This window comes from Thermococcus indicus (genome assembly GCF_006274605.1).
Taxonomy (GTDB): domain Archaea; phylum Methanobacteriota_B; class Thermococci; order Thermococcales; family Thermococcaceae; genus Thermococcus; species Thermococcus indicus.
Window position 1 is genome coordinate 556,930 of the sequence record NZ_CP040846.1, and the last position, 221,030, is coordinate 777,959.

General features: G+C 55.6%; 249 protein-coding genes, 18 tRNA genes, 1 rRNA gene and 1 pseudogene (1 of these 269 running past the window's edge). 152 read left to right on the forward strand and 117 right to left on the reverse strand.

The window, feature by feature from the left end:
- From FH039_RS02945 to FH039_RS03110, 35 genes are all read left to right on the forward strand, one after another.
- A protein-coding gene (locus FH039_RS02945; protein ID WP_139680152.1) for a 50S ribosomal protein L32e crosses the window boundary here: on the forward strand, positions 1-163 show its 3' portion. It extends 218 nt beyond the left edge of the window; 163 of the gene's 381 nt are visible here — the last part of the coding sequence; its start codon lies off the left edge, out of view; the stop codon is at positions 161-163.
- A gap of 10 nt (positions 164-173) precedes the next feature.
- Entirely contained in the window at positions 174-620 is a 447-nt protein-coding gene (locus tag FH039_RS02950; RefSeq protein ID WP_139680153.1) for a 50S ribosomal protein L19e, read from the forward strand.
- A 10-nt stretch (positions 621-630) separates the two neighbouring features.
- Complete coding sequence (locus FH039_RS02955) at positions 631-1,236, forward strand: 50S ribosomal protein L18 (protein WP_139680154.1); 606 nt, start codon at positions 631-633, stop codon at positions 1,234-1,236.
- The gene (gene rpsE / locus FH039_RS02960) at positions 1,233-1,940 is read left to right on the forward strand and encodes a 30S ribosomal protein S5 (protein WP_139680155.1); all 708 of its coding nucleotides are present in this window, start codon (positions 1,233-1,235) and stop codon (positions 1,938-1,940) included. Before FH039_RS02955 ends, rpsE begins: the two co-directional genes overlap by 4 nt.
- Positions 1,941-1,951: 11 nt before the next feature.
- Positions 1,952-2,419, forward strand: a complete 468-nt coding sequence (locus tag FH039_RS02965) for a 50S ribosomal protein L30 (RefSeq protein ID WP_139680156.1) — start codon at positions 1,952-1,954, stop codon at positions 2,417-2,419.
- A gap of 11 nt (positions 2,420-2,430) precedes the next feature.
- On the forward strand, positions 2,431-2,877 hold the full coding sequence (locus FH039_RS02970) for an uL15 family ribosomal protein (protein ID WP_139680157.1): 447 nt from the start codon (positions 2,431-2,433) through the stop codon (positions 2,875-2,877).
- Positions 2,878-2,912: 35 nt separating this feature from the next.
- On the forward strand, positions 2,913-4,358 hold the full coding sequence (gene secY, locus FH039_RS02975; protein WP_139680158.1) for a preprotein translocase subunit SecY: 1,446 nt from the start codon (positions 2,913-2,915) through the stop codon (positions 4,356-4,358).
- Positions 4,359-4,434: 76 nt separating this feature from the next.
- Positions 4,435-5,025, forward strand: coding sequence for an adenylate kinase (locus FH039_RS02980; protein WP_139680159.1), 591 nt, complete (start codon positions 4,435-4,437; stop codon positions 5,023-5,025).
- Complete coding sequence (locus FH039_RS02985; protein ID WP_139680160.1) at positions 5,018-5,545, forward strand: DUF106 domain-containing protein; 528 nt, start codon at positions 5,018-5,020, stop codon at positions 5,543-5,545. Before FH039_RS02980 ends, FH039_RS02985 begins: the two co-directional genes overlap by 8 nt.
- Before the next feature lie 42 nt (positions 5,546-5,587).
- Positions 5,588-5,860 (forward strand): 50S ribosomal protein L34e, encoded by a 273-nt coding sequence (locus FH039_RS02990; RefSeq protein ID WP_139681595.1) that lies wholly within the window; start codon positions 5,588-5,590, stop codon positions 5,858-5,860.
- A gap of 19 nt (positions 5,861-5,879) precedes the next feature.
- A complete protein-coding gene (cmk, locus tag FH039_RS02995; RefSeq protein WP_058938253.1) occupies positions 5,880-6,461 on the forward strand; it encodes a (d)CMP kinase in 582 nt (193 codons plus the stop codon).
- A 13-nt stretch (positions 6,462-6,474) separates the two neighbouring features.
- Positions 6,475-6,726, forward strand: a complete 252-nt coding sequence (locus FH039_RS03000) for a 50S ribosomal protein L14e (protein ID WP_139680161.1) — start codon at positions 6,475-6,477, stop codon at positions 6,724-6,726.
- Positions 6,727-6,802: 76 nt separating this feature from the next.
- Positions 6,803-7,513, forward strand: coding sequence for an SDR family NAD(P)-dependent oxidoreductase (locus FH039_RS03005; protein WP_139681596.1), 711 nt, complete (start codon positions 6,803-6,805; stop codon positions 7,511-7,513).
- Positions 7,514-7,560: 47 nt separating this feature from the next.
- Positions 7,561-7,782 (forward strand): type II toxin-antitoxin system HicB family antitoxin, encoded by a 222-nt coding sequence (locus tag FH039_RS03010; protein ID WP_139680162.1) that lies wholly within the window; start codon positions 7,561-7,563, stop codon positions 7,780-7,782.
- Complete coding sequence (locus FH039_RS03015) at positions 7,754-7,993, forward strand: type II toxin-antitoxin system HicA family toxin (RefSeq protein ID WP_139680163.1); 240 nt, start codon at positions 7,754-7,756, stop codon at positions 7,991-7,993. Before FH039_RS03010 ends, FH039_RS03015 begins: the two co-directional genes overlap by 29 nt.
- Before the next feature lie 9 nt (positions 7,994-8,002).
- Positions 8,003-9,007 (forward strand): RNA-guided pseudouridylation complex pseudouridine synthase subunit Cbf5, encoded by a 1,005-nt coding sequence (locus tag FH039_RS03020; protein ID WP_139681597.1) that lies wholly within the window; start codon positions 8,003-8,005, stop codon positions 9,005-9,007.
- A gap of 62 nt (positions 9,008-9,069) precedes the next feature.
- Positions 9,070-9,489: a hypothetical protein gene (locus FH039_RS12315; protein WP_240703260.1), complete on the forward strand. Its 420-nt coding sequence runs from the start codon at positions 9,070-9,072 to the stop codon at positions 9,487-9,489.
- Positions 9,490-9,536: 47 nt separating this feature from the next.
- Positions 9,537-9,695: a hypothetical protein gene (locus FH039_RS12320; protein ID WP_240703261.1), complete on the forward strand. Its 159-nt coding sequence runs from the start codon at positions 9,537-9,539 to the stop codon at positions 9,693-9,695.
- 279 nt (positions 9,696-9,974) lie between these two features.
- Positions 9,975-10,562, forward strand: a complete 588-nt coding sequence (locus FH039_RS03030) for a class I SAM-dependent methyltransferase (RefSeq protein ID WP_139680164.1) — start codon at positions 9,975-9,977, stop codon at positions 10,560-10,562.
- Positions 10,548-10,634: transfer RNA gene (locus tag FH039_RS03035), tRNA-Ser, on the forward strand. Before FH039_RS03030 ends, FH039_RS03035 begins: the two co-directional genes overlap by 15 nt.
- A gap of 39 nt (positions 10,635-10,673) precedes the next feature.
- The gene (locus FH039_RS03040) at positions 10,674-11,123 is read left to right on the forward strand and encodes a 30S ribosomal protein S13 (RefSeq protein WP_139680165.1); all 450 of its coding nucleotides are present in this window, start codon (positions 10,674-10,676) and stop codon (positions 11,121-11,123) included.
- 10 nt (positions 11,124-11,133) lie between these two features.
- Positions 11,134-11,676 (forward strand): 30S ribosomal protein S4, encoded by a 543-nt coding sequence (locus FH039_RS03045; RefSeq protein ID WP_139680166.1) that lies wholly within the window; start codon positions 11,134-11,136, stop codon positions 11,674-11,676.
- The gene (locus FH039_RS03050; RefSeq protein ID WP_139680167.1) at positions 11,673-12,092 is read left to right on the forward strand and encodes a 30S ribosomal protein S11; all 420 of its coding nucleotides are present in this window, start codon (positions 11,673-11,675) and stop codon (positions 12,090-12,092) included. The genes FH039_RS03045 and FH039_RS03050 overlap by 4 nt, the downstream gene beginning before the upstream one ends.
- Positions 12,093-12,121: 29 nt before the next feature.
- Entirely contained in the window at positions 12,122-12,904 is a 783-nt protein-coding gene (locus FH039_RS03055) for a DNA-directed RNA polymerase subunit D (RefSeq protein ID WP_139681598.1), read from the forward strand.
- Position 12,905: 1 nt separating this feature from the next.
- Positions 12,906-12,993: transfer RNA gene (locus FH039_RS03060), tRNA-Leu, on the forward strand.
- A gap of 68 nt (positions 12,994-13,061) precedes the next feature.
- On the forward strand, positions 13,062-13,427 hold the full coding sequence (locus tag FH039_RS03065) for a 50S ribosomal protein L18e (protein ID WP_139680168.1): 366 nt from the start codon (positions 13,062-13,064) through the stop codon (positions 13,425-13,427).
- Positions 13,428-13,433: 6 nt separating this feature from the next.
- Entirely contained in the window at positions 13,434-13,862 is a 429-nt protein-coding gene (rplM, locus tag FH039_RS03070; RefSeq protein WP_014012523.1) for a 50S ribosomal protein L13, read from the forward strand.
- A gap of 11 nt (positions 13,863-13,873) precedes the next feature.
- Positions 13,874-14,281 (forward strand): 30S ribosomal protein S9, encoded by a 408-nt coding sequence (locus FH039_RS03075; RefSeq protein WP_058938241.1) that lies wholly within the window; start codon positions 13,874-13,876, stop codon positions 14,279-14,281.
- 38 nt (positions 14,282-14,319) lie between these two features.
- Positions 14,320-14,517, forward strand: a complete 198-nt coding sequence (locus FH039_RS03080; protein WP_014012521.1) for a DNA-directed RNA polymerase subunit N — start codon at positions 14,320-14,322, stop codon at positions 14,515-14,517.
- A gap of 16 nt (positions 14,518-14,533) precedes the next feature.
- Positions 14,534-14,611 (forward strand) — tRNA-Pro (locus tag FH039_RS03085).
- Positions 14,612-14,663: 52 nt separating this feature from the next.
- On the forward strand, positions 14,664-14,837 hold the full coding sequence (locus FH039_RS03090; protein ID WP_014012520.1) for a DNA-directed RNA polymerase subunit K: 174 nt from the start codon (positions 14,664-14,666) through the stop codon (positions 14,835-14,837).
- A gap of 6 nt (positions 14,838-14,843) precedes the next feature.
- The gene (locus FH039_RS03095; protein ID WP_139680169.1) at positions 14,844-15,869 is read left to right on the forward strand and encodes a hypothetical protein; all 1,026 of its coding nucleotides are present in this window, start codon (positions 14,844-14,846) and stop codon (positions 15,867-15,869) included.
- Between the two features lie 13 nt (positions 15,870-15,882).
- Positions 15,883-16,488 carry a 30S ribosomal protein S2 gene (gene rpsB / locus FH039_RS03100; protein WP_058938239.1) on the forward strand — a complete coding sequence of 202 codons (606 nt, stop codon included), beginning with the start codon at positions 15,883-15,885 and terminating at the stop codon, positions 16,486-16,488.
- A 40-nt stretch (positions 16,489-16,528) separates the two neighbouring features.
- Positions 16,529-16,616, forward strand: a tRNA-Leu gene (locus FH039_RS03105).
- Positions 16,617-16,674: 58 nt separating this feature from the next.
- A complete protein-coding gene (locus FH039_RS03110; protein WP_014012517.1) occupies positions 16,675-16,833 on the forward strand; it encodes a 50S ribosomal protein L40e in 159 nt (52 codons plus the stop codon).
- A gap of 97 nt (positions 16,834-16,930) precedes the next feature.
- On the opposite strand, the gene FH039_RS03115 is transcribed toward FH039_RS03110, so the two are convergent.
- Positions 16,931-17,260, reverse strand: coding sequence for a PadR family transcriptional regulator (locus tag FH039_RS03115; RefSeq protein ID WP_139680170.1), 330 nt, complete (start codon positions 17,258-17,260; stop codon positions 16,931-16,933).
- A gap of 107 nt (positions 17,261-17,367) precedes the next feature.
- Here FH039_RS03115 and FH039_RS03120 point away from each other — a divergent pair, with 107 nt between their 5' ends.
- The 3 genes from FH039_RS03120 (at position 17,368) to FH039_RS03130 (ending at position 19,130) form a co-directional block, all read left to right on the forward strand.
- Positions 17,368-17,667, forward strand: coding sequence for an FUN14 domain-containing protein (locus FH039_RS03120; RefSeq protein WP_139680171.1), 300 nt, complete (start codon positions 17,368-17,370; stop codon positions 17,665-17,667).
- Positions 17,668-17,692: 25 nt separating this feature from the next.
- On the forward strand, positions 17,693-19,003 hold the full coding sequence (locus FH039_RS03125) for a lipopolysaccharide biosynthesis protein (RefSeq protein ID WP_139680172.1): 1,311 nt from the start codon (positions 17,693-17,695) through the stop codon (positions 19,001-19,003).
- A gap of 39 nt (positions 19,004-19,042) precedes the next feature.
- A tRNA-Leu gene (locus FH039_RS03130) sits at positions 19,043-19,130 on the forward strand.
- 158 nt (positions 19,131-19,288) lie between these two features.
- Here the strand turns inward: FH039_RS03130 and FH039_RS03135 are convergent.
- Positions 19,289-19,366: transfer RNA gene (locus FH039_RS03135), tRNA-Arg, on the reverse strand.
- Between the two features lie 69 nt (positions 19,367-19,435).
- Here FH039_RS03135 and FH039_RS03140 point away from each other — a divergent pair.
- Entirely contained in the window at positions 19,436-19,885 is a 450-nt protein-coding gene (locus tag FH039_RS03140) for an Lrp/AsnC family transcriptional regulator (protein ID WP_058938207.1), read from the forward strand.
- On the opposite strand, the gene FH039_RS03145 is transcribed toward FH039_RS03140, so the two are convergent.
- Genes FH039_RS03145 through FH039_RS03165 form a run of 5 tightly spaced genes read right to left on the reverse strand, consistent with a single transcriptional unit; the run spans position 19,871 to position 23,061 of the window.
- A complete protein-coding gene (locus FH039_RS03145; RefSeq protein WP_139680173.1) occupies positions 19,871-20,197 on the reverse strand; it encodes a hypothetical protein in 327 nt (108 codons plus the stop codon). The genes FH039_RS03140 and FH039_RS03145 overlap by 15 nt on opposite strands.
- Before the next feature lie 5 nt (positions 20,198-20,202).
- Complete coding sequence (locus tag FH039_RS03150; protein ID WP_139680174.1) at positions 20,203-20,919, reverse strand: phosphoribosyltransferase family protein; 717 nt, start codon at positions 20,917-20,919, stop codon at positions 20,203-20,205.
- Between the two features lie 54 nt (positions 20,920-20,973).
- Entirely contained in the window at positions 20,974-21,474 is a 501-nt protein-coding gene (locus tag FH039_RS03155; protein ID WP_139680175.1) for a YkgJ family cysteine cluster protein, read from the reverse strand.
- A gap of 4 nt (positions 21,475-21,478) precedes the next feature.
- On the reverse strand, positions 21,479-21,718 hold the full coding sequence (locus FH039_RS03160; protein WP_139680176.1) for an Lrp/AsnC family transcriptional regulator: 240 nt from the start codon (positions 21,716-21,718) through the stop codon (positions 21,479-21,481).
- On the reverse strand, positions 21,715-23,061 hold the full coding sequence (locus FH039_RS03165) for a signal recognition particle protein Srp54 (RefSeq protein ID WP_139680177.1): 1,347 nt from the start codon (positions 23,059-23,061) through the stop codon (positions 21,715-21,717). The genes FH039_RS03160 and FH039_RS03165 overlap by 4 nt, the downstream gene beginning before the upstream one ends.
- 449 nt (positions 23,062-23,510) lie before the next feature.
- Between FH039_RS03165 and FH039_RS03170 the strand changes: the two genes are divergently transcribed.
- The 7 genes and pseudogenes from FH039_RS03170 to FH039_RS03200 all read left to right on the forward strand — a co-directional run bounded on the left by FH039_RS03170 (position 23,511) and on the right by FH039_RS03200 (position 29,553).
- Complete coding sequence (locus FH039_RS03170) at positions 23,511-23,819, forward strand: ARMT1-like domain-containing protein (RefSeq protein ID WP_240703262.1); 309 nt, start codon at positions 23,511-23,513, stop codon at positions 23,817-23,819.
- 27 nt (positions 23,820-23,846) lie between these two features.
- Positions 23,847-25,156, forward strand: a pseudogene (locus FH039_RS03175) (RNA-guided endonuclease InsQ/TnpB family protein).
- Positions 25,157-25,200: 44 nt separating this feature from the next.
- Positions 25,201-25,572 carry an ARMT1-like domain-containing protein gene (locus tag FH039_RS03180; protein ID WP_338064612.1) on the forward strand — a complete coding sequence of 124 codons (372 nt, stop codon included), beginning with the start codon at positions 25,201-25,203 and terminating at the stop codon, positions 25,570-25,572.
- A gap of 74 nt (positions 25,573-25,646) precedes the next feature.
- Positions 25,647-25,856 carry a hypothetical protein gene (locus FH039_RS03185; protein ID WP_058938200.1) on the forward strand — a complete coding sequence of 70 codons (210 nt, stop codon included), beginning with the start codon at positions 25,647-25,649 and terminating at the stop codon, positions 25,854-25,856.
- Between the two features lie 90 nt (positions 25,857-25,946).
- On the forward strand, positions 25,947-27,248 hold the full coding sequence (locus tag FH039_RS03190) for a hypothetical protein (RefSeq protein WP_139681599.1): 1,302 nt from the start codon (positions 25,947-25,949) through the stop codon (positions 27,246-27,248).
- A 40-nt stretch (positions 27,249-27,288) separates the two neighbouring features.
- Positions 27,289-28,092: an S-methyl-5'-thioadenosine phosphorylase gene (gene mtnP / locus FH039_RS03195; RefSeq protein ID WP_139680178.1), complete on the forward strand. Its 804-nt coding sequence runs from the start codon at positions 27,289-27,291 to the stop codon at positions 28,090-28,092.
- 123 nt (positions 28,093-28,215) lie between these two features.
- A complete protein-coding gene (locus tag FH039_RS03200; protein ID WP_139680179.1) occupies positions 28,216-29,553 on the forward strand; it encodes an NAD(P)/FAD-dependent oxidoreductase in 1,338 nt (445 codons plus the stop codon).
- A 616-nt stretch (positions 29,554-30,169) separates the two neighbouring features.
- Here FH039_RS03200 and FH039_RS03205 read toward each other — a convergent pair.
- A tRNA-Gly gene (locus tag FH039_RS03205) sits at positions 30,170-30,247 on the reverse strand.
- A gap of 106 nt (positions 30,248-30,353) precedes the next feature.
- On the opposite strand from FH039_RS03205, the gene FH039_RS03210 reads away from it, so the two are divergent.
- Positions 30,354-30,431 (forward strand) — tRNA-Arg (locus FH039_RS03210).
- 51 nt (positions 30,432-30,482) lie between these two features.
- Here FH039_RS03210 and FH039_RS03215 read toward each other — a convergent pair.
- Positions 30,483-31,565, reverse strand: coding sequence for a hypothetical protein (locus FH039_RS03215; protein ID WP_139680180.1), 1,083 nt, complete (start codon positions 31,563-31,565; stop codon positions 30,483-30,485).
- 1 nt (position 31,566) lies between these two features.
- Positions 31,567-32,400 (reverse strand): uridine phosphorylase, encoded by an 834-nt coding sequence (udp, locus tag FH039_RS03220; protein WP_139680181.1) that lies wholly within the window; start codon positions 32,398-32,400, stop codon positions 31,567-31,569.
- Positions 32,401-32,464: 64 nt separating this feature from the next.
- Between udp and FH039_RS03225 the strand changes: the two genes are divergently transcribed.
- The 9 genes from FH039_RS03225 to FH039_RS03265 all read left to right on the forward strand — a co-directional run bounded on the left by FH039_RS03225 (position 32,465) and on the right by FH039_RS03265 (position 38,573).
- Positions 32,465-33,520, forward strand: a complete 1,056-nt coding sequence (locus tag FH039_RS03225; RefSeq protein WP_139680182.1) for a pyridoxal-phosphate dependent enzyme — start codon at positions 32,465-32,467, stop codon at positions 33,518-33,520.
- 34 nt (positions 33,521-33,554) lie between these two features.
- A complete protein-coding gene (locus FH039_RS03230) occupies positions 33,555-34,436 on the forward strand; it encodes an MEMO1 family protein (protein WP_139680183.1) in 882 nt (293 codons plus the stop codon).
- 37 nt (positions 34,437-34,473) lie between these two features.
- Positions 34,474-34,848, forward strand: coding sequence for a type VII toxin-antitoxin system MntA family adenylyltransferase antitoxin (gene mntA / locus FH039_RS03235; protein WP_139680184.1), 375 nt, complete (start codon positions 34,474-34,476; stop codon positions 34,846-34,848).
- The gene (gene hepT, locus FH039_RS03240) at positions 34,845-35,273 is read left to right on the forward strand and encodes a type VII toxin-antitoxin system HepT family RNase toxin (RefSeq protein WP_139680185.1); all 429 of its coding nucleotides are present in this window, start codon (positions 34,845-34,847) and stop codon (positions 35,271-35,273) included. Before mntA ends, hepT begins: the two co-directional genes overlap by 4 nt.
- Before the next feature lie 76 nt (positions 35,274-35,349).
- Positions 35,350-35,658: a nucleotidyltransferase family protein gene (locus tag FH039_RS03245; protein WP_139680186.1), complete on the forward strand. Its 309-nt coding sequence runs from the start codon at positions 35,350-35,352 to the stop codon at positions 35,656-35,658.
- Complete coding sequence (locus tag FH039_RS03250) at positions 35,655-35,993, forward strand: HepT-like ribonuclease domain-containing protein (protein ID WP_139680187.1); 339 nt, start codon at positions 35,655-35,657, stop codon at positions 35,991-35,993. Before FH039_RS03245 ends, FH039_RS03250 begins: the two co-directional genes overlap by 4 nt.
- Positions 35,990-36,994, forward strand: coding sequence for a mevalonate kinase (locus tag FH039_RS03255; protein ID WP_139680188.1), 1,005 nt, complete (start codon positions 35,990-35,992; stop codon positions 36,992-36,994). Before FH039_RS03250 ends, FH039_RS03255 begins: the two co-directional genes overlap by 4 nt.
- A complete protein-coding gene (locus FH039_RS03260) occupies positions 36,991-37,782 on the forward strand; it encodes an isopentenyl phosphate kinase (RefSeq protein ID WP_139680189.1) in 792 nt (263 codons plus the stop codon). The genes FH039_RS03255 and FH039_RS03260 overlap by 4 nt, the downstream gene beginning before the upstream one ends.
- Before the next feature lie 56 nt (positions 37,783-37,838).
- Positions 37,839-38,573: a hypothetical protein gene (locus tag FH039_RS03265; RefSeq protein WP_139680190.1), complete on the forward strand. Its 735-nt coding sequence runs from the start codon at positions 37,839-37,841 to the stop codon at positions 38,571-38,573.
- Here FH039_RS03265 and FH039_RS03270 read toward each other — a convergent pair whose 3' ends face one another.
- The 4 genes from FH039_RS03270 to FH039_RS03285 form a co-directional block, all read right to left on the reverse strand.
- Positions 38,574-39,758 (reverse strand): NAD(P)/FAD-dependent oxidoreductase, encoded by a 1,185-nt coding sequence (locus tag FH039_RS03270; protein WP_139680191.1) that lies wholly within the window; start codon positions 39,756-39,758, stop codon positions 38,574-38,576.
- Between the two features lie 4 nt (positions 39,759-39,762).
- Entirely contained in the window at positions 39,763-40,212 is a 450-nt protein-coding gene (locus FH039_RS03275; protein WP_139680192.1) for a 4Fe-4S dicluster domain-containing protein, read from the reverse strand.
- Positions 40,212-40,682, reverse strand: a complete 471-nt coding sequence (locus tag FH039_RS03280) for a 4Fe-4S dicluster domain-containing protein (protein WP_139680193.1) — start codon at positions 40,680-40,682, stop codon at positions 40,212-40,214. The genes FH039_RS03275 and FH039_RS03280 overlap by 1 nt, the downstream gene beginning before the upstream one ends.
- Positions 40,683-40,767: 85 nt before the next feature.
- A complete protein-coding gene (locus FH039_RS03285; RefSeq protein ID WP_139680194.1) occupies positions 40,768-42,702 on the reverse strand; it encodes an aldehyde ferredoxin oxidoreductase family protein in 1,935 nt (644 codons plus the stop codon).
- 137 nt (positions 42,703-42,839) lie between these two features.
- On the opposite strand from FH039_RS03285, the gene fni reads away from it, so the two are divergent.
- The 5 genes from fni to FH039_RS03310 all read left to right on the forward strand — a co-directional run bounded on the left by fni (position 42,840) and on the right by FH039_RS03310 (position 48,972).
- Positions 42,840-43,970, forward strand: coding sequence for a type 2 isopentenyl-diphosphate Delta-isomerase (fni, locus tag FH039_RS03290; protein WP_139681600.1), 1,131 nt, complete (start codon positions 42,840-42,842; stop codon positions 43,968-43,970).
- A gap of 397 nt (positions 43,971-44,367) precedes the next feature.
- Entirely contained in the window at positions 44,368-44,736 is a 369-nt protein-coding gene (locus tag FH039_RS03295) for a hypothetical protein (RefSeq protein WP_139680195.1), read from the forward strand.
- Positions 44,737-44,922: 186 nt separating this feature from the next.
- A complete protein-coding gene (locus FH039_RS03300; RefSeq protein WP_139680196.1) occupies positions 44,923-46,257 on the forward strand; it encodes an RNase J family beta-CASP ribonuclease in 1,335 nt (444 codons plus the stop codon).
- 67 nt (positions 46,258-46,324) lie between these two features.
- Positions 46,325-47,356 carry a polyprenyl synthetase family protein gene (locus FH039_RS03305; protein ID WP_139680197.1) on the forward strand — a complete coding sequence of 344 codons (1,032 nt, stop codon included), beginning with the start codon at positions 46,325-46,327 and terminating at the stop codon, positions 47,354-47,356.
- Positions 47,357-47,448: 92 nt separating this feature from the next.
- A complete protein-coding gene (locus FH039_RS03310; RefSeq protein WP_139681601.1) occupies positions 47,449-48,972 on the forward strand; it encodes an MFS transporter in 1,524 nt (507 codons plus the stop codon).
- Here the strand turns inward: FH039_RS03310 and FH039_RS03315 are convergent.
- The gene (locus tag FH039_RS03315; protein WP_240703263.1) at positions 48,969-49,334 is read right to left on the reverse strand and encodes a hypothetical protein; all 366 of its coding nucleotides are present in this window, start codon (positions 49,332-49,334) and stop codon (positions 48,969-48,971) included. The genes FH039_RS03310 and FH039_RS03315 overlap by 4 nt on opposite strands.
- A 44-nt stretch (positions 49,335-49,378) precedes the next feature.
- Here FH039_RS03315 and FH039_RS03320 point away from each other — a divergent pair, with 44 nt between their 5' ends.
- The gene (locus tag FH039_RS03320; RefSeq protein ID WP_240703300.1) at positions 49,379-50,410 is read left to right on the forward strand and encodes a phospholipase D-like domain-containing protein; all 1,032 of its coding nucleotides are present in this window, start codon (positions 49,379-49,381) and stop codon (positions 50,408-50,410) included.
- 22 nt (positions 50,411-50,432) lie between these two features.
- Here the strand turns inward: FH039_RS03320 and leuS are convergent, their stop codons facing one another.
- Positions 50,433-53,336, reverse strand: coding sequence for a leucine--tRNA ligase (gene leuS / locus FH039_RS03325; protein WP_139680199.1), 2,904 nt, complete (start codon positions 53,334-53,336; stop codon positions 50,433-50,435).
- 354 nt (positions 53,337-53,690) lie between these two features.
- Between leuS and FH039_RS03330 the strand changes: the two genes are divergently transcribed.
- Complete coding sequence (locus FH039_RS03330) at positions 53,691-55,724, forward strand: NYN domain-containing protein (protein WP_206206163.1); 2,034 nt, start codon at positions 53,691-53,693, stop codon at positions 55,722-55,724.
- Between the two features lie 6 nt (positions 55,725-55,730).
- Here FH039_RS03330 and FH039_RS03335 read toward each other — a convergent pair whose 3' ends face one another.
- Complete coding sequence (locus tag FH039_RS03335) at positions 55,731-56,801, reverse strand: M24 family metallopeptidase (RefSeq protein WP_139681602.1); 1,071 nt, start codon at positions 56,799-56,801, stop codon at positions 55,731-55,733.
- Positions 56,802-56,928: 127 nt separating this feature from the next.
- Between FH039_RS03335 and FH039_RS03340 the strand changes: the two genes are divergently transcribed.
- From FH039_RS03340 to FH039_RS03355, 4 genes are all read left to right on the forward strand, one after another.
- Positions 56,929-57,513, forward strand: a complete 585-nt coding sequence (locus FH039_RS03340) for a 50S ribosomal protein L15e (RefSeq protein WP_139680201.1) — start codon at positions 56,929-56,931, stop codon at positions 57,511-57,513.
- Positions 57,514-57,731: 218 nt separating this feature from the next.
- The gene (locus FH039_RS03345; RefSeq protein ID WP_139680202.1) at positions 57,732-58,787 is read left to right on the forward strand and encodes a hypothetical protein; all 1,056 of its coding nucleotides are present in this window, start codon (positions 57,732-57,734) and stop codon (positions 58,785-58,787) included.
- Between the two features lie 11 nt (positions 58,788-58,798).
- Positions 58,799-60,043 carry a hypothetical protein gene (locus FH039_RS03350; protein ID WP_139680203.1) on the forward strand — a complete coding sequence of 415 codons (1,245 nt, stop codon included), beginning with the start codon at positions 58,799-58,801 and terminating at the stop codon, positions 60,041-60,043.
- A 10-nt stretch (positions 60,044-60,053) separates the two neighbouring features.
- Positions 60,054-60,524 (forward strand): hypothetical protein, encoded by a 471-nt coding sequence (locus FH039_RS03355; protein WP_139680204.1) that lies wholly within the window; start codon positions 60,054-60,056, stop codon positions 60,522-60,524.
- A gap of 56 nt (positions 60,525-60,580) precedes the next feature.
- Here FH039_RS03355 and FH039_RS03360 read toward each other — a convergent pair whose 3' ends face one another.
- Entirely contained in the window at positions 60,581-60,961 is a 381-nt protein-coding gene (locus tag FH039_RS03360; protein WP_139680205.1) for a type II toxin-antitoxin system VapC family toxin, read from the reverse strand.
- A 1-nt stretch (position 60,962) separates the two neighbouring features.
- On the reverse strand, positions 60,963-61,193 hold the full coding sequence (locus tag FH039_RS03365) for an AbrB/MazE/SpoVT family DNA-binding domain-containing protein (RefSeq protein ID WP_139680206.1): 231 nt from the start codon (positions 61,191-61,193) through the stop codon (positions 60,963-60,965).
- Positions 61,194-61,297: 104 nt separating this feature from the next.
- Between FH039_RS03365 and FH039_RS03370 the strand changes: the two genes are divergently transcribed.
- The 9 genes from FH039_RS03370 to asd all read left to right on the forward strand — a co-directional run bounded on the left by FH039_RS03370 (position 61,298) and on the right by asd (position 69,616).
- Positions 61,298-61,753 carry an RNA-binding protein gene (locus tag FH039_RS03370; RefSeq protein ID WP_139681603.1) on the forward strand — a complete coding sequence of 152 codons (456 nt, stop codon included), beginning with the start codon at positions 61,298-61,300 and terminating at the stop codon, positions 61,751-61,753.
- Positions 61,750-62,436 carry a Ribonuclease P protein component 3 gene (locus tag FH039_RS03375; RefSeq protein WP_139680207.1) on the forward strand — a complete coding sequence of 229 codons (687 nt, stop codon included), beginning with the start codon at positions 61,750-61,752 and terminating at the stop codon, positions 62,434-62,436. Before FH039_RS03370 ends, FH039_RS03375 begins: the two co-directional genes overlap by 4 nt.
- 167 nt (positions 62,437-62,603) lie before the next feature.
- Positions 62,604-63,713 carry a cystathionine gamma-synthase family protein gene (locus FH039_RS03380; RefSeq protein WP_139680208.1) on the forward strand — a complete coding sequence of 370 codons (1,110 nt, stop codon included), beginning with the start codon at positions 62,604-62,606 and terminating at the stop codon, positions 63,711-63,713.
- Positions 63,697-64,725, forward strand: coding sequence for a methylenetetrahydrofolate reductase C-terminal domain-containing protein (locus tag FH039_RS03385; RefSeq protein WP_240703264.1), 1,029 nt, complete (start codon positions 63,697-63,699; stop codon positions 64,723-64,725). The genes FH039_RS03380 and FH039_RS03385 overlap by 17 nt, the downstream gene beginning before the upstream one ends.
- Entirely contained in the window at positions 64,722-65,651 is a 930-nt protein-coding gene (locus FH039_RS03390) for a uroporphyrinogen decarboxylase/cobalamine-independent methonine synthase family protein (RefSeq protein WP_139680210.1), read from the forward strand. The genes FH039_RS03385 and FH039_RS03390 overlap by 4 nt, the downstream gene beginning before the upstream one ends.
- A gap of 1 nt (position 65,652) precedes the next feature.
- Complete coding sequence (locus FH039_RS03395) at positions 65,653-66,657, forward strand: methionine synthase (RefSeq protein WP_139680211.1); 1,005 nt, start codon at positions 65,653-65,655, stop codon at positions 66,655-66,657.
- 4 nt (positions 66,658-66,661) lie between these two features.
- The gene (locus tag FH039_RS03400) at positions 66,662-67,738 is read left to right on the forward strand and encodes an aspartate kinase (RefSeq protein WP_139680212.1); all 1,077 of its coding nucleotides are present in this window, start codon (positions 66,662-66,664) and stop codon (positions 67,736-67,738) included.
- A gap of 10 nt (positions 67,739-67,748) precedes the next feature.
- Complete coding sequence (locus tag FH039_RS03405) at positions 67,749-68,618, forward strand: homoserine kinase (protein ID WP_139680213.1); 870 nt, start codon at positions 67,749-67,751, stop codon at positions 68,616-68,618.
- Positions 68,615-69,616 (forward strand): aspartate-semialdehyde dehydrogenase, encoded by a 1,002-nt coding sequence (asd, locus tag FH039_RS03410; RefSeq protein ID WP_139680214.1) that lies wholly within the window; start codon positions 68,615-68,617, stop codon positions 69,614-69,616. The genes FH039_RS03405 and asd overlap by 4 nt, the downstream gene beginning before the upstream one ends.
- 8 nt (positions 69,617-69,624) lie before the next feature.
- Here asd and FH039_RS03415 read toward each other — a convergent pair whose 3' ends face one another.
- Together FH039_RS03415 and FH039_RS03420 are read right to left on the reverse strand one after the other, a co-directional pair.
- Positions 69,625-70,947 carry a TrpB-like pyridoxal phosphate-dependent enzyme gene (locus FH039_RS03415; RefSeq protein ID WP_139680215.1) on the reverse strand — a complete coding sequence of 441 codons (1,323 nt, stop codon included), beginning with the start codon at positions 70,945-70,947 and terminating at the stop codon, positions 69,625-69,627.
- A gap of 260 nt (positions 70,948-71,207) precedes the next feature.
- Entirely contained in the window at positions 71,208-72,548 is a 1,341-nt protein-coding gene (locus FH039_RS03420; RefSeq protein WP_139680216.1) for a hypothetical protein, read from the reverse strand.
- A gap of 117 nt (positions 72,549-72,665) precedes the next feature.
- Here FH039_RS03420 and FH039_RS03425 point away from each other — a divergent pair, with 117 nt between their 5' ends.
- The gene (locus FH039_RS03425) at positions 72,666-73,667 is read left to right on the forward strand and encodes a TIGR00341 family protein (protein ID WP_139680217.1); all 1,002 of its coding nucleotides are present in this window, start codon (positions 72,666-72,668) and stop codon (positions 73,665-73,667) included.
- On the opposite strand, the gene FH039_RS03430 is transcribed toward FH039_RS03425, so the two are convergent.
- Positions 73,664-74,110 carry a hypothetical protein gene (locus tag FH039_RS03430; RefSeq protein ID WP_139680218.1) on the reverse strand — a complete coding sequence of 149 codons (447 nt, stop codon included), beginning with the start codon at positions 74,108-74,110 and terminating at the stop codon, positions 73,664-73,666. The two genes, FH039_RS03425 and FH039_RS03430, sit on opposite strands and share 4 nt — an antisense overlap.
- An 81-nt stretch (positions 74,111-74,191) precedes the next feature.
- Here FH039_RS03430 and nikR point away from each other — a divergent pair, with 81 nt between their 5' ends.
- Entirely contained in the window at positions 74,192-74,608 is a 417-nt protein-coding gene (nikR, locus tag FH039_RS03435; protein ID WP_139680219.1) for a nickel-responsive transcriptional regulator NikR, read from the forward strand.
- On the opposite strand, the gene rqcH is transcribed toward nikR, so the two are convergent.
- Entirely contained in the window at positions 74,605-76,557 is a 1,953-nt protein-coding gene (rqcH, locus tag FH039_RS03440) for a ribosome rescue protein RqcH (protein WP_139680220.1), read from the reverse strand. The two genes, nikR and rqcH, sit on opposite strands and share 4 nt — an antisense overlap.
- Before the next feature lie 39 nt (positions 76,558-76,596).
- Positions 76,597-76,857, reverse strand: a complete 261-nt coding sequence (locus tag FH039_RS03445; RefSeq protein ID WP_139680221.1) for a hypothetical protein — start codon at positions 76,855-76,857, stop codon at positions 76,597-76,599.
- A gap of 127 nt (positions 76,858-76,984) precedes the next feature.
- Between FH039_RS03445 and FH039_RS03450 the strand changes: the two genes are divergently transcribed.
- Both FH039_RS03450 and FH039_RS03455 read left to right on the forward strand, forming a co-directional pair.
- Positions 76,985-78,973 carry a 1,4-alpha-glucan branching protein gene (locus FH039_RS03450; RefSeq protein ID WP_139680222.1) on the forward strand — a complete coding sequence of 663 codons (1,989 nt, stop codon included), beginning with the start codon at positions 76,985-76,987 and terminating at the stop codon, positions 78,971-78,973.
- Between the two features lie 67 nt (positions 78,974-79,040).
- Positions 79,041-79,358 carry a P-II family nitrogen regulator gene (locus FH039_RS03455; protein ID WP_139681604.1) on the forward strand — a complete coding sequence of 106 codons (318 nt, stop codon included), beginning with the start codon at positions 79,041-79,043 and terminating at the stop codon, positions 79,356-79,358.
- An 11-nt stretch (positions 79,359-79,369) separates the two neighbouring features.
- On the opposite strand, the gene FH039_RS03460 is transcribed toward FH039_RS03455, so the two are convergent.
- Positions 79,370-80,104, reverse strand: coding sequence for an alpha-glucosidase (locus FH039_RS03460; protein WP_139680223.1), 735 nt, complete (start codon positions 80,102-80,104; stop codon positions 79,370-79,372).
- A 151-nt stretch (positions 80,105-80,255) separates the two neighbouring features.
- A complete protein-coding gene (locus FH039_RS03465; protein ID WP_394344273.1) occupies positions 80,256-81,815 on the reverse strand; it encodes a sodium-dependent transporter in 1,560 nt (519 codons plus the stop codon).
- A gap of 764 nt (positions 81,816-82,579) precedes the next feature.
- Here FH039_RS03465 and gdhA point away from each other — a divergent pair.
- Entirely contained in the window at positions 82,580-83,839 is a 1,260-nt protein-coding gene (gene gdhA, locus FH039_RS03470; RefSeq protein WP_139680225.1) for a glutamate dehydrogenase, read from the forward strand.
- 40 nt (positions 83,840-83,879) lie between these two features.
- Here the strand turns inward: gdhA and FH039_RS03475 are convergent, their stop codons facing one another.
- Both FH039_RS03475 and FH039_RS03480 read right to left on the reverse strand, forming a co-directional pair.
- Positions 83,880-84,239 (reverse strand): potassium channel family protein, encoded by a 360-nt coding sequence (locus FH039_RS03475; RefSeq protein WP_139680226.1) that lies wholly within the window; start codon positions 84,237-84,239, stop codon positions 83,880-83,882.
- Between the two features lie 3 nt (positions 84,240-84,242).
- Positions 84,243-85,406 carry a hypothetical protein gene (locus FH039_RS03480; protein ID WP_139680227.1) on the reverse strand — a complete coding sequence of 388 codons (1,164 nt, stop codon included), beginning with the start codon at positions 85,404-85,406 and terminating at the stop codon, positions 84,243-84,245.
- 118 nt (positions 85,407-85,524) lie between these two features.
- Between FH039_RS03480 and psmB the strand changes: the two genes are divergently transcribed.
- The 5 genes from psmB to rpiA are packed head-to-tail and all read left to right on the forward strand — an operon-like array spanning position 85,525 to position 90,552.
- Positions 85,525-86,136, forward strand: a complete 612-nt coding sequence (psmB, locus tag FH039_RS03485) for an archaeal proteasome endopeptidase complex subunit beta (protein ID WP_139680228.1) — start codon at positions 85,525-85,527, stop codon at positions 86,134-86,136.
- Between the two features lie 10 nt (positions 86,137-86,146).
- Positions 86,147-88,093, forward strand: a complete 1,947-nt coding sequence (locus tag FH039_RS03490) for a beta-CASP ribonuclease aCPSF1 (RefSeq protein WP_139680229.1) — start codon at positions 86,147-86,149, stop codon at positions 88,091-88,093.
- Positions 88,094-88,118: 25 nt separating this feature from the next.
- Positions 88,119-89,450, forward strand: a complete 1,332-nt coding sequence (locus FH039_RS03495; RefSeq protein WP_139681605.1) for a pyridoxal-phosphate dependent enzyme — start codon at positions 88,119-88,121, stop codon at positions 89,448-89,450.
- Between the two features lie 36 nt (positions 89,451-89,486).
- On the forward strand, positions 89,487-89,864 hold the full coding sequence (locus FH039_RS03500) for a hypothetical protein (protein ID WP_338064607.1): 378 nt from the start codon (positions 89,487-89,489) through the stop codon (positions 89,862-89,864).
- Positions 89,865-89,868: 4 nt separating this feature from the next.
- Positions 89,869-90,552, forward strand: a complete 684-nt coding sequence (gene rpiA, locus FH039_RS03505) for a ribose-5-phosphate isomerase RpiA (protein WP_139680230.1) — start codon at positions 89,869-89,871, stop codon at positions 90,550-90,552.
- Between the two features lie 200 nt (positions 90,553-90,752).
- Here rpiA and FH039_RS03510 read toward each other — a convergent pair.
- Together FH039_RS03510 and rrf are read right to left on the reverse strand one after the other, a co-directional pair.
- Positions 90,753-90,830 (reverse strand) — tRNA-Asp (locus FH039_RS03510).
- Between the two features lie 8 nt (positions 90,831-90,838).
- A 5S ribosomal RNA gene (gene rrf / locus FH039_RS03515) occupies positions 90,839-90,960 on the reverse strand.
- 235 nt (positions 90,961-91,195) lie between these two features.
- Between rrf and scpB the strand changes: the two genes are divergently transcribed.
- From scpB to FH039_RS03535, 4 genes are all read left to right on the forward strand, one after another.
- Positions 91,196-91,843, forward strand: coding sequence for an SMC-Scp complex subunit ScpB (gene scpB / locus FH039_RS03520; RefSeq protein WP_139681607.1), 648 nt, complete (start codon positions 91,196-91,198; stop codon positions 91,841-91,843).
- Between the two features lie 135 nt (positions 91,844-91,978).
- Positions 91,979-93,052 carry an OB-fold nucleic acid binding domain-containing protein gene (locus tag FH039_RS03525; RefSeq protein ID WP_139681608.1) on the forward strand — a complete coding sequence of 358 codons (1,074 nt, stop codon included), beginning with the start codon at positions 91,979-91,981 and terminating at the stop codon, positions 93,050-93,052.
- 1 nt (position 93,053) lies between these two features.
- On the forward strand, positions 93,054-93,431 hold the full coding sequence (locus tag FH039_RS03530) for a replication protein RepA (protein ID WP_139681609.1): 378 nt from the start codon (positions 93,054-93,056) through the stop codon (positions 93,429-93,431).
- Entirely contained in the window at positions 93,428-94,237 is an 810-nt protein-coding gene (locus FH039_RS03535; RefSeq protein WP_139680231.1) for an OB-fold nucleic acid binding domain-containing protein, read from the forward strand. The genes FH039_RS03530 and FH039_RS03535 overlap by 4 nt, the downstream gene beginning before the upstream one ends.
- A 45-nt stretch (positions 94,238-94,282) precedes the next feature.
- Here the strand turns inward: FH039_RS03535 and FH039_RS03540 are convergent, their stop codons facing one another.
- The 3 genes from FH039_RS03540 to FH039_RS03550 are packed head-to-tail and all read right to left on the reverse strand — an operon-like array spanning position 94,283 to position 96,637.
- Positions 94,283-94,663 (reverse strand): ribonucleoside-triphosphate reductase, encoded by a 381-nt coding sequence (locus FH039_RS03540; RefSeq protein ID WP_139680232.1) that lies wholly within the window; start codon positions 94,661-94,663, stop codon positions 94,283-94,285.
- 31 nt (positions 94,664-94,694) lie between these two features.
- On the reverse strand, positions 94,695-95,525 hold the full coding sequence (locus tag FH039_RS03545; protein ID WP_139681610.1) for a geranylgeranylglycerol-phosphate geranylgeranyltransferase: 831 nt from the start codon (positions 95,523-95,525) through the stop codon (positions 94,695-94,697).
- A gap of 44 nt (positions 95,526-95,569) precedes the next feature.
- A complete protein-coding gene (locus tag FH039_RS03550) occupies positions 95,570-96,637 on the reverse strand; it encodes a Clp1/GlmU family protein (RefSeq protein ID WP_168188366.1) in 1,068 nt (355 codons plus the stop codon).
- A gap of 255 nt (positions 96,638-96,892) precedes the next feature.
- On the opposite strand from FH039_RS03550, the gene FH039_RS03555 reads away from it, so the two are divergent.
- Positions 96,893-97,357: an Lrp/AsnC family transcriptional regulator gene (locus tag FH039_RS03555; protein WP_139680233.1), complete on the forward strand. Its 465-nt coding sequence runs from the start codon at positions 96,893-96,895 to the stop codon at positions 97,355-97,357.
- On the opposite strand, the gene engB is transcribed toward FH039_RS03555, so the two are convergent.
- Positions 97,304-97,933, reverse strand: coding sequence for a GTP-binding protein EngB (engB, locus tag FH039_RS03560; RefSeq protein WP_139681612.1), 630 nt, complete (start codon positions 97,931-97,933; stop codon positions 97,304-97,306). The genes FH039_RS03555 and engB overlap by 54 nt on opposite strands.
- 93 nt (positions 97,934-98,026) lie before the next feature.
- Between engB and FH039_RS03565 the strand changes: the two genes are divergently transcribed.
- A complete protein-coding gene (locus FH039_RS03565; protein ID WP_139680234.1) occupies positions 98,027-98,683 on the forward strand; it encodes a hypothetical protein in 657 nt (218 codons plus the stop codon).
- Here the strand turns inward: FH039_RS03565 and FH039_RS03570 are convergent.
- A complete protein-coding gene (locus FH039_RS03570; RefSeq protein ID WP_058939416.1) occupies positions 98,680-98,850 on the reverse strand; it encodes a preprotein translocase subunit Sec61beta in 171 nt (56 codons plus the stop codon). The two genes, FH039_RS03565 and FH039_RS03570, sit on opposite strands and share 4 nt — an antisense overlap.
- 274 nt (positions 98,851-99,124) lie before the next feature.
- On the opposite strand from FH039_RS03570, the gene FH039_RS03575 reads away from it, so the two are divergent.
- The 4 genes from FH039_RS03575 to FH039_RS03590 all read left to right on the forward strand — a co-directional run bounded on the left by FH039_RS03575 (position 99,125) and on the right by FH039_RS03590 (position 101,720).
- Positions 99,125-99,439: a DUF3303 family protein gene (locus tag FH039_RS03575; RefSeq protein ID WP_139680235.1), complete on the forward strand. Its 315-nt coding sequence runs from the start codon at positions 99,125-99,127 to the stop codon at positions 99,437-99,439.
- Between the two features lie 112 nt (positions 99,440-99,551).
- On the forward strand, positions 99,552-99,929 hold the full coding sequence (locus FH039_RS03580; protein ID WP_139680236.1) for a 30S ribosomal protein S6e: 378 nt from the start codon (positions 99,552-99,554) through the stop codon (positions 99,927-99,929).
- 106 nt (positions 99,930-100,035) lie between these two features.
- Positions 100,036-101,268, forward strand: a complete 1,233-nt coding sequence (gene eif2g / locus FH039_RS03585) for a translation initiation factor IF-2 subunit gamma (RefSeq protein WP_139680237.1) — start codon at positions 100,036-100,038, stop codon at positions 101,266-101,268.
- A 35-nt stretch (positions 101,269-101,303) separates the two neighbouring features.
- Complete coding sequence (locus FH039_RS03590) at positions 101,304-101,720, forward strand: PIN domain-containing protein (RefSeq protein WP_139680238.1); 417 nt, start codon at positions 101,304-101,306, stop codon at positions 101,718-101,720.
- Here the strand turns inward: FH039_RS03590 and FH039_RS03595 are convergent, their stop codons facing one another.
- Entirely contained in the window at positions 101,721-102,140 is a 420-nt protein-coding gene (locus FH039_RS03595) for a type II toxin-antitoxin system VapC family toxin (protein WP_139680239.1), read from the reverse strand.
- Positions 102,124-102,312, reverse strand: coding sequence for an antitoxin family protein (locus FH039_RS03600; RefSeq protein ID WP_139681613.1), 189 nt, complete (start codon positions 102,310-102,312; stop codon positions 102,124-102,126). Before FH039_RS03600 ends, FH039_RS03595 begins: the two co-directional genes overlap by 17 nt.
- 101 nt (positions 102,313-102,413) lie before the next feature.
- Here FH039_RS03600 and FH039_RS03605 point away from each other — a divergent pair, with 101 nt between their 5' ends.
- From FH039_RS03605 to FH039_RS03630, 6 genes are all read left to right on the forward strand, one after another.
- The gene (locus FH039_RS03605) at positions 102,414-103,184 is read left to right on the forward strand and encodes a metal-dependent phosphohydrolase (protein WP_139681614.1); all 771 of its coding nucleotides are present in this window, start codon (positions 102,414-102,416) and stop codon (positions 103,182-103,184) included.
- 21 nt (positions 103,185-103,205) lie between these two features.
- On the forward strand, positions 103,206-103,853 hold the full coding sequence (locus tag FH039_RS03610; RefSeq protein ID WP_139680240.1) for a DUF434 domain-containing protein: 648 nt from the start codon (positions 103,206-103,208) through the stop codon (positions 103,851-103,853).
- Positions 103,854-104,001: 148 nt separating this feature from the next.
- Positions 104,002-105,123: a hypothetical protein gene (locus tag FH039_RS03615; protein WP_139680241.1), complete on the forward strand. Its 1,122-nt coding sequence runs from the start codon at positions 104,002-104,004 to the stop codon at positions 105,121-105,123.
- Positions 105,124-105,185: 62 nt separating this feature from the next.
- On the forward strand, positions 105,186-106,289 hold the full coding sequence (locus tag FH039_RS03620) for a hypothetical protein (RefSeq protein WP_139680242.1): 1,104 nt from the start codon (positions 105,186-105,188) through the stop codon (positions 106,287-106,289).
- A gap of 61 nt (positions 106,290-106,350) precedes the next feature.
- Positions 106,351-106,992, forward strand: a complete 642-nt coding sequence (locus FH039_RS03625; RefSeq protein WP_139680243.1) for a DUF432 domain-containing protein — start codon at positions 106,351-106,353, stop codon at positions 106,990-106,992.
- The gene (locus FH039_RS03630) at positions 106,992-108,095 is read left to right on the forward strand and encodes a mechanosensitive ion channel family protein (RefSeq protein WP_139680244.1); all 1,104 of its coding nucleotides are present in this window, start codon (positions 106,992-106,994) and stop codon (positions 108,093-108,095) included. Before FH039_RS03625 ends, FH039_RS03630 begins: the two co-directional genes overlap by 1 nt.
- Here FH039_RS03630 and FH039_RS03635 read toward each other — a convergent pair.
- The 4 genes from FH039_RS03635 to dph2 all read right to left on the reverse strand — a co-directional run bounded on the left by FH039_RS03635 (position 108,092) and on the right by dph2 (position 112,140).
- Positions 108,092-109,420: an RsmB/NOP family class I SAM-dependent RNA methyltransferase gene (locus tag FH039_RS03635; RefSeq protein ID WP_139681615.1), complete on the reverse strand. Its 1,329-nt coding sequence runs from the start codon at positions 109,418-109,420 to the stop codon at positions 108,092-108,094. The genes FH039_RS03630 and FH039_RS03635 overlap by 4 nt on opposite strands.
- A 66-nt stretch (positions 109,421-109,486) precedes the next feature.
- Positions 109,487-110,437, reverse strand: coding sequence for a hypothetical protein (locus FH039_RS03640; protein ID WP_139680245.1), 951 nt, complete (start codon positions 110,435-110,437; stop codon positions 109,487-109,489).
- 60 nt (positions 110,438-110,497) lie between these two features.
- On the reverse strand, positions 110,498-111,109 hold the full coding sequence (locus FH039_RS03645) for an METTL5 family protein (RefSeq protein WP_139680246.1): 612 nt from the start codon (positions 111,107-111,109) through the stop codon (positions 110,498-110,500).
- Complete coding sequence (gene dph2, locus FH039_RS03650; protein ID WP_139680247.1) at positions 111,106-112,140, reverse strand: diphthamide biosynthesis enzyme Dph2; 1,035 nt, start codon at positions 112,138-112,140, stop codon at positions 111,106-111,108. Before dph2 ends, FH039_RS03645 begins: the two co-directional genes overlap by 4 nt.
- 170 nt (positions 112,141-112,310) lie before the next feature.
- Here dph2 and FH039_RS03655 point away from each other — a divergent pair, with 170 nt between their 5' ends.
- Together FH039_RS03655 and FH039_RS03660 are read left to right on the forward strand one after the other, a co-directional pair.
- Positions 112,311-112,892, forward strand: coding sequence for a YiiX/YebB-like N1pC/P60 family cysteine hydrolase (locus FH039_RS03655; protein ID WP_139680248.1), 582 nt, complete (start codon positions 112,311-112,313; stop codon positions 112,890-112,892).
- 88 nt (positions 112,893-112,980) lie between these two features.
- Positions 112,981-113,319, forward strand: a complete 339-nt coding sequence (locus FH039_RS03660; protein WP_139680249.1) for a heavy metal-binding domain-containing protein — start codon at positions 112,981-112,983, stop codon at positions 113,317-113,319.
- A gap of 55 nt (positions 113,320-113,374) precedes the next feature.
- Here the strand turns inward: FH039_RS03660 and FH039_RS12325 are convergent, their stop codons facing one another.
- Complete coding sequence (locus tag FH039_RS12325; protein WP_240703265.1) at positions 113,375-113,707, reverse strand: hypothetical protein; 333 nt, start codon at positions 113,705-113,707, stop codon at positions 113,375-113,377.
- A 44-nt stretch (positions 113,708-113,751) separates the two neighbouring features.
- On the opposite strand from FH039_RS12325, the gene FH039_RS12330 reads away from it, so the two are divergent.
- The 3 genes from FH039_RS12330 to FH039_RS03675 all read left to right on the forward strand — a co-directional run bounded on the left by FH039_RS12330 (position 113,752) and on the right by FH039_RS03675 (position 115,246).
- Positions 113,752-114,027, forward strand: a complete 276-nt coding sequence (locus tag FH039_RS12330) for a hypothetical protein (protein ID WP_240703266.1) — start codon at positions 113,752-113,754, stop codon at positions 114,025-114,027.
- Positions 114,028-114,032: 5 nt separating this feature from the next.
- A complete protein-coding gene (locus FH039_RS03670) occupies positions 114,033-114,392 on the forward strand; it encodes a PadR family transcriptional regulator (RefSeq protein ID WP_139681616.1) in 360 nt (119 codons plus the stop codon).
- Positions 114,393-114,505: 113 nt separating this feature from the next.
- The gene (locus FH039_RS03675) at positions 114,506-115,246 is read left to right on the forward strand and encodes a hypothetical protein (RefSeq protein ID WP_139680250.1); all 741 of its coding nucleotides are present in this window, start codon (positions 114,506-114,508) and stop codon (positions 115,244-115,246) included.
- Here FH039_RS03675 and FH039_RS03680 read toward each other — a convergent pair.
- On the reverse strand, positions 115,243-115,635 hold the full coding sequence (locus tag FH039_RS03680; protein WP_139680251.1) for an RNA polymerase sigma factor sigma-70 region 4 domain-containing protein: 393 nt from the start codon (positions 115,633-115,635) through the stop codon (positions 115,243-115,245). The genes FH039_RS03675 and FH039_RS03680 overlap by 4 nt on opposite strands.
- Positions 115,619-116,329 carry a hypothetical protein gene (locus tag FH039_RS03685; protein ID WP_139680252.1) on the reverse strand — a complete coding sequence of 237 codons (711 nt, stop codon included), beginning with the start codon at positions 116,327-116,329 and terminating at the stop codon, positions 115,619-115,621. Before FH039_RS03685 ends, FH039_RS03680 begins: the two co-directional genes overlap by 17 nt.
- An 85-nt stretch (positions 116,330-116,414) precedes the next feature.
- On the opposite strand from FH039_RS03685, the gene FH039_RS03690 reads away from it, so the two are divergent.
- On the forward strand, positions 116,415-117,209 hold the full coding sequence (locus FH039_RS03690; RefSeq protein ID WP_139680253.1) for a methyltransferase domain-containing protein: 795 nt from the start codon (positions 116,415-116,417) through the stop codon (positions 117,207-117,209).
- On the opposite strand, the gene FH039_RS03695 is transcribed toward FH039_RS03690, so the two are convergent.
- Both FH039_RS03695 and FH039_RS03700 read right to left on the reverse strand, forming a co-directional pair.
- A complete protein-coding gene (locus tag FH039_RS03695; protein ID WP_240703267.1) occupies positions 117,193-117,582 on the reverse strand; it encodes a multidrug transporter in 390 nt (129 codons plus the stop codon). The genes FH039_RS03690 and FH039_RS03695 overlap by 17 nt on opposite strands.
- A gap of 230 nt (positions 117,583-117,812) precedes the next feature.
- Positions 117,813-118,607, reverse strand: coding sequence for a nitrilase (locus tag FH039_RS03700; protein WP_139680254.1), 795 nt, complete (start codon positions 118,605-118,607; stop codon positions 117,813-117,815).
- 504 nt (positions 118,608-119,111) lie between these two features.
- On the opposite strand from FH039_RS03700, the gene FH039_RS03705 reads away from it, so the two are divergent.
- A complete protein-coding gene (locus tag FH039_RS03705; protein WP_139680255.1) occupies positions 119,112-119,762 on the forward strand; it encodes a metallophosphoesterase in 651 nt (216 codons plus the stop codon).
- A gap of 85 nt (positions 119,763-119,847) precedes the next feature.
- Positions 119,848-120,192, forward strand: coding sequence for a transcriptional regulator (locus FH039_RS03710; protein ID WP_139681618.1), 345 nt, complete (start codon positions 119,848-119,850; stop codon positions 120,190-120,192).
- Here the strand turns inward: FH039_RS03710 and FH039_RS03715 are convergent.
- The 4 genes from FH039_RS03715 to FH039_RS03730 form a co-directional block, all read right to left on the reverse strand.
- The gene (locus FH039_RS03715; protein WP_139680256.1) at positions 120,189-121,877 is read right to left on the reverse strand and encodes a DUF4910 domain-containing protein; all 1,689 of its coding nucleotides are present in this window, start codon (positions 121,875-121,877) and stop codon (positions 120,189-120,191) included. The genes FH039_RS03710 and FH039_RS03715 overlap by 4 nt on opposite strands.
- Positions 121,874-122,305, reverse strand: a complete 432-nt coding sequence (locus tag FH039_RS03720) for a hypothetical protein (protein ID WP_139680257.1) — start codon at positions 122,303-122,305, stop codon at positions 121,874-121,876. The genes FH039_RS03715 and FH039_RS03720 overlap by 4 nt, the downstream gene beginning before the upstream one ends.
- 9 nt (positions 122,306-122,314) lie before the next feature.
- Positions 122,315-123,028, reverse strand: a complete 714-nt coding sequence (locus FH039_RS03725; protein WP_139680258.1) for an RAD55 family ATPase — start codon at positions 123,026-123,028, stop codon at positions 122,315-122,317.
- A gap of 96 nt (positions 123,029-123,124) precedes the next feature.
- Positions 123,125-124,213 (reverse strand): glycosyltransferase, encoded by a 1,089-nt coding sequence (locus tag FH039_RS03730; protein WP_240703268.1) that lies wholly within the window; start codon positions 124,211-124,213, stop codon positions 123,125-123,127.
- 44 nt (positions 124,214-124,257) lie between these two features.
- Between FH039_RS03730 and FH039_RS03735 the strand changes: the two genes are divergently transcribed.
- Together FH039_RS03735 and FH039_RS03740 are read left to right on the forward strand one after the other, a co-directional pair.
- A tRNA-Pro gene (locus FH039_RS03735) sits at positions 124,258-124,335 on the forward strand.
- A gap of 121 nt (positions 124,336-124,456) precedes the next feature.
- A tRNA-Lys gene (locus FH039_RS03740) sits at positions 124,457-124,534 on the forward strand.
- Positions 124,535-124,653: 119 nt separating this feature from the next.
- Here FH039_RS03740 and upp read toward each other — a convergent pair.
- From upp to FH039_RS03785, 9 genes are all read right to left on the reverse strand, one after another.
- Positions 124,654-125,322 carry a uracil phosphoribosyltransferase gene (upp, locus tag FH039_RS03745; protein WP_139680259.1) on the reverse strand — a complete coding sequence of 223 codons (669 nt, stop codon included), beginning with the start codon at positions 125,320-125,322 and terminating at the stop codon, positions 124,654-124,656.
- A gap of 69 nt (positions 125,323-125,391) precedes the next feature.
- Positions 125,392-126,825 carry an MATE family efflux transporter gene (locus FH039_RS03750; RefSeq protein ID WP_139681620.1) on the reverse strand — a complete coding sequence of 478 codons (1,434 nt, stop codon included), beginning with the start codon at positions 126,823-126,825 and terminating at the stop codon, positions 125,392-125,394.
- Positions 126,826-126,864: 39 nt separating this feature from the next.
- Positions 126,865-127,713: a DUF2334 domain-containing protein gene (locus FH039_RS03755; RefSeq protein ID WP_240703269.1), complete on the reverse strand. Its 849-nt coding sequence runs from the start codon at positions 127,711-127,713 to the stop codon at positions 126,865-126,867.
- A 33-nt stretch (positions 127,714-127,746) separates the two neighbouring features.
- Complete coding sequence (locus FH039_RS03760) at positions 127,747-129,150, reverse strand: MATE family efflux transporter (protein ID WP_139680260.1); 1,404 nt, start codon at positions 129,148-129,150, stop codon at positions 127,747-127,749.
- A gap of 133 nt (positions 129,151-129,283) precedes the next feature.
- Positions 129,284-131,635 (reverse strand): phosphoenolpyruvate synthase, encoded by a 2,352-nt coding sequence (gene ppsA / locus FH039_RS03765; protein WP_139680261.1) that lies wholly within the window; start codon positions 131,633-131,635, stop codon positions 129,284-129,286.
- A 134-nt stretch (positions 131,636-131,769) separates the two neighbouring features.
- Entirely contained in the window at positions 131,770-133,179 is a 1,410-nt protein-coding gene (locus tag FH039_RS03770) for an ArnT family glycosyltransferase (RefSeq protein WP_139680262.1), read from the reverse strand.
- Positions 133,161-134,279, reverse strand: a complete 1,119-nt coding sequence (locus FH039_RS03775) for a hypothetical protein (protein ID WP_139680263.1) — start codon at positions 134,277-134,279, stop codon at positions 133,161-133,163. The genes FH039_RS03770 and FH039_RS03775 overlap by 19 nt, the downstream gene beginning before the upstream one ends.
- Positions 134,276-135,280 (reverse strand): hypothetical protein, encoded by a 1,005-nt coding sequence (locus tag FH039_RS03780; RefSeq protein ID WP_139680264.1) that lies wholly within the window; start codon positions 135,278-135,280, stop codon positions 134,276-134,278. The genes FH039_RS03775 and FH039_RS03780 overlap by 4 nt, the downstream gene beginning before the upstream one ends.
- Positions 135,277-135,942: a hypothetical protein gene (locus tag FH039_RS03785; RefSeq protein ID WP_139680265.1), complete on the reverse strand. Its 666-nt coding sequence runs from the start codon at positions 135,940-135,942 to the stop codon at positions 135,277-135,279. Before FH039_RS03785 ends, FH039_RS03780 begins: the two co-directional genes overlap by 4 nt.
- A gap of 286 nt (positions 135,943-136,228) precedes the next feature.
- Between FH039_RS03785 and FH039_RS03790 the strand changes: the two genes are divergently transcribed.
- The 4 genes from FH039_RS03790 to cdr all read left to right on the forward strand — a co-directional run bounded on the left by FH039_RS03790 (position 136,229) and on the right by cdr (position 143,580).
- Positions 136,229-140,596, forward strand: coding sequence for a S8 family serine peptidase (locus FH039_RS03790; protein WP_139680266.1), 4,368 nt, complete (start codon positions 136,229-136,231; stop codon positions 140,594-140,596).
- A gap of 86 nt (positions 140,597-140,682) precedes the next feature.
- Entirely contained in the window at positions 140,683-140,982 is a 300-nt protein-coding gene (locus FH039_RS03795; protein ID WP_139681622.1) for a DUF424 domain-containing protein, read from the forward strand.
- Positions 140,983-141,027: 45 nt separating this feature from the next.
- Positions 141,028-142,194: a 60S ribosomal export protein NMD3 gene (locus FH039_RS03800; RefSeq protein WP_139681623.1), complete on the forward strand. Its 1,167-nt coding sequence runs from the start codon at positions 141,028-141,030 to the stop codon at positions 142,192-142,194.
- Positions 142,195-142,254: 60 nt separating this feature from the next.
- Positions 142,255-143,580: a CoA-disulfide reductase gene (gene cdr / locus FH039_RS03805; protein WP_139681624.1), complete on the forward strand. Its 1,326-nt coding sequence runs from the start codon at positions 142,255-142,257 to the stop codon at positions 143,578-143,580.
- Positions 143,581-143,585: 5 nt separating this feature from the next.
- Here the strand turns inward: cdr and FH039_RS03810 are convergent, their stop codons facing one another.
- Both FH039_RS03810 and FH039_RS03815 read right to left on the reverse strand, forming a co-directional pair.
- The gene (locus FH039_RS03810) at positions 143,586-144,830 is read right to left on the reverse strand and encodes an MFS transporter (RefSeq protein WP_139680267.1); all 1,245 of its coding nucleotides are present in this window, start codon (positions 144,828-144,830) and stop codon (positions 143,586-143,588) included.
- Between the two features lie 120 nt (positions 144,831-144,950).
- A complete protein-coding gene (locus FH039_RS03815) occupies positions 144,951-145,691 on the reverse strand; it encodes a Rossmann-like domain-containing protein (RefSeq protein WP_139680268.1) in 741 nt (246 codons plus the stop codon).
- Positions 145,692-145,807: 116 nt separating this feature from the next.
- On the opposite strand from FH039_RS03815, the gene FH039_RS03820 reads away from it, so the two are divergent.
- The 3 genes from FH039_RS03820 to FH039_RS03830 are packed head-to-tail and all read left to right on the forward strand — an operon-like array spanning position 145,808 to position 149,374.
- On the forward strand, positions 145,808-146,758 hold the full coding sequence (locus tag FH039_RS03820) for a radical SAM protein (RefSeq protein ID WP_139680269.1): 951 nt from the start codon (positions 145,808-145,810) through the stop codon (positions 146,756-146,758).
- Between the two features lie 32 nt (positions 146,759-146,790).
- The gene (locus FH039_RS03825) at positions 146,791-148,236 is read left to right on the forward strand and encodes a potassium channel family protein (protein ID WP_139680270.1); all 1,446 of its coding nucleotides are present in this window, start codon (positions 146,791-146,793) and stop codon (positions 148,234-148,236) included.
- 4 nt (positions 148,237-148,240) lie between these two features.
- The gene (locus FH039_RS03830) at positions 148,241-149,374 is read left to right on the forward strand and encodes an ATP-NAD kinase family protein (protein WP_139680271.1); all 1,134 of its coding nucleotides are present in this window, start codon (positions 148,241-148,243) and stop codon (positions 149,372-149,374) included.
- Positions 149,375-149,415: 41 nt separating this feature from the next.
- Here the strand turns inward: FH039_RS03830 and FH039_RS03835 are convergent, their stop codons facing one another.
- Both FH039_RS03835 and tnpA read right to left on the reverse strand, forming a co-directional pair.
- Entirely contained in the window at positions 149,416-150,537 is a 1,122-nt protein-coding gene (locus FH039_RS03835) for an RNA-guided endonuclease InsQ/TnpB family protein (protein ID WP_394344280.1), read from the reverse strand.
- 50 nt (positions 150,538-150,587) lie between these two features.
- Positions 150,588-150,998 carry an IS200/IS605 family transposase gene (gene tnpA / locus FH039_RS03840; RefSeq protein ID WP_139680272.1) on the reverse strand — a complete coding sequence of 137 codons (411 nt, stop codon included), beginning with the start codon at positions 150,996-150,998 and terminating at the stop codon, positions 150,588-150,590.
- Positions 150,999-151,147: 149 nt separating this feature from the next.
- Here tnpA and FH039_RS03845 point away from each other — a divergent pair, with 149 nt between their 5' ends.
- Positions 151,148-152,047, forward strand: a complete 900-nt coding sequence (locus FH039_RS03845; RefSeq protein WP_139681626.1) for a hypothetical protein — start codon at positions 151,148-151,150, stop codon at positions 152,045-152,047.
- Here the strand turns inward: FH039_RS03845 and FH039_RS03850 are convergent.
- The 19 genes from FH039_RS03850 to FH039_RS03940 all read right to left on the reverse strand — a co-directional run bounded on the left by FH039_RS03850 (position 152,044) and on the right by FH039_RS03940 (position 169,532).
- Complete coding sequence (locus FH039_RS03850) at positions 152,044-153,243, reverse strand: cysteine desulfurase (protein WP_139680273.1); 1,200 nt, start codon at positions 153,241-153,243, stop codon at positions 152,044-152,046. The genes FH039_RS03845 and FH039_RS03850 overlap by 4 nt on opposite strands.
- Entirely contained in the window at positions 153,240-153,533 is a 294-nt protein-coding gene (locus FH039_RS03855) for a hypothetical protein (protein ID WP_139681627.1), read from the reverse strand. Before FH039_RS03855 ends, FH039_RS03850 begins: the two co-directional genes overlap by 4 nt.
- A 90-nt stretch (positions 153,534-153,623) precedes the next feature.
- Positions 153,624-154,640, reverse strand: coding sequence for a hydrogenase expression/formation protein HypE (gene hypE / locus FH039_RS03860; RefSeq protein WP_139680274.1), 1,017 nt, complete (start codon positions 154,638-154,640; stop codon positions 153,624-153,626).
- Positions 154,641-154,642: 2 nt separating this feature from the next.
- Positions 154,643-155,038, reverse strand: coding sequence for a HEPN domain-containing protein (locus FH039_RS03865; RefSeq protein WP_240703271.1), 396 nt, complete (start codon positions 155,036-155,038; stop codon positions 154,643-154,645).
- On the reverse strand, positions 155,035-155,361 hold the full coding sequence (locus FH039_RS03870) for a nucleotidyltransferase domain-containing protein (protein ID WP_139680275.1): 327 nt from the start codon (positions 155,359-155,361) through the stop codon (positions 155,035-155,037). Before FH039_RS03870 ends, FH039_RS03865 begins: the two co-directional genes overlap by 4 nt.
- A gap of 49 nt (positions 155,362-155,410) precedes the next feature.
- A complete protein-coding gene (hypF, locus tag FH039_RS03875) occupies positions 155,411-157,729 on the reverse strand; it encodes a carbamoyltransferase HypF (RefSeq protein WP_139681629.1) in 2,319 nt (772 codons plus the stop codon).
- Positions 157,730-157,821: 92 nt separating this feature from the next.
- Positions 157,822-158,940, reverse strand: a complete 1,119-nt coding sequence (gene hypD / locus FH039_RS03880; protein WP_139680276.1) for a hydrogenase formation protein HypD — start codon at positions 158,938-158,940, stop codon at positions 157,822-157,824.
- Positions 158,937-159,161 carry a HypC/HybG/HupF family hydrogenase formation chaperone gene (locus FH039_RS03885; RefSeq protein ID WP_139681630.1) on the reverse strand — a complete coding sequence of 75 codons (225 nt, stop codon included), beginning with the start codon at positions 159,159-159,161 and terminating at the stop codon, positions 158,937-158,939. The genes hypD and FH039_RS03885 overlap by 4 nt, the downstream gene beginning before the upstream one ends.
- A 60-nt stretch (positions 159,162-159,221) precedes the next feature.
- A complete protein-coding gene (locus FH039_RS03890; protein ID WP_206206164.1) occupies positions 159,222-159,695 on the reverse strand; it encodes a hydrogenase 3 maturation endopeptidase HyCI in 474 nt (157 codons plus the stop codon).
- Between the two features lie 3 nt (positions 159,696-159,698).
- Positions 159,699-160,070, reverse strand: a complete 372-nt coding sequence (locus tag FH039_RS03895) for a HEPN domain-containing protein (protein WP_139680278.1) — start codon at positions 160,068-160,070, stop codon at positions 159,699-159,701.
- Complete coding sequence (locus tag FH039_RS03900) at positions 160,067-160,387, reverse strand: nucleotidyltransferase domain-containing protein (RefSeq protein WP_240703272.1); 321 nt, start codon at positions 160,385-160,387, stop codon at positions 160,067-160,069. Before FH039_RS03900 ends, FH039_RS03895 begins: the two co-directional genes overlap by 4 nt.
- Positions 160,388-160,433: 46 nt before the next feature.
- Positions 160,434-161,165, reverse strand: a complete 732-nt coding sequence (locus FH039_RS03905) for an Mrp/NBP35 family ATP-binding protein (RefSeq protein ID WP_139680280.1) — start codon at positions 161,163-161,165, stop codon at positions 160,434-160,436.
- Positions 161,162-161,581 (reverse strand): hydrogenase nickel incorporation protein HypA, encoded by a 420-nt coding sequence (hypA, locus tag FH039_RS03910; protein ID WP_139680281.1) that lies wholly within the window; start codon positions 161,579-161,581, stop codon positions 161,162-161,164. Before hypA ends, FH039_RS03905 begins: the two co-directional genes overlap by 4 nt.
- Before the next feature lie 52 nt (positions 161,582-161,633).
- Positions 161,634-162,506, reverse strand: a complete 873-nt coding sequence (locus FH039_RS03915; RefSeq protein ID WP_240703273.1) for a hypothetical protein — start codon at positions 162,504-162,506, stop codon at positions 161,634-161,636.
- 74 nt (positions 162,507-162,580) lie between these two features.
- A complete protein-coding gene (tdt, locus tag FH039_RS03920; RefSeq protein WP_139680282.1) occupies positions 162,581-163,591 on the reverse strand; it encodes a TDT family transporter in 1,011 nt (336 codons plus the stop codon).
- Positions 163,592-163,635: 44 nt separating this feature from the next.
- Positions 163,636-164,007, reverse strand: a complete 372-nt coding sequence (locus FH039_RS03925; protein WP_139680283.1) for a NifB/NifX family molybdenum-iron cluster-binding protein — start codon at positions 164,005-164,007, stop codon at positions 163,636-163,638.
- 83 nt (positions 164,008-164,090) lie between these two features.
- Entirely contained in the window at positions 164,091-165,050 is a 960-nt protein-coding gene (locus FH039_RS03930) for a tetratricopeptide repeat protein (RefSeq protein WP_139680284.1), read from the reverse strand.
- A gap of 20 nt (positions 165,051-165,070) precedes the next feature.
- Positions 165,071-166,435 carry an RNA-guided endonuclease InsQ/TnpB family protein gene (locus tag FH039_RS03935; RefSeq protein ID WP_139680285.1) on the reverse strand — a complete coding sequence of 455 codons (1,365 nt, stop codon included), beginning with the start codon at positions 166,433-166,435 and terminating at the stop codon, positions 165,071-165,073.
- Positions 166,436-166,565: 130 nt separating this feature from the next.
- Complete coding sequence (locus FH039_RS03940) at positions 166,566-169,532, reverse strand: PKD domain-containing protein (protein WP_240703274.1); 2,967 nt, start codon at positions 169,530-169,532, stop codon at positions 166,566-166,568.
- 199 nt (positions 169,533-169,731) lie between these two features.
- Between FH039_RS03940 and FH039_RS03945 the strand changes: the two genes are divergently transcribed.
- From FH039_RS03945 to glmM, 10 genes are all read left to right on the forward strand, one after another.
- Entirely contained in the window at positions 169,732-170,676 is a 945-nt protein-coding gene (locus FH039_RS03945) for a ribonuclease Z (protein WP_139680286.1), read from the forward strand.
- Positions 170,673-171,374: a TraB domain-containing protein gene (locus FH039_RS03950; protein WP_139680287.1), complete on the forward strand. Its 702-nt coding sequence runs from the start codon at positions 170,673-170,675 to the stop codon at positions 171,372-171,374. The genes FH039_RS03945 and FH039_RS03950 overlap by 4 nt, the downstream gene beginning before the upstream one ends.
- Positions 171,374-171,550: a hypothetical protein gene (locus FH039_RS12130; RefSeq protein WP_168188367.1), complete on the forward strand. Its 177-nt coding sequence runs from the start codon at positions 171,374-171,376 to the stop codon at positions 171,548-171,550. Before FH039_RS03950 ends, FH039_RS12130 begins: the two co-directional genes overlap by 1 nt.
- Positions 171,551-171,599: 49 nt before the next feature.
- Positions 171,600-171,779 (forward strand): KH domain-containing protein, encoded by a 180-nt coding sequence (locus FH039_RS03955; protein WP_139680288.1) that lies wholly within the window; start codon positions 171,600-171,602, stop codon positions 171,777-171,779.
- 17 nt (positions 171,780-171,796) lie between these two features.
- On the forward strand, positions 171,797-172,402 hold the full coding sequence (locus FH039_RS03960) for a site-2 protease family protein (RefSeq protein WP_139680289.1): 606 nt from the start codon (positions 171,797-171,799) through the stop codon (positions 172,400-172,402).
- A gap of 66 nt (positions 172,403-172,468) precedes the next feature.
- Positions 172,469-173,038 carry a glucose-6-phosphate isomerase gene (locus FH039_RS03965; protein ID WP_139681632.1) on the forward strand — a complete coding sequence of 190 codons (570 nt, stop codon included), beginning with the start codon at positions 172,469-172,471 and terminating at the stop codon, positions 173,036-173,038.
- Positions 173,039-173,108: 70 nt separating this feature from the next.
- Positions 173,109-174,470 (forward strand): ADP-specific glucokinase, encoded by a 1,362-nt coding sequence (locus FH039_RS03970; protein ID WP_139680290.1) that lies wholly within the window; start codon positions 173,109-173,111, stop codon positions 174,468-174,470.
- Between the two features lie 69 nt (positions 174,471-174,539).
- Complete coding sequence (locus FH039_RS03975) at positions 174,540-175,943, forward strand: mannose-1-phosphate guanylyltransferase/mannose-6-phosphate isomerase (RefSeq protein ID WP_139680291.1); 1,404 nt, start codon at positions 174,540-174,542, stop codon at positions 175,941-175,943.
- The gene (locus FH039_RS03980) at positions 175,943-176,368 is read left to right on the forward strand and encodes a hypothetical protein (protein WP_139680292.1); all 426 of its coding nucleotides are present in this window, start codon (positions 175,943-175,945) and stop codon (positions 176,366-176,368) included. Before FH039_RS03975 ends, FH039_RS03980 begins: the two co-directional genes overlap by 1 nt.
- A gap of 10 nt (positions 176,369-176,378) precedes the next feature.
- Positions 176,379-177,749 (forward strand): phosphoglucosamine mutase, encoded by a 1,371-nt coding sequence (gene glmM / locus FH039_RS03985; RefSeq protein WP_139680293.1) that lies wholly within the window; start codon positions 176,379-176,381, stop codon positions 177,747-177,749.
- A gap of 64 nt (positions 177,750-177,813) precedes the next feature.
- Here the strand turns inward: glmM and FH039_RS03990 are convergent, their stop codons facing one another.
- From FH039_RS03990 to FH039_RS04050, 13 genes are all read right to left on the reverse strand, one after another.
- A complete protein-coding gene (locus tag FH039_RS03990; protein ID WP_139680294.1) occupies positions 177,814-179,139 on the reverse strand; it encodes a hypothetical protein in 1,326 nt (441 codons plus the stop codon).
- Between the two features lie 131 nt (positions 179,140-179,270).
- The gene (locus FH039_RS03995) at positions 179,271-180,065 is read right to left on the reverse strand and encodes an energy-coupling factor ABC transporter ATP-binding protein (RefSeq protein WP_139680295.1); all 795 of its coding nucleotides are present in this window, start codon (positions 180,063-180,065) and stop codon (positions 179,271-179,273) included.
- The gene (locus FH039_RS04000) at positions 180,062-180,721 is read right to left on the reverse strand and encodes an energy-coupling factor transporter transmembrane component T family protein (protein WP_139680296.1); all 660 of its coding nucleotides are present in this window, start codon (positions 180,719-180,721) and stop codon (positions 180,062-180,064) included. The genes FH039_RS03995 and FH039_RS04000 overlap by 4 nt, the downstream gene beginning before the upstream one ends.
- A gap of 1 nt (position 180,722) precedes the next feature.
- Positions 180,723-180,971 (reverse strand): PDGLE domain-containing protein, encoded by a 249-nt coding sequence (locus FH039_RS04005; protein WP_139680297.1) that lies wholly within the window; start codon positions 180,969-180,971, stop codon positions 180,723-180,725.
- Positions 180,968-181,582: an energy-coupling factor ABC transporter permease gene (locus tag FH039_RS04010; protein ID WP_139680298.1), complete on the reverse strand. Its 615-nt coding sequence runs from the start codon at positions 181,580-181,582 to the stop codon at positions 180,968-180,970. The genes FH039_RS04005 and FH039_RS04010 overlap by 4 nt, the downstream gene beginning before the upstream one ends.
- Positions 181,583-181,727: 145 nt before the next feature.
- Positions 181,728-182,528, reverse strand: a complete 801-nt coding sequence (locus FH039_RS04015) for a proteasome assembly chaperone family protein (RefSeq protein ID WP_139680299.1) — start codon at positions 182,526-182,528, stop codon at positions 181,728-181,730.
- A 1-nt stretch (position 182,529) separates the two neighbouring features.
- Positions 182,530-182,709 (reverse strand): RNA-protein complex protein Nop10, encoded by a 180-nt coding sequence (locus tag FH039_RS04020; protein ID WP_058938544.1) that lies wholly within the window; start codon positions 182,707-182,709, stop codon positions 182,530-182,532.
- Positions 182,709-183,536 carry a translation initiation factor IF-2 subunit alpha gene (locus FH039_RS04025; protein ID WP_139680300.1) on the reverse strand — a complete coding sequence of 276 codons (828 nt, stop codon included), beginning with the start codon at positions 183,534-183,536 and terminating at the stop codon, positions 182,709-182,711. Before FH039_RS04025 ends, FH039_RS04020 begins: the two co-directional genes overlap by 1 nt.
- Positions 183,537-183,637: 101 nt before the next feature.
- Positions 183,638-183,835 (reverse strand): 30S ribosomal protein S27e, encoded by a 198-nt coding sequence (locus FH039_RS04030; protein ID WP_012571194.1) that lies wholly within the window; start codon positions 183,833-183,835, stop codon positions 183,638-183,640.
- A 3-nt stretch (positions 183,836-183,838) separates the two neighbouring features.
- Positions 183,839-184,123 carry a 50S ribosomal protein L44e gene (locus FH039_RS04035; protein ID WP_014012391.1) on the reverse strand — a complete coding sequence of 95 codons (285 nt, stop codon included), beginning with the start codon at positions 184,121-184,123 and terminating at the stop codon, positions 183,839-183,841.
- Positions 184,124-184,309: 186 nt separating this feature from the next.
- Positions 184,310-184,489 carry an HTH domain-containing protein gene (locus tag FH039_RS04040; protein ID WP_014788305.1) on the reverse strand — a complete coding sequence of 60 codons (180 nt, stop codon included), beginning with the start codon at positions 184,487-184,489 and terminating at the stop codon, positions 184,310-184,312.
- Positions 184,490-184,550: 61 nt separating this feature from the next.
- Positions 184,551-185,132: a lysine exporter LysO family protein gene (locus FH039_RS04045; protein ID WP_139680301.1), complete on the reverse strand. Its 582-nt coding sequence runs from the start codon at positions 185,130-185,132 to the stop codon at positions 184,551-184,553.
- On the reverse strand, positions 185,129-185,374 hold the full coding sequence (locus FH039_RS04050) for a hypothetical protein (protein WP_139680302.1): 246 nt from the start codon (positions 185,372-185,374) through the stop codon (positions 185,129-185,131). The genes FH039_RS04045 and FH039_RS04050 overlap by 4 nt, the downstream gene beginning before the upstream one ends.
- Positions 185,375-185,562: 188 nt before the next feature.
- On the opposite strand from FH039_RS04050, the gene FH039_RS04055 reads away from it, so the two are divergent.
- On the forward strand, positions 185,563-186,762 hold the full coding sequence (locus FH039_RS04055; protein ID WP_139681633.1) for a pyridoxal phosphate-dependent aminotransferase: 1,200 nt from the start codon (positions 185,563-185,565) through the stop codon (positions 186,760-186,762).
- Positions 186,763-186,850: 88 nt separating this feature from the next.
- On the opposite strand, the gene FH039_RS04060 is transcribed toward FH039_RS04055, so the two are convergent.
- Positions 186,851-187,054: a MoaD/ThiS family protein gene (locus FH039_RS04060; protein ID WP_139680303.1), complete on the reverse strand. Its 204-nt coding sequence runs from the start codon at positions 187,052-187,054 to the stop codon at positions 186,851-186,853.
- A 102-nt stretch (positions 187,055-187,156) separates the two neighbouring features.
- On the opposite strand from FH039_RS04060, the gene FH039_RS04065 reads away from it, so the two are divergent.
- The 6 genes from FH039_RS04065 (at position 187,157) to FH039_RS04090 (ending at position 191,038) form a co-directional block, all read left to right on the forward strand.
- Positions 187,157-187,242, forward strand: a tRNA-Ser gene (locus tag FH039_RS04065).
- 21 nt (positions 187,243-187,263) lie between these two features.
- Positions 187,264-187,338 (forward strand) — tRNA-Cys (locus FH039_RS04070).
- 721 nt (positions 187,339-188,059) lie between these two features.
- Positions 188,060-189,328, forward strand: a complete 1,269-nt coding sequence (locus FH039_RS04075) for an Nre family DNA repair protein (protein ID WP_139680304.1) — start codon at positions 188,060-188,062, stop codon at positions 189,326-189,328.
- Positions 189,329-189,393: 65 nt separating this feature from the next.
- Entirely contained in the window at positions 189,394-189,591 is a 198-nt protein-coding gene (locus FH039_RS04080; protein WP_139680305.1) for a hypothetical protein, read from the forward strand.
- Entirely contained in the window at positions 189,588-189,923 is a 336-nt protein-coding gene (locus tag FH039_RS04085; RefSeq protein ID WP_168188368.1) for a type II toxin-antitoxin system PemK/MazF family toxin, read from the forward strand. Before FH039_RS04080 ends, FH039_RS04085 begins: the two co-directional genes overlap by 4 nt.
- On the forward strand, positions 189,920-191,038 hold the full coding sequence (locus FH039_RS04090) for an alkaline phosphatase family protein (protein WP_139680307.1): 1,119 nt from the start codon (positions 189,920-189,922) through the stop codon (positions 191,036-191,038). Before FH039_RS04085 ends, FH039_RS04090 begins: the two co-directional genes overlap by 4 nt.
- A 17-nt stretch (positions 191,039-191,055) precedes the next feature.
- On the opposite strand, the gene FH039_RS04095 is transcribed toward FH039_RS04090, so the two are convergent.
- Positions 191,056-191,556 (reverse strand): hypothetical protein, encoded by a 501-nt coding sequence (locus FH039_RS04095; protein ID WP_139680308.1) that lies wholly within the window; start codon positions 191,554-191,556, stop codon positions 191,056-191,058.
- Between the two features lie 104 nt (positions 191,557-191,660).
- Here FH039_RS04095 and FH039_RS04100 point away from each other — a divergent pair, with 104 nt between their 5' ends.
- Together FH039_RS04100 and FH039_RS04105 are read left to right on the forward strand one after the other, a co-directional pair.
- A complete protein-coding gene (locus FH039_RS04100; protein ID WP_139680309.1) occupies positions 191,661-191,849 on the forward strand; it encodes a hypothetical protein in 189 nt (62 codons plus the stop codon).
- Positions 191,831-192,232: a type II toxin-antitoxin system VapC family toxin gene (locus FH039_RS04105; protein ID WP_240703275.1), complete on the forward strand. Its 402-nt coding sequence runs from the start codon at positions 191,831-191,833 to the stop codon at positions 192,230-192,232. The genes FH039_RS04100 and FH039_RS04105 overlap by 19 nt, the downstream gene beginning before the upstream one ends.
- Positions 192,233-192,284: 52 nt before the next feature.
- On the opposite strand, the gene FH039_RS04110 is transcribed toward FH039_RS04105, so the two are convergent.
- The 11 genes from FH039_RS04110 to FH039_RS04160 form a co-directional block, all read right to left on the reverse strand.
- Complete coding sequence (locus tag FH039_RS04110) at positions 192,285-192,470, reverse strand: hypothetical protein (RefSeq protein WP_139680310.1); 186 nt, start codon at positions 192,468-192,470, stop codon at positions 192,285-192,287.
- A 93-nt stretch (positions 192,471-192,563) separates the two neighbouring features.
- The gene (locus FH039_RS04115; RefSeq protein ID WP_139680311.1) at positions 192,564-193,211 is read right to left on the reverse strand and encodes a 30S ribosomal protein S7; all 648 of its coding nucleotides are present in this window, start codon (positions 193,209-193,211) and stop codon (positions 192,564-192,566) included.
- Positions 193,212-193,216: 5 nt separating this feature from the next.
- A complete protein-coding gene (locus FH039_RS04120) occupies positions 193,217-193,660 on the reverse strand; it encodes a 30S ribosomal protein S12 (protein ID WP_014012380.1) in 444 nt (147 codons plus the stop codon).
- A gap of 10 nt (positions 193,661-193,670) precedes the next feature.
- The gene (locus tag FH039_RS04125) at positions 193,671-194,108 is read right to left on the reverse strand and encodes a NusA-like transcription termination signal-binding factor (protein ID WP_014012379.1); all 438 of its coding nucleotides are present in this window, start codon (positions 194,106-194,108) and stop codon (positions 193,671-193,673) included.
- A complete protein-coding gene (locus FH039_RS04130) occupies positions 194,108-194,416 on the reverse strand; it encodes a 50S ribosomal protein L30e (RefSeq protein WP_014012378.1) in 309 nt (102 codons plus the stop codon). The genes FH039_RS04125 and FH039_RS04130 overlap by 1 nt, the downstream gene beginning before the upstream one ends.
- Before the next feature lie 13 nt (positions 194,417-194,429).
- Complete coding sequence (gene rpoA2 / locus FH039_RS04135; RefSeq protein ID WP_139680312.1) at positions 194,430-195,605, reverse strand: DNA-directed RNA polymerase subunit A''; 1,176 nt, start codon at positions 195,603-195,605, stop codon at positions 194,430-194,432.
- Between the two features lies 1 nt (position 195,606).
- On the reverse strand, positions 195,607-198,324 hold the full coding sequence (locus tag FH039_RS04140; protein WP_139680313.1) for a DNA-directed RNA polymerase subunit A': 2,718 nt from the start codon (positions 198,322-198,324) through the stop codon (positions 195,607-195,609).
- A gap of 4 nt (positions 198,325-198,328) precedes the next feature.
- Positions 198,329-201,697 carry a DNA-directed RNA polymerase subunit B gene (locus FH039_RS04145; RefSeq protein WP_139680314.1) on the reverse strand — a complete coding sequence of 1,123 codons (3,369 nt, stop codon included), beginning with the start codon at positions 201,695-201,697 and terminating at the stop codon, positions 198,329-198,331.
- Between the two features lie 17 nt (positions 201,698-201,714).
- Complete coding sequence (locus FH039_RS04150; RefSeq protein ID WP_014012374.1) at positions 201,715-201,963, reverse strand: DNA-directed RNA polymerase subunit H; 249 nt, start codon at positions 201,961-201,963, stop codon at positions 201,715-201,717.
- Positions 201,964-202,789: 826 nt separating this feature from the next.
- Positions 202,790-202,867: transfer RNA gene (locus FH039_RS04155), tRNA-Ile, on the reverse strand.
- A gap of 6 nt (positions 202,868-202,873) precedes the next feature.
- Positions 202,874-202,949, reverse strand: a tRNA-Asn gene (locus tag FH039_RS04160).
- Positions 202,950-203,089: 140 nt separating this feature from the next.
- Between FH039_RS04160 and FH039_RS04165 the strand changes: the two genes are divergently transcribed.
- Positions 203,090-203,166, forward strand: a tRNA-Thr gene (locus FH039_RS04165).
- Positions 203,167-203,541: 375 nt separating this feature from the next.
- On the opposite strand, the gene FH039_RS04170 is transcribed toward FH039_RS04165, so the two are convergent.
- The 6 genes from FH039_RS04170 to FH039_RS04195 all read right to left on the reverse strand — a co-directional run bounded on the left by FH039_RS04170 (position 203,542) and on the right by FH039_RS04195 (position 208,274).
- Positions 203,542-203,835 carry a hypothetical protein gene (locus FH039_RS04170; protein WP_139680315.1) on the reverse strand — a complete coding sequence of 98 codons (294 nt, stop codon included), beginning with the start codon at positions 203,833-203,835 and terminating at the stop codon, positions 203,542-203,544.
- A gap of 98 nt (positions 203,836-203,933) precedes the next feature.
- Positions 203,934-205,442 carry an aminomethyl-transferring glycine dehydrogenase subunit GcvPB gene (gene gcvPB, locus FH039_RS04175; RefSeq protein WP_139680316.1) on the reverse strand — a complete coding sequence of 503 codons (1,509 nt, stop codon included), beginning with the start codon at positions 205,440-205,442 and terminating at the stop codon, positions 203,934-203,936.
- Positions 205,443-206,783, reverse strand: coding sequence for an aminomethyl-transferring glycine dehydrogenase subunit GcvPA (gene gcvPA, locus FH039_RS04180; RefSeq protein WP_139680317.1), 1,341 nt, complete (start codon positions 206,781-206,783; stop codon positions 205,443-205,445).
- Positions 206,784-206,902: 119 nt separating this feature from the next.
- Entirely contained in the window at positions 206,903-207,103 is a 201-nt protein-coding gene (locus FH039_RS04185; RefSeq protein WP_240703276.1) for a hypothetical protein, read from the reverse strand.
- A gap of 468 nt (positions 207,104-207,571) precedes the next feature.
- A tRNA-Thr gene (locus FH039_RS04190) sits at positions 207,572-207,648 on the reverse strand.
- A 26-nt stretch (positions 207,649-207,674) separates the two neighbouring features.
- Positions 207,675-208,274 (reverse strand): RNA ligase partner protein, encoded by a 600-nt coding sequence (locus FH039_RS04195; protein ID WP_139681635.1) that lies wholly within the window; start codon positions 208,272-208,274, stop codon positions 207,675-207,677.
- Between the two features lie 60 nt (positions 208,275-208,334).
- Here FH039_RS04195 and FH039_RS04200 point away from each other — a divergent pair, with 60 nt between their 5' ends.
- Positions 208,335-209,543, forward strand: coding sequence for a hypothetical protein (locus FH039_RS04200; protein WP_139680318.1), 1,209 nt, complete (start codon positions 208,335-208,337; stop codon positions 209,541-209,543).
- Between the two features lie 63 nt (positions 209,544-209,606).
- Here the strand turns inward: FH039_RS04200 and FH039_RS04205 are convergent, their stop codons facing one another.
- Genes FH039_RS04205 through FH039_RS04215 form a run of 3 tightly spaced genes read right to left on the reverse strand, consistent with a single transcriptional unit; the run spans position 209,607 to position 213,425 of the window.
- Positions 209,607-211,922: a TRAP transporter permease gene (locus FH039_RS04205; RefSeq protein ID WP_139680319.1), complete on the reverse strand. Its 2,316-nt coding sequence runs from the start codon at positions 211,920-211,922 to the stop codon at positions 209,607-209,609.
- A gap of 1 nt (position 211,923) precedes the next feature.
- A complete protein-coding gene (locus FH039_RS12470; RefSeq protein WP_276607309.1) occupies positions 211,924-212,397 on the reverse strand; it encodes a DUF1850 domain-containing protein in 474 nt (157 codons plus the stop codon).
- Entirely contained in the window at positions 212,394-213,425 is a 1,032-nt protein-coding gene (locus tag FH039_RS04215; RefSeq protein ID WP_139680321.1) for a TAXI family TRAP transporter solute-binding subunit, read from the reverse strand. Before FH039_RS04215 ends, FH039_RS12470 begins: the two co-directional genes overlap by 4 nt.
- 224 nt (positions 213,426-213,649) lie before the next feature.
- Between FH039_RS04215 and FH039_RS04220 the strand changes: the two genes are divergently transcribed.
- The 11 genes from FH039_RS04220 (at position 213,650) to hpkA (ending at position 220,964) form a co-directional block, all read left to right on the forward strand.
- A complete protein-coding gene (locus FH039_RS04220) occupies positions 213,650-214,468 on the forward strand; it encodes a D-aminoacyl-tRNA deacylase (RefSeq protein ID WP_139680322.1) in 819 nt (272 codons plus the stop codon).
- A gap of 121 nt (positions 214,469-214,589) precedes the next feature.
- A complete protein-coding gene (gene ftsZ, locus FH039_RS04225; RefSeq protein ID WP_139680323.1) occupies positions 214,590-215,711 on the forward strand; it encodes a cell division protein FtsZ in 1,122 nt (373 codons plus the stop codon).
- A 37-nt stretch (positions 215,712-215,748) separates the two neighbouring features.
- Entirely contained in the window at positions 215,749-215,934 is a 186-nt protein-coding gene (locus FH039_RS04230) for a protein translocase SEC61 complex subunit gamma (protein ID WP_014012332.1), read from the forward strand.
- Between the two features lie 23 nt (positions 215,935-215,957).
- Positions 215,958-216,416 carry a transcription elongation factor Spt5 gene (locus FH039_RS04235; RefSeq protein WP_139680324.1) on the forward strand — a complete coding sequence of 153 codons (459 nt, stop codon included), beginning with the start codon at positions 215,958-215,960 and terminating at the stop codon, positions 216,414-216,416.
- 26 nt (positions 216,417-216,442) lie between these two features.
- On the forward strand, positions 216,443-216,934 hold the full coding sequence (locus tag FH039_RS04240) for a 50S ribosomal protein L11 (protein WP_139680325.1): 492 nt from the start codon (positions 216,443-216,445) through the stop codon (positions 216,932-216,934).
- A gap of 79 nt (positions 216,935-217,013) precedes the next feature.
- Positions 217,014-217,664, forward strand: a complete 651-nt coding sequence (locus FH039_RS04245; RefSeq protein ID WP_139680326.1) for a 50S ribosomal protein L1 — start codon at positions 217,014-217,016, stop codon at positions 217,662-217,664.
- Between the two features lie 5 nt (positions 217,665-217,669).
- Positions 217,670-218,689 carry a 50S ribosomal protein L10 gene (locus tag FH039_RS04250; protein WP_139681636.1) on the forward strand — a complete coding sequence of 340 codons (1,020 nt, stop codon included), beginning with the start codon at positions 217,670-217,672 and terminating at the stop codon, positions 218,687-218,689.
- A 78-nt stretch (positions 218,690-218,767) separates the two neighbouring features.
- Positions 218,768-219,085, forward strand: a complete 318-nt coding sequence (gene rpl12p / locus FH039_RS04255; RefSeq protein ID WP_014012337.1) for a 50S ribosomal protein P1 — start codon at positions 218,768-218,770, stop codon at positions 219,083-219,085.
- 124 nt (positions 219,086-219,209) lie between these two features.
- A tRNA-Arg gene (locus tag FH039_RS04260) sits at positions 219,210-219,282 on the forward strand.
- A gap of 673 nt (positions 219,283-219,955) precedes the next feature.
- Positions 219,956-220,423 (forward strand): dCTP deaminase, encoded by a 468-nt coding sequence (dcd, locus tag FH039_RS04265; protein WP_139680327.1) that lies wholly within the window; start codon positions 219,956-219,958, stop codon positions 220,421-220,423.
- A 337-nt stretch (positions 220,424-220,760) separates the two neighbouring features.
- A complete protein-coding gene (gene hpkA, locus FH039_RS04270; protein WP_139680328.1) occupies positions 220,761-220,964 on the forward strand; it encodes an archaeal histone HpkA in 204 nt (67 codons plus the stop codon).
- Positions 220,965-221,030: the final 66 nt, after the last annotated feature.

Consider the following 221,030-nt stretch of genomic DNA (forward strand, 5'->3'; position numbering starts at 1 on the left):
CCCGAGCGGCTACGAGGAGGTCCTCGTCCACAACGTCAGGGAGCTTGAGGCCATCGACCCGACCAGGCAGGCTGCAAGGATAGCGAGAACCGTTGGTGCCAGGAAGAGAGAGGCCATAATCGCCAGGGCCAAGGAGCTCGGCGTGAAGGTACTCAACCCGTGAGGTGAGGCTCATGCTCAAGATGCAGAGAAGGATTGCCGCTGATTTGTTGAAGTGCGGTGAGAACAGGGTCTGGATCGACCCGGAGAGGATTGATGACGTCGCCGCCGCCATAACTAGGGAGGACGTGAGGAGGCTCATCAACGACGGCGTCATCAAGAAGAAGCCCGTTAAGGGCCAGAGCAGGGCCCGTGCCAGGGCTTTCCAGGAGGCCAGGAAGAAGGGCCGCCACAGGGGCCCGGGAAGCAAGAAGGGTAAGAAGACCGCCAGGATGGGCAAGAAGGAGCGCTGGATGATGACCATAAGGGCCCTCAGAAAGGAGCTCAGGAAGCTCAAGGCCGAGGGCAAGCTCGACGAGCACACCTACAGGAGGCTCTACATCCGCGCCAAGGGCGGCCAGTTCAAGAACAAGAGGCAGCTCTACCTGTTCATGCAGGAGCACGACATACTGAAGGAGTGAGGTGAGAGAGATGGCACACGGACCGAGGTATAGGGTTCCGTTCAGGAGAAGGAGAGAGGGTAAGACTAACTATCACAAGAGGCTCGCCCTCCTCAAGTCTGGAAAGCCCAGGCTTGTCGTGAGGAAGACCCTCAACCACCACGTCGCCCAGATAGTCCTCTACGACCCGAAGGGTGACAAGACTGTCGTTTCGGCTCACACCAGGGAGCTCATGAGGGACTTCGGCTGGAAGGGCCACGGCGGCAACACCCCGAGCGCCTACCTGCTCGGTCTCCTCATAGGCTACAAGGCCAAGAAGGCCGGCATCGAGGAGGCCATCCTTGACATAGGCCTCCACCCGCCGACCAGGGGTTCGAGCATATTCGCCGTCCTCAAGGGAGCCGTTGATGCGGGCCTGGACGTTCCGCACAGCGAGGAGATCTACCCCGAGGACTACAGGATAAACGGCGAGCACATAGCGAACTACGCCAAGGCCCTTAAGGAGGAGGACGAGGCCCTCTACAGGAAGCAGTTCAGCGGCTACCTCGTCAAGGGCCTCGAGCCCGAGAAGCTCCCCGAGCACTTTGAGGATGTTAAGGCTAAGATAATCGAGAAGTTTGAGGGGGCGAGAGAATGAGCGACCCGAGAGAGATTACCCAGCGCGTCCTTGAGGAGTGGGAGCCAAAGACCAAGCTCGGCAGGCTCGTCAAGGAGGGCCAGATAACTGACATTCACGAGATATTCCGCAAGGGCTACCAGATCAAGGAGCCGGAGATAGTTGACGTCCTCCTCCCGGAGGTCAACATGAGGGAGAACCAGGAGGTTCTCGACATAGCCCTCACCGTCAGGATGACCGACAGCGGAAGGAGGATCCGCTTCAGGGTTCTCGCCGCTGTGGGCAACAGGGACGGCTACGTCGGCCTTGGAATCGGCCACGGGAAGGAGGTTGGAATAGCCATCAGGAAGGCCATCAACTACGCCAAGATGAACATCATCGAGATCAAGCGCGGCTGTGGAAGCTGGGAGTGCAGGTGCAGGAGGCCGCACTCAATTCCGTTCGCCGTCGAGGGCAAGGAAGGAAGCGTTCGCGTCAAGCTCATGCCGGGACCGCGTGGCCTTGGACTGGTCATAGGTGACGTCGGCAAGAAGATACTCAGCCTCGCCGGCGTCCAGGACGTCTGGTCCCAGACCCTCGGAGAGACGAGGACCACCGTTAACTTCGCCAAGGCCGTCTTCAACGCGCTCTACAACACCAACAGCGTCGCCGTCAAGCCGGAGGACATCGAGCGCTACGGCATAATCGTCGGAAGGGAGATGTCCACCAGCTTCCAGGTTGAGTGAGGTGAGAAAAGATGGCAAAGCTCGCACTCATCAGGCTTAGGAGCGGGATAAGGGCGAAGGGTGAGGTCAGGGACACCCTCGCCATGCTCCGCCTCCACAGGATAAACCACCTCGTCCTCGTCGACGACAACCCGAGCTACAAGGGAATGGTTCAGAAGGTCAAGGACTACATCACCTGGGGAGAGATCGACGCCGAGACCCTCGCTGCCCTCATCAGGAAGAGGGGCAGGCTCATCGGCAACAAGCCGGTTACCGACGAGTACGTCAAGGAGAAGCTTGGAATGACCATCGAAGAGTTCGCCAAGAAGGTTGTCGATGGCGAGATGAAGCTCACGGACCTCCCGAGCATCAAGCCCGTCTTCAGGCTCCACCCACCGAGGGGCGGCCTCAAGGGCGGCAAGAAGCGCACCTTCAAAGAGGGCGGAGCGCTCGGCTACCGCGGCGAGAAGATAAACGAGCTCATTGAGAGAATGCTCTGAGGTGGCGAGAGATGATAAGGAGGAAGAAGAAGGTTAGGAAGCTCCGCGGAAGTCACACTCACGGATGGGGCTGCAAGAAGAAGCACCGCGGCGGCGGTAGCAAGGGCGGTAAGGGAATGGCCGGAACCGGAAAGAGGAAGAACACCAAGTGGACCTGGGTCATCAAGTACGCCCCGGACCACCTCGGCAAGCGCGGCTTCCACAGGCCCAAGGCCGTCCAGTACACCCCGAATACCATAAACCTCAGCGACATCGACGAGAACCTCACCCTCTTCCTTGACATGGGCGTCGCCTACGAGGAGGAGGGGAAGGTCATAGTCGACACCACCCAGCTCGGTGTTGACAAGGTTCTCGGAACCGGCAGGCTCAGCAGGCCCCTCGTTGTTAAGGCCTACTACGTTACCCCGAAGGCCGAGGAGAAGATCAAGGCCGCTGGCGGCGAGGTTCTCCTCGCCTGATTCCCCTTTAATTTAACTTTTGGCGGGTGTTAATCATGGGGTTCAGAAACGTAGTGTTCGCGATTGAAAGGTACTTCCCCGAGGTTGAGCGGCCCAAGAGGCACGTGCCGCTTAAGGAAAAGTTCATGTGGACAGGGATCGTTCTGCTGCTGTACTTCATTCTCGCGGAGATTCCGCTCTACGGAATTCCCGCCCAGATCCAGGACTACTTTGCCACGCTCAGATTCGTGCTCGCAGGAAGGAGCGGTTCCCTCCTGACCCTTGGTATCGGTCCTATCGTCACCGCGAGCATCATCATGCAGCTTCTCGTCGGTTCCGAGATAGTTCACCTCGATCTCTCGAATCATGAGGATAGGAGATTCTACCAGGCCGCTCAGAAGCTCTTTGCCGTGTTTATGAGCTTCTTTGAGGCCGCCATATATGTATTCGCAGGTGCGTTTGGTAAGGTTGACATGGGACTCGGAGCGTTCCAGACAGTCACAACACCCGCCGGACAGGTTTACATAGGCCTGGGTCTCGGGATACTCATAATACTCCAGCTCGGCTTTGCCTCCGTCATGCTCATACTCCTGGACGAGCTTGTTAGCAAGTGGGGAATAGGAAGCGGTATCAGTCTCTTCATCGCCGCGGGTGTTTCCCAGACCGTTGTCACCAAGTCGCTCAATCCGTTCACCACCAGCCAGTACGTGGATCCCGTTACTGGAGGCCCCGCCATAATCGGTGCCATTCCAGCGTTCATACAGCACCTGTTTTACGGTGACCTAACCGGAGCCCTGTACAGGGGTACCCTGCCGGACATGATGGACGTCCTTGCCACCATAGTGGTGTTCCTCGTGGTCGTCTACCTCGAGAGCATGCGCGTTGAGATACCCCTCAGCTACGGCCGCGTCACGGTACGCGGAAGGTACCCGATAAGGTTCATGTACGTCAGCAACATACCCATCATCCTGACCTTCGCCCTCTACTCCAACATCCAGCTCTGGGCCAGGCTCCTCAACAACTACGGCTACACCTTCCTCGGAACGTTCGATGAGAACGGATACCCCCTGACTGGTTTCGTTACCTACCTCTACCCGCCGAGGGACATCTACCACGTCATAGCCGACCCCGGAAGGGCCCTCGTCTACGCGCTGATGACGATATTCTGGGCTATACTCTTTGGATTCCTGTGGGTCGAGCTGACGGGCCTTGATGCCAAGAGCATCGCCAGACAGCTTCAGAGGGCAGGGCTGCAGATACCAGGGTTCAGGCGCGACCCCAGGATACTTGAGAGGGTTCTCAACAGGTACATCCCCTACGTTACCTTCTGGGGTTCGTTCACACTGGCGTTAGTCGCAGTGCTGGCTGACTTCCTGGGTGCCCTCGGTACCGGAACGGGAATCCTCCTTACGGTCGGTATCCTCTACAGGCTCTACGAGGAGATTGCAAGGGAGCAGGCCACGGAGATGTTCCCTGCACTCAGGAAGTTCTTTACGAAGTGAACCCTTTCTTTTCTTTCACAAAACCTTTTAAACTCGGTCCTGTTACTTTCTCCAGAAACCTTCCTGGGTGAGCGTGATGCCGTTTGTGGTCATGATAACAGGAATTCCAGGGGTGGGGAAGAGCACCATAACCAAGCTCGCACTCAAGAAGTCCCGGGCCAAGTTCAGGCTCGTCAACTTCGGAGACCTGATGTTCGACGAGGCCTTCAGGGCGGGACTGGTGAGGCACAGGGATGAGATGAGGAAGCTCGACCCGAATGTCCAGAAGGAACTTCAGATGAAGGCCGCGAGAAGGATAGTCGAGATGTCCCAGCGCGAGCCCGTTCTGATCGACACCCACGCGACGATAAGGACACCTGTGGGCTACCTCCTCGGTTTTCCCAGGGAGGTTATCGAGGTCATAAACCCCAACTTCATCGTCATAATCGAGGCGGCACCGAGCGAGATACTCGGAAGGCGCCTGCGCGACCTGAAGCGCGACCGTGACGTGGAGACCGAGGAGCAGATACAGAGGCACCAGGACCTGAACCGCGCCGCCGCGGTCAGCTACGCTATGCATTCCAACGCGCTCATAAAGATAATCGAGAACCATGAGGATAAGGGCCTCCAGGAGGCCGTTCACGAGCTTGTTGAAGTACTGGATCTGGCGGTGGGAGAATATGATTGAGGAAATATACGCTTTCCTTGACGGCATCTTCGGGCCGATGATACAGGCCTACAACCCCATAGTGGTGGTCACGGTATCGGGAATCATACTGGGTTCCTTCTTCACCCTGCTGAACTACATCCTCGTTGACCAGGAAAAGATGAAGCGGTTGCAAAAGAAGAGCAGGGAGTTCCAGAAGAAGTACAAGGAAGCCCAGGCCGCGAAGGATGAGAAGAAGCTCAAGAAGCTCCAGCAGGAGCAGATGGAGCTCATGAAGCTCCAGAGCGAGGTTATGAAGGACCAGATGTTCAAGGTTACCCTGCTAACGCTTCCGATATTCTGGATATTCTTCGGCTGGCTCAGGAGATGGTACGTCGAGGTTGGTATCGTGAAGTCACCCTTCGACTTTTTCCTCTTCGGCTGGTTCCACGGCCTCTACCACTCGGGGCTTCCGGCCAGCGAGCTCGGTTACATTGGATGGTACGTCATGACGTCCATGGTAACCGGCTACGTCCTCAGGAAGCTCCTCGATATGGGTTAAATTTAAAAACGATTCCCTGAAAGGAAAGGCGAGGTGAGAAGAATGAAGCCGATGTACAGGTCAAGGTCATGGAGAAGGAAGTACGTCAGGACCCCTGGCGGAAGGACCGTTGTGCACTTTGAGAGGAGAAAGCCCAAGGTCGCCCACTGCGCCATGTGCGGTAGGCCGCTCAACGGTGTCCCGCGCGGCAGGCCCAGCGAGCTCAGGAAGCTCCCGAAGACCGCCAAGAGACCGGAGAGGCCCTACGCCAACCTCTGCCCGAGCTGCATGAGGAAGGTCATGAAGGCCCAGGTCAGGGCGGGCGTTGCCCTCTGATTTCGGATGAGGTGCTAACATGCCAAAGGGCTGCCTCGTGATAACCGTCAGCGGCCTGGCAGGCTCGGGAACAACCACCCTCTGCCGCAACCTCGCCAGGCACTACGGCTTCAAACACATCTACGCCGGACTCATCTTCCGGCAGATGGCGAAGGAGATGGGCATGACCCTGAAGGAGTTCCAGGAGTACGCCGAGCTTCACCCCGAGATCGACCGTGAGGTTGACAGGAGGCAGGTGGAGGCAGCCAAGGAGTGCAACGTCGTTATTGAGGGCCGCCTCGCCGGCTGGATGGTCAAGGATGCGGACCTCAAGATATGGCTCGACGCCCCCATGATGGAGCGTGCAAGGCGCGTTGCCCGCCGTGAGGGAGTCTCCGTCGAGGAGGCCTTTGTGGGAATTGCCGAGCGCGAGAAGGGCAACAGGAAAAGATATTTAAACCTTTACGGGATTGACATCGACGACAAGTCGATTTATGACTTGATCATAAATACCGCCCATTGGAATCCCGATGGCGTCTTCGCGATTGTGAAGGCCGCCATCGACCACCTATACCCCGACGGTGACGCGGGGTCGGGTGCAAACCCGGGCAACAAAAAATGAGGAGGTGGGATGAATGCCAGCTATGGAAGTCGGAAGGCTTGCCGTTATAATTGCCGGAAGGAGGGCCGGAGAGAAGGTCGTCGTCGTTGACGTCATCGACAGGAACTTCGTCCTCGTTACCGGCGCTGGCTTCAACAAGGTCAAGCGCAGGAGGATGAACGTCAAGCACCTCGAGCCCCTTCCGGAGAAGGTCAGCATCGAGCGCGGCGCCGACGACGAGGCCGTCAAGGCCGCCCTCGAGAGTGCTGGAATCAGCCTTGAGTGAGACCGAGGCCTTTTGGCCTCCCTTCACTTCTCAACGCTTTTAAGTTCTGGTTTCCAAAATTCTTCTGGTGGATTTCATGAGAACCGCGCTGGTGACGGGTGCGACCGGGGGCATCGGGAGGCTTCTCGTTGAGGGGCTCGTCGAGAGGGGTTATAGGGTTGTCGGTGTGGCCAGGAACGAAGAAAAACTTCGTGAACTTCAGGGGAGACTTCCTGCCTTTGAATACATAATCGCCGATTTGAGTAAAGAAGAATTCCCAGGCGCGATTTTGAAGGGGCTCGAGAGGCTCGGTGTGCAAAAGGTTGACCTTCTCATGAACAACGCGGGCCTTGCGGTGAGAAAGCCTCTCCTTGAGCACTCGGGCGAGGAGCTGGAGAATCTGTTCCGTGTGAACGCACTCGCCCCGGTGCAACTTACGAGGGCGGTCCTTCCAATGCTTCGGAAGGGTTCGGCTGTGGTGTTCATAATCAGCGGCGTCGCATTTATCAACGTACCGGAGATTCCCTCCTACTGCGCTGCCAAGGGTGCACTCCACTACCTGGCGGTGAACCTCGAAAAGGAGCTCCTGGATAGGGGAATCCATGTTATGAGGGTGTACCCCAAGCAGGTCAAGACAGGCTTCTGGAACGGAAAGGTTCCGAAGGGTTCGATAGAGCCGGAAGGGGTTGCAAGAGCGGTATTGAAGGGGCTTGAAAAGGGCAAGCGGGAGGTTTTCGTACCTGGCTATCTAAAACTCGTCAAGTACCTCCCGAACTGGCCGGTCTTCACGTACCGCTTCAGGTATTAGGTGGATTTATTAAGTCATGAACCAAGACTCTACTGGGGGTGAGCTGAATGCAACTCCACGCCGTCATTTGGGAAGAGGAGGGTATTTACATCATTCGTGAAGTCTTTACGGGGATAACCACTCAGGGAGAGACAATAGGGGAGGCCATTGAGAACCTTAAGGAGGCCGTTGAGCTGTACCTTGAGGAGTTTCCTGAGCTGAGAGAGGAACTTGAGAAAGTAAAGTTCGTGGGCGATTTCAATGTCGAAGTTGCCAAGGCTCTCGGGTGAAGAAGTCATTAAAGTGCTCACCAAAAAGTTTGATTTTGAAGTGTCCCGCCAAAGGGGCAGTCATGTGGTGCTCGTTAAGTATATGGATGGTAGAAAAATTGGAACTGTGGTTCCGCTTCACAAAGAGTTAAAAGCCGGCACGTTGATGGGAGTACTAAGACTTGCTCAAATAAGCAAGGAGGATTTCATCAAGGCGTTGGAGGACCCATAGGTGATGCTCATGGCGAGGGACGAAGTGAGGAGAATCCTCCCTGCTGACATAAAGCGAGAGGTTCTGATTAAGGACGAGAAGGCCGAAACGAATCCAAAGTGGGGCTTCCCGCCGGAGAAGAGGCCCATGGATATGCACATGCAGTTCGGGATAATAAACCTCGACAAGCCCCCCGGGCCGACGAGCCACGAGGTCGTTGCCTGGATCAAGAGGCTCTTCGACCTGAACAAGGCTGGCCACGGCGGAACTCTCGACCCCAAGGTCAGCGGCGTTTTGCCGGTTGCCCTTGAGAGGGCCACGAGGGTGGTCCAGGCACTCCTGCCGGCGGGAAAGGAGTACGTGGCTCTGATGCATCTCCACGGCGACGTCCCTGAGAACAAAATCCGCGCCGTGATGAAGGAATTCGAGGGCGAGATAATCCAGAGGCCTCCGCTCAGGAGTGCGGTCAAGAGACGCTTAAGGACGAGAAAGGTTTACTACATTGAGATTCTGGAGATAGACGGCAAGGACGTGCTCTTCCGCGTTGGAGTTGAGGCGGGAACCTACATCAGGTCGCTCATCCACCACATAGGCCTTGCCTTGGGGGTCGGTGCCCACATGGCCGAGCTGAGGAGGACGAGGAGCGGTCCCTTCAAGGAGGACGAAACCCTCGTGACCCTTCACGACCTCATAGACTACTACCACTTCTGGAAGGACGACGGCATCGAGGAGTACTTCAGGAAGGCGATACAGCCCATGGAGAAGGCAGTGGAACACCTCCCCAAGGTGTGGATCAGGGATTCAGCGGTAGCAGCGGTAACCTACGGCGCCGACCTGGCCGTTCCGGGTATAGTGAAGGTTCACAGGGGCATTAAGAAGGGCGACCTCGTCGCCGTCATGACCCTCAAGGATGAACTCGTTGCCCTTGGCAAGGCCACCATGACGAGCGGCGAGATGATGCAGAAGAGCAAGGGAATAGCGGTCGATGTGGACAAGGTCTTTATGCCGAGGGACTGGTATCCGAAGATGTGGTGAGGGACTTGTCCCGGCTTTCCCACTTTCTTGATGCATTTTCTTCCTCCACCGGGAATCAGAGAGTGAAGCTTGCCGTAAGGTTCATCCTCCTCTGGTTCTGGCTCGACCTTCTGCTCTTTCTGCTCCTAGGGATTTTTGAGCGTTCCCCCAGAAACATCATCACCTCTGTGATACTCTTCCTCGTCTGGCTCGCGACGGTAGCTTTGCCAAGGATTTTTGGAGAATCGGAGTGGTTTGGGAACCGTCCGGGTTTCACGTACCTTTTTGCTGTTTTTCTTATGGCTCTCTTTGAGGAGCCCCTTGTAACTCTGAACGGCGGCGGGCTGGGAGGAAGGGCAACGAGCCTAGCGCACGATTTAACGATAGCAGTTCCAGTCTTCATGGGTATTGGGGTCGGGTTTTATCTGGCACATCGTATGGTGCCGATGTCGCGCGGTGAGTTCTTCCTCTTTGGGGCGCTCTTTGGGTTTTCGTTGAGATAGTATTGAACGGTGCCTGGAACGGTTTGGTACTGCTCGGTGGTGCCGCGATGGGTCTCTACGGTCTTATTCTCTCCACCTACACCCCTGTGGATGACAATCCAACGCCCCTGAACGCCAGGAAGGTTCTAATCGTCATGACGCTCGGGACGGGATTCATGCTCCTTGGGGCTATCCTTGGGGATTCGCTTTGGAGGAAACTTTGCTGAGCAAAATTGCTCGGTAGGGATGTATCTAAATGGGCCCGATTTCTACGGGGTTTTATTGTTAATCTCGTCAGTTTTTACTCGTGTTTTTCATTTTTAGCGCCCGAAGGGCGCTGGGTTGGGGCGAAACACCGTCAAAACATGCCCTCAAATAGAAACCCTCAAATTACCCGCCTACGTTGAAGACATGCCACTCCCATTATGCCAGTTTAGTCAGTAGAAGACTTTTGGTCAAGCTTTGCGCAAGCAAAGGTTGATAAACCCCTTTTCTTACCACCGCACATGAGCCACTACTACTCCGAGGAGCCGAACGTTCCGCTGAAAACTAGGACAATAGAGGTTTGCCTTAGGGGGCAGTGTTTCAAGTTTATCACCGCCAGCGGAGTTTTTTCCTTCGGGAAGCTAGACCGCGGCACTGAACTGCTCATAGAGAGCATGATACTCGATGAGGGCTGGCGCGTCCTGGATTTGGGCTGCGGCTACGGGGCGATAGGAATCGTCGCCTCGCGCTTCGTGAGCCATGTCGTCATGACCGACGTGAACAGAAGGGCCGTCAGCATAGCGAGGAAAAACTTAAAAATCAACGGCGTTAGAAACGCCGAGGTGAGATGGGGAAGCCTCTACGAACCCGTCAGGGGCGAGAAGTTCGACGCAATCATCACTAACCCCCCGGTGCACGCGGGGAAGGAAGTGCTGAGGGAAATAGTTATAAACGCTCCCCGGCATCTCAACGATGGAGGCCTCCTGCAGCTGGTGATTAAGACGAAGCAGGGGGCAAAGTATATTAAGGCTCTAATGAATGACCACTTCACTGAAGTGAGAGAGCTGGCGAAGGGGAGCGGCTACCGCGTGTATGCCGGGATCGCCTAGCCTGGGATGGCGCGGGCCTTGAGAGCCCGTGTCCGCTTGGACACCGGGGTTCAAATCCCCGTCCCGGCGCCAAAATCCTCTATGAAGGATTGAGATGGAGGTGTATTCGTAATGACGGACAACTTCAGACACATAGTCCGTGTAGCGGGAGTTGATTTGAACGGAAATAAGCAGCTGAGATGGGCCCTCACGGGCATCAGGGGTATAGGCATAAACTTCGCCACTATGGTGCTCAGGGTTGCAGGAATAGACCCGTACATGAAGACCGGTTACCTGACCGACGAGCAGGTCAAGAAGATTGAGAAGGTGCTCGAAGACCCGATCGCCCACGGTATACCCGCCTGGGCCGTTAACAGGCAGAAGGACTACGAGACCGGCAAGGACATGCACCTCATCACCGCCAAGCTCGTCATGGCCTGGCGCGAGGACGTCAACAGGCTCAGGAGAATACGCGCTTACCGCGGCATAAGGCACGAGCTCGGCCTCCCGCTCCGCGGCCAGAGGACCAGGTCGAACTTCAGGCACGGCAGCACCCTCGGTGTGAGCAGAAGGAAGAAGTGAGGTGATGTAGATGGGAGACCCCAAGAGGCAGAGGAAGAGGTACGAGACTCCCTCTCACCCCTGGATTAAGGAGAGGCTCGACCGCGAGAGAGTCCTCATGAAGAAGTACGCCCTCAAGAACAAGAAGGAGCTCTGGAGGCACGAGACCCAGCTCAAGGAGTTCAGGCGTAGGGCCAGGCGCCTCCTTGCCGCCCGCGGCAGGCAGGCTGAGGTTGAGAGGGCCCAGCTCCTCCAGAGGCTCAACAGGCTCGGCCTCCTTCCGGCCGATGCTGCTCTCGATGACGTTCTCTCCCTGACGGTTGAGGACGTCCTCGACAGGCGCCTTCAGACCCTCGTCTACAAGAAGGGCCTCGCCAGGACCATCGGACAGGCCAGGCAGCTCATAGTTCACGGCCACATCGAGATAAACGGCCAGATAATACGCTCTCCTGGCTACCTCGTCCTCAGGGAGGAGGAAGACACCATAACCTACTCGAAGACCTCTCCTTTCGCCAAGGAGAGCCACCCCGAGAGGATGGTTATTGAACAGGCTAAGCAGGGTGAGGCCTCATGAGCGAGCAGACCCAGCAGGTTAACCTCAAGAAGAAGGAGAAGTGGGGAGTTGCCCACATCTACTCCTCCTACAACAACACCATCATCCACATCACCGACCTCACCGGGGCCGAGACCGTCAGCAGGTGGAGCGGTGGTATGGTCGTCAAGGCCGACAGGGACGAGCCCTCCCCGTACGCGGCCATGATAGCCGCCAGGAGGGCCGCCGAGGAGGCCATGGAGAAGGGCTTCACCGGAGTCCACATCAAGGTCCGCGCCCCCGGTGGAAGCAGGAGCAAGAGCCCCGGACCGGGTGCCCAGGCCGCCATCCGTGCCCTCTCCAGGGCCGGCCTCAGGATCGGAAGGGTTGAGGACGCCACCCCAATTCCGCACGACGGCACCAGGCCGAAGGGCGGAAGAAGGGGCAGGCGCGTCTGATCCCCACAACTTCTTTTTTGGTGATGCCAATGGAGCCAAAGTTCCAGATTCTTGAGAAAAGGGAGGACTCGATTAAGTTCATCGTCGAGGGAGTTGATGTACCCTTCGCCAACGCCCTGAGGAGGACCATCCTCGCGGACGTCCCGACCTTTGCGGTGGATGAGGTTGAGTTCTTCGAGAACGACTCCGCCCTCTTCGACGAGATAATCGCCCACAGGGTGGGTATGATACCGCTCACCACCCCGGTTGAGAGGTTCTCGCTTGACGCCCTTGAGCTTGACGAGTACACGGTTACGCTCTCCCTCGAGGCAGAGGGTCCGGGAATGGTTTACTCCGGTGACCTTAAGAGCAGCGATGAGGGCGTGAAGCCCGCCAACCCCAATATCCCGATAGTCAAGCTCGCCGAGGGCCAGAGGCTTACGTTTAACGCCTACGCAAAACTCGGCCGTGGAAAGGACCACGCCAAGTGGCAGCCCGGTTTCGTCTACTACAAGTACCTCACCAGGATTCACGTGAGCAAGGAGGTCCCCGACTGGAAGGAGCTCAAGGAGCTCGCCGAGAGGCGCGGTCTTCCGGCTGAGGAGACCGACGAGGAGCTCGTTATAACCACGATCAAGGCGTTCTACCTCCCTCGGAAGTTTGACGCCTACGTGGGGGAGAAGATCAGAGAAGAAACCGTACCCAACGCCTTTGTCTTCACCGTCGAGACCAACGGCGAACTTCCGGTTGAGGAAATCGTGACCATAGCCCTCAAAATCCTCATGAGGAAGAGCGATAGATTTATAAGCGAACTCCATAAATTAGCGGACTGACGCGGGGGTAGCCGAGCCTGGCCAAAGGCGCGGGATTCAGGGTCCCGTCCCGTAGGGGTTCCGGGGTTCAAATCCCCGCCCCCGCACCAGTATTTACGCTCACCCCGTTGGACCTGTCGGTTTCCCACCTGCGAGAGAGCGTTAAGGAGGTATGTTCATGGTCAAGAGAACCGGACCCACTGACATCAACCTGAGGAGGCTCATCCGCTACCTCAGAAAGAAGTCTAACGAGGAAGGGGTTAAGATATGGAAGGACATAGCCTGGCGCCTTGAGGGGCCCAGGAGGCAGAGGGCCGAGGTGAACGTCAGCAGGATCAACCGCTACACCAAGGATGGCGACACCGTCATCGTTCCCGGAAACGTCCTCGGTGCAGGAAAGCTCGAGCACAAGGTCACCGTTGCCGCCTGGAAGTTCAGCGAGACGGCCAAGAAGAAGATAGTCGAGGCCGGTGGAGAGGTCCTCACCATTGAGGAGCTCATCGAGAGAAACCCGAAGGGTAGTGGAGTAATCATAATGGAGTGATGGGCCATGAGGATAATTAACGCTGAAGGACTCATACTCGGAAGACTTGCCTCGAAGGTCGCCAAGATGCTCCTTGAGGGCGAGGAGGTCGTCATAGTCAACGCCGAGAAGGCCATCATCACCGGAAACCGCGAGGACATCTTCGCCAAGTACAAGCAGAGAACCGGACTGAGGACCAGGACCAACCCGAGGAAGGGTCCGTTCTACCCGAAGAGGAGCGACGAGATAGTCAGGAGAACCGTCAGGGGAATGCTCCCCTGGAAGACCGACCGCGGAAGGAAGGCCTTCAAGAGGCTCAAGGTTTACGTCGGCGTTCCGAAGGAGTTCGAGGGCAGGGAGCTTGAGACGATAAGCGAGGCCCACAGCTCGAGGATCGCAACCCCGAAGTACGTTACCGTTGGCGAGGTTGCCAAGTTCCTCGGTGGAAAGTTCTGAGGTGAGAGAAGATGAAGGTCATCCAGACTGCTGGTAAGAGGAAGACGGCCATCGCGAGGGCCACCATCAGGGAAGGAAAGGGTCGCGTCAGGATCAACCACAAGCCGGTTGAGATAATCGAGCCGGAGATAGCGCGCTTCACCATAATGGAGCCGCTCGTCCTCGCCGGCGAGGAGATAGTCGGCAAGGTTGACATCGACGTCAAGGTTGAGGGCGGAGGCTTCATGGGACAGGCAGAGGCCGCGCGCGTCGCCATAGCCAGGGCCCTCGTCGAGTGGACCAACGACATGAACCTCAAGGACAAGTTCATGAAGTACGACAGGACCATGCTCGTCGGCGACAGCAGGAGAACCGAGATGCACAAGCCCAACCGCTCAACCAAGGGTCCGCGCGCCAAGAGGCAGAAGTCCTACCGCTGATGGCTTTCCTTTAATATTCATTCGAGAAGGTGATACGGGTGATAGTTCCCGTCAGGTGCTTCACGTGTGGAAAGGTCATAGGAGACAAATACTACGAGTTTAAGGCCCGCGTTGAGAAGGGCGAGGATCCCGAGAGGGTGCTCGACGACCTCGGGATCGAAAGGTACTGCTGCAGGAGGACCCTCCTCAGCCACGTCGAGCTCGTGGATAGTGCCATGAAGTACAGGGTGTATTAAAAACCGCACTTCTTGGGGGGCCGTGGGGTAGCTTGGTCTATCCTCCCGGCTTGGGGTGCCGGAGACCCGGGTTCAAATCCCGGCGGCCCCACCAAATGTTTGCAATGGATGTTTGATGCGGAATGTGGAAGGCAGGGGTGGTAGTCATGTTTAAGTATACCCGCTTTGAGAAGGCCCGTATCATCGGAGCAAGGGCCCTCCAGATAGCGATGGGTGCACCTATACTCATCGACGTCCCGGAAGGAATCACGCCGCTCGACGCCGCGATGCTCGAGTTTGAGAAAGGAATAATCCCGCTCACCGTAATAAGGCCGAGCTGATGAGAGATGACCGTGATAGAGAACGTGATCGGCAGGGTTGCGGTGCTCAAGGGTGGCAGATACTCCGTTGAAGTAGACGTCGTGACGAGTTCCGGCTTCGGTCGCTTTGCCGCGCCCGTGGACGAGAACCCGAGTCTCTACATAGCAGAGGCCCATCGTGCTGTGAGCGAGGTCGATGAGATAATAGGGCCCGAGCTCATAGGCTTTGATGCCAGCGAGCAGGAGCTCATAGACAGCTACCTCTGGGAGATAGACGGCACCGAGAACTTCAGCCACATAGGGGCAAACACTGCACTGGCGGTCTCAATGGCGGTCGCCAAGGCCGCGGCGAGCGTCAAGAGGATGCCCCTCTACAACTACATCGGCGGAACCTTCACCACCGAGCTGCCGGTTCCGATCCTTGAGATTGCGAGCGGTGAGGCCTTCGACTACTACGTCATGGTCAGGGACCTCATGGAGATAACCGACGTCGTCGATGCGGTTAACAAGGTCCTTGAAGGCGCGGAGACCGGTACTGTGGAGGCCTTCTCGAAGGCCACCGAAAAAGCAACCGACGAGCTCGGCCTCGAGGTTGCCCTCGGCCTCGTGCAGAGGGTTCCAGTGGATATGGAGGAAGTGCTCTCCATAGTCGAGGACAACAACGTGGCCTACATAAAGCCCCTCGGCGATGAGGAGCTGTTCCTCGAGCTAATCGCTGGTACCCACGAGGTGTTCGTTGACGGCGAGCACCTCTTCCGCGAGAAGGATATACTGGACAGGCGCTACTACAACGCCCTGTCGATAAAGCCGATAAACCTAGGCACGCTCACCGACTTATACAACCTCGTGAACGACGCGAAGTCGGAGAGGATAACCCCCATCCTCGCGGAGGCTCGCTACGAGTCCTCCGACGAGGCCCTGGCCCACGTTGCCGTGGGCCTTCGCTGCCCGGCGATGGTGCTCCGCAAGGATTCCATCGCCAAGCTGAACGAGCTGATTCGCATAGCCGAAGATTTGGGTGAAAGGGGTAGGATAATAACCTTTGAAGGATGAGGAGGTGTGAAGAATGGAGGAATACCTCGTTCCACTCGACCAGTACCTTGCTGCCGGTGTCCACATCGGAACCCAGCAGAAGACCCAGGACATGAAGAGGTTTATTTACCGTGTCAGGCAGGACGGCCTCTACGTGCTTGACGTCAGGAAGACCGACGAGAGGCTCAGGGTCGCCGGCAAGTTCCTCGCCAAGTTCGACCCCGAGAACATCCTTGCCGTCAGCGTCAGGCTCTACGGCCAGAAGCCGGTCAAGAAGTTCGGCGACGTCACCGGCGTCCGCTCGATACCAGGTCGTTTCCTCCCGGGAACCATGACCAACCCGCAGGTCAAGAACTTCATGGAGCCGGACGTCCTCATCGTCACTGACCCGAGGGCCGACCACCAGGCCATGAAGGAGGCCATCGAGATCGGCATACCGATAGTGGCCCTCGTCGACACCGAGAACTTCCTCAGCTACGTCGACGTTGCGATCCCGACCAACAACAAGGGTAGGAAGGCCCTTGCTCTCATCTACTGGATCCTCGCGAGGGAGATACTCTACAACAGGAAGGAGATCGAGAGCAGGGAGGACTTCAAGGTTCCGGTCGAGGACTTCGAGATGAGGATTATCAGGACCTGAGGGGAAGGTTTTTAATTCCCCTCGCTTTACTCACCCTCGCGCGGGGGTGCCCGAGCCTGGCCAAAGGGGGCGGACTTAAGATCCGCTGCCGAAGGGCTACGCGGGTTCGAATCCCGTCCCCCGCACCAAAGCTTTAAAAGCCGAGTCGTGTAGGTGAAGACGGTTTAAGATCATGAGGTGATCACAATGGCGAGATTCCCCGAGGCTGAGGCCAGAATCTTTAGGAAGTACGTGTGCATGCGCTGCGGTGCCACTAACCCGTGGAAGGCCAAGAAGTGCAGGAAGTGCGGCTACAAGGGTCTCCGCCCGAAGGCGAGAGAGCCGCGCGGTGGAATGGGACGCTGAAGTCCCTATCTTTGCTTCCTATTTCTACGTTTCTCAATTCTATGCTTTTCTGGAAAGATTGTGCAGAAACGCAAAAATTATTTGCGGGCGGTTGTCTTCAGGCGCCCTTCAGCTTCTCAACCATGTCCTCAAGAAAGGCTATTCCATCCTCAAGGAGCCTCTCCCCCTCAGGGGTGAGCTTGTAGTACTTCCTGGAGGGTTTTCCCGTCTGACTCTCCTGCCACTCCGCGGTAACGTACCCATCTTTCTCGAGCTTGTAGAGGACAACGTATGAGCTGACGGTCGCGGGCTCGAAGTTGAACGCTTCCCTTATCCTCTCTTTCAGCTCGTAGGCGTACATGGGCCTCTCCCGCAGTAGCCGGAGTATGTACAGCCAGAGAACCTCTTTGGTTATCTTGTTCTTGAGCCTTTCCATGGGGGTTGTCATGCTCTCACCCGACTTTTATGGTCTATAAATATTTTGGACCCGTTTAATTTAAACGTTTTGGCAACAAGTTTTTATCCGATGAAGTGCAAGGATTTTAGGGTGGTAGAATGGAGTTCGACCTGAACGCCATGATGGGCGATATGGGAGTAGGAGCAGTGGTTGGGTTTGTAACCGGCTACGCCGTCAAAAAAATGATGAAGCTGGCGCTTGCCCTCATCGGTGCCTACGTTGCTAGTTTGCTGTGGCTTGAACAGAAGGGGGTTCTCATAATCGATAAGGACAGACTCTTCAATCTCGTGGGCGGCTGGACGCATGAGATAATGACCGCTGGCGAGAAGTTCATGGCACTCCTGCCCGGCACTGCCGCTTTCGCTGGGGGCTTTGCGCTGGGATTCCACAAAGGTTAAAATCCGGCACCTGTTTATTATTTCCATGAGCTATGAACGTAGGGTCCTGCTACGTCACTCCCTGGCTTCCATAGTTGCCCTTGGAATAACGGGCCTCAGCAGGTTCCTGTATAGTGTGATAATAGCCAGACGATTTGGCGTGGACGTTCTTGGAACGGCCAATTCACTCATCTCAAAGGCGTTTTTTGTGGCGATACCGCTGAGCTTTTTTGCGGTGGCCCTCGGTAAGTATTCCTCGGAGTTCCTTGGGAGGGATGATGCAGATGCCATGCGTTCCATTACCCTGCCCGCGTTTTTGATGCCCTTCATTGGATTGTTGCTCCTTCCGTTCAACCTGTACCTTTCCCTGCTGGCTGTCTTCCGCGCTGTTCAGCTGACCTTTCGGAGCTTTCTGTACGGGATTCACCGGGGGGAACACTACGCGTATGCCATAGTGGTCTCCTTCATTGGATTTGCCTTAGGATTCCTTGTTCCCGATGTCTTTGCGCCATATCTAATCTTCCTTGGTGTTCTGACCGTTATCTCCATAGCTTACCTATGGGTCGCTGGCTTTGTGGTACGGCCTCGCTGGGAATACTTCAGGCTGATGGTTGCGTATTCCTCTTTCGCTTTCCTGGGAACCCTGTCGGGGGTCTTTCTGGTTCAGGGGCCCTACTTCATGAGCGAGCGTCTTCTTGGGTCAGAGGTTGCTGGGGAAGTGTCCGCTGTTCTCTCCGCGGTTTTTTTGCTGACGTACATCCCCCAGGTCCTCCAGTCCGCGATAATGCCAATGTTCTCGTATAAACACGGCCGAGCCGAGAGAGGATACGTTAAAAACCTGGCGGAGAAGGTTACGGAGTTCATAGTGTTAATCACTGGGAGTCTGGTTTTCGTCCTCATGATTTTCGGCAGGGAAATTCTGTCAGCGGTCTTTGGATTTGAAATCGGCCCATCTTTCTACCTGGCCCTGATGGCCATTGAAATTTATGTGGCGTACAACCCAAGTATAGTGGCCCTCAACTCCACCGCCTACGTAAAACGCGGGACCCTGGTTTCTCTCCTTGGAGCGGGGGTGGCCCTCGTTTCATGGTTCCTTCTGGTGCCCGTTACGGGGCCTGTGGGTGTGATGGGGGGTCTTTTATTGGCGTATGCGACCATCCTCGCCGGCGTGGTTTACTACTCAAAGAGCTTGCTTGGAGTCTCTCCCGATGTTTATCTCCCCCTCATTGCCGCGCTGGTTCTCCAAGCGAGTGTTTTCGTATCAAAGTATCTTCTCCTGATGGCGTTTGGGGTGTTCCTCTTTCTTGAGTTGCCGGTAGTCAGGTCTTTGCTTGAACTGGTTCGGGGTGTTAGTTAAGTTTATAAGTTTTCGACGGTTTATACACTCTGCCACGGTGCGGGGGTTGCCGAGCCTGGTCAAAGGCGGTGGACTCAAGATCCACTCCCGCAGGGGTTCAGGGGTTCAAATCCCCTCCCCCGCACCACAGTTCTTCTCAAGAATATGTTCCGGCTCTTTTGGAGGTTCCCCACTTTGAAGGGACGTTGTTTGAAAAAATTAAGCGGTGATAAGTTGCGCGCCTCCCTGTTGAGGCCAAGAGGGGGGTGTGAATTTTTGAATTCGGAATCAACGCAGAACAGGTTATGGCGGACCGGCGGGGATTCGAACCCCGGACCTGCGGCTTAGGAGGCCGCCGCCCTATCCTAGCTAGGCTACCGGTCCACTGCCCGCTATTCCCTCCAAGGAAAGGGTATTTAAAGTTTACGGTCTACTCGTGAGGGGGTGAGTGCTGTGGACGAACTCGATCTAAGGATACTCTCGCTGCTCCAGGAAAACGCCCGCCTGTCGTATCGTGAGATAGCGCGGGAGCTCAAAGTGGCCGTTGGAACCGTATACAACCGCATCAAAAAGATGGAGGAGGAAGGTGTAATCAGGGGGTTTGCTCCTATCCTCGACTACGAGAAGCTCGGCTTTGGGCTGACCGCGGTCATCGGTGTCAAGGCCCAGGGGAGGCGCATCCTGGATATAGAGCGTGAGATAGCCAAAAACGAGAGGGTAATGCTGGTCTATGACATAACCGGTGAGTTCGATATCGTCCTGGTGGCGAAGTTCAGGGACAGGGCAGATATGAACCGCTTCGTTAAGTGGCTGCTCTCCCTCGATGGGGTGGAAAAAACAAACACGAGCGTTGCGATGCAGGTTGTCAAAGAGGACACGAGGCTAAAACTAACGGAGGACTAGAACCTCGTCAAGGAATCGCTTCGCAAAGTCGTCGAAGCTCTCAACCGGAAGGACGACTTCCCTCCCGTTGACTTTGCCCTCGAAAATCAGGTTTCTCGCCGTTATCTCCAGTATCTTTTTGAAGTCGGGATTTTCCGCGATGGTGTCTCTGAGGACCCGCGTGAACTCTGCCTCGTCTGCGTACCGCACCACGCCCTCCATGACCACCTCTCTCCCGCACTCCTCCTCGGTGCAAGTGAATTTAAAAGGGAGGCCGGGTTCGACCTCCACCGGAATCGTCAGGCCGTCGGCGTTGTATATGAACACCTTCATGGGAATCACTCCAGCCTTATGAGGCTCTCCACGGGGATGCTGTACTCCTCACGCAGCCGTTCTATAACGTCCCCGACGCTTATGAGGAAGAACATACCAACGGGCTTCGCCCCCGCCTGCCGGCACATCTCGAGGAGGGCCCTCTGCGTTTCCCCGCTCCTTATGACGTCGTCAACTATGAGGACGTTTTCGCCCTTCTTGAGGGCCCACTGCGGGAGGTACAGCGTCGTGACGCTTCCCGAGGCGCTGGGCACGTAGCTGACCTCGTAGAACTTCTCAACGCCGACTTCCTTCTTCTTCTTGGCGTAGACAACATCGACGTTCAGTTCCCTGGCCACGTGAACGCCGAGGGCTATTCCGTCCGTCGCGGCTGTGAGGACCCTATCGACGTTCTTGTCCATGTACCTGCCCGCCACGTCTTCCGCGATGAGGCTCATCAGGGCCGTGTCGCTGAGGACGGGCATGTTGTCAAAGAACCCGTACTCGTCGAATTTTATCCTCTTCCTAACCTCCTCCTCTATGTTGATGTACGGGAGGAGCAGGCTGAGGAGCTCCTTCGTTCTCTCGGCGCTCGGCAGGACCTTTCCCCTCACGTACCTGTTCAGCACGGTGATGGGGAGGCCCGTTATCTTGGAGAGCTCCTCGTAGGTGTAGGTCTTCTTGAGCAGTCTGAGTACCCTGACCAGTCTCAGCTTTTCCTGCACGGACTTCAGCTGACTCACGCTCTCACCTCCGGTGCCCCTGAATTAACAAGAAAATGTATAAATATGTTTCGGTCACTCCCGGCTCTTCACAACTTTCCTGCGGTACTCCTCTATGACGTCGCCGTACTCCCTGAGGAGGAACTCCCCCGTCACGGGCTCCCCCTCGGGATGGTCGATGCCGGGGCAGAAGGAGTCACGTTTGACGTAGATTTCCATCTTTTTTCCGTGCTTCACGAAGACGAATGGGTAGAGCCTGCACGCGAGGGGCCGGTGATCGTAGATTTTGCAGCGCATGGTTTCGGGATCAAGAAAAACGCAGCCCCCGTCGAAGGGACGCTTTTTGAGGGCGTAGCTGAGGAACTTGTCCCCGCGGTAGAACATCTTATCGTAGTCCACGAATTCCCAGGCACTGTAGCCCAGTTCCTCTATCCTGGCTATATCCTCATCCCGGATGGGTATCTCCAGCTCGTAGCAGCATTTCCCGCAGTTTTCGAGGCACTTAAATTTAAATGTGGGGTCGTGCTCGACCTCAAGGGTCTCAAGGTCGATGGTCGCGACCCACCGCCTCTCCAACCCCTCACCCCCTGTAGGAGCTCGCTATCAGCGTCTCCGTCATTTCGATGTTCTTTATCCTCCTCAGAACCTCGTCGTGGAACCTGTCCAGTTCCGCTATGCTGCCGACCTCCACGCGGAGGATCAGGTCGTACTCACCGTAGACCCGGTATATCTCGTTTATCTTCTCGTTGCCGCGGAGGGTCTCGTAGACCTTCTCCTCGGTTCCGGGCTTAACAACAACCAGGACAAACGCTTCCATCATATACCGAACCCCCCGAAGTTAAACCTCTTGGCCATCTTGGCCAGCTTCCTCTTGTCCATGCTCTTGAACATCTTCTTCATCTGATTGTACTGGTTGAGGAGCTCCCTCACTTCGGCGGTGCTGGTTCCCGAGCCGCGGGCTATGCGTTTGATCCTCGAGTAGTTGATTATCTCCGGGTGCTCGAGCTCCTCCTCGGTCATGGAATCCATTATTATCCTGTACCTCCGGAGCTTCTCCTCGCCCACCCTGACGGCGTCATCCGGCAGGGAGTAGCCCAGTCCGGGGATCATCTGGAGAACCTGCTTCAGCGGCCCCATCTTCTGCATCGCCTCGAGCTGGGCGTACATGTCCTTTAGGTTGAACTTGCCCTTGAGGAACTTCTCGAGGTCTTCCTCGCTGACGGCCTGCTGTTTCTGGAGCTCCTCGAGCTTCTCCAGAAGTCCCTCGATGTCTCCCATTCCCAGAAGCCTCGAAACAAAGCGCTTCGGATCGAAGGCTTCGAGGTCGTCTATCCTCTCGCCAACACCGATGAACTTTATCGGGGCACCGGTTGCGGCGACGGCCGAGAGGGCGCCTCCACCCTTGGCCGAACCGTCGAGCTTGGTGACTATTATCGAGCCTATCGGCGTTGCCTCTTTGAATGCCAGGGCCTGGTTATACGCCTGCTGACCGATGGTTCCGTCTATGACCAGTATGACCTCGTGGGGCTTTATGGCCCGGCTTATCTCCTTCATCTCCTCTATAAGGCCGGACTCCTCCTTGTGCCTTCCGGCGGAGTCCACGATTATGACATCGACGCCCTTTTCCCTGAAGTACTCCACCCCTTCCCTCGCGAGCTTGACCGCATCCTTCTCCTCGGGATCGCCGGAGACCTCTATTCCGTACGGTTCGAGGAGCTGCTTGAGCTGGTAGTAGGCTCCCGGTCTCCAGGTGTCCGAGCAGACGACGCCCACCTTGTAGCCCCTCTTCTGGAGGTGCCTCGCAAGTTTCGCCACGCTGGTTGTTTTACCCGAACCCTGGATTCCGACGGTGAGCAGTACGGTGGGTTTCTCTTTTATCTCGAGGGGTTTGGCCTCCTTTCCGAGAAATTTGGTCAGCTCCTCGTAGACTATCTGGATTATGTGCTCCTTCTTTGAAGCCCCGGCCGGGGGCTCCTCCTCAAGGGCCCTCTTTTCTATGGTTTTGGTCAGCTGGAGAACGAGCCTTACGTTAACGTCCGCCTGGATGAGTGCCCTCTGTATATCTCGCACTACCTCCTTTATCGTCGCCTCGTCCACGGTCTTTGAGCGGGCGAGCTTTTTCAGGGCGCTGTTCAGTGCCTTCCCAAGCTTCTCTAGGGCCATTTTCTCTCACCGTAGTGATGGCGTCTCCAAAGTTTATAAACAGTTGGGTCGGCTCCCGGAACAATGCAATGTTCTAATGTGCGCTTTCTTCATAATCGAGAACGTTAGAGCAGATTTCATCGAACATACATGTTCATTCAACTACAAGAACGGACGACGCTGCTTTTTTGAAGGAATAAAGAACTCTAGAGACCATTTGTGGAAATTTGCGGGCTGACAAAGCTTTTAAACCTCTACAGAACCATGTATTACTGGGAATGGTGGAACGGAGGTGACGCGGATGATGTGGATGGCCCACCTGTACGGATACATGCTCGAGAGGGAGATGGAGAGGAGGAAGCGCAAGTCCATCCCCGAGGAGCTCGCGTACGTTGAAATGCTGAGGGCTTGATGGTTGAATCATCCCTCACTTTAATAAGGTGCGGTTCTATTTTTACCCCGGTGGTGTTATGAGGATCCACTATGAGTGCATCGCTTGTGCCGTTAACCAGGCTCAGAAGATAACCGAGATGAGTGCCGGGGACTTTGAAAAGCGCAGGAGGGCCATGCTTTTCGTGGCCAGGAAGCTTGGCGAGCTCTTCAGGGAGGATTCCATTCCCGCGGTGAGCGGAGGCATGCTCTTCCTTGAACTGTACCGCTTCCTTGGGGACGATGACCCGTTCAGCGGTTACTTTTTTCTTTCGAAAGCCTCGCCCTTTAAGGCGGGAGGCAATAATCAACCTAACCAGCCTTCAAGCAGGAAATCGACACTCTTTTAAAGCCTAAAAACCCTACCATACTTTGAAATGAAGAGAACAGTAACGCTCAAACTCCAGCCCTCGAAAGAGCAAGCAAAAATCCTCCACCAGTTAGCCGACGCTGGAGCTAAGGCCTGGAACAGGGTAAACTACCTGAGGAGACAACAATTCTTCGAGGACAAAATCGTGGACTTCAATTCAACAGAGAAAACCGTTTATAAGGAGTTTAAGCGGGAAATCGGTTCGGCCACAGTCCAGCAAATATGTCGCAAAAACGCCGAAGCTTGGCGTTCGTTCTTCTCACTCCTCCGGAAAAAGCGGAATGGAGAACTCCCTGACTGGCTTAAACCGAAACCACCAAACTACCTGAAAGAAGATGGGGAGAGGAAACCCTTAATCGTCCTGAGAAACGACCAGTACAAAATCGATGGCAATAAGCTACTCCTCAAAGGCCTTGGGAAGTTTAAACGTTTGGAAGTTCAGTTTAAAGGCAGAATACACTTGAAGGGGAAGCAAGGGCGGTTAGAAATAACCTACGACCCAATAAAGCGGAAGTGGTATGCATATCTAAGCCTCACGGTGGAGAAAAAATTTGAGGGTGGAGAATGGGTTAGCGTTCCAAGGCAACCCAAAGGAAGCCTCTCAGCAGGAATTGACCTTGGAGTGAACAATTTGATAGCCGTCTATATGGAGAATGGAGAAAGCTTTCTCGTGAACGGAAGACCGTTGAAGAGCATTGACTTCTACTGGCGGAAGAAGATTGCTGATTATCAGTCAAAACTCAATAAATCTGGAGTTAAAACAAGTAGAAAACTCCGGAGAATGCACGAGAGGGCTAAGCTTCAGGCAAAGCACTACATTAACACGGCGGTTAAACAAACGGTTAAGAAGCTCTACGATTTGGGCGTCTCAAGAATAGTCGTTGGTTATCCAAAGGGAATAGCGAGGAATTCTGATAAGGGTAAAAAGCAGAAATTCCTCCTTTCCCACGTCTGGAGGTACAATTATGTCATCAAGCGTTTAACTGAAGTTGCGGAGGAGTATGGTATTCGGGTTGTGCTCGTTGGTGAGGCTTTTACTTCGAAGACCTGTCCCGTTTGCGGGGAGCCCCACGAGGGGGCAAGGTTTGTTCGTGGTTTGTTTAAGTGTCCCGTGACGGGGCTTATCTTTAACGCGGACTTGGTTGGAGCGTTTAATATTTTGGAGAAGGTTGTGAAAACCATAACCCCGAACTTGGGCGGTTTGTATGCTCAAGGGAGGGGTAACTGGCCGGAGGCCCGGCCAGAGGGGTCGAAGACCACTTTTTAGTGGGTTTAAATGAGACCCCTCAAACCTTCCCGCCAATGGCGAGGGGTTAATTTGTTGGAACCCTTAGCTAAGGTGGGGAGGAGGTCAGAGGCTGCTGCTTGAGTTCATACGCGGGAGATTTCCCGACCTGCGGATATACGTGGCCGCGAAGGACGGCCCAATAATCAATGACGCTACGGTTGGAGACCTGCTGGAGGCGGGGTTTGACAGGTTTGCTGAGGTCATCTCCACGGGCTCCAGGCTTCCGGGCACTCCCCTGGAATACGCCTCCGAGGAGTTCAGGGGAGTCTTCAACGCCGCCGATGTCATAATCGCCAAGGGACAGGCCAACTTTGAGACCCTGAGCGACCTGAGGGACCGTAGGGTGTTTTTCCTCCTCAAGGCCAAGTGCCCTCCAATCGCCCGCGAGCTTGGTGTCGAGGGGGGCTCACTGCTCTGTGTGAGGGGCGGAAAAATAGACGATTGACGATATTATCTTTGACGAATGTCTATTAGAAACCTTTTTATATTTTCAAGTGGTATATACTCATGGTGATATCTGTGACAACGGTAATTCGGAAAGATGCGGAAAGGTTTTTGAGGGAGTTAAAGGCCCATTACGGCGATGCCTGGAGGATGCCACGCAGTAACTACCTGTCCAAGCCAGATTTTGTTGTGGTAGACCCCAAGAGCGGCAAAAAGACAAAAGTAAGCTTCGTTTCCCTTGACGATGGTGAAGTCGTCGGCGTCGTTTATGACGACCTTGGCTGAACTTTCGCTTTTTGACTGATTGTGTCTATTCTGTTCTGGCCGTTGGAAACCATTAAATACTTCCATATCGTAAATTTTCCGGTGGAAATAATGGCGGCTGACGTTTATCGTGAGGCTCTGCGGCTGGCCTCCAACATAAAGGATAAGTACCTGCGGGCGGTTACCTACGCCAAAATTGGGTACTACATGTATCGGGTTAAAGACCCCGAATACAAAAGCGCTTTTAAGTACGCCGTAAATGCCGCGTCCATAATAGAGAATCCCGTAGTGATGGCAAAGGCCCTCATGGAAATCGCATTCTATTTGAATTCGGTAAACCCCAAAACCGCGATGAAGGTGTTTCAGCAGGCACATGATGCGGTTGTTGAGTTTCCCCAGCCTGTGAGGGATGACCTGCTTCTGGAACTTGTATCGAAACTTCTGAACCTTGGACGGATTGACGATGCGTTCTTTTATGCCGGCGACATTAAGGATCAGGTAAAGCGGAACGACAGTTTGCTCAAAATACTCCGGGCGTACCTCCGGCGGGGCAACATGCGCAGGGCCAGACTTGTCGTCGAGGGTATTGAGGGGGAACCGTGGCACTCCATCGCCGCAGTTGAGACCATAAAAACCCACCTCAAAAGGGAGGAGTTTGGAAGCGCGATCAGGGTGCTCTCGGAGCTTAAGAGCGAGTACTGGCTTGGGGAAGCGATGAGGGAAGTTGCGGTTCATCTCAAACACTCCGACGTTCCGAAGGCCACCTATGAGAAGTTCGTTGATATAGCGCTGTCTCTCTCGGGCGAGGCAGGTTTTGATGTGCTGAAATCCCTTCTTGTTGGGCTGGGTAACCAGGGAGAGCTGGACTTCGTTATGAAAATCGTGGGGAAGCTTCCCCCCGAACAGCGCTGGGCCGTCCTTGAGGGAATAGTGGAAACCTCTCTCGATAAGACAGACGTCCTCTCCGGACTCCTTGACCGTGTTGAGGGAGAAGAATTTGAACAACTGGCCGGACGCATAATGGTGGGACTCCTCTCCGGGAACATTGATCGGAGGTATGTTGACCTGGTCAGGAGGATTGGAGACGCGACTAAAGACGACGCGGTCAGGGTCAAAGTCGCCACGTACCTCTCCAAACTTGGAGACTTTGACGGTGCATGGGAATTCGCCTCCCGTGTTCGCGGCCACTACCTCCGCTCACTGGCCTTTGGCAGCATAGCCGTGGCGAAGCTCAATGCTGGGGATATAGACGGGGCCATTGACGCCGCCCTTGAGGTGAAGGACGCCAAGTGGGGCTCCTGGCTCCTCAGCGAGATACTGACGAAGATACTGGAACTCCAGACCGAGGGGGAGGTCAGGGAGGACATCGAGGAGCGGGCGGAGTACCAGAGGGGGCTCTGGGAAAAGGGCTAACGTTTTAAGACCGCCGCCCTTTCATCTTCCAGGTGATGCCATGCCGAGGATAGCAATTATTGGAGGTTCCGGAGTATACGACCCCAAGCTGCTTCAGAACGTCAGGGAGGAGTTTGTGAACACCCCCTATGGAAAAGTCCGGGTGAAGATCGGGGAGTACGACGGGGAGGAGATAGCCTTCCTCGCGAGGCACGGTGAGGGGCACAGCGTTCCACCGCACAAGATAAACTACCGCGCCAACATCTGGGCGCTCTATGAGCTCGGTGTGGAGAGGATTCTTTCCACGTCGGCAGTAGGTTCGCTCAACGAGGCCATGAAACCCGGCGACTTCGTCGTTCTCGACCAGCTTCTGGACTTCACCAAGACGAGGCACTACACATTCTACGACGGCGACGAGAGCCCGCACGACAGGAAGTTCGTTGCCCACGTCGATTTCACGGACCCATACTGCCCCGAGCTCAGGAAGGCCCTGATAACTGCCGCCAAGGAACTTGGCTTTGACTATCACCCAACGGGCACCTACGCCTGCATGGAGGGTCCGAGGTTCGAGACTAGGGCGGAGATACGGGCGCTCAAGATACTCGGTGCCGACGTCGTTGGAATGACCCAGTGCCCCGAGGCCGCCCTGGCGAGGGAGCTGGAGATGTGCTACGCCAGCGTCGCCATCGTCACCAACTTCGCCGCCGGCATAAGCAGGGAGAAGCTCACCCACACCGAGGTCGTCGAGCTGATGGCCAAGAAGAGCGAGGAGATAAAGTACCTCCTCATGAAGTCCATCAGGTACATTCCGAAGGAGAGGCACTGTGGATGTAAGGACGCCCTGAAGGGCGCGACCGGGGAATGACTCCCCTGCTATTTTTTCTTCATTGTTGAAACATTCAGTACCCGCGTTTTGAACCAGAGGTTAACGAAAGGTTAAAATCCTTTGGTGTGCAAATATAACCGAAAACCTTTAGGGGGGTCTAACATGAAGTACGATGTTGTTATCATAGGAGCGAGCGCCGGGGGCCTGACCACGGCGATCTCGGCCCGGAAGTTCTACCCCGACAAAAGCGTTCTGGTCATCAAGAGGGAAGATATCGCCATGATTCCCTGTGGCATCCCGTACATCTTTGGCACACTGGAGAGCGTTGACGATGACATTCTTCCTGTCGAGAAGTTCCTGGAGCCACTTGGCGTGGACATATTGACGGATGATGTTACTGAGATCGACCCGAGGGCAAAGCTCGTGAGGACTGCCTCAGGGAAGGAGATCGCCTGGGAGAAGCTCGTCCTTGCGACCGGTTCAAAACCCGTGAAGCCGGAGTTCCCGGGCTCGGAGCTGGAGGGAGTCTACACCGTCCCGAAAGACTACCGCTACCTGAAGGAGTTCCGCGAGAGGGTTAAAACCGCGGAGCGGGTCGTCATCGTCGGCGGCGGCTTCATAGCCCTCGAGGTCGGCGATGAGATAAGAAAACTCGGAAAGGACGTGACGATTCTCGTGAGGAGCAGGCTCCTGAGGAGCTCCTTCGATAGGGAGTTCAGCGAGATGGTCGCGGAACGGCTTGAAGAGAGAGGCATAAGAGTCGTTTATGGACAGGTGGAGCGGATCCTTGGTGGGGAAAGTGTCGAGCGGGTGAGGCTCATCGACGGAAGCGAGCTTCCCGCGGACCTCGTTATATTCTCCATCGGCTACCGCCCGAACGTTGAGCTGGCCGTTAAGGCGGGCCTCAAGGTTACGCGCTACGGCATCTGGACGGACGAGTACATGAGGACCTCTCATCCGGACATCTTCGCCGTCGGCGACTGCGTGGAGCACAGGGACTTCTTCACGGGCAAGCCCTACGGCCTTATGCTTGCTTCAACGGCAACCTTCGAGGCAAGAATAGCGGGTGCGAACCTCTTCAAGCTCCAGATCGTCAGGGAGAACAGGAGGACGATAGGCGTTTACTCCACCAACGTTGCCGGTCTCACCCTTGCGGCCGCGGGCCTCACCGAGGAGGCCGCCAGGAGGGAGGGCTTCGAGGTCATAGTTGGCTATGGAAAAGGCCCCGACAGGCATCCGGCGAAGTTCCCGGACACCTCGATGGTGACGGTTAAGCTCATCTTCTCCCGCGACAGGGGAGCGATACTTGGGGCGCAGATAGCTGGTGGAAAGAGTGTTGGCGAGATGATAAACATTCTCGCCCTCGCGATACAGAAGAGACTCACCGCGAGCGAGCTCTACACTCTCCAGATAGCGACCCACCCGCTCCTAACGGCTTCTCCGGTTGGCTACCAGATACTCCAAGCGGCTGAGGATGCATTGGCGAAGCTGAGAGCCTGAGGGTTTGTGTGATTTTGCCGCTTCTTTTTATTTTGGCCTTCGTCGCGCAGGCGAACAAAATTTGCCTAGCAAAGTTTGATCAAAGAGCGCCCTCCTCACAGAGAAGCAACAAAATTAGTCGTGCACTGGAGAACTGGATAATTTTAAGCAGGGTTTAATACAAAAGGAAGCTTTTCAGAGCAGTTTCAACTTGCCATTGGCGCCCTTTGGGCGCTTTTTCAGAGAGAAACACTCACCAAAGAGCAAATCGAGAATAAACCCGCATGAACAGTTAGCAAATTCCAAAAAGGCACCCAATCTCCCGCCAGCGCTTGCGAAGGAAGCTCTTGGAAAAAGCTTCACCAAAAGTTAGTAGCTCCCTTTTGAAATGTCCAATGGGGGATTTTACTCGCAAGTACTCATTTCCAACTGAGAACTCTTTGAAATGGGTCTTCATAAGGGGTTTCCTCTCTTCTTGACGCCCGAAGGGCGTCGATTTAAAAGCAAACCCACACCAAAGGAGCAATCCAACAGGTTCTCCCTCTTAAATTTGGCCACTCGATAAAAAACCACTCAGAATTTAGCTTTTCAGAAAGGAGCTACAAACTTTGATGAAACTTTTCGCAAGAAAAGTTTCTGGTGCGGTGGCCGGGATTTGAACCCGGGCCAGCGGCGTGGCAGGCCGCTGTCCTAGACCAGGCTAGACTACCACCGCACTCCGCGGCCCGTTACATACTCACCTGCGGTTGATTTATAAATCTTTCGGTTCTGTGGGACGGTTAAATTTATAAAGCGTTCCCGGGAAGGTTTAGCTGGCAAGTGCCCCGGTGGCCTAGTCTGGATAGGGCGCAAGGCTGCGGACCTTGAGGTCCGGGGTTCGAATCCCCGCCGGGGCGCCACAATCCTGTTCTACCCACAGGCATGTTCCGCTGAATGTCATTCAAAAAAGTTCACGGCTTAATGAGTGAACCATTCTCTATGCGCTTTCCCAGCTCGAAGAGGCCTTTTGAGGTTTTTCTCAGGCCATCATCGCCGGTACGTTTGGCTTCGTTCAGCATTTCAAACGCCAGGAACTTCAGAATCCTGCCGAGCTTCCATTCATCCGTGGCCCAGAGGAGGGTTCTTCTAAGGAAGTCCTCCCTCACGCCCTTCCTTTTCGTGGCTTCGTAGATAACCAAAAGCCTGGTCACAGGGTTGTACACCTTGGAGAGATAGTACTGTATCCTGTTTTCGTCCTCCGGATGAAGCTCAATCAGTGCCGCTCCAAGCATGTCCGCGCGTACTAATTCCTCGAATATTTTCTCAGCTGTCTCAACGTTGCCCCTTTTGAGATACTCCATCCCGATCTCTTCCAGCAGGGCGCTTTTCATGGGCTCAGCCAGTCCCTTGGCGAGTTTCCTTGCCTCCTCGAGGTTCCCCTCATCAATGAGCTTGAGTATGTACTCCGATACGTACTCGGTTTTCTCGGTATCCTCCCCCGCGAAAACCGGCTTTGGGGGTGTTCTGCCCTCGAGCCTTTTTTCAAACCGCGGTATTATCCCCATTTTCATCTCGCCTTTGATCGGTAGGATTTCGGCGCCCGGCATTATCTTTCCGTCCTTGTACGCCAGTCCGTACGGGAGGGGCTTCAGGTCCTCGATGTCGCGGTCGGTGAGATCGAGCTCGCTCAGCCTTACCTCCGAAACGCCTTTCTGTATGATGCTCTTTGCGAGGTAGTTGCTCACGGTCCTGAAGGCCTTTTTCCGTGTGAACTGGTTTGTTATCATCCTCGCTGCCTCGAGGGCCGCTTTGAAGTTCCCCTCCTTTGAAAATAAATACGAAAGGGAGCGCAGGGTCTCGTCCCTTATGGTTGGGGCCACGATTCTCTGGGCTATATCCATGGCCCTCCCGGGGTTTTCGGCGTAGGCCTCGGCCACCCATTTGAGGGCATAGTCGCGCCAGTATCTGTCGGCTATCCCCTCTGCAATGTTTAGGGCCTCTTCCCGTTTTCTCTCTGCCAGCAGGCTTTTGACTGTGAGGAGTTTTGTGTCCATATCAACCCCTCAGCCCAGGGAACCAGACCTTCTTTCCGGCCCTCTCCTTCTCCTCGTCCCACTCGGCGAGTATCTTCACGGCCTCGCTGGCGACTAATGCCGCTTCCTTCTCGCCGGCCTTGCCGAACTCGTTGGTTACCCTGTTGGCGAAGACGGAGCAGACGCAGCCGGCCCTCAGCCCGTAGATGTTGGCGAGGGTGTAGAGCGTCGCCGCCTCCATCTCGAAGTTGGTGACGTTGGCCTGCCTCAGGTCGTCCATTATGTGCTTTGCGAAGCTCGGGAAGTAGCCCTTCAGCCCGGGTCTCCCCTGGCCGAGGTAGAAGCTGTCGGTGGAGGCCGTTATGCCGAGGTGATAGCGCACACCCAAAGTCTCGGCGGCCTCGATGAGCGCTAAAGTAACCTCAAGATCCGCAACTGCAGGGTATTCCACGCGGACGTACTGCTTCGACGTCCCCTCTAGCCTGACGGCAGCTTTGGCAATGATGAGGTCTCCGATTTCCATTCCCGGCTGTATCGCACCGGTCGAGCCTACCCTTATGAAGGTGTCCGCGCCTATCGCGGCAAGCTCCTCTATGGCTATAGCGGTCGAGGGGCCACCTATTCCGGTTGAGGTAACGCTTATGGGAACTCCCTTATACTTGCCAGTGTGCGTTCTATATTCCCTGTGGAAGGCTATCTCCCTCGTTTCATCCCAGAGGGAGCTTATCTTTGGGACCCTCTCGGGATCACCGGGGAGCAGGACGTATCTCGAAACGTCCCCCGGTTTGCAGGCTATATGGTACTGGTAACCCTCCTCCGTCTGAGGTCTCTCTGCCGAAACGAACTTCTCAACCATGGCAACCACCTTTTTAAGTTCCGGTATGGGGGTATATATATCAAAAGCCTAAAAAGGTGATGTTATGCTCCGCTGTTCCCGCTGTGGAAGGACATACCCTGAAACCTTCCGGTTAACCTGTGACTGCGGGGGAACTCTGCTGGTAGAGGGTCCCGGAGCGGGGTTTACCCCCTTTGGCCACCTGGACATGAGACGCTATCTAGCCCACCTGCCCATAGGCAGTTTGGTTCCTGTACCAGTACCGGGGATAACGCCCATCAGCGAAATTGAGGTCGGGAGAGTAAGGGCGATTTTCAAACTGGAGTATCTCCATCCCAGCGGTTCCTTCAAGGACAGGGGAACTTGGGTTACCGTTGCGAAGCTTCTTGGGGAGGGCATAGACGAGGTTGTCCTCGACAGCTCTGGAAACGCCGCACTGAGCTTCGCCCTCTACGCTTTACCCGCGGGGATAAAGCTCCACGCCTTCATCTCCTACGATGCAAGGCGCGAAAAGGTTCTTCTCCTCCAGAAACTCGGGGCAATCGTTCACTACGTTGAGGGAGATAGGACGGTCATCCATGAGAGGGCTCGGGAATATGCAGAGGAAAAGGGTTTGACCTACGTAACCCACTGGCTCAACCCCTACTTCATTGAGGGAACAAAAACGATTGCATTCGAGGTTTTCGAGCAGTTCGGCGTTCCTGACTATGCCTTTGCCCCCACGGGAAGCGGAACGCTCCTTCTTGGCCTCTGGAAGGGCTTCAGGGAGCTAAAGGAGATGGGTGAGATAGCCGAACTTCCGAGGCTGGTTGCGGTCCAGGCTTCGGGTTATGAAAGCCTCTGTGAAAGGAGCCCCTTCACGAACAGCTTGGCGGACGGCATAGCGATTCCAAGGCCGCCAAGGCTCGACGACATGAGGAGGGCCTTAAGAGAAACCAACGGCATGTGTGTAAGCGTCTCACGAAGCGAAACCGAGGGAGCGTTGAGCTGGCTAAAGAGGGCAGGTTTTCTGGTTGAACCCACATCCGCCGTTGCCCTTGCCGGGCTGTGGAAGCTAATTGAAACGGGAGAAATACCGGATGGTTCTTCTGCCCTGCTTCCCCTGACCGGTTCAGGCCTCAAACTGACCGAAGGTATTTAGACCTTGAGGGCGATGAACTTCTGGAGGTGGGAGAATGGCTGAGGTGAGGTATCCGGCCGTTGCTGGAAGCTTCTATCCCTCAGGTGGGGCGCTCATCGAGATGCTGGAAGAGTTCTTGGGGGACCTCGGTAAAGCCGGAAGCGAGAGAAGAATAACAGCCGGCGTTGCGCCCCACGCGGGCTACGTCTTTTCCGGCTACACGGCTTCGAGAACCTACAAGGCCATCTACGAGGACGGTCTGCCTGAGACCTTCGTAATCCTCGGGCCGAACCACACCGGTTTGGGTTCGCCGATAGCAATCTATCCAGAGGGAGAGTGGCTGACTCCACTCGGGGAAATTGAGGTCGATGCCGAGCTGGGGACGGCCATAGCGAAGCTCTCTGGCATAGCCGATTTGGATGAGCTGGCCCACAGATACGAGCACTCGATAGAGGTTCAGCTCCCGTTCATCCAGTACCTCGCTGAAAAAGCCGGGAAGGAAGTTAAGATAGTGCCGATAGCCCTCGGCATCCAGGACGAGGATGTCTCCGAAGACCTCGGAAGGGCCATCTTTGAGGCATCGAAGGAGCTCGGCAGGGACGTCGTGGTGATAGCGAGCACCGACTTCATGCACTACGGCCCGGTTTACGGCTACGTTCCCTTCCGCGCTAGAGCGGGCGAGCTACCCCACAGGATAAAGGAGTGGGACTTCAGGGTGATAAGGAGAATCCTCGACTTCGACGTTAGAGGAATGTTCAGGGAGCTTCGCGAGATGGACCACACCATGTGCGGGCCCGGGGGCGTTGGAACGGCTATAGTCTACTCCCGCCTGGCTGGAGCACTTGAGGCCGAGCTTTTACACTACACGACGAGCTACGAGGTGAGCAGAAGCACCGATGCGATAGTTGGCTACGCGAGCATAGTCTTCAAGCGCTGAACGAAAAGGCCATAAGGGGGTTTTCCTATTTTCACCCATGAACATTGAGGATGCCGTCAAAAAAATCCTTGAGCTCGGTGGAGAGCGGGTGAAGTTCGTAATTCTCTTCGGCTCCCAATCCAGAGGCGAGGCCAGAAAGGACAGCGACGTAGACCTGTGCGTTTACTACGAGGGAAGCCCGAAAGAGGCGTTTCTTTTCCGGATGCTCGTTCTTGGAAGCCTTCCCGAGAATTATGATGTTCAGATTTTTCAGCTCCTTCCGGTTTACCTCAAGAAGGAGTGCCTGAAGGGTAAAGTTCTCTTCTGCAGGGACGAGACGTTCCTCTACGACCTCGCCTACGAAACGCTCAAGGAGTGGGAGGACTTCAGGAGGTACTACTACGACTACCTTGGACTGGAGGCGATAGAATGAGGGTCGAGCTCATACGCTCCAAGATAGAGGAGATACTTGAGAGCCTCAGGCTGATAGAGGAAAACCTTCCAGATGATTTTGAAGACTTCGAATCGCTCGGTATAGTCAAGGACGGAATCTACAAGCGGGCCGAATTTGCAATCCAGAACGTGATTGATATATGTGCCGTGATAAACTCCGACCTGAGGCTCACGATGCCGGAAAGGGAGGAGGACGTTTTTGAAGGGCTTGTTCGCGCAGGGATAATTCCTGAGGAGATGGCTCACAAACTCAGGCTCATGAAGGGCTTTCGCAACATCCTTGTTCACAGATACGGGAGGATTAATGACAGGTTGGCCTTTGAAGTCCTCCACGAGCACCTTGGGGACATCTATGAGTTCGTTGAGCTGATAGGAGACTTTTTACGGGGTCAAGAGCGGGGCTGAAGGAGTGGTCGCTACGCGAGCATAATCTTCAGACGGTGAACGAAAAGGCCATAAGGGGCTTTTCTTATTTTCTATCATGCAGACCGCACGCGTTAGAACACTTGAGGATGTCCAAAAAATCCTACGCGCTCACAGGAAGGAACTGAGTGAGAAATATGGTGTTAAGCGTATTGGTGTCTTTGGCTCATATTCACGAAATGAGCAGAGGCCGGACAGTGATGTTGACATTCTCGTGGAGTTCAAGCAGCCCGTGGGGTTAATAGAGTTCATACGCCTTCAGAAATACCTCGAAGAACTCCTTGGGGTTAGGGTTGACCTCGTAACCAAAGGGGCTTTGAAGAGACGCATTAGGGAACGGATTCTCAAAGAGGTGAAGTACGTATGAGGGACCCTTTTCTCTACGTTGAGGATATTCTTGAGGCTATTGAGAAAATTAGACGGTATACAGAGGGTATGGGCTTTGAGGACTTCGTGGAAGATGAGAAAACGGTCGATGCAGTAATCCGAAACCTTGAAATAATAGGGGAAGCAGCGAAGCACATTCCAGATGAGTTTAAGGCCCTTCACCCTGAGGTCCCCTGGAAAGAAATTGCAGGGATGAGGGACAGGTTAATCCACGCTTACTTTGGCGTTGACCTCTCGCTCGTTTGGTACACGGTTCAAAACGAGCTTGACGATTTGGAAAATGTCATGAGAAAGCTTCTGGAGGGTCAAAGATGAGGGTTCTGGCATCTGCCCCGGCTAAAATTATCCTCTTCGGCGAGCACAGCGTCGTTTATGGAAAGCCAGCTATTGCTGCGGCCATAGACCTCAGAACCTACGTGTGGGCGGAGTTCAACGAGAATGGTGCCATAAAGATAGAGGCCAAGGACATCCGCGTTCCTGGCTTAACCGTTTCCTTCTCAGAGGACGAGATCTACTTTGAGAGCGACTACGGAAAGGCCGCGGAGGTTCTCAGCTACGTCCGTCAGGCGATAGAGCTTGTGAGGAAGGAGGCCGATGCTAACGGGAAAGGAATCACAGTCTCTATAACGTCACAGATTCCCGTTGGAGCGGGCCTCGGATCATCCGCTGCCGTGGCTGTGGCAACAATCGGGGCCGTTTCCAGACTCCTCGGATTGGAGCTGAGCAACGAGGAAATAGGAAAACTCGGCCACAAAGTTGAGCTCCTCGTTCAGGGGGCGTCGAGCGGTATAGATCCAACGGTTTCAGCTATAGGCGGCTTCATCCACTACGAGAAGGGGAACTTCGAACACCTGCCCTTCATGGAGCTGCCCATAGTCGTCGGCTACACCGGTTCGAGCGGCTCAACCAAGGAACTCGTCGCGATGGTTAGGGGAACCTACGAGGAGATGCCCGAGGTTATAGAGCCGGTGCTCGTTGCGATGGGCAAGATAGTCGAGAAGGCCCGCGACGTTATAACCTCCGACCTCGACGAGGAGCTCCGCTTCGCCCAGCTCGGGAGGCTGATGAACATAAACCACGGACTTTTGGATGCCCTCGGCGTCTCAACGAAAAAGCTGAGTGAGTTAGTTTATGCCGCGAGGGTTGCAGGGGCCATAGGGGCCAAGATAACCGGCGCCGGCGGTGGCGGCTGCATGTACGCTTTAGCTCCGGAGAACCAGAGCGAAGTGGCAACGGCGATAACGATAGCCGGCGGAACGCCGATGATAACGAGGATAAGCCGTGAGGGGCTTAGAATAGAGGAGGTCCTGCCATGATAATCGTCAAGGTCGGTGGTAGTGTCTTCAGCGACAAGAAAGGTGAACCGGAGAACTTCGACCACGAGACTGTAAGTAACATAGCAAGGGAGATAGCCAAGTTCTATCCCCGTGAGGACTTCATAATCGTCCACGGCGGCGGGAGCTTTGGCCATCCTGAGGCGAAGAGGTACGAAATACGCGAGGGTCTCCCCAAGGAATGGGAGACCGCCCACTACCGGAGGATAGGTTTTACCCTCACCCACCAGGCCATGCTCAGGGCGAACGCGAAGTTCATCGAGACCTTCGTCGGGGAAAACCTCCCTGCCTTCTCCGTCTCGACCTCCTCCGTCTTCATAACCGAGAACGGGGAGGTAAGCTACGGCGACCTTGAGGTGATTGAACGGCTCCTCGACCTCAAGTTCATCCCCGTTCTCTTCGGGGACGTCTCGATAGACCTCGCGAAGGGCATAGACATCCTTTCCGGCGACCAGATCATCACCTACCTCGCCAAGATGCTCGAGCCGGAGAAGGTGATATTCCTGATGGACGTTGACGGAATCTACGACGGAAAACCCGGGGAAGGCAGGCTGATTCAGGAACTCAGAAAGGAGGAGATAGATTCCCTCCTCGAGAGGCTCCACTGCACCTCTGCTGGAACCGACGTCACCGGCGGAATCTGCAACAAGCTGGGGGAGGCGAAGAAGATAGCCGAGCACTCGGAGGTCTGGTTCGTTAACGGGAAGGTTCCTGGAAGGCTGAGCGGGGCGATAAGGGGCGACGGCTTTGGAACGAGGATCAAAATGTAACGCCTTTCAAGCGTAAACTTTTTATTTTATTTAGGTTATCTCAATCGGGATCTGCGATGGTGAAAAAGACTCTGGCACTCATACTCGTGCTTGTCATCTTCGGGTGGGCGTTCCTCGGCATTGAAACGGCCGCCAGAATGGGTGGCCTGAACGACTTCATGGCCAGTCCCGGTGACCTCGAGGTTAAGGGTTCCCTTGTGGAGACACCGAACGGGTCGGCATTTGTAATCGAGTGGCATCTCCAGAGAAAACCCTTGGAACGGCTCCTGAATGGCCGTGACTCGGCGTTCCTGTTCTATCCCTCTGGTGTTCACATATCCGGAAGCGTTTATCCGCTCATAGGTGGCTTTCCGGAGGTGAATCTCACGGTTTACCCCGCGGGAAGGCAGGTAAACCGGAGCAGGGTTGACTATACCATCTGGTACTACGACACCCCCGGCTGGGCCGTTCCGAAGGTCGAGATGGTGAGAGCAGTCTACCTCGTTCCCCCAAACGTGAGCGGCGGCAGGATGGAGATACCCCTGATGGCCACGAACTGGTCCCGCTGTTCTACCATTCCGGTGGTCTTTTCATACTTCCACGACACCGGTGGAAAGCGTATAACTCCTGATCACATCGACCTCCGGCCGGAGCTCCATCTCGGCCCAGACTACCCCTTCCTCGGCAACGGCACCCTGGAGGTGCTCTTTGACTTCAATACCTCCCACTGGGTCGATATGTATTTGGGGAAGCGCGGCGGCTGGATGGAGGTTAGGGTCTTCAACGTGACGCTCCCGTGTGAGGGCGACTGATTATCCCCAAGCTTCCTTTATCTTGATATACGCCTCCGTGGAGCCTATCGAATGGAAGTGGCCGAGCTGAACCCTCTGCCATCCGAGAACGTGCCCTCGTCCGTCCGTTAGTGTGGCTTCCCTCCAGTTCCTCCCTTCTGAGATTTTCATCTTCACCCCGAAGCCGAACCTCTCCGCTTCGGCCGGGGTTAATCCTACGGAATAGACCTCCGCCCTTCCAATCCTCTCGTACACCGCGGGGATTACTCCCCTATCGAGAGCGCCCTTCCCCGCGATATCATCCCCTATCAACCGCGCGTAATGCCCGGCGACGAAGCCCAGGGGACGGTAAACGGCCTTTCCGGTGATGAAGTCCCAGCTCACCGCGCAGTCCCCGAGGGCGTATACACCGGGAACCGCGGTTCTTCCAAGCCTGTCGATCTCTATCGGCCTTCCATCGTCCTTCAAAAGCGAGGAGTTGGGCCTCACGCCGGCGGCGAGAACAATCGCATCTACATCGAGTCTCCCCCCGCCCTCCAGTCTCATCCCTTCAACCTTTCCGTTTCCTTCGATCTCCTTTACGAGTGAACCGGTGAGAATCTGGATTCCCTCGTCTTTCAGGTGTTCCTCGAGGAACTCCGAGAGGTTTCTTGTTAAGATGCTGGGGAGCGCGCTTTCCTTCGCCTCGACCACGATAACGCTGTGCCCCCTCTCCTTCAGCGCCACCGCAGCCGTCAGCCCGACGAGTCCAGCCCCGATTACCGCTACCTTACTTCCGGGAGGCAATGAGACAAGAAACTCAACATCTTCTCGGCCGTGGAATCCGATAACACCCCTCTTCTCAATCCCTTTTATCGGCGGCACGAAGGGCTTTCCTCCCGTCGCCACCACCAGCTTGCTGTATCTCAGCCGGCGTTTTCCGTTTCCGGTTTTAACTACAACGAGCCCTTCCTCTTCTCCGAGTCTTAGGGCTTCGCCTTCTACAACCTCGATGCCTGCCCTTTGAAGGTTCTCCGCAAGGCCGAGTACGGCCCCGTCCGGGGAAAGTCTTTTGGAGACTATCTCCGCGAGGCGGTGCCTCGTGTAGGGCGGCCACTCCTTCGCCACGATGGTTATTCTGTCCGCATCAACCCCGTTCTCAATGAGGTTGAAGGCCGTGTAGAGCCCCCCGATTCCACCTCCAACTATCACGATTTTCCCTTCCATGCTCTCACCGCAGTCCCTTGAATTCGAGAAGCTCCACCACGGAAGGTTTCTCCCTCATCAGAGCCCTCTTTCTCTCGACTCTCTCGTAGACGAGGGCCCCCTCTTCGCAGGCCGCGACGCACCTCGGGCTTCCAGAGCAGAGGTCGCACTTCGCCATCGTCCCGTCCAGCCTTAGGAAGACCGCGCCGAATGGACACACCGCAGTGCAGGCCTTACAGGAGGTGCAGAGCTCCTGGTTCAGGGTCACAGCTCCATTCTCCGAAATGCTGAGCGCCCTGAACTCGCAGACCTCAACGCATGGTGCCGGGTTGCAGTGGCGGCAGACCACGATGTCCCATCGCTCCGGAAGAGCGGGAAGGGGAATCACCCTAATCCCATCCCCGATCGGGCACGCCTCGACGCAGTCCATACAGCCGGTGCACTTCTCCGTCAGAACGTGGAGAAGGTATTCCATCAGACATCCAGCTCCCCACTCTTCTCCACGAGCTCCATCAGGTATTCAACGGCCTCTTCCGCCTTCTTCCTGGAGTATTCTGGCGTCTCCTTCCCACCGTAGAGTCCGTAGGCGACGCCGGCCGCCTTGGCCTTCTTCAGCTCCCTCGCGGCTTTCTTCTCCTCCATGTAGACTATGGCATCGTGCGGACAAACCGCCACGCACTCGGGCTCGCCATCGCAGAGGTCGCACTTTATCGGCCTCGCCTCTACCTCAAAGCTTATCGCCCCGAAGGGGCAGGCGTAGGCGCACTCCCTGCAGCCTATGCAGCGGTCGTAGTTTATGACGTAGGCCCCGTTTCTGTCCCGGCTTATCGCATCCACGGGGCAGACCCTCTCGCAGGCCGCATCGCGGCACTGGAGGCAGTAGACCTGAACCGACGTCTGTACCTCGGGCTTGGTGAGGATGGTTATCCTCGACAGAGAGGTCAAAGACGCCGTGGTGCCTGAAGGAGCACGCTAATTCGCAGAGGTGGCAGCCGGTGCAGTTCTCGTAGATTACCGCCAGCACGAACATTCAGGCCACCCCCCTTACCGGGCCGTCCCACTCGGGGAACTCCTTCCCCCCAATCTGGTCGGCGACGTAGCCGATGTCGAGTCCCTCCAACGTTTCCCTCCTCGGATAGGCGGTCTCCACGTCGCATCCGCGCCTTTCCAGGTACTCGTCAACGAGCTCCCAGTGCCTTTTGAGTTGAGCCTTTGCCCTCTCCGTCGCGGCGAACTCGGGCGGGAACTTGACGTCGTAGTGCTTCTTTTTGATCCCCTGCCTGACGTTGAAGGCCATCTCCGTGAGGTATATCCTGTCCGTTGCGTCTATGACGTCCTTCTCGGTGAACTCTATGCCGGTGAAGGCCGTTAGGAGCATCGCCGTTCCTTTGAAGACCGGATACTTCCAGACGAGCGGAACTGCCTGGAGCCAGCTGTTTATCGAACCCTTGCACCTCCCGAGGGAATCGGCTAAGGTGCAGGCCCTTTCACCGTAGATGAGCGCCCCAACCGGGTCCTTCCTGTAGTCCGGCAGACCGGCCTCAAGCATTCCCCTCACGACCTCGATGTCTATGAGCTTGTCGTTCTCCCAGTAGGCCCACGAGCGCCCCCTGAGGTGGTCGGCCCCCCTCGTTGACGTCGCGTGGGAGAGGGTAAAGACCCCGTTGATAAAGTCAACCTCGTACCAGCCCCGGTTCACGCCCTTCACGTCGTAGCAGTAAGCTAAAGCATCTTCCCCGTAGAGCTTTGCGAAGTTTCTGTAGCCCTCGGCCAGTTTGTCCCAGAAGCCCTTCCTGTAGGCGGTCATCTCGATGAGTTCAATCTGTTCCTCGGCATCTCCCCACTCAAGCGAAACACCCTTCACATCCCCCCTGCTCAGGATGCCCTTCTCGTGGAGGAGTCTCGCGAGGGCTATAGTGTCTCCGAGCGTCATCACGTCCATCCCGTACTCGTCCGCCATGTGCTCCATTCTCAGAACCGCCTCGGTGTCGGTTACGCAGTTGTTGCTCCCGAGGGCGTATATCGACTCGAACTCGCTCGCCGTCCCGTATTCCCCCGTGCTCGGCAGGTAGTAAACGTCCTTGCAGGCGAGCGGACAGGAGAAGCACTGGGTTCTCCCGACTTCGTACTCTGCCAAATCCTGCGGCCTTAACCCGATCGGCAGCTCCTCCGCGCTGAGGGGGACCTGAAAGTACCTCCAGCTTGGATACCACTGTATCAGCCCGTAGTGGGTCCCAATGACGGAGTAAATCCTCCTGACGAACTCGTTGCGGTTGAAGTAGTCTATGTCCTCCTTAGCAAGCCCATAGAACCGCTCCGGGTCGGCGGGCTCAACCCCCTTCGTCCCGATGACCGCTATCGCCTTGAGGTTCTTCGAGCCCCACACGGCACCGCTTCCTCTCGCCCCCGAGTGGTACTTGTCCACCATCGTCGTGGCGAAGCGCACGAGGTTCTCCCCGGCGGGCCCTATCCCTGCGACGCTCACCTCATCGCCGTGCTCGTCCCTCAGCCAGTCCACGGTCTCGCCGGTGGTCAGGCCCCAGAGCTCCTCCGCGTCCCGTATTTCGACCTCGTCATCTTCAATGAAGACGTACTTCGGTTTTTCGGCCCTCCCGGTCACGATGACCTGCTCATAGCCGGCAAATTTCAACATCGCTGAGAACTCGCCGCCGGCGTTCCCGTCCCCGAGGATGCCAGAGAGGGGTGAAAGGGTGCTTATATGAAGCCTGCTCGTCATCGGCAGTGCCGTTCCCGCGAAGGTTCCGTTGCCCAGTGCGAGAACGTTCTCCGGGCTCAGGGGGTCTATTCTACCGGGTATCATGTCGAAGAGGGCCTTTGAGTTGAAACCCCTTCCCCCAAGATACCGCTTCACGGTCTCGGACAAAACTTTCCGTTTAACGACCTTCTCCCTTGTTAGGTCGATGATCAGAACACTGCCCGTATTCGGCCTGGATGGTGTTGACATTTTTTCATTCCTCCGTGAAATGAGCCATAATATGCCAAATTCCACGTTGATGTATATAAGCGTTGCCGGGATTGTGAGTCGAGTTGCGCTCCAAAAACCTCTTAACCTCCGGCTCCATTCTCTCTTCGGTGGTTGAAATGGAGGCTTTTGATAGGGAGGAACTCACCCTCATCAGGAAGTTCGAGCACATCGAACACTGTTTGAAGAGAAACGTTCAGGCCCACGTTTCCAACGGTTTTGAGGACGTTCACTTCGTTCACATGAGCCTGCCGGAGATAGACAAGGAGGAAATAGACCTGGGCGTCGAGTTTCTCGGGCGGAAGTTCGACTACCCGATTTTCATAGCCGGAATGACCGGTGGAACTAGGGGCTCTCAGCTCGCAGGCAAGATAAACAAGACTTTAGCGAAGGCCGCCCAGGAGTTGAACATACCGATGGGCGTCGGCAGCCAGAGGGCGATGATAAGGAAGCCCGAGACATGGGAAAGCTACTACGTCCGTGACGTCGCTCCCGATGTGTTCCTCGTCGGCAACCTTGGTGCCCCTCAGTTCGCCGAGACGATGCCCGACAGGTACGGGATTGAGGAGGCCTTAAAGGCCGTCGAGACGGTTCAGGCGGACGCTTTGGCGATACACCTCAACCCCCTTCAGGAGAGCGTCCAGCCGGAGGGCGATACGCAGTACCGGGGCGTCCTCAAAGCTTTAGCGGAACTCAAGGCCGAGTTCCCATATCCAATAATCGCCAAGGAAACCGGTGCCGGCGTTTCGATGGAGGTCGCGGTGAGGCTTGAGAGCATAGGCATAGATGCCATCGACGTCGGCGGTCTGGGTGGGACGAGCTGGAGCGGCGTTGAGTACTACAGGGCAAAGGACGAGATGGGCAGAAACCTCGCCCTTCGCTTCTGGGACTGGGGGATAAAGACGGCAATAAGCGTTGCTGAGGTCCGTTACTCAACGGATCTGCCAATTATAGCCACCGGTGGAATGCGCGACGGGATAACGATGGCGAAGGCCTTAGCCATGGGTGCAACCTTCGCCGGCGTTGCACTGCCTCTCCTCAAGCCGGCCGTGAAAGGCGACGTCGAAGGAGTCATCAAAGTCCTCCAGCGCTACATTGAGGAAATCAGGAACACCATGTTCCTCGTTGGGGCAAGGAAGGTCGAGGAGCTGAGGAAGGTTCCGCTCGTGGTTACGGGCTTCACGAGGGAGTGGTTAAGCCAGAGGATTGACTTAGCCGAGTTTCTTAGGGAAAGGCGAAGAAAAGCTTAGCTTTTTATTTCAATGTTTATTTTTACTCTTTTACTTTGCGTTCTTTTGACTAATCGGGTTTCATAAAGATGCAGTTGGAAAGTAATAATTCATCCAGAAAAAAGCCAGGGAGTTCAGGCACATCAAGTTCAGTAATATCATCACTATCATACTTAAACCCCACAAGTGTAGTGCTCCCAAAATTAGGGATTTGTCAAAATACAAGAACTTGGCATTAACTAATGGAAGAACTGCCGTAATTAACGTGTTAAAAAAAGAATAAAGCACTTGCTGATTCTATTGATTTTATCGTACTTGAATACAATGAAAAAGAAAATGCTTGGGTAATTTCAGGATATAACTACTCAGACCATCACAGCAAAAGTCTTATTTAAACCTATGCAAAAATCTATAGGCGGTGGTTGACGTGTATCGAGGACAACACTCAGATTTTTTCAATTTTCTCTTTGATGCTTTTGTTGACTTATTTGTGATACTCATCCTTTCAGCAGGGACAGGGGCAATATTCTATGGGATTGCTTCCTATTTTGGAATGGTGGAACTTGGGAAAGCGCTTATGTTTTCAACTCTCGCTGTTGTTTCTGCATTGGTATTTGGCTCAGGAGCTTTGTTCCATATGAGCAGGCGTACAAATCGTGTCTTATTACTCCCCCTTCTAACCGTGGTTGTGTTACTCTTCTATTTCAATCAACACGCCCTTGCAAGCATCCTTTTGGGTGCCTTATTTGTTTCCTGTTTCCAAGTAAAACGATCGGGAAATTCTTAAAATTTACTTGAGATATCAGCTATAATAAGCGATAACTATAGGGGGAAGCAGTATCACTTTTGTCCGGGCAACTTATCCTGGAGTAATTTAATCCGGGAATGCACACCTTTTTAAACCCTGGGAACAACTAAGACCAACGCAGCCCCACGCCTCAGGAGAGGCCTGGGGGCGTAAGGAGGAATAGACATGATAAAAATCCACACAGTTAGCGGTTACGAGGAAGTCGGCAAGAACATGACCGCCGTCGGTTACTCCAACGGCGGTAGGGAAGAGGTCGTCATAATCGACATGGGCATAAGGCTCGACCGCGTTCTCATCCATGAGGACGTCAACATCCAGCAGTTCCCCACGAAGGAACTCCAGAAGCTCGGTGCAATTCCTGACGATTCTTCAATCAGAAACAAGAAGGTTGTCGCCATAACCTTCACCCACGGGCACCTGGATCACATAGGCGCCATCGGCAAGCTCGCGCCCCACTATCCGGACGTCCCGATATACGGAACGCCGTACACGATAAAGCTCGCCAAGAGTGAGGTCAAGAGCGAGCAGTACTTCGAGGTCAAAAATCCGATGTACGAGACCGAATACGGCGAGATAGTCCAGGTCAGCGAGAACCTGGCGATAGAGTTCGTGCAGATAACCCATTCGATACCCCAGGCGGCTATGGTCGTCGTCCACACGCCTGAGGGCGCGGTCGTCCACACCGGCGACTTCAAGTTCGACAACAACAATCCCCTCGGCGAGAAGCCCGACTACAAACGCCTCAAGGAGCTCGGCAAGGAGGGCGTCAAGGTTCTCATCCCGGAATCCACGCGCGTCTCCGAGCCGACCAAAACCCCGAGCGAGGCCGTTGCCCAGATGCTTCTGGAGGACTTCTTCCTTTACGAGGGCATGGAGGCGGATGGGCTGATAGCTACGACCTTCGCCAGCCACATCCCCAGGCTCCAGGAGCTCATATGGATAGCCAACAAGATGGGCAGGCAGGCGGTTTTTGTCGGCCGCTCCCTGGCCAAATACACCGGCATCGCCAAGCAGCTCGGGCTGATAAGGATGAAGGGCGCCCGTGCCGTCAGGAGCCCCAACGCCGTAAGGAAGGTTCTCGCGGAGGTCTCGGGCGCGAGGGAGAACTACCTTCTCGTGGTCACCGGCCATCAGGGCGAGCCAGGGGCGGTCCTCACGAGGATGGCCAACGGCGAGCTCTATGACATCGGCAAGCGCGACACGGTTGTCTTCTCCGCCGGAACGATACCCAATCCCCTCAACAAGGCCCAGCGCTACGTCCTCGAGACGAAGCTCAAGATGAAGGGTGTGAGGATGATCAAGGACCTTCACGTTTCCGGCCACGCCAGCAGGGAGGACCACCGCTACCTCATCAGGATGCTGAACCCGGAGAACATCGTTCCAGCGCACGGTGAGTTCAGGATGCTCACGCACTACGCGGAGCTGGCCGAGGAGGAGGGCTACCTGATAGGCAGGGACGTCTTCGTGTCGAGGAACGGTTACCTGGTCGAGATAAGGTAGGGCAAAACTGATAAAGAGTTGCCCTCTTTTTCCTTTAGATTGCTTTCATCACTCACGGGGTGATATAATGGGGAAGTACGATGAGCTGTTCGCAAGGGTTAAGACCATGGCAAAGGACGTTGATAGGGCAATATTCGAACTCATCCCTGAGAAGGAGCCGAGGGCTCTCTACGAGGCCTCCAGGCATTATCCGCTCGCCGGTGGAAAGCGCGTCAGACCCTTCGTGGTTCTCCGCGCGGCCGAGGCCGTCGGCGGCGACCCGGAGAAGGCACTCTATCCTGCCGCTTCCGTCGAGTTCATCCACAACTACTCGCTGGTTCACGACGACATAATGGACATGGACGAGCTGAGGCGCGGAAGGCCCACCGTCCACAAGATCTGGGGCGTCAACATGGCCATCCTCGCCGGCGACCTGCTCTTCAGCAAGGCCTTTGAGGCTATAGCCAGGGCCGATGTGAGCCCGGAGAAGAAGGCTAAAATCCTCGACGTCTTGGTCAGGACATCCAACATGCTCTGCGAGGGGCAGGCCCTTGACATCGAGTTCGAGACGAGGGAGGAGGTCACCGTTGATGAATATCTCAGGATGATAAGCGGCAAGACCGGGGCGCTCTTCGAGGGCTCGGCGGAGATAGGCGCGATAGTCGGAACGGACAACGGGGAGTACATCAAAGCGCTCGCCAAGTGGGGAATGAACGTTGGAATAGCCTTCCAGATATGGGACGACGTGCTCGACTTGATAGCCGACGAGGAGAAGCTCGGAAAGCCCGTCGGCAGCGACATAAGGAAGGGCAAGAAAACGTTGATAGTGGGCCACTTTTTCCAGAACGCGAGCGAGGAGGACAAAGCCGAGTTCCTGAAGGTTTTCGGCAAGTACGCGGGCGATGCAAAGGGCGACGCTCTGATACACGACGAGAAGGTCAAGGAGGAAGTTGAGAGGGCCATCGAACTCCTCAGGAAGTACGGCAGCATAGACTACGCCGCTGAATACGCTAAGAACCTCGTCAGGGAGGCCAACGAGGCCCTGAAGGTTCTCCCGGAGAGCGAGGCGAGGAAAGATCTGGAGTTGCTCGCCGAGTTCCTCGTGGAGAGGGAGTTCTGATTTCGGCCCCCTTTCCTTTGATTCTCTAACCATAGGGTTCTCATGCAAAATCTTATAACATCGCTCCCCCTAATAGTTCCCTGGTGGAAAACATGGCGTATTCCAAGTGGGGAGTTCTCATCATAATGAGCGCGGCGCTCTTCATAATGTTCATCGACACCACGATGATGAACGTTTCAATAAGCGCCCTCGTAAGGGATCTTGACACAACCGTGGCCGGTGTTCAGGGCGCGATAACGCTCTACGCTCTCGTGATGGCGGCATTCATGATAACCGGCGCGAAACTCGTGGACATCTGGGGAACGAAGAAGGTCTTCTTCAGGGGGCTTGTGATATACACCGTTGGAACGTTGATGGCCGCCTTTGCCCCGAACCTCCCGGTTCTCCTCCTCGGCTGGTCGATTCTTGAGGGAATTGGAGCTTCAATGATGATGCCTGCAACCGTCACCTACATCACCAAGGCATACACCGGCAAGGACAGGGCCTTCGCCTTCGGTGTCTGGGGCGGCGTTGGAGGAGCTGCTGCAGCCTTCGGCCCCATAATCGGCGGTTTCTTCACGACCTACATAACCTGGCGTCTCGGTTTCTTTATGGAGGCGATAATAGCGGCCGGCATATTCTACGGCATGAAACTGCTCCACGATTACAGGCCTGAAAAGAAAGTCGAGCTAGACACCATCGGCGCGGCGCTCGTCGGCGTTGGTCTCTTTTTGCTCACACTTTCCGTCCTCATTATGGACCCACTCAGCAACCCGCCGGTTCTGCTCCTCATGGCGGCCGGCCTGATAGTCCTGGTCGTCTTCTGGAAGTACGAGGAGAGAAGGAAGGAGAGGGGCGAGGACGTGCTCATCGATGTCGACATCTTCAAGTCGAGGGTCTTCACCGTGGCCAACCTCGTCAGCATATTCTTCCAGCTGACGCTTGCGGGTCTAATATTCACCATTCCCGTCTTCGTCCAGCAGTACCTCCACTACAACGCCATCCAGACCGGCTTCGTAATAGTGCCCCTCTCGATAATGATGTTCATCTTCTCGATGAGCGGGCAGAAGTTCGCGAAGTACCTAACACCGAAGCAGATAATCCAGCTCGGCATAGCCCTTACCTTCGTCGGCCTCTACTTCCTCCTCCGCGTCCTGAAGCCTGAAGTTACTGGCTCGGACTTCGCCCTCGGTTTGGCCCTCTACGGCACCGGCTTTGGGCTGATATTCTCCCAGATAACCAACCTCGCCATGATGGGTGCAAAGCCGGAACAGCAGGCCGATGCGTCGGGAATATTCAACGCCCAGAAGCAGTTCGGCCTGTCGCTCGGAACGGCATTCATCGGTGCACTCCTCGTCCTCGGCGTCGTACACAGCATAACCCGGCAGATTTACGAGTCGGGCCTCTTCGAGGGGAGCAAGGAGCAGATAAAGGAGGCGGTGATTCAGTGGATAATCAAGATGCAGCAGGGGGAGCTCAACATCCCGCCCGAGTACCACGACGCGGTAATCAAAATGGTGAATGCATCTTTCATAGACACGATGAAGCTCGCGGTTATCTTCATGATGGGCGTTCTCGTCATCAGCGCGCTGCTATCCTTCTTCCTGCCGAGGGGGGAGAAGGCGGGGGAAAGTTAGCGATTGCCAGCTAAGACCCAGCCGACGGGCGGATGCTCCGCGCCTCTCTTCCACTTTTCATAACCCTCATCCCACCGCTCCAGAAGTTCGGCGCGCTTTTTCTCATCCTCTATCTTTTCCACGTATTCCCGCGGGATGTAGGCTAAGTAGTGCGGCAGGCCCGGCTCGAAGGTTCCGCTTTCGATTACCCTCCCTCCGGCCTTTTCGACGAGTTCAACCAGCTTTTCCAGCGTTGGATAATGTAAATCGTCCTTTTCACCGAGCAGAGCCTCGAATATCTCTTCCCTCAGGTTGTACAGCTCAAGGTGCGCCCTCTGCCTCTCGTTGTTTGCTATAAGAAGTTTTTTAACGTTAAAGTTCAAAATTTAACATCTAAAAAGAGTGTTGAATATAAAAACTGAAGGTGATGTTAATGGTTAGGGGGAATGTATTCACTATAAGTCCTCCTCTCGGAACTGAATTTTTTGATATGCTACAGGAGCAGATTACGAATGCAAAGAAACGGATATTTCTAGGAAGCGCTTTTTTAGATAGCAACATAGTGAGTAAGTTGAAAAATTTAAAATCTCCAGATGTTCCAATGTATGTGCTTCTTAGAGATAATAACAGGCCTAATAGAAGATTATATATCCCCGCTGATGATCCAAATAATGAGTTCTATGCAATAGCAGTACCCGCGCGTATGTATCATGGAAAACTCTACGTCATTGATAATATCTTTGTAGTAGGCTCTCACAATTTACTCACGTATTCTGTGACCCAAAATGAGGGAGAATTCAGCCTGATGTTACGTGGGGATTATGAAACAGTAACAACTTTGTTGTTTAATAGCTTATATTCTATTTTTGTAAAAAATAGTAGGACATCTCTAAACTTTATTGACGATAAATTAGGTGCATTATACTATTGGGGAGAGTGTCCTTTCTGTGGAACTGAAATTCTTTCTGATCCGTTTTCTATTATAAAGTGTCCTGACATAATGTATGGTGGGTATGTAGATGAGCAAGAATGTGGAGATTACCATGCATGTAAATACTGCCCTTACAATGCAGGTGCCCCAAAGGAGCCCTATCCTCGTCACGAGATTTATCTTTGTATCGATGGGTGTGGATTTGGAGTTGATTTTACATCAAAAGAACTTGTTTTTCACCATAACATTAATGACAAAAATCTTGAAAAGACTATTTGGAAATTTATTGAATTGTTCAATGGGTTGTCTACAATTAAAAATGAAAAGATAATTGCAAAAATGTTTAGAGACCTCGGATTTTTTGGAAAGATACATACTCTTGATTCTGTTAGAGACGTTGATATTTTCTCTGAGCACTTTGTTAGTGTTACATATTTTAAGAATAGATTGTCGGACTTCCTTAGAGCATTTGTTGAATTCATTGAAGAAGATATTGAAAAAACACTAGATATAAATAAGGGGGAATAATTACAAAATCCTTAACAAAAACTTACTCCACAAACACCGCAGGCTTCAGCGGCATCGCGGCCTTCTTCTTTCCTCCCCTGTCTTCCTCCGGATTGATGATTATCTCAACTCCAAGCTCCTTCTCCATGAAGTCCTTGGCTTCCCTCAGGGCCTTCTCCTCGTTGATGCGCTTCACGTCGAAGGCTCTCTCCTTTATGAGCCTCTGTATCAGCTTGCTGACCTCCTTGCCGTGTTTCCTCATCTCTGGGTCCTTCATCAGCTCCGCCATAGCCCCCTTGAAGTCCCTCTTCTCGGCGACGACTTCCACAACGCGCCACTTCCACTCTGGAGCCGTGTAGATGTAGGCCCTCTTGGCGTCCTCTATCTTGGCAACTCTGATGATCTCCTTGATGTCTTCGATGAGGTTCTTGACGAACTCCTCCTCGGCCTCGACCGTCTCGTTCCACCACTCCGGAACCGGCTCGGGCCACTTCGCCAGGCTGACGAAGCCCTCTCCACCGAGTTTCTCCCAGAGCTCCTCGCTGATGTGCGGCGTGAACGGCGCCATCAGCCTGACCCAGACCTCTGCGAGCTTTCTCAGGACGAAGCGCTTCGCCTCGTCGTCCCTGCCTTCGGTTCTCCTCATGTACCAGCGCAGGTCGTTGAGGATGCTGTAAAACGCCCACTGCACGGCAGTCCTCGTCCTGAACTCTTCGAGGGCCTTGGTAGCTCCCTCGATGGTCCTGTTCAGCCTGTGGAGCATCCACCTGTCGATGTCCTTGAGCTCGACGCCCTCTTTAGCCTCATAGTTCGAGAACTCGCTCACCAGCTCGTAGAAGCGCTCGACCTGCCTGCGGAGCTTTCCGACCTCCTTCCTGCGCCAGTCGAAGTCGCTGTCGTGCTCGGCCAGTCCCATGATGTAGAGCCTCACCACATCGGCACCGTTCTCCTCGATTGCGTCTATGAAGTTCAGCACGTTGCCCTTGCTCTTGCTCATCTTGGTGCCCTCGAGAGTTCCGAAGCCGTTGACGGCTATGCCCCTCGGCCAGTGCTCCTTCCTGAATATCGCCGTGTGGTTGAAGATGAAGAACGTCAGGTGGTTCGGGATGAGGTCTTTCGCCGAGCAGCGCCAGTCGAGCGGGTACCAGTACTCGAACTCCTCCTTCATCTCGCGGATCGTCTCCGCTGGGATTCCGGTCTTCTCGGCCAGCTCCCTCTCCTTCTCCTCGCTGAAGTCTTCCAGGAACAGGTAGTCGAAGAACTCCCTGTCGAGCTTCTCGGGGTCGAGTTTGCCCTCCTCCCTCAGCCTGTTCATGTGCCTGCTTATCGTGTAGTAGGCCATGTAAATGGTTGAGTCGCTCAGGCTCTCGATGACCCAGTCGGGGTCCCACGGGAGCGGCGTTCCAAGGCCGACCTTCCTCGCGCAGGCCTTCTTGTCGAGCCAGTCAACTATGGCCTCGAACTGTGTGCGCCTGCTCTCCGGATAGATGGTCATGTTCGCGAGGGCCTCGCGGGCCTTCTCCTTCCACTCGGGGTTTCCGTAGTCTATGAACCACTGGTCGTGGATTATCTTGATGACCGCCTGGTTGCCGAAGCGCGAGATGACCGGCTTCTCGGCGAACTCGTACATTATCTCCGCGGTTCCCTTCTCCTGGAGCTCCTTGGCTATGAGGTCTTTGGCCTCCTGGACGGACTTGCCGGCGTAGGGCTCTATCTTGAAGACTCCCTTGTGGTACTCGGCCTTGTAGATGTTCTTGGTGGCCTCTTCGAGCTTCTCAACGTCCTTCTGGCTCTTCACGCCGAGCTTCTCGGCTTCTTCAACCGCCGGGAAGTCGCCGTAGCCCTCGAGTTTGATCAGCGAGATGTAGCTTATTTCCTCCACGATTCTCGGGTCGACCTCGTACTTCAGCAGGATTTCTGTTTCCTTCTTGAGGTCTTCCAAGGCCACGTGGTCGAAGGGAGCATGAGCAGGAACGCTCATGACCACTCCGGTCGCGTTGTCCGGGTCAACGAACTCTGCCGGCAGGATGATGACCTCGTCGCCGGTGACCGGGTTCTTCACGTACTTGCCTATCAGCCTCTCGCCCTTGAATTCCTCCAGAACTTCAATTTCTCTGTCCTGGAAGGAGAGCTTGTAGGCAGCTTCCTTGCTGATTATCCATGTCTCCACCTTCTCGCCGCGCTTGACCTTCACCTTGACGTAGGTCGCCTCGGGGTTCAGCCACATGTTGGTAACGCCGTAAACGGTCTCGGGCCTCAGCGTCGCGGCCGGCATGTAGATTTCCTCGCCGTCCTCCTCCAGGACGAACTTGATGATGACGTAGTCCAGTATCTGGACGTCTTCGCCCTCCATTATGTCGTGGTCCCCGAGGGCGGTTCCAACGACAGGGTCCCACCTCACGCGGTGCGCTCCCTTAACTACAAGGCCTTTATCCTTGAGCGTCCAGAACTGCCACTCTATGAACTTGCTGAAGGGCGGGAAGAGGCTCGTCGTGTGGAACTCGCGCGTCCAGTCGACGGAGAAGCCGGCCCTGATGAAGGTCTCCCTGGCGGCCTTCATGAAGTAGTTGACTATCTCCCTGGGGTCTTCAAACTTCCAGAGTACCTCCTCCGGAACCTTGTAGACGTCGCGGTAGATGTGTATCGTCTTGGGGTCGCGGTTCTTTATCCTCTCGGCGATTCCGACTATCGGCGCACCGGTGATGTGCCACGCCATCGGGAACAGCACGTTGTAGCCCTGCATGCGCTTGAAGCGCGCTATGACGTCGGGAATCGTGTAGGTCCTCGCGTGGCCGACGTGGAGGTGTCCCGAGAGGTACGGGAAGGCAACCGTGATGTAGAACTTCTTCTCCTTTGGTTTCTCATTCGCCTTCGGTTCGAAGGCCTTCTCTTCCAGCCAGCGCTTCTGCCACTTCTCCTCAATGGCCTTGAAGTTAAGCTCAGCCATAGCCATACCTCCTCAGAATTTTTTCAAAAGAGCGTGAGCGATACTCCAGAATAGGGGTGTTATCTGGGAAATCAGGCGCGGTTGCGATTCCAGCGATGGAGAAGACACTCCCCCCTCATCGGCATCGGAGCGAGTAGGGTTCCTAATATTTAAACCTTTTGCTAAAACCTGTTTTGGGTGAGGGGCCTCCTGTATTTTATACTCCCTCGCAAGAATAAATTATTTAAGTGAGTGTTAGAAAGTCCTGTTGACATTAATCGTTGCCTATTGAGCATTCCCATTTGGGTGGTTTCCATGTCTGGGTCTCCCAAGTTAATCTCCGTTGAACATGTCACTAGTGGCCCAGTTGTAGTAGTGGGGAAGTATGAGGACTACAAATTCCTTCTGGACGAATACAAGCCTGAGGTTATTTATGCGTCGAATAAATACTTCTATTTCTGGGACGGTAGCAAGTTCTATGCTTTTGAAAGAAGGGGATATAAGACATTCGGGGACGTTGAGCTATCGATAAAACTTGGATTCTGGAATGCCGTGAAGAAACTTAAATCTGACGACTCTATTAAAAGTGTGAATGTGCATGGGGATGGCACGGTTACTGTAGCGGGCTATACTAAGACGGGGGAGTATGTGGAACTTCAGTTCGACTCCGAGGGTGATTTGTTCTATTATGCTATGGACAACGAATTTGAAGATTTTGAGGAATTTGTAGATGCGTTAAGACTTGGTTTTCTTGATGGAGAATCCTTCAGAAAAGCCCTTTCGGGTGGATTTGCAAACGCAATGGAATACTTCGATGCAGTTGCGGGAGGGTTTACCAGATTCGATGAATACGATGGAGCTAAACGCCTTAATATCAACAACCGTTGGGAATATGTGCTTTTTAAGGAACTCAATCAGATAAGGGCAGAGTATTCACTCAACACAATCGAGGAAGCCCACCTCATTAAGATTCTACGCGATATTGCCATCGGGGAGAAAATATCTCTTGAGATTCTATGGGACAAGCTACGCTCAGAGAGGAATAAGATTCTCCAGAAGTACAACGTATGGAATCAGGATATGAGCTGGTACGGGGAACCAAAAATCTTAACTGACCCAGAATCGCTCGGGGGATATCTTACGTCTTCGGAAATTATACGAAGATTTGGGGAGTACGATGAGAAGACCAAAGTTTTCACGAGGGTTCTGCCCGGTGGATTTTTGAGTGAAGACGAGTATAAAGACGCAATTTCTAGGGGTTACACCACCCGGCGCGAATATCTTGATGCACGGAAAAGGGGGTTTGTTGATTCCCTTGCCCAGCTACAGTTGAAGGAGCCGTTTACCATCTTCAAACCGGTAGATGACGTTTCAGAGACCCCTGATTCGGATATTAATTGGGAGTGTAGGATTAAATCCGGAAAATTCGTTGCTCGTAAGGAGCTAACGCTTAATGACCTGGGGATTTCAACGGAGGCTGAACTCTACAGATATGCCACTGATCGTGGTTTCCAGACATTTGGGGAGTTCTTTGAGTCCCTTCAACGAGGGACGCTGAAACGGGACGAATATATAGCCATTAAGAAGGGTGGGTTTAACAATGCATTGGAATTTTTGGTTGCTGAGAAGCTGGGATATTCAACAAGGACGGAGCTAGTGGCGTTAATCTATAAGGATTACAAGGAACTTAAGGCTCTAAAAGAAAAGTATCACCTCAAGACTTACGGCGATGCGTTGATACTTAGCCTGCTCCTCAATCTCAAAAAGGAGCGGCGGAAACTCAGCCTCGATGAGATATGGCAATGGTTAAAAGAATGTGAATATGCTTATTTCAACAGGGATTCCCTTTGGTACACTCTGGGAAGGAAGAGCGGGAACTACAAGACCTTTACCAGCAAAGAGGAATTAGAAAAATACCTCATTGCTCTCTTAAAGAGATATGGGAGCGACATTGGAACGTATGATATCGAGAGCAAGTCTTTCATGCCAAAGCTGCCTCCCGTCATTGTTGATGGGAGCAATGTAGCGTGGGAAGGCCGGGATAAAAGGCACGGGGAGAAGGCTCTGGCAAGGAACATTGTACTCGTCGTTGAGAAGCTGAAAGAACTTGGGTACTCCGATATTCACGTCTTTGTTGATGCTAGTCTTAGATACCAAGTGGAAGATAAAGGATTGCTGGAGAAACTAATTGACTCCGGGATTGTGGAGGTAATGCCCGCGGAAGTGCCTGCAGATGATTATGTAATAAAATACGCCAGAGATTTTGATGCTTACATAGTCTCCAACGACCGATATGTTGACTGGATAGAAAAGAACCCTAACCTCAAAGAGTTCATCAAAACACACAGGGTTACTTTCAAGATACACAAGGGAATCGTGCACTTTGACAAAAAGATTGAGGGTTTATGAGGGAGTTCATATGATTATCAGCTCCCTCTCTGCCCTTGTCAGCCTCTTTCCCCTCCCATCGTGAACGACGACGTCGTCCTCTATGCGAACACCGCCCAGGCCCGGAACGTAGATTCCGGGTTCTATAGTGAAGGTCATGCCGTTCTCCAGGGCCACGTTTCCGTCCGGGCCGATGTAGGGCTCTTCGTGGACGTCCAGCCCGAGTCCATGCCCGGTTCTGTGGGTGAAGTACTCGCCGTAGCCGGCTTTCGCTATCGTCTCCCTCGCGGCCCCGTCCACCTCCCTCGCGAGAACACCTTCACGGACGGCCCGGTATGCCCTCTCCTGTGCCTCTTTGACGACCTCGTAGATCTCCACCAGCCTCTCGTCCGGCCGTCCAAGGGCGATGGTTCTCGTGATGTCCGAGCAGTAGCCCTTCCACTTCGCCCCGTAGTCGAGTATCACCAGGTCGCCCTTCCTGAGCCTCCTGTCCCCGGGCGCGTGGTGGGGGTTGGCGGCGTTCTCACCGCCCGCCACTATCGGCTCGAAGGAAATCCCATCGCTGAGCTCCCTTATTGCCAGCTCTATCTTCAAAGCCAGCTCCCTCTCACGCATGCCAAGCAAATCCCAGCTCAGAATCTCATCGAAGACCCTGTCCGCTGCCTTGGCGGCGTGTCCCATCATCTCTATCTCGTGCCTGTCCTTTCTCATGCGGAGCTCCCTCATGAGCGAGCTCAGGGGGTGGAACTCGAAGCTGCCGAGGCGGATGACTTTCATGAGCCAGTCGGCCCGCATCGTGTCCTCTATGAGAAGTCTCCCGCCCGACAGGTGGAACTCCGCCAGGATCCAGGCGAGCTTGTCGTAGGGGTTCTCCCCGTCGCGCCAGAAGGTGACGGGATAGTTCCTGACAACGTTCTCGTAGAGGCTCGGGGCCAGGAGCCGGTAGTCGCCGTCGGCGCTCACAACCAGAACGGTGAGCCTCTCACCGGCCTCGTGGATGTGGAGGTCCGTGAGATAGTAGAGATTGGTCCCGGGACTGATCAGGGCACCGTCGAAGTTCCTTTCCTTCATGAGGGATACGAGTTTTTGAAGGCGCATCGGTTTCACCACGTTAACTACTCCGCAACCCTTAAAAACTCAACCTCGAACCTCGACCGACTAGGCGGGGCAAACCCGCGGGATGTTCCCGTAAGGGAGAACCACAAACTGGGAAGAGGTGAACGAGATGAGCATGTACAAGTACATTAGGGAAGCCTGGAAGAGCCCGAAGAAGAGCTACGTTGGGGACCTTCTCAAGGTCAGGATGATCAAGTGGAGGAGGGAGCCGGTCGTCGTCCGCGCCGAGAGGCCGACCAGGCTCGACCGCGCCCGCTCGCTCGGCTACCAGGCCAAGCAGGGCTACGTTATCGTCCGCGTCCGCGTCAGGAAGGGCGGAAGGAAGAGGCCCAGGTGGAAGGGCGGAAGGAAGCCGAGTAAGATGGGTCAGGTCAAGTACAGCCCGAAGAAGAGCCTCCAGTGGATCGCCGAGGAGAAGGCTGCTCGCAAGTTCCCGAACCTCGAGGTCCTCAACAGCTACTGGGTCGGCGAGGACGGAATGTACAGGTGGTTTGAGGTCATAATGGTCGATCCGCACCACCCGGTCATCAAGGCCGACCCCAAGATCAACTGGATCACCGGCAAGGCCCACAAGGGTCGCGTCTTCCGCGGACTCACCAGCGCCGGCAGGAAGAGCCGCGGCCTGAGGAACAAGGGCAAGGGCGCCGAGAAGGTCAGGCCCAGCATAAGGGCCAACAAGGGCAAGGGCAAGTGATTTCTCTTCTACTCTTTTGATCGTTCACTGTCTAAAGCTTAGAGTCCAGTTGGGGCTTCTTCTGCTTCTCGTTCTAACCCGTTGCATCGTCGTGCAACTCACTTACTCGGGCTTTTTTGAACTGAAAACCGGAAGGATTTTTACGTATAGTAAGAAGAAAGTTTATAAAGGATAAATCATCCAAATAGTAATGTGGGAACTATAATGAGGTGGGCCATATGCGGTGGAAGCCGCTGTTCGCAGTCATCCTTGGGCTGCTGGTGGTGGGGGTGACAGCGGCTGGAACAAATACATCCGCGGAGGTGGCAAAGGAATCTGACAAAGATACGTTGGACATTGACCCCATATCAACTCCAACGGGCAAAATGATGTACTTTTACGGGGAGGATGCAGTGAAAGCCCTAGTAGAGATGAATCGCAAAAACCTGACGCTTAGAATAGTCCCCAGCCAGGAGTTATCTCAAGTAACATTCTTGGGAGTATATGAGGATACCGGCGGTAGAGTATATTACTACATCGTAGAGGGGCCCGTAAAAAAGGAGACCGTCCTAAGGGACTTCGTTAAAAAGGCAAAGAACTTCTCGCAGAGGCCGGCACGCAGGAAGATATCGATAATGGGACGAACCCGAGATTGGACCGAGGTTGGAGCAGTCACATGGAAGAAGGTCTTCATCGGAAACACAATGGAGATGGGAGTAATGGCGGAATTCAGCTACGTCTCCACAACATCGGGGATGAAATACTACCTTGTGGAAATCCATCAGTCGAGCAATCCCAAGAGGAGCGACATAGCCGTTGATGAGATGGCCGTCGACATAAGTGTTCCGACTAGGATACCCCTTTCGGAGGTATGGATAAGCAAGTGGCTACCCAAAATGGATGGGGGACCTAAAAAATACTACTCATACACTTCAACAATAAACGTAGAAGGAAACTTGCTCAGTTATTCCGCCTCTGCATCAACAAGTGAGGAAACCAACGACGGCGTCACGTTCAGGTGGAAGGTTAAGAGTCGCGAGATTGGAAGGAACGTTGAGTTCATCCACTACGACTTTGTAAAGAAGATTGGAAGTGGACGCCTCTCAAGACCAGCTTATGGAATAATCCTCGATGCAAACCCCAGCGTTATCGTTGTCTCCAAGCCGAACACAGCCCGGCTATCCTTTGAGGCCCGGGTGAAGTTCAACGTTGCCAACTGGATGATTATCCCAACGGATACACTGAAATTCGAGGTTGAGGTCAGCCCCAAGGGCGTGAGAGAATATAGGTCCTGAGGGGAAATGAGGTGAACCGACGAGCTTTCATCTTTATTCTTTTCATGATTTTAACCACCGCATATCCAGACAATGCGCTCGCTCAAAACTGGACGCTCGGAGATGCCGTGATTTCAGAGGGAGGAATGTACGCTCTAACAGAGAACGGCACCATAGTAAAGATGACCCTTACTGGGATTCCTGAATTGACCATCAAAATTCCAGACGAAATTCATGTTCTTAATATTGTCCCGGCCGGTGATGGCGTTCTTCTTGTAGGCGATGAAGTTCTAGCCAAGTTCAGTACAGATGGGGACCTCATCTGGGCAAAAAACATGAGCGTGGATGATGCAACGGTTCTGCCAAATGGAAACGTTGCGTTTACCCGTGGAAAGGTTGTTGGGGTTCTGGACTCAAATGGGAACGTTCTATGGATCGGCCGGCTTACACTGGGGCGAATCAACGAATCATTGTCCAGTGGAAGTGTACAACTAACCACCATAACATACATTGAAAAGATAATCATCGTAGCGGGAACCGCCAGTTTTTCCGAAGACCCCAGGTCTCACATTTTCCTAGCGGCGATTTCGTTAAACGGGACTCTCAACTGGGCCGAAGTCCTCAACACGGGTTATTATGATAGGCCTGAGGAATCATCACCATTGGGGGGTTATGCCGTCGTTGCAGGCGTCTACGGTGGTGGAAGCGATGCGCCGTGGATAGCCAACTACTTTGTCCTGAAGATCTCTTCAGGCAGTGAAATTGAGTGGTTCAATTCCTATCAATGTCCCCGCGAGGAAGACTGGGACGACTTCTGGAGTATAAAAATACTGGGTGTATCCTGTAACGAAAAGATGTGCGCTCTCGGAACCATGAGGGAGACTTTTGTCATTGATGAAAATGGAACCCCCTTAGCGTATCTCAATACTACCGGGAAGGTCGCAGAAATCGTTGATGGTTCCTTACGTGTTCTCTCAAACGGGGCTCTGCTTAAAATTAATCCTGAACAAAATGCCGAAGCAGGAAAGTGTTACATGGGGTGGGTACCTTTCAGTGAGATGCCGGTTCAAGTGGAAATTCGCCCTGCGGAGTTCAGTGCACCAGACGTCCCTTTGAATGTGCTGGTAGTGCAGAGAACGGAACGTTCTGGTGAAGAACATTCTGGATTTAAATCCCACTCCGAGAAATGGTGGAACAATGGAGAATATGTGGGTATCGCGCTCTTAATTGCTGTGATACTCGCGGTCACTCTAATGTTAGCCAAACGTGAGTCGTAGAGGTGGTTGTATGAAAGGACAGAGGGTATTGCTTATCCTGACACTCTCTTTGATTATTTCCTCCTCAGTGATCGGCTGGGCGGTGGTCTCGATATCCATGAACGAGATGAGAAAAGCAGGAACATCAGATTTTGCCCCCATATATCGAAGCCTGCACCTGGGTTTTCTGATTCCCGCGGCGCTCTTCTTCTGCCTTGGATACCTCCTCGGAAGAATCCTCGGTAAGGACAGCTTCTCGAGCATCGGGATTCCGGTATGGATACTCTCGTTCTTCCTCACGCTCCCCCTCTCCACGCCCCTCGACGCAATCCTAACTCCCTGGGAAGTCTCCCCGGAAGGAGTATGCCGCAGGGCGCCGTACCTTCCCGAGGAATACCTGTTGCCCATAGCGCTTACGGCCGGTGCCTCCATGCTGCTCATAATCGGCTGGGCAATGGCAGTGACGGGGGGCAACACCAGCAGGGACTCGAAATCCGTATAACACCCTCTTGGCTTTTGGTTGAGTCTTTATGCCCGAAGTGGTGAGTGTTCCATGGGTTAACTTCCCTGCTCTTCTTCCGGACTTTCGAGCTTTATCCTCTTGATTCCCACCCTGCCGAAGGCTTTGTCGGAGCTTATTATCATTCCTCCGCAGTGGGCCGCGTGGAATGCGTCGAACGGGTTGAGACCGTGCTCCTTCATGTAGTATGCCGCTCGCAGGTAAAGGTCGTCTTCTAGTCCGGTTATGGCCATTACTGCAGCGGTGATTCTCATGGGGTCGAGGTTGAACTTTCTGGCCAGAAGGAGAAGCTCAATGAACGTGGCCTCTGACGTTGTTATCTCTCCCCTGTACCGCTCGTAGAGCTTTTTTGCGTTCTCCTTCAGCCAGTCGTTTGGTTTCATCAGGGCAAGAAAGAAATCCGTGTCTGCGTAGACCATCTCACTCACCTGCAAGCTTCTCTGCCTCTTTTAGGATTTCCACCCTTAGTTCCTCGAGGGGTATATCTGGGAGTTTATTTCCCAGCTCTTCGAGTTCCCTCAGAGGGTCCTCCGGTTTGGGAACTATTAGCACTCCATCATTGACCCTTACGAGGTAAACCTCTCTGGAGAGGTCCTTTCTCAGTTCCTTTGGGATGTATAGCCTCCCCTTGGAATCCACTTTTGCCAGCATTTTCCCACCAATATGGGTTTGATGGGACGAGTTTATAACTGTTGCCCGACAATTTTGTGGGTTACCTTTTAAAGCACGGTGTCGAATCAACCCCGGTGAGAGCGATGGGGAAGATACGGGCGCACCACGTCAGGATTACCACGTTCATCCACGCCACCGAGGACGAGGACAAGGTTCTCGAGGCGATAGCGACCTTCATCTCCGAGGAGATAGACGAGGAGGACATAATCTTCGATATCGACGAGACCACGGGTTTCTTCGGCAACCCCATTAAGGTCGTCAACGTCGAAATCAAGCGGAGCAGGGCCGTTAGGAAGTTCATCGACCACTTCAATGAACTGCTGAGCGAGGGGGACAGGCGCTACCTCCTGGACCACCTTGATGAGAAGGTCGATGAGGAGGGAACCTTCTACGTCCGCTTCAACAAGCAGAAAGCGTATCTCGGCGAGTCGGAAATAGATGAGGGGTCGGACGTGGTGCAGGTCAGGATAAAGGTCAAGGCCTTCCCCATGAGGAAGGAAGCGGTCGTCAAAGCCGTTCAGGAGTGGCTGGAAGAATGAGCGTCGGGATGCCCCTTGGGGACGGGGATGGGGAGGTACCCTTCTCCCACGACCACTTCGTTGAGATGGACGTGAGGAGCGAGGAAGCCTACGAATTAGCTAAGGAGTGGTTTGATGAGGTCGTCTTCACGAAGAAGCTCGTTCTTGATGGTCCCCCCGAGTGGGGCGAGCTCAAGGATGAGCTCAGGCTCCTCCGTGAGAGGTACGAAAAGGTCGCCCTCCTGCTCGTTACAAGCAGACCGGGTCTGATAAAGGAGGTGAAGAAGAGGAACCTCCGTGCCCTTCTCTACGTTCAGGGCGGCGATATGAGGGTGAACCGCCTTGCCATTGAGGGCGGTGTTGATGCCCTCATAAGCCCCTGGTTCGGGAGAAAGGATCCGGGCTTCGACCACACCCTCGCGGGAATGGCCGCCAGGAGGGGAGTCGCCATAGGGTTCTCCCTCGCGCCCCTGCTCTCCGCTGGCCCCTACGAGAGGGTTCAGATCCTCCGCTTCATGACGAAGACCTGGCAGCTGGTGGACAAATACGGTGTGCCGAGGTTCATCACGAGCTCCGCGGAAAGCAGGTGGGAGGTTCGCGGACCTAGAGACCTGATGGGTCTTGGGAGGAACATAGGTATGGACGCCCCAAGGGCGAGGGCGAGCCTGAACTTTTATCCGAGGAGGATTCTCAGCACCCTGTGATCGGTTTATTTTCATAGCTTATTTTTCACGCTGTTTTTCGTGATTTTAAATTTTGGCTAGTTATATTTATAACTATTGAAAGTGTTATAACTCTGAGGAATATTTAATACTCTAAAATATGTCGAAAAATATATAAAAGCTCTCGCCCGAACATGCCCGGTGGTTCGATGAGACCTCTTCACAAGCCAATCTACCTTACTGTGGCGTTTGAGCAGGTGGGCGAACCTGGGAAGTCGGACAGGGGCTTTGACCTCAAGTACAGCAGGGAGGAGAATCCCACCGTCAGGGAGCTCGAAAGGAAGCTGAGGGGGCTCGAAGGCGGAAAGGAGACTCTGGCCTTCAACAGTGGCATGGCGGCGATAAGCTGCACCTACCTCTCCCTCCTTTCTAAGGGAAGCGAGGTTGTCCTGCCCATGGAATCCTACGGAACGACGGTTCAGCTGGCCGAGGAGCTGGGGAAGTTTGGGGTTCGCGTTAAGCTCGCCTATCCGAGCGCCGAAGCCATAGCTGAGGCCATCTCCGACGGGACATCGCTCGTGCTCGTTGAGACCGTGACGAACCCTACTCTGAAGGTCATAGATGTCTCCGAGGTCGCCAAAAGGGCCAGAGAGGTTGGGGCAACCCTGGTCGTGGATAACACCTTCTCGCCCCTCGTCTTCAGACCGTTCAGGGCCGGTGCCGACCTGGTGGTTCACAGCCTCACAAAGTACGTAGCGGGCCACAACGACGTCCTCGGCGGGGCAATCGTTTCGGGAAGCCCCGACATCGGGGAGCTCTGGCACTGGCGGAGGAGGCTCGGCTCCATAATCCAGCCGGTTGAGGCCTGGCTCACCCTCAGGGGGATGAAGACCCTTGAACTTCGCTTCGAGAGGCAGAGCAGGAACGCACTTGCCGTAGCTGAGTTCCTGAGGGAGCACCCGAAGGTCGTAGAAGTCCACTACCCGGGTCTCAAGGACGACCCGCACCACGAAACCGCGGAGAGGCTCTTCGAGAGGCCACTGTTCGGAGGGGTCGTGAGCTTTGAGCTCTCCGGAAAAGCTGAGGCGGAGGCCTTTCTGCGCTCGCTGAGGAGGGTTTTCCCCTCTCCGTCCCTCGGGGGAGTTGAGAGCATAGCCTCTTACCCGACTAAGAGCGCCGCCAAGACGATGCCGCCCGAGAGGAGGAAGCTCCTCGGAATCACCGAGGGTCTGATACGCCTTTCCTTGGGAGTTGAGGACGCTGATGAGCTGATTGAGGACATTGACAGGGCTTTGGGGGGTGGTGGGGCTCAGGCTTAGCTCTTGCCCAAAGGGAATGCTGAACGGCCCCTGCGGCGGGGCGCTTGGAGAGAGGTGCGAGGTGGACGGGAGGATGTGCCCATTGCTCAGGAGACTTGAGGTTGAGGAGGCACCTTTCGAGGAGCACCCAGTGCTGAGGGAGATGGAGAAGCTCGTTGAGGGTGACACCAGGCCCAGGGACTCGGCCTTCTGGAGGGGCCTTGAGCTCGGAAGGGCCCTAACGCTGGAGTTCCCCATCTCGGCGGTGAGGACCTGGGAGGACGTCCACCTCGTGGTCGGCTCGGTGAGGGACGTTGATTTGCTGACCGTCCCGGATAATCCCCTTGGCTACCCCCACTTCGAGCCGACCGCCATGGCCCTCTATCTCAAGTCCCTCGGAAGGCCCGTCTGCCCCCACCTCACCGGCAAGGACAGAAACCTGACGGCCGTTGCGTCGGAGCTGAGAACGGCGCTTCTCTTCGGCTTCGAGGCGGTTCTGATGACTACCGGTGACTGGCCGGGCCTGAGCCTTCCGTCGAGGCCCGTCTTCGACCTCGACTCGGCGAACCTCATAAGGCTCGCGAGGCTCGTGTTCGCTGGAATCCTGCCCACGGGGGAGAGGTTTGAGGCCGACGAGAGGCCCCGCGTCCTCGGGACGATAAACCCCCACTACAGGCCGGCCCTTGAGGCCAAGCGCGTTTTGAGGAAGCTCGTGGCCGGGGCGGAGGCCCTTGTGACCCAGGTGGTCGCCTCGAAGGAGAGCCTCTCCAGGCTTAAGGAGGTCCTCCGCTCCGCCGGGGGAGACGTCCCCGTACTCGTCTCCCTCCTCCACCCGCTGACCGAGGAGCTCAGGCCGGCCCTCGAAAGGATGGGCATTCCTGCGGGAGATGAAGGCTTCGAGGAGCTCCTTGAGGAGGTGAAGACCCTGGACTTCGTTTCGGGAATCAACCTGATTGTCTTCTCCCGGAGCCTGGAGGGGTGGCTTTCCCTCGCCACTGATGCCGTAAAAACGACGAAGGAGGTGTTTGAATGATAGTTCCTGCTTTGATTGGAAGCCTTCCGCGGCCTGTTTCGCTGGCAAAAAAGATTGAGCTCTACTCGATAGGGAGACTCGACGAGGAGAAGCTTGAGAAGGCCTACAGGGAGCACACGAGGAGGGCATTTGAGAGGCTGAGGAAGGCCAAGATAGGGGTGATAACCGACGGCCTCTACCGCTGGGACGACATCTTCAACCCGCTGATAAGGTTCATAGACGGCGTAGAAGTAAACGGGCTCTTCAAGTTCTACGAGAACAACTTCTTCTACCGCTCCCCGGTCGTGAGGGGCGAGCTCTCGCTGAGGGAGAACCCGATTCCAGAGTGGCTCAACATAGCCCTCGACATAAAGGAAGACGTTTATCCGGGGGCGACCCTGAAGGCCGTCCTCCCTGGCCCGGTTACTCTGGCTTACCACTCGATTAACGAGGCCTACGAGAGCCTCGACGAGCTCGCTGAGGCCTACGCCGGGGTTTTGGCGGAGCTCATGAAGGAGCTACCGGTTGAGCTCGTCGAGCTCCAGGAGCCCGCCCTGGCCGCGGAGCTCTCAAGGGCCACGAGGGAAAAGCACGAGGAAGTCTCGCCCGAGAAGGCGAAGGAGCTCATAGAAGGCCTTGCGAGGGTGAAGAGGCTCTGGGTTGTCACGTACTTTGGAACACCGAAGGTTCTTCCAGAGGGCGTAATACTCAACTTCGACCTCGTGGAGGGCTCACTCCCAGAGTCCTACAGGGGAGAGCTGGGAGTTGGCATAGTGAACGCGAGGGAAACCAGGATGGAGAGAAAGGACAGGCTCGTGGACAGGCTGAGGCCCATTCTCAGGAGGCACGGAAAGGTCTACGTAACGCCCAACACGCTCCTCGACTTCCTGCCCGAGAGCGTGGCCTGGAGGAAGCTCAAGCTCCTCGGAAAGCTCGGGGGTGAGTGAGATGGAACTGCCCATACTTCCGACGAGCATAATCGGGAGTTACCCGAAGCCAAGGTGGCTCCTCAGGATGTACAGGCTCCGCTCCCTGGGGAGGATTCCGGAGGAGGACTTCAGGGAAGCCGTTAGGGACGCGAGCGTCGCGGTCCTCAGGGAGCACGAGAGGGCGGGTATAGACATACCCTGGGACGGCGAGATGGGAAGGAGCGAGATGACCGAGCACTTCACCGCCAAGATTGCCGGCTTCAGGTTCTACGGCCCGGTTAGGGTGTGGGGAAATGCGTACTTCAACAAAGCCTCTGCAGTTTCAAAGCTCGAATACCGCGAGCCCCTCGTCCTCGACGAGTTCCACTGGGTCTGGGAGAACACGACGAGAAAGATAGTCAAGGTTCCGATTACGGGCCCCTACACGATAGCGGAGTGGAGCTTCAACGAGTACTACTCAAGCAAGGAGGAGTTCGCCCCTGAACTTGCCAGAATCCTCAACAGGGAGTTCAAGCTCCTCGAAAAGGAGGGCGCCAACTTCATACAGATAGACGAGCCCGCGATGCTCAACCACCCGGACGAGGTTCCCATTGCGGTCGAGGCAATAAACAGGGCCGTTAAGGGCGTTAGGGTGAAGTTCGGCCTCCACGTCTGCTACTCCAACTACTACCTCTTGGCCGACCACTTCGATGAGCTGAGGGTTTCCCAGTTCGCCCTTGAGTTCGCCAACAGGAACTTCAGGGACATGGACTTCCTGAGGAAGCTCACCCACCAGGAGCTCGGCTTTGGAGTTGTTGACGTCCACAACCCGAGGATCGAGAGCCCGGGGGAGGTTGCCAGGGCGATAAGGAAGGTTATGGAGTACATCGAGCCCGAGAGGCTCTACATCAACCCCGACTGCGGGCTGAAGCTCTTGGACAGGAGGATAGCCTACCAGAAGCTCGTGAACATGGTTAAGGGCGTTGAGCTCGTTCGTAAGGAGCTCGCGGGGGAGGGGAAGGAGACGATACCCTTCAGGAGGTAACGCTATGATTGTGGTGAAGTTCGGCGGCAGCTCCGTGAGGTTCGAGCTCCCCTCGGCGGTCGAGCTCACCGAGAGGCTCTGGGATGCGGGCGACGTCGTCGTTGTTGTATCTGCGCTCAAGGGCGTCACCGACGCCCTCCTCGGCCTGGCCCGCGGGGAAGAACGCCTCGACCGCCTCGTGGGGCTCCATCGGGAGCACGCGGAGAGGCACGGGGTAGAGCCTTCGGTGCTCTCCCCCATTTTCGGGGAGCTGGAGGGCGTTTTAGCCGGTAGAGAAAAGTTCCCGTGCGGAGAGGCGTTCACCGACAGAGTGCTGTCCTTCGGAGAGTTGCTCTCGGCGAGGATTTTCGCCGAGGCGCTTAAGAGAAGGGGCCTTTCCGCCAGAATCGTCGAACCCTGGGAGCTCCTCGTGACGGACGGCAACTTCGGCGACGCCAGCGTGGACCTTAAGGTGAGTGCCGGGAACGTCTCCCTCGTGGAGGAAGTTTTAGATGCCGGGGAGATTCCTGTCGTTCCGGGCTTCGTCGGGGGCTTCAACGGCATGGTGACGACCCTCGGGCGGGGCGGGAGCGACTACACTGCCTCCGTCCTCGGCAGGCTCCTCGGCTGGAGGGTTCTCATCGTCAGCCATGTGGACGGAATCTACACCGCCGACCCCCACCGCGTCGTATCGGCCAGGCTCATACCCTTCGTCTCAAGGGGCGAGGCCCTCGTGGCTTCCCGCCTCGGCATGAAGGCCCTCCACGAGAAAGCGGTCTCGGCTGGCGCGGAAATCCTTCTGGCCGGAATCAGGAACTGGAACGTTGGAACGGTCGTCGGTGAGAGGAGCTCGGGAATCCCCGTGGTGGTTCACCGCGTTGACGGTGAGTCCGCGGTCATAAGCGTGGTTGGGGTGGACTCGGTGCCCGGCTGGGACGCGAGGGTCCGCTGGGAGGGGGGAGTTCCCTACGTCTCCCTGAGGGTTCCGCGCGCGAGGCTCGGTAGCTACCTCGTCAGAATCCACGACGCCGTAACCGGCGGGCTCTTCGACGTCCGCGCGTTCCCGAGCCGGGCCGGCGGGGAGCTGAGCGTAAGCGCGTAGGGTGTTGCCCATGAAGGTTCGGGTACACGCTACAATAGCGAACTTTGGGCCGGGGTTTGACGTCTTCGGAGTTGGCATAGGGGAGCCCTACGACGAACTCTCCTTCAGAGAATCGGACGAGTGGAGTATAAGGGTCGAGGGCTTCCCGGTGCCGGCCGACGAGACCAACGTAGCAGTTGTCGCCGCCAGGGCCCTCGCGAGGCTCGTTGGTGAAGACGTTCCCCTTGAGCTGAAGCTGAGGAAGGGGATAAGGCCGGGGAGCGGGCTCGGAAGCTCCGGGGCCTCTTCCTTAGCTGGTGCCCTCGCGATGGCTCGGGTTCTCGGCGTTGAGGACGAGGGGTTAATCCTCAGGGCGGCGATGGAGGGTGAAAGGGCCGCCTCCGGAAGCGCACACCCGGACAACGTCGTCCCGGCCTACTACGGCGACTTCACGATAATCTCCACGCCCCTCCACGTCGACAGGATTCCGGTTGATTTTAGAGTCGCGGTTGTCCTGCCCGAGGTGGAGGTCCCGACGAGGGAGGCGAGGAGGGCTCTGCCAGGGAAGGTTCCGATTGGGGACGCTGTGAGCAACGTGGCCCTCGCCGCTTCCCTCGTGAAGGCCCTGATTGAGGGGGACATGGAGAGGGCCGGCATGTTCCTTGACGACAGGATAGCCCTGCCATACAGGCTAAAACTGATGCCCTGGTACGGGACGGTCAGAAGGGCCGCCATGGAAGCCGGTGCTTGGGGCTTCTCTGTATCGGGTTCTGGTCCGGCGGTCTTTGCCCTCGGCGAGGACGTTGTTCAAATCGGGAAGGCCATCGTAGAGGCCTTCGAAGGGCTTGGAATTAGCGCTAAGGCCTACGTCGCGAGGGCCGGCGTGGGGGTGGTCCCGTGAGGGCCGCTGTCCTCGGCGCGACTGGCATGGTCGGGAGAACCTTCGTGAGGCTCCTTGAGGGGCACCCATGGTTTAAGGTCAAAACCCTCGTTGCCTCGGAGCGTTCGGCCGGGAAGCGCTATGGAGAGCTCGTTCCAGAGGCCCCGGAGGAGTTCAAAGAGTTGGAGGTGGTTTCGCTCTCCGATTTCCTTAGGGAGCCGGACGTCGACCTTGTCTTCAACGCACTCCCCGCTTCCGTCTCCGGGGAAGTTGAGGAGAAGCTGGCCGAGCGGGTTCCCGTCTTTACCAACGCGAGGGCCCACCGCTACGACGATGACGTGCCCATACTCGTCCCCGAGGTGAACCCGGAGCACCTCAAGCTCGTCGAGCTCCAGCGCGAGGGGAGGGGCTGGGAGGGCTTCATAGTGACCAACCCCAACTGCTCCACCGCAATACTGACGGTCTCCCTCGCCCCCCTGAGGGAGTTCGGGATAAGGGACGTTAGAGTTGCCACGATGCAGGCCATCAGCGGGGCGGGCTTCTCGGGCCTGTCTGCCCTCGCCATCCACGACAACGTGATTCCCCTCATTGAGGGAGAGGAGTGGAAGATTGAGAACGAGAGCAGGAAAATCCTCAGGAGGCTTGAGAGGAGCATAGTCCCGGCGGAATTCACGGTCTCTGCCATAGCGACGCGCGTTCCGGTTCTCCACGGCCACACCGAGGCTGTCTTTATTGAGCTTGAGCGCGGAAGCATCGATGAGCTGAGGGAGGCCTTCGAAAGCTTCGACCCCCTGAGAAAGCTCGACCTGCCGAGCTACGAGAGGCCGATAGTCTATGAGGAGGTGCCCCAGCCGAGGCTCCATAGGGAGAGGGGGAAGGGCCTAACGGTGACCGTTGGAAGGTTGGAGGAAAGCGCGAGGGGCTTCAAGTACGTCGTTACGGGCCACAACCTCGTGAGGGGTGCCGCCGGGGGCTCCGTGCTGAACGCGGAGCTCGCGAAGAGGCTCGGCTACATTTAAAAAAGAAATCAGCCGAGGGCCGGGAAGTAATCCGGCTCGTAGTCCTCGAGCTTTCCATCGAGGTAGTCCCTGTAGCCCTTCAAATCAAGGAGGCCGTGCCCGCTGAAGTTGAAGAGGATTACCTCCTCCCTTCCCTCCTCCTTCGCCTTCAATGCCCTGTCTATGACGCCCTTAATCGCGTGAGCACTTTCAGGGGCCGGGATTATGCCCTCCGTTTTGGCGAACAGCTCGGCAGCTTGGAACACCTCGTTCTGGTGATAGGCGACTGGTTTCACTATCCCGTGGTTTATGAGAACACTGAGCGTCGGGGCGAGGCCGTGGTAGCGAAGCCCGCCAGCGTGAATCGGCGGGACGTAGTAGGTGTGACCGAGGGTGTGCATTTTCATCTTCGGTGTGTAGCCGCCGGAATCCCCGAAATCGTACCTGTAAACTCCCCGGGTCATTGTGGGGGCTGCCCTAGGTTCGACCGCTATGAACTCGTAGTCAGCATTTCCGCTCAGAACATCTCTAACGAACGGATACGCCAACCCCGCGAAGTTGCTTCCACCGCCGACGCAGCCGATTATGACGTCCGGTTCCTCGAACTCTTCCATCTGCTCCCTGGCTTCCAAACCGATGATCGTCTGGTGCATGAGGACGTGGTTGAGCACGCTCCCCAGAGAATAGCGGGCCTTCTCGTCCCTCAGAACGTCTTCAATGGCCTCACTTATGGCTATTCCAAGCCCGCCCGGATGGTTCGGGTCTTGAGCCAAAAACTTCCTTCCTATCTCCGTCCTTTCGCTCGGACTGGGGTAAACCTCAGCACCGTAGAGGCGCATTATCGTCTTCCTGTAGGGCTTCTGCTGGTAGCTGGCGCGAGCCATGTAAACCCTAACCTTCAGCCCGAGCAAAGCCCCGGCCAGGCTTAAAGCCGTCCCCCACTGGCCGGCTCCGGTTTCCGTTATAAGTTTCTCAATCCCCTGCTCCTTGGCATGGTAGGCCTGAGCTAGGGCCGTGTTTATCTTGTGGCTTCCGGTCACTGTGGCACCTTCATACTTGAAGTATATCTTAGAAGGTGTTCCCAGGGCCTTCTCGAGGTTGGTCGCCCTGAAAAGTGGGGTTGGCCGGCCGATCTTGGCGTAGAGCTCGCGAACCCTCTTTGGAATCTCTATGTAGCGCTCGTTGCTCATCTCCTGCTTTACGAGCTCCTCCGCAAAAATCCTCAGCAGCTTTTCCGGTTCCATGGGCTCATCGGTTTCCGGGTCGAGTGGAGGTGCCAGAGGTTCCGGAAGGTCCGGCAGTATGTTGTACCATTTCTTGGGTATCCTTCCATCCGGCAGAACGGCTTTCATTCTAATACCTCCATAGGGTCTTTTAATGGCTCTGAAGTTGAAGAAAAAGTCCCAAAGACGAGGGAATAATGAGCGTAAGAACTAACCTTGGAGCTAATCGGGTTCAAAAGACCGCCAAAAACAATACCCCCTACTCAGGCCAAAAACAACCCCGTCCGAGAAGCGATAGGCTAACCAAAGGGCTCAGGTCAAGACATTCAAAGCCAAAAACAATCACTCCTGTCAATCATGGTGCATCGAGTAAAGGGTGTCGAACCCCCTTAAATCTTTTTTGGTCGGGATATTGACGACAAGATGGCATTCACGCTTTTATAGTCCCCTCTAACTGCCACGGCGACGAAATATCCTTCGCGTTCGATGCAGATTGAGGTCGTATTCCCCTCGGGGGTATCGAGCAGATAGCGGGCGTAGTGGCACTGCCACCCGGTTCCGTAAACGAGAATCGTCAAGGAGAGATTTTCGTCCAACTCAAACCTTCCGCCGGCGAGGGACCAGATAGCCGGTTCCGAAACTTGCCTTGGAGCAAAGTTTTCGCCGAGCTCTCCAGTTACTTCTAGTAAAACCTCCCCAGGCGTTTTCCATTCCACTCTTCGGCCGTTCTTAAGACCGCAGGGTGAAACCTCCTCTGCCGTTTTCTCGATCTCTCCGGCCTTCCCGCCAATCACGAGGATTTCTCTGTCCCTGAGGGCAACGTAGTAAGATTTCTCTCCCCTCGTCCAGAGCGACCATTTGAATCTTTCGCCTTTCCCATCAAGCACCTTCACATAGCCGGTCCCCTTAAGCTCGATGCCGATGGCGGTGTATGTGTTCCCCACCCACTCATCCGGCCAGTCCTTTGGAGCGAACCACCCAACCCTGACACCACCCTTTTGGCTCCAGTTAAAGCGGTACTCCTCAAATGTTGGCGGCTCGCTCACGTTCCAGAGGTAGTCGTCGTGCCAGCGGAGTGCGAACCCCTTAACGCCCCTGCAGGGCCCCTTCGCCGAGACCACGGCGAGACCTCCGCCGAGAACCCTCGTCTTTGCCAGGTAGACGCATTCATCCCCCTTAGCGAATATGACATCCCCTATGATGTCAGAGTCCATCCCGTAGTTCTCTGCGAGTTTGATGTAGCCCTTCGATTCGACGCGCTCGATTGCTTTTCTGTAGGCTTCCTCCGCCTTTTGCATTGGCTCGTAGATGGTTACGAAACGGCCGACAACTGGAAGCTCAACCCTCACGGATTTCCACGCAACTCCTCCAACGTGAATCGTCGAGTAGGCAACCGTTTCGTTGCAGGAATAGGTGAGCTCACCTTCGTTCAATGGCCAAGTGTCTTCCTCCCTTTCCCAACATCCTGTGGCAAAGTGAAGGCCGAACTCGACGTTGGGGGCCGTAACTGGTGGAGGCGCCATTAGGAGCATCAGGAGGAGAGCCGTAATCAGAAACGGCACGAGCATGCGGGGCTTTTTTCCGTAGTACCCCCTAAAAACGATCGGCGGAAGGAGAACGGCGGAGATGAACAGAACAATACCCAGAGTGAAATGGGGCTGAAGGGCTAGCCAGGCAAAAAACGAGATGAGCACGGAAAAGGTGACGGAGATAATGAATCTTCTGGCCATAACCCACCCATAATTGTTACGTTTCTGAAGGTTATAAGTGCTACCATCGTTTCAAATTATTCTGAAGTGTCTCCACAAGGGTTATTAGTGATAAACCCTTAGCCCTTCCGATGGGCCATGCTCCGGCTGGAAATCTACTGCGACGAGGGCGAGGGTGAGAAAGTCAGGGATGTTCTGACCAAGTGGAGCCTCCAGTTCTACGGCGAGGAGGTGCAGAGCAACGAACACCGGGCGCTCAAATTCACCGTTCTCGTGCCGGATTTCGTGATTAACGACGTTGTCGATGAGCTGATGAAGGCGGTGGATCTTAGAAGGGGGCACTCATCGATAACCTGGGCCCCCGTCAGCGGGAAGTCCGTGAAGTACGCAAACTCGGTAAAGTCGCTCAAAAAGTTCAAGCGCCGCTGGAGTCTTGCCGCCATAGAGGGGCTCATCGAGAACGCCAACAGCGGGGCCCAGGTTGACCCGATTCAGCTCACCCTCGGTGCCGTTGCCTCGATCATAGCGCTCTTCGGCTTGATAAACGACAGCATAGTGATGATAATCTCTGCCATGCTTCTCTCGCCGATCCTCGGCCCGCTCTACGGCTTCTCCCTCAACATAGTCATGGGCAAGGGCAGGGACGCCCTCGATGCCGTTTCCTCAATCCTGAAGCTCCTCGGCGTCATATTCCTGTCGGCTCTCCTCGCCTCCCTGGCCCTCAGGTTTGCCGGCTCGATGCCCCTCGAACCAACCCACGAGATACTCATCCGCGGCGATTCCGGGCTGGTTTACATACTCCTCGCGATAATCCTCGGCTACGCCGGAATAGTTGCCATAGTGAGCAGAATCCCGGAGATCCTGGCAGGGGTTTCAATCGCCGCCGCGCTGGTTCCTCCGACGACGGTTATCGGGATATCCCTCGCGATGGGCTGGTGGGATGTTTTTGCCGGCTCTCTTGCCCTCACCGTGGAGAACGTTCTCGGCCTTCTCAGCGGCTCCCTCCTCGGGCTCTACGTCCTGAACGTCTCCCCCAGGATCTACTATGAAAAGAGGGCTGCGAAGCTCTACACGAAGAGAACGATGCTGGTGCTGGCCATCATGCTTGCAACCCTCGTCCTTGTGGAGCTCCTCAGCTAGGCCACTTCGGTCTGCTCATAGATCGGCTTTCCCTGCCGGTGCTTCACCAGGAGCCCGTAGAAGAACTCCTTGAGGTCGGGCCCCATCTCATCGTCCATGAGCAGGTCCGCCCTGCCGGGATACTCTTTCTCCGCCCTCGTTATCAGGAGGGCTATGGCTGGTGTCAGCTGCCCGAGGAGGATTTTAACGAGCTCGGGGTAGGCGTCTTCGTCTATCTCCTCGTCAGCCTCCATGCCGAGGTACACCACGAAGCCCTTCATCTGGACGGCGAGGACGAATTCGTTCTCGCTCAGCTCGAAGAAGGAGAAGTTGTAGCCCTTTGAGTCGGTCCTCGCGAGAAGGACACCCCTTATTGAAACCGTCACGGGCTCCTCCTCGATCTCGAACACCAGGTCCTTGGCCAGTTCCCTCTGGGCTATTGCGTAGAGTTCCTCCATCGTCATGGGGCTACCTTCTCGGGTTCGAATAAAAGGGTTTCGCGTCACGTTTTTAATGAGGACATCCAAAGGAATTACGGTGGTGTCATGAAGATCACTCGCTTTGGCGTCTCCGTTCCCGACGAGCTGCTCGAGAGGTTCGACCGTATAATCGAGGAGAAGGGCTACGTGAACAGGAGCGAGGCAATAAGGGACATGATGAGGGACTTCATAGTCCGGCACGAGTGGGAACAGGGTGAGGGTGAGGTCGCCGGCACGATAACCATGCTCTACAACCACGACGAGGCCGAGGTCGTCAAGGAGCTCCTCGACCTCCAGCACGACTACCTGAGCGAGATAATCTCCAGCATTCACGTCCACATGGATGAGCACAACTGCCTGGAGGTCATCATAGTTAAGGGCAAGGCCAACAGGATAAAGGAGATAGCGGACAGGCTGCTGAGCCTCAAGGGTGTAAAGCACGGCAAGCTGGTGATGACTGGGACTGGGAAGGAGCTGGTCTAGCCCACAACCTCGACCACATCGCCGTTCCCGGGCGGCAGGGCGGACATTACGTCCTCCTCCCTTACCCTGTAGCCCCACTTTTCGAGGATGCCCTTTATCCTCTTCACCAGCTCGCTCTTCCTGAGGGGGCCCGGGCGGATAACGATGTACCTGTCCGTGTGGGCCTTTATTGCATCAACCGGCGCGCAGACGACGAAGTCCTCGCCCTCGTAGTTGATTACACCGACGGCGAGCTTGAGAGGAAGCCCGTGGAGCCAGTTCCTCTTGCCGTAGACCATGAAGGCCCCCTTGCCGAGGTACTCGCCGCTGGGCGTCTGCTTGGTAACCTGGTTTGGATAGGCCCAGTAGGCGTCCTCGCTGTAAACGCCCCTGCTCCATGCCTTGCTCATCGAAACCGCGAACTGGCAGGCCTCGAAGATTGTCTTCTCCCCCGCCTTCCTTCCGTCCTTTATTACGACGTGCGGGGCGCCGTAAACGTCTGCGTGGCAGTAAAGGTCGTTGTCGGTCATGTGCCTCTTTATGAGTATCTCGTTGGTGCCGGCGTCTTTGCCCGCCAGGACCAGAAAGCCCTCGCTCGAAACGAACCAGCGGAACTTCTCGAACCACTTCTTCTTTCTCCTCTCTATGCGCTTGACGTTCAGCTCCTTCTTGAGCTCCTCCTCGATGAGCTTCTCGACCTCGTCGAGCTTCCGCTTAGTGTCCTCGTAGGCCTTCAGAGCTCCCTCGTGCTTGTGCCTGAACTTCTTGGCCTTCTCATAGTAGAGCTCGGCGTTTTCGCCTATGCTTTTGTTGAGGTACAGCCTGACCTTCTTCCCCTCAAGCTCTATCGTTACAGCTTTCTCCTTCGGGTCGGTTCCCTTCACCATGAGCGCGACCCTGTTACCTGCCTTCTTGCCCTCCTCGATGCGCTTCTTGAACTCCTCCCAGCCGAGGGTCTCCGTCGCCTTCCTGAACTCCTCCAAAAGCCTCTCTATGAGGGAGTAGTTCGCGTAGATGAGATCCCCTATCTCCTGGTTGGCCTTCGCTCCTTCCTCGAAGCCCTTCAGCATCTCCTCCTGCTTCCTTAGCGTCATGAGGAGCTGTCTTTTCTTTGCTTCGAGCCTCTTCGTCTGCTCGATCCTCGCCTTCTCAAGGGTGATCTTGCCGAAGTACTCGTCGAGGGCCTCGCTGAAGGTGGTAAAATAGCGCTTCTCAAACCCCTCGTAGATTCTCAGCTCTATCGGAACGACGTCGTGCATGTTCCCGTCCTTGAGGACTATGTTGGCCCTCGGTTCATCGTTGAAGGTCCTGAGCATCGCCTCGTAGACCCTCAGCAGGTCGTCGTCGCTCAGCTCCTTAACGGGGGTCGTCTTGTCGAAGCCCGCCCTGATGGAAATCTCCTCCGCGTACATTCCGCCCATGTTGAGCTTCCTCGCCAAAGCACGCACTAGTTCGAGTTCTTCCTCCTCGCGCATGAGCTCGATGAACCTCTCCCGCGTTACCTCGAGCGGGTTCTCCCTGGCGGGGGGAAACCTATAAGCGGCCTTCGGCATTATCCTTCTATCCTTGTACTCCTCGTAGCGTAACGCCGCAACGATTCTGTTCTCCCCGTCCACGAGTATCACGTTTCCCCTCCTGAACAGCTCGCCGATGAGGGTGTAGTCCCCAACGCGAATCTTCACTATCCTGTCGAAGCCGTGCTGCTCTATGCCATCGATGAACCCGCCGCTGAGGTGCTTCCTGAGGAGCATAGTGAAGCTCGACGGCTGCTTCGGCGCCTCCTTCACGTAAGTTGTCACATGGAAGCGCTTCCCGGCCTGGAGGATTAAATCCTGTCTCCCCTCCTTTGTGCGGAGCTTTATCCTGATCTCGTCGCCGTCGTGGTAAACCTTGTCAACGCGAGAACCGATCAGCCATTGAAGTTCCCTCACTATGTAGCGGATATCAACGCTGCTCATCTCTTCCTTCATCCTCTCACCCGAAAAGAATAGGGTGAGGGGGTTAAAAGGTTAGAGCCTCAGGGCGAGGAGAACGAGGGCTCCGGCTATTGCCATGGATGCCCTCAGTGAATCGGTTTCCTCACCTTCAACGGCCTCGCTCAGAAGTCCAAAGGACAATCCAATGATACCGATGTCATACAGGATATAGGCCAGCTTTGTGAAACCCCGGGTTGGCATTGAGAGGACTGAAAGCACCGCTCCAAGGAGGACAACTGCCAGCGCCCCTGCTATGAACCCGCTTCCGGTTCCGGTCAGCCCTTTCAGTCTCATAGTATCACCGAGCTTTCTACGGGTTCGGAGATAAAACCTTTTCCATGCACATGCATGGTCATGATGACAACTCTGTTCCGGATAACGTTAAATACTCCAAGCTCGATAACACTCCCGGTGATACAGAGTGAAAGGCTACTTCACGTTCGTCCTCCACACCCACCTCCCCTACGTGCGAAAGCACGGAAAATGGCCCTTTGGCGAGGAATGGCTCTACGAGGCCATGAGCGAAACTTACCTGCCTCTCCTCATGGAGTTCGAGCGCCTCCGCTCCTCCGGGGTGAGGTTCCAGCTCGTGATAAACATAACCCCAATCTTAGCGGAACAGCTGGCCGACGACTACATCAAGGCCGAGTTCGAGAGGTATCTGACTAGGAAGATTGAGACCACTGAGGAAGACCTGAAATCGGGCAAGTACGACGAAAGGGCCGTCAAAGTTTCCCTTGACCACTTCAGAAAGGTCTACGACTACTGGAAAGCGATAAACGGCGACATCATAGGCAAGTTCCGCGAGCTTCAGGATGCGGGATACATCGAGGTGATAACCTCCGCGGCAACGCACGGCTATCTACCACTCCTCGGCAGGGACGAGGCGATAAGGGCGCAGCTTGCCAACGGGATAGCCACCTACGAGAAGCACTTTGGTAGAAAGCCTAGGGGGATATGGCTCCCGGAGTGCGCCTACCGGCCGGCTGGCGAGTGGGAGTTGCCGGACGGGAGGAAGGTTATGAGGCAGGGCATGGAGAAGTTCCTGGAGGAGTTCGGCATCGAGTACTTCTTCGTGGAGAGCAACCTGATCGATGAGGGTCCGGTGACGAAGGGCTACGGCGAGATTCCTCTCTACGAGGGGGAAAAGAGCACGCTGAGGCCCTACTGGATCAAAGGCTCCCGCATAGCGGTCTTCGCCCGCAACAGGGAAACGGGCCACCAGGTCTGGAGCGCGCACTACGGCTACCCCGGTGACTTCTGGTACAGGGAGTTCCACAGGAAGGCCGAAAAGAGCGGCGGCCAGTACTGGCGCGTGACGGGCAAAAACGTTGACCTCGGCGGGAAGGAGTTCTACGACCCCGAGAAGGCCATGGAAAGGGTTGAGGAGCACGCGAGACACTTCGTCTCGCTGGTTGAGAAGTTGCTAGGCGAGTTTGAGGGGAAGACCGGCGAGAAGGGGATAATCGTTTCGCCCTACGACACCGAACTCTTCGGCCACTGGTGGTTCGAGGGCGTCAAGTGGCTCGGCAGGGTTCTTGAGCTGATGGCGGAGAGGGGAATAACAACGACAACGCTCTCCTCCTATCTTGAGGACTACACCGGCGAGAGGTACGAGATTGAGCTCCCTGAGGGCTCGTGGGGGGCCAACGCCGACCACTCGACCTGGTGGAACGAGGAAACGGAATGGACGTGGGGGCACGTCTACAGGGCCGAAGACAGGATGGTGGCGCTGGCGAGTAGATATTATGGCAGGGATAGGGTCACCGATAGAATTCTCGAACAGCTTGCGAGGGAGTTGCTGATACTCGAAGCCAGCGACTGGCAGTTTCTCATAACGACCGGTCAGGCGAAGGAGTACGCCGAGAGGAGGGTTCTGATTCATAGCGGGGACTTCCACAGGCTGGCCAACGAACTGGTGAGGTACGTCAAGACCGGAAACTTCAACACTGGGCTCCTCGAGGAGCTTGAGCGGCGCGACAATCCGTTCAAACCCCCTGTGGTTGCGAGCTACGTGAGCGAAAACCCGCCCGAGCTTGAGGAGTACGTTGAACCGCCTGAGGTTCCGCTGGAGAGGGGTGAAGGGCCCGCTGAAAGGCCGAGGGAGGTTGCTGAGAGGGCGTACGCCACCGAGCTCGTCAATGAGATGGTCGTTAAGCCTCCCGGAAATGTAAAGGGGCCCGGCTCGAAGGAATCCAGAAAGTCGGGGACGAGGAAGAAGGGAAAACCCGGCAGGATCGAGAGCGACCTCCTCTCCATAAGGGGTATTGGGCCGAAAACGCTGGCAAAGCTCCAGCGTGCCGGGGTTCACAGCATCGAAGACCTCAAGGGTGCCGACCTTGATGAGCTGGCCAGAAAAACGCGCATCTCGCTTAAAAGGCTGAGGAAGTTCCTGGCCCAGGTTTCCTGAATTCCACCTTCATGTTTCTTTTCGAAAGCCTTTTCTGGAGTTTTTACAAACTATCTACGTGGTTGCCATGAAAAAAGTTGAGGCGATTATTAGGGGAAACGATTTTGACCGCGTGAAGAACGCCCTCAAGCAGGTCGGCATCGTGCCCTTGACTGCTTATCCCGTGCAGGGAAGGGGTGTTCAGGGAGGCGTTCCACCCTACGACCTCCTCCCAAAGATGAAGATCGAGATAGTGGTCAAGGACAAGGACGTGGAGAAGGTGGTTGACGTCATCATCAGGAACGCGAGGAGCGGAACGCCCGGCGACGGGAAGATATTCGTAATCCCCGTGGAGGACGCGATCAGGATAAGAACAGGGGAGAGGGGCAACGAAGCCCTCTACTGAGGGCTTCTTTTTCACAGGAACGCGTGCCTGTTCCTGTAGAGTTCGACGAGGGAGCTGGCTATAAGGTATATCTCCACCGCAGAGAGGATGACGAGGAATATCAGGTATCCCTGCGCGAAGGATACGCTCTTCCCCAGGTGCTCCGCTATGGTGCTCACCTGATTGGGGTCACGCAGGGCACTCAGGGAATAGACTATTGCGTTGAAACCCACGACCAGGGGAATGGGGGCCGAGGCGTAGGCCAGCAGGAGTCCGGTGTAGCCCCTCCTCTGAAGGGAGAGCATCGACAGGATTATCGGGATGGCCAGGATGAGCGCCGTTATAGCGAAGAACTGATTGAGATATGCCCCCGTCAGGACGAAGAACGACGTCATTCCAAAGATGTATTTCCGGTACGCCCTCTTCAGCTCGACGAGCTTCTTGGGGACGAAGTCATACTCGGCCGACCTGGAATACAGGAGGACCCTGTTCACAGCTTTCAGGTAGTTCTTTTTGCCCTCTTTCTCTATGGCCTTGTCCGTGCTCATCAATTTGAGCTCCTTGGCTTTTTTGAAGAAGAACTCGGCCAGCTCCTCGTTGTCCTTCTCGACCCTTGATGCGACCTCCCGGAAGTTCCCCGCGGCCTCCTCCAGGGATTTCTTGACCTTCGTCTTCTCCTTTTCACTTAAGCTGCCGAGCCTCTCGATCTTTTCAAGGGTTGATTCGAGAACATCGGCAGTTTCGAGAAGTATTTTTTCGCTTTTCACCTATACCCCCCCAAAATGAGAAAGAAAAAGAGTTTAAGAGGCTTCCCCTCTTTCCGCCTTGAGCAGCTTGTTGATGCTCCAGCCCATCATGGCGAATATTGCCAGCCACGCTACCAGCATGTAGATTACCCAGCTTTCCATTGCGATCACCTCAGACCCTTATGATGACCTCGTTCTTCTCGAGCTCCTCGCCGTACTTGCGCTTGATGGAGTAGTAGCTCTCCACTGCACCGATGATCCACATGAAGATTATTGCCAGTCTGGCCGGCCACTCAAGGGTTGCTCCGACGAGGCTCTGGGCGGATCCTATCAGCGGTATCAGCAGGAGTATTGGGGCTATGTAGAGCAGTATCGGCTTGTACCATCCGGGGACTTTCATGTAGGCTCCCTGGTGCAGCTCCTTCCAGAAGTTGTCGGGCTTGAAGAGGTACACCGCAACTATGATGTCGAAGAGAGCCAGCAGCGTGAGCTGGAAGCTGACCCATGCGTCAACCTGGTCGAGGTAGCCGCTGATGTACACAACAGGAAGGCCCGCGATGAAGTAGAGCACGAGCACTACCCAGGTTCCGACCTTTCTCTTGATGTTGAGGTCCTCCTCGAGGAGGGCTGTGAGGTAGTTGTACATGGCTATGGCGGAGGTGAAGCCCGCGAACCAGAGGAGGAGGAACCACATTGCTCCGAAGAGCTTTCCTATGTCGCCCATGCTGACGAAGACGTTGGGCAGGCTGGTGTAGGAGAACCCAAGGCCGAACTTCTGGCCTATCCAGGCGAGGGCCTCGTTCTTACCCTGCTCAAGGATCTCGGGCGGCACGATCTTGGGGGCATAGGCAGTCGCCAGCGGGACGGCGAGCGAACCACCAAGGACGACCTCCGCGAACTCGTTCAGGGAAACCGTCGCGAGACCGCTGAGGGCGACGTCGTCATCCGGACCGAGGTAGCTGGCGTAGTTCTGGATGATACCCATACCAAGGGAGAGCGTGAAGAATATCTGTCCGGTTGCGGCAAGCATGACCGTCGCGAAGTGGTCCTTGAGGTACGCCCAGTTGGGGCTCCAGATGAACCTGAATCCATCGATGGTGCTCCAGTTGGGGTCTATCGGCGAGCCGAGGACGAACACATAGCCGACCATTATGATGGCGAAGACGTAGAGGAGCGGCATCATGACCTTGACCCAGCGCTCGATACCCTTGCTGACTCCCTGTCCGACGGCTATGGCGAGGAGAACCACAGTTATGCCCCAGAAGAGCATGACCTGGGCGTGGTTGCCGAGGTAGTTGCCGAAGAACTCTCCGGTGTTCTGGCCGAAGTAGGCGCCCGTGGCGCTGAAGTAGGAGTAAGCCGCGGACCAGCCGATGAGGTGCAGGTAGTAGCTGTTCAGGAGAACGGTCAGTGAGAAGGCCAGCATTCCGCTGATAACTCCCCACCACAGTGCGCTCTTTGGTTTGACGCTCTCCCTAGCCATGAGATAGTACGTGGGACCTAGGGTACCGTGACCATACTTTCCACCGTAGCGACCGGCGACCCACTCAATCCACATTACCGGTATTCCTAGGAAGAACAGAGCTATAAAGTACGGCACCATAAAGGCTCCGCCACCGTTCTGGGCAACCTGCGTTGGAAACCTCACGAAGTTGCCCAGACCGACGGCGTTTCCAGCCATTGCTAAAATCAAACCAATCTTGGTTGCCCATTGATCCCTCTGTTGTTCCACAATATTCACCCCCATTCTTAAATGTCTGGATCATGGAACCCCTGTGTATGGCTTTGGGGCATTATGTATAGGGTAAGGCATTCTATAAAAAGCTTTCTAATAGTTTTTTTCGACAAAAGACGATTTACTTAAGCGTTAAACTGGGGCAGTTCCTTTCTCGTCATTTCTTTAATGTGTTGAAAAAACCTTAATTTCGGCTTTGGCATTATGGCAATTATAGTGTCCAGATACCACAGGATGACGAATCATTGTCGGTGCATTTCCATCAAGTATTTAACCCCGTGATGCTACCCCTGGGATGGTGCCCGATGATTGGAAGGAGAGTGAGCTGATGGGTGATGACCGACTTCTCGCTGAGGGCGCCTCATCCGAATCGTTCTGAGATCTGGTGGGTTCTGTTTTGGGTTCATTGATGCAGTTTTGTGTTCTCCAATGTATAGAAAATCTTGGATGTACATCCCTCTTTTTGCCCGAAGATTTCGGCAGGTTTTTTCTTTTCGCCGAAAATTTCCGTACATAACTTTTTGTTTGAAATCAACCGTTCTCCTGCCTCCTTTATCGAAAGGTTTATATATGCAAAGGTCGTAGAGGACATCGCAACATCTAGAGCCATAACCCCAATCCGACTTTGCCGGTAGGGGTAACGGGCCGAAGACCCGGCCTGCGGACCGAGCCGAAACCGGTGACGGGAGTAGGGGATGGGTCCGCAAACCGAACCGCATTCCACAGCGGGGAGGAGGTCAGCGAAACCTGAGGTGGTAAAGATGGTCGAGATTGACCCCTTTGAGATGGCCGTTCAGCAGCTCGAGAGGGCTGCCCAGTTCATGGACATAAGCGAAGAGGCCCTCGAGTGGCTCAAGAAGCCCATGAGGATTGTTGAGGTCTCAGTTCCGCTCGAGATGGACGACGGTTCTGTTAAGGTTTTCACCGGTTTCCGCGTTCAGCACAACTGGGCCCGCGGTCCGACCAAGGGTGGTATAAGGTGGCACCCGGCCGAGACCCTCAGCACCGTTAAGGCCCTCGCCACTTGGATGACCTGGAAGGTTGCCGTTGTTGACCTCCCCTACGGTGGAGGTAAGGGTGGTATCATCGTTAACCCGAAGGAGCTCAGCGAGAGGGAGAAGGAGAGGCTCGCCAGGAACTACATAAGGGCCATCTACGACGTCATCAGCCCGTACACCGACATTCCGGCTCCTGACGTTTACACCAACCCGCAGATCATGGCCTGGATGATGGACGAGTACGAGGTCATCAGCAGGAGGAAGGTCCCGAGCTTCGGTATCATCACCGGTAAGCCGCCCGGAGTTGGCGGTATCGTCGCCAGGATGGACGCCACCGCCAGGGGCGCTGCCTTCACCGTCCGTGAGGCCGCCAAGGCCCTCGGCATGGACCTCAAGGACAAGACCATCGCCATCCAGGGTTACGGTAACGCCGGCTACTACATGGCCAAGATCATGAGTGAGGAGTACGGCATGAAGGTCGTCGCCGTCAGCGACAGCAAGGGCGGCATCTACAACCCGGACGGCCTCAACGCCGATGAGGTCCTTGAGTGGAAGAGGAAGAACGGCAGCGTTAAGGACTTCCCGGGAGCCACCAACATCACCAACGAAGAGCTCCTTGAGCTCGAAGTCGACGTCCTCGCCCCGAGCGCCATCGAGGGTGTCATCACCAAGGACAACGCCGACAAGATCAAGGCCAAGATCGTCGCCGAGCTCGCCAACGGTCCGACCACCCCGGAGGCCGACGAGATCCTCCACGAGAAGGGCGTCCTCATCATACCGGACTTCCTCTGTAACGCCGGCGGTGTTACCGTCAGCTACTTCGAGTGGGTCCAGAACATCAACGGCTTCTACTGGACCGTCGAGGAGACTAGGAAGAGGCTCGACGACAAGATGACCAAGGCCTTCTGGGACGTCTACAACACCCACAAGGAGAAGAACATCCCGATGAGGGATGCCGCCTACGTCGTCTCAGTCCAGAGGGTCTACGACGCCATGAAGCACCGCGGATGGGTGAAGAAGTGATTTCTTCTCCCTTTTCTCTTACTCCCCTCTGCTCTTAACATCACCTCTGTTTCTGAGGTGTCATCTTGTAGAGCCTTCCGATGGCCTGAACCGCGGCCGCCACCATGACACCCGTAAGCACCATTCCCAGTATCGGGAGAACAACGGCACAGACGAGCTTTCCCCAGGGAGTTTGAGGGGTCATGTCACCGTAGCCCACCGTGAATGCTGTTATGAACGCAAGGTAAACACCGCTTCCGAGGGGCATCTTCTCCCAGAACGAGAGTAGCACTCCGAAGAGCGCTATCGTCCCAAACAGGCCGAGGAGTATGCCCTTGACGTAGTAGAGGACCCTCAAAAATTCATGGAAAAAAGTGCGGAAGCTCACGAGCTCGACCTCAAGGTCGTCCAGCTCCCCCATGGCTCACACCTTCGCCCAGTACTCCTTCTCCTCAACCATAGCCCTTATCATCTCGTCCTCGTCCCGGAACATCGTCCTCCGCGAGGGGTTCTGCATGCCGTAGAACTCCATGAACGGGCTTGGGCGGCGCTCGAACGGATAGTAGAGGTATATGGCAGCAAGCGTTCTGTACGCTTCCGCCATCTCGCTGATAACGCCGGCGGAAACGCCTTCCGCGTAGTGGTAAACCGCTATGGCCTTGCTGACATCGACGAGGTTGAAGTCCCTCTCGACGAGCTGGCGCCTGAGGATGTCGGTCGCCTGCTCTATATCCCCCCTGTCAAGCTCCTCCACCTGTTCGCCGTCCAGGAGGTGCTTGATTCTGATGCGCGTTATTGTGGGGTCTCTGTTGACCTGGGCGTCGTATTCAGCAACGACCCACCAGTCGTCCAGTGCACCAGGGTCCAGGACGGTAAAGTGCTCGCTCAGCTTGTCGTAGAAGCCCCTGACGCGGTGGTAGTACTCCTCCTCGTGGCCGGTCATGGGGTAGCTGAGATAGACGAGCGGTTTTTCGGCCTCGTGGAATATCAGGTCGAGGAAGACCCCGTAGGGGTGTCTTATGCCGAACTGGAGGATGTAGCGGACCTCAATGCCTTCCTTCTTCAGCTCGTGTATCAGGGTCTTGACGTGGTTTATCGCATCCTCGCGCCACATGACGAGGGTCGTCAGCTTTATGTTCTCTGGATTCTCGCCGAAGCGCTCGAACCACTCCGGGTCGTTGATGATGCGCCTTCTGACCGATAGGACGTCGTCGAGGACTATTATCACACGGTTCGGCCTCAGAAGCTTCAGATTGCTGGTGGTGAATCCTATGACGCTTCCACTTCCCCAGCGGAAGAGGCTCGGCGTTGAAACGAGATGGAACTTTTCCCCGCTTTCGTCTATCTCCTTTCTTATTCTATTGAAGGCCTCGTCCCGTATCTCGTTCATCAAATCCTGGTGGCTTATGGCGAAGTCGAGGACGTTCTTCCTCGTTATCTTGACGCCCAGCTCCTTTCCGACCTCCCTGATGTAGTCGAAGACGTGGTAGTAGGCGTAGCTCTCCCCGTCGGCGAGCTTCAGCGCCTTGGTTATGTACTCGTCGCGCCCGTTGAGGGGCGGCCCGGTTAGGAGTATTATCTCTTTCATTTCACCACCCCGCTGCATCTAAAGGGCCATTTTGGACGAAACCTTTAAATACTATTCCCCTAAAATGGCGTTGTAGGGGTTCTTCTGTTCTAAAAACATACCAGCAGGGGTGTTGTAATTGACTGAAAAGCTAAAGGGAACGACTACGGTCGGCATTGTATGTAAGGACGGCGTAGTCCTGGCAGCGGACAGAAGGGCATCGCTGGGCAACATGGTGCTCTCAGAGAACGTTACCAAGGTCTTCTGGATAGACGACCACCTGGTCCTGGCCGGTGCCGGCAGCGTCGGCGATATTCTCAGCCTCGTCAGGCTTCTGAGGGCCGAGGCCAAACTCTACCGGGCCAAGGTGGGTAAGGAGATGAGCGTTAAGGCCCTCGCGACCCTGACTTCTAACGTGCTTCACGGGAGCAGGTTCATGCCGTACTTTGGGTGGTTTCTCGTAGCGGGCCACACCGGAAAGCCCGGGCTTTATTCGGTGGACATGGCCGGCGGGGTTACCGAGGACAGGTTCACGGCCGCCGGCTCGGGCATGGAATTCGCCTTCTCGATACTTGAGGCGGAGTTTAAGGAGGAGATGACTCTGGAAGAGGGCGTTAAGCTCGCGCTCAAGGCAATAAAAGCCGCCACCAGGAGGGACGTCTTCACTGGCGGTGGAGTTACACTCGTTACCGTCACGGATGAAGGATACAAAGAATGGAGCGAGGAGGAACTGAAGGGTCTTCTGGAATGAGGTGATACCGGTGATAAGAAGAGAGACCTTCGTCGAGGATATACTACGCGACATAAAAGCTGTAATAAGCCAGATGGTTCCGCCAGAGGCAAGGATAACCGACGTTGAGTTCGAGGGTCCCGAGCTGGTCATATACGTCAAGAACCCGGAGGCTATAATGCGGGACGGGGAACTGATAAAGAACCTCGCCAAGGTTCTTAAAAAGCGCATAAGCGTCCGCCCCGACCCGGATGTTCTCCTCCCACCGGAAAAGGCGGAGGACATGATAAAGGCCCTGGTTCCGGCAGAGGCGGAGATAACCAACATAAGCTTCGACCCGTCCGTCGGTGAGGTCATCATAGAGGCCAAGAAGCCGGGTCTGGTTATCGGGAAGAACGGCGAAACCCTGAGGCTCATAACCCAGAAGGTTCACTGGGCGCCGAGGGTCGTCAGAACCCCTCCGCTCCAGAGCCAGACCATCTACTCGATAAGGCAGATACTCCAGGCGGAGGCGAAGGACAGGAGAAAGTTCCTCCGCCAGGCGGGCAGGAACATATACCGCAAGCCGGAGGTCAAGAGCGATTGGATACGCATAACCGGTCTGGGAGGCTTCCGTGAGGTTGGAAGAAGTGCCCTCCTTGTCCAGACCAACGAGAGCTACGTTCTGGTTGACTTCGGTGTCAACATAGCAGCTATGCGCGACCCCAAAAAGGCCTTCCCGCACTTTGAGGCCCCGGAGTTCCGCTACGTCCTCGACGCGGGCCTCCTGGATGCCATCATCATAACCCACGCCCACCTTGACCACAGCGGAATGCTGCCCTACCTCTTCCGCTACAAGCTCTTCGACGGGCCGATATACACGACCCCCCCGACGAGAGACCTGATGGTTCTCCTCCAGCAGGACTTCATCGAGATTCAGAAGATGAACGGTGTCGAGCCCCTCTACAGGCCGAGGGACATCAAAGAGGTCATAAAGCACACGATAACCCTCGACTACGGTGAAGTTAGGGACATAGCCCCCGACATGAGGCTTACCCTTCACAACGCCGGCCACATACTCGGCTCTTCCATAGTGCACCTCCACATAGGCAACGGGCTCCACAACATAGCCATAACCGGCGACTTCAAGTTCATCCCGACCAGGCTCTTCGAACCGGCAGTGAGCAGGTTCCCGCGCCTTGAGACCCTCGTCATGGAGTCCACCTACGGTGGAAGCAACGACTACCAGATGCCCAGGGAGGAGGCGGAGAAGAGGCTCATAGAGGTCATCCACCAGACCATCAGGCGCGGCGGAAAGGTGCTCATTCCAGCCATGGCCGTCGGTAGGGCGCAGGAGATAATGATGGTACTCGAGGAGTACGCAAGGATAGGCGGCCTCGAGGTTCCGATTTACCTGGACGGTATGATATGGGAGGCGACTGCCATACACACCGCCTATCCAGAGTACCTCAGCAGGCACCTGCGCGAGCAGATATTCCACGAGGGCTACAACCCGTTCCTCAACCCGATATTCAAGAGCGTAGCCAACTCACGCGAGAGGCAGGACATCATAGACTCCGGCGAGCCGGCCATAATCATAGCCACCTCGGGCATGCTCGTCGGCGGACCGAGCGTCGAGTACTTCAAGCAGCTCGCCTCGGATCCGAAGAACAGCATGGTCTTCGTGAGCTACCAGGCGGAGGGAACCCTCGGAAGGCAGGTGCAGCGCGGCCTCCGCGAGATACCACTCGTCGGAGAGGGCGGAAAGACGGAGGTAGTCAACGTCAACATGGAGGTTCACACCATAGACGGCTTCTCCGGTCACGCCGACAGGAGGGAGCTCATAAGCTACATAGCCCGCCTAAGGCCCAGGCCGGAGCGCGTCATAACCGTCCACGGCGAGGCCCACAAGTGCCTCGACCTCAGCACGAGCATACACAAGAAGTTCGGCCTCTCAACGCGCGCTCCGAACAACCTCGACGCCATAAGGCTCAAGTGAGGGCCAGGATTGAGAAGTGGTGAAAATGAAGGTCCGCTGTCCTAGCTGCGGGCGCCTCTATTCTTCCCTTATTCCCCCGAGTTGCTCCTGCGGGGAGCGTCTGGAGATATCCTACGATTACGAGAAAGTTGATCCTTCCAGGTGGCGGAACCGTGAACCGGGCGTCTGGAGATACAGGGAGCTTCTGCCGGACGTCCCCGAGGTCGTGAGCCTTCGGGAGGGGGGCACGCCCCTCATAAGGGCCAAACTCGGCCGCGAGCTTGGACTCAACGTCTTCATCAAGGACGAGACCAGGAACCCCACCGGCTCTTTCAGGGACCGTCTCGCGACTGTCGCAGTCTCTTATGGCCTCCCTCACGCAGAAAACGGCTTTGTGGTGGCGAGCAATGGGAACGCGGCAGCTTCCCTTGCCGCGTATGCCGCAAGGGCTGGCAGACCCGCCTACACCGTCGTGCCAAAGCTCGTGGAGCAGGGCAAGCTCAATCAGATAGTGGCCCTCGGGGCGAAGATCATAAGATACGGGGAGAGCGTGGACGAGGGCATAAGCTACGCGGAGGGGCTCGCGGAGGGCAAGGGACTCTACAACGTCACCCCCGAGAGCAACCTCGTCGGTCTGGAGGGGCAGAAAACGCTGGCCTTCGAGCTCTGGGAGGATTTGAACCCGACGCACGTGATAGTCCCGACCGGAAGCGGCAGCAACCTCTACAGCATCTACAAAGGCTTCAGGGAGCTCATCGCGGTGGGTGCGGTTGAAGAGATGCCGAAACTGATCGCCGTTCAGGCCGAGAAGTGCTCCCCCATAGCAAGCGAGGTGCTGGGCGTTGAGCCGCGGGCCGAGCTGACCAAGGCGCTGGCCCTGTATGTGAAGAGCCCCGTCATGAAAGAGCTCGCCCTGGATGCTATACACGCCAGTGGGGGGACCGCTGTTCTCGTCGGCGAGGACGAGCTTGACCTGGGGCAGCGGCTCCTTGCAGGGGAGGGGATATTCGCGGAGTACGCCTCCTCGGTTATCGTCCCGGCACTCCTCAAACTGGCGGAGGAGAATTATTTCGAACGTGACGACAGGATAGCCCTTATAGTGACAAGTTCAGGCCTCAAAGGGCATTACTCCGAGAGCAGGGAGAAGTTCAGCGTCGGCGGAACCAAGCTCGAGATACTGAAGCTGCTGAGCGGGAGGAGCATGTACGGCTATGAGATATGGGAGTCACTGGAGAAGCCGCTCAAGTACCAGGCCGTTTACCAGCATCTGCGCGAGCTCGAGAGCATGGGGCTTATCGAGGAGACCCACAGAAAGGGGAGACGGGTCTATTACGGGCTGACGGAGAGGGGCAGGAGGTTCCTCGAGACCCTCGGGTAGAAAGGTTTTAAAGCCCCTTTTAAAAGCTAGTCGTAGGTGAAGAATGTGAAACTGGCCATCGAGCATAAATTTTCACTCACGGTTTATCTATGGGGGATCATCACGGGGCTAATCAGTGGAATGGCCGCGGCCAAGATACAGTACGGGTGGCTCATAGGCCTGGCCCTGTACTTCGTCATCGACAGGTTCGTGCTCGCGGTCATCAAGGGACTGCCGCCAGAGATACCGGATGAGAGGGCAGTGCTCAAGAAGGCTTTCTGGGGCTGGGCGCTGTTCTGGCTCTACTTCATGATGCTCAGCTATTCACTCATGGTCGGCTTTACCCCGCAGTGCTACTCCAATCAGAGCCTGCTGTACAAGATGGTGGTGAACGGAAACGCCACCGTGACCTGTAACCTGACTCCGGTGGGGTGATCCTATGGAGGAACTCAAAAGATCCGTCGCGAAGGAGGCGCTGAAGTTCATCGAGGACGACATGATAGTCGGCCTCGGCACGGGTTCGACCACCGCTTACTTCATAGAGTACCTCGGCAAGCTCATCATGGAAGAGGAACTTGAGGACGTCTACGGCGTCCCCACCTCCTATCAGGCCAGGCTCCTCGCCCTCGAGAACGGTGTTCCCGTTGTCGGCCTGGACGAGGTCGATGCGATCGATATAGCCGTCGATGGCGCCGACGAGGTTGATCCCCACCTCAACCTCATCAAAGGCCGCGGCGCTGCCCTCACCATGGAGAAGATAATCGAGTACAGGGCAGGGACTTTCCTCGTCCTCGTTGACGAGAGCAAGCTCGTCGAGAGGCTCGGCCAGAAGGTTCCAGTTCCCATCGAGGTCATCCCAGCAGCCTGGCGCGCCATAGCCGAGGAGATAGAGGTCTTCAACGCGACGGCAGAGCTGAGGATAGCGAGCAAGAAGGACGGGCCGGTCGTTACGGACAATGGCAACTTCATCCTCGACGCCAGGTTCCACCGCATAGACGACCCTCTTGACCTTGAGATAGAGCTCAACAACATCCCGGGCGTCGTTGAGAACGGCATCTTCGCGGACATAGCCGACATAGTCCTCGTTGGCACGAGAGAAGGCATCAAGAGGCTCGAGCGCTGAGGTTTTTCTTTTCTGTTCTGGTTCTTCAGGGATTAAACCCGTCACGGGGAGTTAACGGAACGGTTTGTGCTTTTGAGGAGGCATTCCCGAAGGGTTCATTCTCAAAGTCTGGCCCTAAAACACGTCCAAAAGAAGCCATTCCAAGTGTGCACTGAAAAAGAGCCCTCTCAAGCCGAACTATGGTGGTGCAAAATTTTGTATGGCGCCCGGGTCGGGATTTGAACCCGAGTCACGGGAGTGACAGTCCCGTATGATGGGCCTGGCTACACCACCCGGGCGTTTGAGTGGCCGGCGGCGTTCCCGGTTTTCCGCCCCCTCTCGGAGGGCAGTACTCCCGGGATCGCTGGCGGGCTTAACTTCCGGGGTCGAAACGAGACCGGGTGTGACCCCGCCGCTATGACCGCCGTACCGCTATTGACCTCCAGACTTGGGTTTATAAATTTTACGGTTTAGTCACAGGGCCACGGCTGGATGTTTTTCAACACCACGCACCTGTGATGTTCAGGGAGGGCCCTGCGGATTTCCCAAAATCCCTTCACGATGGAGGGCAGATTCAGCCGACACCCATCGGGTTAAAGGAAGGGCCCGGAAGGTAAACCCTATATACCTCCACACCCAAGATGGCGGAACAGGGGTGATAGTAATGGGACTGCTCGAAGACAAGGCACTCGTGGAAGCGGCCCTATTCGTTTCTGGAAGGCCATTGAGCGTCAAGGAGCTCTCAAGGGCGCTCGGTATAAGGTCACTCGACTACCTGGAGAAGCTAATCGAGCTTATAGCGGCCGAGTATACCGAGAGAAAGAGCGCCATAGAGGTCGTCAGAGTTCTGGGGGACAAGTACGTTATGCAGGTGAAGCAGGAGTACAGTCAGCGCGTCGTCCATCTGATGCCCAGACCGGACCTACGGACGGGCGAGCTGAAAACCCTCGCTCTCATAGCCTATCTCCAGCCGATAGAGCAGAGCAAGGTGGTAAAGCTCCGCGGGAGCCAGGCGTACGAGCACATAAGGAAGCTCCTGGAGATGGGGCTCATCTATGCAGAGCCGTACGAGCGGACGAAGCTCCTCGGAACGACGCCGAAGTTCGCCGAGCTCTACGGATTCCCCGAGAACGACCCCAACATAATCAAAGAGGCCTTCAGGAAGGTGGTTCACGCGGAGTACAGCGACCTCATAGCGAAGCTCGACGGGAGGGGCAATGAAGAGTCCGGGGAATCCGAAGAAAGTCCGGGTGAAGTCGCGGGGGTCGGAGAATCCGGCGGTGGCGAAACGGTTCCTGAGGCTGAGGAATGAGCCCTTGGCCCTTAAATCCCCCTATTTCCACCCACTGGGAGAAAACAGGGCCTGTTTCTCGAAAAATCCCTTCAGGAGGGGGTTTGGAGAAAGGTTTAAATACCCGAACCCACAATTACCATTAAGGTGAGTGTTATGGGAGTACTGACAAAGGAGCAGATTATCGAGATGATCAAAGGGCAGAAGGGCCTTTCGAGGGATGAAATCGAGGAAAAAATATCCCAGATAGCGGTCCGTGATGGCATTTCAGAGCACGCCGCGGCGGTTGTGCTTGCCGAGGAGCTCGGGGTTAACCTTGAGGGAAGGGAGGAGCTCCTCCACATAGCCGACCTCGTGCCCGGAATGACCGGCGTTAACGTCGTTGCGAGGATAATGAGGAAGTACCCGCCGAGGGAGTACAAGAAGAGGGACGGCTCAACCGGCCACGTGGCTAACCTCATAATCTACGACTCAACGGGCAAGGCAAGGCTCGTTCTCTGGGACAGCCTCATCACCAAGTACTACAGCGAGCTCAACCCAGGAGATATCATCAAAATAATCGACCCCGGCGTGAGGGAAGGCAGGAACGGGATAGAACTCCACGCCAACTTCAGGACGAGGATAATCCCGAACCCGGAGGATCCGAGGGCCGATGAGATACCCCCGCTCGAGGAGGTCAGGAGCTACAACTATCAGAGGAGGAAGATAGGCGAGCTAATGGGAGGGGAGAAGTTCGTCGAGGTTCGCGGAACCGTGGCGAGGCTCTACCGCGTGACGGTCTACGACGCCTGCCCGCAGTGCAGGAGGAAGGTGGACTACGACCCGACCACGGAGTCTTGGATATGCCCGGAGCACGGCGAGGTGAAGCCCACGAAGATAACCATAGTGGATTTCGGCCTCGACGACTCGAGCGGTTACATAAGGACGACCCTGTTCGGAGACGATGCCGCGGAGCTGATAGGCCGGGACCCAGAGGAGATAGCTGAGAAGCTCAGGGAGCTTGTTGAGAGCGGTTTGACCCTCAGGGAAGCCGGAAGAAAGCTCGCGGAGGACGAGTATTACTACCTGCTGGGCAGGGAGATAGTCGTCAGGGGCAACGTCGTGGACGACAAGTTCCTGGGACTCATACTGAAGGCCTTCGGCTGGGACGAGGTCGATCCGAGGCGCGAGATAGCCAGGGTGAGGGCCGAGCTGAAGAGGGCCATAACGGAGCTTGAGGGTGGTGAGTGAAATGGAGGAAGTCAGGTTCAGGCGCAGAAAGCCCGCCGTCGAGAGGAAGATAGGCGAGATACGCGACGACGATACGAGGATTTCACTCATCGGCAGGGCGTTTAAGGTCGACAAGATGGACTACACCTTCTGGCTCGACGACGGAACCGGCGTCATACTCATAGAGAGCGAGGAGAACGTCCTCCCCGCGGAGGGCCAGGTGGTCAGGGTCATAGGGCGCGTGATAAGGAACGAGGAGGAAACCCACATCTACGGCGAGGTCGTTCAGGACTTCAGCAACGCCGACCTGGAGGCCCTGGAGGAGATAAGGGAGCTCGAAAGAAAGGTTCTGCCCAGGGTTGAGGGCATCGTGGAGTTCTTCGGGGGTGAGGAGATATGAAGAAGCGCCTGCCAGCGAGCAGGGTCTATATCAGGGACATCATCGACGGCTACTACGTCAGGAGTGAGGGCGACTTCGAGCCGAACTACCTGATAACCAAGGACGCCCGAAAGGTTTACCGCGTCAAGGTTGTCGCCACGGTCGTCCGCGAGCCGGTGATAAGCGAGGACGAGACCTACGGCAAGCTCCAGATCGACGACGGGACCGGAACGATATGGGTTCTCGGCTTCCGCGACGACACGCGCTTTGTGAGGCTCGTGAAGAAGGGCGACCTCGTGCAGATAATCGGAAAGGTCGGGGAGTGGCGTGAGGACAAGCAGATACTCGTTGAAGGAATAACCAGGGTCGAGCCCAACATGTGGATACTCCACCGCTTCGAGACCCTCAAAGAGAAGGTTGAGCACGCAAAGAAGGCCAGAATAGCCTTTGAGATATACGACAAGTACGGCATCACCGCGAAGGCAAAGGTCATCGCCAAGAACCGGGGCGTGAGCGAGGAGATGCTGATAACGATAGACGAGCTCTACACCATGATGCTTGAGCAGAGGAGCACGGAGGAAGCTCTGTTTGAAGAGGAGGAAATCATCGAAGCCGAAGAGGCCAAAGAGGAGAACCCTGAGCTCGAGAAAGCTAAGAAAGCAGTCCTCAATCTGCTCCAGGAGAAGGGCAAGGCGCTCTCCCACAAGTTCATCGTCAAGAAGCTCTCCTCCGACTTCGATGAGGAGCTCATCGAGGACGCAATCACCCAGCTCCTCGCGGATGGGGAGATATACGAGCCGGAGATAGGCTACTACGAGCCGCTGTGAGCTCTTTCTCTTTTTAGTTCTCCCGGAAAATAGAAGAAGCGGGAGTCAGTACTGCTCCCTCATCGTCCTTATGACCGGGTCGTGGATGAGCGTCGAGGTTATGCTGTCCACCATGCGGAAGAACTCGTCGCGGCCCTTCTCAAGGGCCATGTTCTCCAGCCTTATCAGCTCGCAGCTCGAGCCGAGAATCCACTTGCCGAGGAGTATCTTCTCCCTGTTCCCCTTTTTGAGATCCAGCCTGGCGAGGCCGTAGGGTATGTCCGCGGTCCACCAGTTGGCCCTGAACGTAACGCTCCAGCCGGCACTCTCCACAGCCTCAACGAGTTTCTCAAGGGTCACCCCCGGCCCGTGAGGCGTTTTGAACGTAACGACGGTCCAGAGACCGTCCCCCTCAAGCGCACGTGAGAGTTCATCCTTAAACTCCATGAACTTCACCTCCAGTTTTGTTTCTCATGGTTCAGACCAGCGCCGCAATCAGGAAAGCCATCACGGCGAGGAATATGCTCACCTTCAGCAGCTTCTGGGAGCTGTGGGCCGCCTCCCTATCCTGGGAGCGAAGTATGAGGTATGCTGCGTAGAGGATTACAAGGTCAACCGGCACCATCGCGTAGTAGCCGAGACCGACCCCCGCCGTTATCGGGAGGAAAGAGGCCACCACCGTCAGCACCGCGAAGGCCGCACCGAGGTAGGCCGCGTTCCTCTTCCCCCACACTATGGGCAGGGTCCTGGCACCCTTCGCAAGGTCACCTTCAACGTCCTCGATATCCTTTATAACCTCGCGCGCCACGTTCACCAGGAAAGCGCACACCGCCAGGTAGCCGGCCAGGCCGAGGTGCTCAACGGAGACCGCACCGTAAAGCGGCGTCGCACCGGTCAGGGCCGCAACGACAAGGTTGCCGACGAAGGGCAGAGGCTTGAGCTTCCAGGCGTAGAGGAACATGGCGGCGTACGCCACAAGGGCCAGCAGGAAGGCGTAGACGTTTATCATGTACGCCAGCACCAGCCCCACCGCGAAGAGCAGCAGGGAGTAGTGAAGCGCCGTTCTCCTGTCCATGGCGCCCCTGGGGAGCGGCCTGTCAGGGCGGTTTATTTTATCTATCTCGTAGTCGAAGTAGTCGTTTATGGTGTTGCCCCCGGCGCACCCCAGGGTGACCACTAGGAAGACAAGGGCCGTCGTCAGGGCGTCGGGGAGGTGACCAACCGCCACGATCGACCCAAGGATACCCACCACTCCGGCCAGGGCACAGTTGTGGGGCCGGGTTATCTCGATGAAGGCCTTGAATTCCATTAGGCTCACCTAATTCGATTAGGTTATTGACTTAAAAATCTTTGCTACAGCTCCTCCCGCCTGAGGAGACCAAGTTCCTCACCGTTTTCAAGCACCTGTATACGGCCAAAGCGCAGTTCTGCCGCATTCTCCACCTCTTCCTGGGATAGGGGGGTGAGGACCTGAGCCTTCATTCCGCTGAAGTTTATCCACTTCAGTATGCCAACGCCCATACAGAGCCCCTTCCCATCTATGAAACCCACGAGAAGGTTGCTCAGTCTCTCAAAATCTATGGCGTGGAGGGAATGGCGGGCGTACTGCCTCGAAAAGCCCTCCGCATCGACCTTGACGACGGTGTAGTGCTCCCCCTTCCACCCGGCCACCACGAGCCACTTGAAGAGCGTGGAGAGCAGTTCGCGCTCTTCCCCCTTCAGGGGCCTGCCGCGGAAGAGCTCCGTGCCCCCAGGAATCACCTTCGTCAGATCCACCTCAACGGTCTGGGAGTCCGAAAAGTATGCCCTCCACTTCTCCCGCCGGACCTCCCTGCGTTCCCGGCGGGAGTGTTCCCTCGCGGCGGGGCTGACAGAGAGAGTGACGACTTCACCGTACGGGGCGAGGACCTTTCGCAGGTATTCCATCTCCCCAGCCCGCTCAAGCAGAACGATGAGGTCCGGCCTAACGAGTTCGGCTTTGAGGCGCTTCAGCTCGGCCCCCGTTCCCGTGACGAAGCCGGTAGTGTCTATCAGGACGACGTCCGCCTTTTCAGCGGCGATGTCCGTGAGCCTCTTAACCCCCACCGCCATCTCACCGATGTACTGGCCGGGGGTGGTCGTCCCTATGAAGTAGTGAGCAAAGCCCTCGAGCTCGCTCGGACTGGAGAACGGCCCGTCTACGAAGGCAAGGCTGACCGTCGCTGGCGGGAGGATTCCCTTCTGACCAACGTCGCTGTCCACAATCGCGACCCTAAGACCCCTTTCAACCAGGCCGTTGGCCAGGAACGTGAGGAGCGTCGTCTTGCCGCTGTCGGTTCCCCCAACGAGCATAACCCGAAGGGGTCGGTCTCTGGAGGACAGTTCATCGAGAAGGACAAAACGATCCTCAGGGACATCCGTGGTGTATCCCGCCTTGTTCATGGGAGCAGGTTGGAAAGAGAAATTAAAAAGATAACTGCGGCACATCCGGAAACGACCCAGAATCTCGAAGGGGAGCCAACGACCCCGGCTGGGATACGAAGCCCGAGAAGGAAAGGTCAGAACATGTACAATGAAAAGACTTATAAGATATGTTATATGCCACAGAATATAGGCCAACAAAAATTTGACATTGGCCTGGAAAATCGTTGGTTTAATAAATGTGTAAATAAGAATCATGCAAAAGGAGGTTTAAAAATGGAGGAGAAGGCCACCCTTACCCCGAGGCAGATCAAACTGCTCAGGAAGTTCCACGAGGAGGGCAAGACCATAGAGGTCCACACCGTTGAGAAGACCCAGGACGAGCTTGCGGACGAACTCGGGATAACCAGACAGGCCCTCAGCAACCACCTTAAGGTGCTTAAAGAACTCGGCTACATAAGAACCGGGAGGGGCTTCATAGACCTAACCGACAGGGCCCTTGACCTTCTCGGCGAGAAGAAGGGCGATGTGTTTGTGTTCGTGAGAATAGAGCCCACGAAGAGGAGGCAGGTTTACGAGGCGATAAAGAAGCTCAAAATAAAGAAGATATACCGCGTCACCGGCGACATAGACCTCATCGTTGAGGCAGACAAGACCCGCCTCGATGAGATACTCGAGGAGATATCCTCACTCGACGGCGTCAAGGAGACCATCACCCACATCGTTCTCGAGGTTCTCTGACTCCGTTTCCGTGGAGGGCCGCTTCCTGCCCTCCCCAAGCTTCTTCTCCATGAGCTTCCTCAGCTCAAGGAGGTTCTTTCCGAACTTGGCGGATATCGGTATGAACGTCTCGGGCACCTCGACGTAGGGGACGCCGAACTTCTCGGCGAGAAAGTTTATGGTCTTCTGGATGTTCCTTATCTTGTCCATCTTGTTGACCGCGACTATCACCGGAATCCCCAGCTCCCTCAGGAACTGGTAGAACTCCACGTCTATCGGTATCTCCCCGCGCTTCTCCCAGCGCTCTATTATCTCCGGGGCAGCCTTGCCATCAACAACCAGAACCGCCAGCTCTATCCCCTCGGCGTTGTTCTCGATGAAGTGAACTATCTCGTCCTTCACCCTCTCCTGAACCCTTTTCGGCACGCCGCTCATGAAGCCGAAGCCGGGCATGTCCACCACCAGCTTTCCGCGCCAGTTTATCTCCACCGGCTTCCTGGTAACCCCCGGCCTCTTGCCCCTCTTGACCCACTTGCCGGTCAGGCGGAAGATGAGCGTGCTCTTGCCAACGTTCGAACGTCCCACGAATATTATCATCCCTCTCACCGTAAGCGATGAAGTTCTTTCGCCTTATAAGCCTTGGCGGAAAAGTTAAGTATGCCAAGGTACAAGTCACTCCGGTGGTGTTTTATGGTAGAGGGTAGTGAAGCTAAAGCCAACCAGCTCATCAACAAATTCGTCATATCCCTGACGGATGGGAAGATACTGGGTTATGTCACCGATATAAACGTCGAGGTTGAGGGCGACCAGTTCTACTTCATCCTCAAGATGAAGGAAGTGGAGAACCTCGGTAAGGGCCAGAGCATGTTCTCCAGCGAGAGGAAGCTCAAGATAAGACCGAGCGATATAGTCAACGTTGGTCCTGACGTCATAATCCTCGGAAACGGCAAAGTCCCGCCCCTCAGGGAGATCGAGAGGCTCAACCAGATAGCCGAGGAGTACAACGCCCTGGTGCGGGAGCTCGAAGCCAAGGAAAAGGCCATTGAAAAGCTCAGGGAGGAGAACTATGGTCAGACCAAGCAGCTGGACGAGCTCCAGCGCGAGCTCAGGAAGCTACAGATAATGAAGGAGGACTTCGAGCACCTCAAGGAGCAGCTGGTGAGGCAGGAGGGCCAGCTTGAGATGGCCAAGGAATACATACGGCTCCTGGAGGGCCTCAGGCACGACATAGACAAGATAAAAGAGGACGTTGACAGGCTCCTGCAGACCCAGCTGGAGGAAGTTGTTAGGGGAATAATCAACGAAGAGCTGAACGCAAGGGGATTAAAGAAGACGAGCTTCATTTAGCTGAAGAGCTGCGGGCCAAAGGCGTGCAGGAGTATCTCCAGGGCCACGAGTATGAGCGTCACCGCAATGACGCCCCTCGGACTTATCTTTATCGCCCTGGTGTCCTCGTCGAAGAACCTCATGAGACCGGCACCGGTCGGGGGAAGTGTGGTCTTCTCCTTTGCCATTTTCTCTCACCTCTTAAAGGAGGTAGGGTTCTCCAATATATAAAAAAGTTGTGATTGGTGGCATCGGGAGTCCCGCCCCATGCCGGAGTATAGTTTGCAAACATCAAGATTTTTGATGACAATGTTTATATAATATAAGGACGAGCATCCAAACAGCAGGTTCTGTCTGGGTGAATCCCAACCGGAGCGCCCGGAAGCCAGCGACCCTTCTCACCCAGCGGCGCTCCGTCTGGCAAAAACGTATGAAATTTTGTCAATATTTGGGGGTGTTAGTATGGCGATGTTCCTAGTCACCCACCGTTGGTCGGATGAAGAGGCCATCGTGGCGGCAAAGGAAGCTGCTGACTTCTTCAGTAAGGTCAAGCTCCCGGAAGGCTTCGAGTTCGTGGCATCGTACAACTTCGACGGCGGCGGCTACACAATATGGAATGCCCCAGACAGGGAGGCCCTCGAGAAGCTCCTCGAAAACATAGAGACACCAACTTTCAAGAAGAACATGGAGATTACCGAGATCGTTCAGAGCTATCCGCCAACGGTTGAGTACACCGTGAGGCTGTGGTACTGGATCCACCGTCTTGGCAAGGGGTGAGCTCTACCCCTTCAAATTTCAGGAGGAAACTTTTTAAAGGCCAAACCACAGCGCTCACTGGATAAGGGGTTTACCCAATGAATCCCGCTAATGACATAGGAGGTGGGAGGAAATGGCGACCTTTAAGCTCGTTATATCCAACCCGAAGAACGGCATAGCCAGGCAGGTCGAGATAAGCGGCGAAGAGGCCGAGAGACTCATAGGAAAGAGGATTGGAGAGGAGATACCGGCGAGCGAGCTCGGACTCAACCTCACCGAGATATTCGGCGAGGAGATTCCGGGCGATGCCAAGCTCAGGATAACCGGCGGAACCGACAAGGACGGCTTCGCCATGAGGCCCGACGTCCACGGCCCGAGGAGGGTCAAGATCCTCGTCTCCAGGGGCCCCGGCTTCAGGCCCAAGGAGAGGGGTGAGAGGAGGAAGAAGACCGTCAGGGGCAACACCATCAGCCCCGAGATCGTCCAGATCAACATGAAGCTCGTCTTCTGAGCTTCCTCCTTTCCCAAACTTATTGCTCTTCTATCCCGCTCAACTTCTCTCCATCGAGGTAACCTTAATAAATGTCCCCGCGGTCTAATCTTAGGGGTGTGAGAAGATGGCAAAGAAGAAGGAGTTTAGACAGGCTGAAGTTAACATCGGAATGGTTGGTCACGTTGATCACGGTAAAACGACACTCACAAGGGCCCTGACCGGTATCTGGACCGACACCCACAGCGAAGAGATGAGAAGGGGTATCACAATCAAGATAGGCTTCGCCGACGCGGAGATGAGGAAGTGCCCGAGCTGCGGAAGGTATTCAAGTTCACCGGTGTGCCCGTACTGCGGCCACGAGACCGAGTTCGAGAGGCGCGTTTCCTTCATAGATGCCCCCGGACACGAGGCGCTCATGACCACCATGCTCGCGGGAGCATCTCTCATGGACGGCGCGGTTCTCGTCATAGCCGCCAACGAGGGAATAATGCCCCAGACCAGGGAGCACCTCATGGCCCTCCAGATAGTCGGGAATCAGAACATCGTCATAGCCCTCAACAAGATCGAGCTGGTTGACAGGGAAAAGGTCATCGAGAGGTACCACGAGATAAAGGAGTTCGTCAAGGGTACGGTTGCCGAGAACGCCCCGATAATCCCGATTTCTGCCCTTCACGGCGCGAACGTTGACGTTCTCCTCGCGGCGATAGAGGAGTTCATACCGACCCCGAAGCACGACCTCAACAAGCCGCCCAAGATGCTGGTTCTCAGGAGCTTCGACGTCAACAAGCCAGGAACCAAGCCCGAGAAGCTCGTCGGCGGCGTCATCGGAGGTTCGATAATCCAGGGCAAGCTCAAGGTTGGCGACGAGATAGAGATTCGCCCCGGCGTTCCCTACGAGGACCACGGCAGGATAAAGTACGAGCCGATAACAACGGAGATAACCTCCCTCCAGGCGGGCGGAAAGTTCGTGGACGAGGCTTATCCGGGCGGTCTGGTCGGCGTTGGAACCAAGCTCGACCCGTACCTCACCAAGGGCGACCTGATGGCCGGAAACGTCGTCGGAAAGCCCGGCCAGCTCCCGCCGGTCTGGGACGACCTCAGGCTTGAGGTTCACCTCCTCGAGCGCGTTGTAGGAACCGAGGAGGAGCTCAAGGTCGAGCCGATAAAGAGGCGCGAGGTTCTCCTCCTCAACGTCGGAACCGCGAGAACCATGGGTCTGGTCACCGGCCTGGGGAAGGACGAGGTCGAGCTCAAGCTCCAGATACCGATATGCGCGGAAGTCGGCGACAGGGTCGCCATCAGCAGGCAGGTCGGCTCAAGGTGGCGCCTCATAGGCTACGGCTTCATAAGGGAGTGAACCCTCTTCTTTTCCATTAACCTTCGGTGAGACTGATGCCTGAAAGACGGGAATGGCTGGTGATTCCGGACACGAACTTTCTCCTGGTTCCGGGGCAGTTCGGTGTCGACATAATCGGCGAGCTGAACAGGGTTCTCGACGTGAGGTTTAGGATAGCCGTCCCAAACGTCGTCCTCCAGGAGCTGGATGTCATAGAGAGGAAGTCCAGAGGGAAAGATTTGCTCGCCATCAGGATGGCCAAAAAGCTCGCGGAGAGGTTCGAGGTCGTTGAGATGGGCCGCTTCGGTGAGAGGCCCATAGACGACCAGATCTTCGACTTCGCGGTGAAGAACGAGCGCGTTATAGTCTGCACCAACGACAAGGGTCTGAAGAGGCGTCTCCGCGAGAAAGGCGTTCCTGTCGTCTACCTTCGCTCGAAGAAGATACTCGAGCTTGAGGGCATGCTTGGGTAATCAGACAGTAACTATCTCAAGAAAGTCCACCCTTTCAAAATCTGAGTCAAAGGTGGCGATTTTTTCAATGCCCTCAACCATACACGTCAATACTATGATGGCATCGTTCGGCAGGAGGCCATACCGGGAGACCACGCTGAGAAACTCCCCAATGGAATAGGAAGGGTTCAAAAGCGTAAAGCCGGAGAGTAGTTCCTCAACGGGAGAAATGTCAACATCGAGCTTTGGAAGCTTCTTTTTAAGACTGTAAGGTCCCAAACCTGTGGCCAGTCTCAGGTATCCATACGTAACCTCGGAGAGCACTACAGAGTTGATGACTCCCTCAACATCTCCCGACTCAGCGAGCAGTATGAGAGAGCGAGCCTTCTCGTCGCCTCCAAAAAATTTAAGGAACACATTGCTATCAAAGAACACCTTCATTCTCTATCTCCTCGATAACCTCTTCAACACGCTCCCTTTTGAACATCCCAAAGTACTTACTAATCCGTTCAGGCTTTTTGAGTACGATGATTACCTCTTCCCCCTCTTTCAGGTCAAGCTTTTTTTCAGGAACCAGCACACCATGCTTGTATACTGCCCGGACACTTTCCATAACCACCACATTCCTCACTTTATGTTCGTTGTATTTATTGATTTCGACTGAAAACGGCAATCCTTAAAACCCCCTCTTCTCCATGCCTTTGGGTGAAAAGGATGTACACGGAGGAAGAGCTGCTGGGCGAGATTAGGGAACTCCTCGGCGACGAGGAGCTCTACGGGCTCTACGAGAGGGCATTCAGGGAGTACCACTACTACTTCGAGACGACCAACTACATCGTTCTGAACGTCTACGGCTTCAACGACCACGGGCCGATCCACGTCCTGCTCACGACGAGGCGCGCGCTGGAGCTCCTGAACATCATCAGGAAGTTTGGAATCGGGACGACGGCCGAGAAGCTCGGAAAGCCCTTCAGGTGGAGCAAGTTCATAGTGGCATTCGGAGCGCTGTTCCACGACACCGGGAACATGATACACAGGATAAACCACTACCAGTTCAGTGTTCTCCTGGCGGAACCGATAATAGATGCCCTCGTGAGGGAATTCGAGATGGACGACCCGCTCCTCCTCAAGGCCCTAACGCTGAACGCCATCTACACCCACGATGAAGCCGTTCCGTGCACGACCATAGAAGGCTCGCTCGTTACGATAGCGGACGGCTGCGACATGGAAGCGGGAAGGAGCAGGCTGGTTCACAAGAAGGACAAGGTCGACATCCACGCAGTTTCAGCTCTGGCCATCGAGAGGGTGGAGATAAGGGAAGGAAACGAGGAGCAGCCGATACTCATCGAGATATGGATGAAGCATCCCGCCGGAATCTTCCAGGTGGACGAGATACTGACGAAGAAGGTCAAGAGTTCCCTCCTGGGCGGGAGGGTCAGACTCAGGATACACACAGGCACCGAGGTAATGGAGAAGGTTATTTAATCCCCCACCGTTTCTTTATCCATGCTGATCGAAGCCTACCGCGACCTGAAGTACCTCCTCAACAGGGGCTACCGGAAGAGCTATGCCCTCGAGTTCGTGGCCAACCACTACAGGCTGACCAAGGGCGAGCGCTACCTCCTGGCCAGATGCGTTTTTTCAGACGAATGGATAGAAGAGGTGGAGAGAAAGCTTCTGAGGCCGGAAGAGCTCGGGGGCAGGGTTCTAGCGGTTGACGGCTTCAACGTCCTGATAACACTCGAATCGCTCCTCGAGGGAAAAGCTATCCTCTGCGAGGACGGGCTCGTGAGGGATTTGAAGTATCAGGGAAGGTACAGACTCAACGAAGGTACGGAGCGGCTCCTCGGCCACCTTGCCCGTGCCCTCGATGGACTGGACATTGAAAAGGCCGTGTTTTTCTACGGGAAGAACGTCCCCGGGAGCGGGGAGGTGAAGAGGCTAACGGAAGAAGCCCTCATCCGGGAGGGGGTTCAGGGAGAAGTAAGACTCGTCAAAAGCCCCGACTTTGAACTCAAGGCCTTCGAGATCGTCGCAACGGCCGACATCGGGATCATCTCGAAGATCCCCCACGTCTTCGACCTGGCCGCGTACGTGGGAAGGCTCGCCGGATGGGAGGCGGGCGGTTTCTTTGAAATCCTGGGAAAAACGTAATCAGAGAGATATTGACATTCAGATGGCCTTTTTAGAGCTACAAAGCCGTTTGAAGCCTTGGAAAATTTTTAATAGAGTCATGTAGAAGGTAGGAGTATATTCCGCAGTACCCGCTTTCCTTTCTTGGCGGGTGACGGAGGAGGTTTGCATGAGGAAAACCAAAGCAATCCTGCTGGCACTTCTGATAGCCAGCATGGTCCTCACCAGCGGCTGTATGGGCGAAGAGGCCACCACGGGCTCTCCCTCCCCCACGACGTCAAGCCAGCCGTCAGCGAGTCAGCCCGAAACCACTACAACGCAGGAGCCCTCAACCTGGGAGATGAGAGTAGTCTGGAGCGCTGACACCACGGGAATACCCTTCATGGACATGAGCCCGGACGGAAGCCTCTCAGCCGCTATAGACTGGAACCGCGGTCTTTTGTACTTAGTCAAGCCGGACGGGAGCAACAAGACCCTGAACCTAAGAAGGGACGAGGGCGAAATACAGCCGGTGGTTTCGAGCGTCGCCGTGGTTGGAGACCAGGCCTGGGTTCTGGCGTCCTACGGAGGGTTCGCAGGGATAAGAATCTTTTCATGGAATGGTTTTGTCGGCGAGGAGAGACGAGGGGGAGCCGGCGCGGTTGCGGATTACATGCTCCGATCGCCGAGCGGAAACCACGTCTGCTACCTGGTGACAGTATCCCCCACGGAGCAGGAGCTCCACTGCGACGGGGAAAAAATCACGCTCGCACCCGATGATTACGACCTCAAGTCCGTCTCGGACTCCGGGCTCGCCGTTCTGTCGGAAAAGGAGAGGGCGTTCGTCTTCAAGGACGGAAGGAGAATCCTGACGTTCAACACGAGCAGGGTACTTGCTTACCGCGATAAACTGCTGGTGAGCGAGGATGGGAAGCTGAGGATTTTCTCCGAGGACGGAAAGTTGCTGGCCGAGGGGAACTATCCATTCGACCAGACGGTACTGCTCAGATGGACTCTGATTCCCACCGGAAGATACCTGCTCCGGCACGAGCCCTTGGGGGACACCCATGTACTCACGTGGAACCTCACGGAGGTAGGAACCATTCCGGGCTTTCCCTACTTCGCCAACGAGGACTTCGTAGTTACCGCCAAAGACGGTATTATTCACTGCTACTCGCTCGACGACTTCCATGAGGTCTTCAACGTTAGGGTTCCGGGAGATTCACTCGGCTACATAAAGCTGAGCGACGACGGAAAGGTGATGCTCGTCTCGGGGGAAACGGGAGGGTTTTGGCTCTATGCCAAAGATTAACACCCAAAATTTAAATAGTCCAAACATGTATTTAATATAAGAAAAGAAGGAGTTGAGAAGATATGAAGAAATTTGGAACTGTTCTTGCAGTTTTCCTGGTACTTTTGATTTTTGTCAGCGTTAGTGGATGTCTCGGAGGCGGGGGAGAGGAGAGCCCCACGACATCTGAGTCCCCCACCGACACGGGAAGTCACACCACCAGCGCGGGAACCGGCGGGGGAGGATACAGCACGACGGAGAGCCCGGGCGGAACCACAACCGAAACCGAAACGGAAACCGGTACATCGGAGTACGCATCATGGATGAACCCGTGGGACGCATACAACCCGATCCAGATAGACGGCGAGCAGTACCTCATAACCTCCATAAAGTACAAGCTCAGGATAAGGACCGAGGAAGGAGGCCCGATCTACGAGTACGAGGTTGAGAAGAGCAGGGGGCCGACGAAGATACACGTTTACGGCAACAAGATAGACATGGAGACCGGAGAGCAGGAGAAGGCGGACCTGGGAGAGTTTGAGGTTTACGAGTACTACGGAAAGATCACCCCGATAAACGCCGAGTATATGAACGGCACCTTCGAGTACCGCCTCTGGGTGATCGAAAGGACTTCCGACACTGACACGTTCTTCCTGTTCCCGTCACTGGACTTTCTGACCCTCTACGCATCCCTTTACGCGGGCACAGGCAACGCCGTTGGGGTATGGATGAAGTACGGGGACCAGGTTTTTGAGTTCTACAACCCGGCAGCCGTCGGTGAGACGGGCGTGGCCCCCTACCAGGAAGGGGACATGAACATGCTCTCGAACATCGCCGACATAGAGTCCATATACATGAGCTGGTACGGGTTCTACAACTTCGGTTTCTGGACGGCCCTCGAGGACGAGAACATCTACCAGGAAACCACGGGCAGCTGGGGAGTGATGGGCTACCAGTACAACTACGAGGTGAATCCGGACGGGACAATGACCCTTGGAGGCAAAGACTTCAAGGTGTCGAAGGTCTCGTGGACGTACACCCTCGGGAGCATTACCGGCCAGGGTGAGGCGGTCCTCGCGGCCAACCTTCCGGTGCCGATAGAGGCCAAGGGAGTCTTCATCGAGCAGGGAGGGGCCAACGTCTTCACCCACGTCAAGATCGAGGACATCGGATTCGAGAAGGTCTGAGCCCTCCAACCCTTTCACTTTTCAGGCAAACTTTAAATCTTTCAAGGGATACTTTTCTATCATGTTCGGCGAGCACGAGCTCAAGACCCAGTTCATCAAAATCATGGACAAAAAAATTCATCTCGTTGAGGAATCCGAGGATAAGATCCTCTACCGCCGGGATGGGACGAGGGTTCTGATAAAGAGGGGAAGGGGAAAGTTCCTCATCCTTCCGGCCCCTGCCGAGGGCTATGGTGTGAAGTTTCTGTTCATAAGGCTCACCGAGAGGATCGCCATCCCCCCAAAGGAACGGCTAACGGGGTACCTCTCCGCCCCGATCGACATCTCGGTGAGGAGCGGCGACCTAGAGATAGACCGCTTTACCGTGGGGCGGGAAAAGTACACCCTCTACGGCGAGAAGACGGTGGGGGTCATAGCGAGGTACCACGAGAGCGACTTCTATGAAAAGCCCCCTGATTCCCCCGGGGTGGTGAAGCTCGTCATCAGCAACCCCACGGAGAGCTGGAGGATGGTGGAGAGGATAGTGTTCCCTATAAGGAACAGCGTGATGTTCTACGAGGAAAGTAAAGCCTACTACCCACTCATAATCCTGCTGACGAAGGAAATCTACGAGGTGAACAACACGGGGAACCCCCCGGACGGGACGCTGAAGCCCACCCATGAGGCCGAACCGCTCCCCAACTTCAGGATGAGGTGGTCGTGATGACTGCCAACAACACCACAACGGCCCCATCAACCTCGCCGGCGCCGATTCAGATAGACCTCAGCCTGCTGACCCTCGTGGAAGCGGCGGTAATAATATTCGGTATGATAGTCCTCGGAAGGATAGTCAGGAAGATCATCATCAGAAAATCAAAGGAAACGAGCCTGACCTGGATAATCAACGAGGACACGGCGGATATAGTCTTCAGGATGTTCGTGCTCGGGGGCATCATATGGGCCCTGTACCTGCTCGGCATAATGAGCTACGGGCTGGGACCGACCACCGTGGGCAACATAGCCTTCGCGATGGGCTTCTTTTACTTCTCGTACCTGATAGCGAAGAAGTCCAAGGACTACATGATAATGAGCTCGGGGAAGAAGGCCAGGCCCGAGACGATAGTCAAGGCGAAGGTCTTCTACTACCTCTTCATAACCATCGCCTTCTTCATGGCCCTGAGCTTCGCGGGAGTGAGCACTGAACTGAGCGCCCTGCTGGCCGCGGCCGGAATAACGGGTATCGTCCTCGGTTTCTCCGCCCAGACGGTCGTTTCGAACTTCATCTCCGGCGTTTTCATGTACTTCGACAAGCCCCTGCTCATCGGTGACCAGGTCAAGATAGGCGAGCTGGAGGGCGTCGTCGAGGACATAAGGATACTCTCGACGAGAATAAGGGCCTGGGACGGAACGCTCATCAGGATACCGAACGAGAAGCTCTTCAACAGCAACATAGTGAACTTCATGCGCTACCCGGTCAGGCGCGTGGATGTCAACATCGGCATAGCCTACGCCGCCGACGCCGAAAGGGCGGTGGAGGTGATAAAGCGCGTTCTCGATGAAATCCCGCTCGTCCTCGTTGAGCCGGAGCCGCTGGTTTACGTGGACCGGCTCGACGACAGCTCGGTGGTCGTGGCGATAAGGGCCTGGGCGCCCAGCGAGAAGTGGTTCGAGGTCAGGACGAGGATAATCCACAACGTCAAGAGGGCCCTCGACGAGGCGGGAATAGAGATACCGTTCCCGCAGAGGGTGAACTGGTTCGCCAACGAGCTGAAGATCAGAATCGAGGAGCCGCCCAACAAATCGGGGGAAAACGGGGAGGGAGCTTAATCCCCCTTCTTTTCAATCAGCGCGTAGAAGAACCCTATCGTCCGGTGCCTGTGGGGCCAGGCCCTCATGGTTCCGAGAAGGAAACCCGGATCGTAGGGACCGTTCAGGGGCACCAGCTCGGCATCATCGTGTCTCCCCAGGAACCACCTCACAACCTCCTCGTTCTCCTCGGGGAGCATGGAGCAGGTGGAGTAGAGTAACCTTCCCCCGGGCTTCAGAAGCCTCCAGGCACTTTCTATGAGCTCCCTCTGAAGCTCGACGACCTTCGTAATGTTCTTCTCGCGGAGGCGCCACCGGAGCTCGGGGTTCTTCGCTATCGTTCCGTCGCTGGTGCATGGCGCATCGAGCATCACCCTATCTGCGATCTCCTCCCCCAGCATGCCGGGGGCCTTCCTTCCGTCCGCCCTGATGGTCTCTGCAATCTCAACGCCCGTACGCTTGAGAACTTCGCGCATGCGTTTTATCCTCGCTTTATCGACGTCGAAGGCGTAGATTTTCCCCTCTTTTTTCATCAATTCCGCCATGTGGGCCGTTTTTCCACCGGGGGCGGCGGCAAGATCCACGACCGTTTCTCCCGGCTCTGGGGCCAGCAGTAGAGATGCAACCGCTGCCGCCTCCTCCTGGGCAATCGCCCAGCCCTTGTTGAAGAGCCATTCCGGGTTGAATGGGTCGAGGATGCGGATGACCGTAGCCACTCTCCTGCTCCTCTCGTACCGGACGTTCTTTTTCTCCAGGTAGTCTTCAACGTCCTCGACTGTGGTCTTCAGGAGGTTGACGCGTATGCTCGTCGGCAGGGTCTCGTTGAGGGCCCCGAGCAGTGCCTCCGCCTCGTTGCCCAGCAGTCCCCTCATGCGCCGTATGAACCACTCCGGAAACAGGTAGTCCCACTTCAAACGCTTCTCATCACTGTCGATGACGGGCATGTACTCGAGGATCCTCGGCAGGAGGTCGTAGTAGTAATAGCCGACGTAGGGATGGGTTCTCTTCGACAGAAACTGGGCGAGGCCCTTCAGATGCCCCCGCGTCTTTTCGCCGGGATCCCTAAAAACGGCCACCTCAACGGCCACCCTGAGCGTTGCCCTCAGCCAGGGATCGAGGATGAGGGGCGAAACGCCGACGAGCTCCTCGATTATCTCGTCTATCAGACCGAGCCTGCGCTGGATGGAGTAAAATATGCCCGTCAGCTTCGAGTTCTCCCAGCCCTCGATCCTGTACTTTGCGAAGGCCTTTCTCTTGGCGCTCTGGCTGGGCTTGATTTCCTCCCCGAGCTTGACCGCCTCTATGAGTGCATACAGCTGTCTGTCGCTTAGTTTTAATTTGGCCACGTTCATCCTCCACCATTACCTGGGGAGACCGGCATATATCGCTTTCGCCCGAAAAGTGGGAAAGAATTACACAGACCTGCTGGGCCTGAGGACTTCTATGAGATCGGGTTCGATGGCGCCGTTCGCCTCCCACATACGAAGAAGGAGGTCGGTTTTCCCGATAATGAACAGGAGAAAGAGGGCATCCTCGCCACGTCCGTCACTCAGGAGCGACCTGACCGCATCCAGAGCCTCCTCATGCCTGGAACTGTAGTAGGAGAACAGCACGTTCTCCAGATTCTTTCTGACCTTTCCCGCCCTGGTACGCAGGAAGACGTTTTCTTCCCCTGTTTCAACCGCCCGGAGCAGGGAAGTGAAACGGACGAGCCGTCTCATCATCTCCGGTGTCGTGTGGAACTCCAGAACCTCCTCGAGGAAGTCGATTCCGAGCTCGATCATCAGGGCGTTGCCGCTCGAGATCAGCGCCGCCATACTGGCCGTCAGGAACTCCCAGTAGCCCGCAATCGTCCCCATGTTGAGGAGAACGCGGAGACCCAGGAGCCGCGTCCACAGGGAGCCCGAGAACACGAGGGAACGAACCTTTGAGAGCCCATCTTTTCCAAGGGGCGGCACCTGCACCCTCTCAAAAAGGTCGAGTATTGAGAGGCAGGTCAGGGTATCCTCCCCCGCCACCACTTGAGCCGCTGCGTCCAGAAGCACAAGGAACCGCTCCTCGTCGAGGGGGGTGTTCTCAAGGAGAGGCGTGAGAACCTCCAGCGCTCTGTAAACGACCCTGGGATCCTCATCGGTGAGCCTGCTGGCCAGGGACATGAAACCCTGACTCAGTATGAGCGTCCTAACACCCGTATCCGAGTCCTCAAGAAGCTTTCCAATGGCCATAAGGGCTCGAAGGCGGACGGTGCTGTCATCATCCTCCAGCAATCCAAGAAGTGACATGAGCGCATGATCGTCATCGTTTGCGATATTGATTACATCCATAGCCCGCCAGGATGTTAGTATCTCCTTAATTTGATCCATACACCCACCCCCTATTCTACCCACAATAAATTGAACGTCATCCAATATATCGTTTTCGCTTTATGTTCTCTCGAGTCTATAAATGTCCACCAGAACCCTTTCCAGTCTCTTCCTGTGGAAGAAGAACTGGGCTGGAATCTCAAAGGGGAGCGTTATCCTGTGGGTTATCTCGAAACCGGCGTCCCCAACAAAAGCCTCTATGAAACGCCTCACCTCGGGTTTGGCCAAGTGTATGGAATAAACAACATCGCTCACTTCAAAGGCCTTGAGCAGAAAAGGCCTGTCCGCGTGGGGGTTCTGGCTGCCGAAGGGGGGGTTCATCACAACCGTGTCCACCTTCCTCTCAAAACGGGAGACCTCGGAGTGAATGAACTCGATGCACTCCTCCATACCAAGGGAGCGGGCGTTTTCTCTCGCGATCTCAAGCGCGGTTTCGTCCACCTCAACGGCGTAAACCCCCGCGGCACCAAGGAGGCAAGCACCGATGGAAAGAACACCGGTTCCCGCACCCAGGTCCCCCACGACCCTTCCCTCAATGTCCCCCAGTGAATGGGCCAACCAGAGGAGCTCCGCGGCGACGTTCCCTGGAGTTCTGTATTGTTCGAGCTCGGGTTTGGGATTTCTGAAACCCTCAAGGCGGGAGAGGGCAATCGCGAGGTGCTTCTTCCTCACTTCCCACCACCGTGGAGGGCTATGCCGAGGGGCTCGTCTTCCTTCCGCCCCACCCCGAGTATCTCGTCGAATTCGTAATCCTCGCGCAGGCCCAGGAGTATCTCGACCTCCGGCGGCGTCAGTACCGGCTTCCTCCAGTTCTCGTAGTCGTCTATCGGGACGCGCGGGCAGGCAACTACGACGTACGCATCGAAGTCGAAGCCCTCGAGGGCAGGGTAGCTGATGTGGTTCATGGCTATAAGCCTCGCGTACTTCCCGTGCTCGCGGAGGAGTTTAACGATGCGCTTCGCCTCGGCTAGGCGGAGCTGGCCTTTCTTGGTGCTCGTTATCACGCCAAAACGCTCCGCATCCATGGCCTTTGCTATCTGCGCCCAGCGTTTTCTGATGAGCCTTTCGGCCTCGTTATCCATCCAGATGGCATCGCCGGAGTATGGGTTTACCGCGAGGGTTGGCTTCCTCGTCGCCAGTGCAGCCCCCAGGGGGTGGAAGTAGCCGGCTCCTATGAAGAGAACCCCCTCGGCATCCACCTTCGCCGCGGCAAAGTTACAGCCGAGAATCTGGCCCGGCCAGCTAACGCGGGAGTCCCCTTTTCCTATGATAACTTCAAAGCCGTGTTTTTCCAAAAACGCCCTCGCCCGCTCAAGCTGGTGAATATGCTGGGCGGTCGTGACGAGGGCTATCCTCCTCCCCAGCTTTTGTACCTCGTCAAGGTTCTTCTCGAGTGAGGGAACCACATCAACGTTCGCAAAGGCGGGAACGAATATCGCCGGAACCTCCAGATGGAGCATCATGTACGAGTGCCCCAGGTGTATCAGCGCGTCGCAGCCGAGTAGCTTCGCTTCCTTATCTGCAGGGTCGCAGGCGCCGTAGTTGATGTCGCCGCTTATTATGGCCTCTATCCCGTTCCCCTCAAGAAAGTCTGCTAGGGCCTGGGCCTCGCGCTTCAGACCCTCGGGCGTCTGAATGAGCACGCGCTTGGCGTTTAGCTCTCGCAGCTTATCCAGTACCTCTCGCATCGAAACCTCGTGCATCTTGCCCACCGCCGACAGTTGGGCGGAACCCTTTAAATCACCATCGATTCGCAGAATTGTACAGCACCTTGGTGAACCTAAAAGTACATTATCAACCATAGACGTGCAACCGAAACTCTTATTAAACATTACTGCACTAGATTTTCTGCAATGCGTTGGAGGTGCTACAAATGAGGAAGGTTGCTGCAATCCTGGGGCTTCTCTTCCTGGCCGCGATGCTGAACCCCGTTGCGGCCTCCAGCAGCAAGGACGACGCCAACTACTGGCACCCCTATCCGTGGAACGTCGTCTCCGGCGACATCGTCATCGGCCACAACCCCAACAGCGATAAGTTCATACCCGGATACTGGACGCACACGGGAATAATCGCATACTACGACAGTTATTACGGGGAATGGGTCGTTATTGAAGCCTGGGAATCTGGAATAAGGATGGTCCTTCTCTCCGACTTCCTCCGCAGATACGACACAGTTGCCGTTCTGCGCGTCGCCACCAGCGATTACGTCAGGCAGAACGCGGTTTACTTCGCCTATCATCAGCTGGGCAAGCCCTACGACTGGGGCTGGTGGACGAAGCAGGTTTACGGCGACAGTTACTACTGCTCTGAACTCGTGTGGGCGGCGTACATCGCCGCGGGCGGCCCGGACATCGACGCGAACCCCGGCTGGAGCTGGACCTACGCCAACGGGGTTGCCCCGCAGGAAGTTTACGACGACGGCGACACCTATGTGATATACTACCACTCGGTCTGATTTCCTCCATTCTTTTTTCCGGGACAGAAATCCTTAAATATTCTAAAGCAGACAATACCTCGAAGTTCGATGCATCGGGGTGATTAGTATGGACGGCATCATCATAACGACCACCGAAAGCCTGCCAGGGTACAGGGTGGTCGAGGTAAAGGGCCTCGCGAGGGGCGGCATAGTCAGGGCCACCCACGTTGGCAGGGACATAATGGCCTTCTTCAAGAACCTCAAGGGCGGAGAGGTGCAGGAATATACTCAGATGCTTGCCGAGGCCAGGGAGGAGGCTTTGAGGAGGATGAAGCTGCACGCCGAGGACATGGGGGCAAACGCAGTTATAGGGGTTCGCTTCATGACCTCAGCGGTGGCATCGGGCATGGCCGAGATATACGCCTACGGCACGGCGGTGGTCGTTGAGAGGATCGAGGAGGAGTGAGCATGTACCTCCTTCCGTTCCCCATCCTCGGTGGGCTGCTGGCGTGGGCAACGCTCTACTTCCTGGGCTTCGAAAAGCAGAGGTGGGGAGAGTTCGCCCTCGGTTTAGCGGCGTTTTTCATAGCGATGATTATCCAGAGCCCCATCCAGCAGCTTCCGCTCCTCGGAATTGGAATAAAGTCCAACGCCGACGTTATAGCGAGGGGAACCGCGTTCACCATAGGTGTTTCGATATGGCTCGGTCTCATCGCTGGAACAGTCCAGGAGGGGGCAAAGTACCTCCTCGTGAAGGGGAAGAGCCTGAACACCGGCCTGTTCATGGGGCTGGGCTTCGGAATAACGGAGGTCTTCGTTATAGCCGGGGCCGCCCTGGCGGGGGCCCTGGCCACGGGGGAACCCCTCGACGTCCCCCACGAGCGCGGCACTGCTCTCGATGGTGGAACGCTACTTCGTCGTCCTCTTCCACGTCGGAACCGGGATATACCTCGCGTACGCCTACAGGGAGGGATTCGGAAAGAGCGGCCTTCTGGCGGTGATAGGAATCCACACCGCTATGGACTCAATGGCAGCCTATTACCAGCTCACGAAAAGCGAGCCGGTAATGTACGCGGTAGAGTTTATAACCGCCCTCGCCGCACTGGGATTGCTGTACTACACTATTCCAAAGGCAAAGGTCGAGCTCCCGAAGGAAGAGGAAGCCCTGTGGTGAGCGACGTGCTGGTGGACAGGAAGGAGAAAGCCCTCAAGAAGCTGAGAAAGGACCTCCGCTCCGGGCTCTACTCGTACCTGGTGCTCCTGCTCCTGGAGAGGGAGGAAGAGCTCCACGGCTACGCAATACGGAAAAGACTGGAGGAGCTCAGCGACGGCAGGATAGTCCCAAGTGAGGGGGCACTCTACGACATCCTCAAGAGCCTCAGGAAGAGCGGGCTTGTCCAGGACACCTGGGCGGAGGTCGGGGGGAGGCCGAGGAAGTACTATTCCCTGACGAAGCTGGGCAGGGAAGTGCTGAGCGAGCTGAGGATGGAGATAGGCGCGATAATGGAGACGCTTGAGAGGATGGAGGGCGATGGGTGATGGGCACGAGGGAGGGGTCTGCCCTCAATCTCAGGAGGATGAAAGGCGCTGTGGGGTTCTCCTTATAGCCGCCGTTCTCATAGGGATTTACCGCATGATTACAGGTGGCGTGAATGGGCGGGTATGAGCTCCTCAGAATCCTCTGGGCGGCCTTCATCGGCCTCGGCATAATCGCCGCGGGAGTTCTTACCCTCACCTCAAAGGGTGAGCCTGGAATAGGGTTCAGAATAGGCTACACCTATATTTCGGAGAGGGCAAGGAGAAAAGCCAACCGCGTTTCAGGGATTGGAACTATTCTCACCGGGGTGTTTCTTATAATCCTCTCCCCGTTTCTGACGTTCGCATGGCTGGCGGTTGTCCTGCTCCTGGGCCTTGGGACAACCATATTCCTCGCCTATCTGACTGCAAAGCGCGAGTACGAGCTTGAGGAGCTCTCGAAGGAAGTCCCCAAAGGACCGGGGAGAAAGATAGAGCCTCCCGATCTAAAGGTATACATTGGTCTCCAGGCGGTGTTTCTCGGGATTTTTGCGCTTTTCTCCACAACGGGAAGCGTTTCAAAGGAAACCACACTAATCCTCGGTGGGGCGCTCCTTCTGCTCCTTGCACTGACGGTTCTCGCATCTCGTCCGCTGGTTTTCCAGCTGGCGCCCGGTTTCTCCGGAATCATGGCGCGGAAGTTCGCAAGGGCGCTGACCATTGTCTCAGGTTTAATAACGGCGGAGGTTGCCTTAGCGGCACTCGGTTACGAACTGGGTCCGCTTGGCATCGTATTCCTTCTCATAATCTCACTCGGTGTTATCTTCTACGCAGCATTCACGGCCCTAACCGGAGCATATGAGGAGGGTTACTATTAGCTTTCAAGGGCCTTTATCAGCTCCTTCCTATCGGGCTTTCTGATTATTCCCACCTCAACGGCGTGCTCAAGCACGTAGTCGGGCAGATTCTCCCCGAAGAATGCCCTTACCCCCTTACCCGGGAAGTATAAGACGTAAACTCTAACGGTCTTATCGGGGCACCTCCCCCTCGCGACCATGAAGCCTTTCTCTGCGTTCACCCTCGCGATTTCCCAGGAGAAAACCTCTGCGAGACCTAAAAAGGCCTCAAAAAGCTTCATTCGGGCATCTCTCAGGGCCTTGTTCACGGCCTGGCGTGAGATTCCCAGGGCTTCAGCTATCTCGACCTCGCGCATTCCCCTGGCCCTCATCAGCCAGACTCTCTCCATGCCTTCAGGAAGTTTGAACATTGAAGTCACTCCCCCCAAGTGATTTTAGGAAAACATCCAAGGTATCCTGGTCGTCAAAGGATATCAAAAACTTTCCCCGCGAGGTTCTCAAAACGACGTAATCCTTCACATAGTGGTTGAGATACGTGAAAACCAGTGCAATCTCAACTGCAACAACCATGGCAAAGTCAACGGCAGCGGGCACTACCAGCCACAGGAGAAAGCCAAGAATCATAGGCAGAGCCAAAAGCGCCATGCCAATGGACTCGTTTTCAAAGGGCAGGATGAGGAGCAGGAGATACACAAAAGAAACCAAAAATAGGACAGTGTAACCTGTGTAATCTCTGCTTGGATGGGTCAGCACAACAAGGATGGAAAAGCATGCCGTCGATAGCACAAGCAGGAAAAACGGGGGGAACTCCCCGGCAAGCGAAGTGGCCCTTAACCTGCGGATTACCTTGACTTCTTCTATCTCATCCAAGTGGATTTCTCGGCTCATTCGTCCGAAGAGATACCGAAGCCTAAGGACTCCGTCTTCAATCTCAACGGATGTTCCCCATGACATCGCAAGGAACAGCCAACCTGCAATGCCAACCCAAAAGGTTTCCAAAACCAAGGGTGCGACTACAAAGAACACGAATCCCAAGGCCAGCAAAAGCAACTGTGGCCCCGACGTGTTCATTGGGGTTGCTCCCCTCAGTTTCATCATCACCACCTTGTCAACCAATGTAGGTTGACAAAATATTTAAGCCTTTCGATGCATTTAAATAATTTCATGCATTTCTATCCGTGGTGATGCCATGTCCCTTGAGGAGCTGTACCGCTATGCTAGGGGGTATATGGAGCCGGGCAATGAGGGGGCGAGAAAAAGGTTCAGGGAACTGGCGGAGTTCTTTGAAAAGCTGGAGCTTCCCAGAGGGGGAAGGATCCTTGACCTGTGCGCCGGTACCGGCATAGTCGGAACCGCGGCGGCAAAGGCAACGAACGCCAAAAAGCTAACCCTCCTCGACGCCAGGGCCGAGGATTTGGAGCGGGTTCACGAGTGGATTGAACTTGCCGGACTGGACATCGCCCCGGCGAAGGTTCGCGGGGACGTGAGGGAAGCGGCGAAACTCGTTGGAGAGCACGAGGTCGCGCTCCTCTTCGGCAACACTATGATACACTTCGATCCCTTCGATGCGGTGAGGATATTCGCCAACGTTGCCTTAGCGCTGAGCGAGGACGGAGTTTTCCTCATCGAGGACACCGACAGGGTTTACAGGATATTATACGGCATCGGCTACAAGGAGTTCTTCGTCGAGAGCAAGGGAGAAGACCACACCCTCGCCTCCGTCCACGAGGGATACGACGTCAGAAGGGGGACGTTCAAAAGGACATATTACCTGCTGCCGGGCTTCAAAAAGGTGGGCGAGTTCGACTTCCACCACTGGGACCTGGCGACCCAGCTGGCGATCGGGCGGATATTCTTTGGGGAGGCCAGACTGATACGGCCGGGGGAGCACGGATTCACGCGCGTGGGGGACGTCCTCTACTTCAAACGTCCAAGAAAGGACATCGCCGCGCTCGTCCTCGATGACTTCAGCGGTCCGCGCTGAACGCTATCTCTATCTCCTGTCCCGTGTTCCCATTCTTTACGACGAGATACTGGGCCCCCTCCGAGGTGGTGAGGTTCAGGTTAACCTCCGTCACGTTCTCCCAGCGGAGGACGACGCTGCCAGCGGTGACGTTCTCAAAGTAGCCGGATTCGGAGGTGACGATGTAGACGGAGAAAGGGTGCTCCGCCCTCACGTGCCCCGTCACGTGGGAGCCCGCGGGAAGCCGCTCGGCCTGAAGTGCGCCTGCTCCAAAGTAGCCCCTCTGATACGATGCGCCGGGCAGTAACACCGCGGCATTGGCGACCAGTCCCACGCCCAGTACCACCAGCAGGAGAACCCCCACAGGGATGTAGCCCCTGATTTTCGTCACCATTACTGTCCTACGGCTTTTGTTCTTAAAACCCTTTCGAAACCGGCCTCCAAACAGAAAGCGGAGCCCCCACAGAGCCCCATTTATGCAAAATCTCCAACATACACCGCCCCACCACTGGAAAATCCCGAACCCGCTAGCAGATATATTGGTCACTTTCCAAAAAATGGGGTTTTGTGATCAGAACAGTACGATGATGCAGCATACAAATACGGAAGAAAAGGGAGATGTAATCACAGGGCGTAGTGCTCGGGGCGCCTGTCCCTGAAGACGTCGTTCATCTCGTTGAGCTTCTTGTTCCTTGCCATCCCGAGGTCTATCTCGACAACGGTCGCCTCCTCCTCATCCTCGCTCCCCATCGCCAGCACTTCGGCCCTCGGCGATGCTATCGTGCTCTTCCCGATGAACCTCAGTCCAAACTCCTCGCCGATCCTGTTGGCGGTTATCGTGTAGACACGGTTCTCCAGGGCCCGTATAGGCATCGCCCTGGGAGCGTAGGGCATCACCAGGTTGCTGGGGTGGGCTATGATGTCGGCCCCCTTGAGGGCGAGCGTTCTCGCGGACTCCGGGAAGAACCAGTCGAAGCATATCATGACGCCGACCTTTGCGATCCCGAGGTTGAAAACATGAAAGCCCAGATCCCCCGGCTCGAAGAAGAGCTTCTCACGGTAGAAGAGGTGAACCTTGCGGTATTTGCCTATATATCCGCTGCCTAGTGGGCCGGTAACGACCGCGGAATTGTACAGCCTCCCCCTCTCGTCCTTCTCCGCGGTCCCCGCGACTATGAAGACCCCGAGCTCTCTGGAGAGCTCCATGAGGAACTGGGTCGTGGGTCCGTCGGGTATCTGACCCGCGACTTCCAGAACCTCCTCCCTGCTCCTGAAGTTGTAGCCCGTGTCAAAGAGCTCCGGAAGGACGACCAGCTCTGCACCTTCGTCGGCCGCGGCACGTATAAGCTCCTCGGCTTTCGAGTAGTTCGCCTCCGGTTCCAGAAAAACAGGTTCCATCTGAACGTAGGCCACCTTCATGCCATCACCGTTCGGTGTTTGGTTGAGGAGTTGATAAGGTTAGCGGGTGGATTTCCGGGAAGCATGTCGCAGCAACAGTATGTAACTCACCCCAAACGGTACCAAAACAGGATTGCGATATTGAAGGCAACGCATACATACTGGCAACCATTTTAAACTCCCCGCTTGCCATAACAAGGATGCAAACATGCGAGAAATTGAAGAACCGGAAACCCGCTCTCCCGTTCCGTTTTCCCCGCTTACGGGTGTCCATGAACCTTTTCAGCCGTACGAAAAGTACCTACCCTTCCCCACGGAAAAGCTTAAAAAGGAACCTCCGGAGCTAACCCCTGAGAGAAACTCAGGGGTGATGATCATGAAGAGGCGCCCGAGGAAGTGGAAGAAGAAGGGAAGAATGAGGTGGAAGTGGATCAAGAAGAGGGTCAGGAGACTCAAGAGGCAGCGCAGGAAGGAGCGCGGACTCATCTGATGCTCCTCCTTTTCTCCACCGTTTTCGGTGGTCCCATGTACTCTTTTAAGGACTTCGAGAGCCTCTCACTGGAGATTGAGACCTCCCGCGGGAGGACGCTTCTTATTGCCGACCCCCACATAGGTTTCGAGCTGTCACGCGGGCTGAGGGTAAGAACGCGCTTCGAGGAGCACCTGGCGGAGTTCATCGCCGGAATGGATCCTGACCTTCTCATAATCCTCGGCGACCTGAAGGAGCCAATAGGCCTGAGCTTCACGGTGAAACGCCTCCTTATGGGCTTTTTCTCGAGCCTCAGGGGAATCCCGACAGTCATAACGAAGGGAAACCATGACGGGAGGATAGAGGAGGTCGCCGGGAAGTTCCCCCACGTCGAGGTGACCGACCACCTGCTGGTGGACGACAGGCTCTTCCTCCACGGCCACACAGGACTGCCGGGGGTAGAGTTCGAGGAAGCGTACCTGGGCCACATCCATCCCGCGTACACCCTCAAAAGGGGCGGCGTTTCGAGGAAGATAAAGGTCTTCGTCCGCTCCGGAAGGTTCCTCATACTGCCAACGATAAACCCGTTCATAGAGGGCTTCAACGTGGGGGAGGGGATAAGGATGGTGCCGTTTCTGAGAGGGGTTGACTCGGTGGAGCTGTTCCTCCCGGAGGGAATTTACCTGGGCAGGGTGGACCTCCGATGATGCTCCAAACATCGCGGGCAAAGTTTATAACCCGTATGAAAATAATCCTTCATAAGTGGGAAAGTGGGATTGTCAGGTGAGCGGGATGAGTGATGTCTACGAAAAGCTTGAGGCGCTGCTTCGTTCCCTTGGGGTTAAAAAGACCGAGCTGAGGATTTACCGGCTTCTGCTCGACAAGAAGGAGCCTATGAGGATAACCGAGATACAGAGGGAGCTCGGGATAAGCGAACGCTCGGTCAGGGAGCACGTTCTCAGCCTCTACAGGAGGGGCATTCTGAGGAGAACCCTCATCGAGCAGGGCTGGCTCGGCTACACGTACAGCGCCGTTTCCCCGAGCGAGGTCCTCGAAAACATCAAGCAAAGCCTCGTAAAGAGAATAAACGAGCTGGAGCAGGAGCTGAAAAGCGGCTCCAAATCCAGCAGGAACTAAGCCCGCTCCACGATCCCCGCTGCCTCAAGGATTCCCACGAGCTTTTCCAGCTTTTCTTCATCGATTTCCCCGTATTCCTCCCTGAGCGCCTCAAAGGCCCGCTCCCTGGGAAGTAGTTCCGCGAGCATCAGCAGTTCATGGAGATGCACCAGAACCCGCCGGTCCCGGGTCAGTGAACCGAATTCCTCGGCGAGCTTTTCATCGGCCTCCCTTATGAGGCGCTCCGACAGTAATCCCCTGACCTTCCATCTCAGCCAGGGCTCCGGCTCAAACCTGTGGCCGCTCTCAATGCCCAGGAACCGCGAGTCCCTGGCGAGGCCGGTCATCACGAGGCGCTCAACCTCGTCAGTTTTTCTCTCCCTCGACAGCTCACCAAGGTATTTCATGGCGTATCCACGGGCAAAGCGCTGGAGCTCCTCCCCATCACCCTTCGCAAGGGCCAGGGCGGTCGCGAGGACGGCCCTCCCGATGACCTCAACGCTCTCCCTGCTGACCTTGTCGATGGTGTCCCCGCTGGAGTGGTAGAAGCGGTCCGGCCAGGTTATGGGCATCGTCCCCGGGATTCCGAAGAAGTTGAAGATATCGTGGTCGCTGCCCATCTCGTACGGGAAGCTCTTCAGTCTGAGCCTGGGCAGTGGGCTTCCTGAGAAGCTTTTTCCGGCCTCGTTCGCCAGGTCTAGGTAGTACTCGAGTATCCCAGAGATCACAGAGAAACGGGAGACGGGCGTTCTCACCAGCATTATCGTCGAGCCGGCCCTGTCCGGACTGCCTGCAACCATGTCGAGGTTTATGGCCGCGTAGTACTTTTCTAGGTTGGCGTGGCGCTCGATGAAGGCCTGCGTTCCGTAGTACTCCGGAACCCAGAGAAACGCGAAGCCAAAGCGGAATGAATCGTCGTAGAGACGGGACAGAACGCGCGCCAGCTCCATCAGCATCGCGCTGCCGCTCGCGTTGTCGTTGGCTCCGGGCTTCGGGTGACAGATGTGAGCGGTGAACAGAAGGAACGGCGGCCTCCCAATTTCAGCGTAGAGGATCGGAAGGACCTGGCGCTCGTTTATAACCGTCTCAACCTCAATCCTCGCACTCACGCTCTCCCCGGAGTTCAGCTTTCCGATGATCTCCCTGGCCAGGGTCTCGGGGACGGCCACCGCGGGAATCCTGGCCCATTCAAGGTCGTCCTTCGTGAGGAAGAGCCCTATGTAGGGCACCTCTTCCCCGGTACCCTCACGGTAAGCTATGAAGCCGACCGCCCCCACCTCGTTGGCCCTGCGGTATGCTTCCCTCCACTCGCGTCCCACGAGGACTATCCTGCCCCGTGCTTTTTCCCAGTCCTCCTCCCGGACAACGTGGACAACCTCCCCCTCGGCACTCCCGCCGGGGGAGTGGGCCATGACCACCAGGAGAGTGTCCGCTGTGGTCAGGGTCCTGCCGAGAGCCTCAACGGCACCCCTAACGACGTCCCAGGCTATCGGCGACTTGAGCGTCAGGTACCTGCTCTCACCGTCGTAGACTTCTTCGTAGAGGTTCGCTTCAACCCCCCAGATGCGGAGTTCCTCCAGTATGAAGCGGACCGCCTCAGGGAGCTCCTTCGAGCCCTGTATGCGGTGGAACTGGCTTATCTCAGCGATGTAGTGCAGCACGTTGTTCGGATCAAAAACCCCGGCTTCCTTCAGGAAACATCTCATTCCTTATCACCCAGATGGAGCATTTTGGGAGGTTTAACAAACCTCAGGCTGTCAAGCAGGTCGGGGGGCATGAGAATCCGCGTCGTTTCAATGAATCTGGCGAACTCAACGCGCATCCTTTCCTCTTCGGTGCGCTCTTCCTCCGGAGGGGCGGGCTTAAGGGGTTTTTCTTCCCGCTCACCCTCGATCCTGCCCTTCTCAATGAGACTTAAGTGTATCTCCTCCTCGCGCCTTTTGGCACCTTCAACCCTGCCCCTGCCATATGCTTCCTTGACCAGCTGGTACACGCCCAGTTCCTCAGCGCGAGCGTACAGATCCTCCTTTGTGCTCCTTACCCATTCCGCCCAGTCACTGTGCCCCTTGTACCCCACGAAGTACCCGAACTCGTAGGCCTCTTTCACGAGCCGTTTTGCATCCTGCTTCCCCATGGTACCACCTCAGAACGGGGCCTCCGGGTAAACCCTGATGCCCTCCTCCGTAAAGCGTATTCTTTTCAGGTTGCTGTCGTGGGGAACCCCACGCATTTTGAGAACCTGCAGCGCCCGCACCATCTGGAAGTTGCGCATGAAGTGGTGAAGGACGATAACACCATCTGTGAGATAATACTCGTCGGTGTAGCTCTCGGAGCTCATCATCTCCGAGGTTATGAGTGTTGTTACGTCGAGTTCATGAAGCTTGCGCATGAGCTTGCCCAGCGCCATCCTCTTGTTCTCAGGATCCACCACTGAGTACTCCAGTGAGTTGAATGAATCTATGACGACCCGCTTCGCTTCCTCTTTGCGGATTATCTCCAGCAGGTACTTTATGAGTTCGTCCCAGGCGAACTTTCTGCCCGCCCCGAACAGAATCTGTCCAAAGTCGTTGAAAACAATCTTCCCGGCCTGTACATGGCCGAGCAGCCCGAAGTTGTAGCGGAGCATATCTTGAGTTATGAGCTTGGGATTCTCAAACAGAGACACGAAGAGACCCTTCTCCCCGTTTTTCACCCCGCTCATCAGGAACTGGATACCCAGGGTTGTCTTACCGCTACCGGGGGGGCCGACAACGAGGTAAACCCGCCCCGGAAGAAACCCTCCCCCGATTAGATCATCCAGTCCCGGGACACCGGATGGGGCCCTGTCGAGGCTCTTAAGGAGCTCACCAACGTACATCGGACTCACCTCCCGCTGTGTAATAAACTGAGGATATATTTAAGCATGTGGGCAGCTAAATTGGAAAAAGAACAAACCCTTGCAATCGCCACAAGCTCAGCCCCAAGTCACGTGCCGGTTAACGAGGAAGCGGACGATGAAGGAAACCACTATGCCGATGAGGTTTGCGATGAGGTAATGCATGCCCAGATAGACAAGACCCGCGTAGATGGTCCACTGCACAACTGCACCCGTGAGTGCGGCGACGTGGAAGGTGGCGAGCCTCCTCCAGAGGGGCTTTCTCTTGAGGTCCCTGAAGGTCCAGAGGTCGTTCCAGGTGAAGTTGTTGAGTATCGCCAGTTCGGTCGCCGGGATGTTGGAGAGTATCTTGTCCCAGCCGAGGAAGTTCACAAAGGCCCACAGAAAGCCCTCGTTCACCACGACGCCTGAGAGACCGACGAGGGTGAACTTGATGAGCCGGTCAAGCTCGCCCTCCCAGCGCATGAGCCTGTAAACATGCTTGAGGTAATTCACCATGGTCTTCGTTCCCAGTTTGCTCTCGCCGGCGTGCCTCAGGCCAAAGGTGAAGGGAACCTCCTGGACTTCCCTGTATCTGCCCTTTATGAGAATCTCCATGAGTATTTTGAAGCCTATCGGGTTGAGCTCGGCCCCCTCAAGGACCTCTCTCCTGAGGGCGAAAAAGCCGCTCACCGGGTCCTTAACGTCCCTTATCTTTGGAAGCGCCAGGCGCCCTATCATTATCGCGCCCTTTGATATGATCTTCCGGTACCAATACCAGTTCCTAACACCGCCGCCTGGAACGTACCTGCTCGCTATGGCAACGTCGGCTCCTTTTTCAATGGCGTTTAGAAGCTCCGGGATAACCTCAGGAGGGTGTTGCAGGTCAGCGTCCATAACGACGAAGACGTCGCCGGCGGCTTCTTTGAAACCTCTGATAACCGCGGAGGAGAGTCCCTTTTCCTCCGTCCTGCGGATAACTTTCACAGGGTACTTTGCCGCCAGGCTCCTGGCGAACTCCCAGGTCCCATCGGGGGAGTCGTCATCAACGACGATGATTTCATACTCGTAATCCTTAAGCACCTGGTTTATCCTTTCAAAAAGCTCCGCAAGGTTGTCCCTCTCATTGTACGTCGGGATGATTACAGAAACCTTCACCGCCCTTCCCTCCGGTGCACCTGAATACATCCGTAAACTTTATAAACACTGCGAAGTCCTTAAGAGCGGGCAGTGGGGCCGTGGGGTAGCTTGGCCTATCCTTCCGGCTTCGGGAGCCGGGGACCCGAGTTCGAATCTCGGCGGCCCCACCAGATTCCAATGTCTTCTAGTTGGTGTTTCACTTCGGAGAAGGAAGCATGTTGCAAAACTTTGCGAAGGTTGGGTTGCAGGGCAAAGCTTATAAAACCCCTCTGCGGTTATCCCATCGGACGTGGGCCGGTAGCTCAGCCTGGTTAGAGCGCGGGGCTTTTAACCCCGTGGCCGCGGGTTCGAATCCCGTCCGGCCCGCCAGCCCAAATTCATTAAACGCATTTCTGCCATCGCTTCATCTACTGGGGTTCTTCTGTGTTCATTTGATTTATACCTAAAAGAGTGCTACTATCCAAACCAAGAAAAGGATTAAGGGCGGTTCAAATCCTGATCGGCGCACCGAAGGCCCTGTCACCGGCATCGCCTAGGCCCGGGAGTATGTAGCCCTTCTCGTTCAGCTCCCTGTCTATCGCGGCCACGAATATCTCAACGTCCGGGTGGGCCTCCTTTATTCTGCTTATCCCCTCCGGCGCTGCCAGAACGCCAACTATGACGTAGCGCTTGGCATCCCCGTACTTCTTGACCTCCTCGAGAACCTTGATGAGGGTTGAGCCGGTCGCTATCATGGGGTCGGCTATGATAACCGTGTCGTCCGGCTTTACCTGGGGTACCTTAACGTACTTCATCTCTATCTCGAACTTGGGGGCCTTGCCGCGGGAGGCGGATACGATGCCGACCCTGGAGTGGTCGAGAACCTTGATGAGGCCCTCCATGAGGGGTATGGCCGCGCGGAGAACCGTGATTATGATGACGTTGCGCCTGTCCTTTATCAGCGTTCCCTCGGTTTCTTCGAGCGGGGTCTTTATGGGGACCTTCTCGATTTCCATGGTCTTCGTCAGCTCGTAGGCCATGTAGCGGCCGAGCTTGACGAGGCCCTTCCTGAAGGCTATCGGCCCGGTTCTCTCGTCCCTGAGCTCCGTCAGTATCTCCATGATGAAGGGGCTGTCCTCAAAGGAGTAAACACCTTCCCAGCGTCCGTCCCTCTTCATGCTCTCACCGAAACCCCTTCGGTGGGGGGTTTATTAGGCTTCCGTCTGCCAATTCAACCCCATAATGTATCAGTTTTTTGACTGATCCTCGATGATGCGCATCATCCAGGTGCCGCGCAGGAACCAGGCAAGGGCCACTATCGCCGCTATGAAGTTGCTCATTCCCATGCCGAAGAACACACCTTTGCTCGTGAAGTCGAAGAGCTCCGCGAGAGGTATCGTGATTCCCAGGACTGTGATGGCCCCTATGTAACCGAAGGCGTAGCTGAGGGGAATCCTCAGTCCCCAGAGGCGGAATATTCCAAGGGCCATACTCTTCTTGGTATGGCCTGCGGAGCTGAAGGTTCTGTTCACGACTATGAAGATGCCGTTGAAGAATGGCACGGAGATCAGGAAGTACTTGAGAACCACCGCGCTCTCTCTGATGACCGCTGGATCGTTAAGGAAGAATCGGAATATCTCTACTCGGAAGGCACCTATCACAAGAACCGCGAGGCTCGCTATGGTAAAGTTTATTACCATCGTCCTCTCCGCTATCTTCTTTGCCCTCCCGTAGTTCTCCGCCCCGACGTTCTGGGCTATCATGGTTCCCATCGCCATGCTTATACCCCTCGATATGCCCGTCAGGAAGTTCACAAGGCGGGTGGTTATGGTGTAGGCCGCGTAGGTAACGTCGCCAAAGCCGAAGATGATTCTCGTGAGTATAACGAAGCCGAAGCTGTTTGCGGACTGGCCTATACTCGAGGGGAGGCCGACTCTGAAGAGCTTTCCGTAAAATTCGAAGTCCGGCCTGAGGCTTTCGAGGCTCAGGCTTATTCCAACGCGGTCCGTGAAGAGGAGGTAGAGTCCAATGGCCGCTCCGACGACGTTGGCTATGACGGTCGCCAGCGCCACCCCGGCCACGCCGAGCTCAGGGAAGCCCAGCCAGCCGAAGATGAAGAGGGGGTCCAGGGCTATGTTTATCAGCACGGTGAGGAGCGTTATCTTGACGGGCGTCTTTGTGTCGCCCGCGGCCCTCATGAGGGCACCAAAGGCCATGAACGCGAAGGAGAACGGCAGTCCAAGGAAAACTATGGTGGCGTAGGTCAGGGAGTAGGGGTACACGTTCTCGCTCACGCGCATAAAGTGGAGGGCGTAGGGGAGGATCAGGAGGGCTGTCACAGCCGTCGCGACCGAGAAGAACGTCATGAGTGAGTAGAGCGCCCCCGCGGAGCGGTTGGCCTTGTCGTACTCTTCCGCTCCAATGTACTGACCGACGAAGGCGAAGCCAGCGGTTGTGAAGCCCATCCCGAGGGCCATCAAAGTGCCTATTATCGGCCACACGGTTCCGGGGGCGGATAAGGCTTCCCTGCCGAGCTTCCCCAGCCAGAAGGTGTCCGTTATGTTGTACACCACCTGAACCAGGTTGTTTACTATGAGCGGTCCCGCGAGGATGAGGAGGGTTTTCTCTATCGGGCCATTCAGTATCTGGTCCCTCATTCTCTGGATTTTCTCGCCCTTCATCTTCACTCAGACCGCAATCGAAACGCTGCTATAAAAGGTTTATGATTTTTCCTGGCCGCAGATTGTCCTCAAAAACGTCCTCAGGAAGTCAAGCCCACCCCCATGGTTGACCACTCCCGGATGAACCGAGAGGTAGAAAGGAATCCCCTCCTCAGATGCTTTCCTGTAGTCATGGAGGGCGACGGACAGTCTGTCGTCCACCTGGTTCTCACCTATGTACCACGTGTACTCACGGTTCCATATCCTCTGCCGGGTTCCGTTGGGGAGTATGAGCCAGTTGGGCATGACAACGGTGAGGTTGTGCTCCAGAATGGCCCGGAGGGATTCGTTGTTGAGCGCCCACGCGGGCGGGAGAAAAAGGGTGAGGTTGCCGAACCCGAGGGAGCTCAACAGTGCTGTGGCGTTGTCAAGCTTCTCGTTCGCCGTCTCGTAGGAGCAGTTGAACTCGTGGTAGGTGTGCCCGTAGCCGTGGAGCTCCACCCTGTAGCCCCTCCGCTGAAGTTCATGGAGATAGTTCACAAAATCTGGGTGGTCCAGGAGGCTCCACTCGTCCCCGTAGTGGGTGGTGTCAAAGACCGGAATCACGAAAAGAACCGTCCTGTTGGAGTAGTTGTACTCATCGAGAACCGCTATAATCTGCCTGATGTCATCGAAGTAGTATGGGGTAACGTCGTGGACGAGGATTAATGGCCGCTCGTTGTGGGTTTTCCGTTCCTCTTTTCCGACCGTGATTCCCGAGGTGCTCTCGCTTTGGTTTGTGCTGTGGGAAAATCCCCCGTCCCGGGGTAGGGTGTACGGAGCGTTATGGGCGATGCTTCCGGCTATAACCGTCAGAACGGCCAGGATGATGAGCATGAGGGCGAGGTGCCTGGTCCCCAAGGGGTTCACCGGGTGATACTCTGCACCCGAATAATAAAAAGTTTACTGTCCGGGGGAGTGGTCCTCGATGATGCGGCTCATCCAGCTCCCGGTCAGGAACCAGGCGAGCGCAACAACCGCGCCGAGAACGTTGCTCAGACCCATCCCCAGCCACATTCCGGCGGTGTCCTTCATGAGGATTCCAAGGCCGTAGCTGAGGGGAAGCCTCAGCCCCCAGAGGCGGAGCATGCTCAGCACCATGCTCTTCTTGGTGTGTCCTGAACTCTGGAAGACGTTGTTTACCGCCGAGAATATGCCGAAGAAGGGCAGCGATGCGGAGAAGTACTTGACGACCTTCGCACTCTCCGTTATTATCGCGGGGTCGTTGATGAAGAAGCTGAATATCTCGACGCGGAAGAGGGCGAAGAGGAGCGTCCCAACGCTCAGGATGGCAAAGTTTATCGCCATCGTCCTCTCGGCTATGGTTTTGGCCCTGTCGTAGAGCTTCGCACCGACAGTCTGGCCGACCATCGTGCCCATGGCCATGCTTATTCCGTCCGAGAAGGCGAACATGAAGTTGGTGAGCCTGTTGGTTATCGAATACGTCGCAAAGGCCACGTCGGCGTCTCCGAACTGGCCGCCCAGGGTGAAGATTATCCTGGTGAGTATGACGAAGCCGAGGGCGGTGGTTGAGGAGCCTATACTGGATGGTATGCCCACGCGGAAGATGCGCTTGTAGAACTCCGGGTCCGGCTTGAGACTCTCACGGGTGAGGTGTATGCCAACCCTCCCCGTGAAGAGGAGGTATCCACCAACGAGGGAGCCAAGGCTGTTGGAGAGCATCGTGGCTACGGCAGCACCGACGACTCCCAGCTCCGGAAAGCCCGCCCAGCCGAAGATGAAGAACGGATCCAGGACCAGGTTGAGAAGCACGGTGGCTATGTTTATCTTGACGGGCGTTTTGGTGTCGCCTATAGCCCTTAGGAGGAAGTTGAAGGCGAAGAGGGTGAAGGAAAAAGGTATTCCCGCGAATATGACGCGGGTGTAGTCGAGGGCGTAGGGATAGACTGTATCGCTCACGTTCATAAACCCGAGGAGGTACGGGGCGGAGACCACGCCGAATACCCCAACCCCAATCGCGAAGAGCATCATGAGGGAGTAGAGCGCTCCAGCGGCACGGTTGGCCTTGTCGTACTCCTTTGCCCCTACGTACTGGCTGACGAAGGCAAAGCCTGCCGTTGCGAAGCCCATCCCCAGTGCCATGAAAAACCACACCAGAGGCCACGCCGTTCCAGGTGCTGCAAGCTCCTCCCTTCCGAGCTTACCCAGCCAGAACGTGTCGGTGAGATTGTACAGTACCTGAACGAGCTGGTTTACGATTAGCGGATAGGCTAGCAGGATGAGCGTTTTAACTATCGGTCCGCTAACTATCTGGTCCCGCATCCTCTCTATCCTTTCGCCCTTCATTGAGATGGCTATCGAAACGTTGGTATAAAAAGTTTATTGTGGATAAAAGAGCCAGCCCATGGAAGAACGGCGATATCCGGATTCAGAAAACGTCTACCAAAAACGAATAGATAGAAAAGAGGGGTGGAAGGCTTCACTCGCGGAGGGCCTTCCTGGCGGCCTCAAGCCTGAGCCTGGCCTCTTCCCTGGCGACGGTCTTCCTGACGAGCTCGACGGCGTCCGGGTTGGCGCTGACGCTGTCGATGCCGAGCCTGACGAGGAGCTTGACCATCCTCGGGTCGCTGCCGGCCTGGCCGCAGATGCTGGTCTCGACGCCGTGCTTCTTGCAGACCTTGATGACGTTCTCGATGAGCTTGAGAACGGCCGGGTGCTTCTCGTCGTAGAGCTTGAAGACGCGCTCGTTGTCCCTGTCGATGGCGAGGGTGTACTGGGTGAGGTCGTTGGTACCGAAGCTGACGAAGTCAAGGCCCTCCTTGATGAGGTCTTCGATGATGAGGGCGCTGGCCGGGGTCTCGATCATGACGCCCCACTCGACGTCCTTGTGCGGAACGAGGCCGACCTCAAGGGCGATCTCCTTGGCCTTCCTGACCTGCTCCGGGTGGCTGACGAGCGGGAGCATGACGCCGATGTTGTCGTAGCCCTCGTCGACGAGCCTCTTGATGGCCTTGAACTCGGCCCTGAGGAGCTCCGGCTGGTCGAGACCGCGCCTGATTCCTCTCCAGCCGAGCATCGGGTTCCTCTCGTCCGGCTCCTCCTCTCCGCCCGGAAGCTCGCGGAACTCGTTGGTCGGAGCGTCGAGGGTCCTGTACCAGACGCGCCTCGGGTAGAAGGCCTCGACGACGGTCCTGATGCCCTCGACGAGCTTCTCGACGAGCTCCTCCTCCTTGCCCTCCCTGATGAACTTGATCGGGTGGGCACCGATGCCGAGGATCATGTGCTCGGCCCTGAGGAGACCGACACCGTCGGCGCCGGTGGCGGCGGCGCGCTCAGCGACCTCCGGCATGGAGACGTTGACCTTGACCTCGGTGGCGGTGACGAGCGGGGCACCAGCAACGACGACCTGGCCTCCAGCCTTCTCTTCCTCCTCCTTCTTGACGAGGCTCTTGACTATGCCCTCGTAGACGACACCCCTGGTACCGTCGACGGTGACGAGCATGCCGTCCTTGAGGAGCTTGGTGGCCTCCTTGGTACCGACGACGGCCGGGATGCCGAGCTCACGGCTGACGATGGCGGCGTGGCAGGTTCTTCCGCCCTCATCGGTGACTATAGCGGAGGCCCTCTTCATGGCCGGGACCATGTCCGGGTTGGTCATGGTGGTGACGAGGACGTCGCCCTCCTTGACCTTGTCGATCTCGCTCGCCTCGAATATGACGACAACCTTACCGGCACCAACGCCGGGTGAAGCTCCAAGACCCTTGAGAAGGACGTTCATCTCCTCGGTCATCTCAGCCTCCTCCGTTTTAACCTCATCCTTAAGGGTGGTGATCGGCCTGGACTGGACGATGTAGAGCTTGCCGTCGTCCTTGTCGTAGGCCCACTCGATGTCCTGCGGCCAGCCGTAGTGCTCCTCGATCTTGGCACCGATCTTGGCGACCTCGATGATCTGCTCCTCGGTGAGAACCTGCTTCTCAACCCACTCGGGGCCGAGGTGGTCGGCGACCTTGACGTAAACGGTGCCCTTGCCGGTCTCCGGGTTGCGGACGACCATGACTTCCTTCTTGGCGATGTACTTCTCCTTTATCTTCCAGGTGCCCTTCTCGACGATGTACTCGTCCGGGGAAACGCTGCCGCTGACGACGGCCTCACCGAGGCCCCAGGCGGCGTTTATCATTATCTCGCTCCTGTCGTTGGTGACCGGGTTGGCGGTGAACATAACACCGCTGGTCTCGCTGTTGACCATCTTCTGGACGACGGCGCTGAGGTAAACCTTGCTGTGGTCGAAGCCCTGCTTGGCCCTGTAGAAGGTGGCCCTGGCGGTCCAGAGGCTGGCCCAGCACTTCTTGACCTTGTCTATAACGTCATCAACGCCGTAGACGTCGAGGTAGGTCTCCTGCTGGCCGGCGAAGGAAGCCTCCGGGAGGTCCTCGGCGGTAGCGGAGCTCCTAACGGCGACGTAAACGGCGTCCTTGTTGTACCTGGCGCTGAGCTTCTTGTAGGCGTCCTCAATCTCCTGGGCGATCTCGGGGAGCATCGGGAGCTCGATTATCTTCTGCCTGATCTTGGCGGTGTTCTCCTGGAGCTGTTTGCTGTCATCGACGTTGGTCTCGGCGATGACGCCCATAATCCAGTCCTGGAGAACGGTACCGTCCTCAAGCTTAACGTTCTCGACGAAGTACTTGTAGGCCTCGGCGGTAACACAGAATCCGGGCGGGACGGGTATTCCCGCGTTGGTCATTTCTCCGAGGTTGGCACCCTTTCCACCGACGAGGGGAACGTCGGTCTTCCTGAGGTCCTCAAACCATCTTATAAACTTGTATTCGCTCATGCGAATCCCTCCACAATCGTTTACTGCGGGTGATATATCGAAGGTTCATATTTAAAATTAACTATCCAGAGGTGTTCTCCAGCGTACAGGAATGAAAGGGAAAGCTAATGTGTCCATCGGCGCTTTAAGGTACCCTAATTCTCCTTTCTGGCGTATATCTTGAACTTTCCGTTGTAGAACTCCATGGCGAGGTCATAGTTTCCGCTCTCCTCGATGTTTAGATGGTCAGTCGGCTCCTTCAGTATAATGATGTCGTAGTACCCCCTGAAGATTTTGTCCCGGACGCTCTTCCTGTCGAGCAGCATATCCACGGCGGCGTGGGGATAGTAAAAGCCCGCCACCGTGTACATGTCCGGTGAGACGAGGATTCTTTCCCCATCGTAGTTTGTCACTGCGTAGCCCATGACCTCAGACTTGTATCTCCCGAACTCGTTCCACGTCTCCTTCAGCCCCGCCGCCCGGACAGCTACGGGCACCGTTAGTATCAGCGCAAGGATGAGGACGACAAGGGCCGTGTGGCCTGCCCCGATTCTCCTTCCTGTTCTCTCAGAGATTGCAGTAATGTGGTCAGCGGCCAGCCACACTCCCTCCGCCGCCAGTATCCCAATCGCAGGCGAGAGGAACGTTATGAAGCGCGTCTCCTTGTGGGTGACGGTAAGTATTCCCATGAGCCCCACGAGAAGCCAGCTTATGAGCAGCCAGCCTTCGTCATCCTTTTTGAGCCTGATGAAGCCCAGGACTGCGAGTGCAGGGAGCAGAAGGCCAACGTCCTCACGGAGCAGGTGCAGGTAGTCCGAAACCGAAACGGGCCTGTCGAGCGTCACCACCCTCGATGCCACGCTGAACGGTCTGAAGGGACCGCCGTAGTGCAGGTGCCCCATGTAAAGCCATGGGGCGAGGGTGAGGCCGAGGAGGGTGAAGCCGACCCAGTACTCCCTCTTCTTGACCCATCCCCAGTGGTCCGTGAGCCACAGATACGCTATGAATACTCCGAGTATGGAAAGCCCGGTGTAGCGGGTCAGGATGGCGAGGCCCGCGGATACGAAGGACATGTATATCCTGTGGGGAGCGCCCCGCTTTCTGCCCGTGTAGAGCAGATAGACCGCCAGGGTGTAGAAGAATGTAAATTCGCTGTGCACGAGCTCCCTGGTTGCCATGGTGAACGCCAGGGGGTTGAAGATGTAGAACAGACTCGCGGCGATGCCTTTGAAGGGGTTCCCGAACATCTCCACCGCGAGCAGATAGGTTAGAGCGGCGGTTAATGCGAAGAACAGCATCGAGACCGTCCGGGCAGCGGTGAGCTGTGAGTACGGCTCATGGATGGAGCGGTATGGGATAGAGAGGGTGTACGGGTAGAGCGGCGGCCGGTACATCATGTAGACCCCCTGGTAGGTGAAGTCCGTGATGTCCTCCGCGAGGTTCCTTGCGATGTCTATGTAAAGCGCGCCGTCGTATGTTACGGTGTTTGACGGGGGCATCGTCAGCAGGCTGACGCACAGGGCCAGGAGGAATGGAACCAGGAATATCAGTGACTTCTTTTCCATACGTCCACCTCCACCGACAGGTACGCCAGGAAAGCCATGGCTGAGAGGAAGAACGCGTCCACCCCAATCGGGACCATCAGGGTCATGAGGGTCACCGACAGGACCGCGGTTGGTCTTCTCCTCTCCGCGTCCGCGAGTGCCATCCCCAGGAAGGCCCCCTCAATCAGTCCAAGGAGCCCGAAATCGTAGGCGGGCTGGCCGAAAAGCGTGTACGTGTACCCGACGTCCCGTCCAAAGAGGGAGCCGACGTAGCCCTTGGGATCGGTTGAGAACAGTATTCCCCTCTTCCCCCAGGGCATTCCGAGGTGAAAGAGCCTTTCGTAAACCGTGTACGTCACACCGGGTCTGTAGAGGAGGGTCTCAAAGAACCCCAGGCTCCATCCGGGATACGTCCGGACGGTGGTGTAGTACCTTATCACAAACACCGCGAGGAGGGTTAGGAGCACGGCCCCGATTATGAAGTAGCTCCTCTTCTGGATACCCGTCTTTGGATTCCCCTGCTGCACCATCCGCAGGAAATAGGCCAACGCTACCGCCAGCCCTATCGTCCGGAAGGTCGAGACCGCCGCTATCGCCTCCCCAAGGAGGAACATCCTGAAGTCCGGCTTCAGGGACAGCACAACAACCGTGAAGTAACCCGCCGCCAGGTAGAACAGCCTGAAAACGGAGTACCTTGCCTCGGGCCTGAGAATGGGCACGGCCCCCGCTGCTATAGGTATTATAAAGAGCACGAGCACGACGAAGGTCAGGATGATCCGGAGCTCCCTGCGGGCGTTCTCGGGGTTACTCTCAACGCCGCGCGCTTCGTAGTGTATAATCACCTCTGTGGCTCCGATTATAGCTATTGCCAGGATGAGGCCCCACCACCCAAGGAGGGACAGAACGACAACCAGCACTGCCAGGTAAAGCTTGGTCTTGTAATCATCCCCAAGCTTTCCGCTCAGGCGATACGAAACCGCGATAGCCCCGAGAAACGTCAGTGCGTATGCCAGGGGTGCCGCCTCAGGCCCGGGTGTGAGGTCTGAGTACACGGTTTTTGAAATCAGGGCCGTGATGAGGTAAAGAATGGCCGACGCCCAGAAGACGGTGCTGAGCCTCATGACCCGATCCCACCGGGTTCCCTCTTGGCGCGCCTCCACCCTGTGATGATTATGTACGCCCCGAGGCCGAAGAGAAGGTACACCGGGAGGTCGAGTATCCCGGTCTCGACGCCGACGATACCGTAGGCTAGGGTTGAATAGTAGATGGTCATCGTAACCGGATGAACTGCCCTTCCAATCATACCGTAGTAAACGCCGAGCAGAAATCCCTCGATGACCGCAAACACTCCAAAGTCCAGATACATGCCGCCGAGGAGGGTGGGAGTTATGGTGACGCCAGTGTGCACGTATAGGAACTTAGCCACAAGTCCTCTGGGAGAATAGCCCCCTGCAAGGTACGATTTTATTCCAGACCACTGAAGGTAGCCGTGGTAGAGGCCCTTCCAGCCTGCCCTCCATACTATGATATCAAGGACTGAAGTTGAACTCTGAACCCGCGTCCACAGGCTTCCCAGTGTTTCGCCCCTGAGGAACGTTATCCCAAGTCCGAGGACAATGAGGGCCGCTATGGCGGCGGCAGCGTGTTGGAGTCTGATCCTTCCCTCTCTCCTCATCCCTTCGTAGTACGCGGCGCCGAGGGCTATAACGCTGACGAGGACGGGGGTTCTGTAGGCGTAGAGCGCGACCGCTATGGGATAAACCAGGGCGTATCTCCTTCCCCTCAGAAATAGGTATACGCTGGAGGGCACGCCGAGGAAATATGTAAGTGCGGTGAGTCTGGGGTTGAGGCTGGTCCTGACCGCGGGGTTGAGGATGGGAACGCTCCGGAGCATCAGAATCTGCAGCCCTATTATCGCTATCGAGATCCAGAACGCCCATACTATGTACCTCTCATCGATATCCAGCCCCCGGTCGTCCCATCCTATCTCGGCTCCCCTGTAAATCCCTAGAATTATTGAAACCGCAAACGCCACGCCCATCGCCATCGTCTTCGGCTCTGCCAGGCCGAGGGATATGAATCCTATGAACAGCAATGGGATGAGGAGGGGCAGTTCCTTCATCCAGTCCTCACCTCAATGATCTTCAGGGGCAGGTTTCTCTCATCCGAGTTCACAATGAGTGTCCCGTAGAGGTACACCCTGTAGTCGCCAAGGTACTCCCTGAGGAACTCTACCGGCACCATGTTGGTGCTTATAACCGCCCCGTTGCCGCTCACCTGGTTTATTGTGACGGAGCCGTATGAGAGGTAGTCGGCCCGGTACTTGAGCATCCCGAGCTGTATTGGGCTTATCTCTCCCTCTATGTAGATTATGCCGCTGAACCTCTCGGAGTAGGCGTCAACGGTTATGTTATCGATTATACCGTTCAGCTCCCCCAGCCGCGGGGGAAGCTCGTAGACGTAGACCTTTCCGCGGTAGTCCACCTTTATGAGCCTGGCCCTTAGGTCTTCCTTCGTGGCGCTTGGACCTCCCACGCTCAGCACCTTTCCACCGGATATGATGTTTATCGTTGATCCTCGGACGCTCAGAAGTGTTCCTGTAACGGTCTCCCCTTCAACGGTCTCCACGGTTATCGTTACGTTGAACCCCTTGGTCAGGAGTCCGAAGGCATGGTTGGCGGCCTCGTATATTTCGCCGCCCTGATAATGTTGCGTGTAGTAATTGAAAGCCACCCCGAGGATCGCCACGACCACAACAGCGGCTAAAACCTTCTCTCTGTTCATACGCTCTCACCACGCTACCCGCTGAGTCCATGTGCCGCCCGGCGGTTTTTATATGTTTTTGTGGATTTTATACTCCTTGCATTTGTGTTGTGATATTTTTAAAATTGCAGTGTATGGTGTTCCATGATGGTACCAACACAGCGTGATTAAGTCTCCAATGCCCATAAATAGCCACTAATGGTGTTACATGGGTGGCTAATCCTTTTTTATTACTCCCACGAACGAAATCTTTATATTCATGCGGCATTTACAGTATGGGTGACCATTACAACATGGAGGTGTCAGGATGAATCGGAAGGCCTTGAGTCTTTTGATTGTTGTAGTGATGGTGCTGGCGGTGGTTCCGGCAGCGTTGCCAGTAGCGTCTGCTGGGACAACATTGTCTGCCACTAACCAATCTGCACTCACGGGTAGCAGTGATTCTCAGCCCACTTATCCGGTGGTTTCCAAAGAAGTCTCAACAGCTGCTCTGAATGCAATCATGGCAGGTCAGCCAAACATGGTTCTTATAGTCAGGGTGAAGGACGGAAAACTTGAAGAGGCCAAAAGTGAGCTTGAGGCACTTGGTGCGAAGGTTCTCGATGAGAACAAGATTCTCAACATGCTTCTCATAAAGATCAAGCCCGAGAAGGTCAAGGAGCTGAACTATGTTTCAGTGCTTGAGAGGGCGTGGCTGAACAAAGAGCGGAAGCTCGTACCCCCCGACACTAGGGAGGTTCTCTCAACCAAAACCAATGCCCTCCCAGGAAAAGCTGAGCCCAAGATGTACAACAGCACCTGGGTAATAAACGCGCTTCAGTTCATACAGGACATCGGCTATGACGGAAATGGAACCGTTGTTGCTGTTCTCGACACTGGAGTTGACCCGAATCACCCTTTCCTGAACATAACTCCAGAGGGGAAGAAAAAGATAATAGACTGGCGGGACTTTACGGACGAGGGATACGTGGATACCCAGTACCAGTTTGACGATGTTACCAATGGTGTCCTTATAGTAAACAAGACGTTTGTCGTCTTCGCTGGCCTTAAAGTAAACAGCTCAACCGGCTACATGGAGTACGTTACCGAGACTCTGCACATAGACAACGTCACAATCGGCGGCATAACCTCCGCCAACGGAGTTTATCACTTCGGTCTCCTCCCGGAGAGGTACTTCGACCTGAACTTTGACGGCGACACCGACGACTTTTACCCGGTGCTTCTCGTTAACTCAAGCGGGAATGGCTATGATGTGGCATACGTTGATACTGACCTTGACTTCGACTTCACAGATGAGGTGCCACTTGGGCAGTACAATGAGACTTATGACGTTGCTGTTTTCAGCTACTCTAACTATGGGCCCCTTAACTATGTTCTTGCGGAGATAGACCCCAGTGGAAGCTATGCCATCTTTGGATGGGACGGTGGGGAGCACGGAACCCACGTTGCTGGAACCATAGCCGGCTACGACAGCAACAACGATGCATGGGACTGGTTGAGCCAGTACAGTGGTACCTATCTGGAGTGGTGGACTGAAGCTAAGATTCAGGACTTCAACCTAGACACCACCCAGGGTGTTGCTCCAGGAGCGCAGATAATGGCTGTTAGAGTCCTTACGAGTGCGGGAAGAGGTACGCTTTGGGATATCCTTGATGGAATGACATATGCTGCAACACACGGTGCCGATGTCATAAGCATGAGTCTGGGTGGCAATGATCCGTTGCTTGATGGCACCGACCTAGAGAGCCTCGCGGTGGACGAGCTAACCGAGAAATATGGCGTTGTGTTCGTTATAGCTGCGGGTAACGAGGGACCTGGTATAAACATAGTGGGCAGACCCGGAGTTGCCTCAAAAGCGATAACCGTTGCGGCTGCAGTTGTTCCAATAGAGTATGAGACGTACATAACGTTCTACTATGGAGGATACTACTACGGTGAACCAGATATCTTCTTCCAAAATAGTTATTATGCAAGAGACACCGGCTATGATAACATAAGAATCGCATACTTCTCCAGCAGGGGTCCAAGGGTAGATGGAGGTTTCAAGCCTGATATAGCAGCTCCTGGATACTGGATATACTCCTCAATTCCAATGTGGAGCAAAGGTAAGTATGCCCCAGCACCCGCGGCGTATTTCATGCCGGGAACCTCAATGGCAACTCCACACGTCAGCGGTGTCGTTGCACTCCTCATAAGCGGTGCAAAGGCCGAGGGGGTAGACTACTGTCCGGAAAAGATAAAGAAAGCCCTAGAAAGCGGCGCCACCTGGCTTGAGGGCGACCCGTACCTAGGACAGGAGTACACTGAGCTCGACCAGGGACACGGTCTCGTGAACGTTACCAAGTCATGGGATATTCTGAAGGCAATGGCCGGAATGAAGCTTCCGATGGTTGACCACTGGGCGAACAAGTCATACAGCGACTTCGCCGAATACCTCGGCGTTGACGTGATAAAGGGCCTCTACGCCAGGAACTCGGTGCCGAAGACAGTTGACTGGCACATCAAATACGTCGGGGACACCAAGTACAGAACGTTCAACGTCTATGCAACCGAGCCGTGGATAGAGGTTCCGGTAAGCAGCATTACCCTTGTGAACAACACGGACTTCGTCCTTACAGTTGACTACGACACTACCGGTTTAGCTCCGGGTCTTTACGTCGGCAGAATAATAATTGACGACCCAACCACCCCCGTCATCGACGACGAGATCTTGAATACCATTGTCATCCCGGAGAACTTCACCGAGGAGAACAACTACACGCTTAAGTGGGAGGATTCCAACGGGGCCCATATGCAGACTCACCACTTTGTTAGAATCCCGAAGAACGTTAATGGGCTTTGGACAGAGGTTGAATACAGTAATTACCTTGCGTACGGTATATATGCTCCCTACGGAATGTATGTGTTCCCGTACCAAGTCTCCACCGAGCCATATGTTGTTACAAACCCAGTACCTGGGGTATGGGAACTAGTGACTTCAGGATTCAACTGGGAGTACCCAACGGGATACGTTGGAAACCTCACTGCTTCCATCTACGGCGTCAACGTAACGCCCGACGTCTGGCAGGTCAGCAGGGTGTACGGAGACAACAACACCAACTTCACTGTTAAGTTCAGCATAAAGAACATTTACGCCCTAATTAACGCGAGCATCGTCGCTATCGGCCTTGGAACGTACAGCGCGAGCATTGAGAGCGTTGCTGACGGTGAGTACTTCATAAAGGGCATCGAGGTTCCGGAGGGAGTCAGGCAGCTTAAGATAAAGATAGGTAATCCAAGCGTAAAGAATGCAGACCTCGACCTGTACCTCTACAACAGCAAAGGTAAGGAAGTCGTTGATCCGGACACTTACGTAGGTCCAACTGCTAATGAAGAGATAGTCGTTGATTATCCGGCTTCAGGAAATTACTCAATTGTCGTTGAAGGCTTCGACGTTAAGGACGAGAACGGCAATCCAACGACGACGACCTTTGATCTAGTTGTCCAGATGGTTGTGGACAACGGCAACATTAAGCTCGATAAAAGCAGTGTTATTCTTGGAATTGGAGAGAGTGCCAATGTTACAGCCAATATAACAATTCCAAAGGACATGTCTGCGGGAGTTTACTCTGGGCTCATTGAAGTACTTGACCTCAACATCTATCGGGACGTCTATGATTACTGGTTTAGCACATCAATAGACTCAGGTTACTCTGAAAGCGAGGCAGATGAAATAGCAAGTGAAATAGCACACCAAGAAGCAGTACTTACAACGGTTCCAATAACCCTCATCGTTGACAAGGCGACCATGGCCGTTGGCATTGACTCCACAACTGCAGTTCTCAGTGAGCCTAAAGAGTTCAAGCTGACGGTGAAGAACGCCGTCAATGGAGAGCCCGTCCCCAATGCGACCGTTGAAATTGAGGGTGTTAAGTACACCACCAACGAAAACGGTACCGTCAAGTTCAACTATACTGCGACGAGCTTTGAGGACACTATTGACGTAACGGTAACCGCCGACAACTTTGTTACCTACGAGGGCTCCTTCAAGCTTACAGTTAGTGAACCCGAAACTAAACCTGTGACCAAGCCATCTGCGGCTGTTGCATCGGAAGAGCCAGGAGCCAATGTTCAGTTCGACCCAGAGGAGGACATGACGGTTAAGGGCAATGAGGTTACATTAACAGTCAATGGAAGCACTGGAAAAACGGCCACAATCATGGTCAAACTGCCAAAAGGTGCACAGATTAGGGAGGTATCTGCTGAACCAGAGGGGCACCTTGTCGACTGGTGGACTGAGGACGGCGAGAAGGCGACTTACCTCTTCGTGAAGGTTAGATTTGCATCCCCCGTCACTGTATCAGTAAAGTACAGTGTGCCGACTAGGTCATCCATCCCGACCCTCAACTTCATCGGCTACCGCTACTACAACATGTACCTCGAGCAGTTCAACGAGCTCTACCAGAAGGCCCTCGAGCTCGGCGTCGACAACGAGACCCTCCAGCAGGCCCTCAGCCACAATGAAACCGCCGCAGAGTACTACAGGACTGCGGAGGAAATCGCGGGCGGCAACATGCTGCTCAACCTCGGGGACATCAAGCTGCTCCTGCCGCTGAGGCAGGCATACCTCCACGAGATGAAGGCAGTGAAGATACTCCAGAAGGCCATTGAGGAACTCGAAGGCTCAGAGGGCTGATGCCCTCAACTTTCTTCCTTTCTCGATTTTTATCCGACGCACCAACCCTTTTAAACCTGCCCGCGTTTCTCACTCCGGTGGCGCTCATGATATACGTTAAGATATACCGGGTCCAGGGGGAGGTTCTCCTGGCGGCCTGCGACGAGGAGCTCCTTGGAAAGACCTTCAGGGAGGGCGACCTCAAGCTCGAGGTCAAGGAGCGGTTTTATAGGGGGGAGCTGGTCGAGGAAGACGCCTTGGGGCCCCTGCTGCGCGAAGCCACGATAGCCAACCTCACCGGCGAACGCTGTGTCTCCAAGGCAATAGAGCTCGGCTACGTTGATGAAGACAGGGTCCTCAGAATTCAGGGTGTTCCACACGCACAGATGGCCCGGCTCTTCCTCTGAGCTACCTTTTTAAACCTCTCCCCGCACCAACCACCGGTGAGAGAGATGAGCGAGAGGTTCTGCTACAGGTGCGGGATAAGCGAGAGCGAAGGAGGGCCGCTGATAGATGGACTCTGCCAGGTCTGCTTCAGAAAGGAGAACCCGGTTTTGCTGATTGAGAGCGAGATCAACACGGAACTCTGCCAGAACTGCGGGAGCTACAGGAAGAGGGGCGTCTGGGTTGATCCAGCGAGCTATGACCTTGAGGAGCTTATATTCGAGGTGGCCGAAAACGCCCTCCTTGAGGCCCTCGAGGATTCCTTCAGCGAGAAAACCGTGGAGTACGAGGTGGTCTCCCCGGAGGAGCTTGACGAAATTGACGAGCTTCCAGTTGGACGGGCCGCGGTGGCCTTTGAACCCTCTGACTTTCACCTTGAACACTTTCCGGCAATAGTGACCTACGGGGTTCGTGTAAAGGCCAGGATTCACGAGCTCCAGCGCGAGCTCCACGACGAGACCAGGTACGTTACGGTCTATGTTCGCCAGACCGTCTGTCCGCGCTGTTCCAAGTTCCTCGGCGGCTACTTCGAGGCCATACTCCAGGTCCGTGCCGAGGGCAGGCCGCTGACTGAGGAGGAACGGAAGGCCATAGGAAAGCTCGTCGAGGAGAAGGTGGACGAGATAATGCGCAGGGACAGGATGGGCTTCATCCAGGACACCATAGAGAAGGAGGAAGGCATGGACTTCTACATGGGCTCGACTTCAAGTGCCAGGAAACTCGCCCAGGCGATAAAGGAGCGCTTTGGCGGAACGATAAGCGAGGCCTACGAGCTGGTCGGCGTTGACAGACAGACCAGTAAGGAGGTTCACCGCGCGAGCGTGAGCATCAGGATTCCGAAGTTTCAAAGGGGGGACCTGGTGACGGACAGGCGCGGCAACGTTTACACCGTGGAGAATGTGGACGGAAAGGGTATGACGCTCACCAACCTGGTCACCCGTGAGACGGAGCGCCGCGACTGGAAGACCGTGAAGAGGGAGGGCATAGATGCGGTGGAGGGCGAAAGAAAGGAAGCCATGGTGACCAGTATAACCCCGACCGAGGTCCAGCTAATGGACATGGAGACGTATGAAACCTATGAACTGGAGAAGCCGCGCATGGAGCTCAGAGAAGGCGAGGTCTATCGCATGGTGGAGGTTAAGGGCAGGAAGTACTTCCTCGGAAGAAAGGAATGACCCGTTTCTGTCCCACCAATCTTTTTAACCTTGGGTTTTGAACCTCTTCTGGTGATGCTCATGGAGAAGACGGTGGTTATCATAGGCGGTGGAGCGGCTGGAATGAGCGCCGCGTCTCGCGTTAAGAGGCTCAAACCCGAGTGGGACGTCAAGGTCTTCGAGGCAACGGAGTGGGTCAGCCACGCCCCCTGCGGCGTGCCCTACGTCGTTGAGGGCATCTCGCCGAAGGAGAAGCTCATGCACTATCCGCCCGAGGTCTTCATCAAGAAGAGGGGCATAGACCTTCACATGAGGGCGGAGGTCATTGAGGTTGACCAGGGGGCGGTCAGGGTCAGGGAACCCGATGGGGAGCACACCTACGGGTGGGACTACCTCGTCTTCGCCAACGGTGCTTCCCCCCAGGTTCCGGCCATAGATGGCTGCGGCCTTGAGGGGGTTTTCACCGCGGATCTTCCGCCCGACGCAGTCGCGATAAGGGAGTACATGGAAAAGCACGATGTCAGGAACGTTGCTGTCATTGGAACGGGCTACATAGCCCTTGAAATGGCCGAGGCCTTCGTCGCCCAGGGTAAGAACGTCACCCTCATCGGCAGAAGCGAGCGCATCCTCAGAAAGACGTTTGACGGGGAGATCACCGAGGTCGTTGAGGAGAAACTCAAAGCCCACCTCAACCTCCGCCTTCAGGAACTGACGATGCGCTTTGAGGGCGATGGAAAAGTCGAGAGAGTTATCACGGACGCCAATGAGTACCCCGCGGATATGGTGATCGTGGCGACTGGCATAAAGCCCAACACCGAGCTCGCGAGGGAGCTGGGGGTCAGGATTGGAGAGACCGGGGCCATCTGGACCAACGAGAGGATGGAAACCAGCGTCGAGAACGTCTACGCCGCCGGAGACGTTGCCGAGACGAGGCACCTGATAACCGGCAGGCGCGTCTGGATCCCGCTTGCCCCGCCAGGAAACAAGATGGGGTACGTTGCCGGAAGCAACATCGCCGGAAGGGACGTGGTCTTCCCGGGCGTTCTTGGAACGAGCATAACCAAGTTCCTTGACCTCGAAATAGGAAAAACCGGTCTAACCGAGGCGGAGGCCATCAGGGAGGGCTACGACGTCAGGACGGCCTTCATAAAAGCGGGCACGAAGCCACATTATTATCCTGGTTCGAAGCAGATATGGCTGAAGGGAGTGGTTGACAACGAGACGAACAGACTCCTCGGCGTTCAGGCCGTCGGCGCCGAGATACTGCCGAGAATAGACACCGCTGCAACGATGCTCACCGCGGGATTCACGACGAGGGATGCCTTCTTCACGGATCTGGCCTACGCACCGCCCTTCGCGCCAGTATGGGACCCGCTCATAGTCCTCGCCAGGGTTCTCAAGTTTTAACCCCCTTACTTTTTCAGAAGGGCGATGCTGGCCCCCAGCAGGAGCAGTCCCGCTCCAAATATTGGGGCGAAGCCGACGGTGGATGCGGCAAGGCCGCCGAGGGCGCTACCAGTAATGTACCCCGCCGAGCCCACGACGTTGTAGGTTCCCATCGCGCTGCCCTTCTCCTTTTCTCCGGCCCTCTCACTAACTATGGCAGTCGAGGAGATTCCGATGAAGGCCCAGGAGTAGCCCGCCAGGATGTAGGAGGCAAAGGCCAGCGGGAGCAGCGCTGGGGAGACCAGGGTCCCGAGCACCATTGCCGCGAAGGCCCCGGCGCGGAGGAGCAGTCCCCTTCTCAGCACTCCTTCCTTTCCGCCCCCCATCGCGGCCCCGACGCGGGTGTAGTTCATCGCCGAGACCGCGGAGTTGGCGATGAGCGCCAGGTACACGACCTCCCTAGTGTAGCCCTCGCTCGTGAGGAGCACCGGCATCTGGGGGAAGTAGAGGCCCGCCGAGATCCAGAAGAGCAGGAATGCTACGTAGAACCTCCCCAGGCCCTCCGGAAGGCTGAAGTTTGTGTGAAGTATGAAGCTGGGGAAGTAGCGGGCCTTCTCAACCACGTAGTTGCCGAACGCCTTGATGGAGCGTCTGTTGATGTATATCGGAGCCTCCCGTATCATCCGCTCCCCCATAAAGACCGAGGGCAGGCCCAGGATGGCGAAAGCGATAAACAGCTGGGGCATGGTCAGGAACCTCGACAGGCCGAAACCGAGGACTAGACCGAGGACCCACCCCCAGCCGCTTATCTCGTTGAACTTGCCGATGGCGTGGTCCCAGCTGTGCTTCCTGACGCTCCGTAGCACGAGCGCTATGGGGACCGATAGGGTGGAGGCGAGGAAGAATGCGTAGGCAGTGTTTACCGCGATGAGCTGGGCCGGGGTCTTCACGAAGGCCATCGCCGTGAGGAAGAGCGGAACGCTGGCAAAGCCGAGGAGTATGAACGGCTTTCTCCTCAGCATCCTGTCGCTCACCCTGCCCCAGAACAGTGCGCCTAGCATCGAGGCTAAGCTGGAGAGGGCGAAGGTCAATCCAACGGTTGAGGCGTTTCCCCCGAGTTCCAGGAGGTAGAGGCTAACCAGGGCGGAGCTTCCCCCGGTGGCCACCTTGAAGGGCACGAAGGAGTAGAACCATCCCGGCATCTTGGGGATGTAGCGGTAGCGGTTCGCTACCGATGCGTTCCTCACCGCGACGGCAACTCTCTGGCTCATTTTTCCACCTGAGGCCTCCCGGAGTTCGGTTTGGTTTAAAAAGATTCGTGATGCAGAAAATACCGTGATGTCCAGAACGGTTCATTCGGCGGGCTGGAATAGGGAAGGAAGAAGAAACCCTCATATTTCGAGGACGTATTTCCGGCTCTCGTCGGAGAAGCCCCTGAAGCAACCGAGCTTCAGCTGGAGTATCGCCCTTTCAACGTTCACGACCTTCATCGAGGCCACGTGGGTCACTCCGGTGCCCCTGAGGAACTCGGGGAGAACCTGTCCCGTGGGGCCGGTCAGGAGAAAAATCCTGGCGTTCTTTGCCCTGTCGAGGAGCATGTCCAGGGTTCCGTTGATCATGCAGGATGCGCTAGCCACCACGGCGTCCACCTCCGGCAGGAGCCAGTACTCCAGGGAATCGCTCAGCGTCTCCCTGTCCCAGAGCTTCGGGTTTCTCTCGAAGACGTAGAGCTTGAATCCCTTCTCCCGCAGGCCCCTGACTATCGGCGGCATATTCCCGATGACGGCTACCTTTTCGATGTCGCTATCGAGCAGTTCCACGGCGTCAATCCACTTCGCACTGCCGAAGTCGATGTAGTACTGCGAAACCGCGTTTATCGCAGCCAGACCGAGGGACCTCTCGATGATGTTGAGGCTGTCGGCCTTTTCAATGAACGCCTCCAGCGCGGGCTCCTCGATGGAGTTGTCGAATCTTCCTATCTCCTCGGGGAGGGTCATTGCAACGCCGAGGGCCTTGCCCTCAGGCCCCTCGACCAGAACCCAGGTGTAGGGCAGGCCGAAGGAGAAGTCCAGAACATTGAGCTCTTCATCGATGAGCCTCAGGGCCTTTTTCTTGAATTCGGTCAGTAGCATACGAACACCTCACTCTCCGGCTGTTAGTACCATGTTACCCTTACCTCTTCTGATTTTGAACCTTCCGTCTGGGCAAACCTTATACGCTTTTAGGTTAACCTAATTCCGGTGGTGACATGATAGCCTTCGGTCCGGTTCCATCGAGGAGACTTGGCAGGAGTCTCGGGATAAACAACATACCCGACAAGGTCTGCAGCTATGCATGCGTTTACTGCCAGATAGGCAGAACTTTGCGGATGGAGGTTGAAAGGAGAGCCTTTTACGATCCGGAGCTGATCTTCGAGGAGGTTTCGAGGAAGGTCGGGGAGGCTGAAGCGGCCGGGGAGAGGATAGACTACATCACCTTCGTTCCCGACGGGGAGCCGACGCTCGACGTAAACCTCTCCAAGGAGGTGGAGATGCTGAAAACCCTCGGAATACCCCTGGCGATACTCACGAACTCCTCGCTGATATGGCGCGAAGACGTCAGGGAGGAGCTTCTTGAGTTCGACTTCGTCTCGCTCAAGCTCGACGCGGTGAGCGAGCCCCTCTGGCGCAGGGTGGACAGACCGCACAAGAGCCTCAGCCTTGAGAAAATCCTCGAGGGTATGCTGACCTTTGCGGACGGCTTTGGGGGGAAGCTCGTCACCGAGACCATGCTGATAAACGTTGACTATGGTGACGAGCTCGAAAAGATTGCCGACTTTCTGGCGGAGCTCAAGCCGGACAAGGCCTATATAGGGATCCCCACGAGGCCCCCAGCAGAGAGATGGGTTGAACCAGCTGACGAAAGGACGATACACATGGCCTACCGGCTGTTTTCAGAGCGGCTCGGAGGGAATCGGGTTGAGTATCTCATAGGCTACGAGGGAAACGCCTTCGCCTCAACAGGGAACATCAGGGAAGACCTGCTGAGCATTACGGCAGTTCACCCGATGAGGGAGGAGGCCGTGAGGGAGCTCCTGAGAAAAGCAGGGGCTGACTGGGACGTGGTGGAGGAACTCCTCAGGGACGGAAAGCTGATCGAACTCGAATACGGGGGAAGGCGCTTCTACATGCGCGCCCTCCCGAGCAGGAGAAAACCTTAATTATTCGGGAAACTAGTTCATCGGGGAGGCCCATGTGCGAGTACACCTACGAGAACGGGCAGAAGTGCAGGCTGAAGCCCATCGAGGGCTCCGCCTACTGTCCCCTCCACATACCTTACGACGAGGGCGAGAGGCTTCTGGGGGATGAAATAAAACGGGTGAAGGAGGAGGCTTTTCTCAAAAGGCTCAATGCAGGCCAGACCTATTTTGAGGGCGTTTACCTCTACGATGTCAAAATAAGCGATTTCAAAGCCGAGAAGCCGATAGTCTTCAAAAACTCACAGGTCAGGACGATACTCTTCGACGGCGTTAACGTGCCGGGTGTGACCTTCTACAATTCCACCGTGGGCAGGCTGGTCGTCTTTGAGAGCGAGCTCGGAACGTTCACCGTTCACGGTTCCCACGTCTTCGGCCTGAACCTGCTCCGCGTTGGGTTCTCCAACTCGGTCTACATCAGGAATTCGAGCGTTCGCTACGTCATGATAAACTCGACCGAGTACACCGGCAAGGGGGAGGAGGGCGAGAGGGAGTACGGGGAGCGCAGAACCGCGACCGGGAGGATAGAGCTGAGCGACCTGAGTGAAGTCCGCAGGATTGGAATAAACGTCCGCTATCCCCTCCTGCGGAAGATCCTCGAGGAGCATGGAATAAAGCCATCCGAATCGCGCGAAAGGGCCGTTAAGGCCACCGCCCTCGTTCTCCGGAACATAGGCTTCGACCAGTCGGCGCGCTTCAAGAGGCAGGTCAGGCTGAGCGTGCGGAGATTCCACGGCAACCTCGTGCTCGAGAACCTCAACGTCTTCGGTCACGCCGAAATCCTTGGAAGCTGGCTCAGGAATCCCGAGTTCGTGCACACGAGGGTCATGGGCAACCTGATATTCCGGAAGGTATCCTTCCACGGCGACTTCGCCTGGAACTCCACGGTTCTGCCCAACATTCCTGTGGAACTCAACGTCGAGGGCTTCGTTGAGGTCGAGGATTGCAGGTTCAACAGCCACCGAGCGGCTGAGGTTCTCTACCGCCTCGCCAGGATAAGCTGGGAGCGGAACGGGGACTTCGAGAGGGCCGACCGGTACTACTATCTGGAGATGGTGGCCAAGAGAAACTCCCGGCTGAGCGGCAGGGGAAGGGGCATTAAAAGGCTCTTCATGAGGATGGAGGCGCTCTTCGAGTGGCTCTTCGCGGATTTGACCTGTAAATACGGCACCGACTGGAAGAGGCCAATACTGATATGGCTTGCGGCTGTTAACGTCTTCTTCCCCATCTTATTCTTCCTGACGCGGAGCGTCGAGGGCATCTCTGGGGCTATGGGCTTCCTCGACTACGAGTACTTCAGCGTTGTCACCGCGACGACCCTCGGCTACGGCGACTACCACCCGATAGGGATGGGCAGGGTAATAGCCTCCGTGGAAGCCCTGTTTGGCATGTTCATGTGGGCGGTTTTCCTGACTGTGTTCGCGAGGAGATACATGAGGTGAGAGGATGATAGGTCTTATAATCAATCCCATAGCCGGAATGGGCGGGAAGGTGGCACTGAAGGGCACAGACGGAGTCGTTGAGGAGGCCGTGAGGAGAGGAGCTAAGCCTATTGCCCAGGACCTTGTGAGGCTCTTTTTGGAGGAGCTTTCCCACTACGATGAGGCCGGTGGAATAAGGTTCATTACGGGCCCGGGCCCTTTAGGAGAAGACGTTCTCAAGGAGTTTGACTTTGAGTTCGGGGTGATACGACACAGGGAAATCCGCTACCGGGAGGTCGATGGGGCTAGGATACCGGACACAACATCGGACGATACCAGGGAGCTTGCGAGAAGGATGCGTGGGAAGGTTGACCTCCTCCTCTTTGCTGGCGGTGATGGGACGGCCAGGGATGTGGTTGAGGCAATCGATGAGAATCTCCCGATCCTTGGAATCCCAACGGGCGTTAAGATGTACTCGGGGGTTTTTGCATATTCCCCGGAAGACGCGGCAAGGGTTCTGGTGGATTTTCTCCACGGGCGCGCCAGGCTGGAGGAGCGTGAGGTGAGGGACATAGATGAAGACGCCTACCGCCACGACGAGGTTAAGGCAAGAACCTACGGGAAGGCCATCGTCCCGGTTGTCGAGACCCTTGTGCAGGGCAGCAAGGAGAGAATCCCCCTCAGCGAGGAAGACGAGCTTGAGGCGATCGCTGAAGCCGTCGCCGAGGAAATCCTGGAGAACGATGGAATATACTTCCTTGGCTCCGGTTCGACGGTGAAGAGGATAAAGGAGGGACTGGGAATAGAGGGAACCCTTCTCGGGGTGGACGTTGTTGAGGTGAAGGACGGCAAGGTCAGGCTCGTTGTCAAAGATGCCACAGAGGAAGACTTGCTCCGTTTTGCCGATAGAGAACCCAGGGTGGTTGTCACGGTTATAGGCGGCCTCGGGTTCCTCTTCGGGCGGGGCAATCAGCAGTTCTCGGCCGAGGTGTTGAGGAGGATTCCCAGGGAAAACATAACAGTCGTTGCCACCCCTTCCAAGCTCGAAAACGGCCCGCTCAGGGTTTACACTGGGAACAGGGAGGTGGATGAGAAGCTGCGCGGATACATGAAGGTCAGGGTGAGTCCCTGGATGGAGAGGATGGTGAGGGTCGTTTAGGCGAGTGAACTACCCCGTCCTTTCGGGCGGGGCTTCCTGCTTCATCGGGAAGACTTGCCCCGTGACGACAGCCTGATAGGGCACGAAACGGGGTAGAGGTCTTCCCTCCACAGGCAATCCGGGCCGTCCCAGCCCTTCATCCAAATATAGAACGAAGCGTTCAAATCCCTGTCCATCTCCAATTCAGACCCACACCTCGGGCACACAAAAACCCTGTCAGAAAGCCCCAACTCCTCAACGACGAACCCACAGCGGGAGCAAGTCCTCGAAGTGTGGGCAGGCTCAACGAAAACGACCCTCCGACCAGCCCTCCCAGCCTTGTCGGAGAGTATTCTAACGAATTCCTTCAAAGCCGAATCAAGGAAACGACGCTTGAACCCCTTGGAGGAGCCGTTTTCCACGATGTTTTTAGCGTCCAACTCCTCAAGGACTATGACGTCATAATTCCTGACGTAGTAGAGGGCGAGCTTGTGGAGGAAGTCCCTCCTCTGGTTGTAAAGCTTCTCATAAGCCTTCGCCAGCTTCACCCTTGCCTTCTCCAAGTTCTTTGAACCCTTTTGTTTCCTCGAAAGTTGCCGCTGGAGTTTCTTAATCCGCTCAAGGGATTTCTCCAAGAAGAGCGGGTTTTCAAAGGCGTTCCCATCGCTGTCGGTTGCGAAGTATCTAACACCCAAATCAATCCCTACAGTTCTCCCTGTTTCTGGAAGCGGTTCTGGTTCCTCCTCAACCTGAAAGATTGCGTACCACTTTCCGCTCCTCGTCCTCTTGATGATGACGCCCTTCACTTTGCCCTTAATCCTGCGGTGGAGCTTGATGGGGAATTCGCCAATTTTTGAGAGGTGCAGTCTCTTCCGCTCCTCATCGAGCTTGAAGCCGCTCTGGTTGTAGTTTAGAATCTTCCAGCTATTGGGCGAGGTTTTGTAGCGTAGTTTTCCGACTTTGTGGCCCCTTTTCTTGAGCTCGTTCAGGGCTTTCAGGTTTGACCAGAGCTGGTGGTTCACCATTTGGAGGACTTTCGAATACACGTTGTTGAGTTCGGGGTTTTCCTTCTTCAGCTCGACGATGAGTCTTTGAGTATCGTACTTCCGGAGACTTGGGTTCTCTCGCTTGGCCTTCAAGAGCTGGTTGTAGAGCCATCTGCACAGTTCCATGTGCTGGATCATTGTTTCTTGTTGGGTTTTTGATGGGTAAATGCGGAAGCGGTAGGAGGTTATCACTTCCTCTCACCTTGGCTTTCGACGTATGCCTTGAGAACGTCGAGTGTCACTTGGCCTGAAGTAGCGAGGAAGTATGAAGGCGACCAGAAAGCGTTCCTCCACAGTTTCTCCTTCACTTCGGGGAAGTTTCTGCGTATCTCCCGTGAGGTTATGGTCTTGAGGGCGTTGATGTATTTTGGTATGTTGAGGGTTGGTTTTGCCTTGAAGAGTATGTGAACGTGGTCTTGGTCGGTTTCTATGGCGAGGATTTCTACCTCGTGCGTTTCTGAGATTTCGTGGATTTTCTGTTTTAGGAAATCTATTATTCTGTCGTCTGTAAAGACTCTTTTCCTGTATTTAACGACTAAAATTAGGTGGTAGTACAGTGCGTAAACTGAGTGGGCTCCTTTGTCGAGTTTGTATTTCATAGTTATCCCATATTCGCTATAACTATGGAAGTTATTTAAGGGTTTCGGGCTCTCATCCCCTCCCTTTCGGAAAGGGACTTCCCGCCCGATTGGTTAAAGAACCAGAAGCCGTTTATAGAACCTCTCCCTATTCTCAATCGGTGAACCGCATGAAGTACAGCCGTATAGCGGTTAGGCTCTTTGAGAGGGAGGGTGAGGATACCTTCTACGACCCCGTTTACCACGGCAGGACTCTCAAGGTCTTTGGAATGGATGAGTGGCCTGGAAAGGCGCTGAAATACTTCGCGGATAGGTACCGGGAGATTGACTACGGGGTCGTTATCTTCGACACGGAGGGAGACTTCCCGGAGGAGGGCTTTGAAACCATCATCAGGGTGAAGGACGGAGGGGAAACCGGCCTCGACCCCATAGCCCTCGCGGGGAAGGGCCTTCTCGACGGCTACACAGCTGCAACGATAGTCCAGACCGTTTACGGACTCGACAGAACCCTGACGGACAGGCTCTACGCCGATTTCCTTGCCGGGAAGGTGAAGAGCGTTCCCGAGGCAGCGAAGTCGGACGGAAAATACGCGGAGGTTATCCGGGAAAGCTACACACCTTTGGACGAGGCCTTCTACTCCGGAAAACCTCCTGAGTTCGGAAAGAATATCCTGGTGGAGCTGGGGGAGACCTACAGCATAACCCTCGCGGGCATAGCTTTCCTAGTGGTGAGTGCCGTGGTCAGGCACAGACGGAACACCATGATAGGCGTCAACGATGCGGCCGTTTTAGCCTACACCACGGCGGGCGGTGCGGCCATACCTTTGATAACGAGGCCTATACGGGCGAGGGTGACGGTTCTAGCAACCCAGTACGCGATAGACTCGATAATGAATCTGGCCGGCCCGAGCCTGGTTCTCTACCACGACCCGGACACCCAGAGCGTCATCTACGAGACGAACGGCGTCCCGCCGGGCCCGATGAGGAAGCACGTCCACAAGGGGGAGGCGGCCTTCATCTACCGCACTCCGGAGACGATAAACGTGGAGTGGGGAGAGTTCCTCCCCTAACTTCTCAAACTTTTCATCAGCTCCTCCATGACGCCGAGGAAGGTCTCAACTTCTTCGAGGCTGTTGTAGACGTGGAACGAGGCTCTAACCGTACCGTTTATTCCGAGCCTCTTCATGACGGGCAGAGCACAGTGGTGGCCGCTCCTCACCATGATGTTGTGGTTGTCGAGGACCGCGGCAACGTCGTGGGGGTGAAGGCCGGGGACGTTGAAGCTCACCACACCGGCATGCTTCCTCAGGTTCCTCGGCCCGTACCACGGCACTTCAAGCTCATCGAGGCCCTCTGTTATTCTCTTGACTAGCTTGTGCTCCTGTCTTTCGATCTTGTCTACCCCTATTTTCTCGATGTACCTTATTCCTGCGGCGAGGCCTATTGCACCGCCTATGTTTGGTGTCCCCGCCTCGAACCTTTCCGGCGGCTCGGTCAGCTTGTAGCCCTCCAGTCCAACGTCCTCTATCGTTCCCCCGCCTATCAGTGGAGGCTCAAAAGCCTCAAAGAACTCCTCGTTGATGTAGAGAACGCCTATGCCAGTTGGTCCCATCGGCCCCTTGTGGCCGGAAAGCCCCAGGAAATCCGCTTGGAGCTTCCTCACGTCCACCTCCATATGGCCGGCGCTCTGGGCGGCATCGACGACGAATATCGCTCCAGCTTCTTTGGCCATCTTGCCGAGCTCCTCGACCTCGTGGATAACTCCGAGGGCGTTGGAGACGTGCTGAACAGCGACCAGCTTCGCGCCCTTAATCTTCTTCTCCGCGTCGCTCAAATCTAGGTTGCCCTCGTCGTCGCCTTCTATGTACTCAAGCTTGAGGCCGAGCTTTTTCGCTAACCTCTGCCAGGGGAGCAGATCAGAGTGGTGCTCGTAGGGGGTCGTCACTATCCTGTCGCCGGGCTTGAATATGCCCTCCAGACCGAGGGCAACCAGATTGAGGCTCTCGCTGGTGTTCTTGGTGAAGACTATCTCCTCGAACTTGGCGTTGAGGAAATCTGCAACCACCTTTCTGCTCTCCTCGTACTTGTGGGTCGCCATCTGGGAGAGCCTGTGTATTCCCCTGTGGACGTTGGCGCGGTACCTGAGGTAGTACTCGTCCATCGCCTCTATAACAGGCTTCGGCGTGAGTGAAGTGGCCGTGTTGTCGAAGTATATGACCTCCTCGGTCAGCGGAATGTCCTTCCTAACATCCTCAGGAATTTTCATGAAATCACCTCCAGAACTCCAGCGCAGTCGTATATTATTCGAGCGAGCTCCTCGCCCTTCTTTGAGTCCTCGAGGAGCTTGATTATTATCTTGCCACTTGGATAGACACTCGTCTCGTAGCCATCCATCTCAAGGATCAGCATCATGCCCGGCAGGAGCTTCTTCACGGTGTAACCCTTCTCCCTCAGGCACTGGGCAGTTCTCGTCAGGTCTATCTTCACCTGGCGCTCCCAAGAATAGCCGCTTATGACGACTCCCTTCATCGTTACGCAGGGCTTTGCGATTATCATCTTCCCCACCGGTTCGAAATTGGAAAAAGAGCCTTATACGGCTTTCCCAAACCGAAGGTTAAGGACAAAAGTGGGAATCAGGAAAAGGGCTCAGCAGACCCTCGGAACCGGGTCTCCGGCCGGCGGCTCAAGGAAGCGTTTTCCTCCTATTCCCGTCTCGACCAGAACTTTACCTCTGTAGTCCCCTATGACCTCACCTATTACCGCCGCGTTCCTACCCTTCTCAGTGCGCCTCATAGCTTCCAGCGCTTCCTCCGCGTGCTCCCTTGGAACGACCATGACGACCTTGCCCTCGTTGGCGACATCGAAGGGGCTTATTCCGAGCATGTCGCTCGCGGCCCTGACCTCCGGCCTGACGGGGACATCTGCCTCCCTTATGAGTATGCCCACGTTGGCCTTCCTCGCCATCTCGTTGAGGGCGTTGCTCAAGCCACCCCTGGTTGGGTCCTTCATCGCATGAACCTTCTCCCAGCCTATTGCTTTGGCTACCGCCTCAACGACCTCCCATATAGGGGCAACGTCACTCTCAAGCTCGGTCTCGAAGGCTATGCCTTCCCTATGGCTCATCAAAGCTATCCCGTGGTCGCCAACGGTGCCGCTGACGAGAACGACGTCGCCAACTTTCGCCCCGGCGTCGCTCACCGGCCTCTCGGCGATTCCGATTCCTGCCGTTATGACAAAGATACCTATCCCGTCCTCGACGACCTTGGTGTCACCGGTGACTATGGGAACGGGCACCTCCTTGGCGGTCTCGTCCATTGAGCGGAGGATTCTCTTCAGGTCTTCCCCGTCGAAGCCTTCGCCAATTATCATGGAGTTGGCTAGGGCGAGGGGCTTTGCTCCCATAACTGCTAGATCGTTCACCGTCCCGCTGACGGCCAATCTACCAATGTCTCCGCCCGGGAAGAAGAGCGGCCTGACCGTGTGGCCGTCTATCGTGAAGACGATGTGCTTATCGCCAAAGGGTATCGTTGCCCCGTCGTCAAGGGCGTCTAAGCCTATCCCCCCGGCCGATTTTAGGCTCAGGTTTTTGAGTATAACGTCCCTCAGGAGCTCTTCCATTATCTCTCCGCCTGCCCCGTGTTCGAGCTTTATCTTCTCAACCATACTCATTCCTCCAAAAAGCCTTTGAATGAGAGGTAACGCCTCGTGAATTCAAGGAACTCCTCGGCGTGCTTAATCTGTTGCAGGGATGTTTCCTCAGGGATGTCGTTCATCACAGAGTAGTCACCTACCTGCCTCACCTCAAAGGCAAGCGTGATGTAGGTAAAGAACTTGTGGGGAACTTCGCCGGTCTTCACGAACTCCCTTCCGAGGAGGGCTATAACAGCGGAATGCTTCGAAACGCTTATCCCCTTCGTTAGCAGAATGGCCTCAGCGCAGTAGAACATGGTATAATAAGCCCTTGAAACCGCGAAGTCGTACATGCCACTCTCGTGGAGTGTTCTTGCCGCTTCGAGACTTCTCTCTGCCTTATTAATCATCAAAGGAATTCTCTCTTTCATATCCTGACCCCCTCGGTATTAACGTTCCATATCAACGGGTCGCTCGACATTTTGGGGTTCTCAACGTATGGAATCAGTGAGAACACAACACCGTACTTCAGAACCAATTCCGCCGAAAGCTCGCCAATTCTTTCAAGTTTCTCGACGCTCGGCCAGTTCTTGACCACCACCAGAACATCAACGTCGCTGTCTTCCCTCGCCTCTCCCCTCGCGTAGGAGCCGAAGAGGATGACCTCCACCAAGTCATCGCCGAGAATTTCTTGCAGGCTGGACTTTACCTCGCGCAGGATCTTTTCCAGTTCTTCTCTCTGGATTACGGGCATCACTCACACCCATCTAATGATTGCCTTTTTCTGGTTAAATCCTTTCCCTTTACAGCATCAGGTCCTCCCTCGTGAGGTATCCCTCGAGGTAAAGTCCGCCGAGGAAGGCCTGGCCGACGTTTATCCCGTTATCGCCGCGCGGAACCTCGTGGGTCGTGTGGAAGCTCAAGCCGGCGGCCTCAACGATCTTTCTGGCGGTCTTGACTATCAGCTCGTTGAAGGCGACGCCGCCGCTTATTCCAACGTTCTTGACCCCGAACTCCTTAGCTTTCTCCACGGCGGTTTCTGCGAAGGCCCTTCCGAGGGCGAGGTGGAGGGAGTAGGCTATGTCCGCCGGGCTGGCTGTGTCGATGACGTCGAGTGCCTGGGCAAAGAGCTCTTCCACCCTTATCAGCTCTCCCTCAACGGGAACCTCAAACTTCAGATCGTTCTTCCCGCGCATCGCGAAGCTCTCCAGCTTCATCGCCGGCTCGCCTTCGTAGTGCCTTCTGTACGCCACGTTGAGGAGAACAGAGAATGCATCCAGCACCCTGCCGGTTGAGGAGGCGTAGCCCGTGTTGACCTCCTTTGCCAGCTGGGTAAGTATTACCTCGAACTCCACCTTTCCGTAGCGGAGGCTCTCGATGGCCTTCGGGCAGCATCTCTCTATTATCCCCTCGAGCTCATCTATGCTGTAAACCTTGCTCAGAATACCCATCAGGGCCCTTAGCGGGTAGTAACTGGCCAAATCTCCGCCCGGGAGCGGGTAGTAGTCTATGTGGGCCAATCTCTCAACGTCCTCGTAGCTCAGGTATATTACCTCGCCGCCCCAGGTGTTTCCATCCGTCCCGTAGCCGACGCCGTCAACGGCTATGCCTATCATCTCGTCCAGCTTCCGCTCGGCCATGACGCTCGCTATGTGTGCGTAGTGGTGCTGCACCTGGAGGAACTCCACGTTCAGCTCGTTGGCCATCTCCATGGCCAGCTTTGTCGTGTTGTAGCTCGGGTGCAGGTCGGCTATTATGAGGTCGAACCCGTCCACGCGGAGGATTCTCTTGAAGTGTTCTATGGCCTCTCCCATGAACTCGAGGACTTCGACCTTCGAGGTGTTCCCGATGTACTGGCTGGGGTAAACCTTCCCGTTTTTGGCGACGCCGAAGGCGTTGAGAAGCTCCGCCCCGACGGCCAAGCCGCGGTAGTTGAAGGGTATCTCTACGGGCAGCGGCACGAAGCCGCGGGAGCGCCTTATCACCGCCCTCCTTCCGTTGACGAACCTGATGACGCTGTCATCCGCGCGGTTGAGTATCTTCCTGTTGTGGAGGAGGAAGTAGTCCGCGACATCCTTCAGCTCCTCGAAGGCCCGGTCGTTGTCCTTGACCATCGGCATTCCCGGGTAGTTCGCAGAGGTCATGACGTAGACTTTGCTTTTGCTCCAGTGGAAGAGTATGTAATGCGTTCCCGCGTAGGGGAGCATGACGCCTATGGTGTGAAGTCCCGGCGCGAGGTTCTCCGGCAGGGGAAACGGCTCCTTCTTGCGGAGCGTTACTATTGGCCTCCTGTAGGAGGTCAGCTCCTCGAGTTCCTCTCTGCTTAAGAAGGAGAACTCCTCAATCGTCTCGACGTCCTTCGCCATTATCGCGAAGGGCTTCTGGGGTCTGTGGGTTCTCCTCCTCAGCTCCGCAACAGCTTCCTCGTTGGTGGCGTCACAGGCGAGGTGTATTCCACCGATCCCCTTGATGGCGACGATGTAGCCCTTGTCTATCAGCTCCGCCGCCTTTTTCAGCGGGTCGCCGATGATTTCATCTCCATCATTCGTGTAGAGCCGGTAGCTCGGCCCGCAGACCGGACAGCAGACGGGTTCCGCATGGTAGCGCCTGTTGAGAGGATCCCTGTACTCGCTCTCGCAGTAGTCGCACATCGGGAACTCTCTCATCGTGGTGTTGATTCTATCGTAGGGCAGATCCTCGATGATTGTAAACCTGGGCCCACAGTTGGTGCAGACGATGAAGGGATACATATAGCGCTTGTCCGTCGGGTCAAAGAGCTCCCTCAGACAGTCTTCACAGATGGCTATATCGGGCGGGATTATCGAGTCCCCGCCTTCCCCGCCCTGGGAGCTCTTCTCGATGTAGAAGCGGTCGAAGCCCTGGGGTGGAAGCTCCCTCTTTCTTATTGTCTCTATCCGCGCGAGTGGGGGAAGCTTCTCCCTGAGGTCTCGCAGAAAAGACTCTACCTCCTCCTCCCTGCCCTCGACGACTATCTCAACCCCCGCATCGCCGAGGTTCTTGACGTAGCCCCTCAGGTTGTTTTCATGGGCGATTCTGTAGACGAAGGGCCGAAATCCGACGGCCTGAACGATGCCCTGAACGTGAAGCCGGTAAGCCTTCATTCCTCTCACCGGTTTCTTCTTGGTAATCCGGGCCTTTATAGGTTTCTAAAACCAAAAGTTAAAAACCGGGGAGGAGTTTTCAACCTTTGGTGTCAGAACAAAGCTCCGTACTTGTAGAAGATGCTGCAGGTTCCTTCGTATGAGACCATGCACGGCCCTATTGGGCTCCGCGGCGTGCATGTCTTGCCGAAGTGCGGGCACTGGGGAGGCAGCGCCAGACCGCGAAGGATGGCGCCGCAGATGCAGCCCTTTTCGAGGTCTGGAAGCTTTGGAACCTCCGGGTCGTAGTACGTCCTTATCTCCAGCTCTTTCCATTCCTTCTTCAGCTCAAGCCCGCTTTCGGGTATGGTTCCGAGGGCGCGCCACCTGGCGTCGGTGACGTCGAAGAACTTATCGATAAGCCTCTGAGCCGTTACGTTGCCCTCGTACTTGACAACCCTCGTGTACTCGTTGAGTATCTTCACCTCGCCGTTCTTAACCATCCGTATGAGGAGCAGAATAGCCATCAGCATGTCCACGGGCTCGAAGCCCGCTATGACCTGCGGTATGCCGTAGTCGGTCGTTATGTACTCCCAGCCTCTAACGCCTATTATCGTTGAGACGTGACCCGGGTCTATGAGCCCGTGGAAGCGCGTTCCGGCCTTCACGAGGGCCTCAACGGCTGGGGGAGTTAGGCGGTGGACGGAGTATATCTTGAAGTTTTCAAGCCCCTCCTCCACGACGGCGTTCAGCATTCCAGCGGCTGGGGCAGTAGTCGTCTCAAAGCCGGGACTGAAGTGCACGACAGTTCTGTCGGGGTTCTCCTTGGCAATCCTGTAGGTGTCGAATATGGAATAGACGACCCTGACATCGTAGCCCTCGCTCTTGAGGTCCGCAAAGCTTCCAAGGGGAGTTGGGATTTTGTACATGTCCCCGAAGGTGGTCAGGATTATCCTATCTCCCTCCGCGTAGGCCTCCTTCATTATCTCGCGCATCTTGACGATGTCCTCGACGGGGGTTATGCAGACAGGACAGCCCGGCCCGCTGACTATCTTGACGTTCTCCGGCAAAAGCGAGCGTATTCCGGAGCGGGTTACGGTATCCTCGTGCGTCCCGCAGACGTGCATGAAGCGGAGCTCATCGAGACCCTTCGCCTCCTCGCGTATCTTCCTCACGACCTTCTGGGCCAGCTCCCTGTCCTTGAAGGCGTTCAGGACGTCGGTCACGTTCATCCCTCCAATGCCCGCTCGACCTCTGCCCACGCCTCGAGTATCTCCAGTGCCCTCTTCTCGTCGAGCCTCTCTATCGCGAAGCCCGTGTGAACTATGACGTAGTTCCCAACCTCGACGTTCGGAAGCAAATCCAGGCGAACCTCCCGCCTCACGCCTCCAAAATCTACAACCGCGGTTTTTCCGTCGATTTCGATGATCTTTCCCGGAATCGCTAAGCACATTTCCCTCACCTGTGATTAGTTCGCGGCCGCCTTTTTAGGGGTTTTTTAAACCTCTGGTTTTCAACCACCTCCGAGGGCCCCGGCCAGCGATTCTGCGAGTGTTTTCGCCCGTTCGATTATAATCTCGCTCGGCTCTTGGAAGAGGCCCAGAACGGCCGGCTGGCAGCCGATGAGGACGAACTCCGCGTTGAGGCGTGTCTTCAGGTAGCCCACCAGAACCTTGAGCGGCAGGCTGTGGGTCGAGACGGCCTCGCCGAGGGTTCCCTCCGGATCGGCGACTATGACTTCCCCGTGCTCCCCGCCGAAGTCAACGGCATCGACGAAGATAACCAGGTCGGGCTTGAAGTTGGTTATTTTTCCGGTGTAGCTCTCCGGAACCTCGCCGCAGTTCAGAACGAGGACGTTTGGGCTATTCACGAGTTCTTTCAGCCTCTCGGCGACGATGACGCCGAAGGCATCGTCCCCCCTAACATCGTTACCTATGCCACAGACGACGACCCGCTTGGCCTTCCTGAGGAGTTCGGGGAGCTCCATAATTCATTCCTCCATCCGCTGAATGATAAAATCCAAAACCTGTTTCGCGATTTTTATCGCTTCCTCCGCCAGTTCTTTTGGTACGGTGTGGTAACCGGGATATCTGACTTCGACGGCAAAGTCCGAGAGATAGTGAGCCCCGAGGTTATAGAGCTCCTCAAAAGAGGGGTCTATTTCCTTACACCTTTCAATGAGGTACGCTATGTCGTGGGTTCTTACCAGCGGTTTATCATTTTTAAGAAGGAATGCCTTCAGGAACTTCTCAACGGCCTGCTGGGCGTGAAATGCAGCGTAGTCCGGAATATCGTTCTCCACTGCGAGTTCGGCTAACTTGAGGTCGTCTTCTCCCTTTCGTATCCAATCGAGGTAGCTCATACGGGGATACCCTCCCGAAGGGCGTAGTAGTAGATGTACTCCTTTGAGTCCCTGAGCCTTTCAAGCTCCTCTTTGGATACAACGAGGATGTCCATGGCGAGGCCCTTCTTTGCCAGCCTCTTCCTTATTTCTCCAGTAAGATGCAGTCTTTTTTTCCATTCCACCCTGCCATCTGTGACGAGCAGAATATCCCAGTCACTGCCTTCTTTAGCGGTGCCCTTGGCCCTTGACCCAAAGAGTATTATCTCAACTACACCGACTCCCTGCTCCCCGCAGACGTTAATAACTGTATCATGGATCAGCTTCCGCACTTCCACACTTCCACCCATTAAGCTTTGTTATGAAGAAAAGAAAAACCCTTCGCTAAATCTCCTCCACGACTTTCCTTATCCTCTCTGCGAAATTCGTCTTTAACAGTTCGTCCGGCTTTCCTATCTTCCCTTCCAAGTCTCTGTACAGCGGTATGCCGGCCAGATATGGCACGTCGAACCTCTTAGCCAGCTCCTCTATGTCCTTTTCCTCGTCCAGCTTGAGGTTCTCGATAATTCCGAGGATTCTGTGTTCCCTCTCCCCCAGCAGGGTCAAAAGCTTCTCAACGACGTTAATGGAGAGCTTTGACGGCGTTGCAACGACGAGGAACTCGCCTCTCTTGAGGAACCTCAGCACGTCGAGGAACTGGTCGCCGAGGCCGGGCGGCATGTCTATGATGAGGTAGTCCAGCTCGTCCCAGCGCGTTATGGCGAGGAGCTCTATGAGGGCGTCGCTTATCTCCATGCCCCTCATGGGCGTCGGCTTGTCCTCGGAGTAGTAGACGATGCTCATGAACTTTATCCCGTGAACCGTCGGCGGGATTACGCCGTACTCCTCCTCCGGGAACTCCTCCGGCTCGAAGCCGAGGATAACGTGGTCGCTTGCGCCGTGGAAGTCGAGGTCGAGCAGGCCGACCTTGTGGCCCTTCTCGGCTAAAACGAGGGCGAGAGTGGTCGAAACCAGCGACTTTCCAACCCCGCCCTTTCCGCTGACAACGGGGATTATGCGCTTCACCTTCTCAAGGCGAGCCTCTATGCCCTTGACGCGCGGGTCTATGCTTATCATGCCTCCCCCTCCTTCTCGATCTTTATGCCGCTTATGTAAACTCCCCTACCCTTGACCACCTCGAAGTCCCTGCTTCCGCACTTCGGACAGGCGAGGAAGGCGTGAACGACCTCGGGAATGAAGTGTATGTCCTCCTTTATGCGCTCGTCGAAGCTTCCCTTCACTTCCTTCAGTTTCCACTCGTGGCCGCAGTCGCGGCACTTGAAGACCGCCTCTTCTTCGATGAACTCTATCTCCGCTCCCTCTCCAATGGTCCCCTTGAGGAGCTCCTTCATCGCGAACTCGACTATCTCGGCGTTGACGTCCTGAAGTTCTCCCAGGACAACCTGAACGGCAAGGAGCTTCGACGCGCCTTCCTTTTCGGCGTAATCCAGAGCGGTTCTAACTATACCATCGGCGAGTGCCCACTCGTGCATCCCAATCCCTCCGTTTAGATTTTGTTCCCGGACGCTTAAAAATGGGCGGGTTTCAAACCTTGGGTTTTATTGCTTCCCATTCCCTGAGCTTCCACGCGAGAACCGCGAAGGTGGCCACGCCGAGGAGGGCCTCCCCCCTCACGCCGTTGAGCTCAAGGATCATGTCGTAAGGAACGAACCAGAAGGCCAGGAAGCCAAGGACGAGAGCGTACTTTCTCTTTTCGTCCAGGCGGGCCGGCGTGGAGTAAAAGTGGAGGGCCACCAGGAGTCCGAGGATGGAGGGCACAACGGGGTGCACTGGGGAGTGTGGGAAGGCCGTGAATATAAAGAACAACGCGAAGGAAACTCCGAAACCATAGACGAAGGGATGTCCCCTCGGAATGCTGCGCTTGAAGATGGCCTCCCTTTTTACCCGCCTTGCGAGGAACAGCAGGAGTGCCGTGAGGACGATGGTGAGGGAATACTGGACTGCGGGCGGACGGTATGGGGCGAGGAACGTGAAGAAAGCCGCTCCGGACACAATAAATGAGGCAGATGCGAGCGCAGTTCCTCTTTTTCCAAGAAGCCGTTCTTCCTCGAACTCCGGGTAGAGGGCATCTACCACCATTATCGGAACCGCTATGCTCATCAGGGAGTGGAATATCGTCAGCCACACCGCCCAAATCGTGTTAACTCCCCAGGCTCTTCCATAAACACCCAAGATACCCAAATCCGGCCACTCCGGATTGAACCACGACTTTATGACGAGCCCCTCCTCCACGATGCCGTAGACGAAGCCGAGGAGCATGAGCCTCAGGTAGTTCCTCCCCCACCGAACCCACGCCTCGCGGGCGAGGAGAACACCTGCACCGTAGTAGGCCCACAGGAACGGAAACGAGAGGGGGTTCGTGAGGACCTCAAGCGGTGGAGTCGAACCGCTGAGCACCTCGGCGAAGAAGGGGAGAGTAACGAAAGTAAGAGAGCAACTTTGATAGTCTTTTCCATGGTGGAATATTCGCTTCATTTGGCTTTATGTTTTGTCCCCACCAACTTCACCGTTTTTATCCCCGTGACCAGCCATATCACTAAGAGGAGCCAGTAGAGGAGGAAGCCGAAGTTAACGATGGCGTTTATCTCGAAGGCTGTTCCAACGTTGAAGGTGGCACTGACGTAGGCGCCGAGGGGGAATATGAACGCCCACCAGGCGAGGCTGTAGGGGAGGTTGAGCTTCCTGACGTAGTGGAGCGTCATCAGGATCGCCATGACGAGCCACCATACGCCGAAGCCCCAGAAGAGCAGACCGAAGACTAAGAACGGCTCCTTCACCGTTATGAAATCGCTCGCCTTGACCAGAGCGTAGAGGGTGCTCGTCCCCGCTCCGATGGGGCCCAGGTTTATCCATATTGACGGGGCTATTCCGCAGGGCATCGGCTCGTGGCGGATGAATCGGAGCATCACCAGCGCGAACAGGGCCAGGTAGAGGAAGAAGCCGGAGCCCCAGGCGAAGACGTTGATGAGGGCCATGATTTCCCTCGCCGTTCCGCTCGTCAGCGTCATCAGCTTGGCGCCGCTTATCGGGATGACTATCAGACCCACGGGCGGGATGAACCACGCCGGTGTTATGGCCTTGGTGTCAATTCCCTCGCAGGTGAAGAAGAGGTACGGGATGAGGAACGCGAAGAATATCGTCAGCGGGACGCCTGCCAGCCAGAAGGCCCACGCGAGCGTGGTGTTTCCGAATATCATCAGGTAGTCAGCCGAGAGGATCAGCATAGCTATCGCGATGGTGCCGTAGAAGTTGCCGAGCACAGGATGGTGGAGGTCTCTGAGGGCGTCTTCTCTGTATTCCATCCATCTCAGAACCCAGGGCACCAGCAGAACGAAGAACAAAACCGTGTTGAGGTAGGTCAGGAGCTCGGCGAAGTTTCCGAGGGGCGGGAGTTTCCATGAGTAAGCCTTGCTCACGAGGGCCAGGGCGCCGGTTCCCATAACGCTCGCGAACCAGCTCGGCGCGAAGTCTTTGATTCCCATACGACCACCAAATTAAATGAAAAAAATTTCATTTAAAAATTTTTTTACTGGTGTTTCGTCGCCTCTATTCTCTCCCTCCAGTGGGAGTCGACCTCAAGAACCTGGTGTATGAAGGCCTCAACGACGTCTTTGACCCTTCCGTAGGCCCCGGTGACGACGGTGATGCCAAGGCTCTCGAAGTATGCCATGGCCTTTCTGCCCATTCCGTAGGCAAGCACGACTTCCCCGCCGTGGTCCTTCACGAAGTTTGGAATGTCTCCAGGGCCGTGCTCCTCGAAGGGAACCTCGACGACTTCGGCGCCCTTGATGGTGCCATCATCAACCTCAACGAACGCGAAATATTTAGCCCGGCCGAAGTGCTCGCAGACCTCGCTCTCCAGCCCTCTCTCGTCCTTCAGGGGAACCGCGATTCTCATGGAACCACCACTATTATGAAAAGACCTTCACATATAAAGCTTGTGCATATGCACACTAGTTCCGGGAGAAGATAAAAGGGGAATCAGAGCTCCGCTTCGCCGAGGAACTCCAGGAGGTCGAGCAGGCGCTGGTCCTTGACCTTTTCCAGGGCTTTGCTCGCCTCCTCTCCCTCTATTTTGCCGTCCTTGTAAAGTGCTATGGCCTTCACCGCCTCAAAGAAGTCGCTCAGCTCAGGGAGCGCCCTGGCGAACATGTCCATGTGAAGGTAAACCGTCTCGAAATCGTCTTCGAGCATCAGCTGCCAGAGGATATCCATCAGTGATCCGAAGGCCACGTCCTCGTAGTCCGAGCCCCTGGCGTTGACGAGGGCGTAGAGACACTCCTGCAAAGCGGCCTCGTAGTTCTCGTCCTCCTCGAATATTTCCTCGAAGCTCAGGTGTATCTCCACGAGAAGGTCTTTTTTGTCCTCCGCCAGCGGGAGCAGTCCTGCAAGCATGGCCTTTGCCTCGTAGGTCTCACCCGCCTCGAATACCACGTAGGCCCTGTGTATGTCTATTCTGAGAATCTCCTCCTCTTTTCCGAGTTCTTTGTAGATGTCCTTTGCTTTCTCCATCAGCTCGATTGCCTTTTCGTACTCCTGAAGCTCCTCGTGGATGAGGGCCATGCTGTAATACACCTTCGCCACGTTCTCTTTGTTGCCCCTTGCGGTTTCCTCTTCCAGGAGGGAGCGGTGGAGGTCGAAGCTCTTCTCAAGCTCTCCGATGAGGTAGTACAGATCCGCCAGCTCGAACTTAATCTCAAAGGTGTCTTCCTCTTCGACCAGCTTCTCAAACTCGCTCAGCTTGTCCACACCGAGGAGTTCGTGGAAGTAGTAAACGGTGAGCTTGTACAGTTCGAAATCACCACACTCCAGGGCGAGCTTTTCGGCCTTTTCGAGGACATCCTTAAGCTCCTCGTCGCCCAGCTCGTCAACCCTGTGGTACAGAAGGTCTGCGACCTTTTTGCAGTCCTTTTCCTCGATTGCCTTCAGAATCTCCTCCATATCAGAACACCTCAGAATAATTAGCCGTCCAGAGTATTTAACGCTTTGCTGACCTCCTCCCCGTTCTGAGGGGTTAACCCCCTCGCCATTGGCAGGGAGGTTTGAGGGGTCTCATTTAGATCCACAACAAAGCGGATCTTCGACCCCCCGGGGAGGGTCTTCTCCCCGTTACCCCTACCTCCCGCAAGAGCGGAGAGGCTCGGGGTTATGGTTTTCACCGCCTTCCTCAAAATGTTAAACGCTCCAACTAAATCAGCGTTCATCACAACGCCCTCTCCGTGGCACTTAAACAAACCCCTAAAAATTCTTCCATTAGAATGGCGTTGGCCACAGAGGGGGCAAGTTTGAGAAGTGAAGGCCTCACCAACAACCAAAACCTGAATACCATACTCCTCAGCAACCTCAGTTAAGCGTTTAACAACATAATTAAAACGCCAGACGTGAGAGAGGAGGAAGTTTTGCCTTTTGCCCTTATCAGAATTCCTCGCTATGCCCTTGGGATAACCAACTACAATTCTCGAAACGCCCAAGTGGTAGAGTTTTTCGACGGTTTGCCTTACGGCAGTGTTAACGTAGTGCTTTGCCTGAAGTTTTGCTTTATTGTGCATCTTCCTGAGTTTTCTACTCGTCTTAGCACCAGATTTGTTGAGTTTTGACTGATACTCTGCAATCTTCTTCCGCCAGTAAAAATCAATGCTTTTGAGGGGTCTCCCATTCACGAGGAAGCTTTCTCCATTTTCAACATAAACGGCCATTAAGTTGTTCACTCCAAGGTCTATCCCCGCTGAAAGGTTTCCTTTCGGAGTTCTAGGAACGTTTACCCATTCTTTGCCCTCAAGTTTTTCCTCGACAGTAAAGCTGATGTGAGCGTACCACTTTCTCTTTATGGAGTCGTAGGTTATTTCTAACCGCCCCTGTTTTCCCTTCAAGTGTATCCCACCCTTGAACTGGATTTCAAGTTTTTTGAACTTGCCGAGCCTCCTCAACTCGAGAACATTCCCATTAACTTTGTACTGGTCGTTCCTGAGGGGAATAATGAAGAGTTTTCTGCCGTTTTCCTCCTTGACGAATTTTGGAGGCTTTGGTTTAAACCATTTGGGGAGTTCCCCCTTCTTTTTCTTCCTGTTGAGTGAGAAGAATGAACGCCATGCTCCAGCATTCTTTCTGGCTAATTGTTGAACAGTTGAGCCCCCAATCCAGTTCTTGAACTCATAATAAGCCTCTTTTTCAGTTGTTGAGAAGTCTATTTTGCCAAATTCTTTGAATTGTTTGAGCCTCCGGTAGTTGAGTTTGTTCCAGACTACTGCTGTCGCGTGAGCTAACTCGAAGAGAATTTCCCTCTGTTCTTTTGATGGTTGGAGTTTGACCGTTACTGCACGCCTCATTCCAGGGTATTGTATGTGTTTTGGGCTTTAAAAAAGATTGCTTTTCCGCTTAACGGCTAATTTGCCTTAGAGTACACCCCCTAAAGAACTAGACTTGCGAAAAGAGAAACGTCAAAATTAAACGGGAGGCTCAGCGCCTCCTCCGAAGGACGAGGAGCGCCGCTAAGATGACGATTATTCCCGGTCCGCAAGTGCCCCCTGACTCGGTTGGGGAGGGCTGGGCGCTGGAGGAACTCGAACTTGAAGAGCTGGTTGTCCCACTCGGCGTGCTCGACGTCGTCTCGGATGGGGTGGCCGGAGCTTCGGTTGATGTCGTCTCGGTTGGGGAGGGGCTCTCCTCAGGTTTAACCGTGATGGTGATTCTCCTGACGTCCTCCCCTCCGCCGTCGTCCCTCACCTTCAGGGTTACCGTGTAGTTGCCGGCCCTCTCAAAGACGTGCACCGGTTCGGCCTCGCTCGATGTGCTTCCGTCTCCGAAGTCCCAGTTCCAGCTCACTACCTCTCCGTCCCTGTCGTAGGATTTGTCCGCGAAGCTTATCTCCTCCCCGGCCTTCGGCTCCTTTGGCAGGAATGCGAAGTCCGCGGTCGGCGGATAGTTCTGTGGCTCAACGGTTATCTCCTTGTAGTAGGTTCCCTTCAGTCCGCTCTCATCTTCGACGGTCAGCATAACCGTGTAGGAGCCGGGGTTCGTGTAGGCATGCCGCGGGTTCCTCTCATTTGAGGTTGAGCCATCGCCGAAGTTCCAGCTCCACTTGGCAACGCTTCCATCCGGATCCATGGAACTGTCCGTGAAGCTAACCTCTTCTCCGGCCCGGATCTTCGCGGGCGAATAGCTGAAGAGCGCCGTTGGCTTCTCGTTGGGTAGCACCTTGAGGTTCGCCGAGCACGTGGAGTTTGCTCCCCACGGGTCGTAGACCCGTAGAAGAGCCGTGTACGTTCCCTCTTCACTGTACCTGTATCCAACCTCCGTGGAGTTGCCCTCGACGATGTTTCCATCGCCGAAGTCCAGCTCCCAGCGGAGGGAGTCGTTGTTCGGGTCGGTAAGGTCGAGCGAGAACGTCACGTCGAGGGGGTTCTTCCCCTGGCTCGGAGAGGCGGAAATCGAGCATTCGGGAGGTTTGTTAAAGACCTTGATGAGAGTTGTGAGGTCTATCTTGAAGAAGCCGAAGTTGAAGACTATGGGGCTCACCTCCCTCGTGAGGTAGTAGTCTCCCCTGCTCGGCACGTAGAAGTCCAGGACGAGATGTCCGTCCTCGCTGTCAGTGTATATCACGCCCGTGGCGTTGTACCATTTGCTCCTATCCTCTATCCGGCCCGAGTAGGACACCAAGACGCTGGTCTCGTCGGAGAAGGTTACCTCGTGGGTGCTGACCCTTTCGTAGCCGTAGTTGCCCTCTATCGTGCCCTCAACGGTGCCTATTCCCTTCACTCCGCCCCCGCCTTTTACGTTCAGCGAGACTCCAACGGTGAAAGTGTTCCTGCTCTTTTTCCAGTTCAGCTGCTTGGTGTACTGCTCGTAGGCGCTTCCGACCTTTCCGGCCTCAATCGTGAAGACCCCGAGAACGTTCTCGGCATCGTAGTTCTTTAGCTCGGTTATCTTTGTGGGGTAGGTGTTCAGGTCGCCTATCTCGTGAAGGCTGGAATCGTAGTTGACGAAATGGACGTTCGGCGGGCCCTTTGGAACGCTCACGAGTATGTACTGCTGCTCGCCGTTGATTACCGCCAGCTCGGGCGGGCTTATTATCGGGAACTCGTAGAGCTCATAGTCGGTGCTGACATAAAGCGCCCCATCCGCCATGTCCGAGAGCAGGTCGTAGGTGACGGTCGTCTCGTAGGACTCGCCCCGTTCCCTCTCCATCTTGACGCCGAGGGATGTCTTTATGGACAGCTCTGTTCCGCCTCCGAGGCTTTTGCTTCCGGTCGTTATTTTGAGTCCCATGCTCATCTTTACGTCGTGGGTGGCCTTTATGGTCGCGACGGTCTTCTCACCGTGCTTGGTCTTGTACTCGGCGTAGAATATCCCCGTCTCGTTTATCACGTCAAAGTCCACAGGCGGCGCGTTGATGGCGGCTATTACCTCGTTCACCACGCTCATAGTTGCCCTGTTGGGCGGTCCGACCACTATGGAGTCTCCGTTCACATCCCCCGCCGCCAGACCGGCCCCGTACGTGAACTCCGTCTCCAAACCGTCTGGTCCGTTCAGGAGGTCTCCCCCCATGTTGTAGGCCTTGACGCGGCCGTTCTGTGATGCCCAGAGTATCTCATCGACCCCGTCGGTGTTTACATCACCGAGGGCTATCCTGTCGCCCTTCTGGAAGGGGATTGTGAACTTCGCTATCTGAACGGCCTTGTACTGACTGTTCTCTTTGGTGAGCGAGAAGATGTGGATGCCCCTCGTTGAGAGGTCCTGGCTCGCTATGACTATCTCGTCCAGCCCGTCGAGGTTTACATCCCCCGTGGCCATCTCGTCCCTCGCCTTCAGGTTGAAGTGATCCTCCGTGGAAAAGCTCCCCAAGACGTTGCCGCTTGTGTCGTAAACCGTCACCATGTCCTCGTCGTAGTCCGCGTGCACTATCTCAGCTCTGCCGTCGCCGTCGAAGTCTCCCGCACCGATGGAGTCCCCTATCTCAAAGTCCTCGACCTTGAACTCGTTCAGGACGTTGAAGCCCTCGTCGAAAACCTTTATCCAGTTGTTCCTGTCGGCGAAAATTATCTCCGCCTTTCCATCCCCATTCACGTCCCCGCAGGCCAGGTCGTCTCCTTGCTCAAAGTTTACGTCGTGTTTTCCAAGTTCTGACCCTTCCATCGTGTAGATGTATATCTTGTCCGTGCTCCGGTCACCCTGAATTATTTCCGCCCGTCCATCGCCGTTAACGTCGCAAGAAACGAGCTCGTCCCATTTTTCATATCCCGTGTGGAACTTTCCCAAGAGGCCACCGGTCTCGTTCTCATAGGTCCAGAAGTAGTCTCCCCTATCGCCTATGATGATTTCCTCGTTTGCTATCACCATTCCCCCGGAGCCGTAGAGAAGGTCCGCATCCTCGGCTCTTACGGGATGCAGGGGCACGGTAAGTAGGGAGATAGTAACAAATAGCAAAATCAAAAGGGCAGTTCTCGTTTTCATAAAATTTGCCCCCTTTCCGGTTTAGGTTTACATGGATCCGCAGAAAAGCAGACCTACGTAAACCCATAATACCATTGGCCTTTGAAATATAAAAGAGTTTTCATCCACGTGTTACCCCCTTGGAGGGAAATGGTGTAGAGAGCTTTTTAAGCCTCCACCCTTATGCTGTAACATGCTTGAAGTGATTTTCCTCGGCACCGGTGGGATAATGCCGACGCGCGAGAGGAACGTTCCAGCTATTGCCCTCCGCTATAAAGGTGAGGTTATACTCTTCGACGCCGGAGAGGGCACGATGAGACAGATGAACACCGCAAAGCTCAGCCCGATGAAGGTTGAGAAGATCTTCATAACTCACTTCCACGGCGACCACTACCTCGGTCTGGCGGCTCTGATACAGACGATGAACCTCTGGGACAGGGAAAGGCCCCTCCACATCTACGGTCCAAAATACACCTTCGAGTTCGTCCAGCACTTTCTTAACAGCGGCTTCTTCAGGCCGGGCTTCGATATACACGTGCATGAGCTCGGAGAGACGAGGCTGAAGTTCGGTGATTACGAAATCTGGAGCTTTAAAGTAGAGCATGGGATTCCGGCTCTGGGATACGTTTTTAAGGAAAAAGACCGGCGCGGGAAGTTCCTGCCGGAGAAGCTGAGAGAATACGGCCTGAGCGAGGGACCGATACTCGGGAAGCTCGAGCGTGAAGGTAAAATCGAGTGGAACGGGAAAACGATTTACCTCGAGGACGTCACCGGGCCGAGGAGAAAAGGCCTCAAGATAGCTTACACCGGCGACACCGAGCCGACTGAGAGGGTAAGGCTCTTCGCCGAGAGGGCGGACCTCCTGATCCACGAGGCGACGTATCTGAATCCCGCCCATAGAGGCGACAGCTACCACTCGACGGTTGAGGAGGCCTGTGAAGTCGCTAAAAAGGCCAAGGTAAAGCTCCTCGCCCTCTTCCACAGGGCCTTTCGCTACACCTACGACGAGTACCTGAGCGAGGCCTCGCGGATATGCAGGGACCTCGGAGTGGATTTCATCGTCCCGAGGGACTTCGACGTATTGACGTTTAAATCGGGCGAATTGGGCGTGAGAAACCTTCTGGAGGAGAGAGGATGAGCTATCTTCGCTACGTCAGGCTCATAGGCACGATGCACGTTTCGCCGAAGAGCAGGGAGGAAGTTATCAGGACGATACTCAATGAAAAACCCCATGCCGTTGCGATAGAGCTCGACAGGGCGCGCTTCCTGGCCATGAACGAGAACCGGAGGATGACCTTCGAGGATGCCCTCCGCTTCGGCAGGAAGGGGCTGATAAACTACGCTTTAGCCAAGGTGGAGGAGAAGCTTGGCGAGGAGTTCGGGATGAAGCCCGGTGAGGAGATGAAAGCAGCCATAAGCGCCGCTCAAGCCCTTGGCGTTCCCCTTTACCTCATAGACGAGGATATAAACGTCATACTCTCCAAGATAGCCGCCGCCCCGGGGAGGGAGAAGCTTCTCATGGCCCTGGAGGCTCTGGGAATATTCCTGCCCGTCAGGCTCGGCGAGCCCTCCGACCCAATGGCCGAGTATCGGCTCATGATGGTTCAGTTCCAGAGGAGATATCCCTACCTCTACCGCGTTCTGGTGGAGGAACGCAACGAGGTCATGGCGAGGAACCTCATTTCAATAGTCGAGAACCTAAGGCTCCGGGGAATTAAAAAGCCTAAGGTTATAGCCGTCGTCGGTCTCGGCCACAAGCCGGGGATAGAGCACATCCTTGACAGGGCGAAGGAGCGGAGGTTCCGCTCACCCTACTGGACCGCGGGGGTGGTGTGATGGAGAGAAGGCATCTGATCTGTCCGCTCTGCGGTGGGACTGATTTCAAGGTTGAGGAGGGCAAGATAGACAGCAAATGGGGCTTTACCGCCCACAAGGTCAAGATAGTCATCTGCAGGAACTGTGGCTACGTCATGATGTTCCACAAGGGGAGAACCATCTGGGACTTCGACTGATTCGTTACTTTTATATTTAGAACCGCCACAGCATTCTTGGGGATTCACCATGAAGGACAGACTCGAGAAGATGCTCAACGTCAAGATCCTTGAAATCGAGGAGCTTGAGGACAAGATAGTCGTTTACGTTCCGGAGGACCAGGTGAGGATAGCCGTTGGGAGCGGCGGTGCCGCCGTTAAGGCGGCAGAGCTTGTAATCGGCAAGAAGATCGAAGTGAAGGGCAGGTAACTCTACGGGGCATTCCGATGGGCTACGAACCGTGGAAGGACGTTCACAGGGGTGCTGGAAGAAGGGAGCTCGAGGATTTACTGGTTTCTTTTCTAGTCCTCGCCCTGCTGTTTTCCAACTTTGACCCCTACGCGATTCCGTACTCCGTCATCGCAGTTCTAACTGCCTTCGTCTTCCACGAGCTCGCCCACAGGCAGGTGGCGCGGCACTACGGTTACAGGGCGTACTACAAACGCTGGGACACGGGCATACTCTTGGCGCTCCTCATGGGCGTAGCGACGCGCCTTCTCACAGGAACGGCCTGGATATTCGCCGCCCTCGGTGCCGTTCAGGTCCACGCTCCCTACGCGGTGGATTCCAGGGAGGCCTTCGGGAAGATAGCGCTCGCTGGTCCGGTCACCAACATAGCCGTCGGTGCTGCCGCTCTGGTGGCCACAAAGGCGGTGGTTCCGTTCACCCCAGTCTGGTGGGCCATCAAGACGACGGCAACGGTCAATCTGTGGCTGGCGTTTTTCAACCTGCTCCCGTTCCCGCCGCTGGATGGCTCGAAGGTCGTCCGCTGGAACGCTGGCTACTGGGCGGTCTCCATCGGCGTCGCCTACCTGCTCTTCAGATTGGTATAACACCTTCGGTGATACAGAAGGGAAAGGTTAAATAGGCCCAGCCTCACTTCTATCACGGTGGTTCCAATGGAGTACAAGAATCCGCTGGGTGTTGATATTGACCTCGAAACCGGCGTCATTCCCGGGGCCAAAAAGCTCGTGAGGAGACTCAGCGACCTGAAGGGATACTTCGTCGATGAAAAAGCTTACGAAGAGCTTCTCAAGGAGAACCCGGTTGTCTACGAGGTTTACGCGATTGAGCAGGAGGAGAAGGACGGCGACCTCAACTTCGCAACCACCGTCCTCTACCCGGGTAAGGTTGGAAGGGAGTTCTTCTTCACCAAGGGCCACTACCACTCAAAGGCGGACAGGGCGGAGATATACTACGGCATCAAGGGGAGGGGCGGAATGCTCCTTCAGACGCCGGAAGGGAAGGCTGAATGGATAGAGATGAAGCCAGGAACGGTTGTCTACGTTCCCCCCTACTGGGCACACAGGACGGTAAACACCGGCGACGAGCCGTTCATCTTCCTGGCGGTCTATCCGGCCGATGCGGGCCACGACTACGGTAGCATAGCCGAGAAGGGCTTCTCCAAGCTGGTGGTTGAGGAGAACGGCGAGGTAAAGCTGGTGGACAACCCAAAGTGGAAGGAGTGAGCTTTTAATTTTCCTTTTCTCACCGCAACCCTTATTAACTTTCAGCAGTTACATCACTCCCGGTGATACAATGTCCTGGGACGCTCTCTACTCATCGGCCTTCGATAAGGTTCGCGAAAACATCGGGAAAATCGGTGGGGTTCTCCTCGCGTACAACACGAACATCGACGCCATAAAGTACCTCGATTCAGCCGACCTGGAGCGGCGGATAGAGCTGGTCGGAAAGGACGAGGTTATACGCTACTCCGAGGAGCTTCCTGGGAAGATAACCTCCCTTGAACATCTCCTCGGCGGGATTCTCTGGAGCATCAGGCGGGGCAAGGCGGCGGAGCTGTTCGTGGAGAGCTGCACCGTCAGGTTTTACATGAAGCAGTGGGGCTGGGACGAGCTGAGGATGGGCGGCCAGGTCGGGATAATGGCCAACCTCCTCGGCGGAGTTTACGGAGTTCCGGTGATAGCGCACGTTCCCCAGGTCTCGAGGCTTCAGGCGAGCCTCTTCAAGGACGGACCGATCTACGTCCCCAGGGTCGAGGACGGAAAACTTAGCCTCGTCCATCCGAAGGAGTTCCGGGCCGACGAGGAGAACTGCATCCACTACATCTACGAGTTCCCGCGCGGGTTCAGGGTTCTCGGCTTTGAGGCGCCCCGCGAGAACCGCTTCATTGGCGCCGCCGATGATTACAATCCAAACGTCTACATAAGGCCCGAATTCACCGAACACTTTGAGGAGATAGCGAAAAAAGCCGAACTGGGAATCATCAGCGGTCTTCAGACCCTAACGGGGGAGAACTACCGCGAGCCTTTAGAAGAGATGGTGCGCCACCTCGAAATCCTGAACGCGAGAAACGTTCCTGTTCACCTTGAGTTCGCCTTCACGGCCGATGAAAAGGTCAGAAAAGCCCTCGTTGATGTGCTCGGCTCGTTCCACAGCGTCGGCCTCAATGAGGTCGAGCTTGCTTCAATAATGGAGGTCATGGGTGAGAAGGGCCTCGCCGAGAAGCTCCTCGCCAATGATCCAGTGGACCCAATCGCGGTTACAGAGGCCATGCTGAGGCTCGCCGAGAGAACCGGAGTTAGAAGGATTCACTTCCACACCTACGGCTATTACCTGGCACTGACCGACTACAGGGGAGACTTCATCCGTGACGCGCTGCTCTTCGCGGCTTTAGCTGCTGCCGCCAAGGCGAAGCTCGGTGATGTACGCTCGATAGACGACGTGGTCAGGGCTATGGACGTCCCGGTGAACGAGAAGGCTGGAGCTGTGGAGGAAAGGCTTGCCAGGGAGTACGGCATGAAGAACGGCATCGCTGAGATAAATGGCTACCAGCTCTCCTTCGCCCCGACGAAGATAGTGAAAAAGCCAAAGTCCACAGTCGGAATCGGCGACACCATATCGAGTTCGGCCTTTGTGGGCGAGTTCGCCCTCCGCTAAGTTTCATTTCTACGCCAAAGTTAAAAACAAATGGGCCCAAGTATTGTGCAGGAATCAGGGGTGGTTACCATGAAGACGCTTATTCTTGCGGGGGGCAAGGGAACGCGCCTCTGGCCGCTGAGCAGGGAGCTGATGCCGAAGCAGTTCGTTCGGTTCCTGGACGATCGTTCTCTCTTCCAGAGGACCGTGGAAAGGGTGCTCAATCTTGGGTTCTCAAAGCCGGATGAAATATTCGTCGTGACCAATAAGGCATACCGGTTCAGGGTTCTCGACGACCTGAGGGAGCTCGGCCTGGAGCTTCCGAGGGAGAATATCCTGCTCGAACCGGAGGGAAAGAACACCCTGCCGGCCATCTACTGGGGCATAAAGCAGGTTGAGGAAACCTTTGGGGATTCAATCGTCGCCGTTCTCCCAAGCGACCACCTGATAGAGGCCAACGAAGCCTATGAAAGGGCTTTCAGGAACGCGGAGAGGCTCGCCCGGGGTCATCTGGTTACCTTCGGGGTAAAGCCGACCCGGCCCCACACCGGCTACGGTTACATAAAGCCGGGCGAGGCCCTGCGGGAGGATGACGAGCTCCTCGGCTACCGCGTCGATGAGTTCAAGGAGAAGCCGGACTTCGAAACTGCCAAGCGCTACGTTGAGAACGGCTACTACTGGAACAGCGGCATGTTCATGTTTGATACCGAGGTCTTCATTGAGGAGATCCACCGACACGCCCCCGACGTGTACGAGGCCTTTGAGAACGCCGAAAGTGTGGATGAAGCCTACCGCGCCGCCCCTGATATAAGCATAGACTACGGAATCATGGAGAAGACGGACAAGGCCGCGGTGGTACCCCTTAACGTCTACTGGAACGACCTGGGCAGCTTCGACGCCATCTATGAGGTTATGGGGAAGGACGAGAGCGGAAATGCCGTAAAGATTGGGGGCAGGAAGTCGGAGTACATTCCCCTGAACTCCCGGAACAACCTCGTGATGACGGAGCGCCTCACCGCGACGGTCGGTGTTGAGGATCTCATAATAATAGACACGGACGATGCCCTTCTCATCGCGCACCGCGGGGAGAGCCAGCGCGTTAAGGAGGTTTACAAACTGCTCAAGGAGCGCGGGGACGAGAGGGTCTTTGTCCACAGAACAGCTTACCGCCCCTGGGGAAGCTACACCGTCCTCGAGGAGAACGAGCGCTACAAGATAAAGCGCCTCACCGTTCTGCCAGGCAAGAAGCTCTCCCTCCAGATGCACTACCACAGGAGCGAGCACTGGGTGGTGGTTAGAGGCACGGCAAAGGTTCGCGTCGGGGAGAAGGAAATCCTCCTCCGGCCGGGTGAGAGCACGTTCATTCCGGCAGGAGTTAAGCACCGCCTTGAGAATCCCGGCAAGGTGATTCTTGAGGTCATAGAGACCCAGATTGGGGAGTACCTCGGTGAGGACGATATAGTTCGTTTTGGGGACGATTTCGGGAGGGAGTGATGATGGCCGAAGATGAGAAGGAGCCGAAGAATGAGAAGGTCAAGAACTGCGGGGATGAGTGGGAGCGGTTCAGCAGCTCGATATCTTCCCTTTCGCTCAGTCTTCTGCCCACGCTGCTCTTCGTGCTCATAATGTCCTACATAATCGTCGTTGGCCTACAGAACGCCGATATAACCTTTACCGTTCAGGGCCAGGAGGTCACCATAACATACCCGCAGATAAACATACCGGTGGACTATTCGGCCATAAAGAACGCGGTGGTTTACCTGTTCGCCGCGATACTTATCGGCATTCCCGTGCCCCTGCTCTCGGGCAGATGGAAGCCGCTGAAGATACTCGTCTCTCTGATTCAGGCCGGTGCCTTCGTATACGGGCTGTACATCTTCGTCATGATGATAATCAACTTTGCCAGCGCTCTAATGTGAGGTGATTGCAATGGGAAGGCTGTTCGGTACCTTTGGCGTCAGGGGAATAGCCAACGAAATGATAACTCCGGAGTTTGCCCTCAGGATGGGCATGGCCTTCGGAACGATGCTCAGACGTGAGGGAAGGGAGAAACCCCTCGTAGTGGTCGGTATGGACACCCGCGTCAGCGGGGAGATGCTCAAGGGCGCGCTTATAAGCGGCCTTCTCAGTACCGGATGCGACGTCATAGACGTGGGAATCGCCCCCACTCCTGCGATACAGTTTGCAACGGCGCACTTCAAGGCCGACGGAGGGGCGGTAATAACCGCTTCCCACAATCCACCCGAATACAACGGCATAAAGCTCCTCGAACCCAACGGCATGGGACTTAAGAAGGAGAGGGAGGCGGTAGTTGAGGATGTTTTCTTCAACGAGGATTTTGACAGGGCCAGGTGGGACGAGATAGGCAACGTTAGGAAGGAAGACGTCATCAGACCCTACATCGAAGCGATAAAGAGCAGGGTTGACGTTGAGGCCATCAAAAAGCGGAAGCCCTTCGTGGTTGTCGATGTCTCCAACGGCGCCGGCTCACTAACGCTCCCCTACCTTCTCAGGGAGCTCGGTTGCAAAGTGGTGAGCGTCAACGCCCACCCGGACGGCCACTTCCCGGCCAGAAACCCGGAGCCGAACGAGGAGAACCTGAGGGGTTTCATGGAAATCGTTAAGGCCCTCGGGGCGGACTTCGGCGTTGCTCAGGACGGTGACGCAGACAGAGCAGTATTCATAGACGAGAACGGGCGCTTCATTCAGGGCGACAAGACCTTCGCGCTCGTCGCTGATGCAGTTCTCAGGGAAAACGGTGGCGGACTGCTCGTCACCACCATAGCCACATCCAACCTTCTCGACGATATAGCGGAGAGGAACAACGCGGAGGTTATTCGCACTAAGGTCGGAGACCTCATCGTGGCTAGGGCTTTGCTTGAGCACAACGGAACGATAGGGGGGGAAGAGAACGGCGGCGTTATCTTCCCGGACTTCGTCCTCGGCAGGGACGGGGCGATGACAACGGCAAAGATAGTCGAGATCTTCGCAAAATCAGGCAAGAAGTTCAGCGAGCTGATAGATGAGCTGCCGAAGTACCACCAGTTCAAGACGAAGAGAGAGGTTGATGGGGACAGGAAGGCCATAGTTGCCAAGGTCGCCGAGCTTGCCAGGGAGAGGGGCTACACCGTTGACACCACGGACGGAACCAAGGTGCTATTCCCCGACGGCTGGGTTTTGGTCAGGGCCAGCGGAACGGAGCCGATAATCAGGGTCTTCAGTGAGGCAAAGAGCGAGGAGAAGGCCGAGGAGTACCTCAACCTGGGACTTGAGCTCCTGGAGAAGGTAATTGAGGGTTGATTTCCTTCTTAATTTTCTCTTAAAACCCGATAGAAGCCAAATGAAAAATAAAGAAGAAACCAACTCAGCCGCTCTTTACGTAGAACCCCATTGGAATCTCCGTGGAACATGAGCTGAACCAGCCCGTCTTGAACTTGTACTTCTGGGAACTCTTGAAGGCGTGAATCATCACCGACGGGCCACTCTCTTTTATGGTTCCGTCTATTGTCACACTTCCAGCTTTCTCATACTGAACCGATGCCACTAACCCTGCAACGGGTGCAGGTGCACCAAAGGCAACGGCAATTGCACCTACTGGCATCCCCATTCCAAACTTAACGCCGCAGTCTCCACTAACTGCCTGGAACAGGTACGCCAGGGTTATTCCTTTGTTCGCTGCAAGTGGATACTGTAAGCCCTCTTTAGTAAATCTAAAGAACGTCCAGTCAAAATCCGGACTTCCAAGAGAGGTTCCACCATCCATTATGTATCCGTTGACGCCTTTACTTGCCTTTACGTCATATATCCCGATGTCTATCCTCTCCCTGCCAGTCTCACTGCAGCCGTACGCCCCCATTCCCCCGGCGCAGATGTATTCTTTTTCATGCCTGTAGTATGGTTTGGCCAGGATGTATATGTATCCCATTTTGCCCTTTGGAACGTCCACGATGTCTCCAAAGTAATAGTGGCCCTCAACCGGGACCCATTTCTTTCCGTATATTGTTACTGACGATGACAGAACCTTAACGGGGTCGCCACTCCTGAACTTTGCCTCCAAGTCGGTTCCATACGCCAGGGTCGCCGAGAACTCCGTTTTGTAGTCTGCCTTGAGCGATATGGAAGCTTGAAGCTTTCCTTTTCCGTTCCTGTTATCAATAATCAGCAGAGGAACATTAATGTAGTTCTTTGCTTCCCAGGAGTCCTCCGCGGGTCTCCATTCATAATAGTACCCTCCTTCGCGGAGGGGCTTTGGGAGGGGGTCTTTCTCAAGAATTGTGACTGGAACCCTCTTAGTGGTTCCCTTCAAATCTTCCGCCGAGAGAAGGGTTGAACCAATGCCCCTGTGGAGGATTCCCTTTTCCCTGTCTATGACCCACACGGAAACCCTAACCCCATAGCGTTTTTCTTGGCTTATTCGGGGAAGGAGTTTCCGCAGGTTCGCTACCTTCACGATGCTTCTCGTCGTGTCGAGCTTCCATATCCCGGTGCGCTTGATTCTGTAGTGGCCGAGGGTTTTAATACCCGAGGGCGTGGCAACGTCAACCTGGACCTGAATCTCGTAGTTCCCCGAAAAGCCCCTGAGAACTCTGCCCTTCTCATCGGTCAGAACTATGGTCATTCCGTCCTTCGGAGGTACCCATTCTGCCGATACCGACGTTGCCATTAGAAGTGTTATTATTATCAACACCATGAAGGTTCTTATTTGTTTTATAATTGAGCATCACCATAATGACTTATATTAATAGTATTTTTAAAGTTTTCGGCAAATTAATCGGTCGGGAACCCAATTTTTAACATAAAAACGTCAAAAAACTTGGTGGACTATAGGCCTTTCCACTCTTCTAACAGTTTTCTTCCTTCTTCCACACTCCTTGGAACCGGCAGGCCCAGGCCCAGGAACAGCTCGGCCAGGGGAGGTACGTCAAGGTTGTGCCCCCTCAGAAGCTCCGGGTTTCCGAGTACCTCCTCGGGCGTTCCGACGGTGACTATTCTCCCCCCATCCATCAGGGCTATCCTGTCGCACAGAGCCAGATAATCCGCCTCGTGGGAGGCCAGTATTACCGTCTTCCCCTCGGCCCTAAGCTCCGTTATCAGTTTCCTCATAATCTTCTTGCCTTTAAAGTCGAGGTTGGCGAAGGGCTCATCGAAGGCTATCACCTCCGGCTCCATAGCCAAGACCGTGGCTATTGCTATCCGCTTCTTCTCGCCGAAGCTCAGCTCCTTGGTTTCTCTCTCGGCGTATTCGAGCATCCCCACCTTTTCAAGCGCCCACATGACGCGCTCCCTCAGCTCCTCTCCCCTTAGACCCAGGTTGTATGGGCCGAAGGCCACGTCCTCGAACACGGTCGGCGAGAAAAGCTGGTCGTTGGGGTCCTGAAAGACTATCCCGACCTTTCTCCGTACTTCCTTCGGCTTTTTTGAAGGGTCAAGGCCGTCCACAATGACTCTGCCCTTCTTCGGCCTGAGTATGCCGTTGAGGTGCAGCATGAGGGTGCTCTTTCCCGCTCCGTTCGGCCCGAGGAAGCCGAACAGTTCTCCCCTCTCAATCGTGAGGGTTATCCCCCTAAGCACTTCTCGGCCTGAGTAGGAGAAGTGGATATCCTTCAGTTCTATCATATCAGCAGACCTCCTAACGCGAGCAGGGCCAGGGTTGCGGTCTTTGCATTGGGTCTCGGCTCTTCCAGGCTGGGAAACTCCCCGAAGCCCCTGGCGAGCATGGATTTGTATATTCTCCCGTTTCTGAGGTACGCCCGGACGAACACTTCACCGATGAGGGAGCCGAGTTTCCTGTAGTACTCCCCCTTTCCCACACCAAATGCCCTTGAGTCCAGGGCGCGCTTCATTCTCGTTGCCTCGTCCGTGAAGAGGTCAAGGTAGCGGTAGGTGAACGCCAGGGTTAGCGTGAGTATCTGGGGGAATCTCAGCGCTTCCATCTCGGCAAGAATCCTTGAAAAACCAACGGAGTTAGTCACGACGAGGGCCGTTCCCGCGGAGAGAAAGGCTTTTCCGAGGAGCATGAAGAAGGAGTATATCCCCTCGTGGGTTATCGGGCCGATTGGTGTTTCCAGAATGGGCTGTCCCGGGTTGAAGAGCGCCATGATGAACAGAAGCCCCTCAAAACCGAGGAGGAAGCCGAGCTTTTTGAAAAGGCTCCTCTTTGGTCTCATGATGAGGATAACCGCCAGGAAAAGGAGTCCAAAATAGGCCAGCTCTGTTGGGCTCTTTCTCGTCACAACCCCAATTGCATAAAGGAAAATGAAGGGCAGGTACACCTCAGGCACCCTTGGCGAGCTTTGCCAGTCCGTAGCCAACCACAAAGGTCAGTCCAATGCCAAGCAGGCCCATGATCACGCTCTGACCCCAGGTTTCACCGTAATCGAGGGGTGCTTGATAGACCGGGTTCTCCTCAAGGCCGACCTTTTCCATCGTTGCTTCCAGTCCATCTGGGTTGCTCGATGCGAGGGGCAACACTATCGCCAGCACGACGGCTATGATTATCAGGCCTTTAAAAATCGTCCTCATGCGGGCACCCCCTCAATTGATGGAAGCTTTGCCCTTACGGCGTAGACTATCAGGACGGTGAGTATCGCCTCGCCGATTCCGATTATCGAGTGGTAGCCTGCCATCAGGGTGAGGACCTTGAGGAAGGGGAGTCTGTGGCTGAGACCTATTTCAACCGCCGCTAGGGTTGCCCCTAAGACAACGGAGAGCCATGAGGCGAGGGCTATAGCGAAGGTCTCGTTGATGCCCTTGAGCTTCGTGTAAACCGCGTAGCCTATGAACGCTCCAATAAGCCCCATGTTGAGGATGTTGGCCCCTATCGCGGTTATTCCTCCGTCCCCGAAGAGGAGCGTCTGTATGAGCAGAACCGCCGTCATGACGATAACAGCTGCATAGGGCCCGAGCATTATGGCAACCAGCGTAGCCCCAAGCAGGTGGCCGCTTACTCCTCCTATTATTGGGAAGTTGACCATCTGCGCCGCGAATATACCCGCCGCGAAGAGGCCCAGGAGGGGTATCTTCTCCTCCGGGAAGTCCTTCAGCTTCCGTACCGCGTAGGCTATTCCGGCTATCGTCATTGCGTAGGTTATGACTATAACGGGTGTACTCAACAGTCCATCCGGGATATGCAACCTAAACACCTCCGGTGGTTTTGTTGTGCTATCGATTGAATAAAGAGTAGCACGAAATAAAAGTGTTTTTTAAACCGCGTATTACCAACCAAAGGTCTGAAACGGCGTTTTAGATGAGACATCAAGAAAAGGGGATAAGTGGGGGTCAGAGGTAGCCCCTATCCTCTTCCTCCGGGGTGGGGGGCATCTGCTGCTCCAGCATGGCCCTCTGCATCTCCTGGACCTTCCTGAGTATCTCCTCCGTCTCCTTGGCGCGCTCTTCGAGGGCGGTCATGTCGAGCTCAAGACCGAGGATTTTGGTCACAGCCAAGAGGACGGACTTTGCGGCCTTGGCATCCACGATGTAGCCAAGACTCTCGCCGAGAAGGCTTATGCCGTACATTGAACGGAGCTTGCCCATGCCAAGCAGGAGACCCGCGGCACCGACTATCGCTCCCCCCTCGTCCTCGCGCCAGATAACCTCAACGCTGCATCCCTCAAGCTTTCTCTGATAGTACTCAACCAGTTCCTCGTGGGTTACCGCCGCTAAAACCTTCGGCTCCCCCTGGAGTTCGGGCACCTGATAGCCGCCCATTGTGATTATCTCGCGGACGCCGAACTCATTGACAAAGTCCAGCATCTTCCCCACGACCTCGAAGTGGCCGGGGCTGTCGGTGGGCGGAACCTGCTGGTCGCCGGTGATGATTATGATGTCCCTGCCGTTCTCGTCGGGGTTCTTCCAGTAGTAGAATTCGTTCTTCATGAGCTCAACGACGGAGTTCTTCTTTATGAGAACCTGATGCATGAAGTGTGGTGAGTAGAGGTCTGCGAACTTGACCGCGTTGAGCTCCTGAATGAGGTGCTCCGCGGCTAGCTTTCCGACCAGGCCTATCCCGGGGAGACCCTCTATGAAGACCGGGTCCCTGAGTTCTGGCCTCTCGTAGACGTGAATCACGGACTCCTTCATCTCAATCCCTCCCTGCTATGCCCAGCTGCTCGCGCTTCAGCCTTCTCCGGTACTCGCCGTAGGGGTCCTCCGGTGAAAAGCGCGGTGGATGTGCCACCTTGGTCTTCTCACCGCAGACGGGACATATCTCCTTCAGCGTGTAGCGCCCGCAGCCGGGGCACTTCCTGATCCGGAAGTGCATCATGAACCCCTCTTCTTAACCTTCTTAATGCGCTTCTCCTTCCTGATGAGCGTCGCTTCACCGCCGGCTTCCTTTATGACGCGGAGTATCTCCTCGGCTATGTTCTCAAGGACCTCCTCCGCCTTGTAGTAGTCCGGGGCGGTGATGTCTATCCTGTACCTCGGTGCTCCCTGGTAGGAGAACTTGACGTCTATCTCCTTCTCCTCGTTGGCCCTGTCGCGGGCCCTTATGAGGGCTTCCCTGATTATCTCGATGCCGTCGGGCTTCGGGACCGTTATCTCAAACTCCGCGTCGATCGTAACGGTTGGAATCTCGACGTAGGCCTCGATTATCGGCTTCAGGGCCTCCGCCCACTCGTCGCTGATGAGGTCCTTGAGGACGTCCATGCCGTTCTGGGCGGCGTCTTCAAAGGCGGCGTAAACCTCGCCGTACTCCTCCTCGAGGGGAACCCAGACCTCGCGCCAGGCCGTTTCGAAGTCCTTCCCTATCTTCTCGGCCGCCATCTTGAGGAGGTTCTCGGCCTTCTGGGCGCGCTTGTACTCCTGGAGCTTGGCCTTCCTCTGCTGCTGGTTCACCCTCTTGAGGCTCAGGTCAATGTGCCCCTTGCTCGGGTCAACGCGTATAACTTTGGCGACTATCTTCTGGCCCTCTTTAACGTGGTCCCTGATGTTCTTGACCCAGGTGGAGGCGACCTCGCTTATGTGCATGAATCCCTCCTTTCCGGGGTACTCGTCGAGCTTGAGAAATGCACCGTAAGGGTGAATGCTCTTGACGGTAGCAACCACGAACTCTCCCTCTTCGGGGTACTCTTTGGCTTTCCTCGGCATTACAACCACCTCTAATTTTCTCTGCCTGGGTAAGTTACGAAAAGAGGTATTTAAAGTTTAGCAGAAGCCTCCGGGCACGGAGGCAAAGGAAAGGGAAAGGTTCACTCGAGAACCTCGAGTATCTTGGCCTTGATGACGCCCTTTCCGCCGGTCGGCTCGACGAGGGTCGCGCCGCAGACGAGGCAGCGGACGGTGGTTGCCGGGTTGCTGAAGACTATCTGCTCGTTGCCGCAGTCGATGCACTTGACGCGGAGGAACCTGCTCCTCGGCATCGGGATAAGGTTCTTCGGGAGCGCCATGGATCACACCTCCACCAGCTCAAACTTCTTAACGCGGAAGCCCTGTCCCCTGGTGTGGGCCTTGCCGCAGACGGTGCACCTAAAGCGGAGGTCGAGCTTCTTGACCGGCTTCTCCCTTCCGGCCGGGTTCGGCCTTGGGAAACCGCGGTAACCCTTCATGATCCTGCGGAAGCGCCTCTGGCCCTGGCTGAGCTCGCTCCTCGGTCTCTTCTTGACCTTCTCGACCTTGTGGATAGTGTGCTTCTTACAGTAGGGGCAGTAAGTCCTTATCTGCTTCGGATACTTCATTCTCTCACCTCCACGCAGAGGCCCGGTGGGTTCCTACTCGCCCCAGCCTCGGACACCCCCGAGCCGTGAGGCATGATAGTGCCTGCAAACCCCGGTAGCCGCGAGGCTTTAAAAAAGTTTTTGCTTGCGCGAACCACGGGCACCCAGTATAAAGTTGAATTGGGAAAAGAACGGGCGGAAATGCCCTCACTCGGCGGGTGCGTAGTAGCAGCGCTTCGGTGAGATGATTTTGCCCTCCTTTTTGAGAACCTTAATGGCTTTATCTACCTCTTTCTTATCGATTCCAGCGAGCTCTGCTATCTCCTTGCTCTTGAGGGGCTTTCCGGCCTCCTTCAAAACCTTGAAAACGAGTTCAACCTCTGCCATCTTCGTCACCCCATGGGTTTGTCAATAGAACCTAAGACGTTTGAACTTAAAAGATTATTGGTCAGAACTGTAGTATGAACGGGACCACGAACGGCACCAGCGCGGTGAGAACGAAGCCGTGGACGAAGGCTATAAGCGCGACCTCGCTGCCCCCGAACTTCGTCATTATCGGCAGCGTCGTGTCCATAGTGGTTGCGCCGCCCATGGAAACCGCCAGTTCCTTTCGCATCTTCCCGATGGCGACGGGGTACAGGAGGACGGTGAATATCTCCCTGGTGAGGTTGGCCAGAAAGCCGAGGGTGCCGTAGACGGCAGAGTACTGAGCTATCAGGGGGCCGGTGATGCTGTACCAGCCGCAGCCGGCGGCAACTGCAAGCCCCCACCTGAGTTCTATCCCCAGGAGAAGGGAAGCTGCGAAGCCTCCGAGGAGCGAGCCCAGAAGGGTGCCGAGGGGCAGTTTTATGGCCAGCCTTCCGAGCTTCCTGATCTCCCCCAGGCGAAAGCTCTGACCGAGGTCTATTCCGATTATCAGTATCAGCAGGTAGAGCATGACCTCGTAGAGGTTGCCGAATTCAGGGGCATAGAAGTGCCCGGTGAGTATACCCGCAATCAGTGCGACCAGAACGTAGACAAGGAACCTCATTCTCTTCCCCCCACGATGAGAGCGATTCCAACGCTTCCCGCTATGGTCAGGGCCGCGAAGACGATGGATGAGCTGATGAGCCACAGGGCGTCTATCTTCACCTTCCCCGCCTCCACGCCCATGAAGAATATCAGGAGCAGAAGTGCGGCGCTCATGGGGGCGTCAACGTTCACCTTGCGCCCTTTCCTGCGGAGAACGTAGCCTATGAGAACGCCCGCGATTAGTGGGATGAAGATGTTCATGTAAAAACCTTCCTCTGAAGGTTAATAAATGTATCGAGGGGCTCGGAGGGTGTTCACGTCATCATCCGTGAGCTTTCAGTTTGCTTGCTAATCGTCATCGCCCTTAACCCGTTACAGTCACGCATTTTTAAACCTATGCGGGCAAAGGTTTTTTACGACAACCATTCATCATTCAAATGGTGGTTCACATGATTCGTGCATCCGAACGGGCCATGGGCATCGAATACGCCATAAGGGACGTTGTTCTCCCGGCGAGGGAACTTGAAAAGAAGGGAATAAAGGTAATAAGGCTCAACATAGGCGATCCGGGCAAGTTTGATTTTCAGCCGCCAGAACACATGAGGGACGCGTACTGCAAGGCCATTCAGGATGGGCACAATTACTACGGACCGAGCGAAGGCATTCCCGAGCTGAGGGAAGCTATAGTGGAGCGTGAGAGGAAGAAGAACGGCGTTGACATAGCTCCCGACGACGTCCGCGTTACCGCAGCAGTCACAGAGGCGCTGCAGTTCATATTCGGCGCTCTTCTCAACCCCGGCGACAACATCCTCGTCCCGAGTCCCAGCTACCCACCCTACGTTGGCCTCGTCAGGTTCTACGGTGGAATCGCCAACGAGTACCTCACCGTGGAAGAAAATGGTTGGCAGCCCGACATAGATGATATGAGGAAGAAGATTAACGATAGAACAAAGGCCATAGCGGTAATCAACCCGAATAATCCAACGGGAGCTCTTTACGAGAAAAAGACGATTAAGGAGATGCTGGACCTTGCCGGCGAATACGATCTGCCAGTGATAAGCGACGAGATATACGACCTCATGACCTACGATGGCAAGCACGTTTCTCCGGGTTCTCTCACGAAGGATGTCCCGGTTATAGTAATGAACGGCATGTCCAAGGTCTACTTTGCCACCGGCTGGCGTCTCGGCTACTTCTACTACGTTGACCCCGAAAACAGGCTTGCAGAAGTAAAAGAGGCCATAGACAAGATGGCCAGGATAAGGCTGTGTCCCAATACACCAGCTCAGTTTGCTGCCGTGGCCGGCCTCACGGGGCCGATGGACTACCTCGATGAGTACATGGCTAAACTCAGGGAGAGGAGGGACTACATCTACAAGCGCCTCAACGAGATTCCGGGGATAAGCACCACCAAGCCCCAGGGAGCCTTCTACATCTTCCCGAGGATAGAGGAGCGCTCCAAGTGGAAGAGCGACAAGGACTTCGTTTTGGATGCCCTCCATGAGGCCCACGTGCTCTTTGTCCACGGCTCCGGTTTTGGCTACGCCGGCGAGTGGCACTTCAGAGCAGTCTTCCTGCCACCGGTTGAGATACTTGAGGAGGCCATGAACAACTTCGAGGCCTTCATGAGAAAGAGGCTTTCTGGGTGAACTCTTGTCTTTTTTCTCTCCTGGCTTTCCTCTTCTCCAAGCCTCGCCCTTCAGGACTGGGGGAGATGAGGACCATTAAAAAGAGAGATCAGCCGCCGGAAACTACCGGGATAACCTCAACGTAGTCGCCGTCCTTCACGTTCTCGTCTTCAAGTGCTACCCTCCCGTTGAGCTTTGCTATGGCGCTCTCGGTGTTGAATCCGACCTCACGGAGAACGTCGGCCACCTTCATGCCCTTCTGCCACTCGACCTCAGTCTCGATTCCCCTTCCCAGGACCTTGACCTTGATCATCTCTCACCACCTTCATGAACTCCGAGGGAGTCTTTTATAAACCCGCCGGAAGCCAAAAAACTTAAAAACCCTCCCCGGCTCATATAACCTGGGCACGGGAGTGCCGCGGTAGCCTAGCCTGGTAGGGCGCCGGCCTGCTAAGCCGGTGGCCGTTGGCCACAGGGGTTCAAATCCCCTCCGCGGCGCCAAAATCTTTCTCCGGGTCGAATGCCGGGATAGCCTAGAGGCGAGGCGGTGGACTGCAGATCCGCTTTACGGGGGTTCAAATCCCCCTCCCGGCTCCATAACAAACTTTTGCAAGGCAAAAGTTTGATCAAAAGTTTGTGATTCCTTTTGAAAAGTGTGTTCTAGAGTGGATTTCTTTGAAAACTCCTTTTGGACAGAAAGATGATTTATTCCAAGGAGTGTTTCAGGAGGGTTCAAGCGTTTTTGGCGCTCCTTCGGAGCGCGGTTCAAGTGGAACCCACGTGAAAAAGCTTTATTTTCGATGACTCAACCTTCTAAAGGTTGAGTTTGGACTTGAAATCCCTTCTGCAAAGGAGCTTTACCACGAATCACAAACTTTTGGTGAAGCTTTTTCTAAAAGCTTCCTGTACTCTCAAACCCCCGAGATGGGGCTTCGCCCCACAACCCCGTTTCTATTTAAACTACTGGGGGGCTAACGCCCCCACACTCCTAGAACTTTGCCTGTGCAGGGTTGCTCGATAGAGATGCATCAAAGCTGGTATGCTTTTTGCACCTGGTTCGTTGGGGGGTTTGACTTCTAAATTGGCAATTTCAAAGTGTGTTTTCATGTTTGAGCGCCCTTCGGGCGCCCTTTTAAAGCAAACACTCATTAAGTCTCCCACCGTGAGTGCAAACCCCTTTCAAACACAACTCTTGAAGAAGCATGCCGACTTTTGACTACTCCTTTTTTGAACAGTTAAACCCTTTTGATCAACCTTTGCTCAAGCAAAGCTTGCCGGGGAACAAACCATAAATACCTCCCCGCTTACCTTACCTTCGATGAGCGCCCCGGTCTTCAACTCAAAACTCTGTGCGGTCTGCAAGGGCAGAAAGCTCCTCTGCGGAAGACCCACCTGCCCGATTCTTGAACGCTTCAGGGTAGCCCGCACCGTCGAGCAGAGATTGAACAAACGCCACCTATTCGGCTCTTCTCCGCCGAGCATTTTCGTTGGTGAGTACGGCTACCCAAAGGTTAGAATTGGTCCCCTCGTGCCGCCGATTGAGGGAAACACCAGCCACCTCGACAGCCCGCTGAAATGGGAGGACAAGACGATAAAGGACATCCTCTACTACCGTTCCCTTCTCGTCATGGGTGAGACCAAAGCGGATGTCCACGTGAGGCGGAGCGGCAGGATACTCGGCGAGGTTCAGGAGCTGGCGATGTCGATAAAGCCTGTTGACAGCGAGATTCTGCTGAAGAAAAAGCCCGTCCTTAAAGTCCTCCCAAGCGAGTTTGCCCCACCTATAGGGCCGAAGGCCGAGCTTCTTGACTTCGAACTGACCGAGAATCCCCGCATTCCGCGGAGGACGGATTACGTTGTCAGCGACGAGCTGAAAGCCGAGCAGGCCATAATGCGCCTCTATAACTGGGGCTTCGACGAGTACTACATTATAAGACTCCTCTCGGCTGGACTTCTCGGGGTAGACAAAAAGCTCGTTCCAACGAGGTGGAGTATAACGGCCGTCCAGGACACCATAGGCAAAAACCTGAGGCGCGAGATTCTCCACTATCCAGAGATTAACGACTACGAGGTCTACTTCTACCGATTCCTTGGAAACCGCTACGCTGTTCTCCTGATTCCGGAGAGCTATGCCTTCGAGCTTCTGGAGGTATGGCTGAAGGGTTCTCTCTTCGGGGCTGGCGAGCCCAGCGTTATTCATGACTACGAGGACTTCCGGGGAAGAAAGGAGTACGTGAAAGAAACAGCCGGAGCATATCACGCCGCAAGGCTGAGCGTCCTTGAAGCCCTGAGAGCAAGGAGAAGACAGGCAAGGATAGTGGTCTTCCGCGAGGTCACCCCTGAGTACTACGCCCCAGTCGGGGTTTGGCAGATTCGGCTTGGAGTGAAGAAGGCGATGGGTAACTTAATCGGACGCTTCGAGACGCTCAACGAGGCTCTCGACGCTATAAAGAGGCGCCTCGAACATCCCTTCGAGAAATACCTTGCGAGAAGCTACATCCTCGGAAGCCTCGCGAGGCAGAAAACTTTAGACGAATGGCTCGGAAAGAATTTATACCGCCTCAACAGAGAGAAAGCAGGTGGATGATGACCACTCCATCCCACTGAAGATGATGAGTGCACGTCAGGCTGACACCGGTTGGAGGTGATAACGTGGAAGGGGTTGACGTTGTTAGGGAACTCATGAGGATTGAGAAGAAACTTGAGCATATAGAGAAGCTCCTTAATGAGTTGCTTGAAACCGAGGAGAGCTATGCCCTCATGAAGCTCTCGGAGGAATCGCTAAAGGGGTTCCTTGAGGACGAACCTGACCTTTATTCTGAGAGAGACCTTAAGGTGAGATACAGATGAAGGGAAAGATAGTCCTTGTGCCGTTTCCATTTACAATCCTAAAGGGCACCAAACTTCGCCCTGCCCTTGCGCTGTTTGAAGACAGAAACGACGTTACACTCGCCTTTATTTCCTCAAGAGTTGAGAACTATAACCCTAAAACCGACGTTCTGATTGAACAGGTTCATCCCGAGTTCCACCTAACTGGCCTTAAGGTTTCATCTTTTGTTCGGCTCACAAAGATAGCGACAGTTCAGAAGGATATCCTTATCGGAGAGCTCGGAGAAATTGGGGCACTCCTCAAAAAGGAGATAAATCAAAAGATATGTTCGCTTTTGGGGTTTGAACCATGAGAAAGAAGCTTGCCCTCATAAGCCTCGACGGAAACGGCGTTTACAACCTCAAGCATATGCCCTTCCTGAGCGAACTCGCTGAAAGCGGGGAGTTTGCGGTGGTTGACTCCATCTTCCCAACGCTCACTGATTTGGTCCACACCAGCGTGATGACCGGCGTCTGGCCCAAAGACCACGGCGTCGTCGAGAACGGCTACTACGACCGCCTCACTGACAGGAAGGTCAACTTCTACGACTACGAGGTGGCATTCAATCCGCATAAGGTCATCAAAGCGCCCACCATCGTTGATATCCTCCGACAGAGAGGCATCAGAACGGCGAGCGTCTCCGGCTATACAATGCCACCCTTCAGCGGAACCGATGTGAGGATTTTTCCTCCGTTCTTCGCGAGCGACAAGATGTACCGCCAGCACGGTCGCGACTGGAGGAAGGACGTCTGGGTTTTAAACTCTGCCCTCTACCTCTACGAGGAGTGCAGGCCCGATTTGCTCCTCGTTCACTTCGCCTCGATTGACGGGATGAGCCACGACCACGGCCCCTTGAGTGGGGGGGCCATGAAGGCCGTTGAGACCGTTGATACGGCTGTGAGAACCCTCTGGGAGAGACTGAAGGACGACTACGCCTTCATAATCTTCGCCGACCACGGACAGGAGGAGGTTCACACCTGGGTGAACCTGAGAACCTACCTCAGGAAGAATGGCATTGAGACGCTGCGTGTTTCCTCGGGCGGTGGGGTTCATGTCTATCTGAGGGATCCAAACGAGGCCGAGAACGCTTTTGAGGTCATCAGGAAGGCGCCGGGCGTTAAGGCCGTCTTCTTTCGTGATGATTTGGAGCACCTCAACAGCCCGAACAGCGGCGAGTTAATAGTTTCTGCCAAGCCCGGTTACTGGTTCTGCTCCCACAGGATGTGCAAGGGGGTAAAGGGAGTGAGCCACTGGGTTAAGGGGATGCACGGCTCGATGAACGAGCCAGTCCTGAAAGTTCCGCTGATTCTCTGGGGATTCGAGAAGGTTGAGCTTGAAAACGCGAGCCTCATGGACATAGCGCCGACGGTTTTGAAGTTCTTTGGCTTAGAAAAGCCGGGGAATATGGTGGGGAAGAGTTTGGTTTAGAGGAAAGCGAGGTTTTCTCATGTCTTCTCGCAATTATTGAAGATGTAAACAGCATTGTATTTGGACTCCTCCTTGTTAATTTCCTCATCCCAGACCACTTTTTCAGTAACTAAGGAGTTAAATAGGGAATTAAATATGTTTATCAACATGTTTAGTACCTCATCTGGTGAAGTGCCTCCGATAGAAGAACTTGTGATTATCACGCTGCCTGCACTAGTACACCCTACTTTCTGAGAAGAGCGAGGATATATCGTTGCACATACGTACAGAATTATCATCTGTGTTTTTAACCCTCTCTTTCTCCATTCTATACGTATTCCACAGCTGTTTTCAAAAGATAACGACTCCATTTTTGTGATTTCTTGGACTTTCCTTAGAAAACCCCTCTTTTTTGTGTTAAATAGAATGAACCTCTTGTTCGTTACTGCGATGTTATGAAACTTACCATTATTTATTTCCAGTTTCTGCATGATTCCAAGAATATACTCCCCCGGCATCAGGTAGTCCCGAAGTTCCATTTCCTCCTCCCTCCGGGTATTTATGTATTTCCCTCCTCCCGGAGGGTATAATACTGGGCGAAGGGGTTAAATAGGCACGGGACAAAATTCATTCAGGTGTGAGCATGGAGGGTGTTGAATACATCTACGACGAGCACGGGAGAATTAAGGGCGTTATAATCCCTCCCGAACTCTGGGAGAAAGTTAAGGCGGAGTTATTTGAGCCGTCAAAGTACCGGGGCATTTACAGGGGCAGAAAGAACCTTGGGAAGAGCCTCAGGGAGCTGAGGGAGGAATGGGAGAGGGATTTTTGATTGACACCAACGTCCTCATCTACTACCTCGCGGACGCAATCCCGGAGGGGGAGCTTCCTAAAGTAGAGGAAATCCTGAGGAAGAGCTTTAACGTCTCAATAATCACGAAGATTGAGTTCCTCGGCTGGAAGGGGCACACTCCAGAGGGCTTTGAGAAGTCAAAGGAGTTCATAAGCTTCGCCCATGTTATACCACTTACCGACGAGATAGCGGAGGTTGCCATCGAACTCAGGCGGAGGGTGAGCATAAAGCTCCCCGATGCAGTTATCGCTGCTACCGCCCTGAGGTACAACCTCACGCTGGTGACGAGGAACGTTAAGGACTTCGAGAAAATTGAGGGCCTGAGGATATACAACCCCTTCGAAAAGGTTGATAGGAGTTAGCTTTCTTCACCTTCTTATGTCAATTTCAACGTCGTTGGGTCTGGGAAAGGATTTAGAGCAGCCCAAGGCGGTGGAGTTTGCGTTCTTCAAACTCCTTCTCTTCCTCGCGGATTTCCTTCATAATCTCCTTGGCAGATTTGTCAAGCTTCAAAATTCCCCAGAGCTCAACCTTCTCATCAATTGGGAGGAGAAAGATTTCATCTCCAAAGTCGAGAGCATGAAACTTTTGCTTTCCCAAACTCAACCCCCGGGAAAAATCACCCATCAATTACAAAAACTTTTCCAAGAAAGTGGGCAGAAAAGCAGAAGGGTAAGAGAAAGCCTCCAGCCCTCAGCGTGAGGACTGGGCGATCCTCTCGATCTCTTCCTTCTTGCTGTAGGCGAAGCTCTTCGGGTCCTTGTTGGCAGCCGCGATTATCTCCTCGGCGAGGGCCTGGGCGTAGCTGGTCTTGTTGCGGTAGCACTTGGCGCTCGCACCGAGGGCGATGTTCTTGAGGGCTATGTCGAGCCTCCTGAGCGGGGCAACGTCAACGGCCATGTGGTAGCGGATTCCACCGAAGGCGATGGTGGTCGTATCTTCCCTCGGGGAGGAGTTCTCAAGGGCCCTGACGAGAACCTGTATCGGGTTCTGCTTGGTTCTGCGCTCGATGATCATGAAGGCCTCCTTGACGACCTCGTAGGCCTTCATCTTCTTGCTCATGAGGGAGCGGCTCTCACGCCTCATGAAGTGGCCGCCGACCTTGTGGCCGCTGGCGCCGCTGCGCATGACCTTGTTGATGAGCCTCTCGACGATGTGAACGTTGGCCTTGCCGAAGGACTTCTTGGCGTGCCTTCCGTGGCTGTGCGGGAGGATCCTCGGCTCCAGGTTGATGTAGGGCCTGAGGGACGGGTCGTTCACGACGACGTCCTCAACGCTCCACCTGCCCATGACCTTGAGCTCCTTAGGCTGATAGAACCTCTCGGTGATTGCCTTGGCCATTCACTTCACCTCCTTGGCTTCTCCTTCCTTCCCTTGACGAGCTCCTTGAGGGAGACCCTGTTGACCTTGACGACCTTGTACCTGATTCCCGGGATATCACCGACGGAACCACCCTTTGGACCACCGATTCCCTCGATGATGACCTCGTCGTGCTCGTCGATGTGGTTTATAGCTCCGTCACCGGGGGTGAATGCGGTAACGACCTTACCGTTCTTGATGAGCTGAACCCTGACGGCCTTACGCATAGCCGAGTTCGGCTGCTTTGCCTCGACGGCTATCTTCTCGAGGACGATGCCCTTGGCCTGCGGGGCACCTCCAAGCGGGTCGCTCTTCTCCTTGAGCCTGAGGACTCTCCTCTTGTACCTGATGTCGCTCCAGCGGAACTTCTTCCTCTTGAGCTTGAGCTTCCTTCCGGCAAACTCTCCATACGGGGCCTTCTTTCCAGCCATGATCATCACCTCAGATTATGACCACATCGTGAATGCCGTGGTGTCTCTCCATCAACTCTTTCACGAGGTTGATGTTCTGGCCGCCCTTTCCGATAGCCCTGGCCTTGTCGCGGGGCCCGATGTCGAGGAGGGCGACCTTCTTACCATCACGCTTCTCAGTGATGTGGACCTTTTTAACCTTAACCCCGAGGCTCTTATAAATGTTCCTCAGGAACTCTTCGGGGTTCTCCGAGTGCTCGATGAGCTCTATCTCCTTTCCGAGCATGTTCTGGACGCGCTTGACGTTGGCTCCCTTCTTTCCGAGAGCGAGTCCCATCTCACCCTTCTTAATGACGTATATGAGCCTGTTCCTGTTGGTGTCGATGAGGCAGTCCATCACTGTCGCTCCGGTCATGCTCTCGAAGAGCGCTATGAACTTGATCTGGTCGGTGTTGAGCTTGAGCGGCATTACTCCTTACCCCCAGCCAAGGCCAGTATCCTGCTCTCACCGGGGTCGATTATCGCGAGGGCCGAAACGGTGTGCGGCCTTCCGAGGAGGGTTCCGAGCTCGACGCTGGTTCCCTCGAACTCGTAAATCGGTATGCCGCTGAGCTTGGCGTAGTAGAGTATGTCCTCCTTTATGTCCGGCCTCGCGTTCCTGGCCACGATAATCATCTTGGCGCCGCCCATCTTGGCGTACTGGATGGCCTTCTTCGCTCCCATGATTATCTTCCCGGTGTCCTCTGCCTTCCTAAGCTCGAATGCGAAATCAACCATACATCACACCTCCCTACTCCCTTTTCGGTCTCAGGGGGAGATTCATTGCCAGTTTGACCATTCCGGTTCCGACTGGAACCGGCTGCCCTATCAGCACGTTCTCCACGACACCGTTGAGGGGGTCCTCATCGCCCCTCTCAGCGGCCTCGAAGAGGTGCTGGGTGGTTATCTCGAAGGCGGCCCTGGCAAGCACGCTGGCCTTCTCCCCAACTATACCGTGCCTGCCTATGGGCAGTATCACACCGTCGAGCGTCATCATGTCGGCGACGAGCATGATGTGCCTGACGTCAACCTCGAGACCCTGCTCGCGCATCGTGTTGACGATTTCCTCTATGATGGCGTTTCTTGCCGCTTCAATGCCGAGCACGTCGGCGATCTCCCAGATGTTGTTCGTCCTGGTTCTCGTAGGGTCAACGCCCGGGACCTTGAGCACCTGCTTGAAGTTCGAACCCTCGGTGTAGATGACGTACTCGTCGCCTTCCTTCCTTATGATGGTCTTCCCGACGCCCGAGAGGCCTTTAAGGCGGTGCTTTTTAACCTTTTCGGCAAGTCTCCTGAGGTCGGAGAGCTTTCCGACCTTCTTGGGCCTCATTATGAGCGTGTATCCATCGACCTCGAACTCAGCGCTCTTGAAAGAGCCCTCGAGCTTCCTCTGGACCTTCTCCATGTCCAGACCGGCCTTCTCAAGCCTCTCCAGATCGATGTCCACTATGAACTCGTAGTTGAGTATGTCGATGCTCATCTCGCGGGCGAGGTTTTCCAGGGTGGTACCTTCGATCCTCCTCGCGACCTCAAGGGCCTTCTCCCTGTCGTGGCGGTGCTTCTCGTCGAGGTAAACGGTCATGATCGGGGTGGATGGGTTCTTTCTCGCATCGACGATCTCGATGATTCTCGGCAGACCGAGGGTGACGTTGATTTCCGCGACACCCGCGTAGTGGAAGGTGTTGAGGGTCATCTGCGTTGAGGGCTCACCAATGGACTGTGCGGCAACGGTTCCTATGGCCTCCCCCGGCTCGACGAGGGCGTTCTGGTACTCGCGGACGGTCTCCTCGATGATGGCCTCTATCTCCGCCTTCTTGAGCTTGTACTTCTTATTGTACTCGACCAGCTTGTTGTAGAGCTCCTCCCTGAGGTTCTCCGGGAGGTCTGCCTTGTCCACCAGGCTCTTGATGGTCTTCGCTGCGACCATTTCACTCACCTCCCCTCATCTTGACGAGGGTTCTAAGGATGACCCTGTCAACATCAACGGTCTTGCCCTGCCAGCTCTTCATGGGGTCGATGCCGTCCTCACCGTACTTGAACTGGACGATGATTCCGGTCGGGTCTCTCACAGTTCCGTCGTAGTCCACCTTGAGGTCCTGGAGGGCGTTGATGAGCCTTCTCTGCATGTAACCGCTCTGGGCGGTCCTGACCGCGGTGTCGACAAGTCCCTCACGTCCACCCATTGCGTGGAAGAAGTACTCCTGCGGGGTAAGGCCGCTCTTGTAGGAGTTGGTGACGAATCCCTTCGCCCTCGCGCCTAAATCGCCGGGCTTGAAGTGCGTGAGAACCCTTCCGCGGTAGCCGCGGTAGAGGCGCTTACCACGGATGGACTGCTGACCGAGCATTGCCGCCATCTGGGTGATGTTGAGCATCTTACCCCTCGCACCGGTCTTGGCCATGATGACCGCGTGGTTGCCCATACCGAGGTAGCGCTCTGCGACCTTACCGGCGTTGTCACGCGCCTCGGCGAGGACAGCCATGATGTTGCTCTCGAGTGTCTCCTCAAGGGTCTTACCCGGCAGCGGCTCAAGCTCGCCGTTCTTGTAGGCCTCTATGAGCCTGTTGACCCTCTCCTCGGCCTCGCGGATTATCTCGTGAATCCTGTCGAGGGCCTCGCTCGGAAGGTCCTCGTCGTCTATGGCGGTGGTGAAGCCCTTGTGGGTGATGGTCCAGATGGCGAGCTTGGTGACCTGGTCGAGGAACTGTCTCGCCCTATCGACACCGTACTCCCTCACTATGAGGTCGAGGAGCTTTCCGTCCTCCCTTCCGTAGGCCTTCTTGTCTATGGCGCCGCTTAGGAGCTTTCCGTTCTGTATGTAGACGAAGCCGTCGTAGGCGAGCTTTCTAACTTCCTCCGGGTCGGGAACGAGCTTCTCCTCGATGAGCTTTTCGAGTGCCTCACAGCGCTCCGGCTCGTCGCAGAGCTTGTTGCGATACCAGATGGTGAGGTCCTCAGGCAGGACGAGCGAGAAGATGGTCTTCCCGCTCCAGAGTTCGACGCCGTTCTCCACCCTGTCCGGCTCCGGAAGCTCGCGGATGTCGATTCCCGCGAACATGAGCATCTGCTCGACTTCTGAGCGGGTGAAGTAGGCACCCTCGCGGGTGAGCAGATAGCCGCCGGAGATGTGGTCCTGGATTCCAGCGATGAGCGGGCCTCCGTACCTCGGCGAGATGATGTGGTTCTGGACCTCCATGAGTATCCTCGCTTCGGCCTGGGCCTCCTCGGTCTGCGGCACGTGGAGGTTCATCTCGTCACCGTCGAAGTCAGCGTTGTACGGCGGGCAGACCGAGAGGTTGAGGCGGAAGGTTCTGTAGGGCATAACGCGGACGCGGTGGGCCATGATGGACATCCTGTGGAGTGAGGGCTGTCTGTTGAATAGCACTATGTCCCCGTCCATGAGGTGCCTCTCGACCGTCCAGCCGAGGTCGAGCTTTTCGGCAATGATCTCAAGGTTGTTCTCCATGAGGCGGATTCTCCTCCCCTCTGGGTCGATGACGTAGTTGGCGCCCGGATACTTCTCGGGCCCGTTGAGGACCATCTTCTTGAGCTTCTCGAAGTTGAACTCGGTGACCTTCTCCGGAACGGTGAGCTCCATGGCGACGGCCATCGGAACGCCGACCTCGTTGATGCTTATCATCGGGTCGGGACTGATGACCGTACGGGCCGAGAAGTTGACACGCTTACCGCTGAGGTTTCCACGGAAGCGGCCCTCCTTACCCTTGAGCCTCTGGGAGAGGGTCTTGAGGGGCCTTCCGCTCTTGTGCTTGGCCGGCGGGATTCCGGAGGTCTCGTTGTTGATGTAGGTGGTAACGTGGTACTGGAGGAGGTCCCAGAGGTCTTCAATAATCAGCTGCGGTGCACCTGCCTCGATGTTGGACTTGAGGCGGTTGTTGATACGGATGATGTCAACGAGCTTGTGGGTGAGGTCGTCCTCCGCTCTGATACCGCTCTCAAGGGTGATGGACGGTCTCATGGTGACCGGCGGAACCGGCAGGACCGTCAGTATCATCCACTCTGGGCGAGCTTTCTCGGGGTGAAGTCCGAGCAGGTGCAGGTCCTTGTCGGGTATCTTCTCGAGCCTGTCCCTGACCTCGCTCGGCATCATTCTGTGTCTGTACTCGTTGCCCTCTTCGTCCTTCCTGAGCTCCCAGTAGATGGTCGGCCTCTCGAACTTGATCGGGAACTGCGGCGCTCCACAGTGCGGGCAGACCATTCTCTCCTTGGCCTTCTTGTGGATCTCCTTGATGAGCCTGTCCTTGGCCTTCTTCCTGTCGCCCATTACGGTGAACTTGTGGGTGTACTCCTCTATCTCCTCGTCGGTGAGCTTTATCCTTCCGCACTCGCGGCAGGTGCTCTCCAGAACGCGGTGGATGGTCTTGGCGAATCCGACGTGGACTATCGGCCTGGCGAGCTCAACGTGGCCGAAGTGGCCCGGACAGTCTCCAGCTCTCGCTCCACAGGTCTCACAGCGGAGTCCCGGGTCAACAACACCCAGTCTTTTGTCCATGAGGCCGCCTTCGATTGGGTAGCCGTCGTCGTCGTAGGTGTCGGGGACGGTTATCTCGGCCGCGCTCATCTTTCTGATTTCCTGGGGTGAGAGGATACCGAATTCAATACTCCCGATGATCTTCTTCATCGACTGCATGCTATCACACCCTATCCGTTATCTTGAGGGACGGCCTTATTCCCATAGCCTTCAGCTCGTCGAGCAGCAGCTTGAAGGCGTAGCTCATCTCCACCTTGCTGATCTTCTCTTCCTCTCCACAGACCGGGCAGTAGACCTTTCCTCTGCGCTTGTCCTCGAGTGCCAGGTGTCCGCAGCTCTCGCAGACCCATACCTCGGTCTTGTCGCTCTCCTCGAGCAGTCTCTCTATGAGAAGCATCGCGGCGCCGTGGCCTATGAGGACGTCACGCTCCATCTCACCGAACCTGAGACCACCTTCCCTGGCCCTACCCTCGGTTGGCTGCTTTGTAAGAACCTGGACCGGACCTCTTGAGCGCGCGTGCATCTTGTCGGCGACCATGTGGTGGAGCCTCTGGTAGTAGATGACGCCCACGAATATGTCGGCCTCAAGGCGCCTTCCTGTTATGCCGTCGTACATGACTTCCCTGCCGCTGTGCTTGAATCCGAGCTCCTCAAGCTCCTTCCTGAGCTTCTCCTCGGGCTCACCAATGAACGCGGTTCCATCGACCCTCCTTCCGGTGAGGGCGGCGACCTTTCCGCCTATGGCCTCGATGAGCTGTCCGACGGTCATACGGCTCGGGATACCGTGCGGGTTGACGATGAGGTCGGGAACGATTCCGCTCTCGGTCCAGGGCATGTCCTCCTGCGGAACGATGAGACCCACGACACCCTTCTGTCCGTGCCTCGATGCGAACTTGTCTCCGAACTCCGGGATGCGGAGGTCCCTGGTGGTCACCTTGACGAGTTTGGTTCCGTCGCCGGTCTCGGTGATGATAACCTTGTCAACTATGCCCCTCTCGCTCGGCCTGACGGTGACGCTCGTCTCCCTTCTCTCCTGGAGTATTATTCCTCCGAGGCCGCTCTGCTCCTCAAGGAACCTTGGCGGTGAGGTTCTGCCGACGAGAACGTCCTTACCCGTGACCTTTGACTCCGGGAAGATTATACCGTCCTCGTCGAGGTGGCGGTAGTACTTCTCGCCGAGATAGCCCTGTATGGTCGGGTCGGGAACCTCGAAGCGGTCGGTCTGACCGCCGAGGTAGCGCTTCTCCTCGGCCTCGTATGTCCTGAAGAAGGTGCTCCTTCCGAGACCGCGCTCGATGGAGGCCTTGTTCATTATGATGGCGTCCTCCATGTTGTAGCCGCTGTAACTGAGAACCGCGACCACGAAGTTCTGACCAGCGGGCCTCTCCTCGAAACCGACGGCCTTCATGATGCGTGAGTTGACGAGCGGAACCTGCGGGTAGTGCATGAGATGCCCGCGCGTGTCCACCCTTATCCTGAAGTTGGCGGTACCAAAGCCGAGGCTCTGCTTGGCCATACCCGCTCCGTAGGTGTTACGCGGGGCGGCGTTGTGCTCGGGATACGGAACGAGCGAAGCCGGGATACCGAGTATCGCGGCCGGCATGAGCTCAAGGTGGGTGTGCTCCTCCGTGACCTCCCACGGCCATGTTGCCACGTAGGCGTTCTCCTCCTCTTCCGCGTCGAGGTACTCTATGATGCCCATCTTCACCAGATCGTTCCAGGTGAGGGCCCCGCTCTTTATTGCATCGACATGCTCCTTGGTGAGCTTCGGCTGTCCGTTCTCGACGATGATGAGCGGTCTCCTGACGCGACCGTCGTCGCTGTTGACGTATATCTCCCTAACCTCCTCGTCCTGGTATATCGCCACGTTGATGACGTCGCTTATCTTTCCGCTTCTCCTGTCGCTCCTTATCCGGCGGACGAGGGACTCCCCATCCTCTATGGTCCCGATGAGAACTCCGTTGAGGTAGAGGCGCCAGAGTTCGGGGCTCGGGCGGCGCTCCTCGATGGAAACGACACCGAGCTTGTTCAGGTACTCCCTGACCTCCTCCTCGGGGATGCCGGTGGTTATCTGGGACATCAGTGAGAGGTTCTTAACGAGACCACAGTTCGGACCTTCCGGAGTCTCCGTCGGACAGATCCTTCCCCAGTGGGTTCCGTGAAGATCACGCGCCTCGAAGTGGGGCTGATCTCTGCTGAGCGGAGAAGTGACGCGCCTGAGATGTGAAAGGGTGCTCATGTAGTTCGTTCTATCGAGAAGCTGGCTCACACCGGTCCTTCCGCCGGGCCAGGCACCGGTCGCTAAAGCGTGCTCGATCCTCTCGCTGAGGACATCGGGTCTTATGGAGTTTCTCACAAACCTCTGGATGTTCTCGAAGGTGTAGCGCTCGCCCTTCCTCTGGTAGGTCTTGGTCATCTGGTACTGCATGTCCTTGACGAGCTGACCGAAGGCGACGCGGAAGAGGTCCCTGAGGAGGTCTCCAGCGAGCTTGAGCCTCTTGTTGGCGTAGTGGTCCTTGTCGTCCTCGCCGCGGAGGCCGAGGGAAAGCTCGAGAACCTTGAGGGCCATCATGCCGAGGTAATAGGCTTTGGCCTTCCTCCTCTCCGGCTCAACGCCCATGTGCGGGAGGAGGTTGTTGTCTATTATGTGCTCGGCCCTCCTGAGCCTGTACTCCTTCGGCTGGCCGGGCAGGGAGAGCTTTCCGATGTAGTCGAGGGCATCCTCCTGGTTCATCACGTCGCTGGCGTCCTCGAGGTTGTCGAAGAGAACCTGCTGTATCCTCGGATCGTCGCTCACGGCCTCGACGATCTCTTTATCGCTCAGAAGACCGAGGGCGCGCATGACGTAGACGAACTTAACTGGCCTGGGGACGTTCGGAATGTTGACGTAGAGTATTCCGTCCTTCCTCCTCTCGACGGTTATCAGCGCCCTGTAGCCGTGCCTGTATGAGAAGACCTTTGCGATTATCCTGTTCTGCCTCTCGTCGCGCTCAACGAGGGTCTTGTTCGGGGCGAGGTCCTCAATGGAGACTATAACCCTCTCGGAGCCGTTTATGATGAAGTATCCTCCCGGGTCCTTTGGATCCTCGCCGAGCTTGATGAGCTCCTCGTCGCTGAGGCCGTAGAGCCTGCAGGCCTTGGACTTGAGCATTATCGGGAGCTCTCCAATGCGAACTTCAACGGGTTCCTGCTCGATGCCCTTGATGACCGGGATGAGCTCGAGGTAGAGCGGGGCCGAGTAGGTCAGGTTCCTTATCCTGGCGTCCATCGGGTAGAGCGGCTTCCTCTGCCCCTGGGCTTCCTGGAACTCGGGTTCGCCCAGGCGTATTTTACCGAACTTAACCTCGAAGTCCGGGATATCCGGCTTCAGTCCGCCGAACTCGTATATGACCTGCTGCATGCCGCCCTCAATGAAAGCGTTGTAAGAATCAAGGTGCTGCCTTACGAGTCCCCTCTCCTTCCAGTAGGCGTCCATAACGAGCCAGAGGTCGTCAGGAGTAACATCCACAACGGTTGGTCCTCTCGATGCCATAATCTCACCTCGCAGAATCAGTCCTCCACCACAAGGCGGTAGTAGTTGTAGTAACCCGCCGTCGGGCTTTTTCTTTTGATCTCGAGGATGTCACCCGGCTTTGCCCCAAGGGCCACGACAGCAGGGTCCGAAGCCTTGATCTGCGGAAGCTGGGAGATTCTGATCCTGTACTTCCTGAGGAGCTCCTCCTTCTCCTCTTCGCTCAGTATTCTGTGCTCGGGAACCAGCTCATGCGTGAATATATCAAACTCTTTTTTCGTCGCCACCGAGAATTGCCCCCTTTAACATTTTTTAAGAACGATTATCACTACCTCACACCTGCGGGTTTCGGTATATAAGCTTTTCGAGTGGTATCTGGCTTGTAGGGGTTTATATCGGTTGCGTAAAGTTTAAGAACCGTTTTCCATGCCGAAAAGCTACTTTGATGTACTTCTATGTCCATCATCATGGGGAAAGACTTATAAATGTTTGCCGTCGGTTCGATATTCGAACTTTCTAAAAAACGGCCATATGCTCGAAATCTTCTGTAATTTTGACATGAGTTGTGCTAGGATAATGGCATAACGTGGCTGATTAACGGGCTCATCTGTCACATCCGATCAAAATGTGGGTAAAATTTGGTCAGTTTTTTGTAAGAAACAGTGCCCGCTGACGCTTTTAAATGTCCAATACGACCCTGGAAGGCCCAGTATTATGGATCAGAATGTTTTTACAGCCATACCTTATGAACCCGCTTGAAAAATCGGTGTTTTGTTTGCGAAGCAAGCTTTTGGAAAAGCCTCACCAGGAGACTTTTCTGGCGAAAAGTTTCATCAAAGTTTGTGATTCTTTTTGGAGTGCTCTTTTGCAAGTGTTTGCTTCTAAAATGTCTTTTGGAGTTTGGAATTCCTTGTTGGGAGGCACATTTGTTTTTGGGTTTACACTTTTCTCGCGTTCCGAAGGAGCGCTTTTTGTAAGTAAACCCTCCTTGTAGGCTTTAAAAGTGAATTCCCCGCTTGAAAGAGCTTTTTTAGAGTGCAAACACATCTCAGAATAGCATTTGGAAGAAGAATCACCAACCTTGATCAAACTTCGCGAAGGCGAAGTTTGTGTTGGTGGGCCCGGGGGGCTTTGAACCCCCGACCACGCGGTTATGAGCCGCGCGCTCTGACCAGGCTGAGCTACGGGCCCATGAGATGGCGCCGCCGCCCGGACTCGAACCGGGGACCGCCGGATTAACAGTCCGGCGCTCTACCGACTAAGCTACGGCGGCACGACCCAATGTAGGGAATATGGAGTGGATTTATAAATCTTACGGTGCCCCCGATGAGGGATGTCAGTCCTTTCTTGTGGAACATGGCGCGAGAACCGGCTGCGAAAACTTTATATTTTCCCGGGGGAGTCTTAAACCGTGCCCCGGTAGCCTAGCCTGGCGGGGCGGCGGACTTGTAATCCGCCGGTCGCGGGTTCAAATCCCGCCCGGGGCTCCACAACAAACTTTCCTGACGAAAAGTTTGATCAAGGTTCGTAGCCCCTTCTGGAAGTGTCAATTTTCAAGTGGTTTCTCATTATCGGAGCGTTTAACACGGAGAACAACTCTAAACTACTGCCCGTACAAGGGGTTTGCTTCTTTTGACACCCTTCGGGCGTCTTTTTAGAGTTAAACCCCTTCAACAGGAACCCCAAAATGGTTCTCACCTGAAACGTCGGCCTTGAGTTGAGAAACCACCTTTCCAAAGTGCAACCTGGAGAAGAGCTACGAACTTTTGGTGAAGCTTTTGGAAACGCTTTTTGACCAAAATTCGCCGGATAAGTTGCTCGCTTAAAACCGCTGTGTATTGTGTTGGAGGCGAGAGGCATGAACCTCAGCTCGTCGTGAAGATGGTCCAGCTCTGGTAGTCAGCTTCCATAAGAACCTCTATTACGTCCTCTTCACCGTGGCGTATCTCCCTCACCGTTATCTCCTTCTTGACACGGCCCTGTGCAACGGCCTGGTGAACCTCTTTGGGGAGCTCCTCGGTTACTGGGATTATTCCGCCCTTCACGTATATTCCCGCCAGCTTGCCCCTCTGGAGGAGGAATCCCCTCACTGGGACAACGTACTCATCAAACCCAACCTCATATCCGGTGTTCTCAACACGTTCAACCCCAACTGTCACATGAATTACCCATGTGTAAATTTTCTATTACATATTTGTGCCCTTCCTTTAAAAAATCTTTCTGGACAACATCGGGATAAGGAAATAGAAAAGGCACCTCAGTAATCAATCTCGCCCTTCTCCCTCAGCCCGAGGTACATTCTCCAGCTTAAGACGGGCTTCTTTGCCGCCAGAACGTCATCGACCCTCCTCACCGCTGTGCTGTGCGGTGCGCCCTTGACGAGCTCTGGGTTGCTGTAAGCTTCTTCGCTTATCCTCTTAAGGGCCTCGACGTAGGCGTCGAGCTCCTCCCTGCTCACCGTCTCGGTCGGCTCGATCATCAACGCCTCGTGGACTATCAGCGGGAAGTATATCGTCGGTGCGTGCATTCCGAAGTCGAGGAGCCTCTTGGCAACGTCCAGGGCCTTAACTCCAGTCTCCTTCTTCATGGGCTCGGTGCTGAACACCACCTCGTGCTTCCTGAGCTCCTTGTGGGGCAGCTCGTAGCCCCTCGTTCCCTTCAGCTTCTGGGTGAGGTAGTTGGCGTTGAGAACCGCTATCTCGCTGACCTCCCTGAGGCCTTCCCTGCCCATTATCTTGAGGTAGGTCAGGGCCCTAACCATCACCGCGAAGTTGCCGTAGAGCTCCTTCACCTTGCCTATGCTCTTCGGCACGTCGTAGTCGAGGTAGTAGCGATCGTTCTCCCCATCGTAGCCCACGAGCGGAACCGGCAGGTAGTCCTTGAGGAAGTCCTTAACGCCGACCGGCCCGCTTCCAGGACCGCCGCCGCCGTGCGGGGTTGAGAACGTCTTGTGGAGGTTGAGGTGGACAACGTCGAAGCCCATATCGCCGGGCCTTATCTTTCCGAGGACGGCGTTGAGGTTGGCTCCGTCGTAGTAGAGCAGGCCACCGGCCTTGTGGACTATCTTCGCTATCTCGAGTATCTCGTCCTCGAAGATGCCGAGGGTGTTGGGGTTGGTGAGCATTAAACCGGCGGTCCTTTCACCGACGGCGTTCTCAAGGGCCTCCAGGTCCATCGTTCCCTCTTCGGTCGAGGGGATTTCGATGACCTTAAAGCCGGCCATCGCTGCGGAGGCGGGATTGGTTCCGTGGGCCGAATCGGCCACCAGCATCTCGTCCCTCTGCGGTTCACCGTTGTCGAGGTGGTAGGCCCTGATTATCGAAACGCCCGTGAACTCGCCGTTCGCCCCGGCCGCCGGCTGAAGGGTGAAGCGGTCCATTCCCGTTATCTCCTTGAGCCACTGCTCAAGCTCCCACATGACCCTTAGCGCTCCCTGGACGGTTCTCTCGTCCTGGTACGGATGGATGTAGGCAACTCCCGGGTGGCCGGCTATCTCCTCGTTTATCTTTGGATTGTACTTCATGGTGCACGAGCCGAGCGGATAGATGCCGGAGTCGACGCCGTAGTTCATCTCGCTCAGGCGGGTGTAGTGCTTCACAACCTCCGGCTCGCTCAGCTCCGGAAGGTTCAGCGGGCTTTTTCTTTTGATCTTATCGGGAATTTCAATCGCCACGTCCTCCATAGGGGCCGGCATCGTGTAGCCAACCCTTCCCGGCCTTGAGAGCTCAAAGATGAGCGGTTCGCTCCATTTAGCCTGACGGAACATTCAGGCCACCTCCTTGAGGGCCTCTATGAGGGCATCGACCCATTCCTTTCTCGTCGTCTCGGTCGCGGCGAAGAGGGCTCCCTCACCCAGCTCGGGGAAGTGCTCTCCAATGTAATGGCCGCCGTGGATGTTCCTTGCCAAGAGCATCTCGTGTACCTCGCTGTAGGGTCTCTCAAAGCGGACGAGTACGTCCTTGAAGTTCACGCCATCGAACGGAACCTCCGCCACCTCCGAGAGCCTTTTCTTGAGGTAGGCGGTGTTCTTGAGGATGACCTCTCCGAGCTCGCTGAGACCTCTGGGGCCGAGGGTTGCGAGGTGTATCGCGGCGGCAACCGCCACCAGGGCCTCGTTTGAGCATATGTTTGAGGTCGCCTTGGCGCGCCTTATGTGCTGCTCCCTGGTCTGGAGCGTCATCACAAAGGCCCTCCTTCCGTCCGCGTCTCTGCTCATTCCGATGATCCTTCCGGGCATCTGGCGGATGAGCTTTTTGTCATTCCTGACTGCAAAGATTCCCGCCCTCGGACCTCCGAAGTTCATCGGGTTTCCAAAGTAAGCGGCCTCACCGACGACGATATCCGCCCCGAGCTCTCCCGGCGCCTCCACTACGCCGAGGATCGTTGGGTCGGCGCCGACTACGAAGAGCGCCCCTGCCTCGTGAGCTATTTCGCCGATTTCCCTGAGGTTCTCCTCAATCAGCCCGAAGAAGTTGGGTACCTCAACGTAAACACCGGCTGCACCGTCGGCGGCTTCCTTGAGCTTCTCCATATCAACCTGTCCCCTCTCGTCCCAGGGCACCTCGGTTATCTCCATACCCGGGCCCGCGGTATAGGTTCTGAGAACGGCCTTCTTCTCGGGGCTTAGGGCTTTGGGGATGACGAACTTCTTCCTTCTGGTAACGCGGGCGCTCATCAGCGCGGCCTCTGCCATCGCCGTGCCCCAGTCGTACATCGATGAATTGACTATGGGGAGACCCACGAGCTCGGCTATCATGCTCTGGTACTCGAAGAGGGCCTGGAGCATCCCCTGGCTTACCTCCGGCTGATAGGGGGTGTAAGCGGTTAGGAACTCGCTCCTTTCGATGAGGTACTTCACGTGCGCGGGAACGTAGTGGAAGTACGTCCCGGCCCCGAGGAAGCTGGGCATCTCAAGGGCGGTCCTGTTCTGACCCAGGACTTCGTTAAGCTCCCTGAAGACCTCATACTCGCTCTTTCCCTTGGGCAGGTTGAACTTCTGGACCATGCCCTTCGGGACGTCGGAGAAGAGGTCCTCGAGCGACGTGAACCCGATTTCTTTCAGCATTTCATCCCTGTGCGCCAGGTTCGGGAGGTAGTGCCTTCCCATGCCTATCACCTTCTGAGCTTTAAGATGCTCGTTGAAAGTTGGGGGCTGAGAATATATGCTTTGTGCCACCGGAGATAGAACCGTGTATCGCTGGAAGAAAAAATAAATGGGCAGAGGTTTCAGCCGGTAACGCCGACGTCCTCGAAGAACTTCTCCATCAGGCCCGCGACGGCCCTTATATCGTACTGCATGGTCTCGTAGACCGCCCACTGGACGAGGCTGTACTCCCTGCCGTCGAGGGTCTTGAAGCCGCTCGGGGCGTTCACGTTGAAGTTGGCGTGGAGCTCGATGTTCTGTATCGCCCAGCAGTCCTTGCTCACGTATGTGTGGATGGAACAATCCGTTAATCGGGTCTCACATCTTCTTCTGGCCTTGTGAGAGTGGCAATTAGATTGAAAAATAAGCGCCGTTAGAATTGCACGCCATTTTCCGCCAGCGCTGAAACTTTGTGGGACAAAATTTCATCAACGTTCGTGGCTCTTTGGAAATTTGCCTGAATATCTGGGTTTTCAATTGGAGTCTGACATTGGGGTGTGAAGGATCAAGGAATGCTGGCCTCGAAAGGGTTAACTTCAAACAAGACGCCCAAAGGGCGTCGAGAAATAGTAACCTCACCAGGGAATAGCCACTCGGGCAGGTTCTTCCTGTCAAAACCAGACGTAGATCATGCTTGGAAAATCCGACAATTGGAATTCACACAAGAGCCACGAACCTTGTCAAATTCAACGGGACTATCGTCCCGTGCGTTGAAGCTCCGCTTCAACGTCGCGAAGATGAAGCTTGTAGAATGGAGCCCCGGGCGGGGTTTGAACCCGCGGCCTGCCGCTTACCAAGCGGCCGCTCCACCAGGCTGAGCCACCGGGGCGTCGATGATACGATGCAGTCGAGGCTTTATAAATTTTTCCCCTCCCCCAGTTTGTCCACCAATCCCTCAAGGACCTCCCTGAAGTTGGCCGCATCTATCCATTTAATGCCCATCTTCTGCGCCCAGGTGAGTATGCCGACGTCCGCGGAAACTATAGTTGCGTCGAGCTCCTTTGCGAGAAGAATCAGCTCAAAGTCCTCCTTACTGTCAACGATGCCCTCACGGAGGGCTTTGCGGTAGTTTCTGCGGAGTTTCTGGATTATCCTATCCACGTTGTCGGTCTCGATGACCCCCTCCCGTACCGCCCTCTCGGCGACGCGGAGTCCCTTGTCGATCCTGCGCCGGATATCGTCTATCAGCTCGTAGACGACGAAGGCAGGGATTTTGATGTCGTGAACGTTCGGGGGCTTTTTGATTATGTACAGCTCGACCTCGGGAAGGAGCTCCTCCTCATCGACGAAATGCATAACCTCCCTGTAGATGCCCGGGGGCATGTAGAACTCTATTTTACCGAAGAGCCTCTCGGCATAGCCCAGAAAAGTTCTCATAGCCTCGGTTGGACTATCGCCGAACTTTCCCCGTATCTCGGGGTTGACGAAGATGCTCGTGTCCAGGACAAACCGCATTGCCACGTTACCACCACAAGCTTATTTAAGTGCGGAAGTTTAAAACGGTTAGGTGAAAGCATGAAGGTCGGAGTCGTTTTTGGAGTCAGCGAGCTTGCGAACCCGAAGGCCTTTGAGAAGAAAGCCTCGGAGTTCATAACGGGCCTCGCAAAGGAGTTTGAGGTTGTTGGAGGGTTCTTCATCTCGACACGGAAGGATTTCAGGGATGCCAAGGAGGAGGTCAACTTCAACGAGGTTGATGCCATAGTTCTCTACCCCCTCACCGGCGGCACAGAAGGCCCGCTGAAGGAGTTTTTCGTTTACAGGCGGCCGATAGTCATCTACGGCGACCCGTTCAACAACTCCCTCGCCGCTGGAATCGAGCTCAGGGAGTACTTCAGGGACAGGCTCGTGCCGTCCACCCTGGTGAAGGACTTCAACGAGCTGAAGGCGGCGCTTCTGGGATACGAGGACATGAAGGAGGTTCTGGATAAGTTCCTCAAGATGCGCATCGGCATAATCGGCAGGGTCTCACCCTGGCTCATCAACGAGAAGTTCGAGCTTCCCTACACCAGCATCAGCCTCAAGAAGTTCTACGAGTACTACGATGCCACAACCGACGCGGAAGGCTGGAAGGTGGTGGAGGAAATCGTCGGAAAGGCCATCGAGATAAAGGAGCCCGGCAGGGAGGACCTGGTGAAGGCCGGAAGGATATACATCGCAATAAAGAGAATCCTGGAGGACTACAGGCTCGATGGCTTTACCATCGGCTGCTTCGACCTGATAGGCAAGCTTAAGGCGACGCCCTGCCTGGCCCTGGCGATGTTCAACGCGGAGGGAATTCCGGCCGCCTGCGAGGGCGAGCTGAACGCGCTCATGGGCATGATGATAGCGAGGCGCTTCTTCGACAAGCCGGCATTCATGGGCAACATTGCCGACTACGGGGAAAGCCACATAATCCTCGCCCACTGCACCGCACCGCTCATCGGAAAGTACATCATCAGGTCGCACTTTGAGAGCGGCATGGGCGTCGGCGTCGACGTCCAGCTGCCCAGGGGAAAGGCCAGCCTCCTGAAGATACGCGGAAGAAAGGCCGTCGTTGCCGGCGTCGAGGTGGTCGGCCAGGAGCACAGCAATTCCAGGTGTAGAACCCAGATGAAACTCCGCATAGAGGACGCGATGGACTTCATAGACGGCACCCTCGGAAACCATCATCTGCTGGTCTACGTGGACAGTGAGGAGCTGGCGGACCTGCTCAGCGAGCTGGGCTTCGAGGTTATGCTCTACTGAGCTTTTTTCAATTTCCAAACTTTTTCAGAACAGGGCAGCAAAGGGAAAAGTAAAAACGAGAGGCTAGGATGCGCTCTTCTCGAACCTCGCCCCGTAGAACTTCAGGCCGAGCCACGCGACGACCCCTGCCCCTATGACGATGGGGTTCAGGGTCACACCGGCCAGGCCGAGGACGCCGATTACCCCGCGCATCCAAGACTTGAGCTTCGTGCTGTAAAAGCCGGTCAGCGCTATCGCCAGCAGGTACATGACGAAGAGGGTCGCCAGGAGGTAGTAGAGCACCCGGATGATCATCGCCGGGGTCCACTCCGAGACCGTTATGAGGAACATCTCCGGGTGGGTGAAGTATATATACGGCCCTATGTACCCAGCGAGCGCGTACTTCACGGCGTTCATTGCTGTCTTCCAGAAGTCCCCGCCTGCTATTGCAGAGCCCGCGTAGCTGGCCAGTGCCACCGGCGGGGTGACGTCGGCGAGGATTCCGAAGTAGAACACGAAGAAGTGGGCCGCGAGCATGGCAATCAGCACGGTGTAGCCGGGAACCGGCTGGTTGTAGGGTTCTATGTTCCTGACCAGCATGTAGATCGCCGGGGCGGCGACGAGAGAGGTGATGATATAGTTGGCCGTCGTTGGCACTCCCATTCCGAGTATGAGGCTGAAGACCATCGTGAGCAGGAGGAGCAGCCAGAGGTTTCCGTGGGTAAGGCTTATGAGGCGGTAGCCGATGTTCGTCAGCTCACCGGTCATCGTGAGGACGCCCTGTATCAGGCCGGCAGAAGCTGCCGCAAGCATGACGCTGACGCTGGTTTTACCGGCGTCTATCATGGCCTCGTAGGTGGCGCGGTACATCATCTTGCCGCTGTCGAGTGCCGAGCGGTAGCCGACGAGGATTGAGAACACTATTCCAAAGACGCCGGTCATGAGGACTATCTGCTCCTTGCCCATTCCAATGTACTTGGTCAGGGCTATGAACAGCAGGAAGAGGGAGGTTATGTAGAACTTCTCGTTGAAGGCGACCCCCTTCTTCATGACCCCCAGTGCGGCCAGCAGGAGGAACATGGCCAGGAGAACCATGGAGGTCTGCTTTCCAACGTCCTTGCTCAGGAACATCAGGAGTGTCCCTAGCAGTGCAACTGCGACGTAGAGCTTCTCGTTTCCATATATCTCGTCCCTCGATATCCACGCAACCCAGATGGCAACTCCAAGTGAGGAGATAGCCGCTATCTGGGGCGCTATTCCCCACACGAGGGCAACTGTGATGACGACTATCGGCAGGAGGATGTAGAGCTTGCGCAGGAAGTAGGCCATCGTCTTGAACGCCTCGGCGGCCATGCCCTTAAGGCCCAGCCTCTTGGTCTCGAGGTCTATGAAGAGGTAAACTCCTCCATAGTAGACCAGAGCCGGGAGAACGGCTGCGATGATGATTTTGTTATAGGGTAGGTTGAGGAACTCGGCCATGATGAAGGCGGCGGCGCCCATGATAGGCGGCATCAGCTGGCCGCCGGTTGATGCGACCGGCTCGACGGCTCCAGCTATCTCAGGGGGATAGCCTGCCTTCTTCATCAGGGGAATCGTGAAGGTTCCCGTTGTGAGGACGTTTGCAACGCTCGAACCGCTGACCGTTCCCATTAGGGCGCTTGAGATGACGGCTGACTTAGCCGGGCCGCCGGGCCTCTTTCCAAAGAGACTTATCATGAACTCGGTGATGTAGTCGCTGACGCCTATCCTCAGAAGGAAGGCACCGAAGAATATGAAGGCAAACACGTATATCGTCATGACGAAGAACGGGATTCCGAAGATTCCCTCGTCGAAGTAGAGCTGCTGGACGAAGCGGGTCCAGTCGTAGTTGATGGCGTAGATTCCGTAGAGCAGGAAAAGGACTACTATCATGGGCAGGACCCAGCCAAGGACGCGCCTCGTTGCCTCGATGACCATTATTATGGCCAGCAGTCCGAATATCACGTCGGTCTGGTTCAGGGACGACGTCAGTATGTAGCGCTCATAGACCGCAAACAGGTAGAGCATTGAAACCACTCCGACGGCTCCCATGACGTAGTCGTAGGAGAAAACCTTCCGGAAGTACTTCTCCCTCTTGCGTATCGGGTAGAGGAGGAAGGTTATCACCATGAGCATGGCCATGACGAAGGCCTCGCCCTGCTTGGGCTGGAAGGTTATCCTCAGGAATTCAAGCTCCAGGCCGAGGCGCTGGAAGAGGTCGTAGAGCGTGTAGTTGAAGTTGAAGATGAACAGAATCTCGTACAGGCCGATGAGCACCGCCGCCACCTTAACCACGAGTTCCAGCCTCGGGGGCAGGGTTCTCGTCCGTTCTATCACGACCTCCTCCATCTCAACAACATCTATACTGGGTTCTTCTGCCACTTTACCACCTCCCAATGAGTTTCATTATGAGCGGAACGCGCTTGATGCGGAAATCCACAACGACCTGCCTCCCACCGTCGGAGTCCACAATGACGGGGGAGCCGTTCACGGTGATGTTCGCGTGGTTTATCGGGATGAACCAGTAGCGGAATTCCTTCCCGAGGTAATCGTGGGTCTTCTTGATGTAAAACCCGTCCGTCAGGTTCTGGATGTCCTCGGGAAGGCCCGCCCCGAAGTCCTTCCACTTCATCTCAACGGCGTAGAAACCGCTGTCGTTGGCAACGAGCACCTCCACCACCTGGCTCCGCTCAACGCTGTGGATGTAGGATATCTCAATGGTGGAACCAGGGGGATAGAAATGAGACTCGTCATCAACAGTTATCTCAACAGCTTTAACCGGAAGAAATAGCAGGAGAAATGCGAGAATGATTGCAAAAAAAGAAAGGGCTTTTCGGCTCAAAGAGACCCTCCTCACGGCTTTAACTCATCAGGAACGGTCTTGCCCTTCTCCTCGTAGTACTTGACGGCTCCCGGGTGAAGCGGGATGCTCATACCGTCGAGTGCCGTGTCGAAGCTGATGTACTGGGCCTTGGCGTGAACCTGCCTGAGCTCGTCAACGTGGAGGAAGAGGAGCCTGGTCATGGCGTAAACGACATCATCCGGAACGTCGGCGCTGACGACGAGGATGGCCTTAACGGCGAGCGTCTGGGTGTCCTCGGTCATGCCCTTGTAGGTGTCCTTCGGGAGGGTCTGGGTGACGTAGAATATGTACCCCTGATCCTTGAGCTTCTTGAGGATGTCCTCGCCTATCGGGAGAACCCTGACGGGGGTCTGAACCGCTATCTGGTCAATTGCCGGAGTGGGGGCGCCCGAAACTATAACCGCGGCGTCGATCTGGCCGAGCTTGAGCTGCTGGGCGGCCTCGCTGAACTTGAGGTAGACCTTGTCAACGTCGTTCCAGACTCCAGCGGCTTCAAGTATCTGCTGGGCGGCCACGGCGGTACCGCTTCCGGCGGCACCAACGGCCACCTTCTTGCCCTTGAGGTCCTCGAGGGTCTTTATGTTGCTGTCGGCTTTAACGACGAACTGTATGGTCTCGGGGTAGAGGGCAGCTATGCCGCGGATCTTGGTAACCGGCTTGCCCTGAAACGCCTCAAGGGTGGTGCCGTGGAAGGCGTAGTAGGCGACATCGTTCTGCATTATCGCGGCCTGGGCCCTTCCCTCACCGATGGCCTGGGCGTTGGCAACGCTGGCACCGCTGGTGACGGCCCTGGCTTCAATCTTAATACCCGCCTCATCCTTGCTGTACTGGTTCAGTATGTTGGCGTAGGCGGAGCCGAGCGGGTAATAGACGCCGCTGGTTCCACCGGTGTATATCTCCACCGAGTAGCTCTCGGTCGGGCCGGTGGTGGAGCTGGTCTCCCCTCCGGGGCTCATACAGCCGGCCATAACGACCGCAAAAAGCAAAACCGCAACCAATCCGATTGAGACAGACTTTCTCATAGTCCTGCACACCTCCAAACTATAATGTTCATTTATGGCCTAACGACCACATTAGGATATTGAAGTACATTGTATGTTATATAGTTTGCGTTACATTTTCGTAAATCTTTCATCGGATGCCAACGTGAAACGTAAGAACCTCGAAATAGACTATACAAAGGTAGAATTTCGAACCCGGGCAAAGCCTTTTAATCAGGACGGGAATCTCCCGTGGGGGTTGTAAAATGAAAGTTATAATGACAACCAAGATCGACCTGGCTTCCATGAACATAATGAGAAAGCTCATTGAGAACTTCGGGTTCAGGGAAGCTGAGGGGGAGTTCGATGGGAATCCCGTCTATTCAAAGGACGACACCCTTATCCTCACGACGAACGATGAGATGATATACTACGACGGCCTCGATGGGGCCATAAACGAGCAGCTGGGGCTCACCCCCGAGATCATAGTATTCGCCTCGCGCCACTCCAGCAAGCAGAAGCTTCCCGCGCTTACCACCCACGTCACCGGTAACTGGGGGAACGCGATGTACGGGGGGAAAGACGAGAGCCTCGCCGTCGCACAGCCCGCGGCCATGAAGCTTGCCCTCATGAAAATGGACGAGCTCAACGACCTCGGATGGACCGTCTGCTACGAGGCAACGCATCACGGCCCCAGCGAGCTCGACGTGCCGAGCCTGTTTATTGAGATAGGCTCGAGTGAGGATGAGTGGGTCAACGACAGGGCGGGGGAGATAATAGCCGAGACGATAATCCACGTGCTCGAAAATTACAAGACCGCTAAGTTCCCGGTCGCCATAGGCATAGGTGGCGGGCACTACGCACCCAAGCAGACCAAGAGGGCACTTGAGACCGACATAGCTTTCAGCCACATAGCCCCGAAGTACGCACATCCGGTTAAAGAGGAGCTTCTCATCAGGGCCATTGAGAGGACACAGGGAGGAGTCGATGCCATTTACGTTGACTGGAAGGGCAGCAGGGGAGAAACCAGGCAGCTGGCGAAGAGACTGGCCGAGGAACTGGGCTTGGAGTTCATAAGGGACTGAAGGGGCGAAATCTTTAAAGATGTTGAGCGGGATTTAAAAATCAACACCCGTCCTTAGCTAAATTTATATACTCCCTGCGTACAAAGTGGAACAGATGTTAAATTGCCCGGAGGGTGAAAAGATGCTGAAGCTGATTGAAGATGCCATCGAGAGAACCTCCGCCGGCCTTAACAAGGTGCCGGAGGCCCAAACCCCCCAGACTGACATCGATGAGGAGCTCAGGAGAATCCTTGAGCAGATTCAGGCTAAGATTAATGTCGTTGGTGTCGGCGGTGCCGGCTGTAACACCATTAACAGGATGATGCAGGTTGGTATTGAGGGTGCGAAGGTTGTCGCCATCAACACGGACGCCCAGGACCTCCTCAAGGTTCGCGCTCACAGGAAGATACTCATCGGTAAGGAACTCACCCGCGGCCTCGGGGCCGGGAACAACCCCAAGATGGGTGAGGAGGCTGCAAAGGAGAGTGAGCGCGAGATAAGGGAGGCCCTTGAAGGGGCGGACATGGTCTTCATCACCTGCGGTCTCGGTGGCGGTACCGGCACAGGTGCTGCTCCGGTCGTTGCCGAGATCGCCAAGAAGATGGGGGCCCTAACTGTCTCCGTCGTCACCCTCCCGTTCACGGTTGAGGGCATCAGGAGGATAAAGAACGCTGAGTACGGCCTGGAGAGGCTCAGGAAGAACAGCGACACCGTCATAGTCATCCCGAACGACAAGCTCATGGAGGTTGCCCCGAACCTGCCGATCCACATGGCCTTCAAGGTCGCCGACGAGATACTCGTCCAGGCAGTCAAGGGCATAACCGAGCTCATCACCAAGCCCGGCCTCGTCAACCTCGACTTCAACGACGTCCGCGCCGTCATGAAGGACGGTGGCGTCGCCATGATCGGTATCGGCGAGAGCGACAGCGAGAAGCGCGCCCTGGAGGCCGCCCAGCAGGCACTCAACAGCCCGCTCCTCGATGTTGACATAAGCGGTGCCAAGGGCGCTCTCATAAGCATCAGCGGAAGCGACGTCAAGCTCGAGGAGGCCCAGCAGATCATCGAGCTCGTCACGAGCAAGCTCGATCCGGAGGCGCAGGTCATCTGGGGTATCCAGCTCGACGAGGAGCTGGAGAAGATGATCCGCATCCTCATCGTGGTCACCGGCGTCAGCTCACCCTACGCGGTGGCTGAGGAGGAGCCGGGCTACTACGGTGAGGAGCAGGAGAGAAAAGTTATTAAGCTCGATCTTGAGGAGCTTTGACGACCTTTCATTTTCAAAATTTAGCGAGGTGACGGGAGTGGCAACGACCACGGAAAAGCTTAAAAGCTTCTTCGCGGAGTCGCGGAGGGTTTTGATGGTCACAAAAAAGCCGGGAATGAAGGAATTTAAGATGGCAGCGAAGATAACCGGCATTGGAATGCTCCTGATAGGTACCATTGGCCTTATACTCCGCCTGATAGGCTACCTCATCACCGGAGCCTGAACCAGCGGCAGTGGGTGAGAAGGATGAGCGACGGCAAGATATTCACAGTGCGTGTCACGGTGGGACAGGAAGAGACCACCTCCAAGCTGATATACAGCAAGATTAAGACGTACAACCTTCCAGTTTACGCCATACTGGCGCCGTCGAAGGTTAAGGGCTACATCTTCATCGAGGCGCCGAGCAAAAGCGCCGTGGATGAGGCCATAAAGGGCATACGTCACGCCAAGGGCACCCTTCCCGGGGAGGTCAGGTTCGAGGAGATAGAGCACTTCCTCGAGGAGAAGCCCGCTGTGAGCGGCTTCGAGCCCGGCGACATCGTTGAACTCATCTCAGGCCCGTTCAAGGGCGAGAAGGCAAAGGTCGTCAGGGTTGACGAGGCCAAGGACGAGATAGTCGTCGAACTCATAGGCTCGATCGTCCCGATTCCGGTCACGGTGAGGGGCGAATACGTTAGACTTATAAGCAAACGCCAGAAGGAGTGAACGGTCAACAGACAGAGGTGAGAAAAATGGCACAGGTTGTTGAGGTGCTCGTTGAGGGAGGAAAGGCTTCACCCGGACCCCCGCTCGGTCCCGCCATCGGTCCGCTCGGACTCAACGTCAAGCAGGTCGTTGACGAGATAAACAAGGCCACCAAGGACTTTGAGGGGATGCAGGTTCCCGTCAAGATCATCGTCACCGACCCGAAGAAGAAGACCTTTGAGATCGAGGTCGGTGTCCCGCCGGTCAGCCAGCTCATCAAGAAGGAGATCGGCGCCCCGAAGGGCTCCAGCGAGCCCGGTAACAGCCCGGTCGGGAACCTGACCATGGAGCAGGTCATCAGGATAGCAAAGGCCAAGGTTGACCAGATGCTCGCGGCCGACCTCAAGGCCGCGGCGAAGGAGGTCATCGGTACCGCCCTCAGCATGGGCGTCACCGTTGAGGGCAAGGATCCCAGGGAAGTTCAGAGGGAGATTGACGAAGGCGTTTACGACGAGATTTTCGCCAACGCCGAGGAGTGAGGGAAAAGTTTAAAAATCCCTCTTTTTACGCATCTTTGACTTTTTCGGGCTTAAATCAAAACCGAAAGGAGGGCTGTAAATGGCCTTTGACAGGCAGAAATTCGTGGAAGCGGTGAAGGAGGCGAAGGCCCGGGCTAAGCCGCGCAACTTCACACAGACCGTCGAAATGGCAGTCAACCTCAAGGATATAGACCTCCGCAAGCCGGAGAACAGGTTTAAGCTTGAGGTTGTGCTGCCCCACGGTCGTGGGAAGGAGCCCAAAATCGCGGTCATCGCTGATGGTGCCGTTGCCGAGGCGGCTAAAAAGCTCGGGCTTGATGTGATTAGTGGAGAGCAGCTTGAGGAACTTGCCAAGAGCCCAAGGGAAGCCAGGAAGCTGGCGAAGAACTACGACTTCTTCCTAGCGGCGGCCCCGCTGATGCCGAAGATCGGTAGGTACCTCGGTAGGTACCTCGGTCCGAGGAACAAGATGCCGCAGGTAGTTCCGCCGACCATGACCAACCTTGAACCGATAGTTGCCAGGCTCAAGAGAACCGTCAGGCTTCAGCTCAAGAACAACCCCGTTGTGCACGCCAGGATAGGAACCGAGGACATGGACGACGAGAAGCTGGCAGAGAACGCAGAGGCCGTTCTCAACGCCATCATCAACAAGCTGGAGCGCGGCGAGAACCAAGTGAAGTCAGTGTACGTCAAGACCACCATGGGACCGGCAGTTAAGGTGGAGAGGTGAGGGAGATGGCCCACGTTGCCGAGTGGAAGAAGAAGGAAGTTGAAGAGCTCGCGGAGATCATCAAGAGCCACCCAGTGATAGCGCTCGTTGACGTCGCCAACGTCCCGGCTTACCCGCTCAGCAAGATGCGTGAGAAGCTCAGGGGCAAAGCCCTTCTCAGGGTCAGCAGGAACACCCTCATAGAGCTCGCCATAAAGAGGGCCGCCCAGGAGCTCAACAACCCGGACCTCGAGAAGCTCATCGACCACATCCAGGGCGGAGCCGGAATCCTCGCCACCGAGATGAACCCGTTCAAGCTCTACAAGCTCCTTGAGGAGAGCAAGACCCCGGCCCCGGCCAAGCCGGGAGCGGTGGTTCCCAGGGACGTCGTCATACCCGCCGGTCCGACATCGATCTCGCCGGGTCCGCTCGTTGGTGAGATGCAGAGCATCGGCATTCCGGCGAGGATCGAGAAGGGTAAGGTCAGCATCCAGAAGGACTACACCGTCCTCAAGGCCGGTGAGGTCATCACCGACCAGCTCGCGAGAATCCTTAACGCGCTCGGAATCGAGCCGCTCGAGGTCGGTCTCAACCTGCTCGCGGCCTACGAGGACGGAATCGTCTACACCCCGGACGTCCTGGCCATCGACGAGAGCGAGTACATCAACCTGCTCCAGCAGGCCTACATGCACGCGTTCAACCTGTCGGTCAACACCGCCTACCCGACCAGCCAGACCATCGAGGCAATCATCCAGAAGGCCTTCCTCGGCGCGAAGAACGTCGCTGTGGAGGCTGGCTACGTCACACCGGAGACCGTCGAGGACATCTTTGGCAGGGCTCTGCGTGCAGTCCTGCTCATAGCCCAGGAGCTGCCTGAGGACCTGCTCGACGAGAAGACCAAAGAGCTTTTAAACCAACAGGCACAAATAGCCGTTGCCGCTCAGCCTCAGGAGGAGAAGGTCGAGGAGGCTGAGGAGGAAGAAGAGGAAGAAGAGGAAGCCTCCGAGGAGGACGCGCTCGCGGGACTGGGCGCGCTCTTCGGCTGAACTTTCCATTTCCCTCGTATCCCTGAACAAATCCGTGTGAAATGAATGAAAAAATGAAGATGATTGGAGGTGCGAAAAATGGAGTACGTGTATGCCGCTCTGCTGCTCCACGCCGCTGGTAAGGAGATAACCGAGGAGAACCTCAAGGCCATCCTTGAGGCCGCTGGTGTCAGCCCGGACGAGGCTAGGATAAAGGCCCTCGTTGCCGCCCTTGAGGGCGTCAACATCGACGAGGTCATCGAGAAGGCCGCCATGCCGGTTGCCGCCCCGGTTGCCGTTGCCGCTGCTCCGGCTGCCGAGGCTCCGGCTGAGGCCGCCGCTGAGGAAGAGGAGGAAGAGGAAGAGGAGGCCAGCGAGGAGGAGGCCCTCGCCGGTCTCGGTGCCCTCTTCGGCTGAATTCCTTTTCCCTTTTGTCCGCCCCCGGGCGGACACCCAACAACTTTTCTTTGAAGTTCTCAACCAAAGGGAGTGTTCTCTGACCACCGCAAACTTTATTTTTGGGCCCCGTTACTTACCACGGGGGCCCGTGGCCTAGGGGATATGGCGCCGGCCTTCGGAGCCGGTAGTCGCGGGTTCGAATCCCGCCGGGCCCGTCATAGAAACTTTTGCCAAGCAAAAGTTTCATCAAAGTTTGGCATGCTTTTTGCTCTTGGCTCTTTGGAGGGGTTTGACTTCTAAACTGGCAATTTAAAGCGTGTTTTCCATGCTTGAGCGCCCTTTGGGCGCCCTCTTAAAGCAAACACTCATTAAGTCTCCCACCGTGAGTGCAAACCCCTTTCAAACACAACTCTTGATGAAGCATGCCAACTTTTGACTACCCTTTTGAACGGTTAAACCTTTCTGGTCACGCTTTGCACGAGCAAAGCTTGCCGGGGGCTCCGCCCCCACGCCCCCCCTTTCAGTTCTTGCTTGCGAAAGCTGGCGGAAGGTTAAGTGCTTTTTCTGTAAGCTGCAAGTTTTGAGGGGGGTTTTGCTCAACTTGCTCCTTTGGGGGCGTTTTGATAGTTTGACCTCTGGTTTTGAGGCTTGTGGAGCTTGGAATTCCGGCTTAGAATGGCGGTTTGGTATTACAAACCCTTTTAATGTGCGCCTTTGAACGGGAATCACAAACTTTGATGAAACGTTGTTTAGCAAAGTTTCCCGGCCTCAGGAGTGGTGGCCTTTCGCACCCTCGTGCCGGGCCAACTGCTCAGCCCGAAGGGAGCGTAAGCGCATCGGCCGGATTGTTTTTATACCACCACCTTAAATTCCCTGCGGTGGTCACTAATGATGCTCCCGGACTGGAAAATCAGGAAGGAAATTCTAATCGAGCCCTTCAACGAGAAGTCCCTCCAGCCGGCAGGTTACGACCTGCGCGTTGGGAGGGAGGCGTACATAAATGGAAAACTGATAGACGTCGAAGAGGCCGGAAAAGTCACAATTCCTCCCAAGACGTATGCACTCATCCTGACCCTTGAGAGGATTGGGCTCCCGGACGACGTCATGGGTGACATGAAGCTCAGGAGCAGCCTCGCCAGGGAGGGTTTACTCGGCTCCTTCGCGTGGGTTGACCCGGGCTGGGACGGCAACCTTACCCTCGGAATCTATAACGCCTCGGATGAAGCGGTTGAGCTCGCCTACGGAGAGCGCTTCGTGCAGATAGCCTTCATAAGGCTGGAGGGGCCTGCAAAAAGTCCCTACCGTGGGAACTATCAGGGAAGCCAGCACCTGGCGCTCTCAAAGAGAAAGAAGTGATTTCCCCCAGACGAGGGTTTTCCCCCTTTTTCTCCCTCCCACCGCCCACGTTTGAATAGTTTTCCGGTGCCGTTAGCAGTATCGACCAGTGCTTTTTTTCAATCGTGCCCACGGCCGCTAAAAGGCCCCACCTGGGTGGGCCCTCCAATGGGCCGTAGTGTCCTGACGGCAGAACCGGAAGGAAAGCAGGTGTCGATAAACACCCAGCTGGCCAAGTTAAATTTATCTAAGGGTGCATCCGGCGTTAAACCGTCGGAAATGCCTCCGTTTACCGAAAGGTTTATATATCTCCAATTCCTTAAAGAATACCGAAGAACCCGTTAAGGAGGTGTTGCGAATGGCCGAGCTTCCGATTGCCCCGATTGACAGGCTTATAAGGAAGGCCGGCGCTGAGAGGGTCAGCGAGGACGCTGCCAAGGTTCTCGCCGAGTACCTCGAGGAGTACGCCATCGAGCTTGCCAGGAAGTCCACCGACTTCGCCAGGCACGCCGGCAGGAAGACCGTCAAGGCCGAGGACATCAAGCTTGCCATCAAGGCCTGAAGGCCTTTCTGGCTTCTTTTACTTCCCATTTCCAGATCGTTAGCGTTTTAAGTCAATTCTCCAGGC

Coding starts and splice junctions, on each gene's coding strand:
- FH039_RS02950 (WP_139680153.1), top strand. CDS start 174: ATGCTCAAGATGCAGAGAAGGATTGCCGCTGATTTGTTGAAGTGCGGT.
- FH039_RS02955 (WP_139680154.1), top strand. CDS start 631: ATGGCACACGGACCGAGGTATAGGGTTCCGTTCAGGAGAAGGAGAGAG.
- rpsE (WP_139680155.1), top strand. CDS start 1,233: ATGAGCGACCCGAGAGAGATTACCCAGCGCGTCCTTGAGGAGTGGGAG.
- FH039_RS02965 (WP_139680156.1), top strand. CDS start 1,952: ATGGCAAAGCTCGCACTCATCAGGCTTAGGAGCGGGATAAGGGCGAAG.
- FH039_RS02970 (WP_139680157.1), top strand. CDS start 2,431: ATGATAAGGAGGAAGAAGAAGGTTAGGAAGCTCCGCGGAAGTCACACT.
- secY (WP_139680158.1), top strand. CDS start 2,913: ATGGGGTTCAGAAACGTAGTGTTCGCGATTGAAAGGTACTTCCCCGAG.
- FH039_RS02980 (WP_139680159.1), top strand. CDS start 4,435: ATGCCGTTTGTGGTCATGATAACAGGAATTCCAGGGGTGGGGAAGAGC.
- FH039_RS02985 (WP_139680160.1), top strand. CDS start 5,018: ATGATTGAGGAAATATACGCTTTCCTTGACGGCATCTTCGGGCCGATG.
- FH039_RS02990 (WP_139681595.1), top strand. CDS start 5,588: ATGAAGCCGATGTACAGGTCAAGGTCATGGAGAAGGAAGTACGTCAGG.
- cmk (WP_058938253.1), top strand. CDS start 5,880: ATGCCAAAGGGCTGCCTCGTGATAACCGTCAGCGGCCTGGCAGGCTCG.
- FH039_RS03000 (WP_139680161.1), top strand. CDS start 6,475: ATGCCAGCTATGGAAGTCGGAAGGCTTGCCGTTATAATTGCCGGAAGG.
- FH039_RS03005 (WP_139681596.1), top strand. CDS start 6,803: ATGAGAACCGCGCTGGTGACGGGTGCGACCGGGGGCATCGGGAGGCTT.
- FH039_RS03010 (WP_139680162.1), top strand. CDS start 7,561: ATGCAACTCCACGCCGTCATTTGGGAAGAGGAGGGTATTTACATCATT.
- FH039_RS03015 (WP_139680163.1), top strand. CDS start 7,754: ATGTCGAAGTTGCCAAGGCTCTCGGGTGAAGAAGTCATTAAAGTGCTC.
- FH039_RS03020 (WP_139681597.1), top strand. CDS start 8,003: ATGGCGAGGGACGAAGTGAGGAGAATCCTCCCTGCTGACATAAAGCGA.
- FH039_RS12320 (WP_240703261.1), top strand. CDS start 9,537: ATGGGTCTCTACGGTCTTATTCTCTCCACCTACACCCCTGTGGATGAC.
- FH039_RS03030 (WP_139680164.1), top strand. CDS start 9,975: ATGAGCCACTACTACTCCGAGGAGCCGAACGTTCCGCTGAAAACTAGG.
- FH039_RS03040 (WP_139680165.1), top strand. CDS start 10,674: ATGACGGACAACTTCAGACACATAGTCCGTGTAGCGGGAGTTGATTTG.
- FH039_RS03045 (WP_139680166.1), top strand. CDS start 11,134: ATGGGAGACCCCAAGAGGCAGAGGAAGAGGTACGAGACTCCCTCTCAC.
- FH039_RS03050 (WP_139680167.1), top strand. CDS start 11,673: ATGAGCGAGCAGACCCAGCAGGTTAACCTCAAGAAGAAGGAGAAGTGG.
- FH039_RS03055 (WP_139681598.1), top strand. CDS start 12,122: ATGGAGCCAAAGTTCCAGATTCTTGAGAAAAGGGAGGACTCGATTAAG.
- FH039_RS03065 (WP_139680168.1), top strand. CDS start 13,062: ATGGTCAAGAGAACCGGACCCACTGACATCAACCTGAGGAGGCTCATC.
- rplM (WP_014012523.1), top strand. CDS start 13,434: ATGAGGATAATTAACGCTGAAGGACTCATACTCGGAAGACTTGCCTCG.
- FH039_RS03075 (WP_058938241.1), top strand. CDS start 13,874: ATGAAGGTCATCCAGACTGCTGGTAAGAGGAAGACGGCCATCGCGAGG.
- FH039_RS03090 (WP_014012520.1), top strand. CDS start 14,664: ATGTTTAAGTATACCCGCTTTGAGAAGGCCCGTATCATCGGAGCAAGG.
- FH039_RS03095 (WP_139680169.1), top strand. CDS start 14,844: ATGACCGTGATAGAGAACGTGATCGGCAGGGTTGCGGTGCTCAAGGGT.
- rpsB (WP_058938239.1), top strand. CDS start 15,883: ATGGAGGAATACCTCGTTCCACTCGACCAGTACCTTGCTGCCGGTGTC.
- FH039_RS03110 (WP_014012517.1), top strand. CDS start 16,675: ATGGCGAGATTCCCCGAGGCTGAGGCCAGAATCTTTAGGAAGTACGTG.
- FH039_RS03115 (WP_139680170.1), bottom strand. CDS start 17,260: ATGACAACCCCCATGGAAAGGCTCAAGAACAAGATAACCAAAGAGGTT.
- FH039_RS03120 (WP_139680171.1), top strand. CDS start 17,368: ATGGAGTTCGACCTGAACGCCATGATGGGCGATATGGGAGTAGGAGCA.
- FH039_RS03125 (WP_139680172.1), top strand. CDS start 17,693: ATGAGCTATGAACGTAGGGTCCTGCTACGTCACTCCCTGGCTTCCATA.
- FH039_RS03145 (WP_139680173.1), bottom strand. CDS start 20,197: ATGAAGGTGTTCATATACAACGCCGACGGCCTGACGATTCCGGTGGAG.
- FH039_RS03160 (WP_139680176.1), bottom strand. CDS start 21,718: ATGATGGAAGCGTTTGTCCTGGTTGTTGTTAAGCCCGGAACCGAGGAG.
- FH039_RS03165 (WP_139680177.1), bottom strand. CDS start 23,061: ATGGCCCTAGAGAAGCTTGGGAAGGCACTGAACAGCGCCCTGAAAAAG.
- FH039_RS03170 (WP_240703262.1), top strand. CDS start 23,511: ATGAGGATCCACTATGAGTGCATCGCTTGTGCCGTTAACCAGGCTCAG.
- FH039_RS03190 (WP_139681599.1), top strand. CDS start 25,947: ATGGCGGCTGACGTTTATCGTGAGGCTCTGCGGCTGGCCTCCAACATA.
- mtnP (WP_139680178.1), top strand. CDS start 27,289: ATGCCGAGGATAGCAATTATTGGAGGTTCCGGAGTATACGACCCCAAG.
- FH039_RS03200 (WP_139680179.1), top strand. CDS start 28,216: ATGAAGTACGATGTTGTTATCATAGGAGCGAGCGCCGGGGGCCTGACC.
- FH039_RS03215 (WP_139680180.1), bottom strand. CDS start 31,565: ATGGACACAAAACTCCTCACAGTCAAAAGCCTGCTGGCAGAGAGAAAA.
- udp (WP_139680181.1), bottom strand. CDS start 32,400: ATGGTTGAGAAGTTCGTTTCGGCAGAGAGACCTCAGACGGAGGAGGGT.
- FH039_RS03225 (WP_139680182.1), top strand. CDS start 32,465: ATGCTCCGCTGTTCCCGCTGTGGAAGGACATACCCTGAAACCTTCCGG.
- FH039_RS03230 (WP_139680183.1), top strand. CDS start 33,555: ATGGCTGAGGTGAGGTATCCGGCCGTTGCTGGAAGCTTCTATCCCTCA.
- mntA (WP_139680184.1), top strand. CDS start 34,474: ATGAACATTGAGGATGCCGTCAAAAAAATCCTTGAGCTCGGTGGAGAG.
- hepT (WP_139680185.1), top strand. CDS start 34,845: ATGAGGGTCGAGCTCATACGCTCCAAGATAGAGGAGATACTTGAGAGC.
- FH039_RS03245 (WP_139680186.1), top strand. CDS start 35,350: ATGCAGACCGCACGCGTTAGAACACTTGAGGATGTCCAAAAAATCCTA.
- FH039_RS03250 (WP_139680187.1), top strand. CDS start 35,655: ATGAGGGACCCTTTTCTCTACGTTGAGGATATTCTTGAGGCTATTGAG.
- FH039_RS03255 (WP_139680188.1), top strand. CDS start 35,990: ATGAGGGTTCTGGCATCTGCCCCGGCTAAAATTATCCTCTTCGGCGAG.
- FH039_RS03260 (WP_139680189.1), top strand. CDS start 36,991: ATGATAATCGTCAAGGTCGGTGGTAGTGTCTTCAGCGACAAGAAAGGT.
- FH039_RS03265 (WP_139680190.1), top strand. CDS start 37,839: ATGGTGAAAAAGACTCTGGCACTCATACTCGTGCTTGTCATCTTCGGG.
- FH039_RS03270 (WP_139680191.1), bottom strand. CDS start 39,758: ATGGAAGGGAAAATCGTGATAGTTGGAGGTGGAATCGGGGGGCTCTAC.
- FH039_RS03275 (WP_139680192.1), bottom strand. CDS start 40,212: ATGGAATACCTTCTCCACGTTCTGACGGAGAAGTGCACCGGCTGTATG.
- FH039_RS03285 (WP_139680194.1), bottom strand. CDS start 42,702: ATGTCAACACCATCCAGGCCGAATACGGGCAGTGTTCTGATCATCGAC.
- fni (WP_139681600.1), top strand. CDS start 42,840: ATGGAGGCTTTTGATAGGGAGGAACTCACCCTCATCAGGAAGTTCGAG.
- FH039_RS03300 (WP_139680196.1), top strand. CDS start 44,923: ATGATAAAAATCCACACAGTTAGCGGTTACGAGGAAGTCGGCAAGAAC.
- FH039_RS03305 (WP_139680197.1), top strand. CDS start 46,325: ATGGGGAAGTACGATGAGCTGTTCGCAAGGGTTAAGACCATGGCAAAG.
- FH039_RS03310 (WP_139681601.1), top strand. CDS start 47,449: ATGGCGTATTCCAAGTGGGGAGTTCTCATCATAATGAGCGCGGCGCTC.
- FH039_RS03320 (WP_240703300.1), top strand. CDS start 49,379: ATGTTAATGGTTAGGGGGAATGTATTCACTATAAGTCCTCCTCTCGGA.
- leuS (WP_139680199.1), bottom strand. CDS start 53,336: ATGGCTGAGCTTAACTTCAAGGCCATTGAGGAGAAGTGGCAGAAGCGC.
- FH039_RS03335 (WP_139681602.1), bottom strand. CDS start 56,801: ATGCGCCTTCAAAAACTCGTATCCCTCATGAAGGAAAGGAACTTCGAC.
- FH039_RS03340 (WP_139680201.1), top strand. CDS start 56,929: ATGAGCATGTACAAGTACATTAGGGAAGCCTGGAAGAGCCCGAAGAAG.
- FH039_RS03345 (WP_139680202.1), top strand. CDS start 57,732: ATGCGGTGGAAGCCGCTGTTCGCAGTCATCCTTGGGCTGCTGGTGGTG.
- FH039_RS03355 (WP_139680204.1), top strand. CDS start 60,054: ATGAAAGGACAGAGGGTATTGCTTATCCTGACACTCTCTTTGATTATT.
- FH039_RS03360 (WP_139680205.1), bottom strand. CDS start 60,961: ATGGTCTACGCAGACACGGATTTCTTTCTTGCCCTGATGAAACCAAAC.
- FH039_RS03365 (WP_139680206.1), bottom strand. CDS start 61,193: ATGCTGGCAAAAGTGGATTCCAAGGGGAGGCTATACATCCCAAAGGAA.
- FH039_RS03370 (WP_139681603.1), top strand. CDS start 61,298: ATGGGGAAGATACGGGCGCACCACGTCAGGATTACCACGTTCATCCAC.
- FH039_RS03375 (WP_139680207.1), top strand. CDS start 61,750: ATGAGCGTCGGGATGCCCCTTGGGGACGGGGATGGGGAGGTACCCTTC.
- FH039_RS03380 (WP_139680208.1), top strand. CDS start 62,604: ATGAGACCTCTTCACAAGCCAATCTACCTTACTGTGGCGTTTGAGCAG.
- FH039_RS03390 (WP_139680210.1), top strand. CDS start 64,722: ATGATAGTTCCTGCTTTGATTGGAAGCCTTCCGCGGCCTGTTTCGCTG.
- FH039_RS03395 (WP_139680211.1), top strand. CDS start 65,653: ATGGAACTGCCCATACTTCCGACGAGCATAATCGGGAGTTACCCGAAG.
- FH039_RS03400 (WP_139680212.1), top strand. CDS start 66,662: ATGATTGTGGTGAAGTTCGGCGGCAGCTCCGTGAGGTTCGAGCTCCCC.
- FH039_RS03405 (WP_139680213.1), top strand. CDS start 67,749: ATGAAGGTTCGGGTACACGCTACAATAGCGAACTTTGGGCCGGGGTTT.
- FH039_RS03415 (WP_139680215.1), bottom strand. CDS start 70,947: ATGAAAGCCGTTCTGCCGGATGGAAGGATACCCAAGAAATGGTACAAC.
- FH039_RS03420 (WP_139680216.1), bottom strand. CDS start 72,548: ATGGCCAGAAGATTCATTATCTCCGTCACCTTTTCCGTGCTCATCTCG.
- FH039_RS03425 (WP_139680217.1), top strand. CDS start 72,666: ATGCTCCGGCTGGAAATCTACTGCGACGAGGGCGAGGGTGAGAAAGTC.
- FH039_RS03430 (WP_139680218.1), bottom strand. CDS start 74,110: ATGACGATGGAGGAACTCTACGCAATAGCCCAGAGGGAACTGGCCAAG.
- nikR (WP_139680219.1), top strand. CDS start 74,192: ATGAAGATCACTCGCTTTGGCGTCTCCGTTCCCGACGAGCTGCTCGAG.
- rqcH (WP_139680220.1), bottom strand. CDS start 76,557: ATGAAGGAAGAGATGAGCAGCGTTGATATCCGCTACATAGTGAGGGAA.
- FH039_RS03445 (WP_139680221.1), bottom strand. CDS start 76,857: ATGAGACTGAAAGGGCTGACCGGAACCGGAAGCGGGTTCATAGCAGGG.
- FH039_RS03455 (WP_139681604.1), top strand. CDS start 79,041: ATGAAAAAAGTTGAGGCGATTATTAGGGGAAACGATTTTGACCGCGTG.
- gdhA (WP_139680225.1), top strand. CDS start 82,580: ATGGTCGAGATTGACCCCTTTGAGATGGCCGTTCAGCAGCTCGAGAGG.
- FH039_RS03475 (WP_139680226.1), bottom strand. CDS start 84,239: ATGGGGGAGCTGGACGACCTTGAGGTCGAGCTCGTGAGCTTCCGCACT.
- FH039_RS03480 (WP_139680227.1), bottom strand. CDS start 85,406: ATGAAAGAGATAATACTCCTAACCGGGCCGCCCCTCAACGGGCGCGAC.
- FH039_RS03495 (WP_139681605.1), top strand. CDS start 88,119: ATGAAGGTCCGCTGTCCTAGCTGCGGGCGCCTCTATTCTTCCCTTATT.
- rpiA (WP_139680230.1), top strand. CDS start 89,869: ATGGAGGAACTCAAAAGATCCGTCGCGAAGGAGGCGCTGAAGTTCATC.
- scpB (WP_139681607.1), top strand. CDS start 91,196: ATGGGACTGCTCGAAGACAAGGCACTCGTGGAAGCGGCCCTATTCGTT.
- FH039_RS03525 (WP_139681608.1), top strand. CDS start 91,979: ATGGGAGTACTGACAAAGGAGCAGATTATCGAGATGATCAAAGGGCAG.
- FH039_RS03530 (WP_139681609.1), top strand. CDS start 93,054: ATGGAGGAAGTCAGGTTCAGGCGCAGAAAGCCCGCCGTCGAGAGGAAG.
- FH039_RS03535 (WP_139680231.1), top strand. CDS start 93,428: ATGAAGAAGCGCCTGCCAGCGAGCAGGGTCTATATCAGGGACATCATC.
- FH039_RS03540 (WP_139680232.1), bottom strand. CDS start 94,663: ATGGAGTTTAAGGATGAACTCTCACGTGCGCTTGAGGGGGACGGTCTC.
- FH039_RS03545 (WP_139681610.1), bottom strand. CDS start 95,525: ATGGAATTCAAGGCCTTCATCGAGATAACCCGGCCCCACAACTGTGCC.
- FH039_RS03550 (WP_168188366.1), bottom strand. CDS start 96,637: ATGAACAAGGCGGGATACACCACGGATGTCCCTGAGGATCGTTTTGTC.
- FH039_RS03555 (WP_139680233.1), top strand. CDS start 96,893: ATGGAGGAGAAGGCCACCCTTACCCCGAGGCAGATCAAACTGCTCAGG.
- engB (WP_139681612.1), bottom strand. CDS start 97,933: ATGATAATATTCGTGGGACGTTCGAACGTTGGCAAGAGCACGCTCATC.
- FH039_RS03565 (WP_139680234.1), top strand. CDS start 98,027: ATGGTAGAGGGTAGTGAAGCTAAAGCCAACCAGCTCATCAACAAATTC.
- FH039_RS03570 (WP_058939416.1), bottom strand. CDS start 98,850: ATGGCAAAGGAGAAGACCACACTTCCCCCGACCGGTGCCGGTCTCATG.
- FH039_RS03575 (WP_139680235.1), top strand. CDS start 99,125: ATGGCGATGTTCCTAGTCACCCACCGTTGGTCGGATGAAGAGGCCATC.
- FH039_RS03580 (WP_139680236.1), top strand. CDS start 99,552: ATGGCGACCTTTAAGCTCGTTATATCCAACCCGAAGAACGGCATAGCC.
- eif2g (WP_139680237.1), top strand. CDS start 100,036: ATGGCAAAGAAGAAGGAGTTTAGACAGGCTGAAGTTAACATCGGAATG.
- FH039_RS03590 (WP_139680238.1), top strand. CDS start 101,304: ATGCCTGAAAGACGGGAATGGCTGGTGATTCCGGACACGAACTTTCTC.
- FH039_RS03595 (WP_139680239.1), bottom strand. CDS start 102,140: ATGAAGGTGTTCTTTGATAGCAATGTGTTCCTTAAATTTTTTGGAGGC.
- FH039_RS03600 (WP_139681613.1), bottom strand. CDS start 102,312: ATGGAAAGTGTCCGGGCAGTATACAAGCATGGTGTGCTGGTTCCTGAA.
- FH039_RS03605 (WP_139681614.1), top strand. CDS start 102,414: ATGTACACGGAGGAAGAGCTGCTGGGCGAGATTAGGGAACTCCTCGGC.
- FH039_RS03610 (WP_139680240.1), top strand. CDS start 103,206: ATGCTGATCGAAGCCTACCGCGACCTGAAGTACCTCCTCAACAGGGGC.
- FH039_RS03615 (WP_139680241.1), top strand. CDS start 104,002: ATGAGGAAAACCAAAGCAATCCTGCTGGCACTTCTGATAGCCAGCATG.
- FH039_RS03620 (WP_139680242.1), top strand. CDS start 105,186: ATGAAGAAATTTGGAACTGTTCTTGCAGTTTTCCTGGTACTTTTGATT.
- FH039_RS03625 (WP_139680243.1), top strand. CDS start 106,351: ATGTTCGGCGAGCACGAGCTCAAGACCCAGTTCATCAAAATCATGGAC.
- FH039_RS03630 (WP_139680244.1), top strand. CDS start 106,992: ATGACTGCCAACAACACCACAACGGCCCCATCAACCTCGCCGGCGCCG.
- FH039_RS03640 (WP_139680245.1), bottom strand. CDS start 110,437: ATGGATCAAATTAAGGAGATACTAACATCCTGGCGGGCTATGGATGTA.
- dph2 (WP_139680247.1), bottom strand. CDS start 112,140: ATGCACGAGGTTTCGATGCGAGAGGTACTGGATAAGCTGCGAGAGCTA.
- FH039_RS03655 (WP_139680248.1), top strand. CDS start 112,311: ATGAGGAAGGTTGCTGCAATCCTGGGGCTTCTCTTCCTGGCCGCGATG.
- FH039_RS03660 (WP_139680249.1), top strand. CDS start 112,981: ATGGACGGCATCATCATAACGACCACCGAAAGCCTGCCAGGGTACAGG.
- FH039_RS12330 (WP_240703266.1), top strand. CDS start 113,752: ATGGTGGAACGCTACTTCGTCGTCCTCTTCCACGTCGGAACCGGGATA.
- FH039_RS03675 (WP_139680250.1), top strand. CDS start 114,506: ATGGGCGGGTATGAGCTCCTCAGAATCCTCTGGGCGGCCTTCATCGGC.
- FH039_RS03680 (WP_139680251.1), bottom strand. CDS start 115,635: ATGTTCAAACTTCCTGAAGGCATGGAGAGAGTCTGGCTGATGAGGGCC.
- FH039_RS03690 (WP_139680253.1), top strand. CDS start 116,415: ATGTCCCTTGAGGAGCTGTACCGCTATGCTAGGGGGTATATGGAGCCG.
- FH039_RS03695 (WP_240703267.1), bottom strand. CDS start 117,582: ATGGTGACGAAAATCAGGGGCTACATCCCTGTGGGGGTTCTCCTGCTG.
- FH039_RS03700 (WP_139680254.1), bottom strand. CDS start 118,607: ATGAAGGTGGCCTACGTTCAGATGGAACCTGTTTTTCTGGAACCGGAG.
- FH039_RS03705 (WP_139680255.1), top strand. CDS start 119,112: ATGTACTCTTTTAAGGACTTCGAGAGCCTCTCACTGGAGATTGAGACC.
- FH039_RS03710 (WP_139681618.1), top strand. CDS start 119,848: ATGAGTGATGTCTACGAAAAGCTTGAGGCGCTGCTTCGTTCCCTTGGG.
- FH039_RS03715 (WP_139680256.1), bottom strand. CDS start 121,877: ATGAGATGTTTCCTGAAGGAAGCCGGGGTTTTTGATCCGAACAACGTG.
- FH039_RS03720 (WP_139680257.1), bottom strand. CDS start 122,305: ATGGGGAAGCAGGATGCAAAACGGCTCGTGAAAGAGGCCTACGAGTTC.
- FH039_RS03725 (WP_139680258.1), bottom strand. CDS start 123,028: ATGTACGTTGGTGAGCTCCTTAAGAGCCTCGACAGGGCCCCATCCGGT.
- FH039_RS03730 (WP_240703268.1), bottom strand. CDS start 124,213: ATGTATTCAGGTGCACCGGAGGGAAGGGCGGTGAAGGTTTCTGTAATC.
- upp (WP_139680259.1), bottom strand. CDS start 125,322: ATGAAGAGGGACGGACGCTGGGAAGGTGTTTACTCCTTTGAGGACAGC.
- FH039_RS03750 (WP_139681620.1), bottom strand. CDS start 126,825: ATGAAGGGCGAGAAAATCCAGAGAATGAGGGACCAGATACTGAATGGC.
- FH039_RS03760 (WP_139680260.1), bottom strand. CDS start 129,150: ATGAAGGGCGAAAGGATAGAGAGGATGCGGGACCAGATAGTTAGCGGA.
- ppsA (WP_139680261.1), bottom strand. CDS start 131,635: ATGAGCGAATACAAGTTTATAAGATGGTTTGAGGACCTCAGGAAGACC.
- FH039_RS03770 (WP_139680262.1), bottom strand. CDS start 133,179: ATGGAAAAGAAGTCACTGATATTCCTGGTTCCATTCCTCCTGGCCCTG.
- FH039_RS03775 (WP_139680263.1), bottom strand. CDS start 134,279: ATGAGGCTCAGCACCGTCTTCTGGGCGTCGGCCATTCTTTACCTCATC.
- FH039_RS03780 (WP_139680264.1), bottom strand. CDS start 135,280: ATGAAGGAACTGCCCCTCCTCATCCCATTGCTGTTCATAGGATTCATA.
- FH039_RS03785 (WP_139680265.1), bottom strand. CDS start 135,942: ATGAACAGAGAGAAGGTTTTAGCCGCTGTTGTGGTCGTGGCGATCCTC.
- FH039_RS03790 (WP_139680266.1), top strand. CDS start 136,229: ATGAATCGGAAGGCCTTGAGTCTTTTGATTGTTGTAGTGATGGTGCTG.
- FH039_RS03795 (WP_139681622.1), top strand. CDS start 140,683: ATGATATACGTTAAGATATACCGGGTCCAGGGGGAGGTTCTCCTGGCG.
- FH039_RS03800 (WP_139681623.1), top strand. CDS start 141,028: ATGAGCGAGAGGTTCTGCTACAGGTGCGGGATAAGCGAGAGCGAAGGA.
- cdr (WP_139681624.1), top strand. CDS start 142,255: ATGGAGAAGACGGTGGTTATCATAGGCGGTGGAGCGGCTGGAATGAGC.
- FH039_RS03810 (WP_139680267.1), bottom strand. CDS start 144,830: ATGAGCCAGAGAGTTGCCGTCGCGGTGAGGAACGCATCGGTAGCGAAC.
- FH039_RS03815 (WP_139680268.1), bottom strand. CDS start 145,691: ATGCTACTGACCGAATTCAAGAAAAAGGCCCTGAGGCTCATCGATGAA.
- FH039_RS03820 (WP_139680269.1), top strand. CDS start 145,808: ATGATAGCCTTCGGTCCGGTTCCATCGAGGAGACTTGGCAGGAGTCTC.
- FH039_RS03825 (WP_139680270.1), top strand. CDS start 146,791: ATGTGCGAGTACACCTACGAGAACGGGCAGAAGTGCAGGCTGAAGCCC.
- FH039_RS03830 (WP_139680271.1), top strand. CDS start 148,241: ATGATAGGTCTTATAATCAATCCCATAGCCGGAATGGGCGGGAAGGTG.
- FH039_RS03835 (WP_394344280.1), bottom strand. CDS start 150,537: ATGATCCAGCACATGGAACTGTGCAGATGGCTCTACAACCAGCTCTTG.
- tnpA (WP_139680272.1), bottom strand. CDS start 150,998: ATGAAATACAAACTCGACAAAGGAGCCCACTCAGTTTACGCACTGTAC.
- FH039_RS03845 (WP_139681626.1), top strand. CDS start 151,148: ATGAAGTACAGCCGTATAGCGGTTAGGCTCTTTGAGAGGGAGGGTGAG.
- FH039_RS03850 (WP_139680273.1), bottom strand. CDS start 153,243: ATGAAAATTCCTGAGGATGTTAGGAAGGACATTCCGCTGACCGAGGAG.
- FH039_RS03855 (WP_139681627.1), bottom strand. CDS start 153,533: ATGATAATCGCAAAGCCCTGCGTAACGATGAAGGGAGTCGTCATAAGC.
- hypE (WP_139680274.1), bottom strand. CDS start 154,640: ATGGTTGAGAAGATAAAGCTCGAACACGGGGCAGGCGGAGAGATAATG.
- FH039_RS03865 (WP_240703271.1), bottom strand. CDS start 155,038: ATGAAAGAGAGAATTCCTTTGATGATTAATAAGGCAGAGAGAAGTCTC.
- FH039_RS03870 (WP_139680275.1), bottom strand. CDS start 155,361: ATGCCCGTAATCCAGAGAGAAGAACTGGAAAAGATCCTGCGCGAGGTA.
- hypF (WP_139681629.1), bottom strand. CDS start 157,729: ATGAAGGCTTACCGGCTTCACGTTCAGGGCATCGTTCAGGCCGTCGGA.
- hypD (WP_139680276.1), bottom strand. CDS start 158,940: ATGAACGTGACCGACGTCCTGAACGCCTTCAAGGACAGGGAGCTGGCC.
- FH039_RS03885 (WP_139681630.1), bottom strand. CDS start 159,161: ATGTGCTTAGCGATTCCGGGAAAGATCATCGAAATCGACGGAAAAACC.
- FH039_RS03890 (WP_206206164.1), bottom strand. CDS start 159,695: ATGGAGCTCCCCGAACTCCTCAGGAAGGCCAAGCGGGTCGTCGTCTGT.
- FH039_RS03895 (WP_139680278.1), bottom strand. CDS start 160,070: ATGAGCTACCTCGATTGGATACGAAAGGGAGAAGACGACCTCAAGTTA.
- FH039_RS03905 (WP_139680280.1), bottom strand. CDS start 161,165: ATGATAAGCATAGACCCGCGCGTCAAGGGCATAGAGGCTCGCCTTGAG.
- hypA (WP_139680281.1), bottom strand. CDS start 161,581: ATGCACGAGTGGGCACTCGCCGATGGTATAGTTAGAACCGCTCTGGAT.
- tdt (WP_139680282.1), bottom strand. CDS start 163,591: ATGGGAATCAAAGACTTCGCGCCGAGCTGGTTCGCGAGCGTTATGGGA.
- FH039_RS03925 (WP_139680283.1), bottom strand. CDS start 164,007: ATGAGAATCGCGGTTCCCCTGAAGGACGAGAGAGGGCTGGAGAGCGAG.
- FH039_RS03930 (WP_139680284.1), bottom strand. CDS start 165,050: ATGGAGGAGATTCTGAAGGCAATCGAGGAAAAGGACTGCAAAAAGGTC.
- FH039_RS03935 (WP_139680285.1), bottom strand. CDS start 166,435: ATGAGGCGTGCAGTAACGGTCAAACTCCAACCATCAAAAGAACAGAGG.
- FH039_RS03945 (WP_139680286.1), top strand. CDS start 169,732: ATGCTTGAAGTGATTTTCCTCGGCACCGGTGGGATAATGCCGACGCGC.
- FH039_RS03950 (WP_139680287.1), top strand. CDS start 170,673: ATGAGCTATCTTCGCTACGTCAGGCTCATAGGCACGATGCACGTTTCG.
- FH039_RS12130 (WP_168188367.1), top strand. CDS start 171,374: ATGGAGAGAAGGCATCTGATCTGTCCGCTCTGCGGTGGGACTGATTTC.
- FH039_RS03955 (WP_139680288.1), top strand. CDS start 171,600: ATGAAGGACAGACTCGAGAAGATGCTCAACGTCAAGATCCTTGAAATC.
- FH039_RS03960 (WP_139680289.1), top strand. CDS start 171,797: ATGGGCTACGAACCGTGGAAGGACGTTCACAGGGGTGCTGGAAGAAGG.
- FH039_RS03965 (WP_139681632.1), top strand. CDS start 172,469: ATGGAGTACAAGAATCCGCTGGGTGTTGATATTGACCTCGAAACCGGC.
- FH039_RS03970 (WP_139680290.1), top strand. CDS start 173,109: ATGTCCTGGGACGCTCTCTACTCATCGGCCTTCGATAAGGTTCGCGAA.
- FH039_RS03975 (WP_139680291.1), top strand. CDS start 174,540: ATGAAGACGCTTATTCTTGCGGGGGGCAAGGGAACGCGCCTCTGGCCG.
- FH039_RS03980 (WP_139680292.1), top strand. CDS start 175,943: ATGATGGCCGAAGATGAGAAGGAGCCGAAGAATGAGAAGGTCAAGAAC.
- glmM (WP_139680293.1), top strand. CDS start 176,379: ATGGGAAGGCTGTTCGGTACCTTTGGCGTCAGGGGAATAGCCAACGAA.
- FH039_RS03990 (WP_139680294.1), bottom strand. CDS start 179,139: ATGGTGTTGATAATAATAACACTTCTAATGGCAACGTCGGTATCGGCA.
- FH039_RS03995 (WP_139680295.1), bottom strand. CDS start 180,065: ATGATAGAACTGAAGGATATCCACTTCTCCTACTCAGGCCGAGAAGTG.
- FH039_RS04005 (WP_139680297.1), bottom strand. CDS start 180,971: ATGAGGACGATTTTTAAAGGCCTGATAATCATAGCCGTCGTGCTGGCG.
- FH039_RS04015 (WP_139680299.1), bottom strand. CDS start 182,528: ATGAAGGAGTCCGTGATTCACGTCTACGAGAGGCCAGAACTCAGGGAC.
- FH039_RS04020 (WP_058938544.1), bottom strand. CDS start 182,709: ATGCACTTCCGGATCAGGAAGTGCCCCGGCTGCGGGCGCTACACGCTG.
- FH039_RS04025 (WP_139680300.1), bottom strand. CDS start 183,536: ATGCCGAGGAAAGCCAAAGAGTACCCCGAAGAGGGAGAGTTCGTGGTT.
- FH039_RS04030 (WP_012571194.1), bottom strand. CDS start 183,835: ATGGCGCTCCCGAAGAACCTTATCCCGATGCCGAGGAGCAGGTTCCTC.
- FH039_RS04035 (WP_014012391.1), bottom strand. CDS start 184,123: ATGAAGTATCCGAAGCAGATAAGGACTTACTGCCCCTACTGTAAGAAG.
- FH039_RS04040 (WP_014788305.1), bottom strand. CDS start 184,489: ATGGCAGAGGTTGAACTCGTTTTCAAGGTTTTGAAGGAGGCCGGAAAG.
- FH039_RS04045 (WP_139680301.1), bottom strand. CDS start 185,132: ATGAGGTTCCTTGTCTACGTTCTGGTCGCACTGATTGCGGGTATACTC.
- FH039_RS04050 (WP_139680302.1), bottom strand. CDS start 185,374: ATGAACATCTTCATCCCACTAATCGCGGGCGTTCTCATAGGCTACGTT.
- FH039_RS04055 (WP_139681633.1), top strand. CDS start 185,563: ATGATTCGTGCATCCGAACGGGCCATGGGCATCGAATACGCCATAAGG.
- FH039_RS04060 (WP_139680303.1), bottom strand. CDS start 187,054: ATGATCAAGGTCAAGGTCCTGGGAAGGGGAATCGAGACTGAGGTCGAG.
- FH039_RS04075 (WP_139680304.1), top strand. CDS start 188,060: ATGAGCGCCCCGGTCTTCAACTCAAAACTCTGTGCGGTCTGCAAGGGC.
- FH039_RS04085 (WP_168188368.1), top strand. CDS start 189,588: ATGAAGGGAAAGATAGTCCTTGTGCCGTTTCCATTTACAATCCTAAAG.
- FH039_RS04090 (WP_139680307.1), top strand. CDS start 189,920: ATGAGAAAGAAGCTTGCCCTCATAAGCCTCGACGGAAACGGCGTTTAC.
- FH039_RS04095 (WP_139680308.1), bottom strand. CDS start 191,556: ATGGAACTTCGGGACTACCTGATGCCGGGGGAGTATATTCTTGGAATC.
- FH039_RS04100 (WP_139680309.1), top strand. CDS start 191,661: ATGGAGGGTGTTGAATACATCTACGACGAGCACGGGAGAATTAAGGGC.
- FH039_RS04105 (WP_240703275.1), top strand. CDS start 191,831: ATGGGAGAGGGATTTTTGATTGACACCAACGTCCTCATCTACTACCTC.
- FH039_RS04115 (WP_139680311.1), bottom strand. CDS start 193,211: ATGGCCAAGGCAATCACCGAGAGGTTCTATCAGCCTAAGGAGCTCAAG.
- FH039_RS04120 (WP_014012380.1), bottom strand. CDS start 193,660: ATGGCTGGAAAGAAGGCCCCGTATGGAGAGTTTGCCGGAAGGAAGCTC.
- FH039_RS04125 (WP_014012379.1), bottom strand. CDS start 194,108: ATGCCGCTCAAGCTCAACACCGACCAGATCAAGTTCATAGCGCTCTTC.
- FH039_RS04130 (WP_014012378.1), bottom strand. CDS start 194,416: ATGGTTGATTTCGCATTCGAGCTTAGGAAGGCAGAGGACACCGGGAAG.
- rpoA2 (WP_139680312.1), bottom strand. CDS start 195,605: ATGGTCGCAGCGAAGACCATCAAGAGCCTGGTGGACAAGGCAGACCTC.
- FH039_RS04140 (WP_139680313.1), bottom strand. CDS start 198,324: ATGCAGTCGATGAAGAAGATCATCGGGAGTATTGAATTCGGTATCCTC.
- FH039_RS04145 (WP_139680314.1), bottom strand. CDS start 201,697: ATGGCATCGAGAGGACCAACCGTTGTGGATGTTACTCCTGACGACCTC.
- gcvPB (WP_139680316.1), bottom strand. CDS start 205,442: ATGTTCCGTCAGGCTAAATGGAGCGAACCGCTCATCTTTGAGCTCTCA.
- gcvPA (WP_139680317.1), bottom strand. CDS start 206,783: ATGGGAAGGCACTACCTCCCGAACCTGGCGCACAGGGATGAAATGCTG.
- FH039_RS04195 (WP_139681635.1), bottom strand. CDS start 208,274: ATGCGGTTTGTCCTGGACACGAGCATCTTCGTCAACCCCGAGATACGG.
- FH039_RS04200 (WP_139680318.1), top strand. CDS start 208,335: ATGAAGGTCGGAGTCGTTTTTGGAGTCAGCGAGCTTGCGAACCCGAAG.
- FH039_RS04215 (WP_139680321.1), bottom strand. CDS start 213,425: ATGAGAAAGTCTGTCTCAATCGGATTGGTTGCGGTTTTGCTTTTTGCG.
- FH039_RS04220 (WP_139680322.1), top strand. CDS start 213,650: ATGAAAGTTATAATGACAACCAAGATCGACCTGGCTTCCATGAACATA.
- ftsZ (WP_139680323.1), top strand. CDS start 214,590: ATGCTGAAGCTGATTGAAGATGCCATCGAGAGAACCTCCGCCGGCCTT.
- FH039_RS04235 (WP_139680324.1), top strand. CDS start 215,958: ATGAGCGACGGCAAGATATTCACAGTGCGTGTCACGGTGGGACAGGAA.
- FH039_RS04240 (WP_139680325.1), top strand. CDS start 216,443: ATGGCACAGGTTGTTGAGGTGCTCGTTGAGGGAGGAAAGGCTTCACCC.
- FH039_RS04245 (WP_139680326.1), top strand. CDS start 217,014: ATGGCCTTTGACAGGCAGAAATTCGTGGAAGCGGTGAAGGAGGCGAAG.
- FH039_RS04250 (WP_139681636.1), top strand. CDS start 217,670: ATGGCCCACGTTGCCGAGTGGAAGAAGAAGGAAGTTGAAGAGCTCGCG.
- rpl12p (WP_014012337.1), top strand. CDS start 218,768: ATGGAGTACGTGTATGCCGCTCTGCTGCTCCACGCCGCTGGTAAGGAG.
- dcd (WP_139680327.1), top strand. CDS start 219,956: ATGATGCTCCCGGACTGGAAAATCAGGAAGGAAATTCTAATCGAGCCC.
- hpkA (WP_139680328.1), top strand. CDS start 220,761: ATGGCCGAGCTTCCGATTGCCCCGATTGACAGGCTTATAAGGAAGGCC.